We start from the raw sequence: 230,686 nt of genomic DNA, 5'->3' as shown, positions 1-230,686 counted from the left end.
GAACTAGGCAAAAATTTTTAACGACGTTATAGTGCAATTTAATTCGTTAAATTGATCAAAGATTTATGCAGTTTGGTATTAATACCAATCGGTATAAACTTCTTGAATTTCAAAATAAAAACCCCACCATTCAAAGTAACAAAAATGATTTTAAATACGAGTTTAGAGTCGTGTTTATCTGATTGCTAAGCTCGCATTTTAACGGTGCTTTGGTATATACTACGGCACAAGCTAAAAAGGTTTAGCTTGATTATTTACGTCATCGCCAATTGTAGTACTTAATTGATTTTAAAATAAATACAATTAAGTACTGTAATTGGTACTTTGATGGCAACTTACTTAAGAACACATTTAAGGAACATTTTAAGTGCAAGCAATTATTAAAAAATTTCAACTTGGTCAACATACAGTTACGCTAGAAACAGGTGCAATCGCTCGTCAAGCAGACGGCGCTGTACTTGCTAGCATTGGCGATACTTCAGTTTTAGTTACTGTTGTTGGTAAGCGTGAAGCACAACCAGGTCAAGACTTTTTCCCACTAACAGTTAACTACCAAGAGCGTATGTACGCTGCTGGTCGTATCCCAGGTGGTTTCTTAAAGCGCGAAGGTCGCCCTAACGATGGCGAAACACTTATTGCACGTCTAATTGACCGTCCAATTCGCCCACTTTTCCCAAGCGGTTTTGTAAACGAAGTACAAGTTATCGCGACAGTTGTATCTGTAAACCCTGAAATTCAACCTGATATGGTTGCAATGATTGGTACTTCAGCTGCACTTGCTATCTCTGGTATCCCATTCAGTGGCCCAATTGGTGCATCTCGTGTTGGTTACATCAACGGCGAATACGTACTTAACCCTACATTAAAAGAGCTTGAAGAAAGCCAACTTGATTTAGTGGTAGCCGGTACTGATAAAGCGGTACTTATGGTTGAATCAGAAGCTAATGTACTTGCAGAAGACGTAATGCTTGGCGCTGTTGTATATGGTCATGAGCAATCTCAAGCGATCATCACTGCAATTGAAGAATTTAAAGCAGAAGCGGGCAAGCCTACTTGGGATTGGACTGCACCTGAGAAAAACGTTGCACTAGCAGATAAAGTAGCTGCAATTGCTGCTGATAAAGTAGGCGCAGCTTACTTAATCACTGATAAAGTAGCGCGTAAAGAAGCACTTGGCGAAGCGAAAGACGAAGTTGTTGCTGTATTAACAGCTGAACTTGCTGAAGGCGAGTCTTTAGACAAGCAAGAAGTTGGTAAAATCTTCGGTTCACTTGAGAAGAAAATTGTTCGTGGCCGTATCGCTGCTGGCGAAAAACGTATCGATGGTCGTGAACCAGATATGATTCGTGCACTAGACGTAATGACTGGCGTATTACCGCGTACTCACGGTTCTGCAATCTTTACTCGTGGCGAAACTCAAGCGTTAGTAACAGCGACACTTGGTACAGAACGTGATTCACAGTTAATCGACGATTTAACGGGTACTCACAAAAACCACTTTATGCTTAACTACAACTTCCCTCCATTCTGTGTAGGTGAAACGGGTTTTGTTGGTTCTCCTAAGCGTCGTGAAATCGGCCATGGTAACCTTGCTAAGCGTGGTATTGCTGCTGTAATGCCAACACTGACTGAATTCCCATATTCAATCCGTGTAGTATCTGAAATTACTGAATCAAACGGTTCATCTTCAATGGCTTCTGTGTGTGGTACTTCACTTGCACTTATGAATGCTGGCGTTCCAATTAAAGCGTCTGTTGCGGGTATCGCAATGGGTCTAGTTAAAGAAGACGAAAAATTCGTTGTTCTTTCTGACATCTTAGGTGATGAAGATCACTTAGGTGACATGGACTTTAAAGTTGCGGGTACTGCTGCGGGTATTACTGCACTTCAAATGGATATCAAAATCGAAGGTATCACTCAAGAAATCATGCAAATTGCGCTTAAACAAGCAAAAGCTGCACGTTTACATATCTTAGAAGTGATGGATGAAGCGATTTCTGCTCCTTCTGAAGAGCTATCAATGTTTGCTCCTCGTATCTACACAATGAAGATCCCACAGAAGAAAATCGCTGAAGTTATCGGTAAAGGTGGCGCAACTATTCGTCAGCTTACTGAAGAAACGGGCACAACGATTGAAATCGGTGATGACGGTACAATTAAAATTGCCGCTACAGATGGCGAAAGTGCAGCCAATGCAATTAGCCGTATTGAGCAATTAACAGCTGAGCTAGAAGTAGGTACTATCTACGAAGGTAAAGTTGTACGTATCGTAGATTTCGGTGCGTTTGTAAATATTCTTCCTGGTAAAGATGGTTTAGTACATATTTCTCAAATTAGTACTGAGCGCGTTAATAACGTGGCTGATCACCTTTCTGAGGGTCAAGAAGTTAAAGTTAAAGTACTAGAAGTAGATCGCCAAGGCCGTGTACGTCTAAGTATTAAAGAAGCAATGGAATCAGCAGCACCTGCAGCTGACGCGACAACTGACGCGTAATTGCTAACTTATCAATCTAGTTATATTAGCTAGATAGTAAAAAAGGGGCTGTTTAGCCCCTTTTTTTATGCTTTAATGAAACCTTATAAGATAAGGTCTGTCTTATACTTATCGCGATATATCTAGGTATTAAGGATTTTAATGATACTCAAACATTTAGCTTTGGCATCTTTTGCTATTTTGTCTTTAAGCGCTTGCCAAACGACTACAGAATCAGAACTAACTCCGATTGTTAATGTGCCCTTTACTGCACCTTTAGTTTCTGACTTTAGAAGCGAAATAGCTATTGCACGTTATTCTGAACTACTTAATCGAGCAGACTTAAGCCCTGAGCAACAGGCAAAGCTGTATTACGACCGTGGCGTATTATTTGACAGCTTAGGTATGACTACGCTTTCACGTATTGATTTTAACCGCGCAGTAAAGCTTAAGCCCGATCTTGCTGAGGTGTATAATTTTTTAGGTATTCAACATACGTTAATGCAACAATATGAAAAAGCTTATGAATTTTTCGACTCAGCATTAGAGCTTGATGAAGGGCATGAGTATGCTTATTTAAATCGTGGTATAGCGCTTTATTATGGCGATCGTGCAAGTATAGCTAAAAGTGACTTTATTGAATTTTTGGCGCGCTCTCCAAATGATCCTTATCGTGTGTTATGGCTTTATTTAGCGCAGGCTCAAGATAATAAAGAGCAAGCTCTTGTAGAGCTTAAAGCGAATGCAAAAGCGCTGGATGAGTCACAATGGGCATATCAGTTAATTGCTCTTTTTGTCGGAGATATGAGTGAAAATACGTTTTTATCGGGTATAAGCGATGGTGTTAAATCAGAACAAGAATACGCGCAGCGTCTATGCGAGGCTTATTTTTACTTAGCTAAATTACATCAAGCAGCGGGTAATAACTATCTAGCAGCTGATTACTTTAAATTAGCTCTTGCAACTAACGTGCATGAATTTATTGAATACAAATATGCGCGTTTAGAGCTTGAACTAATGACAGATGAAAACGCCGGTTAATATTTTAAAGTTAGTTGGCATATTACTTTGTAGTTTACTCATAACAGCATCGAGTAATAGATCTAATGAAATTGGCTTTTGGCAGGTTTTAAATGCAAAAGCCAATCCCTTTGAAAGCTTTTGGTTATTTCCCCGTTATTTTTCGACGCATTTAAAACAACTCCCGCAGAGCACATTGGCTTTGTTAGCGCGAAACAAAATCCCTTTAGCACAATATGAATATTCGTTAACCTTATTAGGCAAGGGTCAAAGTGAAACTGCTAAGCTATTCTGGCTGCCTAGTTTAGGCAGTTTAACTTCTCAGCAAAAAATAGAATTAGCTGAGCAGTTACTTGAGCAATCGCGTTGGGGTGATCTGAAATTATTAGCTAATAACAATCGCCTTCCACGCAGTGATGTTTTGAGTCATTTAAACTTAGAAGTAGGCAGGTCTTATCGCGTTATACCTAAGCTATTTTTACAAAGGCTTGGTTTTTTATCAGTCAATCCGAATGTTGAACCAGATCCTCAATGTAGATTTAACGTTTTAATGATGAGCGATCATCGCAGCGGTCTTTATAAACTGGCTGAATTGGTAAACATTTTTGATAAGCAACCAGAGCCCGCTAAGAATGTATTTTGTTTTTCTAAGCCTATGTATGTTGCAGGGGCTATTGATTGTAATAATGAAGCCACTAAAATGGCGCAGTGCAACTGGCCGTCATCATTACTAAAAAAGCACCTTCCTGATAACTTCGATTTTATAATAATGATGCCAAAATACGGTAGCGCTAATGTGAGAAATGAAATAATGCATTTGAGCTCTCAAGCGAATTATGCGGTGTTTTTGCATGAGCTGATGCATTTTAGTGGATTTGAAGACGAATATGTTTTACCACTATCTAAACAAGCATGGTTGTGTAAAAAAAGCGGATTGGTTGCGCCTAACTTATTTATTTCTCATGGTGAAATGCCTCCAAGAGGTTGGCATAAAAGCCAAAGTTGTCAATACTATGGTGTAGCTTATAAACCAAGTGAAAAATGGTCTATTATGCAGTATCAACAATTAGGACTCTCAGCGCAATACAGGACACTTTGGTTAAAACACCTAGATATGACCAATGGTCATATCTCTCGTTACTTTGATACGCTTACACCAGCAAACAAGGCTATATTGAATTAACAATTTTTAATATTAGTTTACGGTTTTTTTATGCTTTAAAAATTGTTGTTTCTTGCTTGAAAAACATCCATATAGACCCGCTTTTTATAGACAAAATAAGTGTTTTTCAGTATAACTATAACTATTAATGTCGTTAAAAAACAGGCAGTAAAAGCATCACTTAGTTCTAAATGGGTGACGTCCTGATAAATTTATGATTATAAAAGGCCCTATATTATGACTTTGCTCTGGATACCCTTGTTATCCTTGATTGGCAGTGTTATTTCTGCATGCACAAGTAAGCTCTCTCGCAATCAAAGCGCTAGCTTAACGGCTCTTGCGCCTTTAACTGCTTTGGGGATTACTCTATACCATGCACCTGCGGTATTAGCGGGCGAAACTATTCGTTATTCTTTGGCTTGGATCCCTTCAATTGGGCTTGATTTATCGCTGCGATTAGACGGCCTCAGTTTATTGTTTATGTTTATGATTTTAGGCATAGGCTTGCTTGTTATTTTATACACTCGTTACTACCTCAGCGCTAATGACTCCATGGCCAAACTGTACAGTTATTTAATGCTGTTTATGACCGCAATGCTTGGCATTGTGATGTCAAATAATGTTATTCAACTTTGGTTATTTTGGGAATTAACCAGTATTAGTTCATTCTTGTTAATTAGTTTTTGGTGGCATAAATCGGAAGCTCGCAAAGGCGCGCGTATGGCACTGGCTGTAACAGGTGCGGGCGGTTTAGCGTTACTTGCTGGGTTGATGTTACTCGGTGATATTGTTGGTAGTTACGACCTTGATGTTATTTTAGCAAGCAAGGCGATCATTCAATCGCATGAGTTATACGAGCTAGCATTGGTATTAGTGCTACTAGGTGCGTTTACAAAATCGGCACAATTTCCGTTTCATTTTTGGCTACCACATGCAATGGCTGCACCTACGCCAGTAAGTGCGTATTTACATTCTGCGACTATGGTAAAAGCCGGTATATTTTTATTGGCGCGTTTTTACCCTGCTCTAGCGGGTACCGAGACGTGGTTTATCCTAGTGGGATTAACGGGTTTAGCTACGTTATTATTTGGTGCTTATATTGCGCTCTTTAAACATGACTTAAAAGGGTTGTTGGCGTATTCAACAATAAGTCATTTAGGTTTAATAACGCTGTTGTTAGGTCTTGATACTGAGCTTGCGACCGTTGCAGCCATTTTTCACATAATAAACCACGCAACATTTAAAGCCTCATTATTTATGGCAACGGGTATTATTGACCATGAAACAGGCACGCGTGATATGCGTAAGCTCAATGGGATGTGGCGATACTTACCTTACACTGCAACACTCGCCATGGTTGCTGCAGCTGCAATGGCCGGTGTACCGTTGTTAAATGGTTTTTTATCCAAAGAAATGTTCTTTGCAGAAACCTTGCACCAGCAAGTACTCGGCTCTATGTCCTGGTTGATCCCAGTGTTGGCAACGGTTGCTGGTGCATTAGCGGTTGCGTATTCAGCACGCTTTATTCATGATGTGTTTTTTAATGGTGAACCGATTGATTTACCTCGTACACCACACGAACCACCGCGTTATATGCGTGTACCAATAGAAATATTAGTCGTGATTTGTTTATTGGTAGGCATGTTTCCACACTTTACTATTGACGGTATTTTATCGGCTGCGTCTTTAGCCGTACTTGGCAAAGAAATGCCTGTTTATGAATTGGCTATTTGGCATGGATTTAACTTACCACTGTTGATGAGTGCAATGGCTATTGTTGGTGGTTTGTTTATTTACATTAACCGTAAATACCTATACCAATTTCAAGCATCGTTACCCCCTCTTAATGCTAAGAAAACATATGAGCGGGTCATCTTAACCGTCATTGCTTGGTGTCAGTCAAAAATAAATAGCACAGAAAATGGCTCATTGCAGCGCTACCTTGTAATTATGTTAGTTGTCGTATTATTGTGTGCAGGTTGGCCATTATTTGAAATGCAGCAATTGGCCGGTAGTATGCCGCGTACTCCTGTTGATGTGCACAATGCGATTGGTGCAGGCTTGTTGATTATTGGTGCCCTCGCTACAGTTCTTTGGCACCGTTCTCGAATGGTATCGTTGTTAATGCTATCCATTGTGGGGCTAATGGTGTCGGTTTTATTTACACGTTTTTCGGCACCTGATTTAGCGCTTACCCAACTAACAGTTGAGGTTGTGACTATTATTTTGCTTATGCTGGCGTTGTTTTTCTTACCGCAGTATACGCCCAAAGAATCGAGTTCATTACGAATTCTACGAGACCTAGCAATAGCCTCTACACTGGGGGTCGTTATTGCGAGCATTTGTTATGCGCTACTTACTCGTCCATTAGATTCAATCTCCGACTTCTTTATCGCTAATGCAAAAATAGGTGGTGGGGGTACCAACGTGGTTAACGTTATTTTGGTCGATTTTAGGGGCTTTGATACACTTGGTGAAATTACGGTATTGGGTATCGCTGCTTTAGGTATATTTAAAGTACTCTCTAGAATTCCATTATTTATGCCAGCCAGTGACGGCGAAGGCCGCCCATGGGCACGAGAGCGTCATCCAATATTGCTGGCGAGTATTTCACAAAGCTTACTACCACTTGCGTTATTAGTCTCTGCGTATATTTTCTTACGCGGTCATAACTTACCAGGTGGTGGATTTATTGCTGGGTTAGTAACATCTATCGCGTTTATTTTACAATACATGGCGCATGGTACTTCATGGATAAATGAACGCTTTGATGTTAATTACCGTAAAATTATAGCTTCAGGTATTGGTATTGCACTATTTACCGGTGTAGGTAGCTGGTTCTTCGATAAGCCATTTTTAACGACGTGGTTTGATTACTTTGATATTCCATTTATCGGTAAAACAGAGCTTGCCAGTGCAATTGTGTTTGATTTAGGTGTATACCTCACTGTTGTTGGCGCTACGCTAATGATTTTAGCAAGCTTAGGTAATATGACGGCAGATACCCAGAAAAAAGAGGTAAATATTTAATGGAATTATTGTACGCATCTTGCGTTGGAGTATTAGTCAGTTGCGGTATATTTTTACTGCTAAGAGCTCGTACGTTCCCTGTTGTACTTGGGCTTACTATGATTTCATATGCTGTGAACTTGTTTTTGTTTTCAGCAGGGCGTCTTACTATTAATAAAGCGGTAGTACTTGGTACAGGCGCAGAATATGCCGATCCGTTACCACAAGCATTAGTGCTTACTGCTATTGTAATTGGTTTTGCGATGACTGCATTTGTGGTTATTTTGGCAAGACGTGGGCGCGCCGACTTAGGTAGCGACCATGTTGATGGTTACGTGCCTAATGCATCTACTGACAGTAAGGAGCAAAAATGATTCAACATTTAGCTTCTTTGCCTATTTTACTCCCCATGCTAACGGCGGTTATTTTACTGCTTCCGCCATGTGGTAAAAGCGTTAAAATCCGTCGTATTGTCTCAAGTGTAATGGCAATTATTACTTTTGTTGTGAGTGCGCTGCTATTAATGCATGTTCATAACACGGGTATTAATGTTTACGCGATTGGCAATTGGTCTGCACCATTTGGCATTGTGTTAGTAGCCGATATGCTATCTACTTTGTTGGTCGCGCTAACTTCCTTTTTAGGGCTGGGCGCTATTTTATATGGCAGTGCCGGCGATGACGAAAAAGGTAGCTTTTTTCATCCGCTTGTCCACTTTCTAGTCTTAGGTGTGAATGGTGCATTTTTAACGGGTGATTTGTTTAATTTATTTGTATTTTTTGAAGTACTGCTTATTGCTTCATATGCATTACTTATGCATGCGGGAGATAAACAAAATACACGTGCTGCGCTGCAGTATGTAATCTTAAACTTAGTTGGTTCAAGCGTATTTTTAATTGGTTTAGGGATTTTGTATGGTGTATTAGGTACGCTTAATATTGCAGATATGGCTCATAAAGTTTCGCTTCTTACTGGTGACGATGTATACCTAGCAAAAGCCGGTGGTTTATTACTACTGGTTGTATTTGCCTTAAAAGGGGCGCTGTTACCGCTGCATTTATGGCTTCCAAATACATACGCAAGTGCTAAGCCCGTAGTTGCTGCTCTATTTGCTATTATGACCAAAGTAGGTGTTTACGCTATGTTACGTGTATACACGGTTGTATTTGGCGAACAAGCCGGTGCACTTGAGCATGTTGCGCAACCTTGGCTTTGGGGTTTAGCAATTGCAACTATTATAGTGGGTGCAATTGGTGTTATAGCATCGCAAGACTTACGAAAATTAACTGCCAACCTAGTATTGGTGTCGGTAGGGACACTCGTTGCACTCGTTGCACTGCAAAATGTAAATGCCACCGCTGCACTTCTGTATTATTTAGTGCATTCAACACTTGTATGTGCAGCGCTATTTTTACTTGCTGATTTAATTGCCACACAACGAGGTAAAGTAGCCGATAGGCTTGTAGCAGGGCGTTCAGTTAAACAGCCTTTTTTATTAGGCGTATGCTTTATTATTGCTGCGTTAACCGTCGTTGGTATGCCACCTTTATCGGGATTTGTGGGTAAAATTTGGATACTTAAAGCAACATTAAACAGTGAACAAGCCCTTTTGTTTTGGCCTGTATATCTAGTAACTAGCTTTGCACTATTAATAGCACTTTCTCGAGCAGGCACTAGCTTATTTTGGGAGTGTAAAGATAAACGCAGTGAAAGTGCTGAATATAAAAATGCTCGTTCACTGCAAGTAATCGTAATTCTAGGGTTATTAGCATGCTCTCCATTAATGGTTATTTTTGGCGGACCAATTAGCGAATATATGATGGCTGCTGCGACTCAGTTACATGACATAAATGGCGGTATTAATGCAGTACTTAAAGGAGGCATGTGATGAGATTACAAGCTCGTTTTCGCTGGCTACCAACGCCATTTCGTAGTTTGTTTTTATTTATAGTGTGGCTGCTATTAAATAATAGCGTGTCGGCTGGGCACTTGGTATTAGCAACGTTTTTTGCAATATCTATTCCTTTACTCAGTTTTTCATTTCGAGATCCGCAACCACTTATTTTAAAACCAGGCTTAGCGTTTAAACAATTATTCATTGTGCTTTACGATATTATTGTTGCAAACTTACAAGTGTCTTTGCTTATACTAGGGCCATCTAGAAAGTTACGTCCAGCGTTTATAAAAGTACCTATAGATTTAACCCATGACATGCCAATTACTATATTGGCAAGCTGTGTGTCGTTAACGCCAGGTACGGTGAGCGCTGAGGTCTACCCTATTAATGAAGCGCTAGCTGAAGGTGATGAGACAACACAGCGTTTTTTACTGATACATGTACTTGATCTAAAAGACGAAGAAGCACTTATAAAGCAAATAAAACAGCGCTACGAAGCTCCATTAAAGGAGATATTTAAATGTTAGATATCGTATTACTCATTGTTTTTTCAATGATTGGATTGTCGTTACTACTTAATTTATGGCGACTTATTATAGGCCCATCAGTACCCGATCGTGTTTTAGCGCTCGATACTATGTATATTAACGTTATTGCTTTAATTATTTTGTATAGCATCAGCATGGGAACCGGACTTTACTTTGAAGCAGCCTTGCTAATAGCTATGCTTGGCTTTATTAGTACGGTAGCAGTATGTAAGTATTTACTACGTGGCGATATAATCGAATAAGGTGAAAGGATGATTAGTGAATGGGTTGTATCAATTTTATTATTGTTTGGCGGAACGTTTATTTTAATTGGCTCTATCGGGTTAATTAAATTACCAGACTTTTTTATGCGTTTACATGGCCCAACAAAAGCAACAACGTTAGGGATGGCGAGTATCTTAATTGCCGCTATGGTATTTTTTGCTAATACAAAAACTGGCCTTAGTGTTAAAGAAATACTCATTACGATTTTTTTATTAATCACAGCGCCAATTAGTGGCTATATGTTAATTAAGTCTGCAATACATCATAAACTTAAGGCTAAAGAGGGCACCAAAGGCCTCGATAATATTGAAGATAGCTAACTCCTATCACTGCTTGTTTTTAAACCCGAATAACGTTAATTTATTCGGGTTTTTGCTATTTGCTCCCATTTACAACAGTATTAAATCATGTGAGTATTAAGGCCTTAAAAGCACAAAAGGATATTATTATGGGTAAGGTACTACTTCTTTCATTATTTATTTTTTCAAGCAGCTTATATGCAGCACAAACACCAAAACAGCAAAAAATAGATGAACTGATTAATGTAATGAACATGGATTCTATGGTTGACTCTATGTATGCTCAAGTAGAAGGCATGATGAAAGGTATGTCTGATCAGATGGGTGTTAAACCGTCTGAGCAAGCTATTTTTGATAAATACTATGGCGATATGACCGATGTATTAAAAACAGAAATGAGCTGGGCTAAAATGCAACCAACAATGGTTAATGTTTACGATAAACATTTTAATGAAGAAGAAATTAGCGACATGCTCGCATTTTACAAAACTAAAACTGGGCAAGCTATTCTTGCTAAAATGCCAGTGGTAATGCAAGAGTCTATGCAAATGTCACAAAATTTAGTGCAAGGTGCTATGCCAAAAATCCAAGCTTTAGCACAGCAACTAGGCGAAGAACTTCAACAAAGTCGTAACGAATCGAACTAACTTTTAAGCGCCCTAGGCGCTTTTTCTTTCAGCCCCCAGATTATGTTTATGCCATTATTTATCTAGTTTAAAAATAGCCATTGACCTGTGTGTTACACCTAGGTTTATTATGACGCTATTGGAAAGCGACGGAGCTAGATTATGTATGTTAAACAACTCGCCAAATTAATGAACGTGACTGCAGACACTGTACGTCATTACACACGTGTAGGGTTATTGAATCCTGTACGCAGTGCAGAAAATGGTTATCAAGAATATACAAAGCAAGACCAGCAACGTTTAAAGTTTATTATTAGCGCCCGCCAACTTGGTTTTTCACTCAAAGATATTCAGCAAATTGTAGATGAGTCAGAGCAGGGGAATTGTCCATGCCCATTAACACGTAAACTCATAGCTAAACGCTTAGAAGAAACCGAAGTACTGTTTCAAGAAACATTAAAACTACGAAACCGAATGCATGCAGCCATAACGCAATGGGAGACATCAGTCGATGGTGCAAATGCCAGTGACGTGTGTAGTTTAATAGAATCGTTTGTTGATCCAATAAACGATTCCGTAAATAAGGAGCAGCGTAATGACGATTAATACAAAAGACACCGCGCAAAACTTTATTATTGAAGGCGCTAATTGCGGCAGTTGTGTGGCCAAAATTGAAAAAGCTCTCAATAGTGTACAAGGTGTACAAAATGTAGAAATGAACTTTGCAGAGCGCACAGTACGTGTAGAAGGTAAAGCCGACGAAACCACTCTTATTAACGCAGTTAAAAATATTGGTTACTCAGCTAAGCCAATGAGTAATGAGTCCGATCAAGATGCACTTGATGAAAAAGCAAAGTCGGACGCGGCACATTACAAAAAGCTAATGCGTAATATGATATTAGCGCTAGGGGTCGGTGCGCCGTTAATGATATACGGGCTTATTTTTGACATGAGTGTGACCACGGACACACAAAGAATAGCCTGGTTTTTAGTGGGTATCGTCACGCTTGTGATTATGGCTATATCAGGTAAGCAATTTTACAACGGCGCATGGCAGGCATTTAAAAACCATGCTGCGAATATGGATACATTAATAGCACTTGGTACAGGTACTGCGTGGTTGTATTCAATGTTCGTAGTAATAGCACCAAACTTATTACCACAAGTCGCAAGACACGTATATTTTGAAGCATCATCGATGATCATCGGTTTAATTAGTTTAGGGCTCGCTTTTGAAGTAAAAGCACGTGGGCGCACCTCACAAGCAATTAAACGCTTAATTGGCCTGCAACCAAAAACGGCACGCGTAATTCGTGGTGGCGAAGAGCAAGACATCGACATTAGTGATGTTGTAAAAAATGATGAAGTACGCGTACGCCCTGGTGAAAAAATCCCTGTTGATGGCGATGTTATTGAAGGCAGCAGTACGGTTGATGAGTCAATGCTTACTGGTGAGCCAATGGCTGCCCGCAAAAAAACGGGCGACAAAGTCGTTGCCGGAAGTATTAATAAAAGTGGTACTTTATTATTTAAAGCCACGCACATTGGTAGCGAAACCACACTTGCTAATATTATCAATATGGTAAAGCGTGCACAAAACTCTAAGCCATCAATAGGGCGCTTAGCCGATGTTATATCAGGCATATTTGTCCCAACAGTTATGATTATTGCAGTACTTGCGGGCCTTGCATGGTTAAACTTTGGACCTGAGCCATCAATTGCTTATGCCGTTGTTGCGGTAACTACGGTACTTATTATTGCTTGTCCTTGTGCGCTAGGACTCGCAACCCCTATGTCGGTTATGGTGGGTATTGGTAAAGCCGCTGAGTCAGGAATATTAATTCGAAATGGTGAGTCGCTGCAAACGACATCTAAAATCACCACCATGATTTTAGATAAAACAGGCACTATTACTCAAGGCACACCGCAAGTTACCGATGTAGTTACCTTTAACAACAGTGATGAAAATACAGTAATGCAACTTGTTGCAAGCCTTGAAAGTAGCTCAGAGCATCCACTGGCAGAGGCAATTACGGCACACGCTAAAAAGCAGGGCTTAGCTTTAAGTAAAGTAGCTGACTTTAACGCAATTACAGGTAAAGGTGTAGCCGGCAGTGTTGACGGGCAAACATTGTTGTTTGGTAATAAAACGCTAATGGATAAATACGATGTAGCCGTTGATGATGCAACCGAGCAAGCTCAAACACTTGCCAGTGATGCTAAAACGCCCATGTATTTTGCAAGTAATAATAAGCTCCACGCTATTATTGCAGTAGCAGATCCTATCAAAGAGGATTCAGTTGACGCTATTAAACGCCTGCAAAATAAAGGTATTCACCTAGTTATGCTAACAGGTGACAACAAAGCCACTGCACAAGCCGTTGCTAAGCAAGTTGGTATTGATGACTTTATTGCAGAAGTAATGCCCGATGACAAAGTAAACGAAGTAACAAAACGCCAAGCAAACGGTGAAATAGTGGGTATGACAGGTGACGGGATTAACGATGCCCCCGCACTTGCGCAAGCAGATGTAGGGTTTGCAATTGGTACAGGTACCGATGTTGCAATAGAAAGTGCAGACATTACCTTAATGCGTGGATCGCTGCATGGCCTTGCTGATGCAATTGCAGTGAGTAATGCAACTATTTTAAATATTAAACAAAACCTATTTGGTGCCTTTATTTATAACGTAGCAGGTATTCCGATTGCAGCTGGCGTGTTGTATCCATTTTTTGGCATACTACTTAACCCTGTTGTTGCCGGCGCAGCTATGGCACTTTCATCGCTTACAGTGGTAAGTAACGCTAATCGCTTACGTTTTTTCAAACCAAATAAATCGTAATTTAAGCTAAGGAGTACATTATGTTGATGATTAATATAGGTGGTGCACTGTTAATAGCCGCAATTATTTATTGGTTTTGGCTATACAAACTAGGGCGTGTTGACCTTTCGTGATTGATTTTGCAGCTGACTGTTTGGTTTTTAGGCAAGGCAGAGCCTATGTCGTGTGGTTATTCCCCATAAATAGGCGATAACGCAGCATAAATGCCAAACATGCGCTGCCCTTTGGGTTCTTTCTAGGGACGATTAACTCTTTGTTGCTCGGTTTTTACTTAGTCCACTCGATTACAAACCTCGCGCCGCGATTAAATCGCCCCTAGGTTGAACAAATTTCAATCCACAAAGGTCAACACGCCCTAGAGCAAACACAAAGTGATGACAATAAAGTAACGATAGTTGTTGATAACGGTGTTTATAAGCCAGGACACATTAAAGTGGCAGCCAACAAAGAGGTTGTACTTACCTTTGATAGAAAAGACAGCGCGCCGTGCGCCGAAACCGTGGTACTTCCACAGCTTGATATAAGTAAAACTCTGGTAATGGGTGATGGCAATACAGTTAAACTACCTGCACTTGAAGCCGGTGAGTATGACTTTCATTGCCAAATGAAAATGTACAAAGGCAAGTTAATAGCACAGTAGAAAAATAGTTATTGAGCTAAACAGGTGGTTGGGTCGTATTAGTGCTTATTAAGAAAATTGGAGCTTTTGTATATTGTGAATAATTTAAACCCTAAAAAATTACTAAATAGTAAATGGACGGCAACTCCTGCCATCAATAAAGAAAAGCACTTTATTATAGTCGCTGTAGAGTACGATGAAGATGCCAACGTAATAGAGTGTATTACTGAGTCAGTATTTTCTAAAAACCAATATCCAATTAGCTGGCGAGATCTAAAAGATACTCAAAAGTGGTGCCAAGGCTGGAAGTAATTTAAATCGTTTTAGTAAATCTCGCCGATAAATACAGAACTAAATTTAAGTAACCTGAACTCTGGATAATAAATCTATCTCAAGCAGCTATTTTCAGCGCTAACTGCATTGAATTTACTTGCAATAGGCCCGCTATTGACGCGTAAATTCGCCTTGTTTTCACTGAAAATCTCCGGCTAGAGAAAAATAAATTTAAATATCACTATGATTCAATACGTTAATAAATCTCTTAACCAGAGTTCAGGTTAAGTATAAAAACGTAAAATTATTATCGCGTTTAGCAAAAAACCAGCATATGCTGGTTTTTAAGGTTAAGTAACGAATAAGTAATTATTTATACCAAACTGCATAAATCTTTGATCAATTTAACGAATTAAATTGCACTATAACGTCGTTAAAAATTTTATATTTAGAACGACTAGATACAAAAATTTTTGCCTAGTTCTAGCGTAATTTTCTTAACGTTAAATAGACCCCATATATAAGCAGATTGGTATTAAGCATCTGCTAATTTTACGCGGATTTTGCTTTTATCAACACTGGTTTGGTTAAGTGCATTAATCGCAGCCTTAACTTCAATGTCGTTTGGCATTTCTACAAAGGCAAAGCCTTTAGATTGGCCTGTTTCTTTATCAAGTACTAAGTTACAAGTAGTCACTTTACCGTGCTCTGCAAACAAAATACGAAGCTCATGCTCTGTTGTAGCGCGAGACAAGTTACGAACTAATAGTTTCATAATGAACCTAAATAATTATATCAGTATTAATTATCTCAACTTAGGTGGGTTTAACCTAATTTTATTTGATAAACAGTTAAAAAAACTTACCAAATATAAAAATGCCGTTAGTTTAATTTATTAACTAACGGCATTTAATGACTCTAAAAGTAATTTAATACTTAGGTTTATTTATTTTACTTCTTTACCCGCAGCTTGTTGATCTGCATGGTAGCTTGAGCGTACAAACGGACCCGAAGCCGCGTGAGTAAAGCCAATTTCATCTGCATATGCTTTTAAGCCATCAAACTCTACTGGTGGCACGTAGCGTTTAACTGGTAAGTGATGCTTAGAAGGTTGTAGGTATTGACCTACAGTTAGCATGTCAACGTTGTGCGCACGTAAATCGCGAAGTACTTCTTCAATCTCGCTAATTTCTTCACCTAAACCAACCATTAAGCCTGATTTAGTTTTAACTTCTGGGTGAGCTTCTTTAAAGCGACGAAGTAATTCCAACGACCATTTATAATCGGCACCTGGGCGAGCCAGTTTGTATAAACGTGGCGCAGTCTCAAGATTGTGGTTAAACACATCTGGTGGTGTTTCGATTAAAATCTCGAGTGCGCGGTCCATACGGCCACGAAAGTCAGGCACTAAAATTTCGATAGTAATTGTTGGGTTGTGCTTGCGGATTTCGCGAATACAATCGGCAAAATGTTGTGCACCACCATCGCGTAAATCATCACGGTCAACTGAGGTGATCACGACGTAGTTTAGCTTCATATCTTTAATTGTAAGTGCTAGTTTTTCAGGCTCAGCGGCATCAGGTTTTAATGGACGACCGTGGGCAACATCACAAAATGGGCAACGACGAGTACATATTGCACCTAAGATCATAAAGGTGGCTGTACCGTGGTTAAAACATTCAGAGAGGTTAGGGCACGAAGCCTCTTCACATACTGAGTGCAAGCCATGCTTACGTAGCGCTTGTTTTATACCGTCAATACGCTCTGTTGATTTAGGTAAGCGAATTTTTAACCATTCTGGCTTACGCAACATTTCGGTTTTTTCTGTAGGTAAAACTTTAACTGGGATCAACGCCATTTTTGCCGCGTCGCGTAGTTTTACACCTGGTTCCATTTTGACTGGTTTATTCATTCGTTTTCAAACCCTTCAGTATGCTTAACCTGTGTTGCATTAAGCTTATTGATCATGTGTTTTACCAATCCTTCACCCGCACTTTCTAGGTTTTGAGGACCATCTAATTCTTTAGTTTGCACCATATTCATGCCCGCATAACCACACGGATTAATACGTAAAAATGGACTTAGGTCCATGTTAACATTTAATGCTAAACCATGAAACGAGCAGCCACGACGAACTCTAAGTCCAAGTGATGCTATTTTACTGTCGTTGACGTAAACACCCGGTGCGTCAGCTTTAGCGTACGCTTTAATATCGTACTCGGCGAGTGATTCAATAATGCACTCTTCAAGCCACGTAACCAGTTCACGTACGCCAATTTTTAAACGTCGAAGATTAAATAACACATACATCATTTGCTGGCCGGGGCCGTGGTACGTTACTTGTCCGCCACGATCCACTTTAATAACCTCAATATCGCCTGGGGCAAGTAAGTGCTCGTCTTTACCGGCTTGACCTTGAGTGAATACACTCTCGTGCTCTACAAGCCAAATTTCATCTGGTGTATTTTCATCTCGGGTGTCGGTAAAGTCCTGCATTTTTTGCCAAATAGGCATATAACGCTGGCGACCCAGTTGGCGTACGATTAAGGTGTTTTCGTTCACAACAAATCTCAACTATGGCTTAAAGCATGTGGCGTACGTCATCGATATTACTGATCACGTTATAAATTTCTTCAATGTGTTTGCCACTTGTAACCGTTGCTACAAGGCTTACTGATTCGTAATTGCCTTTGCTGCTTGGTTTTACTTTAGGTGCATAGTCGCCAGGTGCAATAGGTTGTAACTTAGCTAAAATTTGATCAGTTAGGTTTACGTTAGCTAAACCCATAATTCTGAATGTAAATGGGCAAGGGTACTCTAAGTACTCATCAAATTTTGTATCTTTAACAGGTTGAACCACGACGGTGACTCCTCAAACAAATAAAGTATTGGCTCTGAGCATAATGCTAGGCGCTAAACTGATAGGGTGATGACAATCTGAGTTAATGTAATAATCAATCGACATAAGTATTTGAACAATTTAACAAACTAAATCATTCCATAACGACGTTAAAATTTTCATTTAGAACAATTAGATATAAAAATTTTTGCCTTGTTATAGTGCGATTTTTTATCGTTAAATAAACCTCATATTTAAACAGATTGATATTATTTTGGGAAACCCAAAATAAAAACTCATTATGATTGCTTTATATGGGGCGCATTCTAGCATTTTTCAAGCAAAAAAAAACGCCTCATAATGGAGGCGTTTCGTTTAACTTCACAATCGCTGTGAGTTTATTTTTACACTTACATTATTTGTAAACGTAGGTAGTCATAAATTTTACTAAAGAAGCTGCCTTCTTCCACTTCTTCAAGCGTTACTAGTGGGTATTGAGCGATATCTTCCCCTTCTAATTGCAAGAATAAAGTCCCTACTTTAGTACCTTTCGCTAGAGGCGCTTCAAGTGTATTGTCTAGCTCAAAATTGGCTTTAAGGTTTTTATGCTGACCACGTGGAATAGTGATTGGTGTATCTTCTAAAATACCTAACGATACGTTTTCTTTATTACCCATCCAAATACGTTGCTCTGCAAAGCTGTCGCCTGCCTTGTACGGTGTAATTGTTTCAAAAAAGCGAAAACCGTAATTAAGTAATTTTTTATTTTCTATTTTGCGCGCACGTTCGCTTGAAGTACCCATAACAACGGCAATCAAACGCATACCGTTTTTAGTAGCCGATGTTACTAAACTATAGCCCGCTTCAGATGTGTGGCCTGTTTTAATGCCGTCTACATCTAAACTTTCATCCCATAACAGCGAGTTACGGTTATATTGCTTAATGCCATTGTAGGTATATGACTTTTGTTTATAAAGAGCGTATTCGTCTGGCACATCACGAATAAGTGCGGCGCTTAACGTTGCCATATCACGTGGTGTTGTATAGTGCTCATTAGTATCTAGGCCGTGGCTGTTGATAAAATGGCTGTTGCTCATGCCTAATTTAGCCGCATGTGCATTCATTAAGTCAGAAAATGCGCTTTCGCTACCTGCAATATGCTCAGCCATTGCAACACACGCATCGTTACCTGATTGAATAATTATTCCGTGGTTAAGCTCATCTACACTAATCTGTTTGCCTACTTCAATAAACATTTTAGACGATTCAGGAAAGTTTTTAGCCCACGCTTTTTCGCTCACAGTAACCATGTCTGTAGGGGCGATATTACCGGCTTTAATTTCAGTACCAATTACATAACTGGTCATCATTTTAGTTAAACTAGCAGGAGCGAGTTGTGTATCAGCTTCACCTTCAGCTATTACTTTACCCGTTGTAAAGTCCACTAAAAAATAGCCTTTTGCATTAACTTGAGGTGGTGCCGGAATAATTTGGGCGCTGGCTGAAAATACGGCGGCAGAACAAACTAAGCCGCATACACCTTTGAGGATTTTATATTTAATAGATTTCATCATACTCATTAATGGTTAAAGTTAAAAATTCGCGTTACGCCATTCTATACCCAAACTACCCCGAGATGCGAGTTTCAGTTGGAGTTAAAAACGATTTAGGCAAGGCATTGATTGCAAATAATAGTTACTCTATTGTTCAAATCAATAACGCAGTATAAATCGTTTTTAAACCAACCCTTAGGGCGTTTCACTGGAGCTTACTCTCTGTGTTGTTACTTTTTAAAAGGGATTACCATTTCTACAAAGTAACGCCTAGATATTAAGCCCCAGTGCAACGCTGAATTCTGCATCTTGGGATAGTTTGGGTATTAGTCTTACTGAGTGTAAAGCAAGAACGCGTTTTGAAATTGATCTTGTTTTAATTTTTCTAAGACTTGATGTGCATGTTGAGCGTCTTTAATTGGACCTAAATGCAGTCTATAAATAGCGTCTTTTTGTACAATATTAGTTGGCAACTTGTATTGAAGGCGCAAGGTACTTGCCAGTGCTTCAATATTTTCCAGTGTACTCCCAGCAGCAACCTGAATATAAGTTTCATTCGTTTTAGCTGAGCCACCCAGCGTAACTGCCTCGAGCTTAACCTTTGCTGTACCATGAGTATAGTAACCAAGCTTATAAGCGGCAGCGTACGAGAGATCGATTATTCTGTCATCATGAAAAGGGCCACGGTCATTAACACGCACAATGACGGATTTACCGTTACTCATGTTAGTCACACGCAAAAAACTAGGTAACGGCAGTGTTTTATGTGCAGCCGTCATGGCAAACATATCATAAACTTCACCGTTTGAAGTATGATATCCATGAAATTTACGGCCGTACCACGAAGCAATGCCTTCTTCAGAGTAGCCTGATTCATCAAGCATTGGCGTATAGCGCTTACCAAGTACTGTATATGGGCGACTCGTGCTTGCACTTTTAGTAACGTCGGTGATTACAGCATCTTGCATTTCAAGCACCGTTGGCGCTCTAAGTGGAGCAGTGTCATGGCGCATATGGTAGCGGCTACCTGAATTACTACAGGCGCTTAAAAGTATAATTAACAGTGTACTTAGTAATAGCTGTATATAAAGTCGCATTATTTTAAAAGCATCCTTTTGTCTGTGGCAATGGACATTATTATGCCAAAACCAGCCATTAGCGTGACCATTGATGTGCCACCGTAGCTAATTAATGGTAAAGGGACGCCAACAACCGGTAAAAGGCCTGATACCATGCCAATATTTACAAACACATAAACAAAAAAAGTGAGAGTAAGCGCGCCGGCTAGTAATTTTCCAAATGCATCTTGTGCGTTAACGGCAATATATAAACCACGGCCAATAATAAATAAATAGAGGCTAAGTAAAATACATACCCCGAATAGCCCAAACTCTTCACTTAGCACCGAAAATATAAAGTCGGTATGGCGCTCAGGCAAAAACTCTAGTTGAGATTGTGTACCTTGTAACCAGCCTTTACCTTCAACGCCACCAGAGCCTATCGCTATTTTTGACTGAATAATATGATAACCCGACCCTAGAGGGTCGCTTTCAGGATCTAAAAATGTCAGCACGCGCTGCTTTTGGTAATCATGCATCCCATAATGCCAAAAAGGCCACGCGGCAAGCGTTACCATTGAACTTAAAAAGCCAATTAATCGCCAACTCAAACCCGATAAAAACAATACAAATATACCAGAACTTGCAATGAGGATGGCAGTGCCTAAATCGGGCTGCTCTTTAATTAGCAGCGTAGGAAGCATAACAATCATAAAACCAATAATTAAATGCATTGGACGAGGGGGAAGGTGATTACGGCCTATATACCACGCAACCATCATAGGTACTGCTAGTTTCATTAGCTCCGCAGGCTGAAATCGAGTAACTCCTAAATCGAGCCAACGTTGTGCACCCTTTGAGCTTACACCAAATAAAAGTACTGCGACCAACATTAATAAACCAACAAAATAAAGTGGGATCACTAAGCGTTTTAGCGCAGCTGGCGATAACTGGGCTAAAACAATCATCGCAACAACAGCACCTCCCATACGCGTCATGTGTCTAATCATCATTGACGATTCTTGACCACTGGCGCTGTAAACAACCATTATGCTGCCTATCATCATCACAATTAGTGCAATAAATAGCGGCAAATCAAGGTGCATACGCATCCAAATAGAGCGTTCATCATGCAACCTAGTCATGGTGTGGTATTCCTAGCAATATTAATGGGGTTAGCTGCAAAGTAATAATCCATAAGTTGTCGAGCGATTTGGATCCCGCCATGGTTATTCTCCAATACCACAGAAACGACTATTTTAGGATCGTCAAACGGTGCAAAACCAATGTAAATGGTGTTATCGCGTTGTCGTTCTTTTAGTGATTTTGCATCGTAACGCTCACCCTGTGCAATACTAACTATTTGCGCAGTCCCTGTTTTTCCTGCAGAGTCGTAGCGAGTCCCCTTAAAAGCTTTATGTGCTGTGCCGGATACTTTTTTAACTGTATTGTGCATTGCATCTAAAGACACCTGCCAATGGTGTGGGTTCTTCAAAATAATAGGCGGTTTTTCTTCATTGTTAATTTGCGTTACATCACCGTCTTTTCTGACCACTTGTACTAAATGAGGCGGGTGATTAATGCCGCGATTAACTAATATATTAGTCGCGTTCGCAATTTGAATCGGGGTCGCCGTCCAATAACCTTGGCCAATACCAACTGAAATCGTGTCGCCGCGCCACCAGGATTCCTTAAAGCGGCCTTCTTTCCATTCTTTTGAAGGTAATATAGCCGTGGTTTCTTCATGTATATCAATACCTGATAAATCACCGTAGCCAAAACGGGTCATAAAGTCACTTATTTTAGTGATCCCTAACCGATAGGCTGCATCGTAAAAGTAAGTATCGCACGACTCTTCAATTGCTTTATATACATCAACGTGCCCATGACCCCAGCGTTTCCAGTCACGCCATTTATGATCCACATTAGGAATTTGAAAAAAACCAGGATCCCACATTGATGTTGTTTCGTTTACGATGTTTTCTTCAAGCGCTAATACTGCCATTAAAGGTTTTACCGTAGAGGCGGGTGCATAACGACCTTGCGTAGTACGGTTTATTAATGGACTGTCTTGATTAAGTAACGCTTTGTAATTTTTGCTGCTAATGCCATGCACAAATAAATTAGGGTCGTAACTTGGGTTTGAATAAAGTGCCAGTACGCCGCCATCTTTAGCGTCCATCACCACTACAGCACCACGCATATCTTTAAGTGCATGTTGCGCTATTTGCTGTAAGCCGACATCGAGGGTAAGCACCAAATCGCTACCTGGTTGTGGGGGGGTTATACTTAGCGTGCGGATAATTCGTCCACGATTGTTAACTTCTACGCGTTGCGAGCCAACGTTACCATGGAGTGTTTCTTCGTAGTATTTCTCTATTCCGAGTTTACCAATATCGTGAGTGGCACGGTAATTTGTATCGCGGCCTTCTTGCTCTAATTGATTGAGTTCTTTTTTATTGAGTTTAGCTACATAGCCTAAAGCATGGGTGAGGGTATCGCCAAATGAATAATAACGGGCCAGTCGTGCTTCAATACTAAATCCAGGGAATTTATGTTGATTAACCGAAAATTTAGCGACTTCAGTTTCATCTAAATGGGCTTTAAGAACCTGTGACTTAAAACGGCGCGTATGTTTAATATCGTCTAAAAAGTCTTCTTTTTCTTGCTCAGTAAGCGCGATTAATTTACTTATTTGCACCAGTGCTTTGGCTAAATCATCCACCTCTTCAGGGATCACTTCAAGGTTATAAACAGGCTTGTTTTCAGCAAGGAGAACACCATTACGATCGTAAATTAAACCACGGTTGGGGGGGATAGGTATAACTTTAATACGATTATCGTTAGAGCGGGTTTGATAGCCATCGTGATCTTTTACTTGAATTGTATATAAATTAGAAAGCAGTACAGCCATTAACCCTAATACAAAAACAAAACCCACGAATGCACGCCTAGCAAATAAGTTTGCTTCTGCGGAGTGGTCACGAATAGTGGGTCTTTGTTTTAGCATGGCAAGAGGTTACTCGCGATGATAAGGATGGTTGTTATTTAAGCTCCAGCCTCTGTAAAGGCTCTCTGCAACAATAATGCGCACTAATGGGTGCGGTAATGTTAAATTAGATAACGACCATTTTTGCTCTGAAGCTGCAATGCACTCTGGAGCAAGTCCTTCAGGTCCGCCAATAAGTAAACTTACATCGCGGCCGTCGAGTTGCCATTTTTCCATGTTTTTAGCAAGCTGGTGAGTATCTAGCGCTTTCCCTGTGACTTCTAACGTAACAATACGATTGCCTTTTGGAATAGCCGCTAATGTTTTTTCACCTTCAATGTGTAAAATACGTTTTATATCCGCATTTTTGCCACGTTTTCCGGCTGGAATTTCAATTAACTCAAGGGCCATGTCTTTAGGGAAACGGCGCTGATATTCTGCAAATCCCGTTTCTACCCATGCTGGCATTTTTGTACCAACAGCAATCATTTGTATTTTCACGAATTACTTCCAAGCATTGTCTAAAATGAGTAAGGGTCTAGCCCCACAGTTTTTCTAGATCGTAATAGATACGTGCTTCACTTTGCATTACGTGAACAACCACGTCACCTAAGTCAACCAGTGCCCATTCGCCATCACTTTCGCCTTCATAACCTAGAGGTTCTGAATCTGCGTGACGTGCTTCTTTTGCTAAATGATCGGCAATTGATTGTACGTGGCGCTTCGATGTGCCTGAACAAATAACCATATAGTCAGTGATGTCAGATGTCTTTGTTACGTCAATATGAATAATGTCACGCGCTTTCATATCGTCAATTTTATCCATAGCAAAAGCGAGTAATTGTTTTGAATCCAAGGTTTTGTCTCAATTTAAAAATTTAATGGCGCGCATTTTAACACGGTAGGCGTTTTTAAGCATCAATTTGATAGAGCTGATGCATTTGTATGTAATGACTCACTGCATCGGGTAATAGTTCATTCTTTTTATTACTTTTTTTAAGCTGTTCTCGAATAATACTCGAGGCTGCATTATGGGTTTCACCGGATAAAAAATAAAGTTTCCCAGCGAGAGTTTGTTCAAGTGCCGTTACTTCGTCTACCTTTGCATGTTGCAAGTAACTTTTAAGTTCACCATTGACACTGCAATCTTGAGCAGGGCGCTGATAAACGACAATATGGCATAGCTGCGTTATTGTTTGCCACTCAAACCATTTGTCGAGGTTGTTAAACGAGTCCATACCAATCAAAAATAAAATAGGCGTAGCTGGGTGTTCTTTACGCAATTCTTGCAAGCTAAGTAACGAATAGGATGGACCGGCTCTGTTAAGCTCTCTTAAATCGAGATCAAAATACGGATAAGGTTCAATCGCCGCGTTTAGCATATTTATACGGTGCTGTGTACTAATGCCCGGTACTGCTTTGTGGGCAGGTAATGCACAAGGCATAAAATAGAGTGTATTTAAATTAAATGTTTTAACGCATTGCTGCGCCATATTTAAATGCCCTAAATGGACAGGGTCGAATGTGCCACCAAAAATTGCAATCATTTCACATACACCCGTTAATTAACCGTGTGGCAAGGCATTGGGATGTCGAGCGGCTGGCAAAATTTAATACAAATATGAGCAAGCGCTTGGTAAGGTGCAATTAAATTACCTTGCTTATAACTGGCATCAAACAAAGCAACATCACTGTTTATGTGTTCAAGTGTATGCATGTTTAAACGATTTATTGCGTTTTGAACTGGGCCTTGCTGATTTTTCCAAATTGCATTTTGTTTAAATAAATTAGCAATAGGCTCGCCATTTAATAAACCAAGTTGCACATTTATAAGTGTAGTAAGTTCTTTGGTTATAGCCCACAAAATACCCACCACTTCGGTGTTATCACTGGCCAGTTTGTTTAATACTTTAATAGCTTGTTTAGCGTGGCCATTTAATAGGGCGTCGCTTAAATCAAAAATATCGAACTTGGCCTGATTTAATAGCCCCTGCATGACTAACTGCTGATTAATAAGCGCATTGCCGTGTAATAACGAGAGTTTTTCGAGTTCTTGAAAACACGCTAATAAATTACATTCGGTGGCATTTATTAAGCTAAGTTTGGCATCGTTTTGCATGTTAAGCGATAAGCGTTGGCACTGCTCGTCAAGCCATCGTTTTACATGTGAGCCAGTTAGTGGGTAGCAAGGGACAAATACACCAAGCTTATCGAGAGCTTTAAACCACGCACCGCGTTGTACTTCTTGACTAGCCTTAGCGCCTTTAATAATAAGGATGGTATCAGGGTTGACCAGTTCGATCACTTTTTTAAATGTGTTACTGCCAACAATACCAGGTTTTTGTTGGTTTAAATCAAGCTCAATAATAGTACGTGCGCTAAACAGTGACATGCTTTGGTACTGAGCTATAATTTCTTGCCAATCAAATCCTTGCATTAAAGTAAATTTAATTACCTCATCAAAGCCTTGCGCTTTAGCCGTGTCGCGAATTTGCCGTACACACTGCGCTTCTTGAAAAGGCTCCTCCCCAAATACTAAATAAAAGGGCTTTAGCCCTTTATTTAATTCGCTCGGTAGTTGATTTGCGTAGCAGCGCATTAGAGTTGCGACAGCTCTCTAACAATACGACGACTAGCTTGCTCACGAATTTCGCTAATGAGTAGCTCAAGCTCTTTTGCTTTAGCTAACGCATGATCTGGATCGTCTTGATAATTACGATAAAGCTCGAAGCGCTTTTCTATTGCGTTTTCGCCTGGGCGCTTAACGATATACGACACACCATAAGCAAGTTCGTATTCAGCAACTTGACCATTTTTAAATAACGAAAGTGTTTGACGTTCAACTGTTTCTTGACGTAAATACAATTGAGCTTTGCCTTTAGCTGACGGTATTAGCTCTACATTACTGGCTTTTAGCTCGTTTTTAAGGCTTTCGAACAAGGCCGATTTTTCATCATCGCCTACTAGTGTTAGCTGTTTTAAGTTATCAGGCAGGCTAGAGGCTTTCTTAAAATGAAAGCCACAGCTTGATAACAAAAAACAGACTAGCACTAAGGCTAGTCCATTTTTAATGGCGTTAAATGCCGCCATGTTAGTTAGCTACCACGTTAAGTAGTTTGCCCGGCACATAAATGATTTTACGAATGGTTGCGCCATCAGTAAATTTAGTGACGTTAGATTCAGCAAACGCAAGGGCTTCTACTTGCTCTTGTGTAGCATCTGCTGCCACTGTTAACTTAGCGCGAAGCTTACCGTTTACTTGGACAATAATTAACTTTTCGTCTTCAACAAGTGCCGACTCATCAACTTTTGGCCATGCTGCATCTAAAATTTCGCCTTCTTTGCCAAGCTCTTTCCAAAGTTCATGCGATAAATGCGGCGTTATAGGTGCAAGCATAATAACAAGCGCTTCAAGCGCTTCGTTTGCAATCGCCACATCTTGTGCATCTGTAAGCGGTGCTTTCAATAATTTATTAGAAAGCTCCATAATAGCTGCAATAGCGGTGTTAAAGGTTTGACGGCGTTCAACATCGTCAGTCACTTTAGCAATCGCTTTATGTAAATCGCGACGAAGTACTTTTTGCGGATTAGTGAGCGCTGATTTATCAAGTGCTTGGTAACCCACAGTTTTAACGTCTACCGCGTATTTCCATACACGTTTTAAGAAACGATGCGCGCCTTCAACACCCGAGTCTGACCATTCAAGCGTTTGCTCTGGTGGTGCTGTAAACATCATGAATAAACGCACTGTATCTGCACCGTACTGGGCAATTACATGTTGTGGGTCTATACCGTTATTTTTAGATTTAGACATTTTGCTCATGCCAGATGAGAATACCGGTTCGCCATCTTCTTTATGCCATGCTTTAGTTACGCGGCCTTTGTCGTCGGTTTCGGTATTTACATCACTTGGCGAAATCCAAATATCGCCGCCTTTTTCATCTTTACGATAAAATGTTTCAGCAAGCACCATACCTTGACAAAGTAAGCGGTCAAACGGCTCGTCTGAGTTTACTAAACCAAAGTCACGTAATAATTTATGGAAAAAGCGCGAGTACAATAAATGTAAAATAGCGTGCTCAATACCACCAATGTATTGATTTACTGGCAACCAGTAGTTAGCAGCAGCTGGGTCTAGCATACCTTCGTCGTAGCGTGGGCTACAGTAGCGGGCGTAGTACCAAGACGATTCCATAAAGGTGTCAAACGTATCAGTTTCGTGAAACGCAGGTGCGCCATTGACTGTTGTTTTAGCCCACTCTGGGTCTGCTTTAAGTGGTGACGTTACACCGTTCATTACCACGTCTTCTGGTAAGCGAACGGGGAGCATATCTTCAGTAGCCGCAAGTTCTTTACCATCTTCATCGCTAAGCATTGGGATTGGTGAGCCCCAGTAACGCTGGCGGCTAACACCCCAGTCACGCAGGCGGAAGTTTACTTTACGCTCACCCACACCGAGTGCTTCTAATTTATCGGCAATCGCTTTAAAACCAGCGTCAAAATCAAGGCCGTTAAATTCACCTGAATTTACAAGTACACCTTTATCGGTAAATGCTGATTCTTTAAGGTTTACTTCAAGGTCTGAACCTTCAACCGGTGCAATGACTTGTTTTATATCAAGACCGTAAGCGGTTGCAAATTCAAAATCGCGTTGATCGTGTGCAGGTACTGCCATTACAGCGCCTGAGCCATAATGCATTAATACAAAGTTAGCGACCCAAATTGGCACTTGCTCGCCCGTTAATGGGTGAGTGGCGTAAAAGCCTGTTGCTATGCCTTTTTTCTCCATTGTTGCCATATCTGCTTCGGCAACTTTGGTGTTTTTGCATTCTTCAACAAACATTGCAATAGCATCGCTATTTTTAGCGGCTTCTTGTGCAATCGGGTGGCCACCGGCAACAGCAACATAGGTAACACCCATAAAGGTATCTGGACGAGTTGTGTATACGCTAAATGTTTCGTCGTTATCGGTGCGCTTAAATTCAATATCACACCCTTCAGAGCGGCCGATCCAGTTGCGCTGCATAGTTTTAACTTGCTCTGGCCAATCTTCAAGCTTATCTAAATCGTCAAGTAGCTCTTGTGCGTAGTCGGTAATTTTAATAAACCACTGTGGAATTTCTTTTTGCTCAACCACAGCGCCTGAACGCCAACCGCGACCGTCAATAACTTGCTCGTTTGCCAATACTGTCTGATCCACTGGATCCCAGTTAACTGTCGACATTTTTTTGTACACTAGGCCTTTTTCGTAAAGCTTAGTGAAAAACCACTGCTCCCATTTGTAGTATTCTGGGTGGCAGGTTGCAATTTCACGATCCCAGTCATAACCAAAACCTAATTGCTTAAGTTGGTTACGCATGTAGTCAATGTTCTCGTAAGTCCACTTTGCTGGTGCTGTTTTGTTTTTAATAGCAGCGTTTTCTGCAGGTAAACCAAACGCATCCCAACCCATAGGTTGCATTACGTTTTTGCCTTGCAGGCGCTGGAAACGAGAAACAACATCACCAATGGTGTAGTTACGCACATGACCCATATGCAGTCGACCACTCGGATAAGGGAACATAGAAAGGCAGTAATACTTTTCTTTGCTCTCATCTTCAGTGACTTTAAATACCTGGTTTTCTTCCCAGTAGCTTTGTACTTTTGACTCTATATCTTGCGGGTTATATTGCTCTTGCATCTATGGTTCCAGACTTCTTGCAAACTAATAAAAAATTGCCGTTAGGATACCCCAAATAAAACACTATTCACAGCGTCAAAAACATGCTTTTATTAAATTGTAACTTTCAGTGCAGGTTAACCTGCCTTTTTATACTGTAGTTAGCTAAAAACATAAGTTACAGACTGATTTAACAGCAATTTTGAAGGAGTAAAAAATGACTGATTACAAAACATGGCTTGGCAGTTTTACCCATTGGCTAAAAGAGGTGAAAGAGCATGGTGTAAAAGACGTGATTTCTGGGTTTGTTGGATCTGAGCAGGCACTAAAAGATTTAAGCCAAGAAAGATATGAGCTTTATAAAAGCTATTTAAAGAACGACATTGAACATCTTGTAGAGTACGAGGCTCATTATAATTCACTTGCATGGCAAGAACTTAAAGAGTCTATTTGGCTTGAACTATCGCACATAGAAGATAAAACACAGCTTGAATGGCAATCGTTAAGTCAAGATTTTAAGCATAATGGTGTGTATCACGTAGGCGAATGGATAGCCATAGGCACATTAGTATGTAAGAATTGTAACCATAGCCACGACATTTATCACGCGACGCAAATAACGCCTTGCATAGAATGTGATTCAATAGAGTTTAGCCGCAAGGCTTTGCAACCCTAAATAGTAGTATTGAGTGGCGCTAAGCCACTTAATGCATTTAAAGCCAGTGAATATGCTGGTAAACAAAGAAGTTAGAATGACGAAAAAATTGCTGCCATTACCTGTATCTGCACTCGCACCGAGTATTTCGACTCATCATGTAAACACATGTATGAGTAATCCATATCCAGAGCCACTTACTTTTATAGGCCAACAACGTGCCCAAAGTGCGCTAGATTTTTCCTTGGGGATGGACCTACCTGGTTATAACGTTTATGTAATGGGCGAGGCGGCTCATGGGCGTTATACACTCGTAAAAGATAAACTCAAACAACATGCAAAAGACAGAGCGACACCTAACGAATGGTTATACGTAAATAATTACGCCGATCACCGAGAGCCCATTGCATTGTTTATGCAAGCAGGGCAAAGCAAACTACTCAGTGACGACATCGACTCATTTTTAGATGAAGTGCTCGATACGTTTCCCGCTGCATTCGATAACCCAGCGTATCAACGCAAGAAAAAATCAATCGATCGCGAATTTAATGACGCTTACGACAGCGCCATCACGGCTGTAGAAATAGCGGCACTTGAGCAAAGCGTTGCACTAGTCGAAGAAAAAAGCTCAGTAGGGTTTGCACCACTTGTTGACGGTAAACAATTAAGCGACAGTGAATTTGGCGAACTTGAAGAAACATTACGCGAAGAGTTTTTTGAAAAAATAGAAAAGCTAGAAGACGCACTAATAGAAGCGTTAATAGAATTGCCGCGTTGGAAGCGTGAATCAAAAGAAAAACTTCGTAATCTTAAAAAGTCGACTGCAGAGCAAGCCACTAAACCACTTCTAAAAGATTTAGAACATAAGTACGCCACACACATTGGCGTACTGCGTTATTTAAAAGATATACGCGTTGAAATTATCGATGCTGTACTTGAATGGCTAGATGACGAAGATGAAAGTGAAGAAAGCAAAGAAGACTTTGACCGCAAAGGCATGCTGACCGACTTTTTTGCACCCAATATTTTAGTTGAGTTTAAAGAAGACGATGCAGCGCCAGTGGTGTATGAGCCAAACCCAACCTTTGGTAACATATTTGGTAAAATTGAATACGCGACATCACAAGGCACGTTAATTACGAGTTACCGGTCAATTCAGCCAGGTGCATTGCATCGTGCTAATGGCGGTTACTTAATAATGGATGCTGAAAAAATAATGGCAAACCCGCAAGTGTGGGATGGTTTGAAATTGTGTTTAAAAACACATCAGATAAAAAATGATTTACCGTATCAAGATAGTACAGTCGGGACGAGTTTTACACTTCGCCCGCAGCTCATTCCACTCGATGTGAAAATTATTTTATTAGGCTCTCGCGAGTTGTACTACACCATAGGTGAATATGACGAAGAATTTGCTGAGCTATTTAGAGTATTAGCCGACTTTGACTACTACCTGCCAAGCAGCGATAAATTACAGTATCAGTTTATTACTAAAGTTACAGAGTATTGTGAGCAAACTTTAAAATGCACCACTACGCAAGCGGCGATGGTGAGGTTACTTAAATTTAGCTATCGACAAGCAGAACATCACAATAAATTATCTGCTCGTTTTGCTGATGTTTTAGAGCTTGTTGCAGAGGCGAGTTACTACGCCAAGCAAGATAACCAAACATTAGTTGATGCGCACCATATTGATGAAGCTATTGAAGGTAAGCAATACCGTACCGGTCAAATTAGCGAAAATATGCTAAGTGATATAAAAGAAGGTCACACGCTTATTGCAACCGACGGCCAAGCTATTGGTAAAGTAAATGGCTTAACGGTACTGCACATTGGTGACACTTCATTTGGTACACCTGCACGTATTACGGCAACCGTTTATGCCGGCGCTGATGGGGTTATTGATGTAGAACGTGAAGCCGAGCTTGGCAAAGCAATTCACTCAAAAGGGGTGATGTTGCTTACTGGTTATTTAGGCAATAAATACGCCCAGCACTTTAGCTTAACGCTTAGTGCTAATATTGCCATAGAGCAAAGTTATGGTTACATAGATGGCGATAGTGCATCTTTAGCTGAGCTTTGTGCGCTTATATCATCCATCACTAGTTTGCCTATTAGCCAGTCTATCGCGCTTACAGGTTCTATTAACCAACACGGTGATGTACAAGCCATTGGTGGCGTAAACGAAAAAATAGAAGGCTTTTTTAAACTGTGCAAAATGCGTGGTTTAACTGGTTCGCAAGGCGTTATCATTCCTAAATCAAACCAAGTTAACTTAGTGCTAGATGATGAAATACTCAACGCAGTAGAAAGTGGTAAATTTAATATTTACGCGGTAGAAACTGTTGATCAAGCGCTTAACTTACTAATGGATATAGAAGCAGGCGATATTATTGATGACCAGTATCCAGAAAACTCAGTAAACGGTATTGCGCTTGCTCGCCTAAAAGAGATTGCCGACATAGTAAACGGCGATGATGAAAAAGACGAAGAGCTAGATAATGAAAAGCTAGGCAACGAAAAAGGTTAATGATGATCAATATAATTTTGGCGGTGGTAATCGCTATTTTTTGTTTTTTAATATTTCAAAATAGTAAAAAAGCAAAACAACAAGCAGGCATAAATGCACAAATAGGCGCTGACTATTTAGCGGCTAACGCAAAAGTAGAAGGGGTAGTTGAAACCGCTTCTGGCTTGCAATACAAAGTAGTGCACAAAGGTGAAGGCGTAAATAAACCAACGTCAACAAGCATGGTTAACGTGCATTATCATGGCACATTAATCGATGGCACTGTGTTTGACAGTTCAGTAGAGCGTAAAACACCGATTAGTTTTGGGTTGCACCAAGTGATTAAAGGGTGGACAGAAGGCTTACAGCTAATGAGCCCTGGCGATAAATATACTTTTTATGTACCGCACCAATTAGCATATGGCGAAAAACGTGTGGGGAGTATTCCTCCTGCCTCAGTACTTATTTTTGAAGTAGAGTTACTGGCAATTGAGTCGTAACTTGATTTGAAGTAATTAATTGCTAAAGCCCTACTTTAATAAAGTGGGGCTTTTTGCTTTTAGTTCACGTTAAAATTTACTCAAGGATTTTAATACGAGGTCGATAGTTATAATACCAATTGCATTAAATTAGTGTTCTATTATAGCGCTAATAAAATAGCTCAGTAACAAGGCAAAAATTACGACATATAGTTATTCTATATGAATGATTTTTAACACCGTAAGTGAGCTATTTAATACGATAGAATGATTACGTTTTTAATAAAATTGGTATAAATGTGACAAAGCTATTTTAGGGATAAAATAATGAAAATTTCACCCGCACCCATTCAACATCAAGTATACAACTACAGCAGCCAGCCTTTAATACAATTAGAACAGCAACGTGCTGAAGACACGTCTGAAGAAGTCCCTGAAGAAGAACCTGAGTATGTTTTATCAGAATTTTTAGACGCTAAGGTGCAAAAGTACAGTGAAGATAATGCAACATTTAGTGATCAGTATAAAAATCTAGAAAAAGCATATAAGTACTTCACGCAGCAGGTTGTTGCATTACAGGAGCAAATTAACAAGCTTAAACAGAGCCCGCTACAACGTAGCTTAACCATAGATAGTAGCGCATATGAACAAGATAAAGACGATGCCCGTTTGACTATAGATACCGAGCATATGGGTTCTAAAAAATATAAAAACGAGCAACAACAGCAGCAAATAACTATGTTAGAGCTGCAACTAGGTGAGTTAAAAACACAGCAAGCTGCACTAAAGCAACAAATGGTTGAGCTGATAATTAACGAAATGAGAAGGCGAGGCGATGACTATACTATTTAGTCTCTTATAATATGCTGGTGGATTAGGGCCTAAACTGAATTTTACTCACTTCAAGTTTAAATTTACCTTCTTGCTTACCCGCAATCATAAAGCCAAGCTGCTTTATATCGTTAAAATCAATAGTAGGTTGTTGATCTAGCACTCTTCCGCGAAAGGTTAGCGTAAAATCGCTCGGGATAAAATTAATATTTACCCACTCGTTTTTTACTGTTTTAAATGAGTGTGTGTACGCTGCACCATCAAGATAATCTGTGGTCCTGAGTCTGAGCTGATAAGTTTGCCCATCACCTTTAACACGCAGCGTTATACCTTTAGTATTTTGACTTTGTGTATTTAGCTCCGTACGTATTGATGCAAAGCCCCCATTATTATCGAGCGATACATTGCCCGTAAACACTAAACTGTCTTGCGTTTGAACCACTTGGCTATTAGACATCCCCCCCATTACAGAATCATTAACAACATACCAGCGTTGATCAGCATTGGCCTCAGTGCTTAATAGTAATGCGTTAAATATAAAAAGTGATGAAAGTTGCTTAGTGGTCATAGAGTTTACCTCGTTGATTTAAATAGTTAACCTGAACTCGGGTTAAGAGATTTACTAACATATTGAATCATAATTATATTTAAGTTTGTTTTTCTAGCTAGAGGTTTTTAGTGAAAACAAGGCATGTTTACGCGTCAATAGAGAGCCTATTGCACGTAAATTCAACGCAGTTAGCACTAAAAAAGCTGCTTGAAATAGGTTTATTATTCAGCGTTTAGGTTAGATATACGGCTTCGCAATTTATTTGTTCACTTATTTCAAAACTAATTTTGTGAAATACTTTAATGAATTTTATCATTTTGATTTTATTAGCTTTACCTTGAGCAAAAAATCAAAAACGGGTAAGTTAGTACGAGTACCTATTTTAATAATAAGCATATAAATGAAAGCCAAAGAAATAGAGCAATTACAATTATCGAGCTCTGAAACTAGAGAGGTTATTACGCCATACGCCTTTAAAATTGATCAGACCTTACTCGGTTTGCCTTTAGCAACACCTACACGACGCGCATTCGCGATAATAATTGATGTAGCACTGATATTTTTAGCCGCTAAACTCAGCGCGGCTTTAATCGCATTTGTCGCTGCAATGGCTTTTTATAAAGGCACTGCGCAGCAATACCTTCCAAAAATGTCATCGTTTTGGCGCAGAGCCCTAAACGTTTTTGCAGCAGGTTTTTTATTTGTAAGCGCACTTACTGTACTTTCAATTGGCATAGATTACCTAGAAGACGATAACGCAGATCAAAGTTTGGCTGTTCAGGGCGTAAAAATACAAGATGAAATTGAGCTTACTCCCGCAGAAAAACAACGCGTAAATGCTTATTTAACGCAAACAGCCGATGAAAGCTGTGATCAACCTTGCCAACAAAACGCACTTGATAATTTAATTGGGCAAGTTCCCAAATTAGCGGAAATGGACGACCTACAAAACCCACAACTTGCTACCGTACTTTTACAGCTATTAGTGGTCAGTGAAAATAACGAAATAAAGGCTGCACAGTTAATAGAAGAAAAACCAGCACAAACAACCACAAATAGTATTTTGCAGTGGGGCAAAGGCATTATTGAAGATTTAGGACTAGGCTTTGGCTGGGCTGCAGTTTACTTTACGTTGTTCTCCTTACTTTGGCGAGGCCAAACACCGGGTAAAAAAGCATGCAATATCCGTGTTGTTGCTTTAAATGGTGAGCCATTAGGGTTGCTCGATTGCTTTGGTCGTTACGGCGGCTACGGCGCAGGTTTTGCTACGGGGTTATTGGGGTTCCTGCAGATATACTGGGACCCAAACAGGCAAGCCATTCAAGATAAAATATCAGCAACAGTGGTTATTAAAGGTAACTTGAATCAAGTTGTAAATGTTGAAACCGTTGTAGATACAGTGAAAGAGTAACAAAAACTGACGAAATTATAAAAAGTATAGCTAAAAATAAAAAAAGGTCTAAAATTAGAGCTTAATTTAGTTCTTTTTAGGTGTTTTATGAGGCAGGTTTTAGCTGATTGTTCGGCAAGTATTTCAGAACTTAAAAAAAATCCAACCGCGCTTTTGAATGAAGCAGATGGTGCTGCAATAGCCATATTAAATCATAATAAGCCCGCAGCTTACTTAGTGCCTGCACCAATGTATGAGCTACTAATGGAACAACTGGATGATTATGAACTAACTCAAGTTGTTCAGAGCCGCAGAGGCGATTTATCTCAAGCGGTTGAAGTTAGTATAGATGACTTATAAGTTAAAGTTTTTACCTGCAGCCTTAAAGGAGTGGGAAAAACTTGCGTCACCACTTAAAAGTCAGTTTAAAAAGAAGCTCATTGAGCGTTTAGATAATCCCCATGTGCCAGCCTCTAAATTACGCGGCTTTGATAATGTTTATAAAATAAAATTGCGTACGGCAGGATATCGCCTAGCTTACGAAGTTATTGATGACGAAGTTGTGGTTTATGTACTGGTAATTGGTAAACGCGATAAAGATGCAATATATAAAAAGTTAGCGTCACGAACTAAGGAATAGCTTAGTAATAAAAACAGTGTTTTGCTTGTTCAAAGAAGGCCAGGCGCTTCTTCGTTTGTTATTAATACAAGGGTATGTATGAAAGTCTTATCAATAATATTTTTATATTTATTTTTTACAGTAAATGTAAATGCCTCAGAGCCTATTATTTTAGCTAAAACCCACCAGCTTAAGTCTATTATTTTAGATGAGCAACGCAGCTTTAGTGTTTATTTACCGCCAAGCTATAATGAAAATTCTAATAAAGTATACCCAGTTATTTACTTGCTCGATGGTGACCAAACACATCTAAAAGCTGTCGCCGGGCTAGTAGAGGCACTTAGTACTCAGCGGCTAGAGCAGCAAATACAACAAGCAATTATAGTAGCCATTCCTAATAGTAAAAATGCGATAAGAGAACGTGACTTTACCCCAACCAATGTTGATTGGACATTTAACGGTAAACTTCTAGAAAAGTTTGAAAATATTGGCAACGCTGCAAACTACAGCGCCTTTTTTGAAAAAGAACTTATTCCACTGATTAATAAAAATTACCGCACATCAACTAAACGCGTATTAATTGGCGAGTCTTTTGGTGGCTTGTTTGCCAGCTACGTATTGCTTTCCAACCATGCGCTATTTACAGATTACTTAATTATTGATGCAACCTACCTGTGGGATAATAACTTCCTAAACCGTTATTTTGATGAGAAGCAACTAATAAATAAGCTGCTTAAAGGCAATGTGTATTTTACCTTTGCAAATAACGGCGAAGCGTTTGGCGAAATTGGTAAAACAAATTACCGATGGGGTTTAGCATTTGTTGAAAAGTTAAAAGCACACTCAAGCGATAATCTAATTATAAATCAACGTTACTTTAAAGATGAAACTCATGGCACGGTGGCAGCGCTTAGTTGGTATTATGGGTTGAGAAGTTTATTCAAATAATGAGTATTTTCATTTTTCGATGTATTTACACATTAGTTAGTAAATGAACGGTTACAGCCCTTTCAAATCATATGCAAAATCCTCAAATTTCTCCCAAGTTAATAAAAGTACGAATTCCGTAGCTCGATTAATTGGTAAGTTAGAGGACTGTTCAAAATTGAATTGCAAATAAGGCTTATACAAATTGGAGTTAATGTTTAAGGTTTCTACTATTTTTTTTGTAGGGTTGTGTAAATCACCGCCAGCCTCAATATGATTATAGTGATTGCGGCCCGCATAAATAATAAGACCCGCAGGTAAGCCTCTAATTTCACGGCCAATACAAAATTTTGAAGTTTTAGCATTAAGACTTAATGTAGTAGTATTCTTTTTATTTTTAGAAAATAATTCAATACCCTTAGCTGCAATCTGTAACAAAGAGCCATCTATAGATGAAAGCGCAAACTGCTCAGATTCTAATTTTATGAGAGCTTTTTTTGATCTTTTAAATCCTTCTACTATATGTTCTTTTTTACTCCAATTTTTTTCGCCTAGTTGAATGGTTTGCTCTGTATTTTGCCTATTAAAAAGGTACATAGGCGGTATCGAATCTTTATAGATATCATTAATATCATTGTGAAACTCTTTGCGGACTTCAAGTAATTTACTTACAGCGCTTTCTACTCCTTCTAGATAGTTTTTTATCATTAGGCTCTTCTTACAATTCGTTTAATAAGTGTGCTAGATAATGAATCTAGTTTTTTCAAATTTAACCCTAACCCCAAACCCAACAATTCCCATCAAAAACACAAATCCCCATACAAACACATTGCCATACTGGCTGTACACGCTGTCGCCTTTTATAAGCTTAATGTTGGCTTTCAATATGGTAGCTTCAAACTGTGGCATGGTTTGTTGTGTGTGGCTTATGGGGTCGTATACGGCGCTTACCCCATTGTTGGTAACTCGCACTAGAGGGCGTTGTAGTTCGAGCGCCCGCATGCGGGCTATTTGCATGTGTTGCAAAGGCCCAATAGAGTCGCCAAACCAAGCATCGTTACTGACAGTAAATAGTAGGTCGGAATCGCTTTTGTAATTACCGCGTACTAAGTCGGCAAATACTATTTCGTAGCAAATAGCAGGGAGTAAGTTATAGCCATTGGCGCGCAAGTTGTTTTGCACTTTGTCGCCACGCGTAAAGGACGACATAGGTAAATCGAATAATGGGGCAATAGGGCGCAAAAAGTCTTGAAATGGCACAAATTCGCCAATCGGTAATAATTGGTGTTTTTGATAACGGTTTTTATCGAGGTAGCGGTAATGGCCGTGCTCGTCGCCGCGTTCTTTATTACCAACCACAATAAGCGTATTGAATATGTTTTTGGTGTCTCGCTGGTAATCAACAATACCAGTAACAAGGGCCGTTTGATTAAATGAGGCGGCACTGTCTAAATTGGCTAGGTAGGAGTCAGCAAGCATTTCTATTTCAGGCACTGCGGCTTCTGGCCAGACTATTAAGTCGGCATCCCAATGTGGACGCGTCATGTCTTGGTATTTGCTCATGGTGGTCCAAAACTCACTTGGCTCAAAGCGCAGGTGTTGTTTTATATTACCTTGCACCAGTAAAGTCGACATGCTTTTACCTGAATATTGCACCGACCCTGTGGTAAGTGCTGCTGTAAAAATAAGGGCAAAGGTAATCGCGGTAACTACAGGGGTTTTAAAATCTTTTTGAGTTGCACGATAAAGCGCAAAACCAATGATAATACACACAAGAGTCAGGCCAAACTCGCCAATATAAGAGGCTAATAGCCTAAGTGGTCCGTCAGTTTGTGTATAGCCAAAACTTAACCACGGGAAACCAGTGAGCAGTGTACTACGTAAATATTCGCTAATCGCAAAACTGGTAATAAGCAGCGCACCAAAACTTTTCGGACCGCTGGCAAAGCGAGACGCTAAATAAAAGGCGAGTGCTGGAAATAACGCTAAGTATGAACACAGAAAGGCCATTAACGACAGTGATGCTATAAGGGGCATGCCGCCAAAGGTAGCAATAGATACATGTACCCAGCTAATGCCCGCGCCAAACCAGCCTAGGCCAAATATAAAACCATATTTAGCAGCGGTTTTTGCGTGTGCTTTACCAGTATTATTGGGATTAACGCAAAAAATTATGGCAGCAAGGCTTAAAAATACAATGGGCCAAATTTCAAAAGGGGCATAGCCAAAAGTTAAAACAAGGCCCGCAATAAATGCGAGCCATGCTTTTTTATCTTTTGCTAGCAGGGTAAGTCTAGTTAGCAGTTTCTTCACTGTCGTTATCATCAGCCTTAGGAACGGTGACTTGCAGTTGCAATATACGGCGATTGTCGGCGTTGGTTACTTTAAATTGGTAACCTTCTATGTCAATTGTTTCACCACGACTTGGCATATGACCAAAAGCATGCAGTACAGTGCCACCTATGGTATCTGCTTCATCGGTACTGTAACCTGTTTTAAAATGCTCGTTAAAGTCATCAACAGGCGTAAGTGCTTGTACAACGTGAACATGTTTAGCGAGGCGACGAATATCTTGTTGTTCTTCTTCTTCGTCGTGCTCATCTTCTATTTCGCCAACAATTATTTCAAGAATATCTTCAATGGTCACTAAACCCGATACGCCGCCGTACTCATCAATTACAATCGCCATATGGTAGCGTTGCTGACGAAACTCGTTAAGCAGTGTATCAACACGTTTACTTTCAGGCACTACCATAGCTGGACGTAAATAATCACGCAGCGAAGGGAGTAGCTCGTCTTTATTTAAGATCAGTGGTAATAGATCTTTAGCAAGTAAAATCCCTTCTACATGGTCTTTGTCTTCAATCACCACCGGAAAGCGTGAGTGAGTTGAATCGACCATCATTGGAATTAGCTCTTCAAGCGGGCTGTCGATCTCAAGAGTGATCATTTGTGAGCGCGGAACCATAATGTCTCGCACTTTAAGCTTGGAAACACCAAGCACACCTTCTATCATCTCTTTTGTTTCTGGATCGATTACGTCTCGTTCTTGCGCATCGGCAATTACTTCGACCAGCTCTTCTCTATTCTGGGGTTCCCCTTGCAGCATTTGGGCTATTCTGCCCAACCACGTTTTGCCAGAAGAACCCTGGCTAGATTGCGAGTTACCGTCGCTCATTGCGTCTAATTGCTCCGTTAATTTAAATATCGTCCCGATATGGGTCTGCTATGTTTAGCTCTGCAAGTAATTGCTTTTCGATGCTTTCCATCTCAAAAGCATCTTCACTCTTTATATGGTCAAATCCAAGTAAATGCAAGCATCCATGAATAACCATATGCGCAAAGTGATCATGAAATGACTTCTCTTGCTCAATTGCTTCAGCTAATACAATGGCTGGGCAAATAATTAAATCACCAACCAAGGGAATATCGATTCCCGGTGGTGCTTCAAATTCGAACGACAATACGTTGGTCGGTTTGTTTTTACCGCGATAGTCGTTATTAAGTTGTTGCGATTGCGCTTCGTCGCTAATAACGATGCTGAGCTCTGACTCGTCACGGTATTGGCTAAGGGCTTTGTCGGCCCACAGTGCAAATTGTGCTTCGCTTGGGAGGTTGTCAAACTCACAGGCTATTTGTAAATCAAGTTCTGTTGTCAAGGCATTACTCTTTTGTAGACAGTTGTTGAGCGGCAAGTGCGTCTTTTGCATTTTGCTTTTCAATGCGCTTTAGTCGCTCGCTTTCGTCGTTACGCTCGTAGGCTTCAACTATGCGCGCTACAACAGGGTGGCGTACTACATCGTGAGCCTTAAAGTAGTTAAAGCTAATTTCGTTTACACCATCAAGCACTTCAATTGCATGGCGAAGGCCTGAACGTGTACCACGAGGTAAATCGACCTGTGTTATATCACCCGTAATAACCGCTTTTGAGTTAAACCCGATACGGGTTAAAAACATTTTCATTTGCTCAGCGGTGGTATTTTGGCTTTCATCTAAAATAATAAAGGCATCGTTTAAAGTACGTCCGCGCATGTAAGCAAGCGGTGCGACTTCAATAATATTTTTTTCGATGAGCTTTTCTACTTTTTCAAAACCTAGCATTTCAAACAAAGCGTCGTAAAGCGGGCGCAGATATGGGTCTATTTTTTGGCTTAAGTCACCAGGTAAAAAGCCAAGCTTTTCGCCTGCCTCTACAGCGGGGCGCGTTAATAATATGCGGCGAATTTCTTGGCGCTCTAGGGCGTCAACGGCGGCAGCAACAGCAAGGTAGGTTTTACCAGTACCAGCAGGGCCAATACCAAAGGTAATGTCGTGGTTTAAAATATTAGCCACATAAACACCTTGGTTATCGTTACGTGGTTTAATAACACCACGGCGCGTTTTAATCACCATTTCTTTGCCGTAAGCGCTGCTCGATGCATCTTGCTCTAGGGCTTTTGATTCGGTAATAGCTAAATGAACGGCATCGGGTTCTATTTCGCCTAAAACACCACGCACTGGCTGAGTATCAACATAAAGGTTTTTTAAGATTTCTACTGCGCCGGCGCAGTTGTGTAGTTTACCGGTTACTTTAAAGAAGTTGTCACGGTGAATTATTTCAACAGCTAGGTGGCGCTCAATTTGTTTGATGTTTTCGTCAAACGGGCCACATAAAGAAGAAAGGCGTTTGTTATCGGCAGGCTCTAAATAAATCTCTAATGTTTTTAACTGATTACTCAAAATTGCTTCCTATAGTACTGCGCCAGCGTTACCTGGCGCTAATAATTTTGACTAAGGAACGAAAGTAGCTACGCCAATTTCGTTAACAGTGTCTGGTTTTGGCTCTGCAGCTGCAGCTTTAGTTAAAATAGCTGAAGGCGCGATTTCACGTCGTAGGTTCATTTCTGATTCTGTACGAATTAAGTCACCACGTAAAGAGTTAGGTAGTGCTTCGGTAATACGTACGTCAACAAACTGTCCGATCACTGTGTGCGGGCCAACAAAATTTACTACACGGTTGTTTTCGGTACGGCCACGTAATTCCATTGGGTTCTTTTTAGAAGGACCTTCAACAAGTATACGTTGCTCTGTATCGAACATTTGACGGCTAATTTGCTGTGCCATTTGTGTAATACGGTTTTGTAGTAGGTATAAGCGTTCTTTTTTCTCTTGCTCTGTTACGTCATCTGGCAAATCTGCCGCTGGCGTACCTGGGCGTGCACTGTAAATAAAGCTAAAGCTCATATCAAAACCAATGTCGCTAATAAGCTTCATGGTTGCTTCAAAGTCTTCTTTACTTTCGCCTGGGAAACCAATAATGAAATCTGACGACATGCTTAAGTTAGGGCGAATTTTGCGTAACTTACGAATTGTCGATTTGTATTCAATTGCCGTATGGCCACGTTTCATTAAGTTTAATATACGGTCTGAACCACTTTGTACTGGTAGGTGTAAGTGATCTACAAGCTCTGGTACATCAGCGTAAACGTCAATGATGTCTGGCGTAAATTCTACCGGGTGCGATGTGGTGTAACGAATACGGTCAATACCATCAATAGCAGCAATAAGACGAATTAAATCTGAGAAATAACATATTTCGCCATCGTGCGTGTCGCCGCGGTATGCGTTTACGTTTTGCCCTAGTAGATTTACTTCACGTACGTTTTGCTCAGCAAGCTGTGCAATTTCTAGTAATACGTCATCGACTGGGCGGCTAACTTCTTCGCCGCGAGTATACGGTACAACACAAAAAGTACAGTATTTAGAACAGCCTTCCATTATTGATACAAAGGCAGATGGGCCATCCGCTTTTGGCTCTGGCAGGCGGTCAAACTTTTCAATCTCTGGGAATGAAATATCAACAACCGATGAGCCTTTATCGCCTTGTACTTGTTTAATCATTTCTGGTAAACGATGTAGTGTTTGAGGGCCAAAAATAACATCTACAAACGGGGCGCGTTGGCGAATAGAGTCACCTTCTTGTGAGGCAACACAACCACCTACACCAATTATTAAGTCTGGCTTGTCGTCTTTTAACAACTTCCAACGGCCTAATTGATGAAATACTTTTTCTTGTGCTTTTTCACGAATTGAACAGGTGTTGAGTAAGATTACGTCGGCATCTGTTGCATCGTCAGTTAGCTGATAGCCGTTGGTCGCATCTAAAAGTTCAGCCATTTTCTGAGAGTCGTATTCGTTCATCTGACAACCCCAGGTTTTAATATGCAGCTTTTTACTCATTGAAATATAGCCTCGTGTTCAATTCGATAGTGGCACAAAAATGTGCTTAAAACAGGATTAAGGAGCAAGCATGCTCACTTAAAGGACGCGTATTTTAGCTGGATACCCGCCCAGATCCAAGTATAGTTTTCATGTTTGTGATCTCAAATCAATACAGGGCGAGTTTAATCAGCTGTTAGGGATATCCTCTGGTATAAAACAAATTAATTTTGATACAATCAAAACAGACTCAAGTAATAATAAAATGATGAAAAACATGACCAAAAATAATGTGATAGTGGTTGGCGGGGGCATGGTTGGCGCGGCTATGGCGATAAAGTTGGCTCAGCAAGGCTTTGGCGTACGTATAATTGAAAAACACCTAATAGACCCATCGCAAATTCTTAGTAGCGATAAGGTGGATATTAGAGTGTCGGCTATTAATCGTTTTTCAGAAAATTTACTTGATGAATTAGGGGCAATGGCGCTTTTAAGGCAAAACCGCATAGCGCCTTATCAACAATTAGAAGCATTTGAGCGCGGTGGCGACAATTTGTTATTTGATTGCGCCGATATAAATACGACCCATTTAGGCCACTTGATTGAAAATAATTTAATTCAAGCGAGTTTGTGGCAGCAATTTTCACAATATAATATCGAGGTTATAGAGCAAGCAGCACCAATAGCCAAAATAGAGCAAACGGCAGATTTAATTACGCTTATTTATGACAAGCAGAGTTATACAGCCGATTTAGTGATTGCAGCCGATGGCGGGCAGTCGCAACTTCGAAGCAAAGCAAATATAGGTATGACTGGCTGGGAGTATCAGCAGCATTGCATGGGGGTGTTAATTAAACTCGATGCACCGCAACAAATTAAAACATGGCAACAGTTTACGCCAAGTGGGCCGTTAGCCTTTTTACCAATGCAGGCACCATACGCTAATTTAATTTGGTACGACGATGCCAACACACTGCAAGCGTTTAAAGGGCTAAACTCAGCTCAGTTGAAAACCCACATATTGAGTAAATTCCCTGAGCTTGCTGGGGATTTTGAAGTACAAAGCCATGCGATATTTCCGCTTACTCGACAACATGCAAACAATTATTCGCAAGGGCGCTTGGTTTTAGTGGGCGATGCGGCACATACAATTAACCCACTTGCAGGGCAGGGCGTTAATTTAGGTTTTCAGGACGTAGTGGCACTTGCTGAGGCTTTAAATGAAGCAGGAGATATAGGTTGCCCGCTAAAACTTAAAGAATACGAACGAGCTCGCCGTAAGGCTAATTTGTTAATGATGAGCATGATGGATGCCTGTTACTTTGGCTTTTCTAACCAAGTAGCGCCGCTTAAATGGGCACGTAGCCAGTTTTTAAAAATGGCTAATAATACAGGGCCAATAAAAAACTGGGTGTTAAAATATGCCATTAGCGGAGAGCTAAGTTAGTTTCTAAAAAGATTACCCCCCTAATAAAGCGATTAACAATGCTGTTAATCGCGCCCTTAAAAGTTATAACCTCTTCATAAAACAACAATCATATTTGGTAAGTGGGCTACCCTGAGCTTTTTAATGTATTTTATTTCGTTATTAGATTTATTAGCCATACTAAATGTATAACAAATTGCATTTAAAGAGTGTCTGTGGATAAGCCATTTATGATTATAGTAGGGATATTACTGTTAACTGTAAGTATCAAACCAACAATACAAGTATGCAAAAAAACGAATCGGTTTGCATGGAGCTTACTGCTTATTTTAATTGTGCTGTTTATTTTTGGCTACTGTTGGGTACTTTATTATTTTACTTTTTATGGTAGTGAACCGTTTGTAACAACTAGTGTTTCATTTATTTTAGTTGGTGGCGGCACATTTGTGTATTTAGTTGTTAGGTTAAGCCTCAAAAGTATCTTAGAGCTAGAGCGCTCAGCTCAACACCAACAATTTCTAGCTGAACACGATAGTTTAACTAACCTACCTAAACGTAAAAAATTCTTTAATGTACTCAATGAGGACATAGAATATAACCAACCTTTCATTTTGTTTTTAATAGATTTAAATAACTTTAAACGTGTAAACGATACTTATGGAAATAATTTTGGGGATTTGTTGTTATGTGCATTTTCCAAAACATTAAGCCAACACTTATCCGAGATTGCTAAGTTATATAGGATTGGGGGAGACGAATTTGCATTGCTTTTAAACTCAACCACTCAGGATAAGTATGATTTATGTATTCAATTAATAAATAAGGCAGTACAAAAACCTTTTTTAATTTATGAACAAACTATACGCGTTAAGCTAAGAATTGGAGTGAGCTATTACCCCAAACATAGTATGCAAACTAACGAACTATTCAAACAGGCTGATTTAGCGCTGCATGAAGCAAAAAAGACACAGCAACAGATTGTTATTTATTTTAAGGATTTGAGCATTAGGGCGGATAATTTATTTGATATGTCCTTACTTATAAAGCAAGCATTGAAAAATGAAGAGTTTGAGCTTTATTTACAACCAATATTTTCTTCTAACCTTAATGAAATCCATGGAGCTGAAGCATTAATACGCTGGCCACAAAATGATGGCACGTTCATTGGCCCTGATATATTTATAAAAACGGCGGAGCAAACGGGGCAAATTTTAGCTATATCAAAATGGGTGGTGTTAGAAACAATCCAGCATTTAAAAAAACTCAAAAAAGCAGGGTTTAAAGGCTCGTTACATGTCAACCTTTCAACAAGGGACTTAGAGAGCTTAGACTTTTATGAATTTATAGAGCCGTTAATTAATTTAGATCCGACTTTAAGTGATTTTATTATGTTTGAAATTACAGAAGGTGCAATGATGACTAATATAGATACAGCACGCAGTATGATGTACAAACTAAATGCACATGGTTTTGAGTTTAGTATTGATGACTTTGGTACTGGGTTTTCTTCGTTATCACTCTTAAGAGAATTACCAATTAGCCAAATAAAAATAGATCAGTCGTTTATTAAAGAGATGCTGACACAGATTGCAGATTACGCGATTGTTGAATCAACGTTATTTTTAGCAAATAGACTTAACTGTAAGGTTGTTGCAGAAGGGATTGAAAATGAATATTTACAAGATGCACTAATATCAATGAATTGTGATTATCTACAAGGATATTATTATAGTAAGCCAATTGGTATTGATGATTTCATTAAAAAATATTTTTATGAGGAGGTATAAAATTGTTTAACAAATTGGCTGGGATACCAGGATTTGAACCTGGGAATGCCAGGATCAAAACCTGGTGCCTTACCGCTTGGCGATATCCCAACTATAAATTTGAATTAATTTTAGTTCTTAATAAGAACATGGTGCGGAAGGAGAGACTTGAACTCTCACAACCTAAGTTACTGGAACCTAAATCCAGCGCGTCTACCAATTCCGCCACTCCCGCATCACTAATTTGCTAATTTTAACTCTAAGCTAGAGTGATTCTTATATCCAACTTTTCTTGGTAGAAGAAGTTGGCTGGGATACCAGGATTTGAACCTGGGAATGCCAGGATCAAAACCTGGTGCCTTACCGCTTGGCGATATCCCAACTAAGAATATTTGATAATTTGAGTTCCTATCAAGAACATGGTGCGGAAAGAGAGACTTGAACTCTCACAACCTAAGTTACTGGAACCTAAATCCAGCGCGTCTACCAATTCCGCCACTCCCGCATTACTAGTCTGCTAATTTAAACTCTAAGCAAGAGTAATTCTTATATCCAACTTTCTTTGGTAGAAGAAGTTGGCTGGGATACCAGGATTTGAACCTGGGAATGCCAGGATCAAAACCTGGTGCCTTACCGCTTGGCGATATCCCAACTAAGAATATTTGATAATTTGAGTTCTTATCAAGAACATGGTGCGGAAGGAGAGACTTGAACTCTCACAACCTAAGTTACTGGAACCTAAATCCAGCGCGTCTACCAATTCCGCCACTCCCGCATATCACTTTGAATTAATCAAAGAAATGGTAGTTATTTTAAACTCTTCATTGAGTGCAATTTAACTCTTGCAGAGCCACTTCTAAAAAAGAAATGGTGGCTAAGACGGGATTTGAACCTGTGACCCCATCATTATGAGTGATGTGCTCTAACCAGCTGAGCTACTTAGCCATTGTTGGCTGGGATACCAGGATTTGAACCTGGGAATGCCAGGATCAAAACCTGGTGCCTTACCGCTTGGCGATATCCCAACAATAACAATTGATAGTTTTAATTCTTATCAAGAATTATGGTGCGGAAGGAGAGACTTGAACTCTCACATCCTAAGATACTGGAACCTAAATCCAGCGCGTCTACCAATTCCGCCACTCCCGCACACAAGGTAGTTATTTTAAACTCTTCATTGAGCAACAAAAAATATGGTGGCTAAGACGGGATTTGAACCTGTGACCCCATCATTATGAGTGATGTGCTCTAACCAGCTGAGCTACTTAGCCATCTTTTTTGTTAGCACTTCATCGCTGAGTGCGGGGCGTATTATGCTGATATGACCCAAATTCGTCAACACCTTTTTTGCAAAAAAACACTTAACTGTGTTTGTTTGCAGGAAAATTAAGCTAACCGGCTAAATTTTAATAAAAATGCTGTTTTTTTAACACCCTTTAAAGTTCAACATCTCGTTTATTCTGAAATTTTTTAATTCAGCCTCATAACCAAAGTAGAGAAATTAGCAACTAGTGCCTTTTAACATTCGAGATGGTTGGTTTTTAATGATTAAAATTTAAACTTGTTTGATCATAATGCGCGTACACTCGTTAAGATGGCTTTGGGCGTGTTTATCTTTGGTGGTTAAATTTGGCTGTAGTGTGTTTGGTTTTATGTAAGACTGTGCCTGTGATGTTTGGCATTAATACGTTATAACGCTTTATAAATGCCAAACATGTGCTGCCCTTTGGAGCACATGATAACGTTATTCAAAATTTCAGCCTAGTTCTAGCGTAATTTTCTTAACGTTAAATAGGCCCATGTATAAGCAGATTGGTATTAAATAGCTCCTATACTTATACAGGTTGGTATAAACACGCTTTTAGGTGCTTTGCTAATGCAGTGGAGGGGGTTATGCTGAGTGGCTGTTGTATTTAGCTGATACAAAAAAGGCTCGTAAACACGAGCCTTTAAAAATTAATTCCCATCTAAATGGGTTTAATTTTATTTATACGTTAAACAAGAAGTTCATTACATCGCCATCTTTAACAATGTACTCTTTACCTTCTTGACGCATCTTACCCGCTTCTTTTGCACCGCTTTCGCCTTTAAAAGCAACAAAGTCGTCAAAAGCAATCGTTTGCGCACGGATAAAGCCACGCTCGAAGTCGGTATGGATTTTACCCGCTGCTTGTGGTGCAGTTGCACCGACAGGGATTGTCCATGCGCGTACTTCTTTTACGCCAGCTGTGAAGTAAGTTTGTAATTGTAGTAATTCATAACCACCACGAATAACAAGGTTAAGACCTGGCTCTTCTAGACCAAGATCAGCCATAAACTCAAGCTTGTCTTCGTCATCTAATTCTGAAAGCTCAGATTCGATAGCGGCACATACAGGAACAACAATCGCATCTTCAGCAGCAGCTATAGCACGAACACGGTCAAGGTATGGGTTATTTTCAAAACCATCTTCAGCAACATTTGCAATATACATTGTTGGTTTGATAGTTAAAAAGTTTATAGAGCTGATTGCTGCTTTTTCTTCTTTAGTTAATGCTAAAGCACGTAAAGTTAAGCCTTCGTCAAGATGCACTTTTACTTTTTCAAGTACAGCATTTTGCTCTTTAGCATCTTTATCGCCACCTTTTGCTTTTTTTGCATTACGGAAAAGGGCTTTTTCAGCGCTATCCATATCAGCAAGTACTAACTCAGTGTTGATTACATCAATATCGTCAGCAGGGTCAATAGTGCCTGCTACGTGGATGATGTTTTCATCTTCAAAACAGCGAACTACGTGGCCAATTGCATCAGTCTCACGAATATTAGCTAAAAACTGATTACCAAGGCCTTCACCTTTGGATGCGCCTTTAACTAAACCGGCAATATCTACAAATTCCATACTCGTGGTAAGAACTCGTTGCGGGTTAACAATTTTAGCAAGTTCGTCTAAGCGAGGATCTGGCACCGGCACCACACCTGTATTAGGTTCAATGGTACAAAAAGGAAAGTTAGCGGCTTCAATACCCGCTTTGGTTAGTGCATTGAAAAGCGTTGATTTACCAACGTTAGGCAAGCCAACGATGCCACATTTAAAACCCATAGTAAGATACCTTGTTTAGAATTCGTTTAAACGGTGTACTTGGACCCAAGTTACTAGGGTTTAAACGAATGTAGTCTGTTTTGTGCTTTTAACACACCATCTTTTGCAAGTATTTCCATGCAACGAACTGCTTCATCAACAGCAGCATCCATTTTTTCTTGGTCTTCTTTGACCGCTTTTCCAAGCACCCAACCAGTTACCATTTCACGATGCCCCGGATGACCTACACCAATGCGCAAGCGCATAAAGTCTTTTTGATTTGCCATTTTTGCAATAATGTCTTTTAAGCCATTATGACCGCCATGCCCACCGCCTTTTTTTAATTTGGCAACGCCTGGGTCTAAATCCAATTCGTCATGAGCAACTAAAATGCTTTCGACAGGGATTTTGAAAAAATTAGCTAAACTACCGACCGCTTTACCACTTAAATTCATGTAAGTAGTGGGGATCAATAATTTGAATTCTTGGCCTTGAATGATCACTTTGCCTGTAAGGCCGTGATATTTAGGATCGTGTTTTAGAGTGCAGTTATAGCGTGCAGCGATTTGCTCGATGAACCAAGCACCTGCATTGTGGCGTGTGTTTGCGTATTCGGGGCCTGGATTAGCCAGGCCCACAAGCATTTGAATAGAATTCAAGGTTGCGAGACCTTAAAAATTATTCTGCTGCTGCAGCGTCGTCTTCAACTGGAGCTGCTTTGTTTGCTTTGATAGTCAGGATAGACTGATCATGGCCTTCGCCTTTAGCTAAATCTACAGAGCTAACGCCTTTAGGGAAAGTAAGATCTGAGATATGAACTGAATCGCCAACAACAAACTTAGAAACATCTACTTCGATGAATTCTGGAAGTGCTTTTGGAAGACACGTAATTTCAACTTCAGTTAACTGGTGAACAACAGTTGCGCCAGCTTTAGTTACAATCTCTTCACCGATGAAGTGTAGAGGAACTTTAGTTTGAAATTTATGAGTAGCATCTACACGTTGGAAATCAAGGTGAGTAAGCTTAGGCTTGAATGGGTGACGTTGAATATCTTTTAAGATTACTTCAACAGCTTCGCCATCTACGTTAAGCGTAAGGATATGCGTGTAAAAACCTTCGTCTTCTTGTGCTTTGATCATATCTTTATGAGCAAAAGTAAGAGATAGGGCTTCTTTATCAGCTCCGTAAAGGATTGCAGGAACTTTGTCTTCGCGACGTAGGCGGCGGCTCGCACCAGTACCAGTTTCTACGCGAAGTTCAGCGTCATAAGTGTAAGTTTTGTTAGACATAATGTCTCCAATAATTATAAGTGTGGGGCCTTTGCGACCAAGGACCCCAGCCAAAAGGCGCGCTATCATACCACTGCGAACTTGTAAAATATACACAGTCCACAAAAAAAGCGCCAAAAGGCGCTTTTATATTCAAAAATGTTTAACTTTAATGTTCAAACATCGCTGAAATAGATTCTTCGTTACTAATACGACGAATAGTCTCTGCTAACATATCTGCTAACGTTAGTACTTTTACTATATCAAGTGCTTTTAGTTCTTCAGATAACGGAATTGAATCAGTTACGATTACTTCATCGATAACCGAATTACGCAAATTTTCAGCCGCTTGACCAGAAAGAATAGGGTGCGTAGCGTAAGCAAATACACGCTTAGCGCCATGTTCTTTAAGTGCTTCAGCAGCTTTACATAACGTACCACCGGTATCAATCATATCATCAACGATAATACAATCACGGCCTTCAACATCACCAATAATATGCATTACTTGTGAAACGTTCGCTTGAGGGCGACGTTTATCAATAATAGCTAAATCAGTGTCGTTTAGAAGTTTTGCAATTGCGCGAGCACGTACAACACCACCAATATCTGGAGATACAACAACAACATCTTCAAAATGACGAGCTTTCATATCTTCAAGCAATACTGGGCTGCCAAATACGTTATCAACAGGTACATCAAAGAAGCCTTGGATTTGTTCAGCATGTAAATCAACCGTAAGAACACGGTCAACGCCTACGCTTGATAAGAAATCGGCAACAACTTTTGCTGTAATTGGTACTCGAGCAGAACGTACACGACGATCTTGACGGGCATAACCAAAATAAGGAATGACGGCAGTAATACGACCTGCAGACGCACGACGTAGGGCATCAACCATAACGATAAGTTCCATAAGGTTATCGTTTGTAGGGGCACAGGTTGATTGCAAGATAAAAACATCCGAGCCACGAACATTTTCATTTATTTGAACACTGATCTCACCGTCGCTAAAACGGCCAACAACAGCATCGCCTAATTCAATATATAAACGTTTTGCAACTTTTTGAGCTAACTCAGGTGTTGCGTTACCAGCGAAGAGCTTCATGTCAGGCACGGTTGGGTTCCTCAGGCACTGAAATTTTGGACTAACGAGCAATGATAAAGATCATTGCGAGTTAACTTATGATTACTTTTACGTTACTTCATTGATCGAATATGGCGGCTAACTCCGTATGAGCAGGGGAAGTATTAACGCTTGATGCGATAAACCCCTGCCAAGTATGGGGGAGATTAGCAAGTACATCTTGTGCTTGAACTTGACTAGCAAATTCAACAAAACAACATGAACCTGTTCCGGTCATCTTCGACGGGGCGTATTTTAGCAACCACTGGAGGGTTTTTTCAACCTCAGGACAGAGCTTTTTAACTAAAGGCTCACAATCGTTGCTCAAAGTTTGGCATTTCCAATCACCTAAAATTTTTGGCGTATCGCGTTTTAAGTCTGGATGCGTGAATATTTTAGCCGTACTTACATGCTGATTTGGATGCACAACACAGTACCATTTCTGTTCAAGTTCTACGTGCTGTAATTTCTCGCCAATGCCGTGTGCTATGGCGCTTTGACCGCGTATAAATACGGGAACATCCGCGCCTAATTGTAGCCCTAAATCAGCTAATTCATCCACACTACTATTTATATTCCAGAGTTTATTAAGTGCTAATAATGTTGTGGCTGCGTCTGATGAACCTCCTCCAACACCGCCTCCCATCGGCAGGCGTTTAATTAAATTTATTTTTACACCTAACTGCGATTTATTCTGCGTTTGTAATAATAAAGCGGCTTTGTAGATAAGATTATCATTTAAAGGTATGTCTTTAGTATCACCCGTTACTAAAATAGTGGGTGTGCTTGTAAGTTCAAAAGACAGTTCATCGCCAAAGTTCAAAAAGGTAAATAGTGTTTCAAGCTCATGATAGCCATCAGCACGACGACCATTAATGTGTAAAAATAAATTGAGCTTTGCAGGTGCAATAACTGAAAAAGAAGTTGTTCTAACCATGTTTAATTAAATCGCCAATCGTAGAGTTGAATTTTAATTTTAATCTGTTGATGCTTTAACGTCAGTTTGGTTGGTAGCCAATAGCCTTCACTTTGTATGTAGCTACTGTAATCTATTTGCCATTTTTTTCCGTTGTTATCAAACCACAGTACTTGCTTTGCCCGACCAAGTTGATCAACGACTAAGCTTTGATCGTCAATGGTGCCTTTTAGCCAACTGCCGGCATTATTTACGGGCAGTGTAAAACCTGTTAACCGCTTAAGAAGTCGTGCAGCATCCGTATCGAAATACTTTTTGTCATCAAACTCAAGTTCAGCCATTTTACTTGTTTGCTTAAGCTGCAAAATACGTGTACCAATAAATGATGTGAGCACTAAATCATTATTATTTTCCCTTTGCTGCCAATTTAAGTTTGCAGATTGGCGTTCATCGGGGCTTATAAACGCAAGTTTACCTTCTACATGCCAAGTTTTTTGATTCACAAGGCGAGGCTTCCAATCATCATAAAGCACTGTTTTAGATGCGATTTGTTGAGCGCAGCCGCCTAAAAATAAAAAAGTTATAGCTAAAATAAAATATTGTCGAGTCAAATGTTGTTCCTTACTTTCCATATTCCGCTGATTTTTGGTAAAATTGCCGTCCTAAAGTAGGGCTCAGCAATATTTGGCAAATATGACCATAATAGCACTAGGTATAAATCACAAAACCGCTTCCGTAGAACTACGTGAAAAAGTAGCTTTTTCGCCTGAGCAAATTTCAGAGGCGTTACAACAATTAAGCGGTCATGCTGACTTTAATGAAGCGGTTATTGTCTCTACGTGCAATAGAACCGAAATCTATTGTAGCCTTGCACAGCAAAATTCCCAAATACTGTTGACTTGGCTTGCCAGTTTCCATGGTTTAGATGAACATGAACTGAGTAGTAATATATATTGTCACGAAGACAATGACGCAATAAATCATCTGATGCGTGTCGCGTGTGGCTTAGATTCATTAGTCCTAGGCGAACCGCAAATTCTTGGGCAAATAAAGCAAGCTTATTATAGTGCTAAAACCCACGACGCTGTAGGTGTTACGTTTGATCGCTTATTTCAAAAAACATTTTCGGTAGCTAAAGAAGTTCGCACAGAAACAAATATAGGCGCCAGTGCCGTGTCTGTTGCATTTGCAGCTGTTAATTTAGCAAAGCATATTTATGGCAAACTTGATAAAACAAATGTGCTATTGATAGGCGCGGGTGAAACCATAGAGCTTGTTGCTAAACATTTATATCAAAATGAGCCACAAAAAATTACAGTAGCAAACAGAACAATAGAGCGAGCACGCAATTTAGCTGATGAAGTGTCGGCTGATGTTATTGCATTGGCGCAGTTACCAGAGCGTTTACATAAAGCGGATATAATTATAAGTTCTACTGCAAGTACACTTCCTATTGTAGGAAAAGGCGTGGTAGAGCAGGCGCTTAAACAGCGCCGCAATAAACCTATGTTGTTTATTGATATTGCTGTGCCGCGCGATATAGAAAGCCAAGTTGGTGAACTCGATGCGGCTTATCTATATTCAGTTGATGACTTGCAAACGATTGTCAGCGAAAATATGGCTGCGCGCGAGCAAGCAGCACAGCAAGCGCAAATTATTATTACCGAACGCACTAAAGAGTTTTTAATGTGGTTGCGTTCACTCGATTCAGTGGGGTTAATTCGTCATTATCGAAACGATGTTCAAACAATAAAGTCGGAATTAGTAGAAAGAGCTGTTAGCCAACTTTCTAGTGGTAAAGATGCAGAAAAAGTAATTTTAGAGTTGGCCAATAAATTAACCAATCGCTTAATGCACGCGCCTACCCGTGCTATTCAAGATGCAGCGAAAAAAGGTGAAGTGGCTCAATTAAATCAGTTGAAAAAAATGTTAGGTATTGACCAGGAATAACCGTTAAATGAAAGAGTCTGTTTACAACAAATTAGAAACCTTAGTTGAGCGTTATGAAGAAGTACAAGCGCTACTAAGCGATCCGTCGGTCATTAGTGATCAAAATCGTTTTCGTGGGCTTTCAAAAGAATATTCTGAGCTTGAAGAAATCGTAAAAACGTTTTTAACTTATAAAGAAACGCAAGACGATTTAGCCAGTGCAGAAGAAATGCTTAAAGATTCTGACCCTGATATGCGTGAAATGGCGCAAGAAGAATATAAAGAAGCTAAAGCACAAATCCTGGTAATTGAAGATCAAATTCAAGTATTAATGCTGCCAAAAGATCCGCGAGATAACAACAATGTGTTTGTTGAAGTACGTGCTGGAACGGGCGGTGATGAAGCGGCTATTTTTGCTGGTGACTTATTTCGTATGTACAGCCGTTATGCAGAAACTAAAAAATGGAAAGTAGAAGTTGTGAGCACCAATGAAGGTGAGCACGGTGGTTACAAAGAAGTTATAGCGAATATCAGTGGCGAAGGCGTTTACGGTCAATTAAAGTTTGAGTCAGGTGTACACCGCGTACAACGCGTTCCTGAAACTGAATCTCAGGGCCGTGTTCATACTTCTGCGTGTACAGTTGCGGTAATGGCTGAAGTACCGGAGGCCGAAGCGATTCAAATTAATACTGCTGATTTAAAAGTAGATACATTTCGTGCATCAGGCGCAGGTGGCCAGCACGTTAATAAAACAGATTCTGCTATTCGACTTACGCATATACCAACAGGGGTTGTGGTTGAGTGTCAGGACCAACGTTCGCAGCATAAAAACCGTGCTAAAGCGATGTCTGTACTTGCAGCTCGACTGCAGCAAGCTGAAGATGAAAAGCGTCATGCGGCAGAAGCATCTGAACGTCGTGACTTAGTAGGGAGTGGCGATCGTTCTGAACGAATCCGTACTTATAACTATCCGCAAGGTCGTATTACTGATCACCGTATTAACTTAACACTTTATCGTTTAAACGAAGTGGTAGCCGGTGATTTAAGCGCGATTATTGACCCGTTAATGCAAGAGCATCAGGCTGATTTACTTGCCGCGATGGGCGACGAGTAATTGTGAGCCAAACCCTCGAACAAGCTATTGCTGCAGGGGCTGAATTATTAGCCGCTAGCAGCGAAAGCGCCAAATTAGACGCACAAGTTTTACTGCTTCATATTCTTCAAAAACCTCACAGTTACCTTTTCACTTGGCCAGAGCATGCGCTTAATGCTGAACAACAACAGCAATTTAATACATTTTGCCAACGACGTTTAAACGGTGAACCTGTTGCACATATTACGGGGCAACGTGAATTTTGGAGCTTGTCGCTTGAAGTTAACGCAACAACTTTAATACCTCGACCTGATACCGAAACGTTAGTAGAACAAGCACTTGAAGTGGCTGTACCTGCTACAGCTAAAGTGCTTGATTTAGGCACTGGCACGGGGGCAATCGCACTGGCGCTTGGCAGTGAAATGCCTAACTGGAATATTATTGCAGTAGATAGAGTGAATGAAGCGGTAGTATTGGCTAAGCGCAACCAACAGCGTTTGGCGATCAATAATGTAAACGTTAAACAAAGTAATTGGTTTAGTGCGCTGGAAAATGAAAAATTTAACCTAATTGTCACTAATCCTCCTTATATTGAGAGTGATGATATACATTTAAATCAAGGTGATGTTCGCTTTGAGCCGCTTTCAGCTTTGGTTGCTGATGATTCGGGAATGTCTGATATAAAACAAATAATTATACAATCACGTGACTATTTACTATCTAATGGCTATCTTTTAATAGAGCACGGTTTTGATCAAGGTAAAGCTGTTCGTGATTTTTTTAAACAAATGGCGTTTATTAATATTAAAACAGTTAAAGATCTTGGTGATAATGACCGTGTAACACTCGCACAGTGGACTTGAAAAATAACAATTGCCTGCTTGTGTGTTAAATAATGCCATGAAGGAATTTTTATTATGATGGGTGATTTTTTGTTTTCGGACGAGCCAGAAGAATCAGTTAGTGAGATTGAGCAAGGCACCTGGAAAGTATTAATCGTTGATGACGAGCCTGAAGTTCATGCTGTTACAAAGTTAGCATTGAGTGATTTTGAGTTTCAGAATAAGCGCTTAGAATTTATAAGTGCTTATTCTGGTGCTGAAGCAAAACAACTAATAGACAAACATACAGATGCAGCGATTGTATTGCTCGATGTTGTCATGGAAACGGATGATGCGGGCTTACAGGTCGCTAAGTATATCCGTGAAATAGCACAAAACAACCATATCCGTATTATATTAAGAACAGGCCAGCCAGGGCAAGCGCCCGAGAGGCAAGTAATTGTTAATTACGATATTAATGATTACAAATCGAAAACAGAATTAACCGCGCAAAAGCTATTTACTGTTATTATGTCAAGCCTTCGCTCTTATCGCGATATCATAACCATAGAGCAATCGCGAGAAGGGCTAGAAAAAATAATAAAAGCATCAAGAGATATATTTTCGGCGCATTCAATAGAGAGCTTTATTGAAGGTGTGATGCAACAGCTCGTTTCTCTCTTAGGTATCGCCGAACAAGCTATGTACGCGACCACATTAGTAGCCAAAAATCCAGAGGAAAGAAATAATAAAAAACTAATTGTGTGTTCTGGCACGGGGGATTTTGAGAAAAGTGAAGGTAAAGAGTTAGAGCAGGTACTAGAAGAAGGCCAATTAATGGCTTGTGAACAAGCGCTAATTAATAAGTCGATTATATACAAAGATAATTATCTTTTTGCATACTGTACGAGTGAATATAATCATAAATCAATGCTGTTTATATCAGGCATACCGAAAAATTTAACAGAGACGCAGCGCCATTTAATTGAAATTTTTTCGCAAAATGTGCAATTAGCATTTGAAAATGTACAGTTACAATCTGAAATTGAAGCGACGCAGCAAGAGCTTGTTTTTAGATTAAGTGAAGCCGTTGAGCAGCGCTCAAGTGAGACAGGTAATCATGTTAAGCGTGTTGCACATATTTGCCATATTTTAGCAACAGGTTATGGTTTATCTAAGCATAATGCGGAGTTGATCCGCTTAGCATCACCATTGCACGATGTCGGTAAAGTCGGTATTCCTGATGCAGTGTTGAACAAACCTGCCAAATTAGATGCCCAAGAATGGGAGGTGATGAAAACCCATACAGAAAAAGGGTATATTATTTTAAAAGATTCACCACATGAAATAGTGAATGCCGGTGCGGTTATAGCTAAAGAACACCATGAAAAGTGGGATGGTTCAGGTTATCCTCAAGGTTTGAAAGGTGAAAATATTAATATATTTGGCCGCATTGTTGCATTAGCAGATGTATACGATGCACTTCGCCACAAACGTTGTTATAAAGAGTCTTGGACATTACAAAATGTAATCGATGAAATAAATGAGCAAAAGGGCAAGCATTTTGAGCCTAAGCTTGTTGACATCTTTAACGACAAAATTAATGAGTTGGAAGCGGTTCTTATCCGTTTTCCCGATTAAAGTATTTTTTAAAACAGAAGTTTAGAGGCATATGGATTATTTAGCAGTAAAACACTCACACATGGCAATTGCATTATTAAGTGTGATTTTATTTTATGTTCGTTCTTTTTCGAGAATGGGAAGTGGTAAAATAGCAAAGAACAAACTGGTATTTATTGGTAGCCACAGTACAGACACCTTGCTACTAATTTCTGCATTGGCACTAGTATATGTGGCAAAAATCAACCCGCTTGAGCAATTATGGCTTTTAGAAAAGATAGTATTAGTAGTGGCTTATATTTTTATTGGCATTAAAAGTTCTAAACAAACGCAAGTGCAAGCAAAAATTATTTACACAATTATTAATACGTTAGTTATTTTAGCTATAGGCTATTTTGCGACGTCTAAATCCGCTTTATTATTTTAACGATTTAATAATTAGGGCTTTATACTTGTTTTGTAAAGCCCTCGTTGCAGCTCCCCCCTTAAATAATCAACACATTACTATATTGGTATCTAACTTTAAAATTAGGTAAACTACGTCTTCGTTTTCTAGAAATGTTGTAGTATTGATGACCACCCTCGGGTTTGATGAACACGATGAATCATATATTGATGATGCTTATGACGAATTTACGCCAGCGGCCATCTATCGTTGTATAAAAGCGGAATCTAAATGGGATCCTCAGATAGATTTAACAGCAAGTTTCAAAACCTTAACTGACTTTGAGCAGAAAATTGATGCGTTTTGTTTAAAATTAAGAGACGAGCACGAACGCTTAGATAAATTGCTTGATACTTTTTATAGCAATTGGCTATTCAGTGCTTCTAGCTTGAAAGTACCTGAGTATAAATTAAATAGTTTAAGTTACGCACTAACGATGCGAAGTGGTTCTCCAACAACGTTAGCTATTTTGCTTTGCCATTTTTTACAACACGCTAAACTTGATGCGAGCATCAGCTTGAACCAAGGTGAACTAGGTGTTCATGTTGCCATCAGTGATGAAGAAGGTTACATAATAGAGCCAAGTAGTGGGCAACAAAGCTGGTATATAATCCCTGAAAATGCAGATGAGGATGATGGTCAAGAGCAAGAACCCCTAGAACTCATTTTTGATGATGAGGTATATAAGTTGTTTTTAGCGCAGCAAAAATGGTCGTTTATTAGTGAAAATAAATTTGGTCACGCTTTAGCCTGTGTAGAAATGCTAATGGAATTAATAGGTGATGACCCTTATGAAAGACGCGACAGAGGCTATTTATTAAATCAATTAGATTGCCCTAAAATGGCACGCGCAGATTTACAGTTTTTTATTGATGAGTGCCCAGACGATCCCGCTATTGAGATCATTCAATATCAAATAGAAGAACTAGAAGATAATAATAAAACTCACCATTGAGATGTGTTGACCTTTCAAAATTGATGTTGAAAGATTTATACATCTACAGAATAGGAATAGTTATGGTTGAAGCTCAAAGCGCATTAATCACCAATGATGCCGTTGTACTTGGTTTACTTGCTGCTATTTTAGGGTTTATTTTTAAAACCTCGAGCAGCGAACGCCCAGCCCTAAAAACCTTTTATAAATACGTACCCGCTTTATTACTTTGTTACTTTTTACCATCATTGCTCAATACATTCGGTATTGTTGATGGCAATAAGTCGAATGTTTATTATGTAGCTTCGCGCTATTTACTGCCGGCCTGTTTAATACTTCTTACCATTAGCATTGATTTAAAAGCCATACTTAATTTAGGCCCTAAAGCACTTATTATGTTTCTAGTCGGTACCTTGGGTATCGTTATAGGTGGGCCTCTAGCTATTTTAGTCGTCAGTGCTGTTGATCCGAGTATTGTTGGTGGCCACGGTCCTGATGCTGTTTGGCGCGGTATGACAACGGTTGCTGGTAGCTGGATTGGTGGTGGTGCAAACCAAGCTTCTATGAAAGAGATGTTTGAAGTCGGGGGAGATATCTTTTCTGTTATGGTGACGGTTGATATTATCGTGGCAAATATTTGGATGGCTGTTTTATTATTAATGGCAGCAAATCATAAAAAAATTGATGCCGCAATTGGTGCAGATACCAGCGCAATTGAAGGTTTAAAACGTCGGATAGAAGCGTACCATGCAGAACATGCTCGTATACCAACACTTAATGATTATATGGTGTTGCTTGCTATTGCATTTGGTATTACTGGTTTTGCGCATTTTTGCGCTGACTTTCTTGGACCTTATTTTGGTAGCACCTATGAATGGGCAAAAGAATACAGCTTAAACAGTAAGTTCTTTTGGTTAATAGTTATATCAACGACAATTGGTATTAGTTTATCGTTTACTAAAGTGAGGCAAATAGAAGCGTTTGGCGCTTCAAAAGTGGCCTCTAGCTTTTTATATATTTTAGTTGCTGCGATTGGTTTGCATATGAATGTAACCGCCATTTTTGATAATCCTGGCTTGTTTTTAGTAGGGGCTATTTGGATGCTGGTGCACGCAAGCTTAATGTTATTAGTTGCTAAACTAATTAAAGCACCATTATTTTATATGGCAGTGGGCTCACAAGCTAATGTGGGCGGAGCCGCTTCAGCGCCTATTGTTGCATCAGCATTTCATCCGTCGCTTGCACCAGTGGGTGTATTATTAGCCGTACTTGGTTATGGCGTGGGTACGTATATGGCTTATTTTTGTGGATTAATGATGCAAGCAGTTGCACCATAAGGAATTAAAATGAAAGACCAAATTATTAAAATCAATGAAATAGAATTAGCAAACAACAAACCATTTGTGTTGTTTGGCGGTATTAACGTATTAGAATCTCGTGATTTAGCTATGCGTGTTGCAGAACATTACGTCGAAGTAACCACTAAATTAAATATTCCTTATGTATTTAAAGCCTCGTTTGATAAAGCTAATCGCTCTTCAATTAATTCGTACCGTGGACCGGGTATGGAAGAAGGTTTAAAAATATTTGAAGAGATTAAAAAAACCTTCAATATTCCACTTATTACCGATGTACATGAACCACATCAAGCCGCACCTGTTGCTGAAGTAGTTGATGTGATTCAGTTACCTGCATTTTTAGCGCGCCAAACAGATTTAGTGGTTGCGATGGCAAAAACGGGTGCAATTATTAACGTGAAAAAACCACAGTTTTTAGCGCCGCACGAAATGCGTCATATCATTACTAAATTTAATGAGGCGGGTAACAATAACATCGCGCTTTGTGAGCGTGGTTCGAGCTTTGGTTACAATAACCTGGTAGTTGATATGCTAGGCATGGATGACATGAAAGCTATGGCGCCTGTCATTTTTGATGCTACACATGCATTACAACGCCCTGGTGGTCGTACAGATTCGGCTGATGGGCGTCGTGCACAAGCTGCAGAGCTTGCACGCAGTGGTATGGCATTAGGGATTGCTGGTTTATTTATAGAAGCGCACCCTAACCCTAACGAAGCTAAATGTGATGGTCCTTGTGCGCTAGCGCTTAGCAAGTTAGAAGGTTATCTATCGCAAATGAAGGCGGTTGACGATTTAATTAAAAGTTTTGCACCACTTGATACAAGCGCAAACGACTTATAATTCTATGTTCGGGTTATATTTAAAAGCGACTTAGGTCGCTTTTTTTACACCTTAAATATACTCTTTCTCAGCATAGGTATATAATTCACCGCATAAGAAAAACTAATTCTAAGCTTGGTTATCATGTCAAGACGGGTACCTCCATTAAACGCACTAAAAGCTTTTGAAGCGGCAGCGCGTCATTTAAGTTTTACAAAAGCGGCGGAAGAGCTTTATGTAACGCAAGCGGCTGTCAGTCATCAAATAAAAACACTTGAAGAACATTTAGGATTAAAGCTGTTTTTACGTAAAAATCGCTCGTTATTATTAACCGAAGAGGGGCAAGGTTACTTCCTCGATATTAAAGAGATTTTTACACAGCTTATTGATGCAACTGAAAAGTTATTAGCCCGAGGGGCTAAGGGATCATTAACGGTAAGTTTAACTCCAAGTTTTGCAATTCAATGGCTGGTGCCACGCTTAAGTTTATTTAATGAGTTACATCCCGAGATTGACGTACGGATCAAAGCACAAGACCAAGACGAAAACTCATTAACAGATGATGTTGATGTGGCGATTTATTATGGTCGCGGTCATTGGAGCGGTGTACAAACGTATAAGTTGCATACTGAATATTTAGTCCCTTTGTGCAGCCCGATGTTGTTGAGCGGTCCAAAGCCGCTTGATCAGCCTAGCGATTTAGCACAACACACTTTATTGCACGATACCACACGTAAAAATTGGAAAACGTGGATGAAAACGGCCGGTGTGCGCAACGTTCAAGTTAACCAAGGACCTATTTTTAGTCACTCTTCTATGGTGTTGCAAGCTGCTGTGCACGGGCAAGGAGTTGCAATTGGTAACAGTGTGTTAGCTAAACCTGACATTGACGCGGGGCGCTTAGTGATCCCATTTAATCATAGTCTTGAAAGTAAAAACGCCTATTATTTAGTCCTTAGAGAATCACAAACAGAGCTGGGTAAAATAGTATCCTTTAAAGAGTGGATGTTGAGCTTAGTAGAGCAAGAGCAAGAATATTAATATGATTGAATGGTTTAAAAGTTCTAAGCAGACTGCTTTTGCACAATTTATATTTGCCCATGGTGCAGGTGCAGGCAGTGACTCTGACTTTATGCAGCAAATGGCAAAATTAATCAGTGATCAGGGCGTTGATGTTGGCTTGTTTGATTTTGAATATATGCAAATAGCCAAACAAACGAATAAGCGCAGGCCGCCTGAGCGAGCACCCAAATTACTCAGTTATTACGAGCAAATACTTAACCACATCCAGCCAAACGTTCCGTTATTTATTGGAGGCAAGTCTATGGGGGGGCGAATGGCATCCATGCTTGCGTGTACGACAGAGCACAAAGTTTTAGGTGTACTTGCGTTTGGCTACCCGTTTCATCCTCCAGGTAAGCCTGAAAAGCTTCGCACTGATCACTTTGCGGATGTTGTTTGTCCATTTTTAGTACTGCAAGGCGAGCGAGATACATTTGGTACCCGCGAGGAGCTTGCAACGATGGCTATGCCTATGCAGCCTCAATATATATGGTTAACTGACGGCGATCACTCACTTAAACCTCGTAAAAAAAGTGGTATTACTGAGTTACAAAATAGAGAAACTGCCGCCTTGGGCGCAGTTGAGTTTATTAAAAACAATTTGGATTCAAATTTAGAGAGTAATTAATGGTTAAGTTATTTTTGATGGCGGGCAGTCTTTTTTGTATGTTTTCGGTCATGTTAGGTGCATTTGCGGCTCATGGTTTAAAAAGTCGTTTATCGGAGTATTCGTTGGGAGTATTTAAAACCGCCGCTGAGTATCAAATGGTGCATGGACTTGCGCTTATTGCGGTTGCCATTTTAATTAAGTGGGGCATAAATCTGAGCTGGGCTGGTGGTTTTTTTATAACAGGCACACTACTTTTTAGTGGCAGTTTATATTTACTTGCTCTAACGGAGATGAAATGGCTAGGGCCAATAACACCAATTGGTGGGTTGTGCTTTATTATTGGCTGGGTTGTTATTTTAGTGCAAGTTGCACGATTTAAGTTTTAAAGAGTTTAAGGGTTAATATGTCTAGTGTTGTGATTTACTGTCGTAGTGGTTTTGAAAACGATGCCGCTGCTGAAATAACATTTCACGCTGCCGAGCAAGGGTTTGCAGGTTATGTAAAAGCAAAACCAAATACAGGTTACGTTGTTTATGAATGCTTTGAAGCGCATCACAGCGACGAAATAATCAAAAAAGTCGATTTTAAAAATATGGTGTTTGCACGCCAATGGTTTGCCGGTACATTACTAGAAAATATGCCAGTAGAGGATCGTGTAGGCGCGGTAGTTGAAGCTGCAAAAGAGTTTACACTGTGCTCTGAGTTACGCGTTGAAACACCTGATACAAACGAAGGTAAAGAGCTTTTAACGTTTTGTAAAAAAATATCAACCCCGCTAAAAAAAGCGCTTGAAAAACAAAACACAGTATTGCGTGAACCCAAAGCAAACCGTCCAGTAATGCATGTTATGTTTTTAACAAATAACACGGCTTACGTGGGTTACTCTTATAGCTTTAATAATTCTCCATTTTTTATGGGGATTTTACGTTTACGTATGCCAAGTGATGCACCAAGTCGTTCAACGTTAAAGCTAGATGAAGCATTTAATGTGTTTATTCCTGAACAACAACGCGAGTCACGCGTGGCAGCGGGTATGCGCAGCGTTGATTTAGGTGCATGCCCAGGTGGTTGGACTTATCAGCTTGTACGTCGGGGCATGTTTGTAAGCGCGATTGATAATGGCCCAATGAACGATGATTTAATGGAAACAGGGCAAGTTAAGCACTTTAGAGCTGATGGCTTTAAATATCGCCCAGAAAAAAGAAACACCACGTGGTTAGTCTGTGACATGGTAGAAAAACCAACTAAGGTGACCACGTTAATGATTGACTGGGCCGTGAACGCCTATGCAAAAGAGTTTATATTTAACTTAAAGTTACCGATGAAAAAACGCTTTGATAGTGTTTACGAATGTCTCTCAATGATCCGAAAAGAACTTGAAAAACAGGGTATTAATTATGAGTTGCAAGCTAAGCATTTGTATCATGATCGTGAGGAAATAACGGTTCATTTAAACGTTATTAAGGTGCCACAAAATCTATACAGCTAAGCTTTATTAGCAATAAAAATGGGTCACTTGACCCATTTTTATAGATTTAATTACGATATTTAGACCTGTAATTATCAACCCATAAGCGAGTTGCGCCGCATACTGCTACCGGCATTACGATTAAATTTATAAATGGTATGGTTGTTAATAACATAACGGCAAAGCCAAACCCATACGACAAACCTTGTTTGCTTTTTAAATCATCTTTCATGTGTTTAAAGCTAACTTTATGGTTATCGAATGCATAGTCTTCATATTGCACAGCGAACATCCAGCAGGTAAATAGTATCCACAGTACTTGCCCAATAACAGGTAATATCCACAGTAATATAAAAAAGCCAATTGCGCGTGGTAGGTAATAGCACAACTTTGTCCATTCACGGGCAAGCATACGAGGTACGTCTTTAACTAAATCGGAAAAACCATCATCATTAATTTTTTGACCTGTTAAATAAAGCTCCACTTTTTCGCTCAATAAAGCGTTAAAGGGGGCTGCAATAAAGTTGGTGATCACCGTAAATAGCATGCTGTAGCTAAATAAAACGATTAATATAGCAATAGGCCACATTAACCATTCAAGCCAACTTAACCACTCAGGAAGCATATTATTAATGTAACTGAAGCTGTCGCTTAGCCATCCAAATAAAAAAAACAGCGAGCTACCAAAAAGTAAAATATTAATTAACAGCGGGATCAAAACAAAGCGCTTTAATCCTTTTTGACTAATTAATTTAAAACCTGAAAAAAAATATTCCATACCTTGTGTGATCTGCACAGCAACCTCAAAAATGTTTACTACTGAGGCTAGTATAAGTAGCTGAGCTTTTTTGAACAGTATTTTTAAGTAACAAAGTGTTTAATTTTACGTATTAAGATACAAAGTAATAAAGTTAAATAACCTGAATTCTGGCTGCTTCATTAATACTTAACCTGAACTCTGGATAATAAATCTATCTCGAGCAGCTATTATAAGCGCTAACTGCGTTGAATTTACTTGCAATAGGCTAGCTATTGACGCGTTAATTCGCCTTGTTTTCACTGAGAATCTCTAGGGTCTGTTGATCTTTGCGGATTGAAATTTGTTCAAACTAGGGGCTATTTAATCGCGGCGCGAGGTTTGCAACCTAGTGGGCTCGGTAACTGCTCCTGCGTTACTCTAATGGCTTACATCCCTGTAAGAATAAGTAAAAACCGAGCAACAAAGAGTAAATAGCCCCTAGGAAGAACCCTTTGGGCAGCGCCTGTTTGGCATTGATGCTGCGTTATCGCCTATTTATGGGGAATAACCACACTACATAGGCGCTGCCTTGCCTAAATACCAAACAGACTGCTGCAAATTTAACCTTGAAAGATCAACAGACCCTAGCTTGAGAAAAATAAATTTAAATATCATTATGGTTCAATATGTTAGTAAATCTCTTAACTAGAGTTCAGGCTACTTATCAATTTACAACAATCGTTGTTAATTTATTTATGGTCGTATGGCAAACATGTAATAATACGTTGCTGTTTTAAAACGAGTAACGTTTGATGTCTAAAATATTTATCATTGGTTTGCCAAGAACCGGTACTACCAGTATTAGTGTAGCCTTGTTAGAAATGGGGTTGTTAGTAGCGCACACCGCGTTTACCAAAAAAGCATTCGAGATGGCAGATGCTGTATCAGATGCGCCTTGTTTCAGTGATTATATGCATTTAGATACGTTATTTCCTGGCGCAAAATTTATTTATCTAAGTCGAGATGTAGATAAATGGGTACCTTCAATCACCATGCTACTTCAGAAAATGGCACCGCATTTGGAGCCAAAAACAGGTAAATTTAATCCTATTCTCAAACGTAGTTTTCATTCTTTATTTCCGGCAACATTGCCTTTAACCCACAATGCCTTAGCTGAGTGTTATTTAAACCACGAACGTGCTGTTTTCACGTACTTTAAAGACCGTAATAATTTTTTAGCCATTGACGTTAGTGAACCTAATAGTTTACTCAAATTAAAACAATTTTTAGGTAAAACAGTAGAAGGAGACACTGATTTTCCTAAATTAAATGTTGGTCGCCAAGTTGCGAATTGGAAGGAGTATAAACATCCAAATAAAATTAACTCTAATTTGGCCGGCGCAGAGCATAGAAAATACTTTGATTACTAGGGGCTGTTGACCTTTGTGGATTACAATTCGTTTTATTTAGAGGCGACTAAATACTCTTTAATTTAATTCTATTGTTATAGGCATTATAAATTAATAGTCAGCAGGCCATCTCTCTATGTCGAAGTAATCTTAAGTAAATATTCAAATCAATGATAAATAAACTAAACAAGGTTGTTCATTTATTACAATTCGGTATAGTTTGCTAACATATTTTTAAAAAAATTGAGATTTTCTCTATGCAGTTAGTCGATTTAAACCCAAATGACCAGGATGTGATTAATGTTTTTTCTGATATCGACCGACTTATAAATTCTTTGTACCCTGTGGCAACAGCACAATCGCTTACCGTTGGTGAACTCAATGATGCAAATGTTTATGCTATTGGATTAAAGAATGAAGATGGAATTATTGCATGTGGGGCCATTGTTAAGCAGTTTGATGAAGTTGCTTACGGTGAGATCCGACGACTTTACGTAAACCCTAGCTACCGTGGGCGAGGATTGTCTCGCCGAATTATGCAGATTTTGTTGCACCATGCGGGCGAAGAACAAATTCCGCTGATAAGGTTAGAGACTGGACCTAAACAAATTAAGTCAATAAAGTTATACGAAAACCTTGGTTTTAAGCAATGTAGCAGTTTTGGAGCTTATCAAGACAACCCACAAAGCGTATTTATGGAGCTAGGACTGAGTCAATAAGCGCTGAACGTATTTTTCTGTATTAAATTTACCTCATCTTGTTAAATTGTATCACGTACCCATAAAGGTATATTTTAATGTCAATAATTAACAATATGTATATTATTAACTTAATATAATTCGTGGGAATTAAAAAACCTCATAAACCATGACTATACTTACAGGTTATGGCAGCTACATTAAATAATTGAGGGTGAACCGCTTTAGCTCTAGTGTGAATCTTTAATTAACATATTATAAATCAAGAATAAAAATAATTAATACGTATGGTGAAATATGGATACTACGAGGTTAAGAAAGTTATTATCCCATCAACAAGGGATCTTGTCTAAAATTGCATTAGGCACTCCCCTAAATGATATTCTTAATGACATTTGTTTATCTATTGAAGAAATTATTGAAGATGAATCAGCAAAGTGCTCAATTTTATCATTAAAAGATGGGCAACTTTTTCATTGTGCCGCCCCCAATATTGACGAAAAATATTGCCAAGCTATAAATGGAATTGCGATCGGTCCTAACATGGGATCATGTGGTACTGCCGCTTATTCTAATCGTCGTGTCATCGTTGAAGACATTGCGGTTTCTCCTCTTTGGCTAGAATTTAAAGAACTAGCTTTGGGTTTTGGTTTGAAGTCATGTTGGTCAACACCTATTATTTCAACACAATCAAAGACTTTAGGCACTTTTGCTATTTATCATGGGACAGCCAAATCCCCATCAGTTCAAGATTTAGAGTTAATTGATTATTTTGTACACTTTTCAAGTATTGCATTAGAAAAAAATGTTGAATCACTCAATGCTAAAAAACTGATAGCTGATTTACAGCAAAGTAATGAAAAATTTAAAGCATTCACTAAAGTTATGCCTGATCTGATTTTAATTTTAAGTGAAGAAGGTAAATATACTGACATTTATGGTTCCTCTAACGATTTATTGTGTAAATCACCAAGGGAAATAATTAATAAAAATGTGAGTGACGCGCTTCCTGAAAGAGAGGCATTGTTGGTTATGGATGTGATTGCGCAAACATTAGCAACCAACGATGTTCAATTTTTTGAATATGAACTTGAAACCCAAAAAGGTAAAATTACTTTTGAAGGGCGAACAGCTCCTTTGGATCATTACCACCCAAATAATCCATCGCAAAGGCATGTTGTATGGATGGCTAGAGATATTTCGATCCGTAAAAATGCAGAAAAAGAAATCGAAAAGCTCGCCTTTTTTGATGCACTTACGGGCCTACCCAATAGGCGAATGTTAAGTGATAAACTCGCTTTATGTGTAGAAAAAATAAAACACACTCATAAGACGGCGGCTTTATTATTTTTAGATTTAGATAATTTTAAAAGAATTAATGATTCGCTAGGGCATAGTGCAGGTGATGAAGTGTTAATTGAATTGGCGAATCGGCTCAGCGCCGTTTTAAATAATTCAGGTACATTAGCACGAGTCGGAGGGGATGAATTCATTGTTTTGTTAGAGCATGTTGGCGAAAAACAAAATCACGCTAATATAGAATCAGAAAATATTGCAAAAAAATTACAAGGCGTATTCAATGAGAAGTTTGAAGTTGGCAATTTAGCATTTCAGGTGAGTTGTAGCATTGGTATTTGCTTAATTGATGATATAAATTTAATTCCTGACAATATATTAAAGTTTGCTGATACAGCTATGTACCGTTCTAAAATGAAAGGAGGCAACAGCTGTAGTTTTTATGATCCGGCGCTGCAAACCTTACTAGAGAATCAAGCTGAACTTGAAACAGACATTGTAAGAGCGATAGCGTGTGATGAATTTTGTGCGTATTTTCAACCTCAAATAAATGCTACAGGACACATTGTTGGGGCCGAGGCACTTATTAGATGGGATCACCCGAATAAAGGGTTAATAGCGCCCAATGAATTTATTCCGATAGCAGAACAATACGGGCTGATTCAAAAGTTACAAAATATTGTACTTCGCGATATATGTATTCTAATTAATGAATTGAGTAGCAATAAAATCATTAATGAATCATTTTGCATCTCAATTAATATAAGCCAATGCCAATTTAATTCGTCCACTTTAAAAAGTGAGTTACTCAAAGCCATTACTCATTTTAATGTACTGCCATCACAAATTAAGTTAGAAATCACTGAGTCAATGTTATCTGGTGATATAGTCAGCATGATTTATCAAATGGAAGAGCTAAAAGATAAAGGGTTTATGTTTTCCATCGACGACTTTGGTACCGGTTACTCTTGTTTAACGCACTTAAGCGCTTTTCCGGTCAAAGAATTAAAAATAGATAAAAGCTTTATTGATAAGGTTTTAGATAACGGCACAGGCTTTAGCATTGTACAAACAATTATAAATTTAGGTAAAAGCTTAAATTTATCGGTGGTGGCTGAAGGTGTTGAACAATTAGCACAATATGAAATGCTTAAATTAATGAATATTGACTCAATTCAAGGTTATTTAATTGCAAAGCCCATGCCTCACAATCATTACTTGCAATGGCACAAAGATCACTTTGAAAAGACACTATAATACCAATTTTATTAAAATATGATCATTCTAGTGTGTTAAATAACTCACTAACTGCGTTAAAAATTATTTATATAGAACAACACTATGCCTAACTTTGGCCTTGTTATTAAGCTATTTTCTTATCGCTATAATAGATCACTAATTTAATGCAATGGGTATAATTTACCCAAATATATTTATTAACCTGAACTTTTCAGTGAAAACAAGGCGAACTTACGCGTTAATAGCTGGCCTATTGCAAGTAAATTCAACGTAGTTAGCGCTGAAAATAGCTGCTCGAGATAGATTTATTATCCAGAGTTCAGGTTTATTAGATAGTTAATTCTCATAAGGTATTAAAATGAACCAATTAACAGAAAGAACAATAGAGTGTCCTTATTGCGGTGAAGCAATTGATATTTTAATTGATGCGTCGGATTTAAACGAGCAGTACATTGAAGATTGCCAAGTGTGTTGCAAGCCTATAAATTTTTTAGTTTCGCACAATGTTGATGATGAATTGATTGTTAATGTATATGCTGAAGATGAAGCGTATTAGGGTTTGAACTGATTTAGCTGTACATTTAGCTCTCTGCGTTTTTACTATCTCCTTTTATTAAAATGATGTTCAACAGACTGTGCAGAACTGTTTGCTGTTTTTTTTAGTGCGCTTCGTATAAAATCCGCCTTGTAATTTTTATCATCAAATCTTCAAATATTAACGTTTAAATAGCGAGACTTTCTTATCCTTTCTAAAGATGACACTAAATCAATGACAGATATAACAGTAGTAACTCACAATGGTAATTTTCATGCAGATGACGTTTTTAGTATTGCAGTACTCAAACATGTTTTGCCAACATTTAAACTGGTACGTACTCGCGATAAAACACTGATAGAAAGTGCCGACTTTGTAATTGATGTAGGTGGCGAATACGACCCTCAAACGAATCGCTTTGATCATCATCAACGCGGTGGTGCAGGGGAGCGAGAAAATGGCATTCCTTTTTCATCGTTTGGTTTAGTGTGGAAAAAATATGGTTTAGCACTGTGTGATGATAATCAAGCGGTAGCCGACAGAGTGGATTCAGGCTTAGTTTCAACCATTGACGCCATTGATTGTGGTCATGTTGAAGGTGTCTCAAAAGGGATAAGCCTGAGCCAAACAATCTCAATGTTTAATCCTACATGGGAAGAAGAAAGTAACTTTGATACCTGTTTTGATGAAGCTGTTGAATTTGCAGCTCGTATGCTCATTCGTTTTATCGCCTCAGCTCACGGAAGTGTAAATGCAAAAGAGATTGTTGCTAAAGCAATTGAAAATGCAGAAGACGCCAGAGTTATCGTGCTTGAAAAATACACACCGTGGAAAAAAACAGTGCATATTTTATCAAGTGATGCGCTATACATGGTTTACCCATCGCATTCTGGGCAATGGATCTTACAAACAGTACCCGTTGAGCCAGGATCATTTGAAGACAGAAAACCGCTTCCTAAAGCATGGTCAGGTTTATCTGATCAAGCATTTGTAGATGAAACCGGTATTGACGACGCTGTGTTCTGTCACAATGGTTTATTTATAGCCGGTACTAAGTCGTTTGAAAGCACAATGAAACTTGCCACAATGGCGCTTAGTGAATAAAAGCGCAGATTAACAAAGAGTAATAAAGCATAACAACCCATATGGGTTGTTATGCTTTTATTTTAGCGCGGAGCATTATGTTTGAATTAAAAATAATCGTACTTTTTACAATTACTGCCTTAGCAGAAATAGTAGGTTGCTATTTGCCTTATCTGTGGCTTAAGCAAGATAAAAGCATTTTACTTTTAATTCCTGCTGCTTTAAGTCTTGCACTATTTGCATGGTTGCTATCTTTACATCCTACTGCCGCAGGGCGGGTGTATGCAGCTTATGGCGGCGTGTATATTTGCGTTGCGCTATTATGGTTATGGGTTGTTGATGGCGTAAAGCTAACTATGTGGGATATTATCGGTGGTTTAGTTGCACTGCTTGGTATGGCAATAATTATGTTCGCACCAAAGTCGATTTGATTCAAATTAATGCCAAAGCTTACTCATAATGAAATAACCCTTGAGCTTCCTGAAAGTCAATTTTTTGAAGATATGTTTGGGGTAGACTACCCAGGTTATCTCCCTTATTGGCTGGCTTATATGAGCCCAAAAGAGAGGCAAGCGTACCTTTTAGCTACAAAGTCTGAATATATGGATATAGTTGATGAAATGTATAGCGAAAGTTTTAACTGGCAGGAGTGGGTGCCTTATCCTTATTAAAACATCACAAAGCCGTATGTGCTAATGATCTATTTATTGAAGTCATAAGCTCAAAGTTCAACATTGATTACCAACCCAACACTCATATTTTGATGGAATAAAAGATGAATATTTTATACCTTGTGGTTATTTTTATACTTACAGTAGTTAGCCTCCTATTTTTTTCGTTTTTAATTTATAGACTCCCAAAATCCCATCAGAAAAAATGTGTTGAAGGTGAAATTGTATTTGTTTTTATTGATATAAATCCATGTTTTAGACACTTTTTTGAAACTGTTATTTTAAGAAATAAAGTGGTTACTTTAGCTGATAATAGTAAGCGCTTTTATGTAAGTGGAAATGACTATAAAAAACTCTGGAAAATTAGCCCACATAAATTAACTATAACAGGCAACACATACAAGTTAAGATTAATGACTACGCGATTATTGTTTGGTGGATATGGTTTATCTGCGGTTGAAAATATGACTGAGATAGATAAAAAGCCAATAATAGTTAAATAAAAAGCATCTCCTATCACCAAAGTAACTCCAGATCCGTTTTATTTAATAGGGGGGGTCATTTTTACTAATAAAATGCACCGTCGACTGTATTTAAAATGACTCCTCTAGTAATTTTTTTTCATCTCGAATAGTTATCTACACCTTATTTTATCTGTGCTAGCGAGCTGAACTCTATTGATTGTTTTTTTAATATTAAAAATTACTCGTTACGAGTAAAAATACTTGTTGGACTTAAATCCCTATTTTTCTTTTAATGCGCGCAATCAGCCGATACTCACTATTGGCATTCATCAAATAAAAGAGAAAGATAAATGAAAGAAACAACATCACTAGAACAAGCTCGTACGAGCTACAATGTTCGTCATTGGAGCCAAGGTTTTTTTGGTATTAATGATCAAGGTGATGTGTATGTGGCGCCCAAGGCTCATGCCCCAGAGCAAACCATTGCATTAACAGATATCGCAAAGCAACTACAAGATAAAGGTTTAAGCTTACCTGCTTTAGTTCGTTTTCCGCAGATTTTACACCATCGTGTACACAGCTTATGCGCCGCATTTAATACTGCGATTGAAAACTATGGTTACCCTAAAGACTACTTATTAGTTTATCCAATAAAAGTAAATCAACAACGTGAAGTGGTTGAAGAAATAGTAGCAAGCCAAGCACAAGTAGAAAAAAAGCAACTTGGTTTAGAAGCAGGCAGCAAGCCTGAACTGCTAACTGTATTAGCATTGGCTGAAAAAACCAGCGCCGTTATTGTATGTAATGGCTACAAAGACAAAGAATACGTGCGTTTAGCACTGATTGGCGAAAAGCTAGGTCATAAAGTATATATCGTACTTGAAAAGCTCTCTGAGCTAGACATGGTACTTAGCCAAGCAAAAGAGCTTAACGTAAAACCACGCATTGGTATTCGCGTACGTTTAGCGTCGCAAGGTAAAGGTAAATGGCAAGCGAGTGGCGGTGAAAAATCAAAATTTGGTTTATCTGCATCGCAAGTTTTGCATGTAGTTAATCGTTTAAAAGACGCAAACCAGCTTAATTTACTCCAGCTAGTACATTTTCACTTAGGGTCGCAAATGGCGAACATTCGTGACGTACGTTTAGGTGTAAGCGAAGCTGCGCGTTTTTACTGTGAGTTACGCAAATTAGGCGCAGAAATTGATTGCCTTGATGTAGGTGGTGGCTTAGCTGTTGATTACGACGGCACACGTAGCCAATCGCATAACTCTATGAATTACAGCTTAGCTGAGTACGCAAATAACATTGTGTACACCATTGGTGATACATGTAAGCAATATGAGCAACCAATGCCGACTATTATTTCTGAGTCAGGTCGTGCGCTTACGGCGCATCATGCTGTGCTTATTTCTAATGTTATTGGTACTGAAAGTTACACGCCAGAAGAGTTAGTAGCGCCAGCAGCAGATGCACCCCTGTTATTAAAAAACATGTGGGCATCGTTTGTACAGTTAACTGATTTAACGGATGACCGTGCATTAATTGAGATTTATCACGACAGCCAAGGTGATTTAGCTGAAGCGCATAACCAATTTGCACTCGGTTTACTTGATTTATCGCAACGTGCATGGGCTGAGCAAATTAATATTCGTATTTGTTATGAACTTAACAAGCACATGGATAATAAAAACCGTTTTCATCGTCCTATTATTGACGAGTTAAACGTACGTTTAGCCGATAAGTTTTTTGTAAACTTCTCGTTATTTCAATCGCTTCCAGACGCATGGGGCATTGATCAAGTGTTTCCGGTACTGCCATTAAGTGGCTTAACTGAAGCACCAAAAAAACGTGCTGTATTACTTGATATAACCTGTGACTCAGACGGTGCACTTGAGCATTACGTAGATGGACAAGGTATTGAAAGCACATTACCTGTACCAGAGTTTAGTGCTGACAAACCTTATTTAATGGGCTTTTTCTTGGTGGGTGCTTATCAAGAAATTTTAGGTGATATGCATAACTTGTTTGGCGATACGCACAGCGCCATTGTTAATATGGATGAGCAAGGCGTTGCAAGTATTACCGAAATAAACCAAGGTGACACTGTTGCCGATATGATGCGCTATGTACATTTAGATGTTGAAAGTTTTCAGCAATCATACGAACAGTTAGTGTCTGCAAAGATAGAAAAAAATGAACAGCAAAGCGTTTTAGACGAGTTGCAAAGCGGCCTAGACGGCTACACTTATTTAGAAGAGTTATAAGCAATGTCAACTTTGTTTGGTCACGCAGATCACTCATTGTACTCAAATGGGATGACGTTTTTACGTCGTCCTATGGTGCAAAACATTAATGCAATTGATGCAGACGTAGTGGTTTTAGGCTTACCGTTTGACTTAGCAACATCGGGTCGCCCAGGTGCACGCTTAGGCCCTGATGCAATTCGTCGTGCATCGGTTCATTTAGCATGGGAAGACACTAAATACCCGTGGACGTTTCCGTTGTTTGAGCGCTTAAAAGTGGCCGATGCAGGGGACTTTACTTACCCTGTTGGCGACCCTGAGTATTTTACTGCGCAATTAGAAATGGCTGCTGAGCAAATACTTCGTCAAGGTAAAACGCTATTAGGTTTAGGGGGGGATCACTTTGTGACGCTTCCGCTATTACGTGCACATGCAAAAATACATGGCAAAATGGCGTTAGTGCATTTTGATGCGCACACCGATACCTACAGCAATGGCTCGCGATTTGATCATGGCACTATGTTTTATCATGCACCAATGGAAGGGCTTATAGATGTTGAGCACAGTATCCAAATAGGTATTCGTACCGACTTTGATCAAAGCAAACATGAGTTTGCTGTGATTGATGCAATGCAAGCCAACGATTTACATGCAAATGATATTGCAGCGCAAATACTTGAACGAGTAGGTGACCTACCTGTTTACTTAACGTTTGATATAGATTGTTTAGACCCTGCGTTTGCGCCTGGTACAGGCACTCCTGTGTGCGGTGGTTTAACGTCAGATAAAGTACTTAAAGTACTGCGTGCGCTAAAAGGCATAAACATGGTAGGTATGGATGTGGTTGAAGTATCCCCGTCGTACGACCAAAGTGAGCTTACCGCTATTGCCGCAGCAACCATTGCGAGCGAATTATTGCATTTGTGGACGCATAAAAATAAGTACTAACTTTACAAATTAAATACTACAAAAAAGGGTATGCGCTCGCATACCCTTTTTTAGTTAGAGGTATCGATTATTCTGCAGCTTAATTTCCTTTAACCAAATAAAGCTTAACGCAATAAGCGGCAAGTTGGTGGTTACAGGGTTAAATGCTTCAATCAGTAATTGTGGCTGCATAACAACTACAGCGAGTAAAAGCCCAATAAGCGCTAATATATTTAAAGTGACTAGGTGCTTATGTTTATAAAACACAAATAAACACAGTCCAAATATAATTTCGCCAACACCCGCCGAACGTGTAATTAAGTCAGACACTTCGGCTGAAAAACCAGCACTGCCCGTCATTAACTTTTCAAGTGGCGCTACGTGGTAAAGCTTTGGAAAAAAACCGTGAATGATACTAACCCAAATAACTATTTGAACAATTTAACGTTCTAAATCAATTGCTAACGTCGTTAAAAAACTTTTATTTAGAACCACTAAACACAAAGTTTTTTGCCTAGTTACTAAATGATTTATTTAACGTTAAAATAGCCCCCATAGTTAATTGAATTAGTATATCCAACTTAAACTCACTATGTAGCGAGCAAGTTGAATGTAACCGTGATTATTTCCTAGCATTGTCAATACGCTCTTGTGCACTTGGGTGGCTAGATAAGTACTCTAATAAGTTATTCACTTTTTCTAGGTGTTCGTTTTCACTGGTATGGCTTTTTTGTAGCGCTTCTATTGCATCAGCAAAGTCATTACTCGAATACCCTAGCGATTCTAATTGGGTGAGTGCAAAGCTGTCGGCCTCACGCTCCATATCTCGTGAAAACCCTTGCTGAGCAAACGATGCACCGGTACCAAGGGCAATTTCTGCAACACCCTCTAAATCACCAAATACAACCGCTAACACAATCGTACTTGCGGCAGATTGCGCTGTAATACGTACGCTGTGCTGGTGGACTACATGGCCCATTTCGTGTAGTAATACCGCTTTTAGGGCATTGGGTTTATCGGCAAGTAAATTTGCCAACTCATCAGTAACGACTATACGCCCATGGGGCAGCGCAAATGCGTTAGCACCAAAGCTGTCTGATTTATAAAACGATAACCTATAAACCGATTGATCAAGCGATAACGCATTAAGCATACTTTTAAAATGTGCTTGTACTTTCGCTTGTTGCTCAATAGGTAGTTCACTTGGATCGAGTGCCAGTTTTTTGATAACCGTAAAGCTTTGTTCGCCCATTTGGTTAATAACATTGTGTGGTAGCGTATCTACGCTGTAAACCGCAATGGCTGGCACGGCTTTATAAAGCACTAACCACATAAATAAAGGCGTAAAAATAACAGCGGCTAAAACTGCCCATTTACTTTTTTCAAGGCGTTCCATTATGTGATGGTTATTTTCTTTAAATGGCCATCTGTAACTTACATCAAGAGGAATAAAACGACTGCCATCTTCAAAGTTTAGTTCATCGGCAAGTCCTGCCATCCCCGAGCTTAAATTAAGACTTGAGATTGTATGGCGAGCGATAACGTGTTCATCGTGAATAATCTCAATGTGTGTGTCGCTAATAGTTGCAACACACACTTGATAATTACTCGATGCTTTGGGGAAAAAATGTCCCTTTACATGCATGGTGAGCTCTTAAGTTAGAGAAAGGTCAATATCAAATACGTTTGCAGCTTCTTCAGCGAATGACGACTGCTGCTCTTGTTGTGTATCAATTAAGTTTAATGCCCCAGGGTAAATAGTTACCGTTGTTACATTAGCAAGCATTTTTGATGTACGTACTTTTGCCCACGGGTAAGCTAGCCCTAGTGAAAATACAATAGCTAACATATTAGTGAGTAGTAAAATAGCAAATGGAATTGGTTTTAACTCTGAGTTAAATGTTGCAACATTTTCAAACTGGCTATTATCAAAAATATGATTACGAATAGCGGCTGTCCATACGGCGGTGACTATGGCTATCATTAGTACATAGGCAATCATCATAATGATAGGAAGTATAACCATTACTGCCGAATTCTGCTGATTTTCTATGTCCATTAAACCGAACCCAAATAACCCTAAAATACCCATAAAGAGCACCATAGTGATTGAGCTAACCACAAAACAAATGAGCGCTGTCAGGTAATAGGTTTCGCCTTTTAAAATAACATTAAGCGGTTTGTCACCATAACTAATGTTGCTATGGATATAGCTATCGATACGTTTTATAACATAAGGCATCAATAAATAAAGCGTAAATACACTGGCGGTAGGTAAGAGTATAAAGTTAACAAACGCTTCGCCGTAATCGCCTTTAAATGTAAAGCGGACGTTACGATGGCGTGTCATACGCATATTGAAACGTAGACCTTGATTTATGATCCACGGCATTAAAAATAGAAAACCAATGGCAAACAGAAAGCCGACGATTGGTAAAAAGCTGGTGGTAAAGGTGTAAATAAAAAACACAATAACCGCTAAAATCCGGCCCTTTAAAATTTGTATTGGCGTTGCTAGGTAATCAAAACTATGACCATCTATGCGGGTATGACCATAAAAATAACGGTACGTGCGCACTTTTGCCCAAGCAGAGTATATGCCGAGTGTTATAACGCTAAGTAAAATATTTACAATCCAAATACCAAAAAACTCAGCGCCTTTACCACTAAATTGTACTTTGCCGCTAAAAATTGGCGTTGCAGGTTGGCTTATTGTCTCATTAGATTCGGGAGGGGTTGGGTGTATTGATTCCATTTAAAGTCTATCTCCATGATTTTTTTGTTAATTTACCTGTTTTTAGTGAAAAATTCAATGTTTATAATTACGTCAACAGTTCAGCAGATCTTAATTTTAGTTATCCACGAGTTCTGATCGGGTAATAAAAAAAGTATAAATTGACCTTCCTTGCTATTTTTCGAGTTCAGATGTTATAGCTAAATCTGTTATACTGGGCGGACAATTTTATGGGGCTGTTATGATTTCAAAAAACCAACTCAAACTTATCCGCCAACTTGGCCAAAAAAAGTACCGAAAGCAATATAATCAATACCTTGTGCAGGGTGAAAAAAACGTACTTGAGTTATTAAACAGCCCATTAAATGTGGTTAATATTTTTGCTACAAACGAATTTATAAACGCGTATCAAGGTAAGTATCAGCACGCTAATTTTATTGAAGCGGATGAAGAAGTCCTCACCAAAGCCAGCACGCTAGTTAGCAATAATGCAGCCATTGCTATTGTTGATATGCCAACGGCGGCTTTACCACACGCAAATGGCTTAATACTCGCGCTTGATGGCGTATCAGACCCTGGTAATTTAGGCACAATAATAAGAGTGGCAGACTGGTACGGTATTAAACATATAGTAACTAGCATAGACAGTGCTGACGCTTATAACCCAAAAACAATTAGCGCCACAATGGGCTCGTTTGTAAGGGTATCGGTAAGCCAAGTTGATTTACCTGATTACCTAAAGTCTTTAAATTTACCTGTTTACGGTGCTTTTTTAGATGGCCAAAGTGTACATAAAACCCAATTTACTGGCTCAGGCGTTTTGCTAATGGGCAGTGAGTCGCATGGTATACGTGAGGCATGTACAAAGTTAGTAACCAATAAAATCACCATCCCCGCTTTTGGTGGTGCAGAATCGCTTAATGTTGCAATGGCAACCGGTATTATTTTAGATAATTTTAAACGACAAGCTTAACAATTTAACTGTTTATGAGTTAAATTGTTTGTAATCAATAACAATAATAATTGGTAATAACAAGAAGATGCGCTTAAGCACTATTAAATTAGCGGGCTTTAAATCGTTTGTAGAGCCCACTAAAATTCCATTTCCTGATCAAATGACGTGTGTTGTAGGCCCTAATGGCTGTGGCAAATCAAACGTTATTGATGCAGTGCGATGGGTGCTTGGTGAAAGCTCTGCTAAAAACCTGCGTGGCGATGCCATGACCGACGTTATTTTTAATGGTTCCACTAATCGTAAAGCCATATCGCAAGCCTCTGTAGAGCTGGTTTTTGATAACCATAGTGGTAGTTCTTCAAATACATTTGCCGATCGAAACCAAATAGCTATTAAGCGTTTAGTAACGCGTGATGGAGAGTCACTGTACTTTTTAAATGGCAGTAAATGTCGTAAACGTGATATTACCGATATATTTTTAGGTACTGGCCTTGGTCCGCGTAGTTACGCGATTATTGAACAAGGTATGATCTCGCGTTTAATAGAAAGTAAACCACAAGAATTACGCGTATTTTTAGAAGAAGCTGCCGGTGTATCAAAATACAAAGAGCGCCGCCGCGAAACACAAACTCGTATTAAAAGCACCCGCGAAAATCTTGAACGTCTGTTAGATGTGCGAAAAGAGCTGCAAAGTCAGTTAGATAAATTGGCTGTGCAGTCGGTTGATGCAAAAAAATACCGCGAGTTAAAAGCGCAAGAACGTACATTAAAAGGGCAAATAGCGGTTTTAAAATGGCAAAAGTTACACCAGCTGCAACTTGAAAAAAGCGCCCTAATTAATAAACTTAATGATCAAATTTTGTTTTTTGAAACAGCTCATTCAGGGCATGACGATGTACTTGCAAGCTTAGAAGGGCAAGTACAAACCCAGCAAGATAAATTAAGCGATGCCCAGCATCAACAACATGTAATACACACCGAGCTTACTCGCGCTGAGCAACAACAAATAAACGTAAAACAACAAACTCAAACGCTTAAGCAAAATTTAATTAAATTACAGCAACGCCAAACACATAGCCTTGAAGTTAAAGTGCAGCAGCAAATTGTGTGCGAGCAACTAAATGAAACCCTGCAAGAGGCAAGTGAAAATGCCTTAATGTGCGAAGAGCAAGTTAACGAGTTAACGCTTGAGCTTAAAGAGTTATTAGCACTTAAGCAGCAGTACAGTACTCATTGGCAAGCTTTGAGTGAGCAACAGCAGCAGCTTAATACTAATGCGCAACTGCATAGTGGTCATATCAAACAAACTCAACAGCAAATAAGCCACGTTAACGAGCAAATTAATCAGCTAAAGGATCAGCTTAGCGAGCTACAAAGTAGTGATGTAGAGCAACAATTAACGCAGCAAATACAGCAAAGGCAAATATTAACTCAACAGCTTGCCGCAAAACAAACTGCGCATACACAGTGCAGCGCTAAACTTGAATTACAAAACACACATGTTAACGATACACAAAAGCAGCACTCTTTGCTCACTCAAAAAGCAAACGAGTTAAAAGCAAGTATAACAGGGCTTAAAAGTACACTCGGACTCGATGAAGAAACTGAGCGTACTAATGGATTGTTTAACCAGCTAAGCGTCAAAGAAGGCTTTGAACCTTTAATAGAGCAAGCACTTAAGTCGCTAGAGCATTTAAATGTAAGCGAGCAGCAAACTAGTAACAGCGTGTGGGCAAGTCATGATGATCACATGCCAACAAATAGCTTAGCGGTATTTATAACAAGCGGCGTGTATCCAGAGCATTTAACGCGTATTGCTTATAACGAAAACGGTGATTTAACAATATTAAATGATGGTTTTTATACAGCCGTTATGGATAAAAACGGTGCGTTACATGGTCGTAATTGGCATGTAAGTGCCGATCGTAATGCTGACAACTCATTGCTTTTAAAGCATAAGCAGTTACAAGATAAAACTCAGCAGTTAATTGATGTCGAGGACGAGCTACATCACGTCACGCTCACTCTTGATAAATATACACTCAAGCAAGCGCAATTAATTAACGAGCAAAGTGAGCTAAAAGAAGCCATACATGAGCTTGCGCAAAATAGTGCCGTCGCCAGTACGCGCACTGACATGCTTAAACAGCAAGTAGCGCAGCATCTGCAACAGTTAGAAAAGTTACAGCAGCAAAAGCAGCAATTAATAACTCAGCTTTTGCAATTAAATACTGTGCTTGGCGAGCAAAACAAACTACATGAAGTATTAAATGAGCAGCAACTCAATTTAAAAAATGAGGTAGACGCTGCAAATAGCCTACGTTCACAAAGCGATAAAAATTATAGCCAAGCATTAAACATGCTCGAGCAATATAAAACGCAAGCACACAATACAACGCTTGCCCTGCAAAAATCGCGCAGTGAATGGCAATTGAGTCAAACTAAATTGAGCCATGCAGAGCAAGAGCACGTTAGTGCTTCTGAAGGCGCACAAGAACTACTTAATGAAATAGAAGAGCTGCTGATCCCAGAGCAAGAATTGAGTGATAAAATAGCCCTGCTTTTGGCGCAGCATCAAAAAGGTGAGTGGGTTTTTGTATCACTGCAAAAAGAACTGGCTCAAGCGAAGGAAAGTTTAAACACCAAGCAAGCGAGCCTTAAAAATTCACAAGGTGAGCTGGTGGGCTTACAACAGCAGCATCAAAAGTTAGCGATTGAAGAGCAAAGTTTATTGATAAAAGCACAAGTGGCGCTTGAGCCATTAGAAGAATTAAAACAAAGCTTAAAAGCGATACTTGATGAGTTACCAGACTCGCTAAGTTTAAGCGCTGCACAAAATCAGTTAACCGGATTTACTAATCAGTTGGATAAATTAGGTGCGGTAAATTTAGCGGCAATAGAAGAGTTCGATTTAGCTAAAGCGCGAAGTGATTATCTTGATAATCAATTAGATGATTTAACAAAAGCGTTAAGCACGCTTGAAGGTGCTATTGGTAAAATTGATAGAGAGACCAAAACGCGCTTTAAAGAGACCTTTGATCAGGTTAATGACGATTTTGCTGAACTATTTCCTAAAGTTTTTGGTGGTGGCAGTGCGTATTTAACATTAACCAGTGATGATTTACTCGAAAGTGGTGTTAGTATAATGGCACGACCACCAGGTAAGAAAAATTCAACAATTCATTTGTTAAGTGGTGGAGAAAAAGCGCTGACCGCATTATCATTAGTGTTTTCTATATTCAGGCTCAATCCAGCGCCATTTTGTATGCTGGACGAAGTAGATGCACCATTAGATGATGCTAACGTTGTTCGTTTTTGCCGTTTGGTTGAAGAAATGTCACAATCGGTGCAGTTTATTTATATTAGTCATAATAAAATTGCGATGGAAATGGCAGGTAGATTAACGGGTGTAACTATGGCAGAACCTGGCGTATCGCGGATGGTTGCTGTAGATATAGAACAAGCTGTGCAACTTGCACATGCATAAATTTTTATAACACGTGTATTGGTTTTTAATTAATATACAGGTTTTAGGCATATCAAATAATAAAAGGTGAGGGGATGGCCGAACAATTAAGATGGGTTTTAATCGTTATCAGTGTAATTGTCATTGGTGGTTTGTTAGTGCATGGTTTGTGGTCGGTCAGAAAAAAAGATCGCCCTGAAGCGTCAAATAACGAACGGGTTGAACCATTACAACAAAGTGCACCAGCGTCATCGCATACTTCTCGTCCTGAGGCTGAGCCAAAGGAGCCTGTGATAGAAGAACGTGACGAACCTCAATTTGGTGAGCTTAACTTTGCTGCAGATGAGCCGCAAATTGATACAAGCGTGCCAGAAGTGCCAATTGAAGATGACCTAGAAATAGTCGATGACCTAGAAACAAAAGAGCAAAGCGATGAAGAATCGTCAGCTCAAATGTCTGACTTTGTTATTGTGCATATTCAAATGCCAGAAGGGCTTAGCATACAGGGCAGTAAATTATTGCCAGCCGTTAACACGTTAGGGTTTAAATACTCAGAGGAAGGCTTTTTTAATCGCCATCTCGATCCCGCAGGACAAGGCCCTGTGTTATTTAGATTAGTAAATATGTACAACCCAGGTACGTTTGATATTGATAATATGGAACAGTTTAGTACCGCAGGGGTTAGCTTATTTATGACATTGCCGTGCGACGGTGATGGCTTAGCGGCATTTAATATGTTGCACAGTGCAGCTAAAAAGTTAGCGGATGAGTTTGGTGCGCAAATTTTAGATGCAGAACGTGAAGAAATGACCGTAGAGCGCATCAGGCAGTATGTTGAACAGGTTCGTTCTTTTTCAGCGTAAATAGCGCATATATTATATTTTTGTAAGCCACTGGATGATGACTCATCAAAGTGGCTTTTTTTATGTTTATTGAGGTTTAAATGTCTAGCAGCATTAGTGAGCAAGTTAATCATCTTCGTACTATTTTAGAGCAACACAATTACAATTATTATGTGCTCGACACCCCCAGTATTCCTGATTCTGAGTATGATAGGTTGTTACGCGAACTAAGTGCATTGGAAACCGAGCATCCAGAATTTTTAACCGCCGACTCGCCCACACAAAAAGTAGGCGGTGCAGCACTGAGTAAATTTGAGCAAGTCGCGCACCAAGTACCTATGTTATCGCTTGATAACGCCTTTAGTGAAGAAGAGTTTATTGCGTTCAATCGCCGTATAAAAGAGCGTTTAATGAGCGCTGATGAGCTTACTTTTTGTTGTGAGCCAAAACTTGATGGTTTGGCTGTTTCAATTATTTATCGCGATGGTGTGCTGGTGCAGGCCGCGACCCGAGGCGATGGTTTTACTGGCGAAAACATTACTCAAAATGTTAAAACCATTCGTAATGTACCACTTAAGTTACGTGGCGATTACCCAAAAGAGCTTGAAGTGCGCGGTGAAGTATTTATGGACAGCGCTGGCTTTGATAAATTGAATACTGAAGCGCAAAAACGCGGTGAAAAAGTATTTGTTAACCCACGTAATGCAGCTGCTGGTAGTTTACGTCAGCTCGATTCTAAAATTACCGCTAAACGCCCGCTCATGTTTTATGCCTACAGCACAGGGCTTGTTGCTGATGGCAGCATTCCTGAGGATCATTATCAGCAATTAGAAAAACTGACTGATTGGGGACTACCTTTGTGCCCAGAAACAAAATTAGTGGAAGGTCCAAATGCCGCGCTTGCGTATTATAGCGATATTTTAACGCGCCGTGGTGAGCTTAAATATGAAATAGATGGCGTAGTAATAAAAATAAATCAAAAGGCCTTACAAGAGCGATTAGGTTTTGTAGCGCGTGCTCCGCGTTGGGCTATTGCGTATAAGTTTCCGGCGCAAGAGGAAATAACTCAATTACTTGATGTTGATTTTCAAGTCGGGCGCACAGGGGCAATTACGCCCGTTGCACGTTTAGAGCCTGTTTTTGTCGGCGGTGTAACCGTATCAAATGCAACATTGCATAACAGTGATGAAATTGCGCGTTTAGGCGTGAAAGTAGGTGATACAGTTATTATTCGCCGTGCTGGAGATGTAATCCCACAAATAACGCAAGTGGTGCTTGAAAACCGCCCTGATGACGCGAGAGATATTGAGTTTCCAGTGACTTGTCCAATTTGCGATTCGCATGTTGAAAAGGTTGAAGGCGAAGCTGTAGCCCGTTGTACGGGTGGACTTGTTTGTCCTGCACAGCGTAAGCAAGCGATTAAGCATTTTGCATCACGAAAAGCACTAGATATAGATGGTCTTGGCGATAAAATTGTTGATCAGCTGGTAGATAGAGAACTTATAAAAACACCTGCCGATTTATTTATTTTAAAGCAAGGCCACTTTGAATCGCTTGAGCGTATGGGGCCCAAGTCAGCAAAAAATTTAGTAACAGCACTTGAAGAGGCTAAAGGAACCACGCTTGCTAAGTTTTTATATTCTCTGGGTATTCGTGAAGCGGGCGAGGCGACAGCACAAAATTTGGCTAATCACTTTTTAACCCTTGAAAATATAATAAATGCCAGCATTGACAATCTAACGCAAGTAAGTGATGTAGGTGAAATCGTCGCAGCGCATGTGCGTGGTTTTTTTGATGAAGAGCATAATTTAGCGGTAGTAAACGCACTTATAGAGCAAGGTGTAAATTGGCCTGCACTAAGTGCGCCGTCTGAAGACGAACAGCCACTTGCAGGGCTTACATACGTCCTTACTGGCACGCTTAATACACTTAACCGTAATGATGCAAAAGCACGTTTGCAACAACTTGGCGCTAAGGTGTCAGGTAGTGTTTCGGCTAAAACGGATGCGTTAGTCGCTGGCGAAAAAGCAGGCTCTAAATTAACTAAAGCACAAGATTTAGGGATAGAAATTCTAACGGAAGATGATTTAATAACGCTTTTGGAAAAATATAATGGATAGTATTTTACATTTTTTGAACACACTACAACTAGACACAGGGCAATGGCTGCTTGGTTACGTAAATAATATCGCAATGTTATTAACAGTGTGTTTAGTGTCGTTATATGCCAATGACGTGATCAAGTTAACAAAAAGCACAGTTACCAGGTATAACTTTGTGATTAGAGTTTTGTGCTTTGTATTAATTACCGCTTTTGGCTTTGGTTTTATCGTTGTATGGTTAAGCCCTTTAATAGCCAAAGGGTTGTTATTCTTTGGAAAAAAATGGCTGACTGCGACACTCATCGTTGCATTTTTTATTCTTGGTACGATTGCAGATAAAAAGAATCAACTATGAGCCGATATGGACCCGAATACTGGGATAAGTATGGGAGTTACCGTACTCCTATTGCATTTCATTTGAGTTTGCTGGTGCTCTTACGCGGCTATTTCATTTGGGTTATTGCGGCTTTAAGCCGCAGGCCTGAACTGGATTTAATGTCGTTATTTTTTAAAAATAAAAATGATTTTTTTATCGCAATAACGATTGGTAGTATTGCAATAATACCGACTATTTTATTTTGTTTACGGCGGCCGCGAGACTCACACAGTGCGAGCGACAGGTTCGCCAAAATTTGGCAGCATATGCGCTGGCCTCTTATTTTATGTGCTGTTGTTGATTTAACATGGTTAAGTATTCAAGCCGCACATAGTCATTATCGATTTTCATTATTTTTAGCAGTACAAATGATGATTGTTTTATGGGTGCTGTGGTATTTAGTTAAGAGCCGTTATTTAACCGTTTTTTTTAACGATTGGCCTGAGCCAACAGAAAAAGCAGCCGAAGAGAAAAAGTTACTTAAATAGGACTGGTTGTGGACGCTGTAAATAAAACAATAGCGATAACGATTTCGCTAATAGGATTAGTGCTTATTATTTTAACGATTAGCACTGAGCTTTTAGAGTTTATGTGGTTTAAAGTACTATTTGGTTTATGGGTGTTTATTTTTTGTTCAAGTATTTATAGGCTCACACCGCTTTTTAAATCGAGAAACCGTTTAGAGCATTTTATCCAACGAGATGCGCAACATTTATTACTCTTTAGTTTGATGGGATTTTTTGATAAAAAACACGGCCCCAACTGGTTGGTTATTAAAAGCATCGAACGCATAACCAGCAAAGACGATGAGCTGACGATCTACAGCAACAACGAACGCCAATTGTGCGTAAGTCTACCTGCAAAAAAAGCACAGTTAGATAGTTTTATTAAACGAATACTTACCGATTCAGAAAAGCAAACCATTACCTTTGATTAGGCTGATCTCCACTCTAATCAATAACGTAATACTTAACGATATTTTTTTATAAATTTAAAAAGTACCGCTAATTAACGATTCAATGAGGTCATTATGTTGAAGTGGAATGATGTTATTAACTTTGCCAATAACGGCAATCCTACACCAAGTAAAAAAGTGATTAAAACGGACGCTCAGTGGCGTGAGCAATTATCAGAGAATGCGTACTACGTAACACGTAATAAAGGCACAGAGCGTCCGCATAGCTCAGCTAGTTGCACATTGTTAGAGCCAGGTAAATACGCGTGTGTTTGTTGCGATAATCTACTTTTTGATGCTGACGAAAAATTTGACAGTGGTACGGGCTGGCCTTCGTTTACACAACCCGCCACAATTGAAGCGATTGGTTATGTGAGTGATATAAGCCATGGCATGGAGCGAATTGAAGTTGTTTGCAACGTGTGTGATGCACATTTGGGGCATATTTTTCCTGATGGCCCATTGCCTACAGGTTTGCGATACTGCGTAAATGCAGCATCAATGAAAAAGCTTTAACGTTGTTACTTTTGTGATTTAGTGTCTGTTTCAAGTTCTAATTTCATTTCTTTTGCAATATCCGAAATTTTATCTAAACGCTGCATCTGCTCTGCTGGTAGCTGAGTTTTACTAAGCAGGGCGTAGCATTTTTTTGCAAGCTCAAGGTTAAATGATCGGCCCAGTTGTTTATTTGAATCAAGTAAGCATTGTAATAAATTAAGTGCAATGCTGGGATTGCGGGGCATGACTCTAAATGCCTGCGTAAACGCCTCTAAAGCAGTATTTAACTGCCCTCTATTAAATTGATTAACCGCATGATTGTTTAGCTCTTTTGGCCCTATTCTTATATCACGGCGTTCACTTTGTTGTTGTTGGATGTACCGTAAATAAGTGATATCTTCTTGATTAGGGTGTTGCTCACAATGATTAATTATTTGGGTGAAAAGTGTTTGGGCTTTTTGGTGAAAACCTAACTCATGAAATGCCTTTGCTTTATCAAGCGCACTATCAACTGAGCCAATAATAACGTCGTCATCATCAAGTTGCTCGATGAGTTTTTTTGCTTTTTGATGCTCATCTTTTAAATAATGCAATCGGGCATTAAGCACATCAATTTGAGCTTGATTACTGCTATTAGGAAATAGCTTTTTTAAGTCATTGATATATTGATTTGTTTGCCTAGAAATTCGTTGTATTTGGTCCGTTTGATCCGTTGTTAGAGCAAAATCAATGCCTGCACGTGCTGCATTGAGATAGATACTAGGGTGGTCGTGTATAGAGTATTTTGCGTAGCTTGCTATATCTTTTTGAGTTAAATAATTGGTTTCGTAATCGTGATTAATTAACGACACATTACTTAACGATTTTTGGCGCGAAATGTTACGCGGAGCAATTTTAACGGCTTGACTTAAAAACTCTTGTGCTAATTCGAATTGATTAAGTTTTATTTCTAATTGACCTAACAAGTCTAAAGCGACTAAACGTGTTTCTTGCCGCTCCAACATAGTTTTGAGCATACGCTGGGCAAGAATGTGCTCATTATTAGCTATAAGCGCCTCGACTAAACCAACTTTCGCCCAAGCAAACTTTTGAATATTAAGTACTGATTTAAAAAAATCTTTAGCTTCTTGTTTACTGTTTAAGCGAAGCAGTGCATCCCCTTTTAATCGTAATAAAATAGGGCTGTAGCTATTATTTTCTTTATTTAAAATAGTATCTATATATGTAATTGCTTTTGGATCGTTACCATCATCGATTAAAGTATAAATAGTTTGTAAATCGTGTTTGCGCTTTAAAACACGCTCTATTCGTACTTTTAATTCTTGTACTGTAAATGGTTTTACTAAAAAGTCATCGGGTTGCAACTCAAGTACACTATGCACCAGTGAGCCAGTTGTTTCTGCAGAAATAAAAATGAATCCAGTCGAGTTTTTTATTAAGCGTTTTACCCTAAGCTCTTCATAAAGCTGATAGCCATCTTGTTGTTTACTTAAATTGAACGAGCAAACAATTAGATCAAACTCTTCACTTAAGCATTGCTCTTTTGCTGATTTTGCATGATCGGCAAAGCGCAATTGTTGAAAGCCAAGTCTTTCTAACGACTGTTTCATATAGCTTTGAGCAAGCGGCTGCTCTTCAACTATAAGTATTTTGGCTTTTGAATAGATCTTAGTTGGCATTGGCTTAAGCGTTATTACATTTAACACTGACTATAATCAACAGTTTAACTGCTTACAAGGAATAGCTGTATTTATTAGGTGCTTAATTTTAACTAATACATTTATATGGCAGTAAAAAAGAAAATTAGATGAGTGATGTGTAGTGTGTTGTTTTATTGAGACTAAGTTAATTTAAAAGCGACTTAAGCGATAACCAATACGTGGAGTTCTGCACCAGTTAAGTTAAGGTGTTGCTGAATTTCTTTTAGCTAATTAGCGTTCATCATTTATACACTTAAGATATTGTTTAATGGCTGCATAGCCACCATATAATAAACATACTTTTGTCAATACAGTGAGTTGCTATGTTAAATAATAAAATCCCACCCGTTATTGTTGTGCTGTTTTTTGCAGGCATAATGGCGCTTATTGCGCATTACAGTGTTATTGATTTCACCGCATTTATTACCTACTTAGCGGCAAGTTTGGTCATTATTGGGTGTGCGTTTTGTATCGCGGGTGTTGCGAGTTTTAAAATAGCAAGCACCACAGTAAACCCTAATAAACCTGAACAAGCGTCAAAACTTATTACGAGCGGTATTTATAAAATCTCTCGTAATCCAATGTATGTGGGTTTTGCATTTATTTTAACGGGGTGGGGTATTTGGTTAGGCTCGTTGTGGGCAATGCTTTGTATTGTTGGATTTATTGCGTATTTAACGCTTTTTCAAATAATTCCAGAGGAACGCGCGCTCACTAAATTATTTGGCGAAGAGTTTACCGCCTATAAAGCGCGTGTAAAACGCTGGTTGTAATCAATACCAGTCACTTAAAACCTGACAAATAAAAAAGGCTATCGATGATAGCCTTTTTTATTTGCAGCAATTACATTACTAATTAATTGCGGCTTATTCGTATTCTAACGGATCTGTAATGTTATTTAGTGCAAATGCTTCAAGGCGTTCTTGGCACGCGCCACATTTACCACAGGCCTTTTCACGGCCGTTATAACAGGTCCACGTTTGGCTGTAATCTAAACCCATTTCAATACCGTCAGTTAAAATACCAATTTTAGTATTATTTAAATACGGGCTAAAAATTTCTACAGCGTCGTAGTTCGCAATACGGCACACATCATCCATTTTTTGCACAAATTCAGGACGGCAATCAGGGTAAATAGCATGATCCCCAGAATGAGCGCCGTAGTAAACTTTGCCAGCTTTAAGTGATACCGCGTAACCAACAGCAAGCGAGAGCAAAATCATATTACGATTAGGTACAATCGTACTTTTCATGCTCTCCTCTTCGTAGTGGCCTTCAGGCACATCAATATCATCAGTAAGTGATGAGCCACCAATAAGTTGGTTAATCGCCGAAATATCAACAATTTTATGTGGCACGTTTAATTTTTCACACACACTTGCTGCCACTTTAAGCTCTTTTACATGACGCTGACCATAGTCAAATGAAAGGGCATATACATCATGGCCTTGTTGCAGGGCTTTATTTAATACGGTAAATGAGTCCATACCGCCGGAATAAATAACAACTACTTTTTGCGTCATATCTGTTTTGCTCTTAGTTTTAATAGAGGTTTATATCAGGGCGCGATATACTACACGGCCGCAGCTTAAATAACAATTTTTGCACAGCGCTTTTTGGTTTTTTAATAGTAGCAATTTGGCTGCTAGGTAGTAAGTGAGATCTCTTTTGTACAAAATTAATGAAGTGTTTGAAACCATTCAAGGTGAAGCTAGTTTTACCGGCACGCCCTCAATATTTTTACGTCTGCAAGGTTGCCCAGTAGGCTGCTCTTGGTGCGACACTAAGCAAACGTGGGATGTTGATAATGTATATAAAGTATCACTGGATGAAACCGTAGAAAAAAAGGCTGACTCAGATCATTGGGCCGATGCAAATGCTGAGCAAGTACTCGCATTATTTCAATCGCGTGGTTATACCGCAAAACATGTTGTAATTACCGGCGGCGAGCCATGTATGTTCGACTTAAACCCAGTCTGTAACTTATTACATGAGAACGGTTTTAGTACGCAAATAGAAACAAGCGGCACGTTTGAAATACTCGCACCAGAGCAAACATGGGTAACAGTATCGCCAAAAATTAATATGCGTGGCGGTTACGAAGTACTTACCAGTGCGATGAAGCGTGCCAACGAGATTAAACACCCCGTTGCTATGCAAAAGCACGTAGAAGAGCTAGAAGAATTATTTGCTAAAACAGGCGTTAACCCAAAGCTTGTTTATTTGCAGCCAATTAGCCAAAAAGTATTAGCTACAAAGTTAGCAATCGATACCTGTATTGCTAAAAACTGGCGCCTATCAATACAAGTGCATAAGTATTTAGGGATTAGTTAAAGCACAGCTTAAAGTTATGTTACGTAGGTCGGATAAGCGAAGCGCCATCCGACAACACTAAAGCTTATATCTTCTTCGTTAATTGTGCTAACTAGTTTACTATGCGCGACTTAAAATACACGACTACACACTAGGCTTACTATGTCCGCAAACGCGCTTTACACCGACCTTTCTGATTACTACGACTTAATGTGCGCAGATATAGATTATCAAGCCCAGAGCAATTCTATTCACAGGCTGCACCAAATTTTTGGTAATAGCGGAAATACCCATCTCGATTTAGCATGTGGTACCGGCCCGCATGTACGCCACTTTATTGATTACGGCTATAAAAGTAGCGGGCTTGATTTAAACCAGCCAATGCTCGATAAAGCAAAAGTTCGTTGCCCAGAAGCGCAATTTTCATTGCAAAACATGAGTGAATTTAAAGTCACCGCGCACATGGATTTAATTACCTGCTTTTTGTATTCACTGCATTACTGCGACGGAATTGATAAGCTAAAAGAGTGCCTTGCTAGCGTGCACAATGCATTAAATGTAGGTGGCATATTTTGCTTTAACGCCGTTGATAAAAACAAAATCGACAGCGATTCATTTGTAGAGCATACCGCAACAAGCGAAAATAGCTTCTTCACATTTCGCTCTGGCTGGCACTATAGTGGCAGCGGCAGCAAACAGTTATTAAAACTTAACATCGAAAAAACCACCGCAGATAAAACACTCGTTTGGCACGACGAGCACCCAATGGTGGCTTTTAGTTATACCGAGCTTAAAGAAGCCCTAAAGCCGCACTTCGAAATTCACATATTTGAACATGATTACGACAAAATAACCCCATGGGCACAGCGCTCAGGCAACGCCATTTTTGTCTGCGTAAAAATTTAAGTTAAACACTCATCAAGAAGAGATAAAAGGTTGGGTAGAGCGTAGCGAAACCCAACCAACCTCCAATACCCACGCCCCCAATACCCCAGCATTATATATTTGAAAGCGTAGGTCGAATAAGCGAAATGCCATCCGACACAGTAACTTATTTAAGTTACAGAGGGTATAAATAGCTAAGTTATATTATTGTTGACTGGTTAAAAATAGCAAAAGAAGGCGTTAATTAATTATGATATATGAAATCAAGTTTTGGCTCCTCTGGTTTCATAACGGTACTTTGTATTATAAAATAGCTAAAAATAGTAATAGAAGGCCTAAATGATCATGATGTTTGAAGTAAGAATTTGACCTTCTTGGTTCAGAGTTAAGTTAAATTTCCTAGGTTGAGTTGAGTGCAACGAAACTCAATACAACGATAAAAGCTTTATTAACACGTCTTCGGAACTTAGAGTTCCAACCGCGCGCGAATAAAGAGCTTAAATCAATTAATCATGCTCATGTAGTCAAGGTTTTATCTCTTTTTTAGGAAGCCTAGTAAGTCGCTCTATTCGAATCTACTGCTTGAATATAAAGGACAAGTTAAATTATGGACAAAGAAAAATTAAAACCAAGATCAAGGCACAAGCAATTTTTTAAGGTTGACGAAACAGTTGGTTTGCATGAAAACTTCTCATTTCGCCTTGCTATTTTTTTACCTGTAGTGATAGCAGCCTTAATAATCTCGGTATTTTCATTTCAGTTGTGGCTTAAGGGGCAATTTAGATTTGTATTTTCTCAGCCTGAAGTATCAGCTTTTATAAAATATTTTACTTTCCCAATTTCATTACTTTCACTTAGCATAGTTTTTGGAGTTATGGTTGCGAGATTTCATTCTTCTAAGCAAAAGGCTGTGAGTAATGAGATTACGTTAAAAAATAACGCTGTTAATTATTTCTATAAAACACATGAAGAGTTTGAAAAATATTGCACCAAGTTAGTGAATTCGAATGAAAACCATTTTAAAAATATCAGATCGGATACTTGTTATGCGAGCCTATTTAGTTCAAGTATGCCTGAAGCACCATCTATGATTGCTAGTGAGAGCTTCTTTAGAGCTATAGAAAGTTTCTATAGTGTTTATGCTAATAACTTTATCAATTACTTGGATAGCAATGAATATTATTTGGCAAAATCAAGAAGTATCAGAAAGATGGGTCCAAGGCACGACTTTAGTAAAGGGTTAAAAAGTAAGTTAAACAGACTAGGGGTAAGATTTAGCTTTATTGGCTCCGTAGCTGAACTAACTAATGTAGAAGAAGATCTTTCAAATTTTTACTGTTCTATATTCGAGCTTTTTAACTTTCCGGGTTTAGATAATCGCCTTTATGCAAATGAAAGACTTAATAATATGCATCGTAAGTGGACAATATTTATAAAGAATCACCCTAAGTATATTGCGATTAAGAGCTTAGCCCCCCAAGACTAATATAATATTCCAATATTGAATAAAAAATCCAAAGGGGTCAAATATTGACTCCATAAATCAAAATCATGGAACGCCTACTTATCCCTCGATCATGCTTTTACTTAATCAAACTTTAAGTAAGTAACATAAAAAAAGCGTTGCCCTAGAGCAATACTTTTCTGTATCTTTTAATAAATAAAAGGTTATTCAGCCGTTAAATAAGTTTGGGGTTATTTAATAGTGATCTTTAGTTTTAAACTTACAACTATAAAAATCAATACACACAAGGAAGAACACTTGCATATTCAAATTACAGAACAGATTAAACTAGCTCTTTTAGTGGAAAGCGATGCGGCGGATATTTTAAGGGTTGTTAATTTAAGTCGAGCAAGTTTAGGGAAGTTTTTGCCTTGGGTAGAAGGGGTAAACAATATTGAATCAGCTAAAAAGTACATACTCGACAGAGTAAATAGCGGGCTGAATGGTTCGCGGTGGTTTAAGATTTATTATAAAGATAATTTGAGTGGTGTTTTTGCAGTTAAATCTATTTGTCCTGAGCTAAATATAGCCGAGCTTGGTTACTGGTTAAGTAGTGATGCACAAGGAAATGGTATTATCAGTCAAGTAATCGCCAGAGTGCCAAACATACTCAAAAATACAAGCGCTAAAGTCATTGAGTTTAGATGCTTAGAGCAAAATGTAGCTAGCATTAACATTGCTTTAAAATCAGGTGCAAGTTTAGTGGATACGATCCCCGACTTTGCATTTGCTAACAATACCATGCAGCAACTCAATGTATATCGGGTCGGGTTGTGACTGTTGTTATCACGTCTTTAATTTGCTCAATGCGACCTTTAAAAGACCTCAAAGAATAAACATCCCCAAAACGGCGGCTTAAAGTGGGTTACTGCACCATTACACTTATACAAGCCTTGCCTTATTAGTTAACCTGAACTCTGGATAATAAATCTATCTCGAGCAGCTATTTCCAGCGCTAACTGCGTTGAATTTACTTGCAATAGGCCCGCTATTGACGCGTAAATTCGCCTTGTTTTCACTGAAAATCTCTGGCTAGAGAAAATAAGTTTAAATATCACAATTATTCAATAAGTTAGTAAATCTCTTAACTAAAGTTCAGGTTAGTTACTGATACTTCCTCGTTATAATTTCAAATACCACAACGATATTTTTTAATTACTTGTTTATAAGTGAATTTAATTTTAGAACAAGTTAAATGATAATAAATTGTTGCAATTTTGTTGTTTAATCCTAATACTGATGAAGGTGTGAACTAACACGTTTGCGCAGGTTATACACGAATACCTTAAATAATAAAAAACACTGCACACACAACATTAAGGAATGGTATGAATAATAAAAAGCGCACATCAGGGCTAATAAAAGCCAGCCATTTACTTGGCGCAGGACTGGCTATGCTTATGAGCTTTTCTGCCGCGAGTAAAGATTACAAAATTGTACTTATTCATGGTTTACAGGTATCACAAATAGTGAATAAGTCGGGGAGTGATGTTGTTAATGATGGCGAAACATATTGGCAATCATATTGGAATAGTCGTGCGGATGAGCGAATTGATTGGCCTGCTTATGAAAGGGTGGAAGGAAAGATAGCCACTGATTGGGTGTGGCCTAAATTAAAGCAAATGTCACAGTCTAACTTGTGTGAGCAAGGTTGTGTGTTTGTAACCCATTCAACAGGGGATTTAATTGCTCGCCATATTATAGATAACCAAGAAAACTGGCTGGAAAATGCAGGTTTAAAACCACTTAATATTGTTGCTACGTTCGATTTAGCAGGTGCTGGTGGCGGAAGTGAATTGGCTGATGTTGCTGTAAGTGCATTAACTGGCGCATCATGGAACTTTGCGGTTGATGCTGCACTCAAATGGTGGCTTGGGAGCGAGGTTACTGAAGCTGTGGGTGTTCTACACGATTTAAAAGTAAATAATGCACGTAAAATTTCGCCGTTTCCAGATGCACGCACACCGCGTTTACGTTTTGTTGCCGACGGAAATGCTTATTTGGGTTTAACGGGTGGTTTTTTAAAAGGAAATGATGATTCGGTTGTTGCATCGCATTCATCGTGTGGCGCGAGTGCTGCAAAATCGTTTGGTAGCTGCAGTGGTAATATTGATACAGATGGTCATTTAAAGTCACAAGGAAATGCGGTGACTAGTTTTATGCCGAATCACTACCCAATAATGATGAGTAAAAGCTACAATCATAGCGACATTCATAATGCGCAACGAAAAGGCAATGTAACCATTGCGATGAATAATGTGAATGTAGAAGACAACAATATAGGCTTTAAAACGTTTGATAAAACAACGGGGAGTTGGTTTTGGAAAAAAGAGTACCGTTACGTTAAGGATTCAAATAATGTGAGTGCTTCAGCACTTATTTATAACGTGATCCCGTGATTTACTCTCAATTTTATTAAGTTTATTTTAACGAGTTAAATAGCTCAATAATATTGTTTAACGTTTTATTGAACTTTTATCTGATGGGCACTCACTTATTATAAAAGCAAAAAAGTGTGTGATTAAAGATAATACCAATTTGCAATAATACGTAATCAACTTGAGGGATTAAACCAGGTGCTAACGGCGTTAAAAATTTGCCTTGTTATCGACACGGTTTACTTAACTCAAAATAGATTATTTAATTAAGCGAATTGGTATAAAACCTCGTGTTTTATAAGGATAAAGACATAAACGATGAAAAAATTTTATGCGGTAGCTTTAATTGTTAGCATTACTTTATTTGCGCTGTGGTTTACGAATAAAAATGTGTCTAATAAGTCGGTTGAACGTACTGCGTTACCGGTAAAAAAAATGCAAAGTACGCTAGATACACAGCCAGTTAAAGTTATTCCTATCGATTTACCTAAAAATAAAAAGCCAGCTCAAGCGTCAAAACAACACGTTATTTTTGATGATAATTTATCGCAAGCAGCTGATCTGGTAGCAATGCAATACGAAAATGCGCTAAAGTTTCCGCCATACTCTCAGCCGATAAGCGCTTTGGATGAAGACCGCTTAAAACCAAATCAGTTTTACCCTGTATCGAGTCCTATTGATGAAAGTGGCGCAGCGCTTACCGTTAGCCTTAAACAGTATCGCTTTACATACCCACAAGACATAGTTGTCAATGTAAATGCACAGAGTTTAGGCAAGGTAGTGGTTGAACTTTCCAATACCGATACGAAAGAAGTAATTAGTACGCATAAAGGCAGTGCACGTGAAGGCGAAGCAATTATAACGTTTAAGGGGGAGGAAAGTTACCCTCGAAATATACAACTGTTTGTTCAAGCAGATATTGCGGGTAAAAAAGTCCCTGCTGTGGCTGAAATTCAATACATGGCACCAAGTGCAACGTTAACAGGCTTTAATAAAGCGTATGCACACAATGACAATATGATTGTGCCTGCTAATTTAAACGTTATAAAAAGTGGTTTATACCGTGTTCGAGCTAATTTATATGATGGGAATACGCCGCTTGCCCATTTGGTTGCAAAAGAGCGTCTGACTGAAGGTAATCAATTACTTGATTTAAAATCGCATTGGTCAGTGTTACCGCAAGGTATAACAAGTATGCGCCTAAGCGATTTTGTCATCGAAAGAATGTCGCCAAGCCCAGGCGAGCAAAATAGTTTTGGCAGCAGTGAAATTAGCTATTTTGAGATCACTGACTTTGCTTATGATAGTTTGCAGCAATTACCATATCAGGTAAATGCACAAGAAAAATTAAGTTTAGAGTTTTTACAAGGTTTAGCACAGGGGTAAAATAAAGAGTAAGCTCGAGTTGGCAAATATTACGGGTTTGTATATCCATACAAACCCGTAACGATAGCTAGCTTAGATTGATAGTTACTACGTCAGGAACTTTTGGTTCATCAAATTCGCTATTAACAGGGACTTTAGGAATATCGGGTTTATCAAGGGCAATATCGCCACCGTCAATAACGTCGCCTGTTTGTAAGTTTTTAAAATCAAATAGTTCGGCATCAGCTAAATGCGAAGGCACTACATTTTGCATCGCGGTAAAAATACTCTCGATACGACCTGGATGATCGGCATCCCATTTAGCAAGCATTGCTTTTGTGTGTTTACGCTGTAGGTTTTCTTGTGAGCCACATAAATTACACGGAATAATAGGGTAGCCTTGTGCAAATGCGTATTGAGCTATATCGGTTTCTCTACAGTATGCAAGTGGGCGAATAACCATGTGCTCGCCATTATCGCTCATCAGTTTAGCCGGCATACTTTTTAGCTTACCGCCGTAAAACATGTTTAAAAATAGGGTTTCAATCATATCGTCGCGATGATGGCCAAGCGCAATTTTAGTCGCGCCTAATTCTTTTGCTGTGCGGTATAAAATACCACGACGTAAGCGAGAGCAAAGTGAACAGGTTGTTTTACCTTCAGGAATAATATCGGTAACAATACTGTAGGTATCTTCTTCTACAATTTTGTATTCAACATTTAGTTTATCAAGATACTGGGGTAAAACATGCTCAGGAAAGCCTGGTTGCTTTTGATCAAGGTTTACAACAACAAGATCAAACTTTATCGGTGCCACACGTTTTAAATGCTGGAGCATTTCAAGCATTGTGTAGCTGTCTTTACCGCCAGAAAGGCATACCATTATACGGTCGCCTTCTTCAATCATATTGAAGTCCATAACGGCTTGACCAGTTTGGCGACGTAAACGCTTTTGCAGCTTATTTAAGTTAAATTGAGCTTTAGCTTGATCTGAATGTGACAATTACGCCCCCTAGTAAAACAACACAGCAAAGTTATTTGCTAAAAATAAAGGGGCGTATTATACCCAAACCACCTGAATATGCGAGTTTAGGGTGTAATTAAAAAAGAAATTAAACAAGGTATTTTAGCAAGTAGCATGCGGGCTGTTACCTGCTAAAAGGTTTATGCAGTTTGGTATTAATCCCGCTTTTTTGCCATCGGGCTCACGTAACCATCGGGTTTTAGTGCAAGTACATCGCAATCTAAGCTATCAATTACATGCTCTGCGGTGTTACCTACAAGCGCTGCGCTTAAACCCGTGCGGCCAACAGTGCCAATAACGACTAACTCGCTATTTAATCGCTTAGCTACATCAGGAATTACATCCTCAGGTAAGCCTTCTTCAATAAAACATTGTTCTTGGCGTAAATTAAACTCAGCGGCAAGCTCATTGGTTGAATCAATATGGTGTTTTTTAACTGACTCATTATAAAGCCCTGGATTAAACTCAGGAATTTCAATGGCTATATTAATTGGGGTTGCAGGGTAGGCGTTAACTAAATTGAGCTTGGCATTGGCGAGTTCACATAGAAATTGCGCATCTTTAATAATGCGTTTGTTAAGCGCCATATGCTGCTCGTTTTCACTAACGGCATTTACAGCTGCCAAAATATTACCGTGTGCAGGCCATGCCATTTCTTTCACAAACAATACAGGAGTAGGGCATTTTCGCACTAAGTGCCAGTCAGTAGGAGTAAAAATAACCGACTTAAGTGCGCCATGTTGATGTGTGCTTTTTATAACGAGATCATATTGCTGCTCAATAACAGTGTTGATAATGGCTTCGTAAGGGCGATTATGCCACACAACTTGGGTTTCAATATCAAGGTCTTGATAAGGAGAGACCAGATCGTTTAGCCATAGTTCACGGTCTTTAATAACGGCTTTTCGCATTGCTTCACGTTCATCTCCTGAGAGCATTGTCGTCATCTCGTAAGAAAAATCGTAAACGGTCATAAAAGCGGTAATACTTGCGCCAGATTTTTTAGCTAAGTCGATTGAACGCGCCAAACCATGTTGGTCGTCTTTGGTAGGGTCGATTATCGCAATAATGCGTTTAATAGTGTCCATATGCTACTCCATTTACTGAACAGGTGTATTTTAGTGTAACTTAAATACAAGACAGTTAAAGGAATAGCATAAAAATTGTTGTTCTAAATCAAGAAATTTTTTATCCAAGGTTATTAAAAATCAATAACCTAAAATGGCTATAAAACAGACTGAAAGTTAATTTAAACCAAAATCAATCACGAAAGGTCAACACGCTCTAATCACTTTTAGGTGTGAGTAATGTATTATTTTTCTCGATAAATCCACTCGTTTTTTTCACAAAGTTTACTTCTGGGAGTAAGTTATAAGTATTGTTCTTAATTGTAGAAAATACATAGCTTTTCCCACCACGAGAGAATAAGTTAATTAGATCCCAGTATTTTTTTTCAGGGTAAACAGTCATATCAATATTGAGAAAGTGATTATTATTGATATGAATACCTCTGACGTATTTATCGTCAATGAGCTCATTTGTGACATCAGACTGTATTCTGATCCCCCCTTTAGAACGTATAATACTGTTGTGCGTAAAATATATATTTCCCCAATTAAATGGTGTTGTCACGCTGCTTGGCTTATTTGGGTAGGCATTGAGTATAAATTTATCTGTATCTACAAACGTATTCGCAATTATTTTAACATCGGAATAATAGGTCAGCTCAATTGCAGTCCCTTTGGTATTTTTAAATGTATTATATTTTATTAGCCCCTTTGACACTGGCTTTACGGAAGCAAATTTTAAAGAGCCTTTTAAACCTTCAAAAATATTATTTTCAACAGTAATATCATGCGTACCACCAAAGTTATTATTCCAAGGGTGAGTGGTGGTAACTTGCGTGATATTTTCAAAGTAATTATTGGTAATTTTGACTCTAAAAGAATTAATTGGCGCATCATAAGAAGATAAATGAGAAGAGGTCGCTCTGATTGCGGCATCCCCAAAGTTAAAAAACTGATTATCACGTACCGATATATCAGAAGAACCAGCAAAGAGTATGCCTTGCTCACCCCACACATAATTAACAGTGTCTTTTGTTAACCCTTCAAAGGTGAAGCCTTCAATAGTGATAAAGCGCGAGTTATAAAAAGCTAAAATATATTCACCGTCAAATTTTTCACACTTTCTTAGCACTACCCCTTTTTGCGCAGAAATAACGATATTATTAATATTTCTAAAAATGATGGCTGAGCAAATATCATAAATACCTGGTTGCTCTATCACTAACTCGCTATTTTCCGCAGTGTTTAAAATTAACTCTTTTAATGCTTGGGAGTCATCAATATTATCATCAGGTAACATTGAACTTGATGCTTGACTACTGAAGATACTTAAAGAGAAGATAAACAGGAAATATAAAATATTAGGCATAGGTTATTCCTTTTATATTGTTAATAAATAGAAGTTTATAACTATGATAAGGATTGCAATATGACTAATACCAAACTGCATAAATCGTTGATCAATTTAACGAATTAAACTGCACTATAACGTCGTTAAAAATTTTTATTTAGAACAACTAAATACAAAAATTTTTGCCTGTTCTAGTGTAATTTTCTTAACATTAAATAGACCCCATATATAAGCAGATTGGTATAAATGAAAACGCACTGTAAGGATAATTACACTGAATTAGATCGCAGTTTTCATATCGTTAAATAGTTTACATACTTATACTGATTTGTATAAGTTCACTTCTAAAGTATTAGTTGAGGGGAAGTGTAATTGCAATAATTACACTCTAATTACGAATAAAGTGCTGATTTTTAGGGAGAGGTATTTATTAACAAGGCTTTACTATTGCGGCTGTTTTAGCGAGTGCATTATTGTCTAAAATAGTAATGAACTTGCCTTCTACTTTTATTAAGTCGGCTTTTTGAAAACGGCTCAGTAAACGGCTTATAGTTTCAACGGTTAGACCTAAATAGTTACCAATCTCTCCGCGTGTCATGGTAAATCTAAATTCTTTACGCGAAAAACCACGCTCACCAAAACGCTCTGACAAGTTATAAATGAAACTAGCTAAGCGTTCCTCTGCTGATTTTTTATTGAGTAATAGCAGCATTTCTTGATCGTATGTAATCTCACTGCTCATTAAGCGCATTATTTGTTGGCGTAGTTTTGGTAATTTACCTGATAGCTCATCGAGGGTATCAAATGGGATTTCGCACACCATTGATGTTTCTAATGCTTGTGAAAAGCTTGGGTGTGTCATTTTATTTATTGCATCAAAACCAACTAGATCGCCCGCTAGGTGAAAGCCAGTAATTTGCTCATCGCCTTGCTCTGATAATGTATATGATTTGAATGAACCAGAGCGCACTGCATAAATAGCCTTTAAAGGTGCACCAGATTCAAATAAGTAGTCGCCTTTGTGAAGTGGTTTCTTTCGTTCAATGATTTCGTCAAGCTTATCCATTTCTTGGCCATTAAGTGAGAATGGCAAACACAATTGACTGATACTGCAATTATTACAGCTAATAGCACAATTACCTTTAGCGCGGCTTTGAGAGAAATCCATAATTTAATCCGTTTTAATTTTTATTCACGACGTTGTCTAGATTAAAGTACCAGCTTGTCGGTTGCAATAATCAATAAGTAGATACCATACCAAATTATAACGCTGCCTAATACAATTCGGGTCCAAGGATGGTTAATTAGTGTGTTTAGCTTTTGCGCGGTAACACCTAATGTGATCATTGCTGGAAAAGTGCCCAAGGCAAAACATAACATAACTAAAGCGCCATCTAGTGCGCTTGGGCTGGTCATGGCCCAAGTTAAAGCTGAGTATACCAGACCACAAGGCAGCCAGCCCCATAAAGCACCATAACCTAAAGCTTTAAAAGGGGAGTTTATTGGCATTAAATATTTATTAAGCTTAACAATATGCTGCCATATTAAAGTTTTTCCAATTTTTTCTAACCATTGTAAAGTGGGCCCTAGACGCATTATATAAACGCCTACAAGTAACATAAAAATGGCAGCAATAAATGAAAGTATTAAAGAAAAAGATGTATTTTGCTTGGCAAATTGGCTGCTAATTCCTGCAACTAGCGCGCCCGCAATCATGTAACTTAGTGCACGACCGATATTATACGCTAATGAGTAAGTGAATGTTTTACGCTTGTCGCTGGCTAACTGCAATGAACCAGCTATACCGCCGCACATAGCAATGCAATGGCCGCTACCAATGAGGCCCATTAAAAATGCACTGGTATAAAGAGGGTCAATCATTGCTTTTGTTATGCTGCTCTTTGTCGTCTTCGAACAAAATACTGTGGCCTTGCTTGTTTAAATCCGAGAACTGCTCGCTTTTTACAGCCCAAAAAAAGACACCAATGGCAATAATGACAAATAAAATAGCAATGGGGATCAAAATGTAAATTATGCTCATAACTTTAATAGCCTTAGTGAATTACAGATCACAATAATTGAGCTGGCAGACATGCCAATGACAGCCATCCACGGAGCAACTAGGCCCAATGCAGCAAGCGGTAATATCGAACCATTGTACAATAAAGACAGCGCAAGGTTTTGCTTAATAATCCGTCTGGTTTGTTTTGCCACATTGAGTAAATGATCGATTGAAGCTAAGTCGCTATTAAGGAGCACTACATCGGCACTGTTTTTTGATATATCAGCACCGGTTTCCATGGCAATTGATAAATGTGCGCTGGCAAATACAGGGCTGTCGTTCACGCCATCACCGACCATTGCAACGACTTCGTTTTGTGAAGCCCATTGCTCAACGGCTGTTTGTTTATCCTGTGGCGAGCATCCAGATTGCACACTGTTAAGCTTAAGCTGCTTAGCAATTTTTTGCCCTGCATCTGATGCATCGCCAGTTAACATGTGGCATGTCAGCTTTTGTGATTGTAGTGAGTCTACAAGTTGCTTGGCATCTTTTTTAATCTTATCAATAAAGTAAAAACGTGCGACTACCTGTTTGTTTATATATAAGCTCGCTTGTGCATTGGTTTTTTTACTATCAAACCAGCCACTTTTACCTATTGCGTAATGATTCATATCATCTTGCGCGCTAATTCCTAACCCAGGGTGAATTTCAACATCGACAAAAGTGCGTTGAGCGGGTGTAAATTCATTAAAAGCACTGGCAATAGGGTGCTCCGAGTAGCTTTCTAACATAGCCGCTATTTCTAAAATTTGGCCTTTTGTGTATTGTTTATCGAGTATGTCCACGGCATCAAGGCTAAATTTACCTTGGGTGAGTGTGCCTGTTTTATCAAACGCAAATAAGGTTATTTGTGAGAGCGTTTCTAGCACATGTGCTTGTTTTATTAATATGCCTTTTCGAGTTAGTGTCGCTACGGCGCAAGTAAGTGCCGTTGGTATGGCTAAACTCAGTGCACATGGGCAGGTAGCAACTAAAACAGAAATAGTGATCCAAAAGGCATGCTCAGGGGCTATTTGGTACCAACCAATAGCAGTAATTGAAGCAAATATAAGTAAAGAGGCAATAAACCACTGTGCTACTTTATCAGTAATTTCGACTAATTTAGGGCGCTTAGTGAGTGCATTATGTTGCAAGCGTATAATTTGGTTGAGCAGCGTGTTTTGACCAATTTTATTGATTTTTATTTCAATAACGCCGTCGTGATTAACGCATCCAGCATAGACATTGTGACCAATAAATTTAGTCACTGGTTGATGCTCCCCTGTCATCATTGACTCATCAACGGTAGTTTTACCTTTAACAAGTTCACCATCGGCAGGAATTGTTTCACCGGCTTTAATTAGCACTAGGTCATTGAGCTTTAGTTTTTTGGCTGCAATTATAAGCTCTTCACCGTTATCATTAATTGTGCGCGCTGTTAATGGCAATAATTTTTGTAGGTTAGCAGTAAATTCACTGGCTTTTAAACGCGCTCTAAATTCAAGGTATTTCCCAAGTAATAGTAAAAAGGTAAACATGCATACCGATTCAAAATAGACTTCGCCCACTTCCATAAATGTGGCGTAGCAACTGGCGCCATACGCACCAAAAATAGCGAGCGACACGGGTAAGTCCATGTTGAGCTGTTTAGACTTTAATCCATTGATGGCATTAGTTAAAAAGGGAAGTGCACTGTACAGAATGACAGGGGAAGCAAGGACTAAACTGATCCACCTAAAATATTGCTCAAAGTTACTATCCATGCCTGAGAACATGCCAAAGTACATGGCAAATGCAAACATCATGACTTGCATGGTCATCAAACCTGCAACACCTAAACGGCGAATATAGGCTTTGGCAGTTTGTTGCTTTTGCTGCGCTTCAATATCTGATTGGAACGGGTACGCTTTGTAGCCAATTTTAGCAAGTGCAGTGATTATTTCACTAAGAGGTGTACGGGTTTTATCCCACTGGATCATCGCGCGATTTGTTGAGGTATTTACATCAACCCGTTTTACTGTTTTTAAATTTAACAATTGTTTTTCGATGAGCCATGCACAAGCTGCACAAGTTATGCCTTCAACACTTAATAATACCTCTGAAATACTATCGTTTGTGGCTATAAACTCATCTTGAATGTCTTCGTTGTCATAACTTTTTATAAATGCGAGTTGCTCAGGTACTAGCTGTTCGACCTTACCAGCACGAACTGTGCGGTACTTATAATAATCAGTCATACCTTGATCAACGATATTTTGCGCAACGGCTTGACAGCCAATGCAACACATTGGCTGTGCTTTATCATCAATGATAACGCTTGCACTAAATCCGTTTGGCACACTCTCAAGGCAATGAAAGCAAGAGTTAGACATAGTTAGGACTACTTATAGTTAGGAGTAACTAAAACGGTTTGTTCAGTTGGTAAAATAATATTTTCTTTTAGTTTCCAGCTACCGTCTACGGGCTCAATAAATACTGAGTAGGCACCTTGTGTAAAATCATTCAGTAATGCCGTGAATTCTTGGTTTGCATTTGGAGTAAGCATGGCTTCAAAGTCATGTGCTTTTATAGTGCGATGATAAAACGAGAGTTTTAATGCATGCACATTACTACTGTCGCCTTTTGTAAATTTGAATCTTACGCGCTCGTTAGTGACATTTAATTCGCCATGTAGGTAAAGTGCTTTTGCTTTTTCAAACTTACTAAGCTCTAAGTTTATTGCTTTACCTTTTTTGTAGTAGTCATCAACAACCATGTCTGGGCCGTTACCTATTGCTGTAATAAATAAGCTGATACAGCCAATAATGGCCGCTAATGGGAAAAAGATTAAAAACCAAGGCCAAAAATTTTTATACCACGGAGTAGGTTGCATAGTGTCTCTAAAATTAGTTTAGGAAAGGCTATTTTATAGGAATTATACGTAAAAGACTAAAAAAAAGCCTCACAGTGGAGGCTTTTTTGATCTGGATTAATCTATTGAATTAAATAAATTAATTTATAAACATTTTATTAACCGCGTGCTTATTTATCTTGCGATAAACTGTAAACATAGGCAGTTAATAAGTGAATTTTATCTTCACCTAAAATGTCTTTCCATGCTGGCATTACACCGGCACGGCCGTGGTTGAGTGTTTCTTCAACAGCGCGTTGAGAGCCACCATATAACCAAATGTTATCAGTCAGGTTTGGCGCGCCAAATGGCAGGTTATGTGCAACCGACCCTTTACCGTCAGCACCGTGACATGCGGCGCACATTGCAAATTTTGCTTCGCCTGCTGCTGCATCTTTTTGGTTAACGGTACGACCAGAAAGGCTCAGCACATGTGCTGTCATTTCTTTAATACCTTGCTCGCCAAGGGCTGGGCCCCAAGCTGGCATTGCTGCAATACGACCAAGTAAGAGTGTTTCTCTAATTTTGTCTGGTGTACCGCCATATAACCAATCTTTATCAGTTAGGTTAGGGAAGCCAGTGCCACCACGCGCATCAGAACCATGACATTGCGCACAGTTTTGTGAGAATAAACGCTGACCAATTTCGATGGCTAGTTGACCATCTGTTTGTTCATGTTTGTCACCGTTTTCAAGTGCAACTTGCTGCGCTGCGTCACCTTCAAACTTAGAATTAACTAAATCTAAAACTGGCACTTGTGCTAGTCGGTTGAAAATAGGACCAAAGCGCTCTTCTGCGGCTTCGTACTCTTTATCAAGCTTTACAAAGCGACCTTCTTCCTTCGCTTTCGCTATTGCTTCTTTAGATTCCGCTAAAGTAGTAATACCTTGATTAGAGCTAGTCCATTTACCTAATCCTTCCCAGTTGCCTAAACCTGGGTAAGCTGCAAGGTAATATACAGACCAAATAAAAGTAGCGAAGAACATGTAAGTCCACCATTTTGGTAGTGGGTTATTTAACTCTTCAATGCCGTCAAATTCATGTCCACAGCTTTCACCTTCTTTTACGCCAGTATAGTTTTTTAAGTTCCAAACTAGTAAGCCAAAGATGATGAATAAGCATGCAAGGGTTAATACAATAACCCAAATACTCCAAAAGCTAGTCATTTTTCAGACTCCTTTTCCTCGTTAGAGAGTGTGTTGTTATGTTTTTTTTCATCTTCAAAAATGGCATTAGCAGCGCTATCAAAACGAGTTTTGCTACGCTTGCTGTATGCCCATACAACAATCACAATAAACAATACTAAAATTACCAGAGTCAAAATGCCTCTGTATGTTCCGTAATCCATAATTTTTTACTTCAAGTGAGTGCCAAGTTGCTGTAAATACGCGATTAGGGCTTGCATTTCAGTTGCGCCTTCGCCGTTATTCATAGCGTTAACCTTCTCAACATCAGCTTGAAGCTCTTCGTCGCTGCCATAACCTAAACCCGGGTGTTTAGGGTTTTCTGGGTTAATAGCAAAAGTATCACGGAAAATTTGTAGTTTTTTCAGAGTCAGGCTAGTATCTACCTTATCCTCTGCTAACCAAGGAAAACTTGGCATATTAGACTCAGGAACCACAGCCCGTGGGTCCACTAAATGAGCATAATGCCAATCGTCCGAGTAACGTTTACCAACGCGTGCTAAATCAGGACCAGTTCGTTTAGAACCCCATTGGAAAGGGTGATCCCATACTGATTCGCCTGCTACAGAGTAGTGACCATAACGCTCAACTTCATCACGAAAAGGACGGATCATTTGTGAATGACAGTTGTAACACCCTTCACGCACGTATATATCTCGGCCTTCCATTTCTAAAGCATTTAGAGGGCGTAAGCCTTCTACCGGCTTAGTCGTATCGTCTTGGAACATTAGCGGAGTAATTTCAACTAGTGCACCAAAGCTGATAGCAAAAACAGTCAGTATAGCCATTAGGCCAACGTTCTTTTCTACTATTTCATGTTTGTTTTGTGAATTTTTATTGCTCATCATCTCACTCCGTTATGCTAATTGTGCTTGCGCGTCTAACTTCAGAGATTCTTTCTCAGCTGAAATTGTACGGAAAACGTTATAAGCCATAACTAACATGCCTGCTACGATGAATACACCGCCAACAAAACGCATGATATAGAAAGGATGCGACGCTTCTAAAGACTGCACAAAGCTGTACATTAATGTACCGTCAGCATTTACTGCACGCCACATTAGACCTTGCATTACACCAGAGATCCACATTGCAACAATGTATAAAACAACACCGACAGTGTGTAACCAAAAATGAGTATTAACCAATTTAACGCTATACATACGACCTTGTGCGAATAACGCAGGGATCAGATGGTAAATAGCACCAATTGAAATCATCGCAACCCAACCTAGTGCACCTGAGTGTACGTGGCCGATTGTCCAATCTGTGTAGTGAGATAATGCATTTACAGATTTAATTGCCATCATTGGACCTTCAAACGTAGACATACCGTAGAAAGATAATGAAACAACTAAGAAACGTAATACAGGGTCAGTACGTAGTTTATGCCACGCACCAGACAGTGTCATAATACCGTTGATCATACCACCCCAAGACGGTACGAATAAGATAATAGACATAACCATACCTAAACTTTGCGTCCAATCAGGAAGTGCAGTGTAGTGAAGGTGATGAGGACCTGCCCAGATGTATAATGAAATTAACGCCCAAAAGTGAACAACCGATAAACGGTATGAGTAAACTGGACGACCTGCTTGCTTTGGTACAAAGTAATACATCATACCCAAGAAACCAGCCGTTAGTAGGAAACCTACCGCATTATGTCCGTACCACCACTGAACCATCGCATCTACCGCACCTGCATAGATTGAGTACGATTTAGTTAACGATACCGGCACTGCCATGCTGTTTACAATGTGAAGCACAGCAACAGTGATAATAAAGCCAGCGTAGAACCAGTTAGCAACATAGATATGCGACACTTTACGCTTGATTAAAGTACCAAAGAATACAATCGCATAAATAATCCAAACCACAGCGATTAAAATATCGATTGGCCATTCAAGTTCTGCATATTCTTTAGAGCTAGTAATACCTAGTGGTAGCGTTATTACAGCTAATACAATAACGAGCTGCCAGCCCCAAAATGAAATGGCGGCGAGTTTGTCTGAGAAAAGACGCGTTTGACAAGTACGTTGAACGACATAATAAGATGTCGCAAAAAGTGCACTGGTACCAAATGCGAAAATTACTGCGTTCGTGTGTAACGGACGTAGTCGAGAGTAAGTTAACCATGGTGTATCAAAGTTAAGTGCTGGCCAAGCTAATTGGGCAGCAATCAGAACCCCAATACTCATGCCAACGATGCCCCAAATCACTGTCATAATAGCGAATTGGCGTACAACTTTATAGTTATACTCAGTTTGTGATGCTACTGTTTGGCTCATTTTCTGGCTTCCGCTGCAATAAATGCGTTTAGAAATGAATTACCCACCGATAAAAAGTGGGGCCTACTATTACTTCACAAGCATGTTACCTAAAACGTTCAAAGCATGAATGCTTCAGAAAACAAACTCGAGAAACCCTTAATTTTTGCGGGTGAAATGATAAATTTTTTGACCTAAAAAAGATAGTTCAATTACGTAATATTATGACATCAATCAAACTTTGTGAGTTTGTTGTTTATTTTTTGACACAGTTTGTGCCATATTTTGACTAAGCGTAACATTACTACTTGTTATTTATAGACCCGATTATTAAGATTCGCTTTTATTTACAGCGAGATTATTATGCTTGGATACAGATCACCCGTATTTTTAGTACTGACTTTGTTATTAACAGCATGCGATTTTTCTGAAAACAATGAGGTTTTGCTCGAAAATAAAGAGGCATGCGATGCTAATTTACCCTGTACTTTCCCAAGTGGTGTTAAAATATGGCTAAGTGACGCCTCTCCTTCGCCCGAAACCCCCTTTACAATTTTTAGCAAACTGCCTAGCGGGTTACACATTACAAATGCCAAACTAAAAGGTATTACTATGTATATGGGCTATATACCCCAACAATTTAAGCAATACGGCGATAGTTGGCAAAGCGAAACTATGGTGGGTATATGCGCTGAAAAAAACATGCTTTGGAACTTAGAACTTACCTTAGTAAATAAAACCACCTCAGTTGAAAAAACACTCCATTACCCTTTTTATGTAAATTACTAATACCAATCTATGCCCTAGATTGATACGAGCGATTATTGCGTTCGATCACCATACACTTTCCAGTCTTTTTATGAAGTGCGCTTTGCTGTTGGATATTCGAGTTATTCAGTAAACACAACATAGGCCTCTCTAGTAAATATGTAAAGTGAGTTAAACCGTTAAAATTGCTCACAATAACCGCATAAATATAGTTAGTAATTAACATTTAGTTTTGCGCTTTTAATAATGTGCTGTGATCAACTTGTTAATTTGCTTTTGCTAAGCTTATTTCTTGTGTGATTACATATAATTACAAACTACATCATATTGGTTTCACCTGTTTTTTAATTGTATCAAAGTCTGTTTAATTTATTGATTTTTATCTGTATTTTTTAGTTTACAATGAAACAAGTTATAACCTTTGTACCTTGAATGTTTCATTCCTATTATCCACTGTCAAAAATCAACCTGCTATTAAGTTTTCATTCAGTTAACTGGGCCTAAGTTGCCTGCCCAGCTCACCAATCTTATAAAAGTGAGTGTTACCAATATTGGTAAATTTCCAACAAGTAGGGTTCTTTCATGAAAAAATCAACTCTTGGCTTAGCTGTAATTGCAGCAATTCCAATGTTCTCAAGTGTACAAGTTTTAGCTGCTGATGAAGCTGTAAAATCAATCGAAAAAATTCAAGTTACGGGTTCTCGTATTAAGCGTTCAGATATGGAAACTGCTAGCCCAGTAACACTCATTGGCGCAGATGAGATAAGAGCATCTGGTGCAACATCTGTTGATAGCGTACTTCAACAAATGACCGCTACTGGCGGCGCAATGACCAACCCCGGCGTAAATAACGGCTCTGGTGGTAACGCATCTATCAATTTACGTGGTTTAGGTTCACAGCGTACATTAGTACTTGTGAATGGACGTCGTATGATCAACTCAGGAACTGGTGCAGCGTCTACTGTTGATTTAAATACAATTCCAGTTTCTATGATCAAGCAAATTGAAGTACTTAAAGATGGCGCTTCAGCTGTATACGGTACAGATGCCGTTGCTGGTGTTGTAAATATTATTCTAAAAAATGATTTTGAAGGCCTTGATTTAAACGTCAATTCTGCAATGACATCAAAGCATGATGCGACTGAGAATTCTATTGACTTCACTGTCGGTACTTCATTCGATAAAGGTAATATTGTTTTTGGTGCGCAGTACACAAATCGTGGCGAAGCAAGCCAAGCTAACAGAGGTTTTTCAGATTGCCCAATTGAAGAGGGGAGTAACGGTTTTTATTGTGGAGGTTCTTCATTTAGTGAAGGCGGCCATATTCAAAACAGTTTAACTGCTGGTATTTTAAATAAAAAAGGTGAAATTGAACAAACCGGTATAGCTGACGATAGTGGTTTAAGCGGTTTAGGCGGGTTACACCGTTATTCAGCTGAAAATGATTCATACAACTATGCTCGCAGTAGTTACTTGTATACGCCGATGAACCGATTAAATATTACAGGACTTGGTACTTATGAGTTATCTGACGACACAAGTTTTTTTAGTGAGTTTACCTATACAAAACGCTGGTCAGAGCAACAGTTAGCACCACAACCAATTAATTTTAAGTTTGCTTATGATCCAAGCACTATGGGCAACAGCCTTTTAGGTCAAACTTTTGATAAACGTCAAGTTGCTAATAATGCATTTGTAAAAGATGCAAATGGTGATTACGTAACAACTGCAACAAATTATGCAGCTGGCGATCCAATCAGCTACCGTCGTCGTATGAGCGAAAGTGGTACACGTAACTACACTCAAACAGTGGATACAGTGCGTATCGTTGTAGGTGCAGAAGGTGTTATTAACGATTACTCGTGGGATCTTTCTGCTAACTTTGGTCGAAATGACTCTGTAAGTAAAACAAGTAACCTGCATAACGTTTCAGCTTTAAAAGCGGATGTTGAGGCAGGTAACTTTAACCCTTTAGATGAAGCTGACTGGGTTCAATCAAACGTAAGCGAATACATTTATAAAGAGCAAGAGTCTGGTGGAAGCCAGTTGTTTATCGTTTCAGGTTCTCTTTCTGGTGAAATGTTTGAACTACCAGCAGGTTATGCTGCATTTGCTGCCGGTATTGAGCATCGCCAAGAAAAAGCATGGCAAGATCCTGATTCAATTGCTGCTCAAGGTTTAGGAAATGACCCTCGCGTAGATCCAACAAGTGGTGGTTTTAATGTAGATGAAGCGTACGTTGAGTTTGCAATACCATTGCTAGCAAATGCACCATTCGCTGACAGTGTTGAGTTAAGCGCTGCAGTCCGTGCCTTTGATTACAGTACATTTGGTTCAGACAATACGTGGAAATTGGGCTTAACTTGGCGCGCTAACGATGAGCTAATGATGCGTGCAGTACGCTCAACAGCTTTCCGTGCCCCAACAGTTGATGAGTTATACTCAGGCAAAGCCATTTCTTATGATGGCGTAACTTTCCCAGGTGCAGACGATCAAGCTGAAGTAACTGTGGGCGGCAATGCTGCTTTAACACCTGAAGAAGCAGATACGTTAACATTTGGTGTTGTTTATGAGCCACAATGGCTTGACGGTTTTTCAATGACGTTAGATTACTACGATATTGAAATTGAAAATGCTATTAGTACTTACACAAGTCAATTTGTTGTCGATCAGTGTATTAACCCTAATGGTACTGGGACTACATTGTGTGAAAACACTGGTGCGTTAATACGTACTGATGGCCGTATCGTGTTCAACAACCAGTTGCGTAACATAGGCTCAGAAAAAACATCAGGCATAGATTTAAACTTAAAGTATTCATTTGATGCGTTAGGTTTAGCGTGGAAAACAGGCCTTGATACAACCTATTTAGATGAATATGTTGTTGATACTGGCGCGGTAATTGACTATCAAGGTTATATTACAAACGGTAAAGGTGGCTATGCTGATCTTAAGTCTAACCTTCACGTAACTGTCAGTGGTGACTCGTGGGATGCAACATACGAAGCACGTTATGTTGCTGGTATGGACAGCTTTACTTGTCGACTTGATCAAAGCGAATGTATTGCACCGACTACACCATCAGTTGTGTATCATGATATTAGTGGTTCTTACATGATTAACGATGTAGTTACTGTGTCTGCTGGTATCAACAATATGTTTGATAAGCAACCTCCTTACTACACTGGTAATTACTCTGCAAATACTGACCCATATACATATGATGTACTTGGCCGTCGTTTATTTGCTGGTGTAAACATTAAGCTTTAATTAGCAGTTTAATCTTATTGAGGCTCAGTATTTACTGGGCCTTTTTTATTGAACAAAGCTGAGTAGGCAAGTACACTTAAGTTTCTAAAATATAGCGCAATTTCTCCAGCGTTAGAGTAGTCCCCAAAATTAACCAAATCGGCTAAGGAGAACTGATTGTTAAAACAAGACGAAAACTTATCTTTTGTCATTGAACCAGAGCTAAATCCTCGCGCTGAGCAGCGTATTGATCTGTACTTTTCGATCCCGAATGAAATGGGGATCAACCCGCAGACGCTTTCTGAAGAATCTTATTTTAATAACCACTTTAAATCGCATTTAGCCTATAACGCCAACAATATACATTTGCCGTTAGTACGAAGCCGTTTTGTGAGTAAAAACAAAGGCGAGCAGCAAGATTATCGGCAAAACCTTAATTTATTTTGCTACCAAGTGCGTTTAGCACTCGATGCTGATATAAAAGATGCCTTAAAAATTGACGAAGCAGAAGACTTTTATAAACGTGCTAACGAAGTGTATGAACAAAGTGAGGGGCTTTTAAAAAAGCTGCGTCGGTATACGCCAGATGATGAAAAGTTACTGCCATTTTTTACCAATGCAGATAACTATTTAAGTTGGCATGTTGAGCAATCTTTTTTAAAGCTTTTAGATGAAGGGCCACGTAGCAGCGATTATGCAAAAGAACGTAATGATTTACTGCAGTTTTGTAAAAATGAAAATACGTACCGCGCTGAAAAAAACTACAACTCAGAAACAACCATGCAAGATGCTAACCGAATAACGAATAAGATGCGCTTGTTACAACGCTTAATTGAGCATGGCGTTATATTACAGCGACAAACTCGTTTTCTAAATAGCTACCTAAAACGTTTGGTCAAAGGCACTGTCACAGCGGTTATAATGGCTTTTGTGATGGTGGTGATATTAAATGCACGTTCTAGTTTTACCGAAGTAACCGCAACACTTATTTTGATTCTAGGGGTTATTTATGGATTACGGGAAATATTTAAAGAAGACATTACACGGGTGATTTGGCGAGCAATCGTGCAAGGGCGTCCCAAATGGCGATTTAGCTTTAAAAACAGTATTACTAAAGATAAGGTGGCGAGCCAGTTTATCTGGCTTGAATATACGCGCTTTAAAAAAATCCCAAAAGAAGTGAAAGCTATTTTTTCAAAACGTCGTCAGCAAAATAAACAAGCCGCGCAGTGGTTGCACTTTGCAAGTGAAACGCGTGTTAGCGCTAAAGAATTTTTACCAGGTTACGATACACTACAACAAACATTACATTTTAACCTTGCACCGTTTGCCCGTTATTTAAAGCGAGGCGAGGGTAAGCTCTATCATTTAGACAGTAATAAAATATCTAAACAGGCGGTAGAAAGGCGTTACCAATTGAACATGGTGCTGATATTAACTGAAGAAGATAAGAAGCTCTACCAACGGTATAAAATAACGCTAAATCGCAGTAAAATAGTGAATATAGAACTTATCTATTCTACAAAATAAAAAAGAGGGCAGATGTAAGTCTGTCCTCCTTTTTTTGTATAAGCATACACTTATTTAGTTAGACCGTGCTTGCTGTATAAAGTTACTTTATCGGATACTAACGTGATTTCTATATTTTTAGTTTCGTCGCCCCAAACACAGTTAGTATGGAGTGTTTTTTCTACGCAGTTATCAGCACTGCCTAATAGTGTTTCAACGTCGGCTTTATCCATGCCTATTTTAATTTTTTCGTAGTTTTCTTGACTTACTTTTGAACACGCTGCAAGGCTAAGTAAGGTTGCGATAATTAGAAGTTTTTTCATTTTTATTTCCTAAAGATGAATAATACCAATTTTATTAAAAACATGATCATTCTAGCGTATTAAATAACTCACTAACTACGTTAAAAATTATTCATATAGAACAACTATGTATCATAATTTTAGCTTTGTTATTGAGCTGTTTTCTTATCCCTATAATAGATCACTAATTTAATGCAATTGGTATAAGGTTAATGGTTAAACTTTCTTATTTGCACTATTACTCCCATACGAGGGTGATCTAGATAGTGCACTTCGCCACTGATCACACGTCTAAATTGTGAAAAGCGAGCTGATTCTATATCACCATTTTCTAGTGTTTGGCTGATATCAAAATCGGCTGTTATAAAGAGATAATGACGTAAATGAATCTTAAATAAACCATCGAGTTCCCATTTAACGTTTGGCTTATCTGGAGCGTTAAACAGTGCAGGTTGAGCGTTTAACAAGCTAATAAAATCAGGGTTAGCATAGCTAGGTATTGTATTAAGATCATTTTTAAAGTGCTGACCTGCAATTAAATGCATGCTCGGCGAGCGTGATTTACTTGCTCCTTCAAAGCGCCAGCCTGTATGCAGTAAAGGTGTTAGTCCTTTACGAGAGAGCTGTGCATATTGAGTTTTAAATTGCAATTGCTCAGATGATAAAAGGTAAGTTTGCTCCATTGCTTCTTGTGTTTCAACAAGGGGAGTCACAGGGAGTTCATCGTAACTTTGTAAATAATCAATGCTCTCATCACACACACTTGACTGAGGATTAATGTCAACTAATGAATCGGTAAATGAACGTGTTTGAAAGCGCTCATCACCATCTATGCACGCTTGTTTAGCTTGCTCTGTATAAAGTGGAGTCAACAGGTCTAGGATATTTTTATCTGCAATAGCTTTATGTTTAAGGCTAAAGTCTTCTTGCAAGTAGGGGGCGGGGCGCTGTTTAAATATGAGCACTTCAACCTCAAACCAACGCTCTGCAAATGCAGTGCTGCTAAATAAGCAGCATAAAATAACCAGCGATTTTTTTAGCAACATTAATGGCTAACCTTTTTTTCGAAATCTGCAATCATTGCAGTGACCATTTTTAAGCGTTCGCGGGCATTTGCCTCACTAATTGCAAAGCGCAGTTTATTTGCGCCATCCATTTTGTAAACCTTAGGTGCACTTTGTATCAAACCAATGATGAAGCTAGGGTTAACCTTAGTATCTTGGCTGAACTCAAAGTAACCGCCTTTAGGGTTAGCTTCAATTTTTGTTATCCCTAAATTGCTGGCCTGCATTTTAAGCTGTTGTAAGCTAAATAAGTTTTTAGCGGCATCGGGTAATAAACCAAAGCGGTCTATTAGCTCTACCTGTAACTCATTCATATCGTCAAGGTTAGCACAACTAGCAACGCGCTTGTACATACCTAATCGTGCATTAACATCGTGTATGTAGTCGTCAGGTAATAATGCAGCTAGTTTCAAATCTACTTCAGTTTGTTTTTTTAGTAGATTTTCAAGTGTTGGTTCTTTACCTTCGCGTAGCGCATTTACTGCTTGTTCAAGCATTTCCATATACAAACTAAAGCCGATGGTTTGCATTTGACCTGATTGATCATCGCCAAGCAACTCACCCGCGCCACGAATTTCTAAATCATGTGTAGCGAGAGCAAAACCCGCGCCTAAATCTTCTAACGATTCGATTGCTTGTAAGCGTTTACTTGCATCTTTAGATAGCGCTTTTGGGTCGCCCGTCAGTAAATAAGCATACGCTTGGTGATGACTTCGGCCAACTCGTCCACGTAATTGGTGTAACTGTGCAAGGCCGAGTTTATCTGCTCTGTCCATAATAATGGTGTTGGCTGTAGGTACATCGATACCGGTTTCGATAATCGTGGTACACACCAACACGTTGTATTTTTGATGATAAAAGTCAGTCATTATTTGCTCAAGCTCTTGCTCGCGCATTTGACCATGGGCTGAGGTTACACTCGCTTCAGGGACCCATTCACTAATTTCTTGTGCAACACGGTCAATAGTTTCTACATTGTTATGCAAAAAGTAAACTTGGCCACCGCGTTTAATTTCACGCAGTACCGCTTCGCGTATTAGTTCTACATCACGTTGGCGAACAAAGGTTTTTACCGCTAAGCGTTTAGCAGGCGGGGTCGCGATAATTGATAAATCGCGCATGCCGCTCATGGCCATGTTGAGTGTACGCGGTATTGGCGTTGCAGTCAGTGTAAGTATGTCTACATCGGCGCGCAGTGCTTTAATTTTCTCTTTTTGACGCACCCCAAAGCGATGTTCTTCATCAACAATAAGTAAGCCTAAATCGTGAAATTTAATGTCTTGCTGAATCAGTTTATGTGTGCCAATAACTATATCGAGTTTACCGTTGGCCATTTTCTCAAGCGTGTCTTTTTGTTCTTTAGTGGAGTTAAAGCGTGAAAGCACACCAACTTCAATAGGAAAATCAGCAAAACGGTCTTTAAAGTTTTCATAATGCTGTTGAGCTAGCAGGGTAGTTGGTACTAAAATGGCGACCTGTTTGTCATCGTTAACCGCTACAAAAGCAGCACGCATGGCCACTTCTGTTTTACCAAAGCCTACGTCACCACACACTAAGCGATCCATGGCTTGTTTCGATTGCATATCACCTAATACGGCTTCTATGGCGTTGCGCTGATCGTCAGTTTCTTCAAACGGGAAGCTATCGCTAAATTGGCGATATGCAGGGGCATCTAGAGTAAATTTATTACCTGGCTTTGCTTGGCGCTGAGCATAAATATCAAGTAATTCTGCGGCTACATCGCGAACTTTTTCAGCCGCACGTTTTTTTGCTTTTTCCCAAGCATCTGAGCCAAGCTTATGCAGCGGGGCGCTAGCTTCTTCGCCACCAGAGTAACGACTAAGCATATGCAATGCAGATACTGGCACGTACAATTTAGCTTCACTTGCGTAAGTAATCGTAACAAACTCAGTAACTACACCTGCAGCGTCAATTGTTTGCAAACCTTGATAACGGCCAACACCATGATCGAGATGCACAACAGGTTGGCCTTCTTTAAGCTCGGCTAAATTACGAATTAGCGCATCTTGGCTGGCTTCGTATTTATGTTTGCGGCGTCTGCGCTGAGATACTTTTATACCCAGCAGTTCTTGCTCGGTAATAATAGAAAGGCTTGGTTTAGTGCCAAGTACTACACTTTGTTCAAGCGGGCTTACTATTAAGCCTACATCACTCGGGCTTTTTGTAAATTGTTCGAGTGTTTCAAATTCTTTAAATTTTAAACCGCTTGGTTTTAGAATGCTCAGTAATGATTCGCGACGACCATCGGATTCAACACTGAGTAATATGCGGCCTTTTTTCTTTTTTTGCTCTGCTACATAATTTATAAACGCAGCATAAGGTTCATGCTGTTTATGATCAATTCGAATAGCAGGCAGCTCGCAAACGCTTAAGTTTTTATTGCCCGCTTTAGTACCAAGCTTTGCAAGCGATAAACGAATACGTGCAAAGTTGCCTAAATTAGAAAACAGCTCTTCAATAGGCTGATAAAGCGCATTGGGTTCTAGTAATGGGCGAAGTGGGTCAACTCTGCGGTTTTCATAACGTACATTTACATCGTGCCAAAAGTTATCTGCCGCATGCTCTAAATCACCTAGTTGCATAACAGTTGTTGTATCTGGCAGATAGTCAAAAATAGTCGCTAGCTTTTCAAAAAACAACGGCATGTAGTATTCAATACCGGCAGGCCAGTTACCTTTACTCACTTGCATGTATACAGAATCTTGCTGCGAACTTGCGCCAAATTTTTCACGGTAGCTTATTCTAAAACGTTCAATATCAGCGTCGTTAGTTGGAAACTCATGTGCTGGAAGTAGCTCAATTTTATCTACTTTTTCATCAGAACGCTGCGTTTCTACATCAAATAAACGAATGGTGTCGAGTTCGTCATCAAAAAAATCGAGTCTAAATGGGTGCGGGCTACCCATAGGGTACAAATCAACAATAGAGCCGCGTATAGCGTATTCGCCATGCTCCATTACTTGTTGAACATTTAAATAACCGGCTTGCTCTAAATTATCACGAAAATTGTGCGTGTCTAGCTTGTCGCCGACTTTAAAATTTATTGTTGAGCCGTAAATAAACGAGGCGGGTGCAGTGCGCAACATTAAGGTAGATACGGGCACAATTAACACACTTTGTTGTTCTTTTTTTAAGGTGTTTAAAGTGGCTAAACGGGCTGAAATAATATCTTGATGGGGAGAGAAATGATCGTATGGCAGAGTTTCCCAATCAGGAAATACCATTACCGGATTATCGGGTAATAAATACTCTAACTCTGTTTCAAGGCGCAGTGCGCTTGGTGTATCAGGCGTAACAATCAAAACTAAGTTGTCTTGTTGTTTAACGCCTTCAGCAATGGCAATACTTAAACCACTTCCGCTTAGCTGGCCCCATTGAATTTTATCTTTATGAGATTTTACCCAAGGCAAGGCTGCCCATTGCTCAAACGCCATTTATTACTCCATTTATAGTTGGCTCTTAGCAAGTAAGAGCCATTATATTTGTTACCCAGAGTTCAGGTGACTTAGTCTCGGTATATTTTTGTTAGGTCTTTATAGTGATCAATTCGTCGGTCACGCAAGAACGGCCAGATACGTCTTACGTTTTCTGAGCGTTTTTGATCAATTTCTACTACTAAAATTTGCTCATCAGTATTATTAGCCTCTGCTAATAATTCACCTTGTGGGCCTGCAATGAACGAATTGCCCCAAAACGCAATACCATCGCTTTGCGCGCTTGGGTCACTTTCATGGCCAACGCGGTTACAGCTAATTACCGGTACACCGTTGGCAACCGCATGAGCACGCTGGCTAATAACCCACGCATCTTTTTGACGGGTTTGCTCAGCAATGTCGTCGTTAGGATCCCAACCAATAGCGGTTGGGTAAATTAATATCTCAGCGCCAGCCATTGCCATTAAACGTGCCGCTTCAGGAAACCATTGATCCCAACATACTAGCACGCCTAATTTACCGACCGAGGTTTGAATAGGCTCAAAACCGATATCACCTGGGGTAAAGTAAAATTTTTCGTAAAAACCAGGGTCATCAGGAATATGCATTTTGCGGTATTTACCCGCAATGCTGCCGTCTTGCTCTAATACAACTGCGGTGTTGTGATAAAGGCCCGTTGCACGTTTTTCAAATAAAGAAGCGACAATTACAATACTTAGCTCTTTAGCAAGCTCACCTAAGGCATTACTGCTAGGACCTGGAATAGTTTCGGCTAAATCAAATACGTCAACATTTTCGGTTTGGCAAAAATAGAGGCTTCGGTGTAGCTCTTGAAGTACAACCAGTTTTGCACCTTTTTGAGCGGCTTCACGAATGGCATTCATTGATTTTGCTATATTGTGCTGAGCGTTATCGGTATTGCTTTGTTGCACTAACGCAACGGTTAACTTTGCAGGGCTTGTCATTGTGCTGCTCCAGCTAAAAATCCACGAGGTAATTGCATTGTAATACAGTGCAGGCTGCCAAATTGCTCAATAATAGGTTGGCAATTTACGCCAATAATAATGTGCTCAGGGTATGCTTTTTGAACTTGAGCAAGAGCACGTTCATCATTGGCATCATTATACGTTGGCACAAGTACCGCATTATTAATAATTAAGTAGTTAGCGTAGGTAGCCGGTAAACGTGTTTGCTCATCGTCATAAGAGGCTTTTGGCCACGGTAACTCAATTAAGTTATATGGGGTGTTATCGGCCGTTTTAAAGGTTTGCAGTTGTTTTTCCATTGCATCAAGTGCGCTAAAGTGTTCATCAGTTTTATCATCGCACTGCACATAGACAAGGGTATTATTTGGTGCAAAACGCACGAGCGTATCAATGTGGCTGTCGGTGTCATCGCCCGCTAAATAGCCATGATCAACCCATAAAAAACGTGTCGCGCCCAAGTGCTCTTTTAAAAGTGCTTCAATATCACTTGGGTTTAAATCTGGGTTACGGTTTTTATTGAGCAAACACTCACTGGTTGTTAGTAATACACCGTGTTCGTTTATCTCAATACCACCGCCTTCAAGTACCATATCGAGTGCTTGATATTGGTTTTTTGAACTACTTAATTCTTTTACCAATGTACGGTTTATTTGATTGTCTAATGTGCTTTCAAACTTATTGCCCCAACCATTAAAAGTAAAATCATATACTTTTAGTTGCCCTGGCGTATCAATAGCGCCACAAGTGAGCGGACCATGATCGCGTGCCCACGTATCATTGGTAGGCGTTACTACAAAATGAACACGATTTAGAGCGATATTAGCGCTATTTAGCAGTGCTGTAATATGCATTTTTAAGGCGCTGTCATGCGCCACAATAACAAGCTGTTGCTGCGTTGTTATGTGCTTAGCAAGTTCAGTATAAACAGGTTCTACACGTGCTAAGTTGTCGGCCCAATCGGTGTTTTTGTGAGGCCACGTGAGCATAACGGCGTCTTGCTCGGCCCATTCTGGTAAAAGTCTAAAGTTCATGAATTTTATATACTAATTAAGATGACGCTAGTTTAGCATTTTACATAAAGATGTCAGCTAATTATCACTGTTTAGGTCGGCTTGGTTTGGTTCGGGTTCTTGGCGTTTTTTAAGCTGACGAGTCTGCGCATGTAAACTCGCTCTAACAATAAGCTCTTGATCGGTTGCTCTAATGGCAGTAAATAGCATGGTGTATTGATAATGCTCACTCTCTTGCTTTTCTATGGCAACCACTTCGGTGTAACAATAAACAGCCGAGGCTTCGTGATGTAAAAAGAGCTTAGTTCTAAATGCTTGACCAATAGGGTGTACATCTGGTGAGGTAAAACGGATACCGCCACCGCCGTAGCTATCACATTGTATAGCGTTATCTTGTGCTTGCTCTGAGGCTAAAATATGGCTCATTATTAAATCAATTTTACGTGACTGCGCCTGCAAAAAAGTAGCTAGCTCTTGTGCTATATCGCCTAAGTTACGCAGTGGGCGTAAAGAGCTTTGTTCAAGTTCACTGACTTCGTTAGCGAGTCTAAATAGTGGGGGTATGTCGTCTTCTAATTCAAGTTGCGATTGAGGCACTTCATCATTCGATACAGCGAATAGATTCACTCTTATACTTTCATTTATTTGAAAGTACTGCTCAAATTCACCTAATCTTTCACTATTCATTATCTTCTCCACCACGTATTTATTTAATAGTAGCGTTGTGAGTACTAAATTGCTAGCAGATAAAGTAACGCTTAACGAGCTAAATACTTTGTTTGCATTCAATTTTTTAACATACTGATTATGAAATAAATACGCTAAGACATATTTAGGGTTAGTTATAAAAAAGCGGCCAATATCATCCTGACATTGACCGCTTGGGTATTGATTTATTAGCGCATACTTATTTAAGTAGAGCGGCTAATTCATGTAAATCTTTCACAACGTGGTCAGGTTTTTTAGCTAATGGATAAAGGGCTTTGCCAGGGCGTGCAATGAACGTGGTTTGTAAGCCAGCTTCTTTTGCACCAGCAACATCCCAGCCGTGCGCTGCTATCATCATTGCTTCATTGGGTGCTACATTTAGCTTTTTAAGTACCCACTCATAAGCACGTAAGTCTGGTTTATAAATTTTAATATCTTCAATACTGTAACGTGCGTCAAAGTACGACATTAAACCAGCACTTTCAAACTGTGCCTTAACACCTTTGTTTGAAGAATTTGTAAGACTTACTAATTTATAGCCCTGAGCTCTTAGTTTCGCCAGTCCTTCTTTAACATCGCTATGGGGAGGAAGGGTCAAAAGTGGCGTAACAATGGCTGTTTTAGCTTGTTCACTGGTAATATCAATATTGTTGTTTTGGGCAACCATAAGTAGCGACGCTACCCCGATTTGTCCAAAGTCGTGATAGTTACCGCTTACTGTGTCTACCAGTGAATGGTGTAGCATGGTAGAGAACCACAGTGGTAATAAATCTTCACGTCCGCCTAGTGCTTTACCTATTGATGTACGCATTGACGTCAAATCAAGTAGGGTTTCGTTTACATCAAAAATAAGCACTTTAGGCTTTGCTGGTGCTTGCTGAGCAACCGCATAACCAGAGATAAGGCTTGTACCAACAAGAAGTGAAAGCGTAAGCGTTTTTAACGACTTTAAAATAGACATTAATTGTTCTCCAACTCAAGTGCTGCCATAACATCAATAGGTTCTGCACGTAATGTGTAATCTTCATTTAAAAAGGCATAAGTAATAATACCCGCTTGATTAATTACATAAGTGGCAGGTAGCGGCAATTTAAAGCTTTTATCGCCATAGTAGTGTTCAAAATCAATGCCAAACTCGGTATATAACCTTTGAATACGCTCATCGAGTGTAAACAACAAACCAAATTGCTCAGCTACTTCATTACTAACATCTGAAAGTACATCAAATTCGAGATCGTTTTTTTGAGCCGTAGAGAGAGTTTCATCAGGCAACTGTGGTGATATAGCCACTAATTGAGCGCTTTGAGTTTTAAATTGCGGTAAGTAATCGTTAAGTGCCTTTAGCTCTAAATTACAATACGGACACCAACCACCTCGATAAAAGCTAATAATGACAGGGCCTTTTTGTAGTAAATCCGCAAGTTTAACGTTTTCGCCTTTATGATTTACTAAGCTGAAGTTCTCTACTTTTTGGCCAGTTTGCAACGCATTGTCTTTAATATGCTGTGCTATAAGCTCTTCGTTTGTGGTGTTCATTAATGCCAAAATATCAGCCGGTAATTTGGCCTCTTTTTGGATGTTGTAGGCATCTATTTGCGCTTTTAAACTCATGATTGAACCTCAATAATTAAACTGTATGACAGTATAGTGTTTTAGTTATTTAAATAAACATTGCAAAAGTGAAAGCTTCATTCGAAAATATTAAACATTGAAAAATGCTCAATGGCACCTTTATGTATAACTTAAGTGATTTAGAAACATTTATAGCTGTGGTTGAAAACAAAGGGGTACTTGCTGCTGCGCGCGAGCAACGTTTATCACCTGCAACGGTAAGCCATCGCTTGAGTAAATTAGAGCGCGAACTTGCTACCGTGCTTGTTTTTAGAGATAGCCGACGAATACGATTATCTCCCGCAGGAGAAATATTTTACACCCGAGTTGGCGCCATAATAGAAGCACTGCAGGACGCAGAGCATAGTATCGGTGCACGAAGTTCATCAGTGAGCGGTTTATTACGCGTGACTATGCCACCTTGGGTTTTTTCAAAATATGTAATGCCTAAACTTAATGAGTTAGAGCAGGCTTATCCTGAGCTAAAACTTGATTTTTTAATAACCGATCATTTTGTAAATGTGGTTGATGACGCGCAAGACGTGGCGATTCGGGTAGGGCAGTTAAATGACTCAGGATTGCTGTCGCGAAAAATAGTAAATAATAGCCGAATACTTTGCGCAGCGCCGAGTTATATAGAAAAACACGGTATGCCTAAAAATTTAATGCAGTTGAGCGAACATTATTGGGTGTGTTTGCCGTGGCAACGGCAATTAAAACTGTTTGACGAACACAAAAAAATACATACTTTTAATGCTAAAACTCGTTTTACTATTTCAAACTCAGACAACATGACTCAAGCTGCTATTGCAGGACATGGCATTGCAATTAAATCAAAAATAGCCATTAGCGAGGAGCTTAAAAATGGCACTTTAGTTGAAATAATGGCGGGTGTGATGGCGCAAAGTGACGCGCCAGTGTGGTTTTTACGGCCGCAAAATAGTTTAACCACTCGCAAAACCGATGTATTTTATGATTTTATGAAATCGCTATTTTTAAGCTGTAAATAATCGCAGGTACGCGCGTTTTATTCCTGTTAAAACTAGATAACCACTAAGCTCTGCGAGTAGGGCTATAATAATGGCTGCAATTACAGCGGCTGTAATTGAGTCCTGCTTTAAAATAATTTGTCCTTCAAAACGCTGCCATACTTGTTGTTTTATATCACTTAAATTACTGGTGAGTGTAAATAAATAGGGCGACTTTGAAAATGCATTAACGGCAGTTTGCAATGTTTGCTGGCGAGTATTGAGTGTATCAATATTGTTTGCACCTTTACCGACAATATCATCATCTAAATTTTGATAGTGCTTGATTAGTTTCTCTAAGTCATTGTTAAAGTACTGTGCGGCATCATTTTTAAATGGTGCAATTGCTTTATTGGCTTCAATGAGTTGTGCATTTAGGGCCTGTCCAAAGTCGCTTACAAATGCAGGAATTTGCACACCTAAAAGCAAGCCGCAGGCAAAAAAGCTTAATCGAATATAATCTAAAAATTTACTCATTTATCTTTCTATCCATATAAATAACCCAAAGTTAACATTTTGCTTGTTTTTATGCTCAAAACTCGTAATCTACTAGTAATAAAAATAACAACAGGTGGATGTTAAGGATGACGAAAAAAGTAACGTTTACGTCAACATTTGTTGATATTTCAAGTCAACTTAAGCGTTTTGTTTCTCGTATAGTTCAGCCCGATGACGTAGAAGACATTGTGCAAGAAACGTTTATAAAAAGCTACGAAGCCGATTTAAAACAAGATATTCAATTTACCCGCAGTTACATGCTTAAAACAGCAAAGCATTTAGCACTTAATCATATTGCTAAGTGGGATAACAAATTTAACGAATCTTTAGAGCAAAACAGCGAATTGCCCATGTTGCTTAAATCAATGCAGCTTGAGGATGAATACACCTCTAAAGAGCGCTTTTTACTTTTTTGTAGAGCCACAGAACAGCTTAGTGCCTCGATTCGTAAATGCTTTATATTAAAAAAAGTATACGGTATGAGCCAAAAAGAAATAGCAGAAAACATGCAGCTAAGCCAAAGTACGGTGGAAAAGCATATAGCAAAGGGATTATTACAAACCCTATTGTATATGCGAGAGCATGACCAAAATATTAATTCACAAAACAACACTACGCCAGCTTCATTGCAACCGTTGTCAACACAGAGAGTTGCAAAATGAGCAATGTGCATCCATTTACTTCAAAAAACGTAATTTTAGAAAAAGCCTGTACATGGGTAAGTGCTATTGATCGTGGGCTTAGCAATGAAGAAAAAGAACAATTTAAGCTGTGGATGCTGCAAAGTGTCGCGCATCAAGACGCAGTATACGAAATTGCCCAATTGTGGGATGAACTTTCTGTGTTAAATGAATTAAGTATTTTATTCCCTCAACACAACAGTGCTAACCACTCTAAAAGCAAGTGGGTTGTTCCATATTCTATTGCGGCAAGTTTATTTGCAGCGTTAATGGTTTGCAGCTATTTATTGGTTAATTTAGAAAATGACTTTGATAAAGAGTTAGCTAAAGTCAATTACACTAAAATTTATCAAACTAAAGTGGGCGAACAAGCAACCTATGTCTTACCCGATGGGACTATTGTGCAGTTAAATACGAACAGTATGTTAGAAGTTGCTTATAGCAAAGGGCGCAGGCAATTATTACTCAATAAGGGGGAAGGGCGTTTTAACGTGGCAAAAGATGTATCGCGTCCATTTAGTGTTATGGCGGGTGATAAGAGCTTTACTGCGTTAGGCACGGTATTTAATGTACAACGCAATACTTCATCAGATTTAGAGCTCGTGGTTACCGAAGGCAAAGTGATGATCACCGATCCAAGTGTCGCGGTTGATGCTAACGACTTTAAAGCGTACCAACTTGCTGACAACAGCACACAAAAAATTCGTCAAATTAATGCTAATATTGTTACTTCTGGCGAAAAAGCGGTTATTGAACAAAGTATAACAAAACCAATAACGCAGCTTTCTGTAGATGATGTACAACGTGACTTAGCATGGCAAAATGGGATGTTAATTTTTAACGGGGAGCAATTAGGTGACGCTTTAAACGAGGTGAGTCGCTATACTGCTACGCGCTTTGAATTATCGTCTGCAGAGCTTGCTAAAATTAAAGTGGCAGGCGTATTTAGAGCTGGCGACGTAGCCGGCTTACTTGAGAGCTTACAAACTAACTTTTCAATTGACCATGAACGTTTAGGCGAGCATGTGGTAAGTCTTAAATACCAGACAAAATCATAAGTAGCAGCTATGCAAATCAAACATATGTTAGATAAAGTTGCATCTATAGAGATCACACGTAAAAAAAATATTAAAAAAAAGAAACAAAGCCATAGAGGATTTTTGTTTGTCAGTTGTTTATATAAGTTGCGCAGTAACCATACGCATTTATTGGGTGGTTTAAGTGTGCTTGCCCCCGCGATTTTTAGTATCAGTGTGCAAGCCACAACTCAAACCACTGGGCAAATGGTGCAATTTGATATAAAAGCGCAGCGAGCAGACAAAGCCTTAATTGAATTTGCTAAGCAAACCGAGCAAACCGTGGTGTTTTCTTATGAGTTGGCAAAGCAATATGATGCAAATTCAGTATATGGATTTTATACCCAGCTAGATGCATTAGCAGCATTGCTAGGTGGAACTGAGCTCGATGCGGTTGTTGATCAAAATGGATTACTGAGTATAAAACTCAAACAAATCAACAGGAATGATAACAACATGATGAAGCTTTCAGCGGTCAGTGCAGCCATATTACCCGCGTTACTTGCGGTAAATTCACAAGGTGTCAATGCAGCACAAGAAGTTGCTCAAGAAAAAATTGAAAAAATTGCTATTGTCGGTAGCCGCGTAGCAGGGCGTTCAGTTGAAGATTTACCCGTTCCAGTAGATATTTTAAGTGCTGAAGCGCTTGAAAACACAGGCCAAACCGAAGTTGGCCGTATGTTACAGTCTATTGCCCCTTCATTTAACTTTTCAAGCTCGTCAATTAGTGATGGTACCGATGCATTAAGACCTGCCACACTGCGTGGTTTGGGTCCAGATCAAACACTCGTGTTGATCAACGGTAAACGTCGCCACCAAGCAAGTATTATTCATATCAATACATCAGTAGGACGTGGTACTGCGGGGACTGATATGAATGCAATTCCAGCCTCTGCTATTAAACGCATTGAAGTACTGCGTGATGGCGCTGCGGCTCAATATGGCTCTGATGCAATTGCCGGTGTTATTAATATTGTTCTTAAAGATGGTAGCGAAGGCGGTAAAGCGGCTATCAATTATGGTCAGTATTCAGAAGGTGATGGCGAAACGATTAATGTTGATTTTAATAAAGGCTTTGCGCTTGGCGATGACGGTTATTTAAATGCAACAATTAATTACCGCGACCGTTCGCCCACTAATCGTGCTGGTTTACATGGCTCTTGCCAATTCTACGGTTGTACAGAGCTAAGTGACGGTACTTTATTGGCTGGTGATCCGCGTGAAGTGAGCGCAGACAGAGATACATTTAGAATTGGTGATGCCGACTCTCAACAGTTTGGTTTAACAATTAATACAGGTTATGAGTTAGGTGATGGCGAGCTTTATGGTTTTATTACTTACTCGACGCGTGATAACGAATCGGCTGCGTTTTTCCGTCATAATGCAAATGCGGGTGGTAACCCAGTACTACAAGATAACGATGCGACAATTCCGTTAGGTTTCTTACCAAAAATAAACACCACTATCGATGATATTTCCTATAACTTTGGTTACAAAACACAATTTGATAATGATGCAAGCCTAGACTTATCTTACACGTACGGTGAAAACAGTATTGATTACACAACAAGTGACACAATCAATGCTTCATACGCTAACTTTTTACGTTATGACCAAGGGTTAAGTGCTGCAGATATTCGTACAACAATCCCTCGTGAAGCATATGCCTATGGTATGGAATTATCACTGCAAACCATCAATCTTGATTTTACGCAAAACTTTGATGATTACTCTTTAGCGATGGGTGCTGAAATTCGAACTGACGAATACCGTATTTTAGAAGGTAATGAATACGCATACCGCGATTACGATACAAATAACGGGGTAAGTATTTACGACGGGTTAAGTGGTGGTGTAGGGAGCGAAAACGCATCTGGCGGCACGCAAGGTTTTGGTGGTTCATCTCCCGCTTCATCTGTTGATGAGTCGCGTGATGTCATTTCATTCTACATAGACGCTGAGGCATATGTAATAGACGATGTCATTTTATCGGGCGCACTTCGCTACGATAACTACAAAGGCTTTGGTGATACTGTTAACTTTAAACTAGCGGGTAACTGGTCAGTTACTGAGGATATTTCATTACGCGGTGCATTAAGCTCAGGCTTTAGAGCCCCGTCTATGCAACAGTTATACTTTAATAATATTAGCACGCAGTTTGTTGTCGGTCCAAATGGTACATTGGTTGCTGAAGAAGTGGGGACATTCAGAAATGATTCAACACTTGCGCAAAGTTTAGGTATTCCAAAACTGACAGAAGAAAAATCTCAAAATCGCAGTTTAGGTATTGTGTATAACGTAACAGATAACATTAACGTGACGGTTGATTACTACTCGATAGATATTGACGATCGTATTGTTATCAGTAATCGTCTAGGCAAAGGGCTTTCTTCTAGCTTAGATGCCGCACTAGTTAGCTCTGGTGCAGGTGCGGGTCAGTTTTTCTTAAATGGTGCTGATACTGAAACGCGTGGTATCGATTTTGTAGCAACATGGAATACAGAAGGTTTAGGCGGCACACTTGATTTTACACTTGCTGCTAACTTTACTAAAACTGACGTTGTGTCGTTATTTACACCAGCAGGTTCAGGTTTAGAAACTGTGCCGGTTGAAGATGTATTCTCAGATCAAGAAATTTCAATCATCGAAGAATGGCAACCAGAGGATCGTATTAACTTAAGTGCGCTTTATCAACGCGATGACTGGACGGTTAATTTATCGCTTAATCGCTTTGGTGAATACACGGTTGAAGATGGCGGCAGTCAAACGTATTCAGCAGAAATTTTGACTGATATTAAAGTGAATTACTTTGTTACAGAAGACCTATCTGTCAACATTGGTGCTAACAATTTGTTTGATGTCTATCCTGACAAAAACAAAATTGGTAATTCACGCTCAGGCACCATTGTCGATGCAAATGGTAATACTATTGTAAGTAGCCCTGGTGTATTTGAGTACTCACGCCGTTCAGCGCCATTTGGCTTTAATGGTGCTTATTACTATATCGGCGCAGAATACCGTTTTTAATAAATAACTCTCCCTTTGTTATTTAACAACCTAAGGGCCGAAAGGCCCTTTTTTTGCTTTGATCTGTCATAAAAATTTCACTGTTTTTTCAAGTTAAAATCTTCAATACTGTCTGGACTAGACCAGATTGAGTGGAATAACTATGAATGATTATTTATTACTAACCCCAGGGCCGCTAAGTACTTCTGATACAGTAAAAAAAGCGATGCTAAAGGATTGGTGTACATGGGACGATGAATATAACCAAGGTGTAGTTCAGGCAATTAGAGCTAAGTTGGTGGCACTTGCTACGGCACATCCAGGTTACACCAGTGTGCTAATGCAAGGCAGCGGAACAGCGAGTGTAGAGTCTGCTCTTGGTAGCTTAATAAAAAGCAGTGATAAATTGTTGGTTATTAATAATGGGGCATATGGTGAGCGAATAGGCGAGATTGCTGCCTATTTGAATATTAACACACACATTATCAATTACACCGAAACCCAACTACCGAATGTAGCTGATATTGAAGCTGTTTTACTAAACGACTCTGACATTACGCATATAGCAATGGTTCACTGCGAAACAACCACGGGTATGTTAAATCCAGCCGAAGCTGTGGGGCAGTTGGCCAAAACGTATAACAAGGTGTTTGTTTTAGATGCAATGAGCAGTTTTGGCGGGATCCCTTTCGATTTGGCTGATTGGCATGTTGATGTGATGATTAGCTCGGCAAATAAATGTATTCAAGGTGTACCAGGTTTTGGTTTTGTGATTTGCAAACACCATCTTATAGCGCAAAGCGAAGGCGTTTCACGTTCCCTTTCTTTAGATCTCTTTGCACAGTGGCACTGTATGGAGAAAAACAATGGTAAGTGGCGTTTTACTTCACCAACTCATGTCGTACGGGCTTTTTATCAGGCATTAGTCGAACTTGAAGAAGAGGGAGGGATCACGGAGCGTTATAAACGTTACAAGGAAAACCAGCATATTCTTGTCACGGGAATGAAAAAGCTTGGTTTTTCTCCTTTATTAAATACGTCAGTGCATTCACCGATTATTACCTCGTTTTTATCACCAACAGGACAGGATTACGACTTTAAAACGTTTTATAATGCACTAAAAAACCAAGGGTTTGTGATTTATCCGGGTAAAGTGTCGGATGCGGATTGCTTTCGTATTGGTAACATTGGCCACGTATTTGCAGCTGATATGAATCGCTTGCTTGACGCCGTAGCAAGTAATCTTTATTGGCAAGATACAGTATAAATTGAGCAATAAAAGCGATACTAGAAGTATCGCTTTTATTGGCCTTCGACAATCATTTCAATCGCATTGTGTAACCAATATTCAATATTATGATCAACCAATTTTTGTTGCTCATCAAAACGTTGACGCACTACTTTTAAGCATGGTGTACCACTGTTTTTTTCAAGCATCTCGCAGACATCGTCAGGAAGCACCGTTACGCAAATAATGCTCTGTTCTTTTACTACATTTGTTGCATATTGTTTGGCCATGATCTCGGTAATTGAGCTATTTAACGAATGCTTATTAAGACCGTCAAAGCGCTGTGCATCACAAAAAATGTCTTCAAACATAACTGCACGATTGTCCAAGCTACGCACACGCTGTAGATGATATAGACTCTGTGCGCTAAAGATATCGGTAAAATTAATGTTATCAATTTTGTTCACACTCACTAAACGTGTTTGTGCTGTGAAGCCTTGCTGCTTAGCAAGTTCGTAGAAGTTAACTTTTGTTGCGGGATGCCATTTTAGTTTATGTGGAGTGACAAACCAGCCTTTTCGTTTTTGACTATAAATTAATCCTTCTGCTTCTAATCGGATCAATGCTTCACGCACAGTAATACGTGTAGAATTGAAGTGCTCTTGTAAAGCCCGCTCTGAGGGCAGCTTACTGCCCGTAGCAATTTCGTCTTGCTGGAGTAGGGTGAGGATATAATTGCGAATTTCTTGAAATAAAAGCATAGTTTTATGTTTACCGTTCATTGACTTGAGGTGTGAATAATTAGCCCATCTCAAACGACCACTGTTAACGCTTATAGCATTCAGTTTATATGATTAAATCAGTATGTTAATAAATATCTTAACCAAAATTTAGGTTAATTATTTGCCTGCTTAGTTTAGGGTCAGTTTATCTTTCGAGGTTAAATTTTTTGCGTATGCACTAACGTGCTTTAAGTGCAGCTCAATTTTTTGTAACCAGTATGACAGAGCTGATGTAACCATGTCTGGATCTTTACCTGCATCATCGAGATGACGTAATGTAAGTAAATCTTCAAAGTCAGGTTGGTTTTCAAAAACCTGTTGCTGATTTTTTGTTAATCCATTTCCTTGTTGCTGTAGTGTTTTGCGACTTGCGGTTGACAGTAAAGCACGATAGCACTTTGAAGTTGACACCAAATAACGCTTGGCCTGCACATGATATTGCACCATCCGGACCACTGCATGGCTAAAATTGTGAGCTTTTAAAAAATCAGCTCCAAGCTGGCTATGATGAATATAGCCTTGTTGATTCATATCTGATTTTTGCTGGTGCTGTGCAATTAAGTGGCCAATATCATGTAAAAATGCGGCAATCACAATATCATCCTTGTGACCTTGGCGTTGCGCTAATGAGGCACATTGTGCACCGTGAGCAAACTGCGAACAGGCTTCATCGTAGTGAATATTACCGTAAGTGAGATATAAAAAACTAATTTCTGCTACTGCTGAAGCAATGGCAGGAAAATTTTGTTTAGACATTGTATATTACCTGAGTGATTGCGTGTCAACTTTTGCTGCACTACCGCTGAGTTTAGCTAAGTAGCAGTCGATTTTATGCGGTTGCAAGTTTAAATCTTCAGCCAACTCTTTACGGCGAATAGCATTACGCACAATATAGGCGCCAGCGGTACGAATAGGCTCTATTGGGAATTGCTTAAGCGGCTGATTTACTAATCCGCAGTGTTGCCATTGTGGATTATTATTAAGCACCATAGCTGAGAGTATTTTTGCGCCTAAATAAGACTGAACAATACCATTACCAGAATAACCACCTGCATAAAGCACGTGCGGATGTGCGTTTAAATGCCCGAAAAAAGGAAAGCCAGTGGCACTTCTGTCAGATGGCCCAGTCCATGTGCGTTCGATAGGCAGTTCATGCCCTTTGAAAAAATGAGCCAATGAGCTATTAAGTAATTTTTTATAGTGACTTGGTTGGTCAAATTTGGGGTGTACTTTATTACCATAACTGAAAAAATTTCCACCTTTGCCAAGCATTAAACGCCCATCTGAGGTGCTGCGGTAATAGTTAACAAAAGTGCGAGAATCAATAATTGCACTACCATGGTTTAACTTGAGCTGCTCGAGCACATCAGGTATTGGTTTGGTGATGATCATGTCACTTGAAACCAAGACGACTGAGCGGGAAAACTGGCTTTGTAAAGTGGGTAGCCACGCATTAACAGCAAAGATAAGGGTATTACAAACTAATGCCCCTTGATTGGTGGTGACATTTATTGGCTCATGCCCATGGTGCTGTTTATAACGACAATGCTCAATAACATCAACCCCCATTTGTTGGGCAACACGCTTAAGCCCTCTGACTAATTTTGCTGGTTGGATACTGCCGCCATGAGCAGAAAAATGAGCATGCAAATTTTGTTTTGAGCCTGTTTGTAATAGTTGCTCAGCAGTGCACTTTTGCCAAGAGTTGAGTTTAAATTGATCTAAACAATTCAAAGCGTTATCAAGCAAGCCCAGTTGTGCACGGTTAGAGGCGGTATAAAAACATCCGTCAATTCTGCAGTCACAGTCAATACCTTGTTCTTTTGTGAATGCGCTTATTTCATGCACGGCTAGTTCAGATTGCTTAACTAAAAATAGCGCGTTATCTAAACCAACGAGCTTAATTAGGCTAGGAAGCTTTGTTGACCAGGTTAGCATTGCGCCGCCATTTCGCCCAGATGCGCCTTGGCCGCATAATCCTTGCTCAATAATGGTTACTTTTTTTGTAGGGTGTTGTTGTTTAATATTAATTGCAGTCCAAAGGCCGGTGAACCCGCCACCAATAATGCACACATCAGTGTGGTGCCCTTGGGATAATAAATGAAAAGGCGCAGCGGCCTCCTCATTTATAGCGCTATCAAACCAAAAAGGTTGATATGTCATTAAGGGCGCTCTCCACGTGCAAGTCTTGCTTCAATTTGCATAAGAATAGGCTCAATATCAGCGAGTGAATCAATCACGTAATGTGCGCCACTGTAATAAAGTTGTTGGTAGGCTGTACGAGTAAGTTCATCTTGTTCGGTTTGTGAACATGCTTGCCATTGTGACTCTGTTAGGCCCACTGCATTGCCTGTTAATGCAACGCCGACTGTCCACATTCCGGCGTTTAAGCCTTCTGCAAGACCAGGTGCTGAGTCGTCGACTTTAACGCAATGTGCGACATTGCTGATCCCCAATACATTTACATTTTCAAGGGCCATCCAAGGACCAGGGCGAGATCCCGCTGATAATTCATCGCTGCCCACGCTGTGATCGGGTTTATAACCATATTCAGCCGCCGCAACTTCTAATATATCCATAACTTGGCGAGGATAACCTGAGCAACTGCCTATTTTCAAACCTTGTTGCTTTAAGCGATTTAACACCGGTAATACCCCTGCAATTGGCATTGCTCGCTCAGCGACTTTGGCTTTTTGTAATGGCATAAAAGTCTCGTAAATATGATCAATTTGGTCATTACTCATAGGCGCACCAAACTGTGTTTGCCAACGCGCTTTAATATCGGCAAGTGATCCTAATGTTGCGATGTGATCCCATTTACCCATACCCATTGGAATGCGCGCTTCTTGTAAACTGATTTCGAAATTAAACGCGGTTTTAAATGCTTCAACAAAAATGGTGGTTGGAGCAACTGAGCCATGATCAACAACCGTGCCGGCCCAATCTAAAATGAGTGCTTCTAACTTTGTCATAATGTTCCTTAAATATTTATAGAGGCCAATGTTGGCGAAGGTGTTTTTTGTGTAGATAAACGAATTGAAAAGTAACTTAACGAGCACAGAACTAAAAACCCAGCCACAGTGCCGACCCAATAACTGGCCGTAATAAAGAAGTTCAGCCAACTGATTTCAGGCATTACAAAGGTGCGATAGAGTAAAATGCCCACAGAGCCTAAATAGCCAGCAGAGTCGGCTAGATATATTAAAAACCCTGCGTTAGCTGTTGAACCAACGGCCGAAATCATTCGATCAAATAAGAAGCAGTTATAGGGAATGTAGCTAATATAAAGGCCTGCACCGAGTAACACCATCCAGGCTTTGGCGCTAAGTAATTGACTTTCAAAAGCCAAAGTGCTGCTTATAAGTAAGCAAGCGCCAAATAATATAAATGCATGATTAACGTAAAATGCGGTTTTATTATTTTTCACCAGTACCATTGCGCCCAAAGCGATTAGTACGATGAGTGCCATACGGATCCCCGCATAAGCAAAAATAGCAGGCTCTTGCCCGTACCCCAGTGCTTGCCATATTTCTGCTGCAAAGTTGTCACGAAAATCACGAAAGCCTGTAAAGAGTAAAAAGCTCAATATCAAAGCGCTGATACCAAACCAATAACGTTTAAAAAACTGCCAGCGTGCTTTGGCATCCATAGGTAAGCGCTGTTGACGGGCTTGCTGATCTGCCAAGGTTGGATCGGGTAATAATGTTAAACATTTAACACTCAGTAATAGTATCGGCAAAAAAAGCGCGCCGGTTGCAGCAGGCATCCACAGTTCAGGCACATTTAAAGTATCAATTAGCCATTTGCCAACACTTCTGACTAAACCAGAGGCGAGAATAAAGGTAACACTGAGCACCGCACCAAGAATTTCAGAGGTGCGCCTGCCTTCTAAAAAACTAAACACAATTCCCCAAATCATGCCAAGCGATAAACCGTTAAAAAACAGCCAGACAATATTAAAACCAACCGGTGTGATGGCAAATAAAATCAGCGATAATTCGGCACCCGCGATCATGGCAATGATCGCTAGACCGCGTTGCTGGTGACGCATTTCTGCAATGACCTTAACGCCTATAAACTTAGCGCATAGATAGCCTAAAACTTGTGAAAGAATTAAAGCTATTTTAAAGCTGACTTGCCAGCTAGGATCGTCAAACTCGGTGTAACTATTTGCAGTAAAGGGCTTTCGAAAAGCGTACATACAAAAGTAAGTCATAAACGCAGAGCTGGCGGCGAATAAAACAAAGCCAATACCGTGAGCACGTTTTAGCCATTGTGGTTGAGTAAACATAAAGCAGTCCTTTGCGGGGCATAGCCCCGCACAACATAAAAGTGATCAGAATTGGTAATTAATGCCAATCATGCCACGCACACCGTAATATTCGACTTGCAAAGGGCGACTCTCATCGCCTAAGTAATATTTAAGTGGCTCGTTAGTTAGATTGTTTAACTCTAAATAGACTAATGCATTATCGTTAAGCTGATATGACGTAGTAAAATCAACACTGGTGTTATCGCCATAATAGCTATCAGACTGTGAGTTGCTGCCATGCTCTTCGATATATTCGCCTTTATAGTTAAGCGCAATACGCGCGGCAAAAAATGAATCATCGTAGTACAAGGTAAAGTTATATAAGTTATCGGCTTGGCGTGAAATCGCGACCTTGTCGGCTCTGCCTGGGATGCTCATTTGTGAATCCATAAATGTAGCATTGACCATAACGCCCACACTTTCCAAAGCAGGATTAATAAAGGCTAAGTCACGATTAAAAGCCATTTCAACTCCAGCAAGCCATGCACTATCCCCATTTTCTGGGCGAATAATATTGACGCTACTTTTGTTGCCAAACTTACCCATTGAACTACTTTGAAAAATAGGGTCGCTAATATCTTTGTAGAACACCCCTGCAGAGATTAAACCGACTCTTTCAAAAAAGTACTCAGCCATAAAGTCGAGATTATTTGAATAAGTAGGATCAAGTTCTGGATTACCAGTAACAAGTTCGTTTTCAGCTTCTAAATAAGTTGCGCCAGGGGTAAGGGAGCCAAAATCAGGACGAGAAAATGAGCGAGTTAACGCTAAGCGATAGTTTGTTTGCTCATCAAAATGATAGGTAAGGTGCAATGCTGGTAACACAGAGAGATAATCGTTACTTGCGCTGCTAGGGATGACTCTATCCTCGTCAGCTAAATACAGGTAACCGTCAACTTTCGTATCGGTTTGTGTTAACCGTAATCCACCTAACATTTCCCACTGGCTATTAAAGGTATAAGTTGCCATTGCGTATAACGATGCGTGCTGTTCACTCACATCAAAATTACGACCAAGTGCACCGCCATTTTCGATTAAAGCAGACTCACTCTTATCGAGTACAAATTTTTCTTTATTTTTATTCCAAAATTGTGCCAAAGCATCAGTTGCGGCAACCTGCGAAAATTGACTTTGATAGTCAACATTTAGCTCATTTAAGTAGTCATTTCTGCCTGGTTGGTCTGACAAACTAAAGTCACTTAACGTAGGTGCTACGCCATACTGAGCTTCATCCCATGCGTAAAACTCATCACTAAAACGCGCTACGCGTTCTTTATCACGATATTTAGCACCTACTTTTAATATTAAATCGCTGTCTAGTTGCCATTCAAAATCTGTGCTGGCGACAATTTTATCTTTTTCGTTAACGAATACTTTATAAAGCTCTACCCAAGAGAGCTTTGCTTTACTGGGATCGAATGAAAACCCATTGGGTAAGTGATTACTGATTGCATTCCAAGGATCGCTGCCGTTATCAACCGTGTTATAGGCATAATTTTTACCCGTTCCACGGTCTTCTAGCCCTTGATAGCCGACATCTTTTTGATCAAATCGCACGACAAAATAGCTGTTGTCATCGGTATTAGGTGTATCACCATAACGAAACTCGTTTTCGTAACTAGAGAGTTTCCATGAGAGGGTTTTGTCGTAACCGAAGTAGTGCTCACCGGCAACCTCGAAACCGGTCATTTCAGTAATTAATTCATTTCGAATATGTTGTACTTCTGCGCGGTTTTTATCAAAACGCATGCGGTGTTTATAATGCGTTTCATCATCTATTAGTGTGCCATACATAGCTGTAGCACTTAAAGTTCCTTGCTCTAACTGATATTCAATAGCACCATTGAGGCCATAGGTTTCGCGTGTACCCGTGTAATCACGTAGCTCTAATCGATAAATACCTAAGCCGTCATTACCACGACGAGGTTCATAGTTATCAGTAGCCCAATCTCGTTGCCAAGCGGTCGCATTAATTAAGAACCCTAACTTGTCATCAAGGAGTCTGTCTCCGTAAAGCACATTAGCGGAGTAATTTGTACCATCAGCTAATTCATTTTGGCCAATAGCAAGATTGGTATTAAATACAAAATCATCGGGTGCTTTTTTGGTTACAAAGTTTACGTTGCCGCCAATCGCATCGCCTTCAATATCAGGTGTAAGTGCTTTAGATACCTCAACAAATTCAATCAGTTCGCTGGGGAAAAAGTCAAATGCAGTGGCGCGGCTGGTGGTTTCTTCCTCGGCGGTAGGTAAACGATCGCCATTTATACTTGCGGAGCTCCACTGTGCTGGTAAACCGCGAACGGCAACAAAGCGACCTTCGCCTTGATCTCGCTCAATTGATACACCAGGGATACGTTGCACAGCTTCGGCAGCATTTCGGTCGGGGAGTTTACCAATCCCATCTGCAGAGATTATATTTTTAATGCTTTTAGCATTTTTTTGGTTATTTGCAGCGGCCATTTCACCACGTTGAATGTGTCCTACGGCAATAATTTCTTCAATAGCATTGTCGTTTGTTACTGCGAAGAGGGTGATTGGTTTTAGTTTTTTTACCTCATCTTCTGCGATATTTATATCAATTAAATAAGGTTGATACCCTAAGTAAGATACTTTTAATTGATAACTACCCGCATCAAGCTTAGGTAGTTCAAATTGGCCTTGATAGTTGGTAACCGTACTTTTATCAGTGCCTACAATGCTAATTAACGCACCTGATAAATGTGTTTTGTTATCTTTTACTGTACCTACAAATGTTGCGTTTTGAGCTATGGCATTACAAGTGATGAATAACGGGCTGGTACACAGTAATACTGCCGTTGCTATTGCGTGTCGTTTTATCATTAAATGAACCTCATGTTTTCTGGTCTAGTCCAGATTGGTGAGGTTAATAATAGAACGCTATTTTTACAAAGATGTGACGAAAAAAATTTAAATCAAAAAAAATGAAAAAAAAATATTTTAAGGCTATTAAGTAAGATGAAAATTGGCGGGAAAGTGGCAAAACAGTTGATGTTTTACCACCGAGGATAAATAATCTGAATGTTAGATAATAAATTTATCTAACGTTAGGCTTAGATTGAATAATTAAACCCAATCGTACTAGGGCGTGTTGATCTTTGTGGATTGAAATTTGTTCAATCTAGGGGCGATTAAATCGCGGCGCGAGGTTTGTAACCTAGTGGGCTAAGTAAAAACCGAGCAACAAAGAGTTAATCGTCCCTAGAAAGAACCCAAAGGGCAGCGCATGTTTGGCATTTGTGCTGCGTTATCGCCTATTTATGGGGAATAACCACACTACATAGGCGCTGCCTTGCCTAAATACCAAACAGTCTGCTGCAAAATTAATCACGAAAGGTCAACACGCCCTAGGTTTAATTATATTTTAGCAATGACTAATTTTTTTGCATGCGGCTCATTTCTGCATGACAGCTTTGCATTGTTAGCAAGGTTTTAGCTAGTGCCGCTTCACAATCAGCAGGTTGTGGTTTATCCATTGCTGATTTAATTTCTGCGAGTGTTTTGTCTTCAACCTCCTCAAGCTCTTTTACATATGTGCTGTCGTTGTTTGAGCTAAATGTAGTGAGTAACGCGGTATAAGCACGGCGTGCCTCAATAGCAAATGAAGAACCATCCTCACGCTCACCTTTTTCGTTAATAGCATAAGGTTGCAGGCGTTCAACGCTTACTTTTCGTGCGTCAATCATACGCTGAAAAAGTGCACCAATTGCTGGGTCTTCAATTTTTTCTTGAGCCTTTGCATAAAAGTCGATGCCACTGTTCATTACTTGGATGATGTCTGTAATATGATTTACTTCTGTTCCTTGATGGGTGTTCATAATGACCTCTTTAATTAAATGAATGTAAACTTCTATTTAACTGAAGCAAAGGCCGTTCCATAAAGTTTGTTTTTTAACTTAATGATTTTAAATGTTTATTTTTATTTTTTAGTAAAAAGGCTAATTGTTTTTTAAATTAGCCTAGCAATTTTTACAAGGGATCGTGTAATAAAGTTATTTTAGCTCTTCTGCCACCTCGGCTACTTTTTGACGTAGCCAAATATGGCTAGCATCTCTGTGTAAAAGTGGGCTCCAGATCATGTCAAGCTCAAAGGGCGGAATAGGAAAAGGAGGTTCTAAAATTTTAAGACCAGCATCGTCTAGGTAAATATTTGCGGCTTTAGATGGTAGAGTCGCAATCAGGTTTTTCTCTTTTGCTAAATGAATTGCTACATGGTAATTACGTGTAAACGTAGCAATATTACGGTGCTTACCAAAGTGTGCGAGTGCTTCGTCAACCCAACCTAATTTTTGTACGTCTTTTGGATCCATACCCACACCGACGCCAAAACCAGTTTTACTCACCCATATATGACGTGCTTTTAAATAGCTATCAAGACTGAAGTTTTCAATTATTGGATTATCGGCTTTTACTAAGCAGCAAAAGCTATCTTTCCAAATACGTTTGTGATGAAACGATTGCGGTAGATTTTCAAAGCGGTTGATTGCCATATCTACTTTACCATTTTCAACGTCATGAAAGGTAACATCACTTGGCGTGAGTATGTCTAAGGTTGTATCAGGCGCTTCTTCGTGCAATTTACTTAGCAGCTTAGGGGCAAGGGTGCTGGCAGCGTAATCGCTGGCCATTATTCTAAATACACGCTTACTCTGGCTTGCTTCAAACTCTCTATTAGGGGCGAGAGTCTCTTCAAGCGTCATTAAGATGCCGCGTATCACAGGTTGCAGCTCTAATGCGCGCTCTGTAGGGACCATACCATCGCTGGTACGCACTAAAATCGGATCGTTGAATAGGTTACGCAATCGTTTCAGGCCGTTACTCATCGCCGGTTGTGTGATACTTAATTGGTTTGCAGCGCGTGTTACGTTACATTCTCGCAGTAGTGTGTCGAGGTAAACGAGTAAATTTAAATCTATTTTACTTATATTCATGTATCTGTCCTTGCGTTTACCAGTGGTGGATAAAACGCTGTGCTGTCGGATATGGATAAATGTGGCTCACTTGCCCATCCTTTACATTCTGCTGTGCTTGCTTCCAAAAACTAACATCAAGCAATTCAGGGTGCGTGCTTATCAAAAACTGTTTGTAAGTCGGGTTAGGTGTAACAAAGGTACATAACTGCTCAGGAAAAACATCTTGGGGTGCGACCGAGTAGCTCTGTTCGTCGGTTAAATAGTCGTCGTAACTTTTTGGTTTCGGTAGTTCTCTAAAGTTCATGTCTGTTAAATATTGTACTTCGTCGTAATCATAGAAAATAATGCGCTTGTGTTTACTTACCCCAAAGTTTTTTAAGAGCATATCACCTGGAAATATATTAACGGCAATCATTTCTTTGAGTGCTTGGCCGTATTCTTCAATGGCATCTGCTGCGCTTTCGTCATCTGCATTTTCTAAAAACAGGTTCAGAGGTGTCATACGCCGTTCAATGTAAAGGTGTTTTATTATCAACCAGTCTCCTTCAATAACCATAGATGAGCCAATTGTTTTATGTAACTGCTCAAGCAAGTTACTATCAAAACGCGACAAAGGAAATACAACATTGGAATACTCTATGGTATCGGCCATACGGCCTACACGGTCATGGCTTTTTACTAGTTGGTAGCGTTTTAAAACAGTGTCGCGGCCAAATGGCTTACTTTCACCAAATTTATCTTTTATTACTTTAAATACGTAACCAAATGAGGGCAGTGTAAATACCATCATCACCATACCTGGGGTGCCAGGTGCTATGGTAAACTCGTCATTCGAGTGCGTTAAGTGATTTAAAAACTCACGATAAAACTCTGTTTTACCTTGTTTATGAAAACCAATAGCATTGTAAAGCTCAGCAATAGTTTTATTGGGCATTAATTGATTTAAAAACCGAACTAGCGCCGAAGGGGCATGCGTTTCTACCATAAAATAAGCACGCGCAAAGCCAAAAATAACACGCATTTGTGATGATTTAGTGAGTAGGGCGTCTAAATATAGACCTTTATCTTCATGGTGAAGGACTGCAATAATAAATGGCTGCACACCGCTTTGAGAAACTACTCGGCCAACGATATACGCGGCTTTGTTACGATAAAATGCAGTATGGAGTATATCAAAACGCATTTGCCATGGCTGATGATGTGTGTCGGGCGCTTGTTTATAAAATGCCTTAACAAGCAGGCGAATATCACGCTCTAAATCGACAAACGGGGCTTTAAAATCAAAATGGTTAATAATGCGCTTAATTGTTGGTTTTAAGCCATCAACTACCGGGAAATAACTCCGGTACTCAGACTCTACCGGTACCGATGGCGCATCTTTTAATGTCGCCTGTACAAATATAAAGTCGTTGTGAAAGTAGCGCCTGTGATACAAACGACAAAATACTGAATTATAAAATGTTTCAGCAAGCTCGGCTTGAGGGTGAAAGCATAAAAAGTGTTGATATACTTTTTTTACTTCAAGCCAAAAAACTTCGTCGAGGGTATCTGTAGGATGGGCTTTTTTTAAAGACTGGGTGGTTTCGTTAACACGATCATCATAATAACTAATCCGCAGGCGGCTAATATCATTAATTGCTTGCCAGTTTTTATTAGCGAAAGCGAGCGGGGCTTTAGCAGTGATTTTTTGAAATAGTTTATAGTGCTTTTTAAAGCCGGTTAAAATTAATTCAGCAATATTACGTGGCTGCATAAGCACTCCTTAATACATGTTAGAGTTTATACTCTATTGTGTTAAGGGTATGTTATTTTGGATTTAAAACCAAGCTAAATTACGCCTTACGCCTTTATGCGAGTTCTATTTTGTTTGCTGGTATAGGGTTATTTCTTTTTCGAGCTTTTTAATTTTTTTAGAAATAACAGAGGCTTCTTTTTTATGTGTTTTATTTATTAACTTGATCTGTTTAGTAATATCTTTAGCAATACGCTTTTTGTCATCATCACTTAGAATATGACTGAGCCGTTGCTGTTGTTTATATTCGTCGCGCTGTTTTTCACGGTCGAGTATAGCTAATTTATGGTTATTACTTCGAAGCTGAGCTTGTAACATGCTTAGTATTCTTTCACGCTCAATATCGTTTAACTGTTTGCTGTAATCTGTTTTAGGAGCTGTTTGGAGTACGTTGGTGGTATTTACTTTGTACGTAGTTGCTTGATCATCACAAGGGAATTGAGAAAATATAGTCCCTTTTGCTGTGACACATTTGTAGTAGGTTGTGGCGTTACTGCATAGACTAATTGAGAAGCAAAATACATATAAAAAGTAACGAGAATGTTTACACATAACTGCCCTCCTTGGATTTGTTTTACTTTGCTAATAGTGCGCGTGAAAGTAAAACTATAACCTAGCACGGCGGTTTAGCAAGCTAGGTTATGCGCGGCAATTACTGCGTAAATGTTTTTAACTTTTTAATGCTTTGAACTAAAAATGGAATATCTAACCCTTGCTCTATAGAAAATCCCTCAGCGGCAGAGATATTTTTAAAGTTTCCATCTGAATCAATAAGTGTAATTCTATCTTTCTTATAAGCTATCACCACGCCTTGGGAGTAATTTACGCCCATGTCATCTTTTTTCTTGTATAAATTAACACCCAGCATAGTTTGTTTTGCAATAGCTTTGCAATTTAGATACTGACCCACACTTGTTGCCATTAAATCGCTTGGCTGAATTAGTCCATCTACTTTTGAAATTCGCTTATCAGAGCTATATAAAACAGAAGTCGTCACAACTTCTTGGCTATCACTTGCTAAGCTGAAGGCGAAAAACTGGCTAGTTTCATCATGAGAGATCAGCGTGTCAGACCCTTTAATAACTCTAATAACGCTATTAGTGTGGGCTTGATCGTTAATAAAGCTTAGCTCGTCTATTCCTTTTATTTCTATACTACGACGCTGACTTTGCCAAGCAGGTAGCGTTTTATCTTTTAAAATTGCCATTTTATAAAAAGCGGGCAAACCATATACTAAGCTAAATAGCATATCGTCATGATCTGTTGGCTGCAAAAATTGCTTTGTTTTATACACTGTTTTATTTGCAATAAAATCTGCAAGTTGTTTATCTGTTTCAAAAACAAATATATCAATATTCTTTTGTGCATAATCGTCACACTTTGCCAAAGGTGTCGGTATTTGGTAATTAATATTTTGGTTATTAATTTTAACGTTATGCGCTTGGTTGTAGCTCTCTAGATCAAGCAAATCGTTTTTAGCCAATAAGCTTTTAGCTGTCGTAGGATACGAAAGTGGTAGGACGTTATCTTGCTTAGTAATATCAAATTTTAAATTTGCATCGGCCCAAATATGAATACTATGGCTAAGTGCAAAACACATAATTAAAAATGAGATTGCATATCGAGCAAATTTCAATTGTTTTAGTTGTTCTAAACGTTGCCACGTAAAGTTACTGACAATTAATTGAAATCCTAAGATGAGCAGAACAACAGCGCTTGCAAGTATTGTTGTTAACGCCGGAGAGCTAGTTAAGCGGTGCCATAAAAGCGATAAAATTTCTGGTAAGGCCGATGTGCTTAAGTGATACCCTAAATTAAAATATACATAAGCATCAAGCGTCAGTAACGAAGCCGCACACGTAGCAATGACAGCAGCCATGCCGCGAATATGTCTGGGGTAGGGGAAAACTAAACTAAGCGGGAATACCGTCAGCACAAACGCTATAAAGGCAATAAAACTAGTGTGGCTTAACCATGTCACTAGCATATAAGTGATGCCCATAAAGCTTGTTGGCGGCGAGTCTGCAAATAAATAGCTTAAACTAATTAAGAGCGCTAAACCGATATTGGCAAAGGTAAACCAATGCCCCCAGCTTAACAACTGACTCGCTTTTGATGAAAACTGATTGTGCTGCGATAAATTCATAGAGTCTATTTAACCGACTGTGAAAGAGCTTTTGCAAAGTTCTCAGTGACGGCTTGTCTTTTCCCTGTTGGTACATGCTCTTTTAGGATATGCGTGATAGAATTTCCTAAACACATTAGACTTAAATCAACCGGCGCATTGTGCTTAGTTAGCACATCAATAAGCTGATCGACGATTTGTTCTACTTCTTCGTTAGAGTATTTTGATAAGATTGGCATCAGTTGGTTCAATAAAATAGTTATATTCCCGTATTTTAACACTAGAGGCGTGAAAAACAAAGATGACAACAGACGTTAAAAAATTAGTCGTTCATTATGTAGACAAAAAAGACGATGATACGCAAATTCACCTTCGAAATGATGAAATGATCATTAATGACAAAGTGGCCGTGTTTATTGAGCAATTGCATCATGCATACAACGGCAAGCCTGGTAAAGGCTACTGTGCGTTTAGTGGCGATAAAAACAGTGTTGTTGCGTCAGCAATGCAAAGTTACCGCAATGACGAGCTTGGCTTTTGGCACATGACAGAGCAAGCCTCAACAGTTTTAAAAGAAGAACTTGATAAGTATGCATTTAGCGAAACAGGCTATTTAGTATTTTGTCATTATCAGTATGTCGCTACCGATTACATGTTAATTGCGATGATTAACATTAAAGAGCACTACTCAATGACTTCAGAGCTCGATTTAGCGGCTTCTCGTCATTTAGATATATCTCGTATGCAACTTGCAGCGCGTATCGATTTAACAGCGTGGGATACACAGGCAGAAGATAATCGTTATATTTCGTTTATTAAAGGGCGTGCGGGTCGTAAAGTTGCTGACTTTTTCTTAGACTTTTTAGGCTGTGAAGAGGGGATTGATTCAAAACAGCAAAGCCAAGTAATGCTTAGCGCAGTCGAAGATTATTTATCTGAGCAACAATTTGATAAATCAGAAAAAGACGACTTACGTAAACAAGTATTTGATTACTGTAACGACTGCGTAACTACTGGTGAAGATGCCAGCGTAAGTGAGCTTTCTGCAACGCTTACAAAAGGCGATGACAGCCCGTTTGATAGCTTTTGCAAAGAACAAAGTTACGACTTGGAAGAAACTTTCCCTGTGGATAAAAAAACCGTAACTAGTATGGTTAAATTTTCAGGGCTTGGTGGAGGAGTAAGTGTAAGTTTTGAGCGTAAACACTTAGGTGAGCGCGTAACGTACAACGAAGCAACCGATACACTAGTTATTAAAGGTATTCCGCCAAATTTAAAAGATCAGCTTCAACGTTTTATGGAAAGTGAAAGCGAATAATTTTTTGATTTAACAGAAAGTTGATTTAAGAATGCGATATTTATATCGCGTTTTTTATACGCTGTACTTCTTATGGTTTATCATTTTATGCTGGTTGGTATTATTAGTGATTACGGGCGTTGCCCGTCACGCCAACAAGCTGCGCGTCTACAAGTGTGTGTTTATAAGTTGGGATTATGCAGGGTGTTAAATTGTGGCTGTAGGCGTAAAGCTTGCTTGCGCGAAAAGCATTGCTTTTATGTGTTTAATGTTTTGGTAAGTGAAACTTTTAGGTATTTAAACAAAAAAGCCCCGCTATTTATTAAATAGCGGGGCTTTTTAATGAGTACTAATTACTAATCAACACTCATTGTTTTAGTCATTGCAGCGCTTGCACGACCAGCAGGTTTGATGGAACCTGCACGTAACCCACTATCAGGCACTAGTTCACGTTTGTCATGAGCCATAGCAACAGATACATGCTTTACTTCGCTATCAGTCACTGGAGTTGGCTGTGCCATTGGCGCACTTGCTGACCCTTGAGTAACAATTGTTTTAACATGCGCTGCTGATTTCTCAGCTTTAGTAGGCTGCTCAGTTACTACAGGCGTTTCAACTTTAGCTGGCTGCTCAGTTACTAAAGGCACTTCAACTTTCGTTGGCTGCTCAGTTACTACAGGAGCTTCAACTTTCACTGGCTCTTCAGTGGCTACTGGCGTTTCAACTTTAGCTGGCTGTTCAGTTACTACAGGTGCTTCAACTTTAGCTGGCTGTTCAGTTGCTACTGGTGTTTCAACTTTAGCTGGCTGTTCAGTTACTACTGGCGTTTCAACTTTAGCTGGCTCTTCAGTCACTACTGGCGTTTCAACTTTAGCTGGCTCTTCAGTTGCTACTGGTGTTTCAACTTTAGCTGGCTGTTCAGTTTCTACTGGTGTTTCAGCTTTAGCTGGCTGCTCAGTTGCTACTGGTGTTTCAACTTTAGCTTGCTCTTCAGTTGCTACTGGTGTTTCCACTTTAGCTAAGTCTTCTACAGCAACGGCTTGTTCAACTTTTTCAGAAGCATCAACCGCTGTTTCTTGCGCTTTTGCTCTAAGTTCAGCTTCATATTCGGCTGCAGCTTGATCTGCTACTGGCACAAATGCAGGCGCTTCGTCTGATTTATTTTCAGAGTTTTCACCTTCAGGACGACGGCGGCGCTGACCTGATGCACGAAGGTGACGAGGAGAGCGGCGCGAACGCGTACGTGTTGGCTCTTGTTCTTCGTCAGTAGATACAGTGTCATCGTTAGATTCAATATCTACTATTTCTTCTTTAATGTGCGCCGCTTTTTCAGCTGGTGCCTGTTGTTGCTTTTCTACAGCAGGTGCTTGCGGTTGAACTTGTGTTTTTTCTTCTTTCTCTAGTACTTGCTCAGGAGCTTGAACAGTTGACTGCACTTGCTCAGCATTTTCGTCTTCTAAGCGTACTTTCTTACGTAAATTACGACGTTGACGACGAACTTTAGGTTTTTGTTCCTTAGTTTCTTGCGCTGGCGCTGACTTAGATTCTGCTTCAACTTTCTCCGTAATTTTTGCTGGAGCATCAGTTTTTACTTGGTCTTTATTTTCAGTTTTGCGTTCTGGTCGTTTGCGTGAATTAGGGTTGCGACGACGCTTATTGCGATTTTCGCTTTTTTCCTGATTCTCGTTAGTTACAGCTACAGAGTCTGTTTTAACGTCTTCTTCATTCGTTGCACGTTCTGCACGAGGCTTTGAACGCGGGTTATTATTACGACGACGTTGGTTGTTATTACGACGACGATTATCATTACCACGGTTCTTATTGTTACGCGCTTCTTCTTGCTGTAACTTTTCAGCGGCTTCTTTCTTCTCTTCTTCGCTTTCGCTAGCAAAGAGTGATTTAAACCATTTCGCGATAGTGTCTAATAACCCACCTTGAGCTTTTGAACTAGCGGCAGCTGGAGTCGCTATTGCGGCCGGTGCTGCTTGAGGCGCTGGTGTAGAAGGCATAACAACGCCTTTTAACATTGGTTCTTCACGCACAGCTGCAACGGGTGTTCTCGACATTTCAAACGTTTCAGCTTCTGGAGCAACAACCTGTCCATAGCTAACAGTTTCAATCGTTTCGTCTTTGCGTAAACGCATTACTTCGTAGTGTGGTGTTTCCATATGTTGATTAGGAATAATCACTACGTCACAGTTATGTTGCTTTTCGATGCGGTGAACGCTACGGCGTTGCTCATTTAATAAATAAGCGGCAACAGCAACAGGCACTTGTGCATTTACTTGTGTGGTATTGTCTTTAATCGCTTCTTCTTCAATTAAACGAAGGATAGATAGTGCGATTGACTCGTTAGAACGAATCGTTCCTTGACCACTACAACGAGGGCATGGTCCTTGACTCGCTTCACCCAATGAAGGGCGTAAGCGTTGACGCGACATTTCAAGTAAACCAAAGCGAGATATTTTACCAATTTGAACGCGAGCACGATCTGGGCGAACAGCATCTTTTAAACGATTTTCTACTTCACGCTGATGGCGTGGTGGCGTCATATCAATAAAGTCGATAACAATTAAACCACCTAAATCACGCAGACGTAATTGGCGCGCAATTTCGTCAGCAGCTTCTAAGTTAGTGTTAAGAGCTGTTTCTTCGATATCGCCGCCTTTTGTTGCTTTAGACGAGTTAATATCGATAGACGTTAGCGCTTCGGTAGGGTCAATTACAATTGAACCACCTGATGGTAAGCGTACTTCACGTTGAAACGCAGATTCTATTTGGCTTTCAATCTGGTAATGGGTGAATAATGGTGTGTCACCTTGATAAAGCTTAACGCGGCTCATGAAATCAGGGCGGAAACGTTCAATGTGCGCTTGCGCTTCTTCAAAAACACGTGGTTTATCAATTAAAATCTCACCAATGTCACGGCGTAGATAATCGCGAATTGCACGGAATATAACGTTACTTTCTTGATGGATCAAAAACGGCGCTTTAGCACTTTCAGCAGCAAGTCTAATTGCTTCCCAGTGGACTAATAGTGCTTTCAAATCGTAATTTAGTTCTTCAAATGATTTACCAACACCAGCGGTACGAACAATTAAGCCCATTCCTTTAGGGAGTTCTAAACGATTAAGCGCTTCTTTAAGCTCAGTACGTTCATCCCCTTCAATACGACGTGAAATACCGCCAGCACGAGGGTTGTTTGGCATAAGTACTAAATAGCTACCGGCAACACTGATAAAGGTTGTTAACGCAGCGCCTTTTTGGCCACGCTCTTCTTTATCTACTTGTACTATTACTTCTTGACCTTCTTTGATCACGTCACGAATATTCGGGCGACCATGGAAAGTGTAACCTGCAGGAAAATAAGTACGGGCAATTTCTTTTAGAGGAAGGAAACCATGACGATCAGCACCGTAATCAACAAATGCGGCTTCAAGAGATGGTTCAATGCGAGTAATTTTACCTTTGTAAATATTCGCTTTTTTCTGTTCGTGACCTGGGCTCTCTATATCTAAATCATATAGGCGCTGGCCGTCAACCAGTGCTACACGCATTTCTTCTTGCTGCGTTGCATTGATTAGCATACGTTTCATATTATTACTCTACTAGTTTATGTCGCTGACATGACGATGTTTTCTCGCCTGTTCAGTTGTTCCGGTTTTTAGAATATGCAGCCTCACGACTGGGTCTTTAACGGAACGGCTCTGTATTTTCGTATGCAGTATTTTAATGGTGGCAAACAATAGTGCGTAGTCACGCTATTAAATTCTTAATGGTGTAAAAATGTCGGCTTTTCAGCTGCTTTACATTTTACCCAGAAGTCGGCCTGTCATATTAATCTTACTAAATATCATTCATATTAGGCGTGTTGGGCTCATTAAATAGTTTAACAATACACATTTGATGTAGTGTTAATCGTTATTTTATAAGCAAAGTCACTGCCAATGTTAATGAACGCTTATTTATTAGATTTTTTTAGTTCTAAATAAGCTGCTATACGGCACTACAATAATTGAGCAAATGCTGAACGACGTGTTATTACGTCGTCACTATCAGACAAATTATCTGTTCATTGCTTTTTCTATCACGTTAAAAGTCGCTTCATGTTCAAACTTAACCAGCAATATATTACGCGCATTGCTGTTAATTGATCGCACGTGTTTACTAGGTATGTATAAAAGCTTTGGAAAACTTAACTCGGATCTGTATGATCGGCTACCCAGAATGTGCATCACGAATGTTTTAATGTGTTAAAAAGCACCGTTGTTATTTGCAAATACTAAATATTTGCGCTGCTGATTATCCCACTATTATTACAGTGTTAGCAACTAAATTATTTTACTTAAATTAGTGATTAGGCAATGTCAGAAAAAAACGACTTACAAGTAACTTATGTCACAATCAATGAGGACCATTTAGGTCAACGAATTGATAACTTTCTTATTACCCATTTAAAAGGGGTGCCTAAAAGCGCTATTTATAAACTATTGCGTAAAGGCGAGGTGCGAGTTAATAAAAAACGCATTAAGCCTGTGTATAAGCTGCAACTGGGTGATGTACTGCGTATTGCGCCGATTAGAGTGGCTGAACGCGAAGAATTTGTACCTTCAAAACTCGATAAAGTAACGCGCTTAGAAAACGATATATTATTTGAGGATAAATACCTTATTGTCATTAATAAACCATCCGGAATGGCCGTCCATGGCGGCAGTGGTTTAAGTTATGGCTTAATAGAAGCTTTGCGCGCACTTCGCCCAGAGGAGCGTAGCCTTGAGCTAGTTCATAGGCTTGACCGTGATACATCGGGTTGTTTACTGATAGCTAAGCGTCGTTCAGTGTTAACTGCATTGCATGAGCAACTTCGTGAAAAAACTATGGAAAAAAACTATTGGGCGCTTGTAGAAGGGCAGTGGGACTCTAAAACGAAGAATGTAACCGAAGGGCTGCGTAAAAATACACTTAAATCGGGTGAGCGCGTAGTACGTGTAGATAACACTGAAGGTAAGCCTTCACATACTCGCTTTAAAGTACTTGAACGTTTTAACGATTGCTCATTGGTACAAGCATCACCGGTTACAGGGCGCACGCACCAAATTCGTGTGCATACGCAATGTAAAGGTCACCCAATAGCGTGCGATGATAAGTATGGCGACCAGGGGTTTGATGAATCTATGCGTAAAGTCGGTTTAAATCGATTGTTTTTACACGCCCATGATTTAAGTTTTTATCACCCTAAAAATGAAACAACCATGCGTATTGAGGCACCACTAGACAAAACGCTTAAAAATACATTACTCAAATTACGAGATGCAAAACTGTGATTGCGATAACTCCCGTTAAAAAATATAAGCTTGTTATTTTTGATTGGGACGGCACTATTATGGATTCGGTCGCTAAAATAGTGAAGTGTATCCGCAGTAGTGCCGAATTGCTTAGCATCACACCACCAGGTGATGACGCAATCAAAAACATTATTGGCCTGTCGCTTGATAAAGCAATAGATGTTTTATTTCCAGCGCATACAGCACAACATGAAGCGTTAATTACAGGGGATAAACACCAATACAGTGTGGATATCACTCCTACTCCTGTATTTGACGATGTTGCTAGGGCGTGTTGACCTTTGTGGATTGAAATTTGTTCAATCTAGGGGCGATTTAATCGCGGCGCGAGGTTTGTAATCGAGTGGGCTCGGTAACTGCTCCTGCGTTACTCTAATGGCTTACATTCCTGTAAGAATAAGTAAAAATCGAGCAACAAAGAGTTAATCGTCCCTAGAAAGAATCCAAAGGGCAGCGCATGTTTGGCATTTATGCTGTGTTATCGCCTATTTATGGGGAATAACCACACGACATAGGCTCTGCCTTGCCTAAATAACCTGAATCTCGTTTAAGAAATTGAACTAAATGCCTGTTCCGAGATCCGATCTTTCGACCAAGAACGATTGGATAAACAAGGAACAGGCATGATTAAATTAGTTGAATTGTTTTTGCGATGTCGATGATTTTTGCAAAGTATTTATACCCCAATGGAAAAAACAATTACTCGAAGATGGCACCCAAAAACGTCAGCGAGCAGGGCGTATGACGACCAGTGAAATTATGACTATTGTTATTAGTTTTCACATGTCACATCATCGTGATTTCAAAAACTACTACCTTGGTTATGTATCACTTATGTACAAAAGTGAATTTCCTAACTTACTCAGTTACACACGATTTCTAGCCGTTATGCCGAGAGTAATTGTGCCAATGTGTGCTTATTTCACTTCACTTAAAGGTAAACCCACAGGCGTTGAATTCATTGACTCTACATCTATTAAGGTCTGCCATAACATTCGTATTCCAAGACACAAGACCTTTGATGGAATAGCCCAGCGAGGTAAAGGAACGATGGGATGGTTTTACGGCTTCAAGCTGCATTTAGTCGTTAATCATCATGGTGAAATTGTTGCTGCGAAAGTGACAACAGGAAATGTACATGATACTCAACCAGTCCGCGAATTAGCGAGCTGCCTGACGGATAAATTATACGGTGACAAAGGATATTTAAGTAAGGCTTTAGAAGCGGATTTGCTCGATAAAGGGGTAAAGCTCATTACGACGGTTCGCAAAAATATGAAGGCAAAAGCGATGTCATTATGGGATAGAGCGATGCTTTCAAAGCGTTTTATAATCGAAACAATTAATGACCAACTCAAGAATATATCCTTCATTGAACATTCGAGACATCGGAGTATGAACGCTTTATGTTGAATTTAGTGGCTGGATTGGTAGCTTATTGCTTCAAAGAAAATAAGCCACACCTTAATTTAACTGACGTAGAGCTTAATGCATTAGTTATCGCTTAAGCAGATCTCAGGTTAAATACCAAACAGTCTGCTGCAAAATTAATCACGAAAGGTCAACACGCCCTAGTGTATTAAGTGCTTTAAAAGAGCAGGGCATTGTTTTAGCGGTTGCAACACCAAAGCAAGTTACGCTATTTTTTAGTGCAACGCGAACAAGCGATGAAGCACAGTCAAAGCCCTCTCCAGATATGCTGCATCAGTTGCTTGAAGAGCTTGGCTTAAGCGCTCAAGATGCTGTAATGATTGGTGGCACTCAAATAGACATGACAATGGCAAAAGCTGCTGGCATGGATAGAATTGGTGTAACGATGGGCGTACACAGCGCTCAGTAGCTAAATGAGCTTGACCCTATTGCAACCGTAGATAACTATCTGCAGCTGCAACAGGTATTACTTGGCTAATTTATTTAACTAACCTGAGCTCTGGATAATAAATCTATCTCAAGCTGCTATTTTCAGCGCTAACTACGTTGAATTTATTTGTAATAGGCCCGCTATTGACGCGTAAGCTCGCCTTGTTTTCACTGAAAATTTCTGGCTAGAGAAAAATAAATTTAAATATCACTATGATTCAATATATTAGTAAATATCTTAACCAGAGTTCAGGTTAACTAGAACTTGTTTTGAGCGGTTAGTACATCAACACCAAACTCAGCCAGTAATTGGCTGAGTTTAATTAATGGTAAACCGATTAGGCTGTTAGGATCGTCTCCGCTTAACCTTTCAAACAAACAGATCCCCAACCCTTCACTTTTAAAGCTGCCAGCACAGTTATATGGCTGCTCTGCATCACAATAAGCACTAATTTGTGCGTCATTGAGTGTTTTAAATGTAACATCAAAAGGTTCAACACAGGTTTTTTTGGCGCCAGTTACAATATCGTAAACACAAAGCCCTGTTAAAAATGTTATAGTATGACCGCTAAATAAATTTAGTTGTTTTATGGCATTTTGCTTATTGTGTGGTTTACCTAAAATTTGATTATTAAACACTGCGACTTGGTCTGACCCAATAGCTAAGCCTTTGTTAAAGTATTTATTAGCAGCAGATGCTTTTAATTCACTTAAACGTTTAACTAGTTCTGTGGGAGTTTCGCCTTTGTGCGCTGACTCGTCAACGTCTGGTGAAAATGTTTCAAATGGTAAATTAAATTTTTGTAATAAAGACTGCCTAAAAGGCGAGCTTGACGCTAATATAAGTGGGTGCATCACGGATTGTTTTCCTGCGATAAATAAGATTGAGTTAGGATAAATCAGATCCGTGAGTAAAACACGTTAAAAACCAAGTAAAAATGGTTTTTTACTTTGACTAACAAACTAACTATCTATATGATGCAGCCCCTATGCAAAAGGTGAAAATTCCCATCACTCTTCATCCAGGCAAAGCAGCGCAGCACCGTTTAAAGTATGACGGAATTGTACCGCTTGAAAAACTTACTCGTTTAGAGAAAGTTGTGCAGGAAGAAGTAGGTGAAATAGCGGTAAAAATTCATTGCAAAAACGACGATCAAGGTTTCGCTGTGATTAGAGGCAATTTGTCCACACACGTAACTGTAATTTGTCAACGTTGTAATGGTGATTTAGGGTTGGATTTGGTTCAAGACTTTGTATATTCACCAGTAGGTGAAGATACTGAGTTAGATATTTTTCCAGAAGACTACGATGAAGTAGCACTTGATGAAAATGGTGAAGTTAACATCTTTAATTTAATTGAAGATGAACTGATTTTAGCAATTCCATTAGTGGCTACCCACAACGAAGCTTCATGCAGTTATTCAGCAAAGCCTGCCAGCTTTGGTGTTTTAAAGGCGGAAGATGATAAACCTAATCCATTTGATATTTTGAAACAACTTAAGAAAGATTCTTAGGAGAAGACTATGGCTGTACAAAAAAGCAAAAAGTCTCGTGCAAGACGCGGCATGCGCCGTTCACACGATGCGATCAGTGGTCCAACTTTAACTGTAGATCAAACATCTGGTGAGACTCATCGTCGTCACCATGTGACTGCAGATGGTTACTACAAAGGCGTTCAAGTAATTTCTAAATAAGAGATTACTTATATGCTGAATCATCTAACCATAGCGTTAGATATGATGGGGGGCGATTACGGCCCCCGTTCATCTATTCCTGCTGCCGTTCATGCGGTAAATGTTCATGCCAATTTAACACTCATTTTGTGTGGTAACGAACAGGTTATATCTAAAGAACTCGAATCCCTCGATTCTTTATCTCACCCAAGACTTATAATTCGTCATTGCAGTGAAATTGTCACAAATGCATGCGAACCTGCAATTGCTGTGCGTTCAAAAAAAGATTCTTCTATGCGTGTCGCCCTTGATTTAGTTAAATCGGGTGAGGCTCAAGCATGTGTCAGCTCTGGTAACACGGGCGCGCTATTCTTTATGGCTCACTACGTATTAAAAATGCTGCCAGGCGTTAAACGTGCTGCACTCATTTCAGCGGTACCCACAGAGCGTAAAAACCCAGTATATTTGCTCGATTTGGGCGCTAATGTACATTGCGACGCCGAAATGCTGTATCAGTTTGGCATTATGGGCTCTGTAGTGGCAGGGCAAGCTCTGGGCACTGATAACCCTCGTGTTAGTTTATTAAATATCGGCGCTGAAGACATTAAAGGCCATGATGATATTAAACAGGCCGCACAATTAATGCAGCAAAGCCCCTACATTAATTATATTGGTTACAGTGAAGGTAGCGATATTTTTACAGGTAAAGCTGATGTAATTGTATGCGAAGGATTTGTTGGTAATGTTGCGCTTAAAACATGTGAAGGTATTGCTAAGCTTATTATGAATAAGTTTACAGCAGCACTCGAAAAACACATTTTATACAAATGTTTGGCGTTTATGTTGCGTCCAATAATAAAAAAACTCTATAAAAGGGTGAACCCCGACCAGTATAACGGTGCTTCTCTGATAGGATTGCGCGGTATTGTCGTTAAAAGCCATGGAAATGCCTCCGCTAAAGCATTTCAAGCTGCAATCGATGAAGCAGTTAAGGAAGTTGAACGTCAACTTCCTGATAAAATAGCTGCTATTTTCGAAAAAACACATTCTAAAGACACGGCGGTCAATCAATAATTGATGTGCCGTGTAATTCATTATTTATTTGTTTAATTAAAAAGAGCAAAGTATGGCACAAAAAATTGCACTTCTATTCCCAGGTCAAGGCTCGCAAAGCGTTGGCATGTTACACGCGCTACTAGAGAGTTCAGAGAGTGCTAAAGCAACATTTGCTGAGGCATCTGATGCACTGGGTTACGACTTAGCAGAGTTAGTCCTTAATGGACCAGAAGAAAAACTAAATCAAACTCATCGAACTCAACCAGCCTTACTTACAGCGAGTGTTGCTATTTATCGTGATTGGTTAGCAGCAAACCCTGATACTGACGTTGTTATGGCAGGCCACAGCTTAGGAGAGTACTCAGCACTGGTATGTAGTGATGTTATTAGCTTGAGCGAAGCGGTTAAACTAGTTGAAAACCGTGGTTTGTATATGCAAGAAGCAGTCCCTGCTGGCATAGGTTCAATGGCGGCAATAATTGGCTTAGGCGATGAAGAAATTAAAGCAGCTTGCGCCGCGTCAGCCCAAGGCGACGTTGTTTCTCCAGTAAATTACAACTCCCCAGGCCAAGTTGTTATTGCAGGCCATAAAGCGGCAGTAGATAGAGCATCGCAAGCATGTAAAGATGCTGGTGCTAAACGTGCACTACCACTTTCTGTAAGTGTCCCTTCGCATTGTGAATTAATGAAACCAGCAGCTGATAAATTAGCTGTTGATTTAGCCGCTTTAACATTTAATACACCTAAGTGTGATGTAATTAATAATGTTGATGTAAAAGTAGAGCGTTGTGCTGATGCGATCAAAAATGCACTAGTACGCCAGCTTTATAGCCCAGTTCGCTGGACTGAAACAGTACAAGCATTAGTTGCACAAGGTGTAACGCAAAGCTACGAATTTGGTCCTGGTAAAGTACTAACAGGGCTGGCAAAACGAATCGATAAAGCAATGAACTGTGGCTCAGTAAACGATGCCGCTTCAATTGATGCAGCTAAATAAGAGTATATATAATGTCTAATTTATTTTCTTTAGAGGGCAAAGTTGTCCTCATCACCGGCGCCAGCCGTGGTATTGGTAAAGCAATCGCAACAACCTTAGTTGCACAAGGTGCAAAAGTTGCGGGTACTGCGACCAGTGAGTCAGGCGCTGCTAAAATCAGTGAATATTTAGGTGACAATGGTAAGGGCTATGCGCTAAACGTCACTGATCCTGCATCAATAGAGACAACACTTGCGGCAATAAAAGCGGACTTAGGTGACATCGATGTACTTGTAAATAACGCAGGTATTACACGTGACAACTTATTAATGCGTATGAAAGAGTCTGAGTGGGATGATATTATCGATACCAACCTAAGCTCAATCTTCCGTTTATCTAAAGCGGTATTACGTCCAATGATGAAGAAAAAGAACGGTCGTATTATTAACATAGGCTCAGTAGTCGGTACTATGGGCAATGCAGGGCAAGCTAATTATGCGGCAGCTAAAGCCGGTGTAATTGGTTTTTCTAAATCGCTTGCACGCGAAGTGGCTTCTCGTGGTATTACAGTAAATGTTGTAGCGCCTGGTTTTATTCAAACGGATATGACCGATGAACTCAGTGACGATCAAAAAGCAGCTACACTTGCGAATGTACCGGCAGGGCGTTTAGGTCAACCTGACGAAATAGCCGCTGCAGTTTGTTACTTAGCATCTGATGCTGCGGCGTATGTATCAGGCGAAACTTTGCATGTAAATGGTGCGATGTACATGGTTTAATCGTTATTTTACCTGTACTAAAACTAATTTAAGTTAAGTAGAGTAACTCAAAAACATTGAATTTTTTGTGAACTTGCTTTAAACATACTTGAAATCGCTGCGAAAATAAGCGATAAAAGACAAAACTTACTCTCAGAGGTTTGACCAGATAATTATTTATGGTCAAATCATTGAATCAGAGAATTATGCGGCGTAAACTACGCGGCAATCTGAAAATAACGCATTGGCGTTTTTAATAAAGGAAAGAAGAATGAGCGATATCCAAGAACGCGTAAAGAAAATTATTATTGAACAACTAGGTGTTAAAGAAGAAGAAGTTAAAAATGAATCTTCTTTCGTAGATGACCTAGGTGCAGATTCTCTTGATACTGTTGAACTAGTTATGGCTCTTGAAGAAGAGTTTGATACTGAGATCCCAGACGAAGAAGCTGAAAAGATCACTACAGTACAAACTGCAATCGATTACGTTACAGCTCACGCTGAGTAATTTATCGCACATTAAGGGCAGCATTCGCTGCCCTTAATCTATATATCCAAACCACCTCAAAGTTCATGATTCAAAACCTAGCCTTAACCGCCAATCTTAATTAAAAATTATTTTTGTTTGTGTTATGCATTTTTAATCTATTTTGAGACTAGTACTTTGAGGTAGCTTGGGTATGATCATCCACCTTATAAAAATATCCCTTATTGGAGGCAAACCGTGGCTAAACGTCGAGTCGTCGTAACTGGCTTAGGAATGTTGACGCCGTTAGGTAATGATGTTCAATCAACCTGGCAAGGCTTATTAGATGGTAAAAGTGGTATTCAAACAATAACTCACTTTGACACATCAAAATTTGGTACAAAGTTCGCTGGTTTAATTAATGACTTTGATGCATCGGCTTACATGCCAGCAAAAGATGCTAAAAAGATGGATTTATTTATCCAGTACGGTATTGCAGCGGGTGTTCAAGCCTTTAAAGATTCTGGTCTAGAAGTAACAGAGCAAAATGCAACACGTATAGGTGTTGCTGTGGGCTCTGGCATTGGTGGATTAACGCTTATAGAAGAAAACCACGTTAAACTATTAAATAGCGGTCCACGTAAGCTCTCACCATTTTACGTACCCTCTACCATTATTAATATGATTTCTGGTCATTTATCAATAATGCATGGACTCCGAGGGCCAAATATTTCTATTGTGACAGCCTGTACAACAGGTTTGCATAATATTGGTCATGCAGCGCGTATGATTGCATACGGTGATGCAGATGCAATGGTTGCCGGTGGTGCAGAAAAAGCAAGCACACCAATTGGTATGGGTGGCTTTAATGCGGCGCGCGCATTATCAACCCGTAACGATGATCCACAAGCGGCTTCTCGTCCTTGGGACAAAGACCGTGACGGCTTTGTATTATCTGATGGGGCAGGTGTTGTTGTCGTTGAAGAATACGAACACGCTAAAGCACGTGGCGCTAAAATTTATGCCGAGCTGGTTGGCTTTGGTATGAGTGGTGATGCGCACCACATGACCTCACCGCCAGAAGACGGTGCTGGGGCCGCACTGGCGATGGAAAACGCGTTAAACGATGCGCAAGTAAACGCACAGCAAGTGGGTTATATTAACGCACACGGTACATCAACGCATGCTGGTGATAAAGCTGAAACTGCGGCTGTTAAGTCTATTTTTGGTAATGCAGCTAAAGATGTAATGGTTGGTTCGTCTAAGTCAATGATGGGACACTTACTGGGTGCAGCGGGCTCTGTTGAGTCAATTATTTCGATTTTATCGCTTACAGATCAAAAAGTGTCTCCTACAATCAACCTTGATAACCCAGACGAAGGCTGTGATTTAGATTACATTGCGCACACTGCACGTGATGCCAAATTAGACTTTGCACTGTGTAACTCGTTCGGCTTTGGTGGTACTAATGGCTCGTTGCTGTTTAAAAAGGTATAATCTTTTTTAACAACGAACTAACTTATAAGAGCTCAGTTGTTTAACTGAGCTTTTTTTTATGCAAAAAATAATAAACCATACACAAACAATTATTACAGCACGTGGTAGCAGCACCATCAGCATAAGCGATCGTGGCTTAAACTATGGTGATGGCTTTTTTACAACGGCTAAAGTTGTTGATGGGCAAGTACAGTATTGGCCTCATCATAAAGCGCGTTTGATTGAATGTGCAGAGCGTCTGGGGTTTCCTGAGTTAGACTTTTATAGCCTTGAAAATAAAATCACACAGCAAATAACCGATCTGCAGCTCAGTGTGCTCAAAATACTGATAACCCGAGGTGAAGGTGGGCGTGGTTATGGTTTACCAAGTGAATGTAATATTACTATTTTATTGAGTGTGCTCGATTACCCCCGCAATTATAGTGCACTTGCTAAAAAAGGAGTCAGGCTTGAAATAAGCCCCATTAAATTAGCAGCTCAGCCTTATTTAGCGGGACTTAAAACACTAAACCGCCTTGAGCAAGTACTTATAAAAAGAGCGATGCAAACGCAAAACTGCGACGATGTATTAGTCCTTGATCACAATAACAATGTAATTGAAGCATCTGCCGCCAATATTTTTGCGATTAAAAATCATAAAGTATTTTCACCATTGGTTGATGAGTGCGGAATAAAGGGCGTTTATCTGCAATCGTTATGTGATAAATTGCCTGTTGAATTTAAACGCGTGCTAGTAGAAGACTTAACCCAAGCCGACGCCGTATTTGTGTGCAATAGCTTAATGGGAGCAGTGCCTGTAAAAAGTATTGAGCAACAGGTGTTTAATACAGCCAACAGCCATGCATTACTCACTAAATTATTAGCCAAGGAGGCTAAGTGTTAAAAGTTATTTTATCAGTGCTTTTTTTAGCTGTTATAACGACTGCTATTGGTTATCAGCAATTACAAACGACAATAAATACCCCTTTAATGGTAACGAATAACACCCAGTTTGAAGTTAAACGCGGCACTGGCTTTAATAAGCTCTGTAAGCAGTGGCAAGCTAATAATTGGGTAGATAGCTGCTGGCGTTATCAAATAATCGCAAAACTAGATCCAACACTCACCGATTTAAAAGCGGGACTTTACGCGCTTTCAAATACGAGCGTTATCGATAACATAAAAAAAATAAATCAAGGGCAACAAGTTAGCTTTAGTTTTACTATTATTGAAGGCCAAGCACTGCGCGATGTGTTAGCGGCGATTAAAAATACCACTAACTTAAAAAATGATTTAAACATTGAGCAACTAAGTCAGCAAGTATTGAGTAGCGATATACACCTTGAAGGGTGGTTATTTCCCGATACGTACCATTATCATAATAACGATACCGCAAGCAGTGTGTTAAAACGTGCAGCGCAAAAAATGCAGCAAACACTCGATGATGCATGGCAGCAACGGGCACAAAATTTACCTTATAACTCAGCTTATGAAGTATTAATAATGGCTTCAATTATTGAAAAAGAAACGGGGCTTGCCAGCGAGCGTCCGTTAATTGCCTCAGCGTTTGTAAATAGATTAAATACCAATATGCGCCTTCAAACCGACCCAACCGTAATATATGGGTTAGGAGAGAATTTTGATGGTGATATTAAACGCAAAGACTTACGTGACTACACACCCTACAATACGTATCGTATTAAGGGGTTACCGCCTACACCGATAGCCATGCCATCCAAAGCCGCTATTTTAGCCGCTGTTAATCCACCTCACAGTGAATACGTTTACTTTGTCGCAAAAGGTGATGGCAGTCATCAATTTTCAACCACGTTAAAACAGCACAATGCAGCAGTTAAAACGTATATATTAAATAAAAAGAATTAATTTTTTATGAAACCAAAATTTATCGTCATTGAAGGCCTAGAAGGCGCTGGTAAATCTACGGCAATTTCATTATGCCAAGATTTCTTAAACAAAAAACAGATCGACTTTATAAACGTACGCGAACCAGGTGGTACACCGCTAGCCGAGTCACTACGCACCCTTGTAAAAGCAGAACACACTGAAGAAATTGCATTCGAGACCGAGCTGTTAATTATGTATGCGGCACGTTCGCAGTTGATGCATAACGTAATTAATCCAGCGCTTGAGCAAGGCAAATGGATACTTGCGGATCGTCATGATTTATCGTCTCAAGCCTATCAAGGTGGCGGGCGTGGTATTAGCTCAAATACACTCGCGTCGTTATCGTCAATGGTATTAAAAGGACTAAAACCTGATTTAACTATTTACCTTGATATTGACCCTGTTATTGGCCTTGAACGTGCGAAAGGGCGAGGTGAGTTAGATCGTATAGAACAAGAAGCGATTGAGTTTTTTCAACGTACACGTATGCGTTACCTTGAGCTTGCTAGTGACGATAGTTCAATTCAAACAGTTGATGCAAATCAAGATATTGACAAAGTGCATCGTGATATCACCAACGTATTACGTACATTTTTTGAAGGGTTAAAATAACATGGCATTGCCTTGGTTACACGATACAGAGCAACGCTTAGCGCAAAGCTTTCGTGGCCATCGCTTTCATCATGCGCAATTATTTTGCGGGCCTATTGGTGTTGGTAAATTTGAGTTAAGTGATCAGTTAGCTAATGCACTATTGTGCCAAAATGTAGTGGCGCAATCAGCGGCTCCTAACAGCATTTTAGCCCCGTGCGGACATTGTAAGAGTTGTTCGTTAACACTCGCGGGTACACATCCCGATAAACGTTTAACGCAGGTAGATGGGCAAAGTATAGGCGTAGATGATATTCGGGGTATTAGTGATTTTATGCATCACTCTGCAGCGCAAAATGGCAACAAAGTTGTTGTCATCGAAAACTGTGAAAAAATGACAACAGCCGCAGCAAATGCATTATTAAAAACATTAGAAGAGCCAAGTAATAGCCGATTTTTAATACTGACCACAAGCCAAGCTGCGCAACTTCCAGCGACTATATTGAGCCGTTGTGCTAAAACCGATGTAAAAGTAACAAACACACAGCTTGCCCAGCAATGGCTTGAAGCATTGCAAATTACCGGTTATAGCTGGTTACCTCTTTTTTACAACCAGCCGTTACAAATAAAGCAGTGGCAAGAGCAAAATCAGCTACAAAGTATTGATATGCTCTATAAATTTGCAACTGAGTTTAAACAAAGTCATAATTTCAAAGCGTTAGTCGATATTATAAATAAACAGCCTGAGCTTGTTCGTATATTTACTTTGTTCTTAAGTGAGCAATTAAAGCAGCAGCTGTTGCAAGGTATGAACTTTGAAGCGTATCAAGTTGCGCAACAAGCACTGAGCGAGTTTTTGCAAAATAATACAAAGATCCTTGGCCTTAATTTATCGCTGGCAGTATCGCGATTAGCGTACATATTACGTAATCAATAAACAGGACTAAACATGCAAGAGCTATTAGTTGATATAGATGACCTCGATGAGTTATATCGCTGTTATATGCCTTATCTAAACAAAGGGGGCTTGTTTGTGCGAACGAATATGCGCTACGAAGCGGGTCATTCATTGGCGCTTAGAGTCACATTACCCGATGCACTAGAGGATGACGTAGTCACCGGTAAAGTATCGTGGATCACTCCTCAAGGCGCACAAAGTTCAAACCCGCCTGGCATAGGTATTAGCTTTTTAGATGATAAAACAAACCTAAATGCCAAGATCGAAAAACTACTGGGGACTATGTTAAACTCCGGTAATCCAACTTACACCATGTAGTAATAACAGGCTCAATTTTGATAGTAGATTCACATTGCCATTTAGACCGTCTTGATTTTGATAAACTCGATTTAAACCTTGACCAAGTGCTTGATAAAGCGCGCGCAAAAAAGATTGAACATTTTTTATGTGTAAGCGTAACACTTGATCAGTTTCCAAGTATGCTCGATAAAATTAAGCATTATGCTGATGTATCAGCCTCTTGTGGTGTTCATCCGCTTGATCAAAAAGACGCGCTTAATAAACAATTATTAACCGAACTCGCATCGCATGAAAAAGTAGTTGCGATTGGCGAAACAGGCCTAGATTACTACTACGCAAAAGACACACACGCAGTGCAACAAGCTAGTTTTGTTGGGCATATTGAAGTGGCTAACGAATTGCAAAAGCCGTTAATTATTCATACTCGTGATGCACGCGACGACACTATTAACTTAATGCGTGAGCATAAAGCTGAAAATTGCGGCGGTGTATTACATTGTTTTACAGAAGATTGGGATATGGCTAAAAAAGCCATAGACATGGGTTTTTATATTTCTATTTCAGGCATTGTTACGTTTAAAAATGCGGTAGAGCTAAAAGACGTTGTTAAAAAAATTCCACTCGATCGTTTATTAATAGAAACCGACTCGCCTTATTTAGCGCCAGTACCCCATCGCGGGCAAACTAATCAGCCAGCGTACGTAGAAGATGTCGCTTATTATATAAGTGAATTAAAGGGTATTAGTTTTAACGAGTTAGCTAAAGCGACGACTGACAATTTTTACTCTTTATTTAAATTAGCAGCTAAAGGCTAACCCTATGATGACTAAAACGGGGCAACTTCCTATTTTACTAATGGGGCCAATGGTGCGCCGTGCAGAGCAAGCGGGTGTGTGCATTCAGTTTGCTACATCCAAGCCTGCAAATTGTCGTATAGATCTTATAAATAACGAAAGTTACAGTGAACAGCAAAGTATTGCGCTAGGCGAACACTTATTTTTACACTTTGTTGTTATAAAACCTATAAACGAGCAGTTTCCTCTCGATACACAGCTCCCTTATGCGCTTTTTATCGATGGTAAGAGCATTGATTTATCTCATTGGTGTTTTGAAAATCAGCCAACTCCCGCGTTTATAATTCCCAATAAACTGACTGATATTTTGCATGGTTCGTGTCGTAACGCACATCACCCAGCAAAAGATAGTTTAGTATCGGCAAGTAAATGGCAAAATACTCAGCGCAGTAAGAATGAACAAGGTGCGCAGCTACTTTTGCTCAGCGGCGATCAGGTGTATGCCGATGATGTAGCAGGGCCTATGTTGTTGGTTATTTATCAATTAATAGATAAGCTTGGCATATATAAAGAGCAACCACTTGAGCTTGCTTTACCCAGCGATATAAACGAGCAGCTTTATAATAGGCATCATTTTTTACCTAAAACGCCTTGGCAAAATCGTTCTAAGTTAGGCGTAGGTTATTGGTTAAAAAAAGACGAACCGCACTTTTCAAGCGTCAAGGCTTACAATCACCTTATTTATTTTGAAGAATATATCGCGCTCTATTTGCTGAATTTTAGTGCGGCAGCTTGGGCATGTGTTGATCTAGAGAAGACGCAATATACGGGGGAAAATAATAAAAATCAGACTATTTTCAATGCTGAAAAAACGGCTCTAATTGATTATGCAGAAGGTTTGAGTGAGGTAGAGCGGTTATTTGCTAATGTATCTACGTTGATGATGTTTGACGATCACGATGTCACGGATGATTGGAATCTTACTGCTGGGTGGGAGCAAGCAATAAGTCAAAATAAAAGTAGTAAACGTATTGTGAGCAATGGCTTAGCCAGTTATTGGTTGTTTCAAGGAATAGGTAATGATGCACTCACTAAAACAAGCGCATTAATACAACCGTTCAAAGATAGCTTAGTTGATGAGGATGTTTGGCAATTTAAAGCATTTGACAAGTCCTTACATGAGTTTAACTACTGGCATTACGAACTAACTACAACACCTAAAGTTGTTGTGCTAGACACCCGTACACATCGCTGGCGTAACGAGTCAAACTTTAACGAACCGTCTGGTTTACTGGATTGGGCGCGTTTAACTGATCTTGAAGAAAGCCTGTTAAGTCACGAACAAGTTATTATTGTATCGCCGGCCCCCGTATTTGGTGTTAAATCAATAGAAGCGATTCAAGCCATGTTTAATATTTGTGGGCAACCGCTTATGGTTGACGTAGAAAATTGGATGGCACACGAAGGCTCGGCTAAAAAATTACTTGATACGTTTAGACGCACAGACACACCTAACGAAACACTTATTCTATCTGGAGACGTACATTACTCGTTCTGTTTTTCGGTGCAAAAGCGTTTTGGTGATCACCCCAACCGAATTTGGCAACTCACTGCCAGTGGCATTAAAAACGAATTCCCTCGTAAACTTATAAACGTACTTGATAAGCTCGACTCCATTTTATACGGTCCAAAAAGTCCATTAAACTTTTTTACAAAGCGCTGGCATATGGAAGTAGATAAACACCAAACTATAGATGAAGGGCAAAAATATTTAGTGAGTGATTCGGCTATTAGTTTAATAACCTTAGAGCAGGGGAATTTATCCCGCTACCAGCTTATCCATGGCGACGGGCATTTAACTGAGTTTGATTTAGAGCATAACTAAAAAGTATCCATGAACGTAAAAGCGTAGATTTTAAACGCCAGCAAGCTGTGGTCTACAAGTGAGTTTAACCACAGTGTTTAACTTTACCGGTAGATGTTGAGCTTGCTCACGTTAGAAGTGAAGCTTCTCATTACTTAAAACATTGGTCTCACCACCGAGAGTGCAGAGGCGCCTTGCGTTACACAGAGAAAAGCTAAGTTAAATTTGTTTGCAGTTACTAGGGCGTGTTGACCTTTGTGGATTGAAATTTGTTCAATCTAGGGACGATTTAATCGCGGCGCGAGGTTTGTAACCTAGTGGGCTAAGTAAAAACCGAGCAACAAAGAGTAAATTGCCCCTAGAAAGAACCCAAAGGGCAGCGCATGTTTGGCATTTATGCTGCGTTATCGCCTATTTATGGGGAATAACCACACTACATAGACTCTGCCTTGCCTAAATACCAAACAGTCTGCTGCAAAATCAATCACGAAAGGTCAACACGCCCTAGCTCCTAAAATTACTTCTCTTTTTCTTCTCCGTGCCCTCGTGGTTAATTTATTATTGATATACTAGCAAGTTCGATAGCGTTGCTTTTAGACGCAAGTAAATTGAACCTTAGCGGTAGACGCAGAGCTTGCCCGCGTTAAAAGCGCAGCTTCTAATCACTCTATATTAGGTAATTACTTGCCTTTGTATTTAACCATGCTCTTTTCGGTTTCGCTTGGGCGCAGGTAATTTATTGGTTAATATTGCTAAGCATAAAATAGTGATAAATAGCATTGAATTTGCGCCGGCCTGCAGTGAGTAGTCAACCGATGAGTGTAGTAGCATCGCGACTATGGCTGTGGCACAAGCAAAGGCCACTCCCTGAAATAGCGCCGTTTTACGCTTTCGCATCGTCGAAATACTCAACCATAAACAATAAAGCACAAGCAAACCAAGTAGTGATGTAGCGGGTATGCCAAGTTCGGCTGCAAACTGAACATAATCATTGTGAGCGTTATCATAGTAGCCAGAGTAGGGCTCAGATTGATACTGAGGGAACGCGGTATAAAACGTACCACCGCCGGCGCCTAAAAACGGATGATCTAATATAAGCGGAATTGAGTCGCGAACTACTTCGTCACGAGTTTCTGAATGTAAGCTAGTTTCAGTGATCCGCTGTTTTACTTTTTCTACATCAAATATGGCACCAATGATAATTAAATCAATAATAAAAAAACTAACAATGAGTAATTTGAATGATCGAGGTTTTTGTTTGTATATAAATAAAGCGAGTGCGCTTATTATCATCAGAGCAATAAAAAAGGCCGAGTTACCCATGCGGCTGCGGGTTAAAATAAGTGCAACAATAATTATAATTAAAGACACTCGCAATATAATTTTGGAACTTAATAATATTTCAGCCCAAGCTCGCATGGTTTGCTCAAAAGTTTGTTTATAATCACTATTACTTCTTTTTAACTCGCTGATCAAAACACCAATACCTAAACATAAGCACAGAGATAAATAGTTTGCTAAAAAGTTAGAGTATGTAAATGTCCCAATTGCACGATCAGTATGCTTATAACTAAACAAAGGGCTAACGATATCGGGTGACAGATTTAAGTAACTGGCATATAAGGCTTGGAATACACCCGCACAAATAATGGCATAAATGAGTTTTCTGATTCGAAGAGCATTATTACAGTAGATAAATATTAACCAGCAAAACAGTATCATAAAGCTAGTTTTAAGAAGCATTTGCTTTGTTTGAAAAGCATCTACACTGGTGCCTAATAACTGTATACCACACACCAAAACAACAACGCCAAGCACACTAAATAAAGGCCAAGCGTATAACGGAGGATAAAGCGCTTGCTTGTCGTTCATAACACTATTAACTAAGTGAGTGCAAAACGTAGCAGCAATTAAAATACCCATAGCTAAAATAGCCCAAGGCCTATAACTGCCTAAAGGGAGGGGAAGTAAAAAGAGTATGGTGCAGATACAAACGAATATGAAACGATTCAAAATAAACTCAAAAGCAAAAACGCAGCCTCAAGGCTGCGTTTATATTATTATTTAAGTAACGATTAGTTACCGACTTCAGAAATTCCAGTATCGCCACCAGTGCCGCCAGCACCTGGAGGTGTTGGAAGAGTTGGTAAACTTACAACTGGAGGCGCTATTTGACCAGGAGCTGGACCCGCAGCGGTCGCTTCAGAAGCTGTCGTGGCATCAATGCCAGCTGTAATTGCAGCAAGTGTAATGGTATCCGAATCAAATCCCGCCAAGGAAAGAGCGGCTAAAAAATCAGAAATCAACGGGCTGTCTGCACCAAAGCTTGCAACAACTGCATTAATCATCGCGTCAATATCGCTAGCACCACACGCCCCATTGAGAAGCTTTTCGTCAACCTCTACTTTTTCTTTATTTTTACAAATTCGTTTAATCGCTTCTACTAGTTCTGCTTGTAGTTGCTCAGGTGTTGTATCAGTTGTTACGTTGTTCAGAATAGCAAGAATACTGCTAATACTCGTTTCTTGAACGACTGCATCATTATCCGTTTGTGCATAGGCAGGTAAAGCAGTAAGTGCAAATGCACCGGTAACTAAACCAGCTAAAATTAATTTTTTCATTTCTCATCCCTTGATTGAGTATTAATTGCAAAATTTTAGCGCATCGGTGCAAAAAGTAAACTCTTTATTTACGCCATTATCATTAGATTTAATAATTTTGGACGGTGGCATAATTAAATTACCTTGTACACCATCACATCCCAAGCTTTCAAGTACTTTTAAAGTCTCAGGTTTTTCAATTAAACAGGTTAAAACCTTAATCCCAAAACCATGACAAATGTTATTAACGGTTTGAATAAAAAACTGGCTTTGGGTATTTGTTACTAAGTCTTGTATGTAACTGCCGTCAATTTTCACATATTCAACATCAAGGCCTTGTAAATACCTAAACGAGGTTAAACTAGTGCCAAAGTGCTCAATACATACATTGATGCCAATTTCTTTTATAGCGTCAATATGTAAAGACGCGATATGTACATTATGAAGTAAACTAATTTCATGCAGTTCAAATAATAGGTTCGTTTTGATTACCGGTTTGGTTTGCGCATACAGTGTTAGCCATTGTATAAAGTCGGTAGAGTATAAAGAGGCTTTACTAATATTTAGGGCAAATATGTCATCAGGGTGTTGCTCTTTAACATTGACAAAGTTACGGATTATTTTTTTATCTAGCTCTTCGGTGAGATTTAATTTTTCAGCCATGGCGAATAGGTGGCCGTTATTAACTTTCTCACCTTCGTGTGTAAAATGAGCAAACACTTCAAAATAACATTGTTTATCAGCCGAGTTAGCTTGCTTAACAGGTTGTACTGAAAAACAGACTTCGCCAGAATTTATAATAGATTTAATAAGTGCACGCCATTGGTTTACGCTTAATAAAGTATCTTTATCGATTTTATTAACGTTAGTGCCTTCACCAATCGTGCAGCCAGTATCGAGTGACGATAAAACGTCACCCATAGAAGCGCCATTATCAACTTGAATAAGTGCTAAATTTGCAAATCCATTAATATGTAAGCTATTTTCTTTTTGGCCAAACGCATCGGTTAACTCTAGACGGGCCTTATTTAAAAATAAGGTGTCGTAGGGAGCAAGTACAATAAAGGTACTGCCGTTTAGCCTAAATACCCGTGTATTTGATAAATCAGTAACGAGAGTTTTAAGCGTTGCGGCTGCATCAAGCACATGTTCGTCACCGTCTTGGTAGCTTACAGTTTGGTTTATATTAGCCAACGAGGGGAGTGTAAGCATCATCGCTGTAATTGGGGTGTCTTCACTAATAGCCCCTACAACAGAGTTAAAGTGATTTTCAAACGACTTTCGATTACCAAAACCAGTTAGCTGATCTATGTAGACCTCTTCGGTAAGCGCTTGGGTTTGCTTAGTTAAAGAGTCAAACGTACTTTGTAAATTTATAACCATATTATTTATGGCTTGGGTTACGGTGCGTAGTTCGCGAGCTACTGGTATTTCGTTGTTTAATGTAAAACGCTTGCGAGTAACTAACTTTGCTTGGTTTTCTACTGCTTTTAAAGGTCTAAATACAGCACGTAAAATTAAAAACGCAATTGCCAGTGAAGCCGCTAACAATAAAAACGAGCTATATAAACTACGTTGAGTATGCTGCCATAAAGTAAGATAAGACTGCCCAGTATGGCTAGTAACGTCAAGTGTTCCGGCCATCATCCAGCCGTTATTTATTTCTGAGTGCATAGTCGGCGCACTCAGTTTAACTGCACTAATAAACCAATTAGGAACCGATTCCACACTTTTTGGGTTTTTTAACTCAAACACCACATTATTTTGCACATCGGTAAATTTAATTTGATTATAATAGCCAGAGTCAAAAATAGCGGTAGCCATTGTTTGCGCAATCATTAAGCTCTCATCGTCTAGGTAGGGAGATATAGAGAGCCCCAAACTTGTAGCTGTATCTTGCGCGTGGCTTGCCATTTGAGTTTGTAAATAATTACGGGTGGTATCAACATCAGTAATTACACGTACAAAAAATGAGATCACTGAAATTAAAATGATCAAGCCGTACACTTGGGTTTTTAAACTTAATCCATATTTAAAAATTCGAGACATAACTACGAGTTCCTTTGTTGTTATTGTTGGCGGGCGCAAGCTCACCTTGTTCTATCCGTTCAAGCATAGTGTTCCAAGCAGATACACCACGGCTATTTTTAACCTTATTACCTAACCCTTTAGATTTTGCTAACCACAAACCTTGGCCATTAAAACTATATATAGGGGTTAAATCATTTCGTTTATTTGCAGGAAGTAATTTGGTATTAAAATTACCAAGCACAAAAGGTATTTGATTTGGTTGTTCAAAATAGATAAGCACCATGTGCGGTTGATTAACCGTACGTTGACGCACGTACATAAATCTGATTTTTTCTTCAGGGATACCTAAGGCAATTAAAGTAAAGTACTTTGCAATAACATAATCTTCGCAATCACCCATGCCTACACCTAAACTCTCCAGCGGGGTAGCCCAATAATCTTTTTTTTGCCAAAGCTCATCATCGGTTTTATATTTTATGTGCTTATTAAAAAAGTCGTTTACCAAATGAATTTTTTGCCACTCACTTTCATTAGCAGACTCGTCTATAAAGCTCAGCCAATTTTTTATTCTTTGATGACCATCATCACCATAAAACTGCTTGGCACGGGCTATTATATCGCTATTGCGCAAGTGTAAAAGCATATCTTGAGCGCAAGCAAAAAAGGAAATTAATATAATAATGCAAATTCCTACGCGCACAAACAAATCCCTAATAAGCAAACAGTGTCATTATAATAGCATTAGTTTTAGAAAGGTAGTTCATAAAAGCACTAAAATTCAATGTGGAAACATTTTTGCAACATAAAACAATCGTAAAGGGTGTTTTTTTTTATTGAGCGAATTAGTGTGTTGTGTATAATGCTCGCCCACAAGGTTGTGGTGCTAGTAAAGTCGACAGTATTTATTTTTTTGCGCGGCTTAAGTTATTTACTGTTTAAAGTAACTAAAAAGGAATTAAAGTGAGTGTATTAAAAGCAGTATTGCCAGTTGCAGGCCTGGGTACAAGAATGTTACCAGCAACAAAAGCAACGCCTAAAGAAATGCTTCCCCTCGTTGATAAACCTTTAATTCAATATGTTGTAAATGAAGCCGTACAAGCTGGAATTAAAGAAATAATACTTGTTACACATGCTTCAAAAAATTCAATAGAGAACCACTTTGATACTAGTTTTGAACTAGAAGCCACATTAGAAGCGCGTGTAAAACGAAGCTTATTAGATGAAGTGCGATCAATAGTCCCTAGGGGCGTTACTATTATATCTGTTCGTCAGTCAGCCCCATTAGGATTAGGCCACGCAATTTTAGAAGCTCGTCCTATAGTGGGTAATAATCCATTCGCAATTTTATTGCCCGACGTGATTATAGACCAATATAAGTCGAACCTAAAAACTGATAATTTAGCGCAAATGATCACTCGCTTTGAAACAACAGGCCATAACCAAATAATGGTTGAAAAAGTGCCTGCTGAGCAAGTCCATAATTATGGTGTTGTTGATCTAGCTGGCAAAACAATAATGCCAGGTGAAAACGCAATAATTAAAAATATGATAGAGAAACCTACTGGCGACGATGCTCCTAGCAATTTAGCTATTACAGGTCGCTACGTAGTCTCTCCAGCTATTTGGGATTTACTTGAATATACTCCCCCAGGTGCTGGTAATGAGATACAACTTACTGATGCGCTACTTCAACTTCGCCACCTAGAATCTCTAGAAGCTTACCACTTAAAAGGTAAGTCACATGATTGTGGTTCAAAGCTAGGTTATATGCTTGCAAATGTAGAGTATGCAATGCAATCGAGCGTTATGGGTGAAGAATTTACCAAACAAGTTAAAAGCTTAATGGCTGCAAGCATTAGTTAAAACAACAATGAATTCGTTAAAATTAAGGAATAACATGGCTATTAAAGTATTAAGTATTTTTGGTACACGTCCTGAAGCTATTAAAATGGCACCATTGGTTAAAGCATTAAAATTAGCTGAAGGCATCGAAGCAAAAGTATGCGTAACAGCGCAGCACAGAGAAATGCTTGATCAGGTGTTAGACTTATTTGAAATTACCCCTGAATATGATTTAGATATCATGAAGCCGGGGCAAAGCCTGTACGACGTAACAACAAATATTCTTTTAGGCCTAAAGCCAATACTTGAAGAGTTCAAGCCAGATTTAATTCTCGTTCATGGCGATACAAGTACAACACTTTCGGCAAGTCTAGCTGCTTTTTATCAACAAATTCCTGTTGGGCATGTAGAAGCGGGATTACGTACCGGCAATTTAGCATCTCCGTGGCCTGAAGAAGGCAACCGTAAATTAACGGGAGCAATTACCAAACTACATTTTGCGCCTACAGATACCTCCGAGCAAAATTTATTAAACGAAGGCGTAAACGCTGATGACATCATTGTCACCGGAAACACGGTTATAGACGCATTATTACAAGTAGTTGATAAAGTAAAAACGGACGAAACATTAATTCAGACTCTTCAAGCTAAATTTCCAGAATTGGATGAAAGTAAAAAACTAATTCTAGTAACCGGACACCGCCGTGAAAGTTTTGGTGGCGGGTTTGAGCGTATTTGTGAAGCCCTTGCTGAAATAGCCACAGCTCATCCAGAAGCGCAAGTTCTCTATCCAATGCATTTAAACCCAAATGTACGTGAACCGGTAAACCGTATCTTAAAAAATGTTAAAAACGTACAACTTATCGAGCCTCAAGACTACTTACCATTTGTGTACCTTATGAGCAAAGCACACATAATTGTAACCGACTCCGGCGGTGTTCAAGAAGAAGCGCCAAGCTTAGGCAAACCTGTACTTGTTATGCGTGACACAACCGAGCGCCCAGAGGCCGTAGCTGCTGGCACTGTTAAACTTGTTGGAACAGATAAAAACCGCATTATTAATGAGGTTAAAAACTTACTAACAAACCAAGCTGATTATGAAACGATGAGTCGCGCACATAATCCTTACGGTGATGGTAAAGCGTGTGAACGTATTATTTCAAAAATTAAACAGCACTTTAACGTGTAATAGACGTTTTACAGACTTATTTATATAGGATTTTATTATGACGATTAAAACAGTATCAGTAGTCGGTTTAGGATATATAGGATTACCAACAGCAGCCGTAATTGCATCAAGAGGGGTTAACGTTATTGGTTTAGATGTAAACCAAAAAGCAGTTGACACAATAAATGCAGGTGAAATCCATATTGTAGAACCAGATCTAGATATAATCGTAAGAGGGGTTGTGTCTACCGGTAATTTACGTGCAACGACCACACCAGAAAAAGCAGATGTGTTTATGGTGGCGGTACCTACACCATTTATACATAGCGAAAGTGGCGATCATAAAGCTGACTTAAGTTATATCGAGTCAGCAGCAAAAACAATTGCACCAGTGCTCGAAAAAGGCAACTTAGTTATTTTAGAGTCGACTTCGCCAGTAGGCGCAACCGAACAACTAGCTCAGTGGTTAAGTGAAGCCCGTCCAGATCTAACATTCCCACAAGACAAAGGTGATGCCGCCGACATTAATGTTGCACATTGCCCTGAACGTGTATTACCAGGTTATGTCTTACAAGAGCTTGTTTCAAACGACCGTGTAATAGGCGGTATGAGCAAAGCATGTAGCGAAAAAGCCGTAAAATTATACGAACTTTTTGTACGTGGTGAATGCATTGTTACTAATGCAAGAACAGCCGAAATGGCAAAACTAACTGAAAACTCATTTCGTGATGTAAACATCGCGTTTGCAAATGAGCTATCTGTAATATGTGACAAACTTAAAATTAATGTTTGGGAACTGGTAAAGTTAGCTAATCGTCATCCTCGCGTAAATATTTTAAACCCAGGCCCTGGTGTAGGCGGGCATTGTATCGCGGTTGATCCTTGGTTTATTGTAGCGAGTTGCCCAGATGAAGCTAACATTATAAAGCAAGCGCGCCTGACTAATGACGCTAAACCGTATTATGTTATTAGCAAAATAACTAAAGCGGCCGACGAGTTTAAACGTCCTGTTATTGCATGCTTAGGTTTAGCATTTAAAGCCGATATAGACGATCTTCGCGAAAGTCCAGCACTTCAAATCGTACAAGAGTTAGCTTCAAAAAATGTTGGTAAAATATTGGCGGTAGAGCCTAATATACATGAGCTTCCTGAAAAGTTAGCGTCAAAAGGTGTCGAACTTACCTCTCTTGATTCAGCGTTAGAGCAAGCAAATATTATTGTCGTGCTTGTTGATCATAAGCAATTTAAAGCAGCGGATAAAACCCAGTTTGCCACAAAAGTTGTCATTGATACTCGCGGTATTGTTTAAGAGATTCAGATGATTGCCTTTAAATCGATTAAAAGTGATGTATGTAAAGGTGCTTTATGCACCTTACATTTGGCTTTATTAAATAATTTAGCCGTATGTTTTATTAAGAATAACTATTATGTCTAAACAACATATAGTATTAATTATGCCTCTCTCAGCTTATGAGTGGGGCACTGAAAACTGCGGTGGGGTAGATAGTGTTTGCCAGATGTTTGGAGAATACTTGGTTAGCCAAGTAAAACCCGAGTTTAAATACACTATTATTGGTTTAGATCCGCAAAGTAAAACACCTTACACAGGTGAAGTTATTAGCTTAGCTAAGCATGTCGATTTTATTTGGTTGCCATGTTCTAGCAAGCATACGGGTTTTAAAATACCTGGAATAGTATGGCAAAATTGGCATATTCGAAAGCTGTTAAAAAAACTGCAACCAGCCTTAGTTCACACACATTTCTGGAGTTCTTTGCTAGGTTGTGGTCACAATGGAAGATCGGTTGTAACAATACACAGCTATAAAAAAATTGGCCGTCATAGCTTTGGTTTTTTGAACAACCTCTTATATGAAAAAATAATTCCTCTTCTGACAAAGTCATTAGGGGATAAAAAAATTGTTGTAGGAAAAATACTTAAAGATGCCTTATTTGAAGATGGTATTGAATCTGAAATAATATATAACCCTATTGATGATAGTTTTTTTAACGCTTCAAAAAAACCACCTAGATCAAGCAATAACTCGCTACAGTTTATTACCTGCTCTTTAATTAATCCTAAAAAAAATATTGAGCAAGCGATTTTTTTAATCGCTAAATTAAAAAATAGTGGTTTTAACTGCCATTTGAATATTGTGGGTGGGGTATCCAACGCACTTTATTCAAAAAATCTTATAAATACCGTTGAAGAACAGGGGCTTTGTAGTGAAATAAGCTTTTTAGGTAAAAAAAATAAGCGAGAACTTGTTGAACTTTATAGTCATGCGGATTGCGGTATTTTTACTTCAAAAGAAGAAACGTTTGGCTTAGTTCCATTGGAGATAATTGCTTCGGGGCTCCCTTTATTGTGCACTGAGGTCGGTATTTTAAGTGAAAAGAAATCTTTTTTTGAGTCACTAGGGGTTTTGTATTTAAACGAAAATACGACTGTTGACCAAATCAATAAGTGTATCAATGAACATGATTCTGAATTTTCAGTAGATGTACTCAAAAGTGAGTTTAATGTATCTGAAATAATTAAAAAATATCATTTTCTTTATTACCAACTGCTTGAAAAAAAGTAACAGGATAAATGATGTTAAAAGCACTCTTAAAATACGCGCCTGTTCAAATTTTTGCTGCAATCAGTGTCTTTGCTTTAATTAGTATTCATACAAAACTACTTACGACCACCGAATATGGCATGCTGTCGTTAATGTTACTTACTGTTGAAATAGTCAGAGCGGTCGCTGCCCAGTGGATTAATTCGAGTATGCTGCGTTTACTACCAAGCAAAAGTAGCGATGAACATTCGCATTTTGCTGCTATCGCGTGTTCAATAATACTGTGTTGCACACTACCCGCATTTGCTTTAGTGGTTCTGGGTTTATATTTAACTGATCTGTTAAGTTTAAATATATTAATAGCCACATTTATACTTTTTTTTACTAAAGCGTTGTATTTGTTTTACCTTGAATTAGCACGTGTTATGGAACGTTTAAATCCGTACAGGCTAGCCGTATTGTTACAGTCAGTACTTGCTATTGTACTAACAGGGGGGGGTCTTTTAATTCGCACTGATATGCTTATTGCGTTACTTTCTTTATCGCTAAGCTATTTTTTTGCTGGCTTGTTGGTTTTTACACCATTAAATTTGGGGTTTAAAAAGCTCAGAGGTGTTGATGCAAAGGCTATTTATACATACGGTCTCCCTTTAATGGTAAGCGGACTTGTAGCTGCAATATCCAGCAGGTTAGATCGTTACTTTATTGCGGATTCGTTAGATCTAGCCCAAACAGGAATTTATGCTGCAATTTCAAATATTTTACTTGGCATTGGTGCGCTTATTTTTATGGTTGTTGCACTGCCAGGTTATCCTGAACTAACAAAAAAGATCAATGATAAAGCCATGCTTTATAAGGCACATGGAGATTATTTAACGCTGTTAATGTTTATTGCAGTGCCTTCTTTAGTAGGATTTTGTGTATTGGCTGAACCAATAACTCAGCTGCTATTAAGTGAAGAGTATTTATCTCAAGGCTTAACTATCATTTACATTCTATGTGCGGGTGTATTTATATTAAATATAAAAGCGCATTATATCGATCATGGTTTACAATTTTCTTTGCATACTAAATACATACCCCGAATTAGCTTGGCGTCCCTTGTAATAAATTTAATTGCGTTGATTATACTTATACCTATTTATGGACTAATAGGGGCCGCCTGGGCATTTGTTATTGCCAATACGGTTTCATGTATAGCTAGTTTGTATTTATCAATTAAAAAAGGGTACAAATTCAATGTGCCAACACAAGTCTATAAAATACTACTTGCCTCATTGTGTATGGCTTTATTACTTAGTCAACTTCGTATCCACAATTATTTATCTATAGACATACCTATTTTATATATTCTTTTAGATATTATTTTTGGGGTACTTATATTCTTAACCGTGATGGGTCTACTCAATTATAAAAAGTGCAAATTATGGGTTACTCAATATGAAAAGTGAAAATATTTATAAAATAATGTTTTGCGTTTTTTTATTGTCTTTCATTTTGGGTGGCTATTTACTTGAAAATTTAGGTATTCAGTATGTTTCTGATGGCGGTAGCTCTTTAGGAAAAATACACATCACGAGCTATATACTATTTTTTTGTATTGGAATGTTAACGCTTGAAAAAGGGCTCAATAAGCCGCTTGCAAACCTCAAAGAGCTAAGAGGTGCTTGGCTAGTAAGTACCTTGAGTATTTCTGTGGTGATATTTTACGGATTATTTAGATTTGGCACCTCAGGAATGGCTTATTTAATTGATACAATTGTCTCTGCGTTATTAGCCGTTTATTTGCTAAGTCAGCTAAATTCAGAACATAAAAAAAAGTTATTGCGACTGTTGGCGTACTTATTATTTATTAACGCAGTGATTGCTATTTTAGAGTTTATTTTGGGTAAAACTTTAGTTGATGTAAGCTTTTCAAGCTTTAGTCATTTTCGTTCAACGGCGCTGTTAACGCATCCATTAAATAATGCATTAATTACGGCTGCTTTAGCGCCACTTTTAATGAACCAAACTCGTTTTCCTACCCTGCTATATTTTACAGTGATTTTTTTAGCTTTGTTTGCTTTTGGTGGCAGGGCAGCGGTTGGGGTTTTTCTTTTCGGCACATTTATACTCGTCGCTCCTAAAATACCTGCATTTTTAACGAAGGGTATTAAAATGACAAAAATACGATTTGCCGCGTTGCAAGCCCTCACTTTTTGTGCGGTCATTTTTACTTCACTAGTTATTATTTTTACACCTATAGGGTCACGTATTCTAAGTAAGTTACACGTTGATGGCAGTGCACAAGCGCGGTTTGATGTGTTTATTATTCTTGAACAATTAAGCCCTTCTGAGTGGGTTTTTGGGGCATCGCAAGAGCTAATTAATAATATCGCGTTTTATATTGAAATAGATGTTATCGAAAATTATTTAATTGGTTGGATTGTGAGCTTTGGATTGATTTGCACATTTTTACTTATTGTTAGCTGCTATAAATTACCAGTGAAGCTAGCGAGAAATAGTAATATCAGGGTTAGTGTTGCACTCATTGTATTTATTATTGTTTCATTAACAAATAACGCATTAACAACCAAAACACCTGCTTTACTCTTATTTTTCAGTGCCTTATACCTTAGTCGTTCTTTAGAGAATAAGGCATGAGAGGTTTTTGTGTTGTTGCTTTAATTAATAAATATAAGGCAACTTTGTCGTCAACGATTTTTCTAAGTATTTTTTTCAAGGTTAACATTAGAATATTTCGCTTCTTATTTACTGAGATACCTCGTAATAGCGACGTTGCAGAATATTCATGTAAATTTATTAAATTAAATATCGCGGCAAAGGATTACTATTAATGTTTACCAGCAAAGTATATAGATTGAGCCCTGTCTTTATCCAAAATGTTTTATTAAGTTCAAGAGCATTTATACGCAAAAAACTGAGAGAAAATAAAGAGTGTGAGCAGCTCACCAAAGAGCTAATTGCCCATGACTATGACTCAGAGGCGCTAAAGCAATATCAAAGTAAAACCCTTAAAAAAGTACTCACAGAAGCGCAACGTAACATCGCTTTTTATCAACGTTTTGGCAATGATATAAATACGTTTCCTTATATTGATAAGGCCGAGGTAAATAGTAATAAAGATAAGTTTTTGTCGCCCAATAAATCAGGTGTGGTTGTTAAAGGGTCAACCAGTGGCACGACTGGCGCTCCATTATCTATTCCACAAAATATGCAATCGGTAATTACAGAGCAAGCTTTTATAAATAGAATGATGCACTGGGCTGGGATTGAGCATAACGATAAACGAGCGTGGTTGCGCGGCGATATGATTGTCCCACAAGAGCAAAAAAAAGGCCCTTTTTGGCGTTACTCATATTTTGAAAATATGATTTTATTATCTTCATTTCATCTGGCACAAAAAAACCTAGATGGCTATTTAAATGCAATGCAAAACTATGGGGTCCAAGCGATTCAAGCGTATCCATCGTCTATTGTTACGCTGGCAAAGTATTTAGAGAGTAGTGACACTTATTATCAAGGTACTTTAAAGTCAATCATTACCTCGTCAGAGTCTCTTAGTAAAGAAGACAAAGCATTAGTCGAGAGAAGATTTAAGTGCACCGTATTTGATTGGTATGGCTTATTTGAAAGAGTCGCTGCTATTGCAAGCTGTGAACATGGCCGTTACCACATAATGACAGACTATTCTTATGTAGAGTTAACTCCGGCAGGGAAAACTGAAAATGGACGAGATAGAGCTGAAATTGTTGGTACTAATTTTAACAATTCTCTCTACCCCTTAATACGCTATAAAACAGGCGATCACGTTTTATTGTCAGATGAAACATCCTGTCCATGCGGGCGTGTATTTCCCATCATTGATTCTATTGAAGGCCGTGTAGGTGATTATTTGGTTGGAGAAGATGGCCAAAACATCCATATTTTGAATCATATACCCAAAGGAGTGCAGGGGTTATTAGCGACGCAATTTGTACAAAAAGCAGATTTTAGCATTGATATTTTAGTTGTTGTTGATGACGAAATATTTAACATAGAACAGCAAAATAAATTAATGTTAAACACGAAAGAAAAACTGGGGCATTCAATCAAGGTTAGTGTAAAAAAAGTGGATGCTATTCCAAGAACAAAAAACGGTAAAATTAAACAAGCAATAAGAGAGTTTTAGCTTGAAAAAACTTAAAAATTTAACAATCGCGACGGATCGTAATGGCCAAGGTGGCGTTGCAACGGTATTAAATGGTTACGCCAATGAGCACTTTTTTGAAATGACCAATTCAGAGATATTGATCAGTCATTCAACAAATGCAAAATTTGGATTGTTGAGTCAATTATTTACCTTTGGTTTATGTATTTTGAATTTAATATATCAACTCCTATTTTGTAACATTGGGCTCGTGCATATACATATGTCTTCACGCGGTAGTTACATGCGCAAATCTAAATTAATTAAATTAATAAAGTACTTTAATATAAAAGTGGTGTTACATCTCCATGGTGCTGAATTTAGAGAGTTTTATGGCAATGAATGCGACGCTACCAAGCAAGCAAAAATTAGGGAAACGTTTAATTCGGTTGATAAAGTAATTGTTTTATCTTCACAGTGGATGCAATGGCTGGAGACAATATTAGATGATCCATCAAAAGGAGTTGTGGTTTATAACGCGGTACCGGCCTTAGAGATTGAAAAACGTATCACTGAAGAATTTAATTTCGTATTTTTAGGTCGTTTAGGTGAGCGTAAAGGCGTCACAGACTTAATTGAAGCATTTAAATACGTTGTACAAAAACACCCGCAATCGAGATTATTGTTAGGAGGCGATGGTGATATAAATAAATACCGTAAGTTAGTTGAAACGTTAGAGCTGACAGAGAGTGTAAAGCTGCTTGGGTGGATCTCAGGAGATGACAAGTTGAATGTACTTAAACAAGCTAATGCCTATGTGTTACCTAGCTACAATGAAGGCTTCCCGATGGGGGTGCTTGAAGCTATGTCGTGTAATATTCCTGTCATTGCATCCACAGCGGGTGGAATACCAGACGCGATTACCCATGGTATAGATGGACTACTTGTTGAGGCTGGTGATACGAATGCATTACAATTAGCAATGCAGAGTTTTATTGAGTCGCCAACACAAACAAAGAAAATGGAATGTGCCGCTAAAGCCAAATTTTTAAAAAACTTTAGCCCACAAGTTATTATTCCACAAATAAAAATGATATACACAGATCTTGGAGCGCTTTAAAAATGTTAGATAGTCAAAATTGCGCTAACTTGATACTTGATAGGGCGAAAAAAAATAATTATGCAGGCCAAGATCCATTTGATGGATTAAACAGTCGCTTTTTCAATTGGTTTCCAAGTTTAAAAAAAGGCATTTTTGGTCTTGCATGGATTCAATTACATAAGCGTTTAGCCATCAATTTACGTCCTTTATTTGGTATACCTAAAAAGCGTAATCCGAAGGGGATTGGCTTATTTATTTTAGGCTTATTAGAAGACTATAAAGCAACGAATGAGCAAGTATATTTAGATGAAGGAATACAGCTAGCCGATTGGTTGTTAACTCAACAAAGCGATCGAGAATTATGGCAGCATAGCTGCTGGGGTTATCATTTTGATTGGAATGCACGCGCATTCTTTGTTCCCAAAGGTAAACCAAACGTTATTACCACCATTTATGTAGCGCAGGCTCTATATGCATTAAGTGAAATAACAGGGGAAGCTAAATATAGCGAGCCGGCACTCGATAGCGCGCATTTTATCGTTAAAACTTTATACACCGAGCTTGAGGGGAGGCAGTTTTTTGGTTACATACCGGGTGAAACTGCATTTGTTCATAATGCTAATCTTTGGGGAGCTGCTTGGGTGGCTAAAGTCGCAGCACTTACAGATAATCAAGAGTATAAAAAGCTAGCACTTAGTGCGGCTAGACAAACAGTATCAGAGCAAGGCACTGATGGGTCTTGGGTTTACGGCGCAAGACACCACCATCAATTTATTGATGGTTTTCATACCGGATACAATTTAGAAGCCTTGACTTTATTAAGTGATGCTTTAGTTACAGACGAATTTAAAACGGCTATCGACCTTGGTTTACAATACTATAAAGTGCATCTTTTTGAAGACGATGGTACGGCTAAATACTACAACAATAATCGCTATCCACTAGACATGCACTGCGTGTCGCAAGCTATTTTTACCCTTTTAAAAGTAGGTAAAACAGCAGAAGATTTCGCAATGGTAGAAAAGATAATTAATCGCTCTATTGAAACTTTGTATTTACCAACACACCAGCGCTTTATTTATCAAAAAAACAAACACTTCACCAATAAAGTAGATTATGTGCGTTGGACTCAGGCATGGGTATATTATTCATTTGCCTTTTTTAATCGCAATAAATCTAACAAGTAGCACGTAACTGTTTAAGCTAAGCACTATTTAAGAATGGATTATATTAATGAAACGCATTGAATTTTTAAAGGCTCCGATGGACATTGCTACAATGCAAGAAACCGTGTCTTTTATCGAAAATAGAATAGAAAAAAAAGAGTTTTTACAACACGTTGTGGTAAATGTTGCAAAAATAGTAAACATGCAAAAAGATCCTGTTTTAGCTGAGTCGGTTAAAGCATGTGATTTAATTAATATTGATGGTATGGGCGTTGTTTTTGGCGCACGTTTTTTAGGGCACGATGTGCCAGAGCGCGTTGCAGGCGTTGACTTATTTCATGAGCTATTAGCGATGAGCGCAAAACGAGACTTCCCTGTTTTTTTACTGGGCGCAACACAAGAGGTTGTAAGTGAAACAGTAAGTAAAGTGAAAGCACAAAATCCTGATTTAACCATAGCAGGTTATAACGACGGGTACTTTTGGGAAGATGAAGAGGCCGTAGTCACTAAAATAAGAGAATCGGGCGCGAAGTTGTTGTTTGTTGCTATCACATCACCTAAAAAAGAAAATTTTATTAATAAATGGCAAGATAAACTAGGTGTTGATTTTGTAATGGGCGTAGGTGGCACGTTTGATGTAGTCGCTGGTAAAGTTAAACGCGCACCGCTATGGATGCAAAAAGCAGGCTTAGAATGGTTATACAGAGTGATGCAAGAACCAGGTCGGATGTGGAAACGTTATTTAGTGACTAACACTAGATTTGCTGTACTTCTGATAAAAAACAAGTTTTTTAATTAGTCGTGACACGTATTAATTATATTGACAATATGAAAGCTGCGGGGATCATATTAGTAGTATTAGGCCACGCAGCTTGGTTAAATGAAAGTATTTATATACTTATCTACTCTTTTCATATGCCTTTATTTTTTTTCATGTCAGGCTATTTGGCTTCTCGGCAACAACCTATAAAAAAAGCATTAATTAAATTAAATCACAGGTTAATAATACCATTTAGTTTTTTCTTTTTTGTTTCATTTTATTTTTGGCTACCATTACACTTTTTTGGTAGCGGGCAGGCGAGTAACATGCCTTGGTTTGATCCATTATTTCGTTTAATAACGGCCCAAGCCGATAGTTTTCATATTAATGGGGTGTTGTGGTTTTTTCCTTGCTTAATAGTTATTTCTGTTTTGCAAATAGTTATTTTTTCTAAGATGAAACCAATAACTGCCTTTATTACTTCAGCTGTTATTTTGTCCTTTTTGTTGGTTAATGTAGAGCTAATAAAGACAAGGTTTTATTGGTGTCTTGATTCTGCAGTAGTAGGATTGTTCTTTTTTCAGATGGGGAGAGTTATAAAAGAATCTGATCTATTAAATTCTAATGTGTTGAGTCAAAAATACTTTATCTGGATTCTTTTACTCATACTTTTACCTATTTTTTATATCACGGCGTTACAGAATGGTCGGGTTGATATGCGTGAATTGAGCTTTGGTGTTATTCCTTTTCTATATCCGCTTATTTCTTGCTTGGGAATTTTTATACTATTTTTAATTTGTAGCCTTTTAAAAACATCGTCTACATCTCGGCTTTTAGCCTTATCTTCCATTGCCATTTTTCCACTGCATTTAATTATTTTTCGATTTTTAAATAAATTTCAGTTAATGATCTTAGACTCAAGTTCCGTTATGTTTAGTGTTTTACCTTATTTTAATTCATTGCTTGCAATTGTTATTTGCATTTTTGTTTTTAATTTTTTGAAAAAAAGAGCTCCTAGCGCTATTGGTTTGTAGGGGATTAAATGCTTAATTCTTTATGCGGTGTAGAACCATTCTGTATATTTACTGTGTCAATGTAGCATGATGCATTCCCATTTATAAATTCGTAAATAAGCTTTAGTTTAAAAGCTGTAATAAAAAATATATTCCAAGTTATTGCCAACCCAATTCCCTCAGATAGTGCTGCATGAGTAAATAGCCTCATTCTGCGTATTATTTACAGTAATATAATTTAATCCTCGGGTAAGCCATGTAATCCTTTTTTATTTGATGCTGTTTTTTGGATCGTAATTTGTTCTCAGAGATAAAATGATCATTGTTTTTTATTTAAATTTAAATTTGAATTAAAAACTTTATAACTAGTTGATTTTAAGTTAAATAAACATTTAATTAACACAAAGTCAGTACTTTTGTTGTATTTCGTGTTTCTTTTGATTTTATTTGTATATATAATCTTCAGCACAGGTTAAGCGGCTTTTTAATTTTTATTAAGCGCAGGATTACAAATTTAGTGCAAGATAATGCACATTTAAATTTTCGAGGGAAGAAATGACTAAATCATTAAGAAAATATAAAAAATTGAGTGCAATGATTGCACTTACTCTAGCAAGTACATCAACACTAGCTGGTGACTTAGGTGTTGCTAATAATTTTTCTGCATTGGTATTTGAAGAATTTAAGTCGCATTTAGGGCGTGCTGATGGTGCAATTGCTGCGGGTGACATAAGCATTAAAGGTGGCTACAGCGTTGGCTACAATCGCCGTTCTAACCCGAGTGAATATTACTTAATTAGTGAGACGGGGATTGAATTTAGAATCGGTCGTCAGTACGTGGGCAGTATGATTGCCGGCGGTGGTACAGATGTACACTGGAGCGTACGTTGGGGGATGGAACGTGGCTCAAGTATTTATGCAAATCAAGATCAAGCCTCACTCCCGTTTAACTTTGACGAACAAGAAACATTTTATAAAGATTTAAGCACTGAACTTGCGCAGCTTGATTCAACCGGCACAGTTCAATGGAAGTGGGGTGGGCTGTATTTACAAGGCGATAATACCTCCGCTACGCAAGTATTTAATATTGATGCACAACAATTTGCGAGAGCACATACATTTAAAGTTCAAGGCATGCCAGCTGGCGCTACTATGGTTTTTAATATAAGTGGTGACCCAACATTATTAGTAAGAGGCAAAAGTTTTGCTCGCCTTAAAAGCCATGTAACTAAAACCGTTTTTAATTTTGTTGACGCGCGCGACCTTAATATAAAAGGAAATCGCTGGGAAGGCGTAGTTTTAGCTCCTCATGCTGATATCAGTGCTCTTTACGGTGCAGCCGTTATGCCTGTTATAGGTAAAAGCTTTCAAGGTTCAATGACGCTGTTAGGCAATGAGTTTACTGGTAACTTACCAGATATGGCAAAAACAATTGAACCATTTGCGATGCAACAAAAATGGCAGTGGAATTCAAGTGAATTTATGCCTGAATACAACCAAGTAATGTCTACCCCAGTTGTTGTTCAACTTAATGATGATAATAATGATGGTTCAATAAACGAGAGTGACGTAGCTGATGTAGTGATTACATCGTTTAAAAGTAGTACTAACAAGCTAGGCTTAGTGCGTGCGCTAAATGGTATTGATGGCTCTGAGTTGTGGACATATGAAAACGGGGGGGTTTTTGGTGATGCACGTAATTCAATTGCAGCCGCTGATTTAGACAATGACGGTATTGTAGAGCTGGTTATTAACGATTATTCATCTGCAGTAGTGCAAGTTATTGATAATAACGGCCTAGTTAAAAAAGAGCTTACTAAATCTGGCAAGCCTTTGGGTGCGGTCACTTTAAGTGATATAAATAATGACGGTATTGTTGAAATTATAACTGGTTCAAATGTGTTTAATTACGATACGGGTTTGCTTTATACAACTAACTGGTCTGCGGCTTCTACAGCATTTGATGCTGATAATAATAATTCCCAAGAAGTGCTAGCCGGTGGCGGTTTGTATGATTCTAATGGAGCGCTGCTATGGCAATATGGCACGCCAGGGAGTACGTGGTTTAGTGCCATTGCTAACTTAGATGATGATTTAGACCCTGAAATAGTTATTAGTAACCCTAGCAGTATTAGTAATGGTGGAGTGCTCGCAGTACTTGAACATAATGGTAATGTTAAATGGCAAGTGACTAATGGATCAAATTCTGGCGGTGGTGCACAAGCGGTATCTAGCTTTTTAGGTAAAGATAACATTGGTATTGTACACGCCGGATATACAGCTGTTGATATGTATGATAAGACGGGTCAACTTGTTTGGTCAGTTTCTAATAACGATGATTGGAGTGGTAAGGTCGGAGTGAGCGCTTTTGATTTTAACAGTGACGGTATTGATGAAGTATTAGTACAAGACCATTTCAAGGTGAGAGTACTTAACGGGCTTGATGGTTCAGTTTTATCATCTGTAGATAGCTCATCTGCGACGCTTTGGGAGTACCCAATTGTTGTTGACTTAGAAAATGATGATAATGCAGAATTAGTTGTTGTATCAAACAATTATGATTCTCGTTATAGCATTAATAATGGTGTAACTGTGTACGGTGCTGCTGATAGTAGTAAACCATGGAAAAATGCAACGCGTATTTGGAATCAACATTCATTCCATCAAACGAATGTGACTCAAGATGGTAAAATACCAACGGTTGAAAAACAAAGTTGGTTAAATAACAATACTTATCGCTCAAGCACAATAAAATAAGCTAAGCGTTGTTGAAAAAAGCCAATTATTTATAATTGGCTTTTTTATTGTTTAGCTAAAACATATGTTTATTTTTATAGAGGTTATTTAATGGAGTGTGTATTTGTCTGATTTAAGATCTGACCCCGCAGTAAGAAGTTTATTAGAGCGTATGCCCGAAACGATACAAGATAGTTTTTCTGATGAACAACTTACTCATTTAAAAGTGGCTATAGGTGCAAGGCAATGGGGAAACCACGCACTTGACTGTCGTGGTGTAATAAAAATTTTAAAGTATAGATATTATTTTGTTGTACTCGCTGGCAGAAATAGGCGAGGACTCAGTGCAAAAGAGCAAAAAATGGCGAAAATTGCACAGGCAGCAATTGTTACTTTTTTTATCTTAATCGCGAGTTTAACCGTGGTCTTGGCGCTGTATCTGATTAAATCGGCTTTAGGGATTGATATATTTGAAGGATATTCGTTTGGGGTGTGGGATTGGTTTAAAGATTTATTTAAATAAATAATAATCCTGTTTTTTGCAATTGTTGGTGTATTTAATAGTACTTATTTGTTAGGACACTTGTCTATTGAGTGTTGAATAAAAGTCACTAATACTATATTATGCATTGAAATTTACTTTGCTGAATTAACTTCAATTAGATCGCTACAAGGATTAGCAAAATGACATCTTCAAGGACATTTAAACCTTCGGGTTCTTCTGATGCCAACTTTTATAGGCTATTTGACATTTTTGCGCTATTTTTGGCTTTTCAATGCGCTGCTTTACTGTACGGTTTTCAGTTATCTCCTTTTTATATTATCTCGGTATTATGTGTTGCCCTGAGCTTTTTATACAGCGCAGAGCTGTTTGCCACGTATCGTTCTTGGCGTGCGGGTAAGTTTAAAACCATGGTAATGTGCGCTTGGGCTTCATTGCTTATTGCTTTTGCCGTGCTGTTTTTTATATCGTTTGTATTTAAATTTACTGATTCGCTTTCCCGGATAGGGTTGGGAATATGGTTTTTATTGAGTTTTACTTTTTTATATACATGGCGTCTTGCGGTGCATTTATACAAACGAAATCGTCGCAAGCTAGGGCTTAATTTACGTAATGTTGCGATTGTCGGTGCAACTGAGTCAGCTGCTTATTTACATGAAGAAATCATTAAAAATGAAGAACTAGGTTTTAAATTTTTAGGCTTTTTTGATGATCGTAAACCTGAGCGCTTATTTAGTAAATTAGCATCGCATGACGTTGAGGGCGCTATACAACAAGCGGTTGATGCAGCACGTGAAGGTAAAATTGATATTTTATACATTGCCTTGCCATTAAAGGCTGAAAGGCGCATTGCTGACATATTATTGCAGTTAGGCGATACAACGGTTGATGTTCATGTTATCCCCGACTTTTTATTATCAAACCTTATTCATGCGCGTATTGAACACGTAGGTGCAGTAGATACGTTAAGTGTGTTTGAGTCACCGTGTATTGGTGCTCACGAGTTTATTAAGCGTACCGAGGATGTGGTTGTATCGGCTATTATATTGACGTTAATTACACCTGTTTTACTGGTAATAGCGGCCGCAATAAAACTAACATCAAAAGGGCCTATTATCTTTAAGCAAGATCGTTACGGGCTTGATGGTAGAAAGATAAAAGTTTGGAAATTTCGCTCCATGACGGTGACAGAAAATAGCGATGTTGTCACCCAAGCGACAAAAAACGATGTACGAATAACTAAGTTAGGTGCTTTTTTACGCAGGACTAGCCTTGATGAATTACCACAGTTTATAAACGTGATTAAAGGCGATATGTCGATTGTAGGCCCCAGGCCCCATGCTGTCGCGCATAACGAAGAGTATCGGAAAAAGGTCGAGTTTTATATGTTTAGGCATAAAACTAAACCTGGGATTACAGGTTGGGCGCAAATTAATGGTTGGCGTGGTGAAACAGATACACTAGATAAAATGGCTAAACGAGTAGAGTTTGATTTACATTACATTAAACATTGGTCGTTATGGTTTGATATTAAAATAATTTTTATGACAATTTTTAAGGGATTTAAAAGTGAAAATGCGTACTAATACAATTACCACTTTACTTGTTGCGTTGGGGTTATCTGCTCCAACATTTGCTGTTGAACTACAACCTGGCAGTGTAATGACGAAAGACGGTGCTGAAATTACACCAACGCTTCAGCTTGGCGTTAGCAGTAACGATAACTTTTTTATGACACCTTCAGCTACGCAAACACGTTTAATATGGAACATTGCGCCTAGCCTTAATGCGTTAATTGAAGACGGCCCTGACAGTTATAAGTTTGATGTTGCCTCAAGCACGTCATTTCATAATAAAGATACAACAGATAACTTTACGCAAGTTAATGTCGGCGCAGGAGTGCACAAAGAGTTTACGAGTCAACATCGTTTAGATGTTACAGGCGACGCTGATTGGTTATATGAGCTGAGAGGGAGTGGTCTAACCGAAGGACGAGCTGATATTAATAATGAATTGATTAAATATCAACAGCAAAACCTAACTGCTCATTATGAATATGGTGCACAAAGCTCTAAAGCTCAGGTTGCCTTAACAGCAGGCTACTATAACAAAAATTATCAAAATTTTACCGCTATATCGCAGTATCGTGATTACGATAAACCCATGTTAGGTATTACCGGTTATTATAATACCCAAGCAGGTACGCGTGCATTTTTAGAAGTAAAGCAAGAAAACTACCGCTACGATGTCATTGATTCTAACGGTATTACTCGCGATTCAGATGACGTAAAAGTGTTATTTGGTATGGAGTGGGAAGCTACAGCCGTCACTACAGGCTCGTTTAAATTGGGTTATCAAAATAAAGATTTTAAGTCGAACTTACGCGATAATTTTAGTGGCTTGAGCTGGGAAGCCGCAGCCGTTTGGAAACCACTAACGTATTCAACGTTACAGGTTGTTACTAGCCGTGCAGCAAGAGATCCATTAGTTGAAGGCGATTACATTCGTGAAAGTGTTTATGGTACTACTTGGCAACATGATTGGAGTGATTACTTAAGCTCTGTAGTAAGCGCTAATTACGTCGACCAAGAATATTCAGGTAACTTTAACCGTAAAGATAAAGTTAAAAATGCCCGTTTGGGTTTAAATTACTTAGCTAATAACTTTGGCATGATAACAGGCTATGTTGATTTTATTGACCGTAATTCAACACAAAGCGACATCGAGTTTGACCGTGTTATTGTAGGTATTAACTTTACCTTTGCATTGAAGGCTAATAAATGAATTTTAAGTTACTGATTTTTAGTGTTTTAATTTTTAGCTTTAGTTGTTACGCGCAAAACTCACAAAGTTATATTATTGGTCCTGGCGATAAAGTAGAAATTAAAGTATTTGGTCAACCCGATTTAGATGTAACGGCTTTGTTAGGTAATAGTGGCGAAATTAACTACCCATTTTTGGGTAAAGTTAAACTGGTTGGCTTAAATCCTTCCCAAGTTGAAAAAGTGATCAGCGACGGTTTACATCCTGATTATTTAGTAAACCCTAATGTATATGCGCAAGTAATAGAGTACCGACCTTTTTATATTCATGGCGAAGTAAAAGAACCTGGTGCCTACCCTTATCAACCTGCGATGACGGTTAACCAAGCAATTGCGTTAGCCGGAGGTTTAACTGAGCGTGCTTCGGTTGATAAAATATACATTTTTAAAGAACAAACTAAAGAGCAGCAACAAAAAGGCAGCTTGAATAGCCAAATTGCAGCGGGCGATACCATAAAAATAGAACAACGCTTGTTTTAAAGCAGTTTAAAGGCAATTACAAAATGAATCATATATCCGATAAGCCTAGCAATAACGATGAAGTTATTGATTTAGGTGTATACCTCAATGTTATTAAACGTTCTAAATGGCGTATTTTAGGTTTTGCGACAGTTGTTACGCTTTTGACTATTATGGTTACTCTAACTTTAATACCTAAGTATACGGCAACCGCTACATTATTGATTGAAGCAGAGCAGACAAAAGCAGTTAGCTTTGATGAAATTTACGGTTTAGACTCCACAAAAAAAGAATATTACTTAACGCAATTTGAAGTTATTAAATCAAATAGTATTGCACGCGAAGTAATAACCAAACTAGATTTAAAGTCACACACAGACTTTATTGCTAAGCCCTCTGTTTTAGGTGAGCTTAAAAGTTCGATTAAAAGTGTCCTACCTTTTTTAAATAAAAAAGAGACAGTACTTCTTTCACCTGAGGAACAAGCTCAAAGAAAGATGCTTGATTTGCTTGCTAGCTTTAAGTCAAGACTCAGTGTGTCGCCAATAAATAAAACTCAGCTAGTTAGAGTTAGTTTTGAGTCGAGCGATCCTAAACTTGCAGCACTTGTCGCCAATACCGTGGGTGAAGTTTATATTGAAAGCCAAATGCGCGCTAAAATGGGCATTACTCAGCAGGCATCGAGCTGGTTAAATACGCGCTTATCAGAGCTGCGTATTCAATTAGATAGCTCTGAAGTGCGCTTACAAGCTTATCGAGAAGAACAAAAACTTGTTGATATTGAAGGTATTGCGGGGCTGGTAACGCAAGAACTTGAACAAATGTCTAAGCAGTTGGTAGAAACACGTGCCACAAAAAATAACTTAGAAAGTATTAATCGCGTTATCAATGAATACGGTAACGATAATATTGAGCTTTTAGGTAGTATGCCTGAAATTACATCACACCGCGTAGTACAAGATGTAAAACGTGAGGTTGTTTTAGTTGAGCGAAAAGTAAGTGAGCTTGCTGAAGTTTATGGTGTAAAACACCCTAAAATGATATCAGCAAAGGCTGAGCTTGCGACGGTTAAAGCTAATTTAAATAAGCAAATTAAAGGCCTTATTACGGGCATTGAAAAAGAGCTTAACAGGACTACCCGCACAGTAAACGCGCTTGAACGCGATTTAGCAAAAATTCGTGCCGAATATCAAGATATTACCCGCAAAGAAACGCAGTACAATCAGCTTAAGCGTGAAGTAGAAACGAATCGTAATATTTTCAATACTTTTTTATCGCGCTCTAAAGAAACGGAAGTAACGAGTGACTTTAGTTCAGCGGCAGCCCGTTTTACTGACCGTGCTTATGCACCTAAAGATCCCAGTAAACCAAATAAAAAACTAATTGTTATATTAGCATTTGTTGCAAGTTTTGGCTTTGCAGTGGTGATGAGTTTTATATTTGATGCACTCAACGATACGATTAAAACAAAAAGTGATGTTGAAAGTAAGTTAGCGCAGCGCATGCTGGGACTGCTTCCGCATGTCAATATCCCTAAAAACAGTTACTTTCCGATCCATGCGTATTTAGAAGAACACTATAGACGCTTCGCTGAATCGGTACGCACATTCCGTACTAGCTTGTTACTTACTCATTTAGACCGTGCGCATAAAGTAATTGCTGTTACTTCAACGTCGCCAGGGGAAGGTAAAACAACAACATCTGCTAATTTAGCAATGTCGCTTGCCCAGATGGGCAAAGTATTATTGATTGATGCTGATTTACGCAAACCAAGCTTAGCAAAACGTTTTGATATTCCTGTTTTTCATCCTGGTTTAAGTAATTTAATGATGGGTACAGAGCAGTTTGCAGAGTGTGTGCACATGGATGAAAAGTCAGGTGTTGCTATTATGCCAAGTGGTCAAATTCCGAGTAATCCGTTGGAATTACTCTCTAACTCACGGTTTGATGATTTATTAACGGTATTAAAAGCGAAGTACGATCATATTATTATCGATACACCGCCTACTCAAGCAGTAAGTGACGCTTTGGTTATTGCACAAAGTGTCGATTCGGTAGTCTATGTTGTTAAATCAGATATAACACGTATTAAGCCTATTACGGCAGGGCTTGAGCGTTTGTTTGAAGTAAAAGCCCACGTTGCTGGCGTTGTTCTTAACAAGGTTGATATGAGCAAAAGTAAAGATGAGCATAGCCACGGTTACTACGATTACTATGACTACTCTCAACAACCAGAGCAACCGCAAAAAGATAGCTAACTTATGATTGATATACACTCTCATATTTTGCCAGGAATTGATGATGGCGCTAAAGATTTAGATGAAGCTTTAGCGTTATTAAAAATAGCGCAAAGCGATGGTATAACGCATATGGTAGCTACCCCGCACATTCATCTAGGGCGCTTTAATAATGCGAGTTCTCATATATATGATGATCTCGCTAATTTAAAAACGCATGCTATAAATGCGGGGATCACGATTAAGTTAGCAGTCGCTGCTGAGGTTCGTTTAGATGTAGAGCTTATGGCATTAATAATGGCGAATAAACTCCCTTTTATTGGCCACATTGAAGGTGTGAACTATTTATTATTAGAGTTACCCCATTCGCATGTACCTCAAGGTTACGATAAGTTTATTTCGTGGTTAGCAAAACAAAATATTAAAGTAATAATTCCTCATCCTGAGCGTAACCGTGATATTCAAGAAAAACCGTTTTATATAGAACATTTAAAACAACTCGGTTGTGAGTTTCAATTAACGGCATCAAGCCTAGAAGGGCACTGGGGCGATAAAGCTAAGCAAATTTGCGAAGATATGCTTAAAGCCGATTTAGTCAGATATGTGGCAACCGATGCACATTCAGTAAAGCGCAGGCCACCAATATTAAGTAATGCAAAGCAAATTGTTAGTGATTTAATTGGCTCTGAAAAAGCAACTAAGTTATTTTTAACTAACCCTTGGCATTTAACTGAGTCTTTATTTAGTGATTAACTTTAAATTTAATCGGACGATGCAAGCCGCTATTTTGGCTATGGTTACTTTATGCATCATTTATCTTAGTGTTCAGAGTATGCGTGCTAATTCTTGGTACTTCAGTGCACGTAATACTGTGCAGCATATGACTGCTGATCCAGCCGATTACTCGCGGCTATCTGATGCAAAACATGCTATTGCCTTGGCAACTCAGTTAGAACCTTCGCACCCACATTATTGGCAGTTAAGTGCGCATATAAATATGTTAACTATTAATGCCTTTAAAGATTCAACTGAAGCTACGCAAGCCAATAATATGCAAATTTATAAAGAGGCTGAACAAGCGCTTTTAAAGTCAGTTGAGTTAAGGCAAAGCTGGGCTGAAACATGGATTGCATTAGCGCAAGTTGTTAGTTATCAAGAAGGGGCCAGTGAACGTGTTTATGAGTATATTCAACAAGCAAAGTCCGTTGGGCCAAATAAATTAAGTGTTCATTTAGGGATCATTCAACTTGCTTTAATAAATTGGCCAAATTTATCGCCTAAGTTTAAAGCGCTATACGTTGCTGAATTAAATTTGGCAGTTAAACACGGATACCATTTTTTTGAAGTGTTTAATTTAGCTAAACAAGTTAATAGACTCCCTACATTGTGCTTGTCACTTCAATTTGGTAATGCGTTTGAAGACGTTAGAGCGGCCCACCTGTATAAAGTACACTGTAAATAAAAGCAAAAAAAATGCCCAGAGACTTATAAGCACTCTGGGCTTTAAAGTGACTCAAATTTGAGTCTAGCGTTAACTAAAAAAACTTTCTAGATTCTTTAGGGAGAAGAAGAAAGTACTTGAAAGTGTAGTAAAGCTGCTCAATAAAGCATAACTAATTTTTCGATATAACTGTATTTAATTAAAAAGTATTACTTTAAATCCAGCTGATTAATTGTGTATTTTGTACCAGATCTCGTGGTAATGAATTTTTAATCTTATTTTTTTGCCATTTACCCAGCCCAATAGGGCAGCCGCATAGTGTTAAAACGACTTCACCAATTGTTTGAGTTGCTTCAGTTAAGCGTATATCTTTACCTTGAAAATAATCATTTGCTTGCTCGTTATTTAACGCGTAAATATTAGTTTTGCATTCATTGCCAAATACAGTTGCAAACTCATGTGTTAGCCTCACCCCATTTTTATGAATAATGCCAATCTGAATGCCTAAACGTGCGTACTTAATCTTATTTTGCACGGCTTCAAACCCTTGTGGAAATAACCACAGTTCTTTGTCGCGCTGCATTAAGTTGCCAGGTAGATTAGTTAACCCAAAATGCTTTTTAAGCGATTGCATAAACGCGGCACTTTGCTTTTTATCAAACTCGTTAAACGGAAACGCGCCTTTTTTAACAGTTTGATTTGGATTATCGCAACTTGCGTGCTTTTTAAATTTAGCAATAAAAAAGCCTTCGCTATCGAAGGTTTGCGGCCAAACATGCAAATAGCCTTCACTTGTGGTGGCTTTACTTGCACCTTCAAATAAATCACTTAGGGACTCAGGCGCTATATAGTCGCCAAATTCACTGAGTAAATAATCACACACTTGTTGGTTTTCGAGCGGAGTAAGTGTACAAGTTGAGTACACTAAGGTGCCACCTGGCTTTAATGCGTAAAATGCGCTTTTGATTAAGTCTTTTTGTACTTGGGCTATTCCGATATTTGATTCGATTGACCAATTTTTAAGTGCGTCGGCGTCTTTACGCACAGTACCTTCACCAGAGCAGGGTGCGTCTAGCAATATGCTATCAAAGCATTCAAACATGTAGTTGCCAAATATAACGCCATCAAAGTGCGAGAGCGCACAGTTACCAACCCCCATACGTTTGAGTGTTGCGCTAAGTACCTTTAAACGAGATGACGAAAGCTCGTTTGCAACAAGCACGCCTTGGTTATTCATAAGCGCAGCTAACTGTGAGGTTTTAGAGCCTGGTGCTGATGCCATATCAAGTACAGTGTTATTTTGAGTGCCTGTGAGTTCAATACTTTGTTTTAAGGCAATAGGCGGCAGCATTGAACTTGCTTCTTGTACGTACATTGCACCACTTAAATGTAAGTCAGTATTACCAAGGGCCAGATTTTGCTCTTCATCGCTTGGGCGTTCTAACCAAAAGCCTTTACTGCACCAAGGGATGGGGGTTAGCAGCCAATTTTTTTCAGTTGCACGTTCTACAAATTCTTCAATGCTAATTTTTAATGTATTAACGCGGATAGATTTTCTGAGTGGCCTGCGACACGCATTTAAAAAGTCATCTAAGTTTAGATGCGCTGGTAAATAGGTTTTTACGTCATCAATAAAGTGCTCAGGAATAAAAGTGTTGGCGTTCACGCGTTGGCTCATACTATAAAAATAAAGCGCGATAATAGCATTTATATAACGCATTTTCAGCGCTAAAAAACGTAACATCAGTTTTATTGCAGTGTCGACACTTTACTGGTTTAGTCTATTTTAAAAGCATTTTTATACGACTTTAGATTAATAGTGTCGACAATAAGTGCGCTTTTTAGTCTTTTTGTTGGGTTCAAGGGTTGACATGGTTTTTTAATAAGCACATAGTAACGGCATTAATTGTCGACAATCTAAAAATAACTTATGACACACACATTTTTAAACGAAGCGCCTATTACTACCGCATCAGATCAGGTATTTGTAGATATGCGCCGTGAGATTGTTGAAGGCAGTATAGTTCAAGGCAGTAAAATATCAGAGCCTGAACTTGCAAAGCGTTATGGTGTAAGCCGTGCAACGCTTAGAGAAGCGTTAAATCGCTTAGAGAGTTGCTACCTTGTTGAGCGTAAAGCTAACGTAGGTTGCCGAGTAGTTGCCCTTACCGCTGAGCGTTTGATTGAAGTTTATCAAGTTCGCAGCTCACTTGAAGGTTTGGCATGTAGGCTGGCTGCCGACAATATGGAACCCGAAGAGATAAAAGGCTTAAAGCAATTACTTAATCAGCACTTGCAAACACAACGTGTTAAAGAGGGCGAGTCTTACTATCAAGAAGCCGGCGATTTAGATTTTCATTACCGTATTATTAAAGGCAGCAAAAACGCGCATTTAATTCATTTACTGTGTAATGAGCTTTATCAACTAATAAGAATGTACCGCGTACAAATGGGCATGGTGGGGCCGCGTGTATCAAAAGCATTTGATGAACATTTAGCTATTATTAACGCTATTGAAAACCACGACGGCGAACTCGCTGAAATGCTAATGAAGCGCCACATCAGTGCATCGCAAGCCAATATTCAAACCAAATTCGACTTATTAGCTAAGCAAAAAGCATAAGCCGAAAAAATAAGTAAAACAGTTAAACAGTCATAATTACAGATTAAAACTATAAGTTACTCCACGTAGCAACCGTTCAAAGTGAGGAGAAAGTAATGTCAGCAGGATTAAAATTTAAACACGCTATTGCTAATAATCGCCCGTTACAAGTGGTAGGTACTATTAATGCCTACACAGCGATGATGGCAGAAAAAATGGGCCACCAAGCTATTTACCTCTCAGGTGCGGGTGTTGCAAACGCCTCGTTTGGTATGCCTGACTTAGGTATGACAAGCCTTGATAACGTGCTTGAAGATATTCGTCGTATTACGGGTGCTAGCGACTTACCGCTACTTGTTGATGCCGATACCGGTTGGGGTGGGGCGTTTAACATTGCACGCACAGTAAAAGAAATGACTAAAGCCGGTGCGGCGGGTTTTCATATAGAAGATCAAGTAGCGCAAAAGCGTTGCGGGCATCGCCCAAATAAAGAAATTGTCAGCCAAGGTGAGATGGTTGACCGCATTAAAGCGGCGGTTGATGCAAAAACCGACAGCGATTTTTACATTATGGCCCGTACCGATGCGTTTCAAAAAGAAGGTTTAAATGCCGCTATTGACCGTGCAGCTGCCTGTGTTGAAGCCGGTGCAGATGCCATTTTTGCAGAAGCCGTGCACGACCTTGCTGATTACCAAGCATTTGCAAAAGCGATTAATGTACCAATTTTGGCAAATATTACTGAGTTTGGTCAAACACCTATTTACACTAAAGAGCAGTTAAGTGATGTAGGCGTTGAAATGGTGCTTTACCCACTCAGTGCATTTAGAGCCATGAACAAAGCCGCACTAAACGTGTATTCAGCAATTTTAAATGAAGGCTCGCAACAAAGCCAAATTGAAAATATGCAAACGCGCGCAGAGCTTTACGACTTTTTAGATTATCACACGTATGAGAACACACTCGATACTCTTTTTTCAGCAAAATCTGACAAATAATAATTATTAAAATAGATACCACACACAAATTATAGACAGGAGAAGATCATGGTAGATAAAGCATTAGGCGGCGCAGGTTTACGCGGACAAGTGGCTGGTCAAACAGCATTGTGTACTGTTGGACAAAGTGGTTCTGGTTTAACGTATTGTGGTTACGATATTAGCGAATTGGCCGAAAAAGCGCAGTTTGAAGAAGTATCGTTTTTACTCTCACGCGGTGAGTTACCAACAACTAGCGAATTGGCCGAGTATAAAGCAAAGCTAAAAAGTTTACGCGGCTTACCAGATGCGCTTAAAACTGTGCTTGAAAATATTCCTAAAGACGCGCATCCAATGGATGTAATGCGCACAGGTTGCTCAATGTTGGGTAACCTAGAAATGGAAAATGATTTTAGCCAAGCCAACGATGCAATTGATCGTATGGTTGCTGTGTTCCCAAGTATTATTTGTTACTGGTACCGCTTTACACACGACGGCGTACGTATTGAAACGCAAACAGATGATGACTCAGTTGGCGCACACTTTTTAACACTGTTACACGACAAAGCACCCAGCGAGTTATTTGCGCAAGTGATGAACGTATCACTAATTTTATACGCAGAGCATGAATTTAACGCCTCTACCTTTACGGGACGTGTATGTGCTTCAACTTTATCGGATATTCATTCTTGTGTAACAGGCGCGATTGGTACGCTACGTGGTCCACTTCATGGTGGTGCTAACGAAGCGGCTATGGATATGATCCAAGGTTTTACAAGTGCAGAGCATGCTGAGCAAGAAGTCATGGGCATGCTTGCACGTAAAGACAAAATTATGGGCTTTGGCCATGCTATTTATCGTGAGTCTGATCCACGTAATGTGATCATTAAAAAATGGTCTGAAAAACTAGCCGATGAAGTAGGTGATACCGTGCTTTATCCTGTGTCTGTTCGTTGTGAAGAGATTATGTGGCGCGAGAAAAAACTGTTTTGTAATGCTGATTTTTTCCATGCATCCGCTTATCACTTTATGGATATTCCAACTAAATTATTCACGCCAATATTTGTAATGAGCCGTGTTACTGGCTGGACTGCCCATGTTAAAGAGCAACGTGCTAACAACCGTATTATTCGCCCAAGTGCCGATTATACAGGGCCCGATGCACGTAGTTACACACCAATAGAGTCACGTTAAAAAATGGGTGAGCACGCATGTGCTCACTTTTTTATTGCACATAGCCACTAGCGAGCAGTTTTTCTCAAACTTTTCATTAAACACGCTAGCTGTGAGCAAGCACCGTCACCAATTAGCGAATTTATTATGACCATAATTAATAATACCCAATACCGTAAACCTCTACCGGGCTCAAATGTCGACTATTACGATACGCAAGAAGCCGTAGATGCAATTAAGCCAGGTGCATACGCCACGCTACCTTATTCATCACGTGTATTTGCCGAGAACCTAGTACGCCGATGCGACCCTGCCATGTTAACCGATGCACTTAATCAGCTAATTGAGCGCAAGCAAGATTTAGATTTCCCGTGGTATCCGGCGCGCGTAGTATGCCACGATATTTTAGGCCAAACGGCACTTGTTGATTTAGCAGGTTTGCGTGATGCAATTGCAGCCAAAGGCGGCGATCCGGCAAAAGTGAATCCTGTGGTACCCACGCAGTTAATAGTGGATCATTCGTTAGCGGTAGAGCATGCCGGTTTTGATCCTGACGCATTTGAAAAAAACCGCGCTATTGAAGACAGACGCAATGACGACCGCTTTCACTTTATCAACTGGACTAAAACTGCGTTTAAAAATATTGACGTTATTCCACCGGGTAACGGCATTATGCATCAAATTAATCTTGAAAAAATGTCGCCGGTTATTCAAAACCGAGATGGCATTGCCTTCCCAGATACACTAGTCGGTACCGACAGCCACACGCCACATGTTGATGCGCTGGGCGTTATTGCTGTTGGCGTAGGTGGGCTTGAAGCTGAAAGCGTAATGCTTGGCCGCGCTTCTTATATTCGCTTACCTGATATTGTCGGTGTTGAACTAACAGGTAAGCGCCAACCAGGTATTACCGCAACCGATATTGTGTTGGCTATTACTGAATTTTTACGCGAGCAACGTGTTGTATCTACTTATTTAGAGTTTTACGGTGAAGGTGCTGACGCGCTTACACTTGGTGACAGAGCAACTATTTCGAACATGACGCCTGAATTTGGCGCAACTGCAGCTATGTTTTATATCGATGATAAAACAATAGATTACTTGCGTTTAACCGGTCGCGAAGAAGAACAAATTGCCCTTGTAGAAAACTACGCTAAAACAGCAGGCCTTTGGAGCGATAGCTTAAAAACCGCAAAATATGAGCGTGTACTTAAGTTTGACTTATCAAGCGTAGGGCGCAATATTGCCGGTCCATCTAATCCGCACCGCCGTGTGTCGACAAGCGATTTAGCTAAAGAAGGTATTTCGGGCGTTGTTGAAAATGAAGAAGGCTTAATGCCAGACGGCGCATGTATTATTGCCGCTATTACTAGCTGTACTAATACCAGTAATCCACGCAATGTAATTGCCGCAGCACTGCTTGCCCGTAACGCAAATGCTAAGGGGTTAATGCGTAAACCTTGGGTTAAAACTTCATTAGCACCGGGCTCAAAAGCGGTGCAATCATACCTTGAAGATGCAAACCTATTAACAGAGCTTGAGCAACTGGGCTTTGGCATTGTTGGTTTTGCGTGTACAACGTGTAACGGCATGAGCGGTGCCCTTGACCCTGTTATTCAAAAAGAAGTCATCGACCGCGATTTATACACGACAGCGGTGCTTTCGGGCAATCGTAACTTTGATGGGCGTATTCATCCTTATGCTAAGCAAGCATTTTTAGCGTCACCTCCTTTAGTTGTTGCGTACGCCATTGCAGGTACTATTCGCTTTGATATTGAAAAAGGGATACTAGGGCAAGATCAACAAGGCAACGATATTACGCTTAAAGATTTATGGCCGTCTGACGAAGAGATTGATGCAGTAATTAAGCAAAGCGTTAAGCCAGAGCAATTTAGAAAAGTATACGAGCCGATGTTTAATTTAACCGTAGATTACGGTGAAGATAATGATCCTCTCTACGACTGGCGTCCAGAAAGTACGTACATTCGTCGCCCGCCTTATTGGGAAGGTGCACTTGCGGGTGAGCGCACAATGACCGGTATGCGTGCGCTTGCAGTGCTTGGCGATAACATTACAACCGATCATTTATCGCCATCAAACGCAATTATGGCAAGTAGTGCTGCTGGCGAATACCTGACCAAAATGAATGTGCCAGAAGAAGATTACAACTCGTACGCAACGCATCGAGGCGATCATTTAACAGCGCAGCGTGCAACCTTTGCTAATCCAAAACTGTTAAATGAAATGGTGCTTGATGAAAACGGTGAGGTCAAACAAGGTTCTTACGCGCGAATAGAGCCACAAGGCACTAATACTCGTATGTGGGAAGCAATCGAAACTTACATGGAGCGTAAGCAACCACTTATTATCGTAGCCGGTGCCGATTACGGTCAAGGTTCGTCGCGTGATTGGGCGGCAAAAGGGGTAAGGCTTGCCGGCGTTGAAGTAATAGCAGCAGAAGGTTTTGAGCGTATTCACCGTACTAACTTAATTGGTATGGGTGTGTTACCGCTTGAATTTAAAGCGGGCACAACGCGTAAAACGCTCAAGCTAGATGGCAGTGAAACGTACGATGTAGCGGGTGATTTAAAACCAGGTGCCACCGTCAATCTAAGCATTACCCGTAAAGACGGTGAAGTACTCACTGTGCCTATGAAGTGCCGTATCGATACCCAAGAAGAACTTTCTATTTACGCGGCTGGTGGCGTGTTACAACGCTTTGCTCAAGACTTTTTAGAAGCAACGCAATCTGCATAAGGGCAAATATTATGTTTAAACCGCAAATTAAAGTGCCTGCAACCTATATGCGTGGCGGCACCAGTAAAGGTGTTTTTTTTAATTTAACTGATTTACCAAAGCCTGCTCAAGTAGCAGGCGAGGCGCGCGATAATTTATTACTGCGCGTTATTGGCAGCCCCGATCCGTATGCTAAGCAAACGGATGGCATGGGCGGTGCGACATCAAGTACCAGTAAAACCGTCATTTTAAGTAAAAGTGAGCAAGCCGATCACGATGTTGATTACTTGTTTGGTCAAGTGGCGATAGATAAACCTTTTGTAGATTGGAGCGGTAACTGCGGTAATTTAACGTCAGCAGTCGGTGCTTTTGCCATTAGTAATGGTTTGGTCGATAAAAGCAGAGTACCTAATAACGGTGTTGCTATTGTGCGCGTGTGGCAGGCTAATATTAAAAAAAGCATATTAGTGCATGTCCCTATAACCAATGGCGAAGTGCAAGAAACCGGCGACTTTGAGCTCGATGGCGTTACCTTTGCAGCAGCTGAAGTAAAACTTGAATTTATGGACCCTGCTGATGGCGATAGCGCGTTATTTCCAACAGGTAACGTAGTTGATGACTTAAAAGTACCGGGTGTTGGTACTTTAAAAGCCACGATGATAAACGCAGGTATTCCTACTGTATTTATTAACGCCGCAGATATTGGCTATACCGGCACAGAGCTGCAAGACGATATAAATAACGATGTTGCAGCGCTTGAAAAGCTCGAAACCATTCGCGCTTATGGCGCCGTTAAAATGGGTTTAATCACTGATATTAATGAAGCGCAAGCTCGCCAACATACGCCAAAAGTTGCGTTTGTTGCAGCGCCTTTAGATTACACTGCGTCTAGCGGTAAAGTTATTGAGGCTGCCAACATTAACTTACTCGTGCGCGCAATGTCGATGGGTAAACTGCACCATGCCATGATGGGCACAGCTGCTGTTGCTATTGGCACAGCTGCAGCAATTGAAGGCACACTCGTTAATATAGCCGCTGGTGGCGGCGCATTAAGTGAGGTTAACTTTGGTCATCCGTCGGGCACGCTAAAAGTAGGGGCTGAGGCTAAAAACAGTGCAGGTAATTGGCTTGTCACTAAAGCAAGTATGAGCCGCAGTGCACGGGTATTAATGGAAGGCGTTGTAAGAGTACCCGAATAATATAGATGCCATTACTTTTTGTTGCTGACAGGGATGTAGGCAACAGCTGAAGCCTTGCTTTATTCATACAACAATATAAGTCATTAGCATAGTACTGAAATAGTAACTGAGTTTATTCGGTTACACATTTCACATCGCAATTAAATTGCCCTTGAATAGAACAAGTATTAATTTTGAATGGTATTAAAATTAATACCCCGCCTAGCAAAAAAAGTAATGCCTGCTATAACTAATACTCGAGCCTGTTTATCTTTCTGTGTTGAATTTACAGCAAAATGTTTGGTTTTTAGACAAAGTAGTGCCTATGGTGTGTGATTTCCATAAATTGGTGATAAGGCAGCACATATGCCAAACATGCGCTGCCTTTTGGGCTCACCCTAGACAGAACAAGTTTTAATCCGTAAAGGCCAACAGACCCCAAAAAGCGATGATAAATATGATGTCATAGCAGTAAACCATCGACTAATAATTAAAATAGGTTTAGTAATTCATGAATATTTCTAACAAGCTGATGCTAATTGTGCTGTTGACTACGTTTGAAATAAGCATTACGGTTTTTTCTGCTTTTGAAATAGCGAAAGGGGCTAAGTTTCATCAGCTTAATTTTCTTCATTTAAAGTATGTTAATCAGTTAACAAAATCAGTTGAAAGAATAAAAAGCGATCTACCTGTAGATATACAAGCCATAGAATCAGATATATTAGCAATTAAGCAGCAACCTATTGATTGCTTAAATGAAATAAATCATTTGAATCGCATTATAATGAAAGTAATTAAAACCGATCAAGCAATAACGATTTGCGAAGATGACATTAAAATTGCTGATAGCGCATTACTGCTTGTTCAGCAGTATAAAAACGACAGGCTTAATAAAGACGATTTTTTAATCGGTATGAATGCGACACTTGATGGTTTTAATCAACATTCGGAGGTGTTTGAGGAACCAATCAGAAAGACGGTGTCGTTTATATTAATGACTTTAATACCACTGGTTTTAATCATATCTCTTTTTAATATTATTTTTATAAGTTATTTATCGCGTACCATATCAAGCTCTATTCGCAATTTAACCAAGCTTTTATTAAACAAATCCGAAGATAATACTAATTTGGATGATGAGCTTGATAGGAAGACGAGTGGAGAATTAAAAGCACTAGTCATTGCGGCAAGGCACCGAATCAAAAGTGAGATTTTAAACATCGAGAGCAGTCTTGAGCTAAAAGCGATTGTAAATAGTCAAACAGCCTCACTCCAACAAGCAAATGATGAGCTTGCACAGTTTGCTTATCGGGCATCTCATGATCTTAAATCACCGTTATCGGGCGCTAAATCGTTGGCTCAATTTGTAATTCAAGATATCAAAGCAGGGGACACTGAGGAAGCAAGCAATAACGCACGCATTATTTATCAGCAGATGGAAAAATTAGAAACTCTGGTTGTTGATATTTTATTATTAGCCAAGGCCGAAATAGGCAATGAGGAAAAAGATTTTATTGATTTTGAGCAAATATTTATTGATATGAAAGAGCGGTTAACTTGGTTGATGAAGGATAATCCATGTACTCTAAATACCAGTGTTAATCTATCAACACCAATTAGGTCAGAAAAGGCGCGCTTTGCCCAAATTATTGAAAACTTAATATCAAACGGGTTGAAATATTACGACAAAGATAACGCTTCACCCTTCGTTAACTGTGATATACACGATGAGCTACAACAGCTTATTATTATTGTAACTGATAACGGGATCGGAATACCAAAGAAGCATCAGAGTGAAGTGTTTGATATGTTTAAACGATTTCATGTTGAAACTAGTAGTGGATCAGGGCTTGGGATGGCACTTGTAAAAAAACATGTAGAGTACTTAGGCGGAGAAATTTCATTACAAAGTTCTGATAAAGGGACTACATTTAAAATAATAATACCGATGGATACACTAAAATGAAAAAAACCAAACCACCTATATTAATTATTGATGACAACGAGGTCGACCGCTATATCCTTAAAAGACTACTAAAAGAAGCTAATTTGGAACTCACTATTTTTGAGAAAAATGATGGACAAGAAGCGTTAGAATTTTTAGAAAATTATGAAGCTAACAGACAAGAATATCCAGGCGATTTTCCTCCCATTTTAATTTTTTTAGATATCAATATGCCAAGAGTTAACGGGATGCAATTTTTAGAAGAGTTTGCTGAACTGAGAAAAATAATAGAAATAAGCTCCTGTGTGGTTATGATGTTTAGCTCATCTGAAAGAGAAGAAGAAAAAGAGATAATCATGGCATATGATTTTGTTAAAGGCTATTTAGTCAAAGGGGATTTTCAAGCTGAAGATCTAAAAGAAAAAGTATTGACCGTTATCGGTAACCATTTAGTTGAAAGTTGAATGAGTTTTTATCAATAATTCGTTACTTTAATTTTATGAAGTTACTAAGTTTGATTGACCTATTGACCTTGAAGCAACAGGTTTATTTCGTGTGCAGGCATCGGCCTTGCAAATAAAAACCCTTGTAAGTAATCAATTCCCAATGTATTGCAAAGTGCATGTTGCGTTGGGGTTTCAATACCTTCAGCCACAACAGAAAAATCCAGTGCTTTGAGCATTAACGATAATCCTTCAATTATTTTTAATCGTTTATCATTATTATCATCCAATGGTTGTATGCTTTTATCTAATTTTACTATGTCAATTGGGTAGGACATCAGGTGAGATATGGATGAGTAGCCCATGCCAAAATCATCCAAGGCAATTCTAAAGCCATTATTCGACAGCGTATTTAATATATCAATAACCTCTTTGCTGTCTTCCATAAAGGCGGTTTCAGTTATTTCAAGTATTACATTACTTGATTTTACATTGCTCTTTTCAATAGTGGTTAATAAATACGTTAAGAGCGTGCTTTTTTGTAACTGCACTGGTGATATGTTGATTGATAGCGTTAATGGTATTTGGAAATTTTGTTGCCAATCTGAGAGCTGCTGTAATGCCGTAGAAATGATCCATTCGCCAAGGGGCTCTATAAGTCGGCATTCTTCAGCGATAGGAATAAACTCGTCAGGGGTATAACTAATCTCGGTGTCGGGCCAACGGATCAACGCTTCAACCCCTGATATTCTCTGAGTTTTTGAACAAAAAACAGGTTGATAGAATAGCCGAAAACTCTTGTTCTCTAGATTATGTTTAATACTATTTTGAATATCGACGCGGCGGCTAAATTCGTATTGATATTGCGCTTTGTAAAAACTGATTTTGCCTTTGCCGCTTTGTTTTGAACGATACATAGCAATATCAGCACACTTTAGTAATTCATGTGATTCAATTGCGTCATTTGGGTATACGGCGCTGCCAATACTGACACTGCAGTTAATAGTTATACCATTGTATACAAAAGGCTCAGAGACTTTAGCTAGTATTCTGTTTGCGATCATACCAATTTGATTGATGTTACAAATGCCGCCAATGATAACGGCAAATTCATCTCCCCCGAGCCTAGCAAAACCTTCATCGCGTCGTAGGCAATTATTTATTCTTGTTACCGTTTGTACTAATATTTCATCGCCAACGTTGTGCCCTAACGTGTCGTTTATATTTTTGAAGTTATCTAAATCCAAAGCTAACAGCGCAACACAGTTTTTAGTCCGTTTATTATTCGCGATCATTACTTTTAAAACTTCTTCAAAATGGTATCGGTTAGACAGTCCCGTAAGCTGATCTCTTTCTGCCATATGTTTCACAGCCAGGTAGCTGTCGTGCATACGTTGCTCAGCCTCAAAACGTTTTTTTGCGTATATAAGTGCTTTATTTAAGCTACTTCGCGTTATATCACCTTTTGGTAAAAAGTCTTGAGCTCCGGCCTCTATACATTCAATTGCTACGCTTGAGTTTTCAGAGGAGCTGATCATAATAATTGCAGTATTGCCAAGTTTAGGTTTTGCTCGCATTTCGATAAGCATTTCAATACCGTCTTCTTTAGGCATATTGTAGTCGAGTAGTATTACATCAAAATGAGTTTTTTCAATAGCTTGAAATCCTTCGGACACACACGTAACTTCAGTAATGTCATGAAGTTGAGTACCATCAGATATCAGCATTTTTTTTATTAATTTTCGATCTACTAAGTCGTCATCAACAATTAATATATACATATATTCCTCAATACGGCCTAAATGAAATCATTTTTTAGGCCAGTAAACAGTAAATGTACTGCCAAGTTTTCCATCAGAAGTTACTTCTATTTTGCCGCCGTAATTCATAATATGCTTTTTTGCGATACACAGCCCAATACCGCTGCCCTCTACGTCATCACGAGATTGTAAAGTTTGAAATAATTTAAAAATGAGAGAAAAATATTTAGGTTCTATTCCTGGACCATTATCCTTTATTTCAATAACGTAGTAATTTTCATCGGGGAGTAACGCAATATCAATAATAGGATTTTTTTTATCATTATGCTTAACGGCATTACTTATAAGATTTGAAATTACGATTTTAAAAGGGATAACAGGTATGGTTATTAATTGATTATTCGCGTTAATATTAACGGTGAGTGTTTTTGGGAGGTCCAATAGCTCTTTGATATCAAGGTAGATAGCGTCTAAAGATATACTTGCCAGCGTACCATCACAACTATTTATCCGCGAATAGCTCAGTAGATCTTCTAATAACACCTGCATTCTATTAGTACGATTTATGACTAACTGAAAGTTCTCAAGGTGCTCTTTGGGAAGCAAGTCTTTGCAATCATCTGAAATCCACTCTAGTAAACGTTTTATTGCATTTAATGGCGATCTTAAGTCATGTGAAGCAATACTTGTAAATTCATCGAGTTCACTCTGTGCTGCTTCTATTTTATTGATTAACTGCTCTTTCTCAGTTATGTCTTTACTGACCGTAAGAATATATAAATTGCCTAATCTATTCTCAAAACGCTGCTTGACTGTGTCAGCGGTAAAGCTTGAACCGTTTGGCCTACAGAGGTTTTCGACTATTTGGCTAAAACCGCAATGCAGAGCTATTTTGTCTTGGGCTAAAAAATTTTTAGCTTTTTCATCTTCATAATTTTCAACAGTAGTGCAGTCGATGATGTTGTTTTGCATATTCTCAGGGTACATATTCTTAAATGCATCATTCGCATACACTATTTTAAAATGTTCATCTTTTATGCAGACTAAATCTTTATTTAGCTCGGAAATCATTAATTGAAGTTCGACATTATCCGTTGCCTCAAGTAGGCGACGTCGCTGAGCTAATTGATTTATTAAGCCATTTTTTAACGTAGAGAATATTGATTTTTCTTTTTCTGTGAAGGCGATATCACTGTGACGCTCAAATACTATCCAGCCAAATTGAACATGTGAGGGCAAATTAATAGGCGTAACAACTCTTAATATATTGGAGTTTATATTTACTGTGGTATTTGAACTGTTTTTAAAGTCGTCTTTCGTTAACGTTATTTTTGGGCCATGTTGGCATAATTCTATTGGGGTCTGAAGTGAGCTTGCTAGGATAGAGCATGCCGTAGCGTCAAAAATTTTAATAGCTAGCTCTACAAAATTATCTAAGCTTTTTTGAATCTCACTATCAAAAAAAAGACTCTTTTGCATGTCATTTAATAATGGCGTTATTTCAATATAGCTTTTTGTATTAGGCATCTAAATTCCTTTAAATGTAATAAGGCGTATTGATTTTTAGCGTTCAAGCTTAAAGCTAATTGCGGCACCAAAGGATAATTTTTACATTCGTGCCTGTTTATCTTTCGGGGTTGCATTTGCAGCCGTCTGTTTTGCCTTTAGGTAAGACTTAGCCTATATAGAGCAAATTTTAATCCTCAAAGGTCAACAGGCCTTAGTATAACTTCGGTTAAATCATCTTCTTACGCCAAACTTCACATAACAAGTCATTAACTGATTGTAGTTGATTATTTTTATAATGCAGAAATAATTCACTTTTCGTAAATTAACGTTTAGATAGTAATTTGGGTATCAAATTAGCGATCTGTTTTACAGGTTATTCGTTATATTTTTTGGTACAGGGGGGGCAGCACTGCAAGTTTAACCGCAAACGATAACCCCCTTTATGTATTATTTTAAAATTACGATGGGTACATCGCTATTTTCAAGCATTTTGGTGGTGTTACTGCCTACAAAAAACTGCCTTAGTTTAGAATGTCCAAATGCGCCCATTACAATTAAACCTACATTATTTTGCTCTTTGTACTTTATTAACGAGTCAAAAATATTGCCTTCTAAAAAGCTGGCAGACACCTTAAAACCCATGTTGGTGAGTGTGTACTGCGCGTTAACAAACTTTTCTTCAAGGTCTTTTTCGTTGTTTTTAATACTCACTAAATGACAATGTAAGCCATGCAATAAGCCGCCATCAATTACTTGCTGTAGCGCTTTATCGGCAGTTTCACGGCCATCGTAAGCAATCATAAATGACGTAGGCTGTTTAAACGTTTCAGGAATAAGCAAAATAGGGTGGGTTGCATTGCGCACTAAAGTTTCTATGTGTGAGCCAAGTACCGCTAGGCTATTACTATGCCCCGCACCATTTTGGCCAATAACAATAAGGCGCGTATCATCTTTAAAGTCTATAACGGTATCGAGTAAATCACCGTGGCGCTTAATTAATTCAAAATCGGTGATACCTGCCGATTTTGCATGCTCGCTTACAAAGTGCAATAATTCGTCAGCCATTTTTAAACTCACTTTGCAGCGCTGTTCGTCAAGCTTGGTCATTTCTTCAAGTAAAATTGAATGGGCACCTAAGCCAATGCTACCAGAGTAGTCGCCAATATTAGTTTGCTGTTTTTTTTCAATTGTATGAACAAAACTAATGGGTTTATTTAACTTTATTGAAGCCCAAATAGCGGCTTCAGTTACATTTTTAGTTATGGCTGAGCCATCCACGTAGGTAATTATTTTAGTCATTACATGCTCCTCAATGTCCGCCAAGTAGTTTTTCAACTTCTTCAGGGTTGTTATGTACACCAAATTTATCGATAACGGTTTCGGTTGCGCTATTCATCCCAATAATGTTAACCGTTGCACCTTCTCGTCTAAACTTAATAACCACTTTATCAAGAGACGATACCCCCGTTATGTCCCAAAAGTGGGCATGGGTTAAATCAATAATCACGTTAGTAACCGCATTTTTAAAATCGAACGACGCAATGAATTGCTCAGCGGAGGCAAAAAACACTTGGCCAACGACTTCATAGATTATTTGATCGCTGCTTTCATCGTGCTTGGTTTTAACGAGCATAAAGCGGCCAATTTTATTGGCAAAAAACAACGTAGCTAACAACACGCCAACTAAAACACCCATCGCTAAATTATGCGTAGCAACAACCACAATAACGGTGGAAATCATCACGACATTTGACGAAAGGGGGTTCTTTTTTAAATCTTTAACCGATGCCCACGAGAATGTACCAATCGATACCATAATCATTACCGCAACTAATGCTGCCATAGGGATTAAGCGCAGCCATTCATCTAAAAATACCACCATGATGATTAAAAACAAACCGGCAGTAAAAGTTGAGAGTCGCCCACGTCCGCCGGACTTAACATTAATAATTGATTGACCAATCATAGCGCAACCGGCCATACCGCCAAATAAACCGGCACCAATGTTTGCAATACCTTGACCTTTACACTCTTTATTACGATCACTCATTGTATCGGTTAAATCATCGACAATAGTTGCGGTCATCATCGACTCAAGTAAGCCCACAACGGCAAGACCAATTGAATAGGGTAAAACAATTTGCAGCGTTTCAAGTGTTAGCGGTACATCTGGCCATAAAAATATAGGGAGAGTGTCGGGTAAATCGCCCATGTCGCCCACGGTTCTTATATCAAGCCCTAAAAACAGTGAAACCAATGTAATAACAACAATACAGACCAAAGGAGAGGGGATAATTTTACCAATAGCTGGAATGTGCGGGAAGAGGTAAATAATACCTAAGCCCGCCGCCGTCATTGCATACACATGCCACGTAACATTAGTCAGCTCAGGTAATTGCGCCATAAATATTAAAATAGCCAATGCGTTTACAAAACCTGTTACAACAGAGCGCGATACAAACCGCATTAATTCACCGAGCTTTAAAAAGCCTGCAAATATTTGTAGTACGCCGGTGAGTAAGGTAGCAACAAGTAAGTATTCCAGGCCATGATCTTTCACCAGCGTCACCATTAATAGCGCCATTGCGCCGGTTGCGGCCGAGATCATGCCTGGTCGTCCGCCGACAAAGGCAATAATGACCGCGATGCAAAATGAGGCGTATAAGCCAACTTTTGGATCAACGCCTGCAATAATGGAAAAGGCAATTGCTTCAGGTATTAAGGCTAGCGCCACAACAATACCAGCGAGTACATCGCCACGAATATTACAAAGCCAGTCTCTTTTTATGTGTTCGAGCATATAAATAACCTACTTAGTTTCCCCCAAATAAAGGGAGTGTGTATAGAATAAGAGCAAATATAGTGTAGCGGGCGATACCGTATCATGCTTACTTGAATGAAGCAGGAGTGATTGGATTTATAGTATTATAGATAGGCGCTATCTATTTTTATGAACGGCTGTCGATCATTAGCACATCAAGTTTAATTTGTGCTCTAGTTTGGTTTTTTATATCAATAGGCTCAATCATTTCGCACTCATCGCGAATCATTTCGGAAATTAGGCTAGGGTAATGACGGCAATCTTCTGGTCTGTCTAGATAAATACTGCATGTGTACATATTTTTAGCGAGAGGGTCTTTTTTAGGCGCAAGTTCTAAAAAAGGGCATGTGGTTAATCTTACCCCTGATTTTGGATCGAACCAAATTTCGTTGTTTTTAACGTATTCAAAAATTTCAGGATTAAAAAGCTCCCATAAATCAATTTCTTCTTTTGATGCACTTAAATCACCACCGCCGTATTTAGTACAGCATTTACCACATTGATTGCATTGTTTCATGATTGACTAATTTAGTTGGCTGTTAACGGGCTTAGAATAGCTATGAGTGTAGCATTGAATTTATTTTTAGATGTTAGTTGAGTATATAATTACTCTGTAAACTTACCGGAGTCGCAATTTAGTTAACCTGAGCTCTGAATAAGAGATTAACTAACTTATTGAATAATGATGATATTTAAATTTATTTTCTTTAGCTAGGTCCTGTTTATCTTTCGAGGTTAAATTTGCAGCAGACTGTTTGGTATTTTGGCAAGGCAGAGCCTATGTAGTGTGGTTATTCCCCATAAATAGGCGATAACGTAGCACAAATGCCAAACATGCGCTGCCCGAAGGGTTCTGCCCAGGGACTATTTACTCTTTGTGGCTCGGTTTTTACTTAGCCCACTAGGTTACAAACCTCGCGCCGCGATTAAATAGCCCCTAGATTGAACAAATTTTAATCCTGAAAGGTCAACAGACCCTAGAGATTTTCAGTGAAAACAAGGCGAATTTACGCGTCAAATAGCGGGCCTATTGCAAATAAATTCAACGCAGTTAGCGCTGAAAATAGCTGCTCAAGATAGATTTATTATTCAGAGTTCAGGTTAGTTATGATGGAGAGTTCGAAACACGCTGTTACGCTTTATTCGTTATTTTGTAGGGACGATTTTTAGTCGATGGTTTACTCTAAAAGAAAATGCATGTCGAATTTACAGTACTGGGAGTAAACATGAAAGACGCAATAAGTAAATTAAAAACAGAGTTTAATACAAGACTGTTGTATTGGAATAATCTAAAAAGTAACAAGGTTAAAGCTCTGCTTATTTTACTGTTTTTAGCGGTGGTTGGACTAAAAATTTTTACGACTATTTTTACGGTTGATTGGCTTACGAGTTTATTTAACGCATAGCTCAGTCTTAACAGGTCCAATATTCTATTTCATGTATAAATATTTCACCTGCGTCGTGTTTAACTTCTACGTCCTACCCATTATTAATGTATTATTAGGCTTAGTGACACACTATTTAAAACAGTTGTTTAAAATATTGATAACGGCTGACATAACACATTGGTGCTAAATGGTATGAGTACATTATTTAGTGGCAAAAAAGGATGATAAGTAATGATGAATACCAAAGTTTACAAAGCGGTACATGACCTAGCTGAAGAGTTAATGGCTGCAGCTAATAAAAACGATACAAAAAAATTCGAGCTACTTTATGGGCAATTAAAAGCAATTTGTATTGAAAACGAAAACACCCCAAAAGACCACCCAGTACAATGGGAAACCCTTGCTGATTTTACCGAAGAGCTAGAAGAGGCCATCGTAGGCTACGAAAAGGCACTAGAGAAGTCGATTGCGATTAACGATAAAGATCATATGTCATCTGTTGCTTTTTCAATGGCGACGTTACAGCTTGAATTAGGTCAAAAAGACGAAGCAATTAAGAATTTGCAAGATGCTAAAGTCAGTGCGAACAAAATTGCTGATAAAGAGCTCAAAGCTGAAATACATGATTTACTAGAATCATTGGTTGAAGAAGAAGGCTAGGGCGTGTTTAGCTTTAGCGCTTAGGTTGCAGCAGTGTGCGTTGTGGTTGCTTTAAACTAATTAGCAATAACAACGTATGCATGGCAGTGATAAGTATCTAAGGTGTTTTCTAGATCAGATATGTTTTAATCTAGAATTCCCATACAGCAGACGAATAACGTTAATATTATGGAGATTAAACGTGTTAAATCAAATAGATCGATGGATTGATAAGACAAACCTAGAATATAAAGACCAAAGAATTAGCTGTGACAAATTTGCCAGTGAGTTTGCAGGTTTTTATCCTACCGAATTTTTAAAAAATGCGTTTTATGTTGTGGTTGATAAAATACCTAAACCAGATTTTCCTGAACTGCGTGAAATGGGATTGGGTGACTTTATCGATATGGATGCAGCAGGCGTAACGTATAAAAATACTTATTATATGCTTTCACACGTTGCCGACAACTTAAGGGTGCACTTTCATGAGCTTGTTCATGTGGCTCAGTGGAATAATCTTGGTGCAGAGGCGTTTATACTTCGTTATATTACAGAAATTCAGTGTGCTGGTTATTATGATGCACCACTTGAGATTATGGCATATAGCTTAGATGAGCATTTTACTGATGGCCGTGAAAAATTAAACGTGGTTGAGTACGTTGCTCGCACTCTTTAGCTAATTATCCATCGTTCGGTAAATTAATATCAAAAGGATTTTTATATGATACGGTTTATTGCGTGTTCAGTTGCCTTATTTTGCGTAAATGCTAAAGCAGCCTCATTTAATGATGATATTGTGACGGCCTTGCTAGAGAGAACAACGCATCAAGTAAAGTATGATGGGGCTTATCGTTCAATCGCTTACCCAGGCGGTGATGTACCCGATAATATTGGTGTGTGTACCGATGTTATAATTCGTGCTTATCGCCAATTAGGTGTTGATTTACAAAAGCTTGTTCATGAAGATATGATAAAAAACTTTACGTTGTATCCCTCAAAACGTATTTGGGGCTTAACTAAGCCCGATAAAAATATCGATCATCGGCGTGTACCAAATTTACAAGTTTACTTTAAGCGCCACGGAGACGTTTTAAGTAACTCAAACAAGGCACAGGACTATAAAGCAGGCGACATAGTCACGTGGATGTTAGCGGGTAATCTACCGCATATTGGTATGGTTGTTAATGACAAAGCGCAAGGAACGGGTAACTCATTAATTGTTCATAATATAGGGCGAGGCCCTGAAAAAAGCGATGTGCTTTTTGATTATGAAATTACCGGCCATTATCGGTTTGTGCCACAACAATATAAACAAGATTAAAACGATTACAGCCCCAAAAGCAAAGGATAAAACAAGTGGATAAAAGCAATAAAGGGACTTATTTAAAAAAGAGTCACTTCGCATCGAAAATAGCTAATGTATTAATGAGCATCTTTTTTGGAACCTTTGGTGCGGGACTGTTTAGCGCAATAGCATGGTGGCTAAATAGCACAAATATTGAAGTAAAAGCGTATGCGAGTTTAAGTGCCTTACTCAGTGTGTTTTTTGTTGTTTTAAACGCTTTTGGCATTATTGTATGGCAGCAACCTACGTGGCTAACGTCGAATTTAAACAGGTTAGTTACTTATGCTCAACAGCGAAAAAAACTATTTATTAGCTGTTTTTCATTGTTGTGTTTAATTGTTATTAGTTACTGTATTTTTCTCTCCCTTCCACAGCCAGTTAGCTATAAGGCCAGTCATTCAGGACCGTTGCTTACTACTCCATCTGATGCACTTATTGCTGAACCACTATATATTGATTTTACGCCCATTTTAGAAGGGGTAGAGAACACCAGCACAGTGTCTTATTCCGTTGCTAAGCTAGATTTGGTCGGTAAACAGCTTACTAAAGGTATAAAAGTAACTCCAGAGCTTATTGGTGAATGGACGTGGTATAGCGAAAATCAGCTTAAGTTTACGCCAAAGCAAGATTGGCCAGCGGGGCAAGAATATAGCGTTAGTTTTGATACCGCTATTTTTAAAACGGATATAAAATTGAGCGACGATGAACACGTATTTAAAACGCCGCGCTTTAATTTAACCCTAAGTTCACTGGCGTTTTATCAAGACCCTAAAACTAAAAGTCACAAAGTTATCGCGACGTTAAAAGCAAGCCATCCGACAAATATAGACAGTATAAAAAGTAAATTAAAGCTCACTCAATCACTAACTAAAAACAGTAAAAGTTCGGTGGCTGAATACAAATTTGATGTCACTTATGACAAACATCAACGAGAAATTTACATTACGTCAGAGCCAGTACGTATTCAAGATACCGAAAGTTATATGTACCTCACACTCGACGGTGGCATAAAGCCGGTTGCGGGATCATCAAAAACGGTAACCAGCATTGAAGAGTCTGTTTTGATACCAAGTGTTAATAGTTTTTTTAGAGTTAACACCGCTAATATGTTGCTGGTAAGAAATACCGAAGACGAGCCTGAACAAACACTTATTTTAGATTTTACTGCTGCTATTGCCGCGCAAGATGTGATTAGCAAAACCACGGCTTATGTTTTACCAAAAACAACTGCTAATGGGGAAGATAAATACTGGAGTAGCCCGCGAGAGGTGACGCATGCAGTGCTTGAAAAATCGCAAAAAATTAAGCTAACTGTGATCCCCGCAGCACAAGATTCGGCTAAATTGCACAGCTTTGTATTTGACGTACCAGAAAATAGACAGGTTTATGTACATATTGACGCTGGGCTAAAATCGGCCAGTGATTTTATCATGACTAATGCCTACGACAGCATTTTAAATACACCTATGTACCCCACCGAAGTAAAAATAATGTCTGACGGTGCGCTTTTATCAAAAAATGGCGATCACAAACTGTCATTTTTAACCCGAGGCGTAAAAGCAATTCACGTTAAGGTTGGTAAAGTACACGCAGATCAAATTAATCACCTCGTGAGTCAAACCAGGGGTGATATTACTAACCCCGAATTTAACAGTTATTACTTTACAGAAGAAAATATAAGTACGGTTTCTACACGACAAATTAAGCTAAAAACGGAACATCCAAAAAAAGCGGTGTATTCGTCACTTGATTTAAGTGATAACTATAATGATTCTCTAGGGTTGGGGTTGTTTTTTGTTGATGCCCAAGCCCTTAACACACAAGACAATTATGTCTACGGGCCTAATGAAAAACGACTTATTCTTATAACAGACTTAGGTTTATTGGTAAAAAATAATGCAGATGGCTCTCATGATGTGTTTGTGCAGTCTATCGAAACAGGCAATCCTGTAGCGCACGCAACAGTCTCATTACTGGGTAAAAATGGACTCGTTGTTTTAGATAGTAAAACCGATGCGAAAGGGCATGCATCGTTCCCAATTACAACATGGTTTACACAAGAGCAGACCCCCGTTGCTTTTGTGGTAGAGACAAAATCTGACGCGTCTTTTATTCCTTATAACCGCTATGCTCGTATGATTAACTATTCGCGTTTTGATACTGGCGGAGTGAGCTCTGGCTATCAAGGAAGTAATCAAATAGATGCGTTTGTATTTTCAGATCGTGGCATTTATCGCCCTGGTGATACGGTCAATTTAGCGACCATTGTTAAGCAATCAGATTTTTCAAAATTAGGTGATATACCGTTAGAATTAGAAATTACAGATCCTAAAGGCGCCACGGTTTTTAATAAACGTGTGCGTTTAAGTAAATATGGCTTACTTGATTTTAACTTTGCAACTGAGCATAGCTCAGCGACCGGAACATATTATGTGTCTGTGCAATTGGTTAAAAATAATCGACGTGATCAATTAGGCAGTACGAGCTTTAAAGTAGAAGAATTTGTGCCAGATAGACTAAAAATCAACAGTAAATTTTCAGTGTCATCTACCAAAGGGTGGGTGAGTGCGGCAGAATTTAAAGCATTAGTAAGCCTTGAAAATCTATTTGGTACACTGGCTCAAAATAGACGCATAACCGCTGATTTACGTTTAACACCAGCAGGCTTTTACTTTAGCGAACATAAAGATTATGTGTTTTCTGATCCCAACAGTGGGGATCAAAATATTAGACAAACAAATGAATCGTTAGATGAAACCAAAACAGACAATGAAGGCAAGGCTGAGTTTAATATTGATTTAACACGTTATGAAGCAGGAACGTATCAGTTAAATTTTGCGGTTCAAGGATACGAAGAAGGTGGAGGCAGAAGTGTTCGTGCTAATAGTGCGATGCTTGTGTCACCGGTTAAACAATTAGTTGGCTATAAAACCGACGGCGATTTAAGTTACATATCTAAAAAATCCAAACGAGTCGTTCGATTTATTAACATTAACTCAGACGCTGAACTTGTTGCCCGCGATGGGTTATCGTTAAATTTAATTGAACAACAATATGTATCCACATTGGTTCAGCAAAGTAATGGAACGTATAAATACCAATCGGTACAAAAAAATAAGCAACTCACAACAGATGCATTTTATATTAGTGAGGATGGAACAGATTTTATTCTACCAACCGATGAACCAGGTGATTATTTAGCCGAGTTGGTTGATAGCCAAGGCAATACGGTCAGTAGAGTGTCGTTTACGGTAACCGGTACAGGTAATTTAGCGGGTAAACTTGAAAAAAATGCTGAGCTACAACTTCAATTAAACAAAAAAGATTACAAGCCTGGCGAAACAATAGAAATGAGCATCGTCGCGCCTTATACCGGCTCAGGCTTAATTACAATTGAAACCAATAAAGTACATGCTTTTAAATGGTTTAGTAGTAAAACAACAAGCAGCATACAAACAATAACGCTACCTAAAGGTATAGAAGGTAATGCTTATATTAATGTGTCTTTTGTGCGAAGCCTTGAGTCTCGAGAAATATTTACCAGCCCATTGAGCTATGCCGTAAAGCCGTTTGTTATTGATCGCAGTAAACGAGAAATAAAACTGGATGTAAACATACCTGACAAAGTAAAACCTGGTGACGATTTAGTTATTTCATACAGTGCAAGTAAGCCATCGCGTATGCTTATATTTGCAATAGACGAAGGGATTTTACAAGTTGCTCAGTACCAAACACCAAAGCCGTTAAACCATTTTTTACAAAAGCGTGCATTAGAAGTAGGCACAATGCAAATTGTTGATCTTATTTTACCTGACTTTCAATTAGTGCGAGAGCTTGCCTCCGCAGGTGGCGGTTATGCTGGACTTATGGCGTCAAGCTTTGAGAGTAAACAGCTAAATCCATTTTCTCGAAAAGTAGAAAAACCAGTCGCATTTTGGTCAGGTATTTTAACGCCAGACACTAAAAGCAAGGAACTGACCTTTACTATTCCTGATACATTTGCAGGTCAGTTACGTGTTATGGCTGTTGCGGTTAATGACAATGGCGTAGGTGTTAAACAAAGTACAACGCTTGTAAAAGGGCCATTTGTATTAACGCCAAATGTATTAACTACAGTAGCGCCAGGAGATGAATTTGATATTACACTAGGTGTTGCTAATACTGTTGAAGATTCAGGTAAGCAGCTTTCAATTGCGGTGAAAGCCCTTGAATCTGATAATCTTGAAATACTAAGCGATGCACAATTAACGTTAAACATTGATGAAAACGCAGAAGACACATTGACCTTTCGGGTTAAAGTACTCGATAAATTAGGCGCTGCCTCAATTACTTTTACAGCTGCATCGGGTGAGCACGTGAGCCAGCGAACAGCGACGTTGAGTATTCGCCCTGCAGTTGCTTTTGTTAGCAGCTTTGACAGTGGCTTTACCGAGTCAGGTAAACAACACCTCACAGTGCCCAGAAAGCTATACTCTAGCTTGGCGCAAGGAAGTATAACGGCATCGAAAAGTCCGTTAGCTTTGGTCGATGGGCTGATAAGCTACTTAGATAACTTCCCTCATATGTGCACTGAGCAAGTGGTCAGTAGTGTATTTCCGGTGCTCGATTATTTAGAACACCCGAGCTATATGGGTAATGTGTCGGAAAAACACAGTCGTATAAATAACTTAATCGATACACTTCGTAAACGTCAATTACCCGATGGGCGATTTATGCTGTGGCCTGGTAATACGAGCGCATCAATTTATTCTTCTCTTTACGTTATGCACTTTTTGTTGGATGCCAAAGAAGCCGGTGTAGCCATCCCAAATGACATGTGGGATATGGGGTTTGAAGGTGTCCGCAATATAGCGAGCGGCTTGTTGGCAACTAATAACAGAAACCGCGCTTACGCTATCTATTTGTTAACTCGCCAAGGTGAAGTAACCACAAATTATTTATCTGATCTAGAAAAAAGCTTTAATGCTGATAGCACTAAAGCATGGCAGCAAGATATATCGTCAGCATTTATGGGAGCGACTTATCAGCTAATGCGCGCCAGCGATAAAGCACACGCACTCATTGATGGCTACAAAATAGGCGATGATACTCAGTCAGTGACTTGGGGTCCTTATGATTCACGCCTTGCACATGACGGGCAATATATTTATTTGTTATCAAAACATTTTCCAGAGCGTTTAAAGCAACTAACAAAAGATGACTTATTGAATGTGGTTAAACCTATTTTTGAAGGACGTTACAACACCTTGTCATCTGCTTGGTCAGTATTAGCAATGAGCGCTTATTCAAACGTTGTGCTTTTAGCAACGCAATCTGATGATGTTAAAATCAAAGCGACAACTCAAAAAGGCACAACCGAAACATTAACAGTAACTCATGCACCTTATCCAAAAGCATCATTTTTAACCGACGTAGAGCAACTCGATATTTTGGCTGCGCCTCGTTCGTTTTATATGATGAGTCAAGCTGGATTTGATACACATTTACCTCAACAAGCCTTAAGCAATGGTTTAGAAGTGACTCGAGAATATCAAGATGACAGCGGCAAAAATGTATCGAGTGTTGTCCAAGGTGCAGAGCTTAATGTTGTATTACGTGTGCGTAGCACAACGGGTAAAAATATCTCGGATGTTGCCATTATTGATTTGCTCCCAGGTGGCTTTGAAATACTAAGAGACAGCGTGCGTAATAAATACAATCATTGGCAGTCTGAATATACCGATATTCGCGAAGATCGAGTGATATTTTATGGTGACTTTGGCGATATGATGACCGAGCTAACGTATAAAGTGAAAGTGACTACGGCAGGTCGCTTTGTAGTGCCGCCGGTTTATGCAGAGTCTATGTATGATCTCAGTGTAAAAGCGCACTCTCAGTCTGGCCATGTTGATGTTACTGCCGCTAAATAAGAAATACAGCGTGCGGATCAAGTTATTTTTATTGACCACAGCATTGCTTGCAGTGCTGTGGTATGTCTTTGTTCCAAAGCCAGACATAACTCAATCAACCACTTACTCAACGGTATTTTACGACAGCAGCGGTAAGTTATTACGCTTAAATTTAGCCACCGATGATCGGTATAGATTATGGACGCCCATCGAAAAAATTCCTTTAAGCGTTCAACAAGCGACTTTGTTGTATGAAGATCAATATTTTTATCAGCATATTGGCATTGATTTTATTGCTTTAGCAAAAGCATTTTACACCAGCTATATTAAAAGAAGTCGCCGCGTTGGGGCATCAACAATAACAATGCAAGTCGCTCGGTTGCATTTTGGTATGAATACACATGTTGTTTTGGGGAAAATAGAACAGATTTTTCGTGCCTTACAAATAGAGCGTCACTACAATAAAAAACAGATATTAGAAGCGTATTTTAATTTAGCGCCTTATGGCTCAAATATAGAAGGTATTGGGGCTGCAAGTTTAATTTATTTTAAAAAACCAGCATTTGAGCTCAACTTACCTGAATCATTATTACTGAGTCTAGTGCCGCAAAATCCAAGCAAACGAAACCCAATTAAGCAATCAGCTAAAGCAATACTATTAGATGCAAGACAAACACTATTTTCTCGGTGGCTTGAAGCGCACCCTAGTGATAAAAACTGGAGTGCTACAATGCAGCTGCCCATTAGCGTTCATTCATCCTCCGAGCTGCCTTTTGAAGTGCCACACTTTATTAATAACCTGCAAAGTGAATTCCCGCACCTTGAGCCCACAGAGTATAAAACAACAATAAATTTAAGCTTGCAAAAGCTGTTGGAGCGTCATGGAAAAAGTTATATAAAGAGACGCGAAAGAGAAGGGATCACTAACACATCTGCTATTTTATTGAATTATCAAACGATGGAAATAGTCGCTGAATTAGGCTCAGTTGATTTTTTTAATAATACAATCAGTGGACAAGTAAACGGTACGCGCGCAAAACGTTCGCCTGGCTCCACTCTTAAACCTTTTATTTATGCTCTGGCAATAGACGAAGGATTAATTCATCCATTATCACTGGTTAAAGATGCTCCTAAACGCTTTGGTGGCTATACCCCAGAAAACTACGATCAGCAGTTTTTAGGACCTATATCGGCGACTGATTCCTTAGTGCTAAGTCGAAACGTGCCTGCCGTCAATCTAATGTATCGTTTAAAAAAAGTGGGACTCTATGACTTACTTGTTGCGGCTGATATAAAAAAGTTACAGCCTAAAGAGTTTTATGGGTTGGCTTTGGCATTAGGTGGCAACGAAGTCACGATGTTAGAGCTCGTCAAACTATACGCTATGTTAGCTAACTTAGGGATGTATCAAAACGAGATTATTTTACAACAAGAGCCTGAGCGCGATCTTAAAAATAATACCAAGAAACGTTTACTTAGCCCCGAAGCCGCTTATTTAACGCTACAGATGTTAAGTAAAAACAACGCAGTTGATGAAATATCTTTTCAACAGCAGAGCCGGAAAATGTACCCTATTTATTGGAAAACAGGCACTTCATTTGCTTTTCGTGATGCATGGTCAGTCGGTATTGTAGGCCCTTATGTGTTAGCAACCTGGGTCGGTAATTTTTCAGGCGAAGGGCATCCTTCTTTTATTGGCCGACAAGCCGCAGCCCCTTTATTTTTTGAAATAATTCGCTCATTAGAAAGCTACGGATTAATAAAAGGCGATATAAAGCGGGGCGGCTTAAATATCGAAAAAGTAGATATTTGCTCAACAACAGGTGATTTGCCTAATGTTCATTGCCCTAAAACTCAAAAAGGGCTTTTTATTCCTGGTAAATCACCGATTAAAATCTCTGATGTGCATCGAGAAATTTTTATCGATAAAGCATCGGGGGCAAGAGCATGCCGCTTTGACGAATCGACAACAACAAAAGCCGTGTATGAGTTTTGGCCATCAGACTTAATTAGATTATTTAAACAAGCAGGCATCGTAAAACGCCAACCTCCAGCTTACCTTGCTTCTTGTGCAATTAATGATACGAGCACTTTGGGCTCAGCGCCGACAATTACATCTCCAAGCAACTTGATCAGTTACACCTTAAGAGCCAGTAAATTAACACAAGAAAGTTTACCATTTACAGCAACTACCGACACAGACTCAAGTGCTTTATATTGGTTTGTAAACAATAGCTTTGTAGGTAAAGTAGAACGCGATACGGCGTTTTTCTGGCAGCCAAAAATCGGAATATTTGAGGTGAAAGTTGTTGATAACTTAGGGCGAAGCTCTTCAACAACACTGCGCGTAAAACTGGTTCAGTAAAATAAAATGATTGTTGCTCAAAAAGCAAAGCATTAAAACGCTCTATTAGCTAAGAGCAATGATTTATTACTTAACCTGAACTCTGGTTAAGAAATTTACTAACCTATTGAATCATGGTGATATTTAAATTTATTTTCTCTAGCCAGAGATTTTTAGTGAAAACAAGGCGAATTTGCGCGTCAATAGCGGGCCTATTGCAAGTAAATTCAACGCAGTTAGCGCTGAAAATAGCTGCTTGAGATAGATTTATTATCCAGAGTTCAGGTTACTTATTCCTGTTGGCTTAGATAGCGAATTACGCGAATATAAAAATGGCAGGTGGGCAATTAGAGACAAAAAAAGACGCTGAAGCGTCTTTTTTAAATTAGCGTTTAAAGGCTAATTAAGCGAAGTTAGTGTTCGCGAATTCCCAGTTAACAAGTGACCAAAAACCTTTAAGGTAATCTGGACGCACGTTACGGTAATCAATGTAGTAAGCGTGTTCCCATAAATCCACAGTAAGGATTGGAGTAACGCCATCATCTGTTAATGGTGTAGCAGCGTTAGATGTATTAACGATGTCTAGTGAACCATCAGCAAGCTTAACTAACCAAGTCCAGCTTGAACCAAAGTTATTTACTGCTTTGTCGTTTAATGCAGTTTTAAACGCATCAAAAGAACCCCATTTAGCGTTAATTGCATCAGCAACTGCGCCAGTAGGCTCACCGCCGCCGTTTGGAGATAAGCTGTTCCAGTAAAAGGTATGGTTCCAGATTTGTGCTGCGTTGTTAAATACGCCGCCTTCTGATGAACATACGATCTCTTCTAGAGATTTGTTTTCAAACTCAGTACCAGGGATCAAACCGTTAAGCTTAACCACGTATGTGTTGTGGTGTTTGCCATGGTGAAACTCTAGTGTTTCTTTTGAAATATGTGGCTCAAGTGCGTCGATTGCATATGGTAGTGACGGTAGTTCAAATGCCATTTTTTTATCTCCGTTTTCTTTGGTTGATAGTCCATTTGGTAATACGTAATGCCTGTTGAAACAGAGCACTTATCTATACCAAGCGGTAATATAGTGTTACTATAATTGTTGAGTATTTTACTCAAGTTTAAGCAAACAGCAATGCTATTGCGAAAGACTATTTCAATTGCGGCTTTATTTGCCCATTTAAGTTATATATTTATGGTCACGATGTGTTATTTTCAAGACCTAAGTGTATTTAGCTATCGTTACTTTGAGGTTGTAGATGGAAACCATTGATAAAATTAAACAGCAAATTTCAGAAAACCCAATAATCCTTTTCATGAAAGGGTCACCTAAATTACCAAATTGTGGTTTTTCTTCACAAGCATCACAAGCGTTAATGTCATGTGGTGAACCATTTGCATACGTTGATATTTTACTTAATCCAGACATTCGTGCTGAGCTTCCAGCATATGCTAATTGGCCAACATTCCCACAGCTTTGGGTAGATGGTGAATTAGTTGGTGGTTGTGACATTATTATCGAAATGTTTCAACGCGGTGAATTACAGCCGTTAATTACAGAAACTGCTGCTAAATATAAAGAAGCTGACGCAGAATAATCGATTAAAGGTTATTAAGCTTCTTTAAACACAAAGCCACTTTTAAGTGGCTTTGTTGTTTTTAATTTTCGTGAATTTATGAATAGGGAAGGCTTATCTGCACATTTAAGCCGCCCTCTATTTTGTTATGCAAACTGATATGCCCTTGATGCGCTTCTGCAATTTCTCTGCACAGGGCAAGCCCCAAACCGCTCCCCGTGCTTTTTGTTGAATAAAAAGGCACTAAAGCATTTGCCATTACTTGTTCGCTCATTCCTTTACCGCAGTCACTGACATTAATAACACACGCTTGTGTAACGCATTCAACCTGAATATGTATTTCGGTGATGTTAGAGCCTGACTCATGCGCATTTTTTAATAAGTTTATGAGCAGCTGCTCAAGCTGTGCTTGATCTGCTTGTAACTCATGGTGTGAATTTTTTATTTCGTAGCTAAATTGCCAATGATTTTTTAAATTATTGAGTGTGTTTTGCCAGTTAACCCGCGTTTTGTGTGGTTGAGGTAACTTAGCAAATTTGCCGTAGCCTTGTACAAACTCAGTTAAATGGCTGATGCGTTCGTCAATCGTTGCAAATACACGGGCAAGGCGAGGCTCATCAACTTTATTTGCGAGCAATTGCGCACTGTGTAGCATGGATGACATAGGACCGAGTGAATTATTTAATTCGTGGCTAATAATACGTATTACTTTTTTCCAAACGGCTACTTCTTGACGACCAAGTTCACGGGTTAATTGTTTAAATATATATAAATGGTGCTTTTGATTGTTGAGTAAAAACTCTCCTGTGGCTAAATGCCAAGTTTGCGAGTCTTGATTCTCTATTTCTATATTAAAGAGGCCGTCAACACCATGCTCAACAGCGGTTTTTAATTGCAGTGGTGAAGTTGAGAGCAACTTACCGAGCTGCATGCCTTCAAGACGAGTTATGCTATTAAATAAGCTACGGCTAATTAAATTACTAAATACCACAATATTATTGTCGTTAACCAGTAGCAGCGCTTGCGGGGAGCTTTGCAATACTTTGTCGAGCATTAATTCGCGTTGATAAATCCATTGTTTTTCTTGGCGAAGCTGTTTAGCCGTTTGATTATAAAGTTGGCACAATTTTCCTAGTTCATCGTTATTTTTATACGCGAGTAAACTAGATAGTTCGCCGTCTTTAAAATTAAGTAGCCCAGTTTCGAGCGATTGCATACCCTGCTTTATTGATTTAGTTAATACCTTAGAAAGTAATATGCTCAAGAATAATGTTAGCAGTATTAGAAGTGCAGTGTGATCCAGCGTAAAGTTACTCAATGTAGCAATAGCAGCAACAGGGAGGGTGCTACAAAGTGCACAAATTAGTATGACTTTTTTACTTAGGGACAAATTATTAATAACGTTTAGCATCAATAATCAATCCCCATTTTTTGCAACCGCCTGTAAAGTGCTTGCCGGCTTAAACCAAATTTACGGGCAACCTTTGCGATAACACCTTGATGAGCGCGTATTGCATCTTCTATTTCTTGTTTAGTCGGCTCTGCTTTTATATCTTTATGCGCATTAATCGATGGCTGAAGCGCAAAGTCATTGACCGTAAGTGTGCCGCTGGGTTTTAGGACTGCGACACGTTTACAGGCGTTTTCCAACTCGCGAACATTACCAGGCCATTTGTAGTGTTTAAGTGCCTGCTCTGTATCTATATTAAGTTCTCGGTGCGGTAAAAAGTAACTAATAAGTGCCAAAATATCATCTTGCCTATCGCATAGGGCAGGCACATTGAGCTCAATTACGTTAAGGCGATAGTATAAGTCCTCTCTAAATCGTCCTTGTTGAATTGCTAGTAGTAAGTTTTCGTTAGTTGCTGATATAACGCGTACATTTACTTTGCGTGTTTGTGTTGAGCCTAAACGTTCAAATTCGCCGGTTTGTAGTACGCGTAGTAATTTCATTTGTCCAGAAAGCGGTAAATTACCAATCTCATCTAAAAATAAAGTGCCACCGTCTGCGGCTTCAAAGCGGCCAATGCGTTGTTTGGTTATACCTGTATATGCACCTGCTTCAGCGCCAAAAAGCTCGGCTTCTATAAGCTCTTGTGGCAGAGCACCGGCGTTCACCTTAATAAATGATTGCGACACAAGCGGGGAGTTTTTTTGAATGATATGTGCAATGCACTCTTTACCACTGCCGTTAGGGCCTGTAATTAATGCTGATATATCAGATTTAGCCACTTGCAGCGCCATCGTGATCAAACGCTCCATAGCGGTGCTTTTAAATATTAACCCAGCAAGATCTGCATTTTTAAATGTACCTTCACGTTCTTGTTGATGGCGGTTATGTGTCGCCACGATTTCTTTAGCATGGCCAAGTTCAATTAAGTTATTAATACAAATAAGTAATTTTGTATCGTCCCATGGCTTTGGTAGGTAGTCGGCAGCACCGGCTTTTACAAGCTCAATGGCGGTAGCAAGCTCAGTCCACGCTGTAATAAGTATAATAGGTAGGTGCGGGTTTATTTCTCGTAGTTCATAAAATAAGGTTTTACCTTCTTCGCCTGAGGTTGTGTCGCTGGTAAAGTTCATATCTTGAATTACAAGCGAGATTCGTTGATAACGCACTATTTGCAAAGCATCAAATGGATTTGTTGCCGTAACAACCGAAAAATCGTGAATTTCTAGTAACAATGAAAGTGCGTCGAGTACAGCTTGGTTATCATCAACAATGAGTATTTTATGAGTCATAGGTTATTTTTATAATTTTTTAAATGGCTACACTACTTTATAAGCAGTGTAGCATAGTGATTTACATATTATTAAATAGTACGAGTTGCGATACTTGGCGAAATATTAGCAGCGCGTTTGGCCGGCGCTAATACAGCAAGTAAGCTCATTAAAAATACGGCTATGGCGGTAACGGCTATATAACTTGGCGGCAGTGCTGCTACAGAAAAATACTGCATCAACATTTTTCCAAGCAGTATTGCTGTTACTACGCCTAAGGCTAACCCTAGGCTACAAATTAATGCATTTTCTACTAAAAAGTAGCTAACGATAGCTGATTTTCTTGCGCCAAGCGCTCTGCGTGTGCCAATTTGTTTAGTGCGTTTACTAATATTAAATAAGGTTAAACCAAAAATACCAAGAGCGGTTATAAGTACTAAAATAGTGATTAATACTATAAGCATACGCATCATGAGGCGGTCTTGTGCGGTGTACTCATTTTTTAGTTCATCAAGCCCTCTAATGTTATTAATAACGCGCTTACTGTAATTTGCAAGCATGGCATTTTCTATTTCTTTCATTACAGCTGCTCGCTGACCAGGCTCTGTACGAACGGCAACTTGTGTATAACTTTCTGCTTTAATATAAGGAATAAACGCAAAATTATCGGGTTTACTGTCTTTGAGCCAAGGGCCTTTCATTTTTCCGATCACGCCAATAATTTTAAGTGGTAGGTCGCCAAAATAAACGATTTTACCTAAACCATCTCCCCCAGGGTAAAGCTCATCAAGTAGGGCTTTAGTGACGATAGTGACGTTGGTGCGCTTTTGTGTAATTTCGTTGGTAACCAGCACTTCATCGTCGGTAAAGTTTCGCCCTGCAATTAAGTTAACGCCATACGTATTAATAGCATGATCGTCTATAAAAATATAAGCGGCTCTGACACTTAAGCCTTCTTGTGGAGCAGGTTTTAAATTAAAGCTAGAGGCACTGCCACTGCCTGATAGCGGGATACTGCTGCTTAGTGCGGCATCGACTACGCCGGGCATTGCTCTGATCATGGTTTCATCAAGCTCAAATTGTTGACTCAAGTTAATATCTGTACCAAAAGTCATTACATTAAACTTAAATATATCTTGTTCAGGATAACCCGTTTCTTGGTTTAAATAACTAATTCTGTCTTGAATAATAAAGGCTGCATTACTGACGATAGCAGTGGTAATTGCAATTTGAATTAGCAGTAATACGGCGCCTACTTTTGAGCGACATAAGGCATTAAATATAGGTTTTATTTCTAACATTGCGACATTCCTTATTGGCTCTTTAGATAAATGGCAGGATTGGTTTTACACACCAGCCAAGCAGGGTACAAACCAGCTAGAATACAAGTGGTAATAGCAATCAATGGCGCACTTAATAACATGGT

At 39.2% G+C, this 230,686-nt stretch carries 200 protein-coding genes, 10 tRNA genes and 4 pseudogenes (1 of these 214 only partly in view); 121 read left to right on the top strand and 93 right to left on the bottom strand.

The genetic code is table 11. From position 1 onward, the window contains the following. Nucleotides 1–367 precede the first annotated feature (367 nt). The 14 genes and pseudogenes from pnp to ACJJVZ_RS13955 all read left to right on the top strand — a co-directional run bounded on the left by pnp (nucleotide 368) and on the right by ACJJVZ_RS13955 (nucleotide 15,071). On the top strand, nucleotides 368–2,494 hold the full coding sequence (gene pnp / locus ACJJVZ_RS14020; RefSeq protein WP_193155702.1) for a polyribonucleotide nucleotidyltransferase: 2,127 nt from the start codon (nucleotides 368–370) through the stop codon (nucleotides 2,492–2,494). 141 nt (nucleotides 2,495–2,635) lie between these two features. Then, nucleotides 2,636–3,514, top strand: coding sequence for a lipoprotein NlpI (gene nlpI / locus ACJJVZ_RS14015; protein ID WP_193155701.1), 879 nt, complete (start codon nucleotides 2,636–2,638; stop codon nucleotides 3,512–3,514). Further along, nucleotides 3,498–4,676: a hypothetical protein gene (locus ACJJVZ_RS14010; RefSeq protein ID WP_193155700.1), complete on the top strand. Its 1,179-nt coding sequence runs from the start codon at nucleotides 3,498–3,500 to the stop codon at nucleotides 4,674–4,676. Before nlpI ends, ACJJVZ_RS14010 begins: the two co-directional genes overlap by 17 nt. Before the next feature lie 216 nt (nucleotides 4,677–4,892). Continuing rightward, a complete protein-coding gene (locus ACJJVZ_RS14005) occupies nucleotides 4,893–7,685 on the top strand; it encodes a monovalent cation/H+ antiporter subunit A (protein WP_193155699.1) in 2,793 nt (930 codons plus the stop codon). Beyond that, on the top strand, nucleotides 7,685–8,038 hold the full coding sequence (locus tag ACJJVZ_RS14000; protein ID WP_405621661.1) for a Na+/H+ antiporter subunit C: 354 nt from the start codon (nucleotides 7,685–7,687) through the stop codon (nucleotides 8,036–8,038). The genes ACJJVZ_RS14005 and ACJJVZ_RS14000 overlap by 1 nt, the downstream gene beginning before the upstream one ends. Beyond that, nucleotides 8,035–9,552: a monovalent cation/H+ antiporter subunit D gene (locus tag ACJJVZ_RS13995; RefSeq protein WP_405601322.1), complete on the top strand. Its 1,518-nt coding sequence runs from the start codon at nucleotides 8,035–8,037 to the stop codon at nucleotides 9,550–9,552. The genes ACJJVZ_RS14000 and ACJJVZ_RS13995 overlap by 4 nt, the downstream gene beginning before the upstream one ends. Then, nucleotides 9,552–10,088 (top strand): Na+/H+ antiporter subunit E, encoded by a 537-nt coding sequence (locus ACJJVZ_RS13990; protein WP_405601320.1) that lies wholly within the window; start codon nucleotides 9,552–9,554, stop codon nucleotides 10,086–10,088. The genes ACJJVZ_RS13995 and ACJJVZ_RS13990 overlap by 1 nt, the downstream gene beginning before the upstream one ends. Beyond that, nucleotides 10,082–10,351 (top strand): K+/H+ antiporter subunit F, encoded by a 270-nt coding sequence (locus tag ACJJVZ_RS13985; RefSeq protein WP_077538458.1) that lies wholly within the window; start codon nucleotides 10,082–10,084, stop codon nucleotides 10,349–10,351. The genes ACJJVZ_RS13990 and ACJJVZ_RS13985 overlap by 7 nt, the downstream gene beginning before the upstream one ends. 9 nt (nucleotides 10,352–10,360) lie before the next feature. Next, a complete protein-coding gene (locus tag ACJJVZ_RS13980) occupies nucleotides 10,361–10,693 on the top strand; it encodes a Na+/H+ antiporter subunit G (protein ID WP_138584491.1) in 333 nt (110 codons plus the stop codon). Nucleotides 10,694–10,821: 128 nt separating this feature from the next. Further along, complete coding sequence (locus ACJJVZ_RS13975; protein ID WP_077538454.1) at nucleotides 10,822–11,319, top strand: DUF2059 domain-containing protein; 498 nt, start codon at nucleotides 10,822–10,824, stop codon at nucleotides 11,317–11,319. Between the two features lie 141 nt (nucleotides 11,320–11,460). After that, complete coding sequence (locus ACJJVZ_RS13970) at nucleotides 11,461–11,904, top strand: MerR family transcriptional regulator (protein WP_193155696.1); 444 nt, start codon at nucleotides 11,461–11,463, stop codon at nucleotides 11,902–11,904. Then, a complete protein-coding gene (locus ACJJVZ_RS13965; RefSeq protein ID WP_405601318.1) occupies nucleotides 11,894–14,140 on the top strand; it encodes a heavy metal translocating P-type ATPase in 2,247 nt (748 codons plus the stop codon). Before ACJJVZ_RS13970 ends, ACJJVZ_RS13965 begins: the two co-directional genes overlap by 11 nt. A gap of 358 nt (nucleotides 14,141–14,498) precedes the next feature. Then, nucleotides 14,499–14,780, top strand: a pseudogene (locus tag ACJJVZ_RS13960) (cupredoxin domain-containing protein); the annotation flags it as partial. Between the two features lie 75 nt (nucleotides 14,781–14,855). Beyond that, the gene (locus tag ACJJVZ_RS13955) at nucleotides 14,856–15,071 is read left to right on the top strand and encodes a TIGR02450 family Trp-rich protein (protein ID WP_077538448.1); all 216 of its coding nucleotides are present in this window, start codon (nucleotides 14,856–14,858) and stop codon (nucleotides 15,069–15,071) included. A gap of 496 nt (nucleotides 15,072–15,567) precedes the next feature. On the opposite strand, the gene ACJJVZ_RS13950 is transcribed toward ACJJVZ_RS13955, so the two are convergent. From ACJJVZ_RS13950 to leuS, 14 genes are all read right to left on the bottom strand, one after another. Further along, on the bottom strand, nucleotides 15,568–15,807 hold the full coding sequence (locus ACJJVZ_RS13950) for an RNA recognition motif containing protein (protein WP_077538446.1): 240 nt from the start codon (nucleotides 15,805–15,807) through the stop codon (nucleotides 15,568–15,570). 171 nt (nucleotides 15,808–15,978) lie between these two features. After that, nucleotides 15,979–16,944 carry a lipoyl synthase gene (lipA, locus tag ACJJVZ_RS13945; RefSeq protein ID WP_077538444.1) on the bottom strand — a complete coding sequence of 322 codons (966 nt, stop codon included), beginning with the start codon at nucleotides 16,942–16,944 and terminating at the stop codon, nucleotides 15,979–15,981. After that, nucleotides 16,941–17,594: a lipoyl(octanoyl) transferase LipB gene (lipB, locus tag ACJJVZ_RS13940; RefSeq protein ID WP_077538442.1), complete on the bottom strand. Its 654-nt coding sequence runs from the start codon at nucleotides 17,592–17,594 to the stop codon at nucleotides 16,941–16,943. Before lipB ends, lipA begins: the two co-directional genes overlap by 4 nt. A 19-nt stretch (nucleotides 17,595–17,613) precedes the next feature. After that, entirely contained in the window at nucleotides 17,614–17,892 is a 279-nt protein-coding gene (ybeD, locus tag ACJJVZ_RS13935) for a DUF493 family protein YbeD (protein WP_002958517.1), read from the bottom strand. A 389-nt stretch (nucleotides 17,893–18,281) separates the two neighbouring features. Continuing rightward, on the bottom strand, nucleotides 18,282–19,442 hold the full coding sequence (locus ACJJVZ_RS13930) for a serine hydrolase (RefSeq protein ID WP_077539074.1): 1,161 nt from the start codon (nucleotides 19,440–19,442) through the stop codon (nucleotides 18,282–18,284). Nucleotides 19,443–19,756: 314 nt separating this feature from the next. After that, nucleotides 19,757–20,521, bottom strand: a complete 765-nt coding sequence (locus tag ACJJVZ_RS13925) for a septal ring lytic transglycosylase RlpA family protein (protein ID WP_405601313.1) — start codon at nucleotides 20,519–20,521, stop codon at nucleotides 19,757–19,759. After that, nucleotides 20,521–21,627 carry a rod shape-determining protein RodA gene (rodA, locus tag ACJJVZ_RS13920; protein ID WP_077538438.1) on the bottom strand — a complete coding sequence of 369 codons (1,107 nt, stop codon included), beginning with the start codon at nucleotides 21,625–21,627 and terminating at the stop codon, nucleotides 20,521–20,523. The genes ACJJVZ_RS13925 and rodA overlap by 1 nt, the downstream gene beginning before the upstream one ends. Next, the gene (mrdA, locus tag ACJJVZ_RS13915; protein WP_405601310.1) at nucleotides 21,624–23,492 is read right to left on the bottom strand and encodes a penicillin-binding protein 2; all 1,869 of its coding nucleotides are present in this window, start codon (nucleotides 23,490–23,492) and stop codon (nucleotides 21,624–21,626) included. Before mrdA ends, rodA begins: the two co-directional genes overlap by 4 nt. A 9-nt stretch (nucleotides 23,493–23,501) precedes the next feature. After that, a complete protein-coding gene (gene rlmH / locus ACJJVZ_RS13910; RefSeq protein ID WP_002958522.1) occupies nucleotides 23,502–23,972 on the bottom strand; it encodes a 23S rRNA (pseudouridine(1915)-N(3))-methyltransferase RlmH in 471 nt (156 codons plus the stop codon). 37 nt (nucleotides 23,973–24,009) lie between these two features. Next, nucleotides 24,010–24,327, bottom strand: coding sequence for a ribosome silencing factor (rsfS, locus tag ACJJVZ_RS13905; RefSeq protein ID WP_024610964.1), 318 nt, complete (start codon nucleotides 24,325–24,327; stop codon nucleotides 24,010–24,012). 55 nt (nucleotides 24,328–24,382) lie between these two features. Further along, the gene (gene nadD, locus ACJJVZ_RS13900) at nucleotides 24,383–25,018 is read right to left on the bottom strand and encodes a nicotinate-nucleotide adenylyltransferase (RefSeq protein ID WP_193155692.1); all 636 of its coding nucleotides are present in this window, start codon (nucleotides 25,016–25,018) and stop codon (nucleotides 24,383–24,385) included. Between the two features lie 14 nt (nucleotides 25,019–25,032). Continuing rightward, nucleotides 25,033–26,070 (bottom strand): DNA polymerase III subunit delta, encoded by a 1,038-nt coding sequence (gene holA / locus ACJJVZ_RS13895; RefSeq protein WP_405601306.1) that lies wholly within the window; start codon nucleotides 26,068–26,070, stop codon nucleotides 25,033–25,035. Next, nucleotides 26,070–26,561, bottom strand: coding sequence for an LPS assembly lipoprotein LptE (gene lptE, locus ACJJVZ_RS13890; protein ID WP_273050385.1), 492 nt, complete (start codon nucleotides 26,559–26,561; stop codon nucleotides 26,070–26,072). Before lptE ends, holA begins: the two co-directional genes overlap by 1 nt. A 1-nt stretch (nucleotide 26,562) precedes the next feature. Continuing rightward, nucleotides 26,563–29,151, bottom strand: coding sequence for a leucine--tRNA ligase (gene leuS, locus ACJJVZ_RS13885; RefSeq protein WP_405601303.1), 2,589 nt, complete (start codon nucleotides 29,149–29,151; stop codon nucleotides 26,563–26,565). Nucleotides 29,152–29,347: 196 nt separating this feature from the next. Between leuS and ACJJVZ_RS13880 the strand changes: the two genes are divergently transcribed. The 4 genes from ACJJVZ_RS13880 to ACJJVZ_RS13865 all read left to right on the top strand — a co-directional run bounded on the left by ACJJVZ_RS13880 (nucleotide 29,348) and on the right by ACJJVZ_RS13865 (nucleotide 33,625). Beyond that, a complete protein-coding gene (locus tag ACJJVZ_RS13880) occupies nucleotides 29,348–29,806 on the top strand; it encodes a hypothetical protein (protein WP_405601301.1) in 459 nt (152 codons plus the stop codon). A 76-nt stretch (nucleotides 29,807–29,882) separates the two neighbouring features. Next, the gene (locus tag ACJJVZ_RS13875) at nucleotides 29,883–32,315 is read left to right on the top strand and encodes a Lon protease family protein (protein ID WP_237070457.1); all 2,433 of its coding nucleotides are present in this window, start codon (nucleotides 29,883–29,885) and stop codon (nucleotides 32,313–32,315) included. Between the two features lie 2 nt (nucleotides 32,316–32,317). Continuing rightward, nucleotides 32,318–32,794: an FKBP-type peptidyl-prolyl cis-trans isomerase gene (locus ACJJVZ_RS13870; RefSeq protein ID WP_182701304.1), complete on the top strand. Its 477-nt coding sequence runs from the start codon at nucleotides 32,318–32,320 to the stop codon at nucleotides 32,792–32,794. Nucleotides 32,795–33,100: 306 nt separating this feature from the next. Then, nucleotides 33,101–33,625, top strand: coding sequence for a hypothetical protein (locus ACJJVZ_RS13865; protein ID WP_405601299.1), 525 nt, complete (start codon nucleotides 33,101–33,103; stop codon nucleotides 33,623–33,625). A gap of 22 nt (nucleotides 33,626–33,647) precedes the next feature. On the opposite strand, the gene ACJJVZ_RS13860 is transcribed toward ACJJVZ_RS13865, so the two are convergent. After that, complete coding sequence (locus tag ACJJVZ_RS13860; protein ID WP_193155689.1) at nucleotides 33,648–34,172, bottom strand: CIA30 family protein; 525 nt, start codon at nucleotides 34,170–34,172, stop codon at nucleotides 33,648–33,650. A 382-nt stretch (nucleotides 34,173–34,554) separates the two neighbouring features. On the opposite strand from ACJJVZ_RS13860, the gene ACJJVZ_RS13855 reads away from it, so the two are divergent. The 4 genes from ACJJVZ_RS13855 (at nucleotide 34,555) to ACJJVZ_RS13840 (ending at nucleotide 37,111) form a co-directional block, all read left to right on the top strand. Continuing rightward, nucleotides 34,555–35,565, top strand: coding sequence for an RDD family protein (locus ACJJVZ_RS13855; protein WP_405601297.1), 1,011 nt, complete (start codon nucleotides 34,555–34,557; stop codon nucleotides 35,563–35,565). A gap of 87 nt (nucleotides 35,566–35,652) precedes the next feature. Next, complete coding sequence (locus ACJJVZ_RS13850) at nucleotides 35,653–35,904, top strand: type II toxin-antitoxin system Phd/YefM family antitoxin (RefSeq protein ID WP_405601295.1); 252 nt, start codon at nucleotides 35,653–35,655, stop codon at nucleotides 35,902–35,904. Continuing rightward, a complete protein-coding gene (locus ACJJVZ_RS13845; protein ID WP_405601293.1) occupies nucleotides 35,894–36,184 on the top strand; it encodes a type II toxin-antitoxin system RelE/ParE family toxin in 291 nt (96 codons plus the stop codon). The genes ACJJVZ_RS13850 and ACJJVZ_RS13845 overlap by 11 nt, the downstream gene beginning before the upstream one ends. 78 nt (nucleotides 36,185–36,262) lie before the next feature. Next, the gene (locus ACJJVZ_RS13840; protein ID WP_405601291.1) at nucleotides 36,263–37,111 is read left to right on the top strand and encodes an alpha/beta hydrolase; all 849 of its coding nucleotides are present in this window, start codon (nucleotides 36,263–36,265) and stop codon (nucleotides 37,109–37,111) included. Between the two features lie 51 nt (nucleotides 37,112–37,162). On the opposite strand, the gene ACJJVZ_RS13835 is transcribed toward ACJJVZ_RS13840, so the two are convergent. Genes ACJJVZ_RS13835 through miaB form a run of 6 tightly spaced genes read right to left on the bottom strand, consistent with a single transcriptional unit; the run spans nucleotide 37,163 to nucleotide 43,309 of the window. After that, nucleotides 37,163–37,798: a hypothetical protein gene (locus tag ACJJVZ_RS13835; protein ID WP_182712220.1), complete on the bottom strand. Its 636-nt coding sequence runs from the start codon at nucleotides 37,796–37,798 to the stop codon at nucleotides 37,163–37,165. A 33-nt stretch (nucleotides 37,799–37,831) separates the two neighbouring features. After that, nucleotides 37,832–39,403, bottom strand: a complete 1,572-nt coding sequence (gene lnt, locus ACJJVZ_RS13830; RefSeq protein WP_405601289.1) for an apolipoprotein N-acyltransferase — start codon at nucleotides 39,401–39,403, stop codon at nucleotides 37,832–37,834. Then, the gene (gene corC / locus ACJJVZ_RS13825) at nucleotides 39,384–40,268 is read right to left on the bottom strand and encodes a CNNM family magnesium/cobalt transport protein CorC (RefSeq protein ID WP_405601286.1); all 885 of its coding nucleotides are present in this window, start codon (nucleotides 40,266–40,268) and stop codon (nucleotides 39,384–39,386) included. Before corC ends, lnt begins: the two co-directional genes overlap by 20 nt. Nucleotides 40,269–40,290: 22 nt before the next feature. Beyond that, nucleotides 40,291–40,749, bottom strand: a complete 459-nt coding sequence (gene ybeY, locus ACJJVZ_RS13820; protein WP_077538397.1) for an rRNA maturation RNase YbeY — start codon at nucleotides 40,747–40,749, stop codon at nucleotides 40,291–40,293. A 4-nt stretch (nucleotides 40,750–40,753) separates the two neighbouring features. Continuing rightward, nucleotides 40,754–41,809 carry a PhoH family protein gene (locus tag ACJJVZ_RS13815; protein ID WP_138584823.1) on the bottom strand — a complete coding sequence of 352 codons (1,056 nt, stop codon included), beginning with the start codon at nucleotides 41,807–41,809 and terminating at the stop codon, nucleotides 40,754–40,756. A 51-nt stretch (nucleotides 41,810–41,860) separates the two neighbouring features. Further along, nucleotides 41,861–43,309: a tRNA (N6-isopentenyl adenosine(37)-C2)-methylthiotransferase MiaB gene (gene miaB, locus ACJJVZ_RS13810; protein ID WP_024598305.1), complete on the bottom strand. Its 1,449-nt coding sequence runs from the start codon at nucleotides 43,307–43,309 to the stop codon at nucleotides 41,861–41,863. 256 nt (nucleotides 43,310–43,565) lie between these two features. On the opposite strand from miaB, the gene ACJJVZ_RS13805 reads away from it, so the two are divergent. Further along, nucleotides 43,566–44,735 carry an FAD-dependent monooxygenase gene (locus ACJJVZ_RS13805; protein ID WP_405601281.1) on the top strand — a complete coding sequence of 390 codons (1,170 nt, stop codon included), beginning with the start codon at nucleotides 43,566–43,568 and terminating at the stop codon, nucleotides 44,733–44,735. Between the two features lie 194 nt (nucleotides 44,736–44,929). Beyond that, nucleotides 44,930–46,501 (top strand): putative bifunctional diguanylate cyclase/phosphodiesterase, encoded by a 1,572-nt coding sequence (locus ACJJVZ_RS13800; RefSeq protein ID WP_405601279.1) that lies wholly within the window; start codon nucleotides 44,930–44,932, stop codon nucleotides 46,499–46,501. 15 nt (nucleotides 46,502–46,516) lie between these two features. Here ACJJVZ_RS13800 and ACJJVZ_RS13795 read toward each other — a convergent pair. From ACJJVZ_RS13795 to lolB, 16 genes are all read right to left on the bottom strand, one after another. Then, nucleotides 46,517–46,591, bottom strand: a tRNA-Gln gene (locus tag ACJJVZ_RS13795). A gap of 39 nt (nucleotides 46,592–46,630) precedes the next feature. Further along, nucleotides 46,631–46,715, bottom strand: a tRNA-Leu gene (locus tag ACJJVZ_RS13790). 71 nt (nucleotides 46,716–46,786) lie between these two features. Then, nucleotides 46,787–46,861 (bottom strand) — tRNA-Gln (locus tag ACJJVZ_RS13785). A 39-nt stretch (nucleotides 46,862–46,900) separates the two neighbouring features. After that, nucleotides 46,901–46,985, bottom strand: a tRNA-Leu gene (locus tag ACJJVZ_RS13780). A gap of 71 nt (nucleotides 46,986–47,056) precedes the next feature. Next, nucleotides 47,057–47,131 (bottom strand) — tRNA-Gln (locus tag ACJJVZ_RS13775). A 39-nt stretch (nucleotides 47,132–47,170) separates the two neighbouring features. Beyond that, nucleotides 47,171–47,255: transfer RNA gene (locus ACJJVZ_RS13770), tRNA-Leu, on the bottom strand. A 93-nt stretch (nucleotides 47,256–47,348) separates the two neighbouring features. Beyond that, nucleotides 47,349–47,425: transfer RNA gene (locus ACJJVZ_RS13765), tRNA-Met, on the bottom strand. A gap of 5 nt (nucleotides 47,426–47,430) precedes the next feature. Then, nucleotides 47,431–47,505, bottom strand: a tRNA-Gln gene (locus tag ACJJVZ_RS13760). Nucleotides 47,506–47,544: 39 nt separating this feature from the next. After that, nucleotides 47,545–47,629 (bottom strand) — tRNA-Leu (locus ACJJVZ_RS13755). Between the two features lie 45 nt (nucleotides 47,630–47,674). Continuing rightward, nucleotides 47,675–47,751 (bottom strand) — tRNA-Met (locus tag ACJJVZ_RS13750). Nucleotides 47,752–48,467: 716 nt separating this feature from the next. Further along, on the bottom strand, nucleotides 48,468–49,559 hold the full coding sequence (gene ychF / locus ACJJVZ_RS13745) for a redox-regulated ATPase YchF (RefSeq protein WP_002958547.1): 1,092 nt from the start codon (nucleotides 49,557–49,559) through the stop codon (nucleotides 48,468–48,470). A gap of 53 nt (nucleotides 49,560–49,612) precedes the next feature. Next, nucleotides 49,613–50,197, bottom strand: a complete 585-nt coding sequence (pth, locus tag ACJJVZ_RS13740) for an aminoacyl-tRNA hydrolase (protein ID WP_405601276.1) — start codon at nucleotides 50,195–50,197, stop codon at nucleotides 49,613–49,615. A gap of 19 nt (nucleotides 50,198–50,216) precedes the next feature. After that, a complete protein-coding gene (locus ACJJVZ_RS13735) occupies nucleotides 50,217–50,828 on the bottom strand; it encodes a 50S ribosomal protein L25/general stress protein Ctc (RefSeq protein ID WP_138584938.1) in 612 nt (203 codons plus the stop codon). 148 nt (nucleotides 50,829–50,976) lie between these two features. Next, nucleotides 50,977–51,924: a ribose-phosphate pyrophosphokinase gene (locus tag ACJJVZ_RS13730; protein WP_077538386.1), complete on the bottom strand. Its 948-nt coding sequence runs from the start codon at nucleotides 51,922–51,924 to the stop codon at nucleotides 50,977–50,979. Between the two features lie 88 nt (nucleotides 51,925–52,012). Further along, the gene (gene ispE, locus ACJJVZ_RS13725; RefSeq protein ID WP_405601272.1) at nucleotides 52,013–52,870 is read right to left on the bottom strand and encodes a 4-(cytidine 5'-diphospho)-2-C-methyl-D-erythritol kinase; all 858 of its coding nucleotides are present in this window, start codon (nucleotides 52,868–52,870) and stop codon (nucleotides 52,013–52,015) included. A gap of 2 nt (nucleotides 52,871–52,872) precedes the next feature. Next, the gene (lolB, locus tag ACJJVZ_RS13720; protein ID WP_405601269.1) at nucleotides 52,873–53,460 is read right to left on the bottom strand and encodes a lipoprotein insertase outer membrane protein LolB; all 588 of its coding nucleotides are present in this window, start codon (nucleotides 53,458–53,460) and stop codon (nucleotides 52,873–52,875) included. Nucleotides 53,461–53,542: 82 nt separating this feature from the next. On the opposite strand from lolB, the gene hemA reads away from it, so the two are divergent. The 12 genes from hemA to rlmM all read left to right on the top strand — a co-directional run bounded on the left by hemA (nucleotide 53,543) and on the right by rlmM (nucleotide 65,032). After that, nucleotides 53,543–54,799: a glutamyl-tRNA reductase gene (gene hemA, locus ACJJVZ_RS13715; protein ID WP_405601267.1), complete on the top strand. Its 1,257-nt coding sequence runs from the start codon at nucleotides 53,543–53,545 to the stop codon at nucleotides 54,797–54,799. Nucleotides 54,800–54,806: 7 nt separating this feature from the next. Further along, on the top strand, nucleotides 54,807–55,892 hold the full coding sequence (gene prfA / locus ACJJVZ_RS13710) for a peptide chain release factor 1 (RefSeq protein ID WP_077538380.1): 1,086 nt from the start codon (nucleotides 54,807–54,809) through the stop codon (nucleotides 55,890–55,892). A 2-nt stretch (nucleotides 55,893–55,894) separates the two neighbouring features. Then, nucleotides 55,895–56,734, top strand: a complete 840-nt coding sequence (gene prmC, locus ACJJVZ_RS13705; RefSeq protein ID WP_405601265.1) for a peptide chain release factor N(5)-glutamine methyltransferase — start codon at nucleotides 55,895–55,897, stop codon at nucleotides 56,732–56,734. A gap of 54 nt (nucleotides 56,735–56,788) precedes the next feature. After that, on the top strand, nucleotides 56,789–58,333 hold the full coding sequence (locus tag ACJJVZ_RS13700) for a DUF3369 domain-containing protein (RefSeq protein ID WP_405601263.1): 1,545 nt from the start codon (nucleotides 56,789–56,791) through the stop codon (nucleotides 58,331–58,333). 31 nt (nucleotides 58,334–58,364) lie between these two features. Then, complete coding sequence (locus ACJJVZ_RS13695) at nucleotides 58,365–58,739, top strand: SirB2 family protein (RefSeq protein WP_405601261.1); 375 nt, start codon at nucleotides 58,365–58,367, stop codon at nucleotides 58,737–58,739. A gap of 145 nt (nucleotides 58,740–58,884) precedes the next feature. Then, nucleotides 58,885–59,712: a tetratricopeptide repeat protein gene (locus tag ACJJVZ_RS13690; protein WP_405601259.1), complete on the top strand. Its 828-nt coding sequence runs from the start codon at nucleotides 58,885–58,887 to the stop codon at nucleotides 59,710–59,712. Nucleotides 59,713–59,774: 62 nt separating this feature from the next. Next, nucleotides 59,775–61,028, top strand: coding sequence for a DUF819 domain-containing protein (locus tag ACJJVZ_RS13685; protein ID WP_405601257.1), 1,254 nt, complete (start codon nucleotides 59,775–59,777; stop codon nucleotides 61,026–61,028). Between the two features lie 9 nt (nucleotides 61,029–61,037). Beyond that, complete coding sequence (gene kdsA, locus ACJJVZ_RS13680) at nucleotides 61,038–61,892, top strand: 3-deoxy-8-phosphooctulonate synthase (RefSeq protein ID WP_138584945.1); 855 nt, start codon at nucleotides 61,038–61,040, stop codon at nucleotides 61,890–61,892. Nucleotides 61,893–62,015: 123 nt separating this feature from the next. Continuing rightward, entirely contained in the window at nucleotides 62,016–62,912 is an 897-nt protein-coding gene (locus ACJJVZ_RS13675; protein ID WP_077538372.1) for a transcriptional regulator GcvA, read from the top strand. 1 nt (nucleotide 62,913) lies between these two features. Then, complete coding sequence (locus ACJJVZ_RS13670) at nucleotides 62,914–63,561, top strand: alpha/beta family hydrolase (RefSeq protein ID WP_405601254.1); 648 nt, start codon at nucleotides 62,914–62,916, stop codon at nucleotides 63,559–63,561. After that, complete coding sequence (locus tag ACJJVZ_RS13665; RefSeq protein WP_405601252.1) at nucleotides 63,561–63,929, top strand: DUF423 domain-containing protein; 369 nt, start codon at nucleotides 63,561–63,563, stop codon at nucleotides 63,927–63,929. Before ACJJVZ_RS13670 ends, ACJJVZ_RS13665 begins: the two co-directional genes overlap by 1 nt. Before the next feature lie 17 nt (nucleotides 63,930–63,946). Continuing rightward, a complete protein-coding gene (gene rlmM, locus ACJJVZ_RS13660; RefSeq protein WP_405601250.1) occupies nucleotides 63,947–65,032 on the top strand; it encodes a 23S rRNA (cytidine(2498)-2'-O)-methyltransferase RlmM in 1,086 nt (361 codons plus the stop codon). 46 nt (nucleotides 65,033–65,078) lie between these two features. Here the strand turns inward: rlmM and cysZ are convergent, their stop codons facing one another. After that, nucleotides 65,079–65,789 carry a sulfate transporter CysZ gene (gene cysZ, locus ACJJVZ_RS13655; protein ID WP_405601547.1) on the bottom strand — a complete coding sequence of 237 codons (711 nt, stop codon included), beginning with the start codon at nucleotides 65,787–65,789 and terminating at the stop codon, nucleotides 65,079–65,081. 773 nt (nucleotides 65,790–66,562) lie between these two features. Here cysZ and ACJJVZ_RS13650 point away from each other — a divergent pair. From ACJJVZ_RS13650 to speB, 10 genes are all read left to right on the top strand, one after another. Next, entirely contained in the window at nucleotides 66,563–67,180 is a 618-nt protein-coding gene (locus tag ACJJVZ_RS13650) for a sulfotransferase (RefSeq protein WP_405601248.1), read from the top strand. Nucleotides 67,181–67,416: 236 nt separating this feature from the next. Continuing rightward, nucleotides 67,417–67,878, top strand: coding sequence for a GNAT family N-acetyltransferase (locus ACJJVZ_RS13645; RefSeq protein ID WP_182701367.1), 462 nt, complete (start codon nucleotides 67,417–67,419; stop codon nucleotides 67,876–67,878). A 276-nt stretch (nucleotides 67,879–68,154) separates the two neighbouring features. Continuing rightward, nucleotides 68,155–70,410, top strand: a complete 2,256-nt coding sequence (locus ACJJVZ_RS13640; protein ID WP_405601244.1) for an EAL domain-containing protein — start codon at nucleotides 68,155–68,157, stop codon at nucleotides 70,408–70,410. Between the two features lie 340 nt (nucleotides 70,411–70,750). Next, nucleotides 70,751–70,948 (top strand): CPXCG motif-containing cysteine-rich protein, encoded by a 198-nt coding sequence (locus ACJJVZ_RS13635; protein ID WP_405601242.1) that lies wholly within the window; start codon nucleotides 70,751–70,753, stop codon nucleotides 70,946–70,948. A gap of 213 nt (nucleotides 70,949–71,161) precedes the next feature. Beyond that, nucleotides 71,162–72,031: an MYG1 family protein gene (locus tag ACJJVZ_RS13630; protein ID WP_138585815.1), complete on the top strand. Its 870-nt coding sequence runs from the start codon at nucleotides 71,162–71,164 to the stop codon at nucleotides 72,029–72,031. A gap of 77 nt (nucleotides 72,032–72,108) precedes the next feature. Continuing rightward, a complete protein-coding gene (locus ACJJVZ_RS13625) occupies nucleotides 72,109–72,441 on the top strand; it encodes a YnfA family protein (RefSeq protein WP_405601239.1) in 333 nt (110 codons plus the stop codon). 9 nt (nucleotides 72,442–72,450) lie between these two features. Continuing rightward, on the top strand, nucleotides 72,451–72,681 hold the full coding sequence (locus ACJJVZ_RS13620; RefSeq protein WP_405601237.1) for a hypothetical protein: 231 nt from the start codon (nucleotides 72,451–72,453) through the stop codon (nucleotides 72,679–72,681). Between the two features lie 104 nt (nucleotides 72,682–72,785). Continuing rightward, on the top strand, nucleotides 72,786–73,184 hold the full coding sequence (locus ACJJVZ_RS13615; RefSeq protein ID WP_405601234.1) for a hypothetical protein: 399 nt from the start codon (nucleotides 72,786–72,788) through the stop codon (nucleotides 73,182–73,184). Nucleotides 73,185–73,495: 311 nt separating this feature from the next. Beyond that, complete coding sequence (gene speA, locus ACJJVZ_RS13610) at nucleotides 73,496–75,409, top strand: biosynthetic arginine decarboxylase (RefSeq protein ID WP_405601232.1); 1,914 nt, start codon at nucleotides 73,496–73,498, stop codon at nucleotides 75,407–75,409. Nucleotides 75,410–75,412: 3 nt separating this feature from the next. Beyond that, complete coding sequence (speB, locus tag ACJJVZ_RS13605) at nucleotides 75,413–76,336, top strand: agmatinase (RefSeq protein WP_007583987.1); 924 nt, start codon at nucleotides 75,413–75,415, stop codon at nucleotides 76,334–76,336. Between the two features lie 54 nt (nucleotides 76,337–76,390). On the opposite strand, the gene ACJJVZ_RS13600 is transcribed toward speB, so the two are convergent. The 3 genes from ACJJVZ_RS13600 to ACJJVZ_RS13590 all read right to left on the bottom strand — a co-directional run bounded on the left by ACJJVZ_RS13600 (nucleotide 76,391) and on the right by ACJJVZ_RS13590 (nucleotide 79,070). Continuing rightward, a complete protein-coding gene (locus ACJJVZ_RS13600; RefSeq protein ID WP_405601545.1) occupies nucleotides 76,391–76,756 on the bottom strand; it encodes a DoxX-like family protein in 366 nt (121 codons plus the stop codon). Nucleotides 76,757–76,937: 181 nt separating this feature from the next. Continuing rightward, complete coding sequence (locus ACJJVZ_RS13595) at nucleotides 76,938–77,960, bottom strand: M48 family metallopeptidase (RefSeq protein ID WP_138585820.1); 1,023 nt, start codon at nucleotides 77,958–77,960, stop codon at nucleotides 76,938–76,940. 9 nt (nucleotides 77,961–77,969) lie between these two features. Beyond that, nucleotides 77,970–79,070: a YjgN family protein gene (locus tag ACJJVZ_RS13590; protein WP_405601230.1), complete on the bottom strand. Its 1,101-nt coding sequence runs from the start codon at nucleotides 79,068–79,070 to the stop codon at nucleotides 77,970–77,972. 220 nt (nucleotides 79,071–79,290) lie between these two features. Between ACJJVZ_RS13590 and ACJJVZ_RS13585 the strand changes: the two genes are divergently transcribed. The 8 genes from ACJJVZ_RS13585 (at nucleotide 79,291) to msrB (ending at nucleotide 88,261) form a co-directional block, all read left to right on the top strand. Continuing rightward, on the top strand, nucleotides 79,291–80,022 hold the full coding sequence (locus ACJJVZ_RS13585; protein WP_405601228.1) for an RNA methyltransferase: 732 nt from the start codon (nucleotides 79,291–79,293) through the stop codon (nucleotides 80,020–80,022). 67 nt (nucleotides 80,023–80,089) lie between these two features. Further along, complete coding sequence (locus ACJJVZ_RS13580) at nucleotides 80,090–83,491, top strand: chromosome segregation SMC family protein (protein WP_405601224.1); 3,402 nt, start codon at nucleotides 80,090–80,092, stop codon at nucleotides 83,489–83,491. A 74-nt stretch (nucleotides 83,492–83,565) separates the two neighbouring features. Beyond that, nucleotides 83,566–84,333: a cell division protein ZipA gene (zipA, locus tag ACJJVZ_RS13575; RefSeq protein ID WP_405601222.1), complete on the top strand. Its 768-nt coding sequence runs from the start codon at nucleotides 83,566–83,568 to the stop codon at nucleotides 84,331–84,333. Between the two features lie 80 nt (nucleotides 84,334–84,413). Further along, on the top strand, nucleotides 84,414–86,432 hold the full coding sequence (gene ligA, locus ACJJVZ_RS13570) for an NAD-dependent DNA ligase LigA (RefSeq protein ID WP_405601220.1): 2,019 nt from the start codon (nucleotides 84,414–84,416) through the stop codon (nucleotides 86,430–86,432). Continuing rightward, entirely contained in the window at nucleotides 86,425–86,769 is a 345-nt protein-coding gene (locus ACJJVZ_RS13565) for a DUF3392 family protein (protein WP_138585825.1), read from the top strand. Before ligA ends, ACJJVZ_RS13565 begins: the two co-directional genes overlap by 8 nt. Then, nucleotides 86,766–87,278, top strand: a complete 513-nt coding sequence (locus ACJJVZ_RS13560; RefSeq protein ID WP_405601217.1) for a DUF2919 domain-containing protein — start codon at nucleotides 86,766–86,768, stop codon at nucleotides 87,276–87,278. Before ACJJVZ_RS13565 ends, ACJJVZ_RS13560 begins: the two co-directional genes overlap by 4 nt. 8 nt (nucleotides 87,279–87,286) lie before the next feature. Beyond that, the gene (locus tag ACJJVZ_RS13555) at nucleotides 87,287–87,727 is read left to right on the top strand and encodes a hypothetical protein (protein ID WP_405601215.1); all 441 of its coding nucleotides are present in this window, start codon (nucleotides 87,287–87,289) and stop codon (nucleotides 87,725–87,727) included. A gap of 93 nt (nucleotides 87,728–87,820) precedes the next feature. Beyond that, on the top strand, nucleotides 87,821–88,261 hold the full coding sequence (gene msrB / locus ACJJVZ_RS13550; protein WP_182701382.1) for a peptide-methionine (R)-S-oxide reductase MsrB: 441 nt from the start codon (nucleotides 87,821–87,823) through the stop codon (nucleotides 88,259–88,261). Between the two features lie 5 nt (nucleotides 88,262–88,266). Here msrB and ACJJVZ_RS13545 read toward each other — a convergent pair whose 3' ends face one another. Next, nucleotides 88,267–89,922, bottom strand: a complete 1,656-nt coding sequence (locus ACJJVZ_RS13545) for a response regulator (protein WP_405601211.1) — start codon at nucleotides 89,920–89,922, stop codon at nucleotides 88,267–88,269. A gap of 344 nt (nucleotides 89,923–90,266) precedes the next feature. On the opposite strand from ACJJVZ_RS13545, the gene ACJJVZ_RS13540 reads away from it, so the two are divergent. Next, nucleotides 90,267–90,716 (top strand): isoprenylcysteine carboxylmethyltransferase family protein, encoded by a 450-nt coding sequence (locus tag ACJJVZ_RS13540; protein WP_077538324.1) that lies wholly within the window; start codon nucleotides 90,267–90,269, stop codon nucleotides 90,714–90,716. 93 nt (nucleotides 90,717–90,809) lie between these two features. Here the strand turns inward: ACJJVZ_RS13540 and queC are convergent, their stop codons facing one another. Beyond that, the gene (gene queC, locus ACJJVZ_RS13535; protein ID WP_008136967.1) at nucleotides 90,810–91,466 is read right to left on the bottom strand and encodes a 7-cyano-7-deazaguanine synthase QueC; all 657 of its coding nucleotides are present in this window, start codon (nucleotides 91,464–91,466) and stop codon (nucleotides 90,810–90,812) included. Nucleotides 91,467–91,611: 145 nt separating this feature from the next. Here queC and queE point away from each other — a divergent pair, with 145 nt between their 5' ends. The 6 genes from queE (at nucleotide 91,612) to ACJJVZ_RS13505 (ending at nucleotide 98,409) form a co-directional block, all read left to right on the top strand. After that, nucleotides 91,612–92,277, top strand: coding sequence for a 7-carboxy-7-deazaguanine synthase QueE (queE, locus tag ACJJVZ_RS13530; RefSeq protein ID WP_405601207.1), 666 nt, complete (start codon nucleotides 91,612–91,614; stop codon nucleotides 92,275–92,277). A gap of 141 nt (nucleotides 92,278–92,418) precedes the next feature. After that, complete coding sequence (locus tag ACJJVZ_RS13525) at nucleotides 92,419–93,162, top strand: class I SAM-dependent DNA methyltransferase (RefSeq protein WP_405601204.1); 744 nt, start codon at nucleotides 92,419–92,421, stop codon at nucleotides 93,160–93,162. Nucleotides 93,163–93,748: 586 nt separating this feature from the next. Continuing rightward, entirely contained in the window at nucleotides 93,749–94,627 is an 879-nt protein-coding gene (locus ACJJVZ_RS13520; protein ID WP_405601201.1) for a hypothetical protein, read from the top strand. A 276-nt stretch (nucleotides 94,628–94,903) separates the two neighbouring features. Continuing rightward, complete coding sequence (locus ACJJVZ_RS13515; RefSeq protein ID WP_405601199.1) at nucleotides 94,904–95,422, top strand: GNAT family N-acetyltransferase; 519 nt, start codon at nucleotides 94,904–94,906, stop codon at nucleotides 95,420–95,422. A 551-nt stretch (nucleotides 95,423–95,973) separates the two neighbouring features. Beyond that, nucleotides 95,974–97,044, top strand: a complete 1,071-nt coding sequence (locus ACJJVZ_RS13510) for a hypothetical protein (protein WP_405601197.1) — start codon at nucleotides 95,974–95,976, stop codon at nucleotides 97,042–97,044. A gap of 297 nt (nucleotides 97,045–97,341) precedes the next feature. Then, a complete protein-coding gene (locus ACJJVZ_RS13505) occupies nucleotides 97,342–98,409 on the top strand; it encodes a hypothetical protein (protein WP_405601194.1) in 1,068 nt (355 codons plus the stop codon). Nucleotides 98,410–98,476: 67 nt separating this feature from the next. Here the strand turns inward: ACJJVZ_RS13505 and ttcA are convergent, their stop codons facing one another. The 12 genes from ttcA to ccoN all read right to left on the bottom strand — a co-directional run bounded on the left by ttcA (nucleotide 98,477) and on the right by ccoN (nucleotide 110,236). After that, nucleotides 98,477–99,391, bottom strand: a complete 915-nt coding sequence (gene ttcA, locus ACJJVZ_RS13500; protein WP_193155647.1) for a tRNA 2-thiocytidine(32) synthetase TtcA — start codon at nucleotides 99,389–99,391, stop codon at nucleotides 98,477–98,479. 176 nt (nucleotides 99,392–99,567) lie between these two features. After that, nucleotides 99,568–100,500, bottom strand: a complete 933-nt coding sequence (gene uspE, locus ACJJVZ_RS13495; RefSeq protein ID WP_138584747.1) for a universal stress protein UspE — start codon at nucleotides 100,498–100,500, stop codon at nucleotides 99,568–99,570. A 196-nt stretch (nucleotides 100,501–100,696) separates the two neighbouring features. Further along, nucleotides 100,697–101,848, bottom strand: a complete 1,152-nt coding sequence (locus tag ACJJVZ_RS13490) for a right-handed parallel beta-helix repeat-containing protein (protein WP_405601192.1) — start codon at nucleotides 101,846–101,848, stop codon at nucleotides 100,697–100,699. A gap of 412 nt (nucleotides 101,849–102,260) precedes the next feature. Further along, entirely contained in the window at nucleotides 102,261–102,998 is a 738-nt protein-coding gene (locus ACJJVZ_RS13485; RefSeq protein ID WP_138586835.1) for an FNR family transcription factor, read from the bottom strand. A gap of 41 nt (nucleotides 102,999–103,039) precedes the next feature. Continuing rightward, the gene (locus tag ACJJVZ_RS13480) at nucleotides 103,040–103,711 is read right to left on the bottom strand and encodes a sulfite exporter TauE/SafE family protein (RefSeq protein WP_138586837.1); all 672 of its coding nucleotides are present in this window, start codon (nucleotides 103,709–103,711) and stop codon (nucleotides 103,040–103,042) included. After that, nucleotides 103,704–103,871, bottom strand: a complete 168-nt coding sequence (gene ccoS / locus ACJJVZ_RS13475; protein WP_002963071.1) for a cbb3-type cytochrome oxidase assembly protein CcoS — start codon at nucleotides 103,869–103,871, stop codon at nucleotides 103,704–103,706. The genes ACJJVZ_RS13480 and ccoS overlap by 8 nt, the downstream gene beginning before the upstream one ends. Then, nucleotides 103,868–106,243 carry a heavy metal translocating P-type ATPase gene (locus ACJJVZ_RS13470; RefSeq protein ID WP_405601188.1) on the bottom strand — a complete coding sequence of 792 codons (2,376 nt, stop codon included), beginning with the start codon at nucleotides 106,241–106,243 and terminating at the stop codon, nucleotides 103,868–103,870. Before ACJJVZ_RS13470 ends, ccoS begins: the two co-directional genes overlap by 4 nt. An 8-nt stretch (nucleotides 106,244–106,251) precedes the next feature. Next, complete coding sequence (locus tag ACJJVZ_RS13465; protein ID WP_405601185.1) at nucleotides 106,252–106,743, bottom strand: FixH family protein; 492 nt, start codon at nucleotides 106,741–106,743, stop codon at nucleotides 106,252–106,254. A 149-nt stretch (nucleotides 106,744–106,892) separates the two neighbouring features. After that, on the bottom strand, nucleotides 106,893–107,927 hold the full coding sequence (gene ccoP / locus ACJJVZ_RS13460) for a cytochrome-c oxidase, cbb3-type subunit III (RefSeq protein ID WP_182701395.1): 1,035 nt from the start codon (nucleotides 107,925–107,927) through the stop codon (nucleotides 106,893–106,895). Then, on the bottom strand, nucleotides 107,924–108,109 hold the full coding sequence (locus ACJJVZ_RS13455; protein WP_182701396.1) for a cbb3-type cytochrome c oxidase subunit 3: 186 nt from the start codon (nucleotides 108,107–108,109) through the stop codon (nucleotides 107,924–107,926). The genes ccoP and ACJJVZ_RS13455 overlap by 4 nt, the downstream gene beginning before the upstream one ends. A gap of 6 nt (nucleotides 108,110–108,115) precedes the next feature. Beyond that, complete coding sequence (gene ccoO, locus ACJJVZ_RS13450; protein WP_405601181.1) at nucleotides 108,116–108,790, bottom strand: cytochrome-c oxidase, cbb3-type subunit II; 675 nt, start codon at nucleotides 108,788–108,790, stop codon at nucleotides 108,116–108,118. A gap of 12 nt (nucleotides 108,791–108,802) precedes the next feature. Continuing rightward, a complete protein-coding gene (gene ccoN, locus ACJJVZ_RS13445) occupies nucleotides 108,803–110,236 on the bottom strand; it encodes a cytochrome-c oxidase, cbb3-type subunit I (RefSeq protein ID WP_077538298.1) in 1,434 nt (477 codons plus the stop codon). 342 nt (nucleotides 110,237–110,578) lie between these two features. On the opposite strand from ccoN, the gene ACJJVZ_RS13440 reads away from it, so the two are divergent. The 3 genes from ACJJVZ_RS13440 to ACJJVZ_RS13430 all read left to right on the top strand — a co-directional run bounded on the left by ACJJVZ_RS13440 (nucleotide 110,579) and on the right by ACJJVZ_RS13430 (nucleotide 115,762). Next, nucleotides 110,579–111,004: a hypothetical protein gene (locus tag ACJJVZ_RS13440; RefSeq protein ID WP_405601179.1), complete on the top strand. Its 426-nt coding sequence runs from the start codon at nucleotides 110,579–110,581 to the stop codon at nucleotides 111,002–111,004. A gap of 561 nt (nucleotides 111,005–111,565) precedes the next feature. Further along, nucleotides 111,566–114,253, top strand: coding sequence for a TonB-dependent receptor (locus ACJJVZ_RS13435; RefSeq protein WP_405601177.1), 2,688 nt, complete (start codon nucleotides 111,566–111,568; stop codon nucleotides 114,251–114,253). Nucleotides 114,254–114,409: 156 nt separating this feature from the next. After that, the gene (locus tag ACJJVZ_RS13430) at nucleotides 114,410–115,762 is read left to right on the top strand and encodes a hypothetical protein (protein ID WP_077538295.1); all 1,353 of its coding nucleotides are present in this window, start codon (nucleotides 114,410–114,412) and stop codon (nucleotides 115,760–115,762) included. Nucleotides 115,763–115,812: 50 nt separating this feature from the next. Here ACJJVZ_RS13430 and ACJJVZ_RS13425 read toward each other — a convergent pair whose 3' ends face one another. The 8 genes from ACJJVZ_RS13425 to ACJJVZ_RS13390 all read right to left on the bottom strand — a co-directional run bounded on the left by ACJJVZ_RS13425 (nucleotide 115,813) and on the right by ACJJVZ_RS13390 (nucleotide 124,877). Beyond that, on the bottom strand, nucleotides 115,813–116,064 hold the full coding sequence (locus ACJJVZ_RS13425) for a DUF3862 domain-containing protein (protein WP_193155640.1): 252 nt from the start codon (nucleotides 116,062–116,064) through the stop codon (nucleotides 115,813–115,815). A gap of 188 nt (nucleotides 116,065–116,252) precedes the next feature. Next, nucleotides 116,253–117,089 carry a peptidoglycan binding protein CsiV gene (locus ACJJVZ_RS13420; RefSeq protein WP_405601174.1) on the bottom strand — a complete coding sequence of 279 codons (837 nt, stop codon included), beginning with the start codon at nucleotides 117,087–117,089 and terminating at the stop codon, nucleotides 116,253–116,255. Then, a complete protein-coding gene (gene mfd, locus ACJJVZ_RS13415; RefSeq protein WP_405601173.1) occupies nucleotides 117,089–120,562 on the bottom strand; it encodes a transcription-repair coupling factor in 3,474 nt (1,157 codons plus the stop codon). The genes ACJJVZ_RS13420 and mfd overlap by 1 nt, the downstream gene beginning before the upstream one ends. A gap of 71 nt (nucleotides 120,563–120,633) precedes the next feature. Further along, nucleotides 120,634–121,527, bottom strand: a complete 894-nt coding sequence (locus ACJJVZ_RS13410) for a carbon-nitrogen hydrolase (protein ID WP_405601170.1) — start codon at nucleotides 121,525–121,527, stop codon at nucleotides 120,634–120,636. Continuing rightward, the gene (locus ACJJVZ_RS13405; protein WP_405601167.1) at nucleotides 121,524–122,579 is read right to left on the bottom strand and encodes an agmatine/peptidylarginine deiminase; all 1,056 of its coding nucleotides are present in this window, start codon (nucleotides 122,577–122,579) and stop codon (nucleotides 121,524–121,526) included. Before ACJJVZ_RS13405 ends, ACJJVZ_RS13410 begins: the two co-directional genes overlap by 4 nt. 57 nt (nucleotides 122,580–122,636) lie before the next feature. Further along, on the bottom strand, nucleotides 122,637–123,245 hold the full coding sequence (locus tag ACJJVZ_RS13400; protein WP_138586393.1) for a PilZ domain-containing protein: 609 nt from the start codon (nucleotides 123,243–123,245) through the stop codon (nucleotides 122,637–122,639). 220 nt (nucleotides 123,246–123,465) lie between these two features. Further along, complete coding sequence (locus ACJJVZ_RS13395) at nucleotides 123,466–124,227, bottom strand: haloacid dehalogenase type II (protein ID WP_405601165.1); 762 nt, start codon at nucleotides 124,225–124,227, stop codon at nucleotides 123,466–123,468. Further along, on the bottom strand, nucleotides 124,227–124,877 hold the full coding sequence (locus ACJJVZ_RS13390) for a peroxiredoxin-like family protein (RefSeq protein WP_405601163.1): 651 nt from the start codon (nucleotides 124,875–124,877) through the stop codon (nucleotides 124,227–124,229). The genes ACJJVZ_RS13395 and ACJJVZ_RS13390 overlap by 1 nt, the downstream gene beginning before the upstream one ends. Nucleotides 124,878–124,999: 122 nt before the next feature. Here ACJJVZ_RS13390 and ACJJVZ_RS13385 point away from each other — a divergent pair, with 122 nt between their 5' ends. Beyond that, nucleotides 125,000–125,887 carry a LysR family transcriptional regulator gene (locus ACJJVZ_RS13385; protein WP_405601161.1) on the top strand — a complete coding sequence of 296 codons (888 nt, stop codon included), beginning with the start codon at nucleotides 125,000–125,002 and terminating at the stop codon, nucleotides 125,885–125,887. Here ACJJVZ_RS13385 and ACJJVZ_RS13380 read toward each other — a convergent pair. Further along, nucleotides 125,873–126,382 carry a DUF2937 family protein gene (locus tag ACJJVZ_RS13380; protein WP_405601159.1) on the bottom strand — a complete coding sequence of 170 codons (510 nt, stop codon included), beginning with the start codon at nucleotides 126,380–126,382 and terminating at the stop codon, nucleotides 125,873–125,875. The two genes, ACJJVZ_RS13385 and ACJJVZ_RS13380, sit on opposite strands and share 15 nt — an antisense overlap. 107 nt (nucleotides 126,383–126,489) lie before the next feature. Here ACJJVZ_RS13380 and ACJJVZ_RS13375 point away from each other — a divergent pair, with 107 nt between their 5' ends. The 4 genes from ACJJVZ_RS13375 (at nucleotide 126,490) to phnW (ending at nucleotide 132,432) form a co-directional block, all read left to right on the top strand. Then, nucleotides 126,490–127,065, top strand: a complete 576-nt coding sequence (locus ACJJVZ_RS13375) for a sigma-70 family RNA polymerase sigma factor (RefSeq protein WP_138584893.1) — start codon at nucleotides 126,490–126,492, stop codon at nucleotides 127,063–127,065. Then, complete coding sequence (locus tag ACJJVZ_RS13370; RefSeq protein ID WP_405601157.1) at nucleotides 127,062–128,141, top strand: FecR family protein; 1,080 nt, start codon at nucleotides 127,062–127,064, stop codon at nucleotides 128,139–128,141. Before ACJJVZ_RS13375 ends, ACJJVZ_RS13370 begins: the two co-directional genes overlap by 4 nt. A gap of 9 nt (nucleotides 128,142–128,150) precedes the next feature. Further along, nucleotides 128,151–131,186 (top strand): TonB-dependent siderophore receptor, encoded by a 3,036-nt coding sequence (locus tag ACJJVZ_RS13365; RefSeq protein WP_193155633.1) that lies wholly within the window; start codon nucleotides 128,151–128,153, stop codon nucleotides 131,184–131,186. Between the two features lie 142 nt (nucleotides 131,187–131,328). Beyond that, on the top strand, nucleotides 131,329–132,432 hold the full coding sequence (gene phnW / locus ACJJVZ_RS13360) for a 2-aminoethylphosphonate--pyruvate transaminase (protein WP_405601153.1): 1,104 nt from the start codon (nucleotides 131,329–131,331) through the stop codon (nucleotides 132,430–132,432). A gap of 35 nt (nucleotides 132,433–132,467) precedes the next feature. Here the strand turns inward: phnW and ACJJVZ_RS13355 are convergent, their stop codons facing one another. The 12 genes from ACJJVZ_RS13355 to ACJJVZ_RS13300 form a co-directional block, all read right to left on the bottom strand. Further along, complete coding sequence (locus ACJJVZ_RS13355; protein WP_405601151.1) at nucleotides 132,468–133,154, bottom strand: GntR family transcriptional regulator; 687 nt, start codon at nucleotides 133,152–133,154, stop codon at nucleotides 132,468–132,470. Nucleotides 133,155–133,304: 150 nt separating this feature from the next. After that, complete coding sequence (locus ACJJVZ_RS13350) at nucleotides 133,305–133,931, bottom strand: HD domain-containing protein (RefSeq protein WP_405601148.1); 627 nt, start codon at nucleotides 133,929–133,931, stop codon at nucleotides 133,305–133,307. 6 nt (nucleotides 133,932–133,937) lie between these two features. Further along, the gene (locus ACJJVZ_RS13345; RefSeq protein WP_405601146.1) at nucleotides 133,938–135,338 is read right to left on the bottom strand and encodes an FAD-dependent oxidoreductase; all 1,401 of its coding nucleotides are present in this window, start codon (nucleotides 135,336–135,338) and stop codon (nucleotides 133,938–133,940) included. Continuing rightward, the gene (gene phnX / locus ACJJVZ_RS13340) at nucleotides 135,338–136,147 is read right to left on the bottom strand and encodes a phosphonoacetaldehyde hydrolase (protein WP_405601143.1); all 810 of its coding nucleotides are present in this window, start codon (nucleotides 136,145–136,147) and stop codon (nucleotides 135,338–135,340) included. The genes ACJJVZ_RS13345 and phnX overlap by 1 nt, the downstream gene beginning before the upstream one ends. 8 nt (nucleotides 136,148–136,155) lie before the next feature. Continuing rightward, on the bottom strand, nucleotides 136,156–137,466 hold the full coding sequence (locus tag ACJJVZ_RS13335) for a DUF5690 family protein (RefSeq protein ID WP_405601141.1): 1,311 nt from the start codon (nucleotides 137,464–137,466) through the stop codon (nucleotides 136,156–136,158). A gap of 45 nt (nucleotides 137,467–137,511) precedes the next feature. Next, the gene (locus tag ACJJVZ_RS13330) at nucleotides 137,512–140,331 is read right to left on the bottom strand and encodes a TonB-dependent receptor (RefSeq protein ID WP_405601139.1); all 2,820 of its coding nucleotides are present in this window, start codon (nucleotides 140,329–140,331) and stop codon (nucleotides 137,512–137,514) included. A gap of 551 nt (nucleotides 140,332–140,882) precedes the next feature. After that, the gene (locus ACJJVZ_RS13325) at nucleotides 140,883–141,326 is read right to left on the bottom strand and encodes a PA2169 family four-helix-bundle protein (protein WP_182701353.1); all 444 of its coding nucleotides are present in this window, start codon (nucleotides 141,324–141,326) and stop codon (nucleotides 140,883–140,885) included. A gap of 174 nt (nucleotides 141,327–141,500) precedes the next feature. Continuing rightward, entirely contained in the window at nucleotides 141,501–142,439 is a 939-nt protein-coding gene (locus tag ACJJVZ_RS13320) for a LysR family transcriptional regulator (RefSeq protein WP_138586400.1), read from the bottom strand. Nucleotides 142,440–142,455: 16 nt separating this feature from the next. Next, nucleotides 142,456–144,174, bottom strand: coding sequence for a bifunctional isocitrate dehydrogenase kinase/phosphatase (gene aceK / locus ACJJVZ_RS13315; RefSeq protein WP_077538274.1), 1,719 nt, complete (start codon nucleotides 144,172–144,174; stop codon nucleotides 142,456–142,458). 105 nt (nucleotides 144,175–144,279) lie between these two features. Further along, on the bottom strand, nucleotides 144,280–144,765 hold the full coding sequence (locus tag ACJJVZ_RS13310; RefSeq protein ID WP_405601136.1) for a DUF4124 domain-containing protein: 486 nt from the start codon (nucleotides 144,763–144,765) through the stop codon (nucleotides 144,280–144,282). A 100-nt stretch (nucleotides 144,766–144,865) separates the two neighbouring features. Next, nucleotides 144,866–146,359 carry a DUF3413 domain-containing protein gene (locus tag ACJJVZ_RS13305; RefSeq protein ID WP_405601134.1) on the bottom strand — a complete coding sequence of 498 codons (1,494 nt, stop codon included), beginning with the start codon at nucleotides 146,357–146,359 and terminating at the stop codon, nucleotides 144,866–144,868. 5 nt (nucleotides 146,360–146,364) lie between these two features. Continuing rightward, nucleotides 146,365–146,577: a DUF1414 domain-containing protein gene (locus ACJJVZ_RS13300; protein ID WP_007375276.1), complete on the bottom strand. Its 213-nt coding sequence runs from the start codon at nucleotides 146,575–146,577 to the stop codon at nucleotides 146,365–146,367. A 62-nt stretch (nucleotides 146,578–146,639) separates the two neighbouring features. Between ACJJVZ_RS13300 and yejK the strand changes: the two genes are divergently transcribed. Next, nucleotides 146,640–147,656, top strand: a complete 1,017-nt coding sequence (gene yejK / locus ACJJVZ_RS13295) for a nucleoid-associated protein YejK (protein WP_405601130.1) — start codon at nucleotides 146,640–146,642, stop codon at nucleotides 147,654–147,656. A gap of 335 nt (nucleotides 147,657–147,991) precedes the next feature. On the opposite strand, the gene rne is transcribed toward yejK, so the two are convergent. Continuing rightward, nucleotides 147,992–151,231: a ribonuclease E gene (rne, locus tag ACJJVZ_RS13290; RefSeq protein ID WP_405601128.1), complete on the bottom strand. Its 3,240-nt coding sequence runs from the start codon at nucleotides 151,229–151,231 to the stop codon at nucleotides 147,992–147,994. Between the two features lie 768 nt (nucleotides 151,232–151,999). On the opposite strand from rne, the gene rluC reads away from it, so the two are divergent. The 4 genes and pseudogenes from rluC (at nucleotide 152,000) to ACJJVZ_RS13270 (ending at nucleotide 154,889) form a co-directional block, all read left to right on the top strand. After that, the gene (gene rluC, locus ACJJVZ_RS13285) at nucleotides 152,000–152,959 is read left to right on the top strand and encodes a 23S rRNA pseudouridine(955/2504/2580) synthase RluC (protein ID WP_405601127.1); all 960 of its coding nucleotides are present in this window, start codon (nucleotides 152,000–152,002) and stop codon (nucleotides 152,957–152,959) included. Next, nucleotides 152,956–153,243: pseudogene (locus ACJJVZ_RS13280) on the top strand (HAD hydrolase-like protein); the annotation flags it as partial. The gene rluC and the pseudogene ACJJVZ_RS13280, both read left to right, overlap by 4 nt. A 373-nt stretch (nucleotides 153,244–153,616) precedes the next feature. Next, nucleotides 153,617–154,488 (top strand): annotated as a pseudogene (locus tag ACJJVZ_RS13275) (IS982 family transposase). 38 nt (nucleotides 154,489–154,526) lie between these two features. After that, a pseudogene (locus ACJJVZ_RS13270) lies at nucleotides 154,527–154,889 on the top strand (HAD family hydrolase). A gap of 209 nt (nucleotides 154,890–155,098) precedes the next feature. On the opposite strand, the gene ACJJVZ_RS13265 reads toward ACJJVZ_RS13270, so the two are convergent. Further along, entirely contained in the window at nucleotides 155,099–155,698 is a 600-nt protein-coding gene (locus tag ACJJVZ_RS13265; RefSeq protein ID WP_405601125.1) for a Maf family protein, read from the bottom strand. A gap of 131 nt (nucleotides 155,699–155,829) precedes the next feature. On the opposite strand from ACJJVZ_RS13265, the gene yceD reads away from it, so the two are divergent. The 14 genes from yceD (at nucleotide 155,830) to ACJJVZ_RS13195 (ending at nucleotide 167,678) form a co-directional block, all read left to right on the top strand. Next, nucleotides 155,830–156,354 carry a 23S rRNA accumulation protein YceD gene (gene yceD, locus ACJJVZ_RS13260; protein ID WP_077538266.1) on the top strand — a complete coding sequence of 175 codons (525 nt, stop codon included), beginning with the start codon at nucleotides 155,830–155,832 and terminating at the stop codon, nucleotides 156,352–156,354. A 9-nt stretch (nucleotides 156,355–156,363) separates the two neighbouring features. Next, nucleotides 156,364–156,534: a 50S ribosomal protein L32 gene (gene rpmF, locus ACJJVZ_RS13255; RefSeq protein ID WP_002962381.1), complete on the top strand. Its 171-nt coding sequence runs from the start codon at nucleotides 156,364–156,366 to the stop codon at nucleotides 156,532–156,534. Nucleotides 156,535–156,546: 12 nt separating this feature from the next. Next, nucleotides 156,547–157,587: a phosphate acyltransferase PlsX gene (plsX, locus tag ACJJVZ_RS13250; RefSeq protein WP_405601123.1), complete on the top strand. Its 1,041-nt coding sequence runs from the start codon at nucleotides 156,547–156,549 to the stop codon at nucleotides 157,585–157,587. 52 nt (nucleotides 157,588–157,639) lie between these two features. Then, nucleotides 157,640–158,566, top strand: coding sequence for an ACP S-malonyltransferase (gene fabD / locus ACJJVZ_RS13245; protein ID WP_405601120.1), 927 nt, complete (start codon nucleotides 157,640–157,642; stop codon nucleotides 158,564–158,566). 11 nt (nucleotides 158,567–158,577) lie between these two features. After that, entirely contained in the window at nucleotides 158,578–159,324 is a 747-nt protein-coding gene (gene fabG, locus ACJJVZ_RS13240) for a 3-oxoacyl-ACP reductase FabG (RefSeq protein ID WP_077538263.1), read from the top strand. 250 nt (nucleotides 159,325–159,574) lie between these two features. Then, nucleotides 159,575–159,811 (top strand): acyl carrier protein, encoded by a 237-nt coding sequence (gene acpP, locus ACJJVZ_RS13235; RefSeq protein WP_002962377.1) that lies wholly within the window; start codon nucleotides 159,575–159,577, stop codon nucleotides 159,809–159,811. A 216-nt stretch (nucleotides 159,812–160,027) separates the two neighbouring features. Beyond that, nucleotides 160,028–161,266 (top strand): beta-ketoacyl-ACP synthase II, encoded by a 1,239-nt coding sequence (gene fabF / locus ACJJVZ_RS13230; protein ID WP_077538262.1) that lies wholly within the window; start codon nucleotides 160,028–160,030, stop codon nucleotides 161,264–161,266. A gap of 58 nt (nucleotides 161,267–161,324) precedes the next feature. Then, entirely contained in the window at nucleotides 161,325–162,149 is an 825-nt protein-coding gene (pabC, locus tag ACJJVZ_RS13225; RefSeq protein ID WP_405601116.1) for an aminodeoxychorismate lyase, read from the top strand. Beyond that, nucleotides 162,143–163,129, top strand: a complete 987-nt coding sequence (gene mltG / locus ACJJVZ_RS13220; protein WP_405601114.1) for an endolytic transglycosylase MltG — start codon at nucleotides 162,143–162,145, stop codon at nucleotides 163,127–163,129. Before pabC ends, mltG begins: the two co-directional genes overlap by 7 nt. 6 nt (nucleotides 163,130–163,135) lie before the next feature. After that, nucleotides 163,136–163,762 carry a dTMP kinase gene (tmk, locus tag ACJJVZ_RS13215; RefSeq protein WP_077538260.1) on the top strand — a complete coding sequence of 209 codons (627 nt, stop codon included), beginning with the start codon at nucleotides 163,136–163,138 and terminating at the stop codon, nucleotides 163,760–163,762. A 1-nt stretch (nucleotide 163,763) separates the two neighbouring features. Then, entirely contained in the window at nucleotides 163,764–164,678 is a 915-nt protein-coding gene (locus ACJJVZ_RS13210) for a DNA polymerase III subunit (RefSeq protein ID WP_273048945.1), read from the top strand. Nucleotides 164,679–164,690: 12 nt separating this feature from the next. After that, nucleotides 164,691–165,017, top strand: coding sequence for a PilZ domain-containing protein (locus ACJJVZ_RS13205; RefSeq protein WP_077538258.1), 327 nt, complete (start codon nucleotides 164,691–164,693; stop codon nucleotides 165,015–165,017). Between the two features lie 17 nt (nucleotides 165,018–165,034). After that, nucleotides 165,035–165,814: a TatD family hydrolase gene (locus ACJJVZ_RS13200; RefSeq protein WP_273048947.1), complete on the top strand. Its 780-nt coding sequence runs from the start codon at nucleotides 165,035–165,037 to the stop codon at nucleotides 165,812–165,814. Between the two features lie 4 nt (nucleotides 165,815–165,818). Further along, nucleotides 165,819–167,678 (top strand): alkaline phosphatase D family protein, encoded by a 1,860-nt coding sequence (locus ACJJVZ_RS13195; protein WP_405601109.1) that lies wholly within the window; start codon nucleotides 165,819–165,821, stop codon nucleotides 167,676–167,678. Between the two features lie 675 nt (nucleotides 167,679–168,353). Here the strand turns inward: ACJJVZ_RS13195 and ACJJVZ_RS13190 are convergent. The 4 genes from ACJJVZ_RS13190 to ACJJVZ_RS13175 form a co-directional block, all read right to left on the bottom strand. Next, nucleotides 168,354–169,670, bottom strand: coding sequence for an O-antigen ligase family protein (locus ACJJVZ_RS13190; protein WP_405601107.1), 1,317 nt, complete (start codon nucleotides 169,668–169,670; stop codon nucleotides 168,354–168,356). A 62-nt stretch (nucleotides 169,671–169,732) separates the two neighbouring features. After that, nucleotides 169,733–170,278 (bottom strand): hypothetical protein, encoded by a 546-nt coding sequence (locus ACJJVZ_RS13185; protein WP_405601105.1) that lies wholly within the window; start codon nucleotides 170,276–170,278, stop codon nucleotides 169,733–169,735. A 21-nt stretch (nucleotides 170,279–170,299) separates the two neighbouring features. Next, nucleotides 170,300–172,306 carry an EAL domain-containing protein gene (locus ACJJVZ_RS13180; RefSeq protein WP_405601103.1) on the bottom strand — a complete coding sequence of 669 codons (2,007 nt, stop codon included), beginning with the start codon at nucleotides 172,304–172,306 and terminating at the stop codon, nucleotides 170,300–170,302. Then, entirely contained in the window at nucleotides 172,290–172,988 is a 699-nt protein-coding gene (locus tag ACJJVZ_RS13175) for a transglutaminase-like cysteine peptidase (protein ID WP_405601101.1), read from the bottom strand. The genes ACJJVZ_RS13180 and ACJJVZ_RS13175 overlap by 17 nt, the downstream gene beginning before the upstream one ends. A 260-nt stretch (nucleotides 172,989–173,248) precedes the next feature. Here ACJJVZ_RS13175 and galU point away from each other — a divergent pair, with 260 nt between their 5' ends. From galU to ACJJVZ_RS13080, 19 genes are all read left to right on the top strand, one after another. Then, nucleotides 173,249–174,151 carry a UTP--glucose-1-phosphate uridylyltransferase GalU gene (galU, locus tag ACJJVZ_RS13170; RefSeq protein WP_405601099.1) on the top strand — a complete coding sequence of 301 codons (903 nt, stop codon included), beginning with the start codon at nucleotides 173,249–173,251 and terminating at the stop codon, nucleotides 174,149–174,151. Nucleotides 174,152–174,185: 34 nt separating this feature from the next. Continuing rightward, nucleotides 174,186–175,319 carry a non-hydrolyzing UDP-N-acetylglucosamine 2-epimerase gene (gene wecB / locus ACJJVZ_RS13165; protein ID WP_182701338.1) on the top strand — a complete coding sequence of 378 codons (1,134 nt, stop codon included), beginning with the start codon at nucleotides 174,186–174,188 and terminating at the stop codon, nucleotides 175,317–175,319. A 37-nt stretch (nucleotides 175,320–175,356) separates the two neighbouring features. Next, complete coding sequence (wecC, locus tag ACJJVZ_RS13160) at nucleotides 175,357–176,607, top strand: UDP-N-acetyl-D-mannosamine dehydrogenase (protein WP_405601096.1); 1,251 nt, start codon at nucleotides 175,357–175,359, stop codon at nucleotides 176,605–176,607. A gap of 118 nt (nucleotides 176,608–176,725) precedes the next feature. Continuing rightward, on the top strand, nucleotides 176,726–177,880 hold the full coding sequence (locus ACJJVZ_RS13155; RefSeq protein ID WP_405601094.1) for a VpsD family glycosyltransferase: 1,155 nt from the start codon (nucleotides 176,726–176,728) through the stop codon (nucleotides 177,878–177,880). Nucleotides 177,881–177,888: 8 nt separating this feature from the next. Beyond that, nucleotides 177,889–179,310 (top strand): lipopolysaccharide biosynthesis protein, encoded by a 1,422-nt coding sequence (locus tag ACJJVZ_RS13150; RefSeq protein WP_405621656.1) that lies wholly within the window; start codon nucleotides 177,889–177,891, stop codon nucleotides 179,308–179,310. Then, nucleotides 179,300–180,502 (top strand): VpsF family polysaccharide biosynthesis protein, encoded by a 1,203-nt coding sequence (locus tag ACJJVZ_RS13145; protein WP_405601089.1) that lies wholly within the window; start codon nucleotides 179,300–179,302, stop codon nucleotides 180,500–180,502. The genes ACJJVZ_RS13150 and ACJJVZ_RS13145 overlap by 11 nt, the downstream gene beginning before the upstream one ends. A 193-nt stretch (nucleotides 180,503–180,695) precedes the next feature. After that, nucleotides 180,696–182,030: a phenylacetate--CoA ligase family protein gene (locus ACJJVZ_RS13140; RefSeq protein WP_405601087.1), complete on the top strand. Its 1,335-nt coding sequence runs from the start codon at nucleotides 180,696–180,698 to the stop codon at nucleotides 182,028–182,030. A gap of 1 nt (nucleotide 182,031) precedes the next feature. After that, nucleotides 182,032–183,108, top strand: coding sequence for a glycosyltransferase family 4 protein (locus ACJJVZ_RS13135; protein ID WP_405601086.1), 1,077 nt, complete (start codon nucleotides 182,032–182,034; stop codon nucleotides 183,106–183,108). A 2-nt stretch (nucleotides 183,109–183,110) separates the two neighbouring features. Beyond that, on the top strand, nucleotides 183,111–184,277 hold the full coding sequence (locus ACJJVZ_RS13130; RefSeq protein WP_405601085.1) for an aspartate-semialdehyde dehydrogenase: 1,167 nt from the start codon (nucleotides 183,111–183,113) through the stop codon (nucleotides 184,275–184,277). 46 nt (nucleotides 184,278–184,323) lie between these two features. Then, a complete protein-coding gene (locus ACJJVZ_RS13125) occupies nucleotides 184,324–185,055 on the top strand; it encodes a WecB/TagA/CpsF family glycosyltransferase (protein WP_405601083.1) in 732 nt (243 codons plus the stop codon). Between the two features lie 2 nt (nucleotides 185,056–185,057). Continuing rightward, on the top strand, nucleotides 185,058–186,050 hold the full coding sequence (locus ACJJVZ_RS13120) for an acyltransferase family protein (protein ID WP_405601081.1): 993 nt from the start codon (nucleotides 185,058–185,060) through the stop codon (nucleotides 186,048–186,050). A gap of 534 nt (nucleotides 186,051–186,584) precedes the next feature. Next, complete coding sequence (locus ACJJVZ_RS13115; RefSeq protein WP_405601078.1) at nucleotides 186,585–188,786, top strand: choice-of-anchor A family protein; 2,202 nt, start codon at nucleotides 186,585–186,587, stop codon at nucleotides 188,784–188,786. Between the two features lie 103 nt (nucleotides 188,787–188,889). Continuing rightward, the gene (locus ACJJVZ_RS13110; protein WP_405601075.1) at nucleotides 188,890–189,288 is read left to right on the top strand and encodes a 3-phosphoshikimate 1-carboxyvinyltransferase; all 399 of its coding nucleotides are present in this window, start codon (nucleotides 188,890–188,892) and stop codon (nucleotides 189,286–189,288) included. 161 nt (nucleotides 189,289–189,449) lie between these two features. Beyond that, entirely contained in the window at nucleotides 189,450–190,853 is a 1,404-nt protein-coding gene (locus ACJJVZ_RS13105) for an undecaprenyl-phosphate glucose phosphotransferase (RefSeq protein ID WP_405601073.1), read from the top strand. Then, complete coding sequence (locus ACJJVZ_RS13100; protein WP_405601070.1) at nucleotides 190,837–192,051, top strand: outer membrane beta-barrel protein; 1,215 nt, start codon at nucleotides 190,837–190,839, stop codon at nucleotides 192,049–192,051. Before ACJJVZ_RS13105 ends, ACJJVZ_RS13100 begins: the two co-directional genes overlap by 17 nt. Continuing rightward, nucleotides 192,048–192,569, top strand: a complete 522-nt coding sequence (locus ACJJVZ_RS13095) for a polysaccharide biosynthesis/export family protein (protein ID WP_405601068.1) — start codon at nucleotides 192,048–192,050, stop codon at nucleotides 192,567–192,569. Before ACJJVZ_RS13100 ends, ACJJVZ_RS13095 begins: the two co-directional genes overlap by 4 nt. Nucleotides 192,570–192,592: 23 nt before the next feature. Further along, complete coding sequence (locus ACJJVZ_RS13090; protein ID WP_405601065.1) at nucleotides 192,593–194,806, top strand: GumC family protein; 2,214 nt, start codon at nucleotides 192,593–192,595, stop codon at nucleotides 194,804–194,806. Nucleotides 194,807–194,809: 3 nt separating this feature from the next. Beyond that, nucleotides 194,810–195,538 (top strand): tyrosine-protein phosphatase, encoded by a 729-nt coding sequence (locus ACJJVZ_RS13085; RefSeq protein WP_193155598.1) that lies wholly within the window; start codon nucleotides 194,810–194,812, stop codon nucleotides 195,536–195,538. A gap of 19 nt (nucleotides 195,539–195,557) precedes the next feature. Beyond that, nucleotides 195,558–196,247 carry a VpsP family polysaccharide biosynthesis protein gene (locus ACJJVZ_RS13080; RefSeq protein ID WP_193155907.1) on the top strand — a complete coding sequence of 230 codons (690 nt, stop codon included), beginning with the start codon at nucleotides 195,558–195,560 and terminating at the stop codon, nucleotides 196,245–196,247. 193 nt (nucleotides 196,248–196,440) lie between these two features. Here the strand turns inward: ACJJVZ_RS13080 and rsmF are convergent, their stop codons facing one another. Then, nucleotides 196,441–197,892: a 16S rRNA (cytosine(1407)-C(5))-methyltransferase RsmF gene (rsmF, locus tag ACJJVZ_RS13075; RefSeq protein ID WP_405601062.1), complete on the bottom strand. Its 1,452-nt coding sequence runs from the start codon at nucleotides 197,890–197,892 to the stop codon at nucleotides 196,441–196,443. Nucleotides 197,893–198,156: 264 nt separating this feature from the next. Here rsmF and ACJJVZ_RS13070 point away from each other — a divergent pair, with 264 nt between their 5' ends. From ACJJVZ_RS13070 to ACJJVZ_RS13040, 7 genes are all read left to right on the top strand, one after another. Continuing rightward, nucleotides 198,157–198,849 carry a GntR family transcriptional regulator gene (locus ACJJVZ_RS13070; protein ID WP_193155596.1) on the top strand — a complete coding sequence of 231 codons (693 nt, stop codon included), beginning with the start codon at nucleotides 198,157–198,159 and terminating at the stop codon, nucleotides 198,847–198,849. 95 nt (nucleotides 198,850–198,944) lie between these two features. Further along, entirely contained in the window at nucleotides 198,945–199,823 is an 879-nt protein-coding gene (prpB, locus tag ACJJVZ_RS13065; protein ID WP_138584073.1) for a methylisocitrate lyase, read from the top strand. Between the two features lie 48 nt (nucleotides 199,824–199,871). After that, entirely contained in the window at nucleotides 199,872–200,996 is a 1,125-nt protein-coding gene (prpC, locus tag ACJJVZ_RS13060) for a 2-methylcitrate synthase (RefSeq protein ID WP_193155594.1), read from the top strand. A 126-nt stretch (nucleotides 200,997–201,122) separates the two neighbouring features. After that, complete coding sequence (gene acnD / locus ACJJVZ_RS13055; RefSeq protein ID WP_405601058.1) at nucleotides 201,123–203,732, top strand: Fe/S-dependent 2-methylisocitrate dehydratase AcnD; 2,610 nt, start codon at nucleotides 201,123–201,125, stop codon at nucleotides 203,730–203,732. A gap of 11 nt (nucleotides 203,733–203,743) precedes the next feature. Continuing rightward, the gene (prpF, locus tag ACJJVZ_RS13050) at nucleotides 203,744–204,910 is read left to right on the top strand and encodes a 2-methylaconitate cis-trans isomerase PrpF (protein ID WP_273049813.1); all 1,167 of its coding nucleotides are present in this window, start codon (nucleotides 203,744–203,746) and stop codon (nucleotides 204,908–204,910) included. A gap of 490 nt (nucleotides 204,911–205,400) precedes the next feature. Further along, nucleotides 205,401–206,855 carry an ATP-binding protein gene (locus ACJJVZ_RS13045; protein ID WP_405601056.1) on the top strand — a complete coding sequence of 485 codons (1,455 nt, stop codon included), beginning with the start codon at nucleotides 205,401–205,403 and terminating at the stop codon, nucleotides 206,853–206,855. Next, a complete protein-coding gene (locus ACJJVZ_RS13040; RefSeq protein ID WP_405601054.1) occupies nucleotides 206,852–207,298 on the top strand; it encodes a response regulator in 447 nt (148 codons plus the stop codon). The genes ACJJVZ_RS13045 and ACJJVZ_RS13040 overlap by 4 nt, the downstream gene beginning before the upstream one ends. Nucleotides 207,299–207,357: 59 nt before the next feature. On the opposite strand, the gene ACJJVZ_RS13035 is transcribed toward ACJJVZ_RS13040, so the two are convergent. From ACJJVZ_RS13035 to ACJJVZ_RS13015, 5 genes are all read right to left on the bottom strand, one after another. Further along, nucleotides 207,358–209,058 (bottom strand): EAL domain-containing protein, encoded by a 1,701-nt coding sequence (locus ACJJVZ_RS13035; RefSeq protein WP_405601052.1) that lies wholly within the window; start codon nucleotides 209,056–209,058, stop codon nucleotides 207,358–207,360. A gap of 27 nt (nucleotides 209,059–209,085) precedes the next feature. Further along, nucleotides 209,086–210,564, bottom strand: a complete 1,479-nt coding sequence (locus ACJJVZ_RS13030) for an ATP-binding protein (RefSeq protein ID WP_405601050.1) — start codon at nucleotides 210,562–210,564, stop codon at nucleotides 209,086–209,088. 429 nt (nucleotides 210,565–210,993) lie between these two features. Further along, the gene (locus ACJJVZ_RS13025) at nucleotides 210,994–211,845 is read right to left on the bottom strand and encodes a universal stress protein (RefSeq protein ID WP_405601047.1); all 852 of its coding nucleotides are present in this window, start codon (nucleotides 211,843–211,845) and stop codon (nucleotides 210,994–210,996) included. A gap of 10 nt (nucleotides 211,846–211,855) precedes the next feature. Continuing rightward, the gene (locus ACJJVZ_RS13020; RefSeq protein ID WP_405601045.1) at nucleotides 211,856–213,346 is read right to left on the bottom strand and encodes a SulP family inorganic anion transporter; all 1,491 of its coding nucleotides are present in this window, start codon (nucleotides 213,344–213,346) and stop codon (nucleotides 211,856–211,858) included. A gap of 148 nt (nucleotides 213,347–213,494) precedes the next feature. After that, entirely contained in the window at nucleotides 213,495–213,884 is a 390-nt protein-coding gene (locus tag ACJJVZ_RS13015) for a YkgJ family cysteine cluster protein (protein WP_077538214.1), read from the bottom strand. A gap of 709 nt (nucleotides 213,885–214,593) precedes the next feature. On the opposite strand from ACJJVZ_RS13015, the gene ACJJVZ_RS13010 reads away from it, so the two are divergent. The 6 genes from ACJJVZ_RS13010 (at nucleotide 214,594) to pbpC (ending at nucleotide 224,992) form a co-directional block, all read left to right on the top strand. Beyond that, nucleotides 214,594–214,773, top strand: a complete 180-nt coding sequence (locus ACJJVZ_RS13010; RefSeq protein ID WP_405601042.1) for a hypothetical protein — start codon at nucleotides 214,594–214,596, stop codon at nucleotides 214,771–214,773. A 213-nt stretch (nucleotides 214,774–214,986) separates the two neighbouring features. Continuing rightward, nucleotides 214,987–215,415, top strand: coding sequence for a Replicative DNA helicase (locus tag ACJJVZ_RS13005; protein WP_077538212.1), 429 nt, complete (start codon nucleotides 214,987–214,989; stop codon nucleotides 215,413–215,415). Nucleotides 215,416–215,596: 181 nt separating this feature from the next. Continuing rightward, nucleotides 215,597–216,070: a hypothetical protein gene (locus tag ACJJVZ_RS13000; protein WP_405601040.1), complete on the top strand. Its 474-nt coding sequence runs from the start codon at nucleotides 215,597–215,599 to the stop codon at nucleotides 216,068–216,070. A 45-nt stretch (nucleotides 216,071–216,115) separates the two neighbouring features. Beyond that, nucleotides 216,116–216,715, top strand: a complete 600-nt coding sequence (locus ACJJVZ_RS12995) for a DUF1287 domain-containing protein (protein ID WP_405601037.1) — start codon at nucleotides 216,116–216,118, stop codon at nucleotides 216,713–216,715. A 35-nt stretch (nucleotides 216,716–216,750) separates the two neighbouring features. Continuing rightward, the gene (locus tag ACJJVZ_RS12990; protein ID WP_405601036.1) at nucleotides 216,751–222,648 is read left to right on the top strand and encodes an alpha-2-macroglobulin family protein; all 5,898 of its coding nucleotides are present in this window, start codon (nucleotides 216,751–216,753) and stop codon (nucleotides 222,646–222,648) included. A gap of 10 nt (nucleotides 222,649–222,658) precedes the next feature. Further along, the gene (gene pbpC / locus ACJJVZ_RS12985) at nucleotides 222,659–224,992 is read left to right on the top strand and encodes a penicillin-binding protein 1C (RefSeq protein ID WP_405601033.1); all 2,334 of its coding nucleotides are present in this window, start codon (nucleotides 222,659–222,661) and stop codon (nucleotides 224,990–224,992) included. 382 nt (nucleotides 224,993–225,374) lie between these two features. Here the strand turns inward: pbpC and ACJJVZ_RS12980 are convergent, their stop codons facing one another. Then, nucleotides 225,375–225,956, bottom strand: a complete 582-nt coding sequence (locus ACJJVZ_RS12980) for a superoxide dismutase (RefSeq protein WP_193155580.1) — start codon at nucleotides 225,954–225,956, stop codon at nucleotides 225,375–225,377. Nucleotides 225,957–226,221: 265 nt separating this feature from the next. Between ACJJVZ_RS12980 and ACJJVZ_RS12975 the strand changes: the two genes are divergently transcribed. Further along, nucleotides 226,222–226,560: a Grx4 family monothiol glutaredoxin gene (locus tag ACJJVZ_RS12975; RefSeq protein WP_004335359.1), complete on the top strand. Its 339-nt coding sequence runs from the start codon at nucleotides 226,222–226,224 to the stop codon at nucleotides 226,558–226,560. A gap of 76 nt (nucleotides 226,561–226,636) precedes the next feature. Here ACJJVZ_RS12975 and ACJJVZ_RS12970 read toward each other — a convergent pair whose 3' ends face one another. The 4 genes from ACJJVZ_RS12970 to ACJJVZ_RS12955 all read right to left on the bottom strand — a co-directional run. Next, complete coding sequence (locus ACJJVZ_RS12970) at nucleotides 226,637–227,950, bottom strand: sensor histidine kinase (RefSeq protein ID WP_405601028.1); 1,314 nt, start codon at nucleotides 227,948–227,950, stop codon at nucleotides 226,637–226,639. Further along, on the bottom strand, nucleotides 227,950–229,281 hold the full coding sequence (locus tag ACJJVZ_RS12965) for a sigma-54 dependent transcriptional regulator (protein WP_182701100.1): 1,332 nt from the start codon (nucleotides 229,279–229,281) through the stop codon (nucleotides 227,950–227,952). Before ACJJVZ_RS12965 ends, ACJJVZ_RS12970 begins: the two co-directional genes overlap by 1 nt. A 71-nt stretch (nucleotides 229,282–229,352) precedes the next feature. Beyond that, entirely contained in the window at nucleotides 229,353–230,561 is a 1,209-nt protein-coding gene (locus ACJJVZ_RS12960; protein WP_193155578.1) for an ABC transporter permease, read from the bottom strand. Nucleotides 230,562–230,572: 11 nt separating this feature from the next. Next, nucleotides 230,573–230,686 carry the 3' portion of an ABC transporter permease gene (locus ACJJVZ_RS12955; protein ID WP_182701098.1) on the bottom strand. Its footprint extends 1,200 nt past the window's final position, so the window shows 114 of its 1,314 coding nt (coding positions 1,201–1,314); its start codon lies off the right edge, out of view; it ends in the stop codon at nucleotides 230,573–230,575.

Source organism: Pseudoalteromonas sp. Ld19 (assembly GCF_045064135.1).
Classification (GTDB): Bacteria; Pseudomonadota; Gammaproteobacteria; order Enterobacterales; family Alteromonadaceae; genus Pseudoalteromonas; species Pseudoalteromonas aliena.
This window is presented reverse-complemented; position numbering and strand designations above follow the sequence as displayed.

What these genes read in the sequence shown, in the direction of transcription:
- nlpI (WP_193155701.1), top strand. Translation starts at nt 2,636, where the DNA reads ATGATACTCAAACATTTAGCTTTGGCATCTTTTGCTATTTTGTCTTTA.
- ACJJVZ_RS14010 (WP_193155700.1), top strand. Translation starts at nt 3,498, where the DNA reads ATGAAAACGCCGGTTAATATTTTAAAGTTAGTTGGCATATTACTTTGT.
- ACJJVZ_RS14005 (WP_193155699.1), top strand. Translation starts at nt 4,893, where the DNA reads ATGACTTTGCTCTGGATACCCTTGTTATCCTTGATTGGCAGTGTTATT.
- ACJJVZ_RS14000 (WP_405621661.1), top strand. Translation starts at nt 7,685, where the DNA reads ATGGAATTATTGTACGCATCTTGCGTTGGAGTATTAGTCAGTTGCGGT.
- ACJJVZ_RS13995 (WP_405601322.1), top strand. Translation starts at nt 8,035, where the DNA reads ATGATTCAACATTTAGCTTCTTTGCCTATTTTACTCCCCATGCTAACG.
- ACJJVZ_RS13990 (WP_405601320.1), top strand. Translation starts at nt 9,552, where the DNA reads ATGAGATTACAAGCTCGTTTTCGCTGGCTACCAACGCCATTTCGTAGT.
- ACJJVZ_RS13985 (WP_077538458.1), top strand. Translation starts at nt 10,082, where the DNA reads ATGTTAGATATCGTATTACTCATTGTTTTTTCAATGATTGGATTGTCG.
- ACJJVZ_RS13980 (WP_138584491.1), top strand. Translation starts at nt 10,361, where the DNA reads ATGATTAGTGAATGGGTTGTATCAATTTTATTATTGTTTGGCGGAACG.
- ACJJVZ_RS13975 (WP_077538454.1), top strand. Translation starts at nt 10,822, where the DNA reads ATGGGTAAGGTACTACTTCTTTCATTATTTATTTTTTCAAGCAGCTTA.
- ACJJVZ_RS13970 (WP_193155696.1), top strand. Translation starts at nt 11,461, where the DNA reads ATGTATGTTAAACAACTCGCCAAATTAATGAACGTGACTGCAGACACT.
- ACJJVZ_RS13965 (WP_405601318.1), top strand. Translation starts at nt 11,894, where the DNA reads ATGACGATTAATACAAAAGACACCGCGCAAAACTTTATTATTGAAGGC.
- ACJJVZ_RS13950 (WP_077538446.1), bottom strand. Translation starts at nt 15,807, where the DNA reads ATGAAACTATTAGTTCGTAACTTGTCTCGCGCTACAACAGAGCATGAG.
- lipA (WP_077538444.1), bottom strand. Translation starts at nt 16,944, where the DNA reads ATGAATAAACCAGTCAAAATGGAACCAGGTGTAAAACTACGCGACGCG.
- ACJJVZ_RS13930 (WP_077539074.1), bottom strand. Translation starts at nt 19,442, where the DNA reads ATGAAATCTATTAAATATAAAATCCTCAAAGGTGTATGCGGCTTAGTT.
- ACJJVZ_RS13925 (WP_405601313.1), bottom strand. Translation starts at nt 20,521, where the DNA reads ATGCGACTTTATATACAGCTATTACTAAGTACACTGTTAATTATACTT.
- rodA (WP_077538438.1), bottom strand. Translation starts at nt 21,627, where the DNA reads ATGACTAGGTTGCATGATGAACGCTCTATTTGGATGCGTATGCACCTT.
- mrdA (WP_405601310.1), bottom strand. Translation starts at nt 23,492, where the DNA reads ATGCTAAAACAAAGACCCACTATTCGTGACCACTCCGCAGAAGCAAAC.
- nadD (WP_193155692.1), bottom strand. Translation starts at nt 25,018, where the DNA reads ATGATTGCAATTTTTGGTGGCACATTCGACCCTGTCCATTTAGGGCAT.
- holA (WP_405601306.1), bottom strand. Translation starts at nt 26,070, where the DNA reads ATGCGCTGCTACGCAAATCAACTACCGAGCGAATTAAATAAAGGGCTA.
- lptE (WP_273050385.1), bottom strand. Translation starts at nt 26,561, where the DNA reads ATGGCGGCATTTAACGCCATTAAAAATGGACTAGCCTTAGTGCTAGTC.
- leuS (WP_405601303.1), bottom strand. Translation starts at nt 29,151, where the DNA reads ATGCAAGAGCAATATAACCCGCAAGATATAGAGTCAAAAGTACAAAGC.
- ACJJVZ_RS13880 (WP_405601301.1), top strand. Translation starts at nt 29,348, where the DNA reads ATGACTGATTACAAAACATGGCTTGGCAGTTTTACCCATTGGCTAAAA.
- ACJJVZ_RS13875 (WP_237070457.1), top strand. Translation starts at nt 29,883, where the DNA reads ATGACGAAAAAATTGCTGCCATTACCTGTATCTGCACTCGCACCGAGT.
- ACJJVZ_RS13870 (WP_182701304.1), top strand. Translation starts at nt 32,318, where the DNA reads ATGATCAATATAATTTTGGCGGTGGTAATCGCTATTTTTTGTTTTTTA.
- ACJJVZ_RS13865 (WP_405601299.1), top strand. Translation starts at nt 33,101, where the DNA reads ATGAAAATTTCACCCGCACCCATTCAACATCAAGTATACAACTACAGC.
- ACJJVZ_RS13860 (WP_193155689.1), bottom strand. Translation starts at nt 34,172, where the DNA reads ATGACCACTAAGCAACTTTCATCACTTTTTATATTTAACGCATTACTA.
- ACJJVZ_RS13855 (WP_405601297.1), top strand. Translation starts at nt 34,555, where the DNA reads ATGAAAGCCAAAGAAATAGAGCAATTACAATTATCGAGCTCTGAAACT.
- ACJJVZ_RS13850 (WP_405601295.1), top strand. Translation starts at nt 35,653, where the DNA reads ATGAGGCAGGTTTTAGCTGATTGTTCGGCAAGTATTTCAGAACTTAAA.
- ACJJVZ_RS13845 (WP_405601293.1), top strand. Translation starts at nt 35,894, where the DNA reads ATGACTTATAAGTTAAAGTTTTTACCTGCAGCCTTAAAGGAGTGGGAA.
- ACJJVZ_RS13840 (WP_405601291.1), top strand. Translation starts at nt 36,263, where the DNA reads ATGAAAGTCTTATCAATAATATTTTTATATTTATTTTTTACAGTAAAT.
- ACJJVZ_RS13835 (WP_182712220.1), bottom strand. Translation starts at nt 37,798, where the DNA reads ATGATAAAAAACTATCTAGAAGGAGTAGAAAGCGCTGTAAGTAAATTA.
- corC (WP_405601286.1), bottom strand. Translation starts at nt 40,268, where the DNA reads ATGAGCGACGGTAACTCGCAATCTAGCCAGGGTTCTTCTGGCAAAACG.
- miaB (WP_024598305.1), bottom strand. Translation starts at nt 43,309, where the DNA reads ATGAGTAAAAAGCTGCATATTAAAACCTGGGGTTGTCAGATGAACGAA.
- ACJJVZ_RS13805 (WP_405601281.1), top strand. Translation starts at nt 43,566, where the DNA reads ATGACCAAAAATAATGTGATAGTGGTTGGCGGGGGCATGGTTGGCGCG.
- ychF (WP_002958547.1), bottom strand. Translation starts at nt 49,559, where the DNA reads ATGGGTTTTAAATGTGGCATCGTTGGCTTGCCTAACGTTGGTAAATCA.
- ACJJVZ_RS13735 (WP_138584938.1), bottom strand. Translation starts at nt 50,828, where the DNA reads ATGTCTAACAAAACTTACACTTATGACGCTGAACTTCGCGTAGAAACT.
- ispE (WP_405601272.1), bottom strand. Translation starts at nt 52,870, where the DNA reads ATGGTTAGAACAACTTCTTTTTCAGTTATTGCACCTGCAAAGCTCAAT.
- hemA (WP_405601267.1), top strand. Translation starts at nt 53,543, where the DNA reads ATGACCATAATAGCACTAGGTATAAATCACAAAACCGCTTCCGTAGAA.
- prfA (WP_077538380.1), top strand. Translation starts at nt 54,807, where the DNA reads ATGAAAGAGTCTGTTTACAACAAATTAGAAACCTTAGTTGAGCGTTAT.
- ACJJVZ_RS13700 (WP_405601263.1), top strand. Translation starts at nt 56,789, where the DNA reads ATGATGGGTGATTTTTTGTTTTCGGACGAGCCAGAAGAATCAGTTAGT.
- ACJJVZ_RS13695 (WP_405601261.1), top strand. Translation starts at nt 58,365, where the DNA reads ATGGATTATTTAGCAGTAAAACACTCACACATGGCAATTGCATTATTA.
- ACJJVZ_RS13690 (WP_405601259.1), top strand. Translation starts at nt 58,885, where the DNA reads ATGACCACCCTCGGGTTTGATGAACACGATGAATCATATATTGATGAT.
- ACJJVZ_RS13685 (WP_405601257.1), top strand. Translation starts at nt 59,775, where the DNA reads ATGGTTGAAGCTCAAAGCGCATTAATCACCAATGATGCCGTTGTACTT.
- kdsA (WP_138584945.1), top strand. Translation starts at nt 61,038, where the DNA reads ATGAAAGACCAAATTATTAAAATCAATGAAATAGAATTAGCAAACAAC.
- ACJJVZ_RS13675 (WP_077538372.1), top strand. Translation starts at nt 62,016, where the DNA reads ATGTCAAGACGGGTACCTCCATTAAACGCACTAAAAGCTTTTGAAGCG.
- ACJJVZ_RS13670 (WP_405601254.1), top strand. Translation starts at nt 62,914, where the DNA reads ATGATTGAATGGTTTAAAAGTTCTAAGCAGACTGCTTTTGCACAATTT.
- ACJJVZ_RS13665 (WP_405601252.1), top strand. Translation starts at nt 63,561, where the DNA reads ATGGTTAAGTTATTTTTGATGGCGGGCAGTCTTTTTTGTATGTTTTCG.
- rlmM (WP_405601250.1), top strand. Translation starts at nt 63,947, where the DNA reads ATGTCTAGTGTTGTGATTTACTGTCGTAGTGGTTTTGAAAACGATGCC.
- cysZ (WP_405601547.1), bottom strand. Translation starts at nt 65,789, where the DNA reads ATGGAATATTTTTTTTCAGGTTTTAAATTAATTAGTCAAAAAGGATTA.
- ACJJVZ_RS13650 (WP_405601248.1), top strand. Translation starts at nt 66,563, where the DNA reads ATGTCTAAAATATTTATCATTGGTTTGCCAAGAACCGGTACTACCAGT.
- ACJJVZ_RS13645 (WP_182701367.1), top strand. Translation starts at nt 67,417, where the DNA reads ATGCAGTTAGTCGATTTAAACCCAAATGACCAGGATGTGATTAATGTT.
- ACJJVZ_RS13640 (WP_405601244.1), top strand. Translation starts at nt 68,155, where the DNA reads ATGGATACTACGAGGTTAAGAAAGTTATTATCCCATCAACAAGGGATC.
- ACJJVZ_RS13635 (WP_405601242.1), top strand. Translation starts at nt 70,751, where the DNA reads ATGAACCAATTAACAGAAAGAACAATAGAGTGTCCTTATTGCGGTGAA.
- ACJJVZ_RS13630 (WP_138585815.1), top strand. Translation starts at nt 71,162, where the DNA reads ATGACAGATATAACAGTAGTAACTCACAATGGTAATTTTCATGCAGAT.
- ACJJVZ_RS13625 (WP_405601239.1), top strand. Translation starts at nt 72,109, where the DNA reads ATGTTTGAATTAAAAATAATCGTACTTTTTACAATTACTGCCTTAGCA.
- ACJJVZ_RS13620 (WP_405601237.1), top strand. Translation starts at nt 72,451, where the DNA reads ATGCCAAAGCTTACTCATAATGAAATAACCCTTGAGCTTCCTGAAAGT.
- ACJJVZ_RS13615 (WP_405601234.1), top strand. Translation starts at nt 72,786, where the DNA reads ATGAATATTTTATACCTTGTGGTTATTTTTATACTTACAGTAGTTAGC.
- speA (WP_405601232.1), top strand. Translation starts at nt 73,496, where the DNA reads ATGAAAGAAACAACATCACTAGAACAAGCTCGTACGAGCTACAATGTT.
- speB (WP_007583987.1), top strand. Translation starts at nt 75,413, where the DNA reads ATGTCAACTTTGTTTGGTCACGCAGATCACTCATTGTACTCAAATGGG.
- ACJJVZ_RS13595 (WP_138585820.1), bottom strand. Translation starts at nt 77,960, where the DNA reads ATGCATGTAAAGGGACATTTTTTCCCCAAAGCATCGAGTAATTATCAA.
- ACJJVZ_RS13590 (WP_405601230.1), bottom strand. Translation starts at nt 79,070, where the DNA reads ATGGAATCAATACACCCAACCCCTCCCGAATCTAATGAGACAATAAGC.
- ACJJVZ_RS13585 (WP_405601228.1), top strand. Translation starts at nt 79,291, where the DNA reads ATGATTTCAAAAAACCAACTCAAACTTATCCGCCAACTTGGCCAAAAA.
- ACJJVZ_RS13580 (WP_405601224.1), top strand. Translation starts at nt 80,090, where the DNA reads ATGCGCTTAAGCACTATTAAATTAGCGGGCTTTAAATCGTTTGTAGAG.
- zipA (WP_405601222.1), top strand. Translation starts at nt 83,566, where the DNA reads ATGGCCGAACAATTAAGATGGGTTTTAATCGTTATCAGTGTAATTGTC.
- ligA (WP_405601220.1), top strand. Translation starts at nt 84,414, where the DNA reads ATGTCTAGCAGCATTAGTGAGCAAGTTAATCATCTTCGTACTATTTTA.
- ACJJVZ_RS13565 (WP_138585825.1), top strand. Translation starts at nt 86,425, where the DNA reads ATGGATAGTATTTTACATTTTTTGAACACACTACAACTAGACACAGGG.
- ACJJVZ_RS13560 (WP_405601217.1), top strand. Translation starts at nt 86,766, where the DNA reads ATGAGCCGATATGGACCCGAATACTGGGATAAGTATGGGAGTTACCGT.
- msrB (WP_182701382.1), top strand. Translation starts at nt 87,821, where the DNA reads ATGTTGAAGTGGAATGATGTTATTAACTTTGCCAATAACGGCAATCCT.
- ACJJVZ_RS13545 (WP_405601211.1), bottom strand. Translation starts at nt 89,922, where the DNA reads ATGCCAACTAAGATCTATTCAAAAGCCAAAATACTTATAGTTGAAGAG.
- ACJJVZ_RS13540 (WP_077538324.1), top strand. Translation starts at nt 90,267, where the DNA reads ATGTTAAATAATAAAATCCCACCCGTTATTGTTGTGCTGTTTTTTGCA.
- queC (WP_008136967.1), bottom strand. Translation starts at nt 91,466, where the DNA reads ATGACGCAAAAAGTAGTTGTTATTTATTCCGGCGGTATGGACTCATTT.
- ACJJVZ_RS13525 (WP_405601204.1), top strand. Translation starts at nt 92,419, where the DNA reads ATGTCCGCAAACGCGCTTTACACCGACCTTTCTGATTACTACGACTTA.
- ACJJVZ_RS13520 (WP_405601201.1), top strand. Translation starts at nt 93,749, where the DNA reads ATGGACAAAGAAAAATTAAAACCAAGATCAAGGCACAAGCAATTTTTT.
- ACJJVZ_RS13510 (WP_405601197.1), top strand. Translation starts at nt 95,974, where the DNA reads ATGAATAATAAAAAGCGCACATCAGGGCTAATAAAAGCCAGCCATTTA.
- ACJJVZ_RS13505 (WP_405601194.1), top strand. Translation starts at nt 97,342, where the DNA reads ATGAAAAAATTTTATGCGGTAGCTTTAATTGTTAGCATTACTTTATTT.
- uspE (WP_138584747.1), bottom strand. Translation starts at nt 100,500, where the DNA reads ATGGACACTATTAAACGCATTATTGCGATAATCGACCCTACCAAAGAC.
- ACJJVZ_RS13490 (WP_405601192.1), bottom strand. Translation starts at nt 101,848, where the DNA reads ATGCCTAATATTTTATATTTCCTGTTTATCTTCTCTTTAAGTATCTTC.
- ACJJVZ_RS13485 (WP_138586835.1), bottom strand. Translation starts at nt 102,998, where the DNA reads ATGGATTTCTCTCAAAGCCGCGCTAAAGGTAATTGTGCTATTAGCTGT.
- ACJJVZ_RS13480 (WP_138586837.1), bottom strand. Translation starts at nt 103,711, where the DNA reads ATGATTGACCCTCTTTATACCAGTGCATTTTTAATGGGCCTCATTGGT.
- ccoS (WP_002963071.1), bottom strand. Translation starts at nt 103,871, where the DNA reads ATGAGCATAATTTACATTTTGATCCCCATTGCTATTTTATTTGTCATT.
- ACJJVZ_RS13470 (WP_405601188.1), bottom strand. Translation starts at nt 106,243, where the DNA reads ATGTCTAACTCTTGCTTTCATTGCCTTGAGAGTGTGCCAAACGGATTT.
- ACJJVZ_RS13465 (WP_405601185.1), bottom strand. Translation starts at nt 106,743, where the DNA reads ATGCAACCTACTCCGTGGTATAAAAATTTTTGGCCTTGGTTTTTAATC.
- ccoP (WP_182701395.1), bottom strand. Translation starts at nt 107,927, where the DNA reads ATGACTAGCTTTTGGAGTATTTGGGTTATTGTATTAACCCTTGCATGC.
- ACJJVZ_RS13455 (WP_182701396.1), bottom strand. Translation starts at nt 108,109, where the DNA reads ATGGATTACGGAACATACAGAGGCATTTTGACTCTGGTAATTTTAGTA.
- ccoO (WP_405601181.1), bottom strand. Translation starts at nt 108,790, where the DNA reads ATGAGCAATAAAAATTCACAAAACAAACATGAAATAGTAGAAAAGAAC.
- ccoN (WP_077538298.1), bottom strand. Translation starts at nt 110,236, where the DNA reads ATGAGCCAAACAGTAGCATCACAAACTGAGTATAACTATAAAGTTGTA.
- ACJJVZ_RS13440 (WP_405601179.1), top strand. Translation starts at nt 110,579, where the DNA reads ATGCTTGGATACAGATCACCCGTATTTTTAGTACTGACTTTGTTATTA.
- ACJJVZ_RS13435 (WP_405601177.1), top strand. Translation starts at nt 111,566, where the DNA reads ATGAAAAAATCAACTCTTGGCTTAGCTGTAATTGCAGCAATTCCAATG.
- ACJJVZ_RS13425 (WP_193155640.1), bottom strand. Translation starts at nt 116,064, where the DNA reads ATGAAAAAACTTCTAATTATCGCAACCTTACTTAGCCTTGCAGCGTGT.
- ACJJVZ_RS13420 (WP_405601174.1), bottom strand. Translation starts at nt 117,089, where the DNA reads ATGTTGCTAAAAAAATCGCTGGTTATTTTATGCTGCTTATTTAGCAGC.
- mfd (WP_405601173.1), bottom strand. Translation starts at nt 120,562, where the DNA reads ATGGCGTTTGAGCAATGGGCAGCCTTGCCTTGGGTAAAATCTCATAAA.
- ACJJVZ_RS13410 (WP_405601170.1), bottom strand. Translation starts at nt 121,527, where the DNA reads ATGACAAGCCCTGCAAAGTTAACCGTTGCGTTAGTGCAACAAAGCAAT.
- ACJJVZ_RS13405 (WP_405601167.1), bottom strand. Translation starts at nt 122,579, where the DNA reads ATGAACTTTAGACTTTTACCAGAATGGGCCGAGCAAGACGCCGTTATG.
- ACJJVZ_RS13400 (WP_138586393.1), bottom strand. Translation starts at nt 123,245, where the DNA reads ATGAATAGTGAAAGATTAGGTGAATTTGAGCAGTACTTTCAAATAAAT.
- ACJJVZ_RS13395 (WP_405601165.1), bottom strand. Translation starts at nt 124,227, where the DNA reads ATGTCTATTTTAAAGTCGTTAAAAACGCTTACGCTTTCACTTCTTGTT.
- ACJJVZ_RS13390 (WP_405601163.1), bottom strand. Translation starts at nt 124,877, where the DNA reads ATGAGTTTAAAAGCGCAAATAGATGCCTACAACATCCAAAAAGAGGCC.
- ACJJVZ_RS13385 (WP_405601161.1), top strand. Translation starts at nt 125,000, where the DNA reads ATGTATAACTTAAGTGATTTAGAAACATTTATAGCTGTGGTTGAAAAC.
- ACJJVZ_RS13380 (WP_405601159.1), bottom strand. Translation starts at nt 126,382, where the DNA reads ATGAGTAAATTTTTAGATTATATTCGATTAAGCTTTTTTGCCTGCGGC.
- ACJJVZ_RS13375 (WP_138584893.1), top strand. Translation starts at nt 126,490, where the DNA reads ATGACGAAAAAAGTAACGTTTACGTCAACATTTGTTGATATTTCAAGT.
- ACJJVZ_RS13370 (WP_405601157.1), top strand. Translation starts at nt 127,062, where the DNA reads ATGAGCAATGTGCATCCATTTACTTCAAAAAACGTAATTTTAGAAAAA.
- ACJJVZ_RS13365 (WP_193155633.1), top strand. Translation starts at nt 128,151, where the DNA reads ATGCAAATCAAACATATGTTAGATAAAGTTGCATCTATAGAGATCACA.
- phnW (WP_405601153.1), top strand. Translation starts at nt 131,329, where the DNA reads ATGAATGATTATTTATTACTAACCCCAGGGCCGCTAAGTACTTCTGAT.
- ACJJVZ_RS13355 (WP_405601151.1), bottom strand. Translation starts at nt 133,154, where the DNA reads ATGCTTTTATTTCAAGAAATTCGCAATTATATCCTCACCCTACTCCAG.
- ACJJVZ_RS13350 (WP_405601148.1), bottom strand. Translation starts at nt 133,931, where the DNA reads ATGTCTAAACAAAATTTTCCTGCCATTGCTTCAGCAGTAGCAGAAATT.
- ACJJVZ_RS13345 (WP_405601146.1), bottom strand. Translation starts at nt 135,338, where the DNA reads ATGACATATCAACCTTTTTGGTTTGATAGCGCTATAAATGAGGAGGCC.
- phnX (WP_405601143.1), bottom strand. Translation starts at nt 136,147, where the DNA reads ATGACAAAGTTAGAAGCACTCATTTTAGATTGGGCCGGCACGGTTGTT.
- ACJJVZ_RS13335 (WP_405601141.1), bottom strand. Translation starts at nt 137,466, where the DNA reads ATGTTTACTCAACCACAATGGCTAAAACGTGCTCACGGTATTGGCTTT.
- ACJJVZ_RS13330 (WP_405601139.1), bottom strand. Translation starts at nt 140,331, where the DNA reads ATGATAAAACGACACGCAATAGCAACGGCAGTATTACTGTGTACCAGC.
- ACJJVZ_RS13325 (WP_182701353.1), bottom strand. Translation starts at nt 141,326, where the DNA reads ATGAACACCCATCAAGGAACAGAAGTAAATCATATTACAGACATCATC.
- ACJJVZ_RS13320 (WP_138586400.1), bottom strand. Translation starts at nt 142,439, where the DNA reads ATGAATATAAGTAAAATAGATTTAAATTTACTCGTTTACCTCGACACA.
- aceK (WP_077538274.1), bottom strand. Translation starts at nt 144,174, where the DNA reads ATGCAGCCACGTAATATTGCTGAATTAATTTTAACCGGCTTTAAAAAG.
- ACJJVZ_RS13310 (WP_405601136.1), bottom strand. Translation starts at nt 144,765, where the DNA reads ATGTGTAAACATTCTCGTTACTTTTTATATGTATTTTGCTTCTCAATT.
- ACJJVZ_RS13305 (WP_405601134.1), bottom strand. Translation starts at nt 146,359, where the DNA reads ATGAATTTATCGCAGCACAATCAGTTTTCATCAAAAGCGAGTCAGTTG.
- ACJJVZ_RS13300 (WP_007375276.1), bottom strand. Translation starts at nt 146,577, where the DNA reads ATGCCAATCTTATCAAAATACTCTAACGAAGAAGTAGAACAAATCGTC.
- yejK (WP_405601130.1), top strand. Translation starts at nt 146,640, where the DNA reads ATGACAACAGACGTTAAAAAATTAGTCGTTCATTATGTAGACAAAAAA.
- rne (WP_405601128.1), bottom strand. Translation starts at nt 151,231, where the DNA reads ATGAAACGTATGCTAATCAATGCAACGCAGCAAGAAGAAATGCGTGTA.
- rluC (WP_405601127.1), top strand. Translation starts at nt 152,000, where the DNA reads ATGTCAGAAAAAAACGACTTACAAGTAACTTATGTCACAATCAATGAG.
- yceD (WP_077538266.1), top strand. Translation starts at nt 155,830, where the DNA reads ATGCAAAAGGTGAAAATTCCCATCACTCTTCATCCAGGCAAAGCAGCG.
- rpmF (WP_002962381.1), top strand. Translation starts at nt 156,364, where the DNA reads ATGGCTGTACAAAAAAGCAAAAAGTCTCGTGCAAGACGCGGCATGCGC.
- plsX (WP_405601123.1), top strand. Translation starts at nt 156,547, where the DNA reads ATGCTGAATCATCTAACCATAGCGTTAGATATGATGGGGGGCGATTAC.
- fabD (WP_405601120.1), top strand. Translation starts at nt 157,640, where the DNA reads ATGGCACAAAAAATTGCACTTCTATTCCCAGGTCAAGGCTCGCAAAGC.
- fabG (WP_077538263.1), top strand. Translation starts at nt 158,578, where the DNA reads ATGTCTAATTTATTTTCTTTAGAGGGCAAAGTTGTCCTCATCACCGGC.
- acpP (WP_002962377.1), top strand. Translation starts at nt 159,575, where the DNA reads ATGAGCGATATCCAAGAACGCGTAAAGAAAATTATTATTGAACAACTA.
- pabC (WP_405601116.1), top strand. Translation starts at nt 161,325, where the DNA reads ATGCAAAAAATAATAAACCATACACAAACAATTATTACAGCACGTGGT.
- tmk (WP_077538260.1), top strand. Translation starts at nt 163,136, where the DNA reads ATGAAACCAAAATTTATCGTCATTGAAGGCCTAGAAGGCGCTGGTAAA.
- ACJJVZ_RS13210 (WP_273048945.1), top strand. Translation starts at nt 163,764, where the DNA reads ATGGCATTGCCTTGGTTACACGATACAGAGCAACGCTTAGCGCAAAGC.
- ACJJVZ_RS13205 (WP_077538258.1), top strand. Translation starts at nt 164,691, where the DNA reads ATGCAAGAGCTATTAGTTGATATAGATGACCTCGATGAGTTATATCGC.
- ACJJVZ_RS13195 (WP_405601109.1), top strand. Translation starts at nt 165,819, where the DNA reads ATGATGACTAAAACGGGGCAACTTCCTATTTTACTAATGGGGCCAATG.
- ACJJVZ_RS13185 (WP_405601105.1), bottom strand. Translation starts at nt 170,278, where the DNA reads ATGAAAAAATTAATTTTAGCTGGTTTAGTTACCGGTGCATTTGCACTT.
- ACJJVZ_RS13180 (WP_405601103.1), bottom strand. Translation starts at nt 172,306, where the DNA reads ATGTCTCGAATTTTTAAATATGGATTAAGTTTAAAAACCCAAGTGTAC.
- wecB (WP_182701338.1), top strand. Translation starts at nt 174,186, where the DNA reads ATGGCTATTAAAGTATTAAGTATTTTTGGTACACGTCCTGAAGCTATT.
- wecC (WP_405601096.1), top strand. Translation starts at nt 175,357, where the DNA reads ATGACGATTAAAACAGTATCAGTAGTCGGTTTAGGATATATAGGATTA.
- ACJJVZ_RS13155 (WP_405601094.1), top strand. Translation starts at nt 176,726, where the DNA reads ATGTCTAAACAACATATAGTATTAATTATGCCTCTCTCAGCTTATGAG.
- ACJJVZ_RS13150 (WP_405621656.1), top strand. Translation starts at nt 177,889, where the DNA reads ATGATGTTAAAAGCACTCTTAAAATACGCGCCTGTTCAAATTTTTGCT.
- ACJJVZ_RS13145 (WP_405601089.1), top strand. Translation starts at nt 179,300, where the DNA reads ATGAAAAGTGAAAATATTTATAAAATAATGTTTTGCGTTTTTTTATTG.
- ACJJVZ_RS13140 (WP_405601087.1), top strand. Translation starts at nt 180,696, where the DNA reads ATGTTTACCAGCAAAGTATATAGATTGAGCCCTGTCTTTATCCAAAAT.
- ACJJVZ_RS13130 (WP_405601085.1), top strand. Translation starts at nt 183,111, where the DNA reads ATGTTAGATAGTCAAAATTGCGCTAACTTGATACTTGATAGGGCGAAA.
- ACJJVZ_RS13125 (WP_405601083.1), top strand. Translation starts at nt 184,324, where the DNA reads ATGAAACGCATTGAATTTTTAAAGGCTCCGATGGACATTGCTACAATG.
- ACJJVZ_RS13115 (WP_405601078.1), top strand. Translation starts at nt 186,585, where the DNA reads ATGACTAAATCATTAAGAAAATATAAAAAATTGAGTGCAATGATTGCA.
- ACJJVZ_RS13105 (WP_405601073.1), top strand. Translation starts at nt 189,450, where the DNA reads ATGACATCTTCAAGGACATTTAAACCTTCGGGTTCTTCTGATGCCAAC.
- ACJJVZ_RS13095 (WP_405601068.1), top strand. Translation starts at nt 192,048, where the DNA reads ATGAATTTTAAGTTACTGATTTTTAGTGTTTTAATTTTTAGCTTTAGT.
- ACJJVZ_RS13090 (WP_405601065.1), top strand. Translation starts at nt 192,593, where the DNA reads ATGAATCATATATCCGATAAGCCTAGCAATAACGATGAAGTTATTGAT.
- ACJJVZ_RS13085 (WP_193155598.1), top strand. Translation starts at nt 194,810, where the DNA reads ATGATTGATATACACTCTCATATTTTGCCAGGAATTGATGATGGCGCT.
- ACJJVZ_RS13080 (WP_193155907.1), top strand. Translation starts at nt 195,558, where the DNA reads ATGCAAGCCGCTATTTTGGCTATGGTTACTTTATGCATCATTTATCTT.
- ACJJVZ_RS13070 (WP_193155596.1), top strand. Translation starts at nt 198,157, where the DNA reads ATGACACACACATTTTTAAACGAAGCGCCTATTACTACCGCATCAGAT.
- prpB (WP_138584073.1), top strand. Translation starts at nt 198,945, where the DNA reads ATGTCAGCAGGATTAAAATTTAAACACGCTATTGCTAATAATCGCCCG.
- prpC (WP_193155594.1), top strand. Translation starts at nt 199,872, where the DNA reads ATGGTAGATAAAGCATTAGGCGGCGCAGGTTTACGCGGACAAGTGGCT.
- acnD (WP_405601058.1), top strand. Translation starts at nt 201,123, where the DNA reads ATGACCATAATTAATAATACCCAATACCGTAAACCTCTACCGGGCTCA.
- prpF (WP_273049813.1), top strand. Translation starts at nt 203,744, where the DNA reads ATGTTTAAACCGCAAATTAAAGTGCCTGCAACCTATATGCGTGGCGGC.
- ACJJVZ_RS13045 (WP_405601056.1), top strand. Translation starts at nt 205,401, where the DNA reads ATGAATATTTCTAACAAGCTGATGCTAATTGTGCTGTTGACTACGTTT.
- ACJJVZ_RS13040 (WP_405601054.1), top strand. Translation starts at nt 206,852, where the DNA reads ATGAAAAAAACCAAACCACCTATATTAATTATTGATGACAACGAGGTC.
- ACJJVZ_RS13035 (WP_405601052.1), bottom strand. Translation starts at nt 209,058, where the DNA reads ATGTATATATTAATTGTTGATGACGACTTAGTAGATCGAAAATTAATA.
- ACJJVZ_RS13030 (WP_405601050.1), bottom strand. Translation starts at nt 210,564, where the DNA reads ATGCCTAATACAAAAAGCTATATTGAAATAACGCCATTATTAAATGAC.
- ACJJVZ_RS13025 (WP_405601047.1), bottom strand. Translation starts at nt 211,845, where the DNA reads ATGACTAAAATAATTACCTACGTGGATGGCTCAGCCATAACTAAAAAT.
- ACJJVZ_RS13020 (WP_405601045.1), bottom strand. Translation starts at nt 213,346, where the DNA reads ATGCTCGAACACATAAAAAGAGACTGGCTTTGTAATATTCGTGGCGAT.
- ACJJVZ_RS13015 (WP_077538214.1), bottom strand. Translation starts at nt 213,884, where the DNA reads ATGAAACAATGCAATCAATGTGGTAAATGCTGTACTAAATACGGCGGT.
- ACJJVZ_RS13010 (WP_405601042.1), top strand. Translation starts at nt 214,594, where the DNA reads ATGAAAGACGCAATAAGTAAATTAAAAACAGAGTTTAATACAAGACTG.
- ACJJVZ_RS13005 (WP_077538212.1), top strand. Translation starts at nt 214,987, where the DNA reads ATGATGAATACCAAAGTTTACAAAGCGGTACATGACCTAGCTGAAGAG.
- ACJJVZ_RS12995 (WP_405601037.1), top strand. Translation starts at nt 216,116, where the DNA reads ATGATACGGTTTATTGCGTGTTCAGTTGCCTTATTTTGCGTAAATGCT.
- ACJJVZ_RS12980 (WP_193155580.1), bottom strand. Translation starts at nt 225,956, where the DNA reads ATGGCATTTGAACTACCGTCACTACCATATGCAATCGACGCACTTGAG.
- ACJJVZ_RS12975 (WP_004335359.1), top strand. Translation starts at nt 226,222, where the DNA reads ATGGAAACCATTGATAAAATTAAACAGCAAATTTCAGAAAACCCAATA.
- ACJJVZ_RS12970 (WP_405601028.1), bottom strand. Translation starts at nt 227,950, where the DNA reads ATGCTAAACGTTATTAATAATTTGTCCCTAAGTAAAAAAGTCATACTA.
- ACJJVZ_RS12965 (WP_182701100.1), bottom strand. Translation starts at nt 229,281, where the DNA reads ATGACTCATAAAATACTCATTGTTGATGATAACCAAGCTGTACTCGAC.
- ACJJVZ_RS12960 (WP_193155578.1), bottom strand. Translation starts at nt 230,561, where the DNA reads ATGTTAGAAATAAAACCTATATTTAATGCCTTATGTCGCTCAAAAGTA.